Below are 230071 nucleotides of genomic sequence, written 5' to 3' on the forward strand. Positions count from 1 at the left end.
AGCGACCGCCAGGGCCAGGATGGCGGCCAGGAAGACGCCCCAATCGCCGAGGGACGAGCCGGTCTTGACCGGCAGTGCCACATCGACGAAGAACGCCCCGAGGACGAAGAGCTTGAGCGCCGCGCCGTAGAGGATGGTGCCGAAGGCCGGGCCGCTGTGGTCAAGCACCATCACCTCGTGGATCATGGTCAGCTCCAGGTGGGTGTTCGGGTCGTCGAAGGGAATCCGGCAGTTTTCGGCGAGCAGGACGACGAACAGCGCTCCGAGCATGAGGAGCATCGACGAGCCGCTGCTCAGCCAGGTGGCCACCGAGGCATGGGTCAGCATCGGCGAAAGCGACAGGGTGCCGCTCATCCGGGCGAGGGTGATCAGGACGAAGAACAGCGTCGGTTCCGCCAGGCAGGAAAAGGTCACCTCGCGGGCCGCCCCCATCCCTTCGAAGCTGGAGCCGGTGTCGAGTGCGGCGACGGTGGTGAAGAAGCGGGCGAGCCCGAACAGGTAGGCGAACAGTACCATGTCGCCGTTGAAGGAGACCGCCGCCGGGTGGTTGCCGAGGGGGACCAGGAGCGCGGCAAGGGCGGTGGCGGCAAGGGTGACGAGCGGCCCGGCGCGGAACACCCAGGTGGTGGTATCGCTGAAGACCATCCCCTTGCGGAGCAGGCGGATAATGTCGTAGTACGGCTGGAGAAACGGGGCGCCGACCCGGCCGGCAAAGGCCGCCTTGGTCTTGCCGATCACCCCGAGCAGCAGCGGGGGGAGCAGGACGAGCAACAACAGGTGAATTATCGTATCGGTCATGGCGTAGCTACCCTTGCGGCATCGTCGGCGTTCTCAATGGGCCCAGATCATCAGCAGGAAGACCGTGGCGAAAATGTAGAGCATGTACAGATGCAACCGGCCGTGCTGCAGCCGGCGAAGTACGGCGAACGAAGCGCCGGCCGCCTTGAATGACGGGACCAGCAGCCGCTCCAGGACGGTTTCGGTCGGTGCGTAACTGAAGCGTCCCTGTCGGGGCGCCAGGCCGGCGATGGTCGGCCACTCCCGTTTCGGGCGGACTACGCCGGCGAACAGGTTGACCAGCAGTTCGGTAAACGAGACGCCGGTGTACTGGATGCGCGGTGTCGGCCGGAGATAGCCGCAGCCCCAGGTGGCGGCCGTTGCCCGGGGCTGGGCGCGCAGTCGCCAGCGGAAGGCCAGGGCCAGCAGGCCGAGCAGGAGCAGCAGGGCGGCGCTGCCGCCGGCCAGCCAGCTGAGCGCTTCGCCGAGCTCCGCCGTGCCGCTGAGCCGGGGCAGTGGCGCGCCGTATGCCTGGGCCGGCATCCGGACCAGGTCGAGAAGCGCCGTCGGGAACAGTCCGCCCGCGAGGCAGAGGGCCGCCAAAAGTCCCATCGGCAGGAGCATCGGCCAGGCCGCCTCGTGGCCGGCCGCTACCGCGGCGCTCCGGGGGGCGCCGAGGAAGGCGGTGCCGTACAGCTTGACGAAGGCGATGACCGCAATTCCGCCGACCAGTGCCAGAACGGGGGCGAGCAGGGCGATAAACGGCATCGGCGCGCTGAGCGCCTCGTTGAAAAAGCCGAGATAGAGGACGAATTCGCCGACGAAGCCGTTCAGCGGCGGCAGGCCGCAGATGGCGACGGCGCCGGTCAGCACCAGCGCCGCGGTCCAGGGAAGATGCCGAGCCAGTCCCCCCATCCGGTCGAGCTGCCGGCTGTCGGTGGCGTGGATCATGCTCCCGGAGCCGAAGAAGAGAAGCGGCTTGAACAGGCTGTGGTTGAAGATATGGATGAGCGCGCCGGCCATGCCGCAGCCGAACAGCGGGCCGTTGCCCGTCGCCTGGCCATAGAGGGCGGTGCCGATGCCGATGCCGACGATGCCGATATTTTCGATGCTGCTGCAGGCAAGGAGCCGTTTCAGGTCCCGTTGGGCGGCGGCCAGGACAATGCCGAGCAGCGCCGAGGCGGCGCCGAGGGTGAGCAGTAGCACTCCCCACCAGCGGAGGGGGAGGGCGAAAAACGATACGGTGCGAAGGATGCCGTAAATCCCCATCTTCAGCATCACCCCGGACATCAGGGCCGAGACGTGGCTCGGGGCGTTGGCGTGGGCACCGGGGAGCCAGATGTGGAGCGGCATCAGCCCCGCCTTGGCGCCGAAGCCGACCAGTGCCGCCAGGAAGATGACCGCGGCCGGCACGAGCGCGGCGTTCAGGGTGTGGGGCGCCGGGAAGAGGAACGATCCGGTCGTGGCGCGCAGCACGGAAAAGAGGAGCAGGAGGGCGGTGGTGCCAACGTGGGTAGCGATCAGGTAGACCATCCCGGCCTCCCGGACCTCGGCCCGCCGGTGTTCGACGGCCAGCAGGAAGTAAGCGGCCATGGCCATTACTTCCCAGGCGATCAGGAAGAGGACGCCGTTGCGGGCCACCAGCAGGAAAGCCATGGCGGCGGCCAGCAGGCCGTAAAAGAACGTCAGGGGCGGTTCGGTCGCGGGGTTGGTTGCCGCCGGCCAGTAGCCGAGGGCGTAGACGGCGCCGCAGGCGGCGACGAGAAAGACGGGGATAAGGAAGAAGGCGCTCAGGGGGTCGATGGCCAGTTCGCAGGGGCCGAACGGCAGTCCCCAGTCGACGCCGAAGGTGACGGTCCGGCCGGCCAGCAGCAGACTCAGGGAAGCGGGAAGACCGAGCAGGGCGGAAACTACCGTCAGCAGCGCGGCGAGCCGCTGCCCGCCGCCGACCCTGCGGAGCAGGAGTCCCGGGATGCCCGAAATCGCCATCAGGGAGATGGCGATCAGGACCAGTGAGGCGGAATCGGTAACCCCCTCTAAGGCGGATTCCATGATGAACTCCGGAAATCACCCCATGCCAGTTCATGCATCGTTATGTGGTGTTCGGTCCTATTAACGAGAAGACGCGGTATAGTGTGATAAAAATGCTAACGTTTTAAAAAACTATATGTTATTATTTTTTACACGTCAATGGTTAAATATGACGCAGAGGAGCATGCCATGCCGAACACTCGCCTCAACATCACCCTCCCCACTCACATCGTCGACGACATCAAGGCGTTGTACGGTCCTCGGGGGCTGAGCCAGTTCCTGGAAGAGGCGGCCCAGGAGAAGCTGGCCGACTTGAAGAAGAAGGCCTACCGGGGGCTCATCGAAGGGTACCAGTCGACCGCCGACGAGACGGTTGAAGTGTTGAAGAAGATCGAGAACGCGGTCACGGAGAAGCGCGATGTTTAAGCGGGGGGGGATCTATTCGGTCAACCTGGCTCACGAGGGCGAGGGGGTTCAGGAAACCTGCCCCTGCCTGGTGGTGAGCAACAACATCAGCAACGAATACTCGCCGGTGGTCACCATCGTCCCGCTCTCCTTCTCGCCGCGGGAGAAGATCTACGAGTTCGAAACGTTCCTGCCGGCGGCGAAAACCGGCCTGGTCCGGGATGCCCGGATCAGCTCGCACATCATCATCACCATCGACAAGACCAAGGTGGTCGGCGAGCGAATCGGCTTTCTCCCCAAAACGCTGATGGAGGCGGTCGAAAAGGCGCTTCGCCTCCAACTCGCCCTCTGAGGCGGCCCCCGGCCGCCTTTCCCATCGGTCTGGCCGGTTCGGCTAGAGCATGCCGATAATCAGCAACGTCACCAGGGTAATGAAGGTATAGAGGATGTAGAGGTGCAGCTGGCCGTGCTGTAATTTGCGGATCGGCGCAAGCTTTTCGTTCGCCTTGGCAAACAGGGGAAGGTAGAGCAGTTCAAGCACCGTTTCCGGGACGTGGCTGGCGAAGCGGGCCGGTGCCGGCGCCAGGCCGTTGATGACCGGCGTTTTGCCGTGGGGGCGGAGGAGGCCGCTGAACAGGCCGACCAGCATCTCGGCGAACGATGAAGCGCTGTACTGCATCCGCGGCGTGGGGCGGAGATAGCCGCACCCCCAGGTGACCGACGTTGCCGGCCGGCTGCCCCTGGTTTTCCGGGCAAAGAAGAGGAGCAGCAGGGCCACCAGGATCAGCAGGGCGAGTGCCGCGACGGTCAGCGCCATCAGCGGGGCATGGCCGCCGAGCTCGGCCGCCGGTCCGGCAACCTCCGGCCGCCAGCTCCCGAGCACGTTCGCCAGCAGCGGCGCCACTACCACCGGCGCGACGCCGATCACCGCACAAACCAGCGCCAGCAGCCCCATCGGGGCCAGCATCGGCCAGCCGGCCTCATGGGCCTGCTCCGCCCGCGGCGAGCGGGCGACGCCAAGAAAGACCACCCCGCAGACCTTGACGAAACAGGCCACCGCCAAGCCGCCCACCAGTGCCAGTGCCGGTGCCGCCAGGGCGGTAAAGGCGGCCGCGGCGCCGCTCCCCCCGCTGACCTCCCGAAATATCCCCAGGTAGATGAGCAGTTCGCTGATGAAGCCGTTCAACGGCGGCAGGCCGCAGATAGCGACGGCCCCGACGAAGAACAGCCCGGCGGTGGCCGGCATCCGTTTGAGCAGCCCCCCCAGCAGATCGATCTCCCGGCTGCCGGTGGCGTGGATCACCGAACCGGCGCCGAGAAAGAGAAGCGATTTGAAGGTCGCGTGGTTGAGGACGTGGAGCAGCGCTCCGGCGATGCCGAGCACGGCCACCGTCGGCGAACCGGCGGCCAGGCCGATGGTGGCGACGCCGAGACCGATGGCGATAATGCCGATATTTTCGATACTGTGGTAGGCGAGGAGCCGTTTCAGGTCGTGCTGACCGATGGCGAAGGCGACGCCGGCCACCCCGGAGATCATCCCGGTCACCAAGAGCAGTATCCCCCACCAGAGAGGAATCACGGCGAAAAAGGAGAGGACCCGGACGATGCCGTAGATGCCGATTTTCAGCAGTACCCCCGACATGATCGCCGAGACGTGGCTCGGGGCGTTGGCGTGGGCCGAGGGGAGCCAGACGTGGAGCGGCATCAGGCCGGACTTGATGCCGAAGCCGACGAGGGCGGCGAGAAAGAGGGCCGCTGCCGGCGCGCCGGCGAGGCGGAGCGAAGCCGGCGCCGGGAAGAGGAATGACCCGTGGGTACCGGCGAGCAGGGCAAAGAGAGCGAAGAGCGCCAGGGTGCCGATGTGGGTGGTGATCAGGTAGAGGGTCCCCGCCTCGCGGACCGCCGGCTTGGCATCTTCGGCGGTCAGGGCGAAATAGATGGTCAGCGCCATGATTTCCCAGGCGATCAGAAAGAGCACACCGTTGCGGGCCATGACCACCCACAGCATCGCGGCGACCGCCAGGCCGAAGAAAAGGGTCAGCCGGCGAACGGTGCGCGGATGGTCGGCGGCGCTCCAGTAGTCGAGGGCGTAGAGAGAACAGCAGGCGGCGATGAACAGGACGGGGAGGGCGAAGAAAGCGGTGAGGGGGTCGACGGCGAATTCGGCGGCGCCGAACGGAAGCCCCCAGGAGAGGGTGAAGGCAGCACTGCGGCCGGTGCCGATCGCCTGGGCCGCGCCGCCGATGCCGGTCAGGGCGGCGAGCAGCATCATCAGGGTGGCCAGCCGCTGGCCGGCGCGGGGCGGGGCCAGCCCGAGGAACAGCGGCAAACCGGAGACGGCGGCAAGCAGCGAGGCGCTGACCAGGAGCGGGCCGGGGCCGAGCAGCTCTCCCGCACCATTCATAGGTCACCTCCCGAGTTCGTTTTCTATTTCCGCAATAGCGGCCTTGATCGCCGCCGGGTCGCAACGGTCCTGCAGCAGTTGCCGGAGCCGGGGGTCGCGCAGGGCGTAGGCCAGCTTCGACAGCAGGTGCAGGTGAACCTTGGCCGACGGGCTGGTGAGGGTGAAAAGAATCCGGACCGGCTTGCCGTCCAGGGCGTTGAAATCGATCGGCGTCTCCAGGAAGCAGAGCGTTACCGCCGGCGAGGAGACGTGAAGGAGGATCGGGTTCCGGACGTGGGGAATGGCGATCCCGTCGCCGATGGCGGTGGTGCCGAGGGCTTCCCGCGCCAAGAGGACCTGGAGGACGAACTCGGGATCGACCTGGGGGGGGAGGCGGAGCAGGCCGACGACGTTTTTCAGCACGCCGAGCTTGTCCGTGCCCGGGACATTGCAGTGGATGCCGCCCGCCTCCAGGGCCTGCAGCAGCGTCGGCAGGCTCGTGCTCTCTTCGTCGGCCGCAGCGTAGATCTCCGGCTTGACCTTGATTCCCCGGTCGGTCGCCCATTCGAGGAGATCCGCCCGGTTGATCCGGTAGACCTCGTTGACGAAGGTCGCGGGGAGCCCGTCCTTCCTGATCCAGCGGAGCATGGTCTTTTCGTCGACATCAAGGAGCTGGGCCGCCTCGGCCGTATCCAGCAGCATCTGTTACCTCGGGCATTCCCGAGGGGCGATGCGCCGGAGAATGCCGCTTTGATGAATTTCTGCCAACTATAGAACAGCAGTCTGCCTGAGTCAACGACAGAAACAGACGGCCGGCGCGGGAATTCCGGCGGCCGCCTGTTGTGAGCCGGCTCGCCCTTTGGCGGCGTTCGAGAAAAAACTGTTTTTGCCGGGCACGGCGGTATCTCCTTGACCGCGGCGCGCTTTTTCGGGAAGAATGGGAGGAACTCTGCTGTCGAGGTAACCATGAACGTACTGCTGCTTCGCCCCCATCCCGGTAATGACCGGTTCGGTCTCGGGCCGTTCTTTCGGGTCGAACCGCTCGGGCTCGAATATATCGGCGCGGCGCTGCGGGCTGCCGGCCACACGGTAACCGCCGCCGACCTCCGCTTCCGCCCCGCTGCCGCTGCCTGGGTGCGCCGAAGCCGGCCGCGGCTGGTCGGAATCTCCTGCCTCCATGCCCTGGAATACGAGCGGGTGGTCGAAACCGCCCGCGAAGTTCGGCGGGCCAGCCCCGAGACCTTCATTCTGGTCGGCGGCCATGCGGCGGCGGCGTTTCCCGCCCCGCTGGAGTGCGACGCGGTCGATGCCATCTGTCTCGACGACGGCGAAGAGCTGGTGCCGGCGGTGGCAGCGGCGCTGGACCGGGGGGAGCGACTCGACGAGGTGCCGGGGCTCCGCCTGCGGACCGGCGATGGCTGGTTCAGCACCCCCGAGCCGTCCCGGCAGGGCTGTCTCGACCTGGTGCCGCTACCGGCCCGCGACCTGGTGGCGCGGCACCGCCACGGCTACCACTGCCTCCTCTTCAAACCGGTCTGGCTTGTCGAAACGGCCCGCGGCTGTCCGCACCGCTGCTCCTTCTGTTCGGTCTGGCAGCTCTACGGCCGCTCCTGCCGCGAACGGAGCATCGCCGCGGTAGTCGAGGACTTCGCTACGGCGGGGGATGCGGTGTTCGTCGCCGACGATCTCTTCTGGCACAACCCGGAGCGGAGTCTCGAACTGGCGGCGGCGCTGAAAAAGCGAGGGGTCTTCAAACGCTGGCTCCTGGTGCAGACCCGCACCGACCTGATCTGCCGGAGCGGTGAGCTGATGGCGGCCTGGCGGCCGCTGGCCAAAGACTTCGATATCTTTCTCGGCCTCGAAGCGGCCACCGACCGGGGACTGGCGGGGCTGGCCAAGGACAGCGGCGTGGCGGCAAGCGTCGAAGCGGTGCGGCTCGCCCGGGAGCTGCGCTACGGGATCAACGGCAACTTTCTGATCGATCCCGACTGGAACGAGGGGGACTTCCACGACCTGTGGGAGTTCGTCGCCCGCCACGGCCTGCAGCGGGCCGGTTTTACCATCCTGACGCCGCTGCCGGGAACCGACTATTTCCGGGAGGTGGCGTCGCGGATTGCCGCCCAGCCGTGGTCCAACTTCGACATGCACCACTTGCTCTGGGAGCCGCGACTCGGCGCCCGGCGGTTCTTCGAACTCTATGCCGAAACCTGGCGCCGCTCGATTCTCAACACCTCGGGCGAAAAGGGGCTGGCCGACTGGATGCGCCAGGTGCGGCCGGCCCAGGTTCCCTACATCGCCCGGGTCCTCTGGCGGACCCAGCGGATGATGAAGCCGGCGGCCTACCTGGCGGAGTACGAAGCGACCCGGCCCCGGACGACGGCGCCGCTGGTCGGCGCCGAACTGCCGGCAGGGGCGCCGGCCGCCGGCAGGGGGGTCGCGTGAGGAGGGGCGGACGGGCTCCCCGGCTGCTGCTGATCTACCCGGCCACCCACCGGCTTGGCTGGGCGAAATATTTCCAGCTGCCGACCCATTCGCTGCAGATGGTGGCGGCGGCGACCCCGCCGCAGTGGGAAGTGGTGCTGGCCGACGAGGTCCATGACCGGGTCCCGTTCACCGGCGAGTTCGACCTGGTCGGCATCACCGCCATGACCCACCAGGCGGTCCGGGCCTACGAGATCGCCGACCGGTTCCGGGCCCGCGGCGTGCCGGTGGTCCTCGGCGGGATTCATCCGACGGTGCTGCCGGAGGAAGCGCTCGGCCATGCCGACGCGGTGGTCGTCGGCGAGGCGGAGCCGGTCTGGCCCCAGCTTCTCGCCGATCTGTCGGCGGGACGGCTCGGCTCGCTCTACCGCTCGGAGCCGCCGACCGACAGTCAGCTCAGCGTCCCCTGGCCGCGCCGGGAGATCCTCGCCGGCAAGCGCTACCTGACCACCCAGACGATCCAGGCCAGCCGGGGCTGCCCCTACGACTGCCCCTTCTGCACCGTTACCCCTTATTTCGGCCGGACCTTCCGTTATCGCGACCCGCAGGACATCCTGGACGAGATTCGCGCCCTGCCGCGCAAGCTGGTGGTCTTTCTCGACGACAACCTGCTCGGCGACCCGGCCAAGGCGCGGCCGATCCTCGAAGGGATGGCGGACCTGGGGATCCGCTGGGGCTCGCAGACGAGTCTCCGCTTTGCCGAGGACCCGGAGCTGCTCCGCCTGGTGGCCCGTTCCGGCTGCATCGGCCTTTTCGTCGGCATCGAATCGGTCACCGGGGCCAATTCCCGGCTTGCCAAGGCCGGTTCCCGCTATTCCCAGGCCGAGTTGATGAAGCGGGTCCGGGATGCCGGGATCATCCTCGAAACCTCGATCATCTTCGGCTTCGACGACCACGACGAGAGCATCTTCGAGACCACCGTCCGCTTCCTCGAAGAGTGTGCTCCGAGCGTCCCGACCTTCCACATTCTCACCCCCTATCCCGGCACCGCCCTGTTTCGCCAGTTCGACGAGGAGGGGCGGCTGCTGCACAAGGACTGGAACCGTTACAACCATGCCGAGGTGGTCTTCCGGCCGCGGCTGATGACCCCCGAACGTCTCTACCGCGGCTGGCTCGAGGCGCGGAAAGAGGCCTACAGCTGGCCGGCGATCTTCTCCCGGGTCAGGCGCAACCCGGGGCGGCGGCTGACGAATCTCGCCTACAATATCCTGCGCAAGGGGCCCAACGATCTGCTGAAGCAGCGACCCGACCCGGCCGCCCCGTCGGTCGACCTGATCGGTACCGGCGACGGCGGGGACACCGGGATTTTCCCCGCCTGATCGTCCCGCTGGCCATCCCGGCGGACCGGGCCGGTTCGGCGGGACCACGAAAAAGACCCGCGGTGGCGGGTCGTTCGGGTGGAGCTGCGGTAATTTGCTGGTGCCGGTCCCGGCGGTCGTGCTTCACGGCGGCGGCAGGCTGTCGAGCAGGTTGCCGATCACTTCGTCGAGCAGGTGCAGACGGTCTGTCGGCCGGAGGGCGGCGCCGAGGTAACGGTACATCCCCTGGACTTCGCCGTTCACGTTCAGGCCGGCCCAGACGGTTGCCAGCCAGGCATCGCGGGGTTCGGTGGGGGGTAGCGGGATCGGTGCCTTGGTGGTGGCGATGGCGAGGAACTGGGCCATCTTCTCCCGCCAAGTGTCGAATTTGGCGTCGATGTCGGCAATTACCCGCCGTACTTCGTTCTGGACGCGGTCGAGGGCGAGGGAGGCGACCGCCAGGGTAACCCGGCGGGTCGACAGCCGCTCGCCGCCGACCGCCGACTCCCGGTAGCCATCCGCCGCCGCCAGGATTCGCCCCCGCTCGGCGGCAACGAGCGCCACCAGCGGCAATCTGAGCTGGGCAAGACTCTGTTCCAGGTCGCCAAGCCAGGCGACCACCCGTTCGGAGAAACGGGGATCACGGTGCTGGTAGAGGTCGATCAGGCTGCCGGTATCCTGGAGGTGGGCCAGCAGCCGTTCCCGCGTGTAGAGAAGCATGAAGGGGCCCTCCGCCTATTCGGGGGTCAGCTTGCGGCTGACCGTTCCGTCCTGATTTTCTCCCACGCTCCACTCCATCCCCTCCTCCTTGAGGACGATGCGCAGACGGGTGACGTTGCCGGCCGCGGCTCCCTCCTTGACTTCGGCGGTAACGATCGAGGCGGAGATTTTCGGCGGAATACCCACCTTCTTCAGGGCGATATCTCCCGCCCGCTGGCGCAGATCGGCACCGATCCGCCGCAGTTGCGCCGGCAGCAGCCGTTCGTGCTTCTCCTCGCTCATGGTCCGGGCAAAGGCGGAATCGACGGCCCGCACGATCATTTCTCGCGGATACCCCCGTTCTCCCCCATCGCTCCGCACCTTCGCCAGCTCGATTTTCACTTCCTCGTCAAACTGCTTCTGAACGGTCTGGGAAAGCCGGAACCCTTCCCGCTGAGCCGCCTTTTTCAGCTCATCGACTATGGCGGCACGAATTACCGCGTCTTCCTGAAGGATATTCGGTTCTCCCTCCTGGTGGGCTTCGATGAGCATCGGCAGGTCGATGGTGAGTTCCGGCACCCTGATTCGCGGGAGGCTCATCCCCTCCAGCAGGGGATTGCTGCGATAATACTCGGCGATGGCGGCCGTCTCTTCGTCGGCAAGTCGCCGGGCATGAGCCAAGCTCCCGAGAATCGTTCCCAACAATTGGCCAAGATCAGCCATTGCATCTCCTTCCGCCGGCCGGGCCGGCTGTTGTGCCGCAGGCGGTTTTCGGGCTGGGCCCCGCGAGGCTCAGCCGAAGGGCGGCCGCTGCCGCATCCCTTCCGGTATTTGCCTCGACGGGGCATGAAGCCGCGAAATTAACTGGCGCTTGCCGGCACTTCTTTGATGTTGTTTTCGAGGATCCCCAGCAATCGTTCGGTCCCGGCCGGCAGTTCGTCCTGGACGGCGCGGACATGGACGGAGAGCGAATAGGTCCGCTCCACTTTCTGGCTCTCGCTGGTGCTCTTCTTGTAGGAAAAATTGACCTTGAGCGAGGCGGAGCCCCACCCCCAGCCGGCTTTTGCCTGCAGCTCGGTATTCAGCCCCATTGATGTCGTGGAGCTGCTTTCCTGAACGGCGGTGATCTTGGCGTTGAAATCGATGGTGGTCTCCTCCACCCGGATAAACGGGATCGGGAGCATGGTCAGGAAGGGGACCGTCAGGGAGTAGTCGGTGGGGACGATATCGATGCTACCGTCGGAATTCTTCTTTTCGATCGGTTTCTGGTACTTGAACGATACCATCGTCGGACCGGTGATGTTGCCGCTGTTGTCGTGGTCGAAGCCGACCGCCTTGATGAAGTCGACCGAAGTGACGGCCGCCTGGGCCTGGGCCTTGATGACCGCCGACAGCGGGCCGCCGATCATCGCTTCGAAGTTGAGACTGGATAATTCGTCGCCGATAGCCATGGAGAACTCCTTTCCTTCGGGGAACGGCGTGCCGGACGGCGCTTGGCGCCGCCATCACCGCTCCCCGCAGCATTCCTTGCTGTGGGTTAGGGGGGCGAAATATGCTTCTGCAGGTCGAGAACGGCGCGGTTCTTCGCGGTAAGCGCCGTGCTGGCAAATACCTCCTTTCTGAACCATGGTTAATGATGTAGCAGGATTATACTGATTCATCGCGGCGTGTCAACCGGCGGTCTGAAAAAAATGGGCCGTGATCCCGACTGTTTATACTGGTTAACTAGGTGATGGTTCGGCGGCGCGGCGATTCAGGAGGTACCGTGGGGAACGGTAAGCGGCATGGCAAATGATTCGTCGTGGAAGAAGCAATCGGCAAAACCGGCCAAACACGGGCCGGCAACGGAGAGCCGGTCGATGAACAGCTTGACCAGCCGCGGATCGAACTGGCTATGGGCGCCGGCCAGCAGCTCCCGGTGAACGGTACCGTTGTCCAGCGCCTTCCGGTAGGCCCGGTTTGACGTCATGGCGTCATAGGCGTCGGCCACGGTGACGATCCGGGCGTGCAGGGGAATCTGCTCGCCGCGGAGCTTGCCAGGATAGCCGCTGCCGTCCCACCGTTCGTGGTGGTGGAGGATCGTCGGGACGATGTGGCTGAGGCTCTCGATGCCAACGATCATCAGCGTGCCGCGCAGGGGATGTTCCCTGATCAGTTCCAGTTCCGCCGGCAGCAGGCTCTCCGTTTTGTTCAGCAGGGTTTCGCCGGTGCCGAGCTTGCCGATGTCGTGCAGCAGGGCGCCGAGATAAAGATCGCGCAGTTCGTCGGCGGGAAGGTTCAGGCACCGGCCGATCCCGAGGGCGTATTCGGTGACCCGCTTGGCGTGCCCTTGGGTATAGGGGTCTTTCATCTCCAGGGCGCTGACCAGTGCCTGGATCGTCCCGTCGACAAGCTCCTGCCCCTGCCCGGCATTGCTGCGTACCGTCGCCGGCGTGTCATGTGTCGCCGCGGCCGCGCTCTCTTTTCCCAGCCGTCTGACGAGAGCCCGGGCAAAGTCGCGCGCCGAGCCTGTTCCCTGGCAGATGACCGGCCGGCTGTCCCGCGCTGGCGTAGCCGTCAGACGGGTGGCGATGGCGATCGTCCGTTCGTCGATTCTGATACCGGCGGCGGCGAGGAGTGGCGTAGCGCCGCAGCCGGCACCGATCGGCCGGCCGCTGGTGGAGAAGCGGCTGAGCAGTCCTGCCAGCTCCCGGTTGGCGGGGAAGGGCTTCCGGCCGCCGGGAATCACCAGCAGATCGTACTGTGCGGGGGTAATGGCGGCGAGATCGACGTCCGGGATCACCCTGACGAGGCCGGAGCCGACAATGGGATCGGGGTGCCCGGCACCGGCAAGTGTCACTCTGACGCCGCTCTTCCTCAAGACCCCGACGATGGTCATCGCTTCGGTTTCGTCGAAGCCGCTGACGAGCACAACCGCTACCGTTACCATGCCGCTCCCGGACAGATGTGGATGATGGCTTCCCAGGGAAACCGTTGACCACCGGCTTCAATAAGCTTGCCAAGTGGAGCGGGATCGGGTGGGCGCTGTGCGGCAAATTGCCGAACGATAATCAGTCCGGGATGTTCGCTGTGTCGTCGCGGCGGAGAATTGCCGCCATTCTGTCCCTGACCCGCCGGCTGAAGGGCGACTACCGGGAAAAAGACGGCCGGCATTGCGTTAAATGCCTTACATGAAGAAAATGTGAATACAAATGATGAAACAATTCCCGTATTATTTTTGCGGCAATTGCGGGTGGGGAGCGAAAAGTGGGGGGGAATGGTGGGCGCAGTAGGGATCGAACCTACGACCTGCCGATTAAGAGTCGGCTGCTCTACCAGCTAAGCTATGCGCCCATATTGCTTTTGTCGATTGCCGTTATTGAATAGCTCAATATGGATGGGATGTCAAGCCGGAAGATTATTGGCGGCGCGGCGGCGCCGTGAGGAGAGCGTTGCTTTTTTGCTCCTCTCCCGTCATGATGGAAGACAGAAGATTGCAGCTCTCCCGGGAGGTTTGGCATGAACGGTTCTCGTGCCCCTTTGCTTGTCGCGCTGCTGTTTCTCGGTATGGTCGCTGTCGCCGGGGCGGAAGAGGGTGATGCGACGCCCGCGGCGCGAATGGCGAGAAAAGAAGCGCAGATGAAAGAGAAGATGCACGGCAAGGAGCTGCAGATGCAGAAAGGCACTGCGGCGATGGAAGAACGCCTGCGGAAAAAGCGGGCGGAGTTCAAGGCGAAGAGCGAGCGGCTCGGCGAGCGGGTCAAGCAGGGCGAGCAGAAAATGCGGGAAAAGGAAGAGCAGCTGCAGCGCCGGTTCCGGCAGTTCGATCAGGGCGAGGGGAAGACTTTGCCACCCTGATGCGCTGCTGTTCTCGTGGGCTACTCATGCCGGTTAGCGGCCGGGGGAGGAGAGGGTGAAACAGAAGGCTGCGCCGCCGCCTACTTCGCCGGTCGCCCGGATTGTGCCGCCGTGGCGGGCGATGATCCGCTGGACGGTGGCGAGGCCGATGCCGGTCCCTTCGAATTCGTCGCTGCTGTGCAGCCGCTGGAACGGCAGAAACAGCTTGTTGGCGTAACGGATGTCAAAGCCGACGCCATTATCCCGGATACAATAGGCGGGAATACCGTCGAGCGTCTCGATAGCGAATGACATCGTCGCCGAGTCGTTGTGCGAGGTGTATTTCCAGGCATTTTCCAGCAGATTGAAGAGGGCGATACGGAGGAGCGTCGGATCGCCCTCGACCGTCAACCCGTCGGCAATGGTGACGTCGACCCGCCTGTCCGGGGCCGCCGCCCGCAATTCGTCGATGATCTCGCGGGCCATGGCGCTCAGATCGACCGTCGCGGGGCGCAACTCTTCCCTGGTGACACGGGAGAGTTCCAGCAGATCGTCGATCAGCATCCCCATCCGCCGTACTCCCTTGCTGATCCGTTCCAGGTAACCCCGGCCCTCCGGAGGGATTTCGCTGGCGAAGTCTTCCAGCAGGATACGGCTGAAGCCGTCGATGTGGCGGAGCGGTGCCCGGAGGTCGTGGGACACCGAGTAGCTGAATGCCTCCAGTTCGCGGTTCGATGCTTCGTAGGCCATGGTTCGCTGCCGGATCCGCTCCTCCAACTGGTCGTTCAGTAGTCGGATCTGCCGTTCGGCCGAGACCCGCTCGGTGACGTCGTTACCGACGCTCAGGATTTCTGTTGGCGTGCCGAACTCGTCGCAGACGGCCACGTTCGCCCAGTTGATCCAGACCCGCCGGCCGTCGCGGGCCATGTTCTCGTTCTGGTTGCTCCGATAGCGGTCCGGATAGGCGCAGATGTCGGCGATCATGCCGTGGAGGTCTTTCCCATGGCTGTCGTTGCTGGGGACGATGGTGTCGAAGATGCTCCGCCCCACCAGTTCGTCCTGCCGGTAACCGAAAAAGCGGGCACCGTACTCGTTGATGAAAGTGATGGTCCCGGAGCATTCCCAGCGGAGGATGATGCTGCCGACGTTCTCGACCAAGGTCCGGTAATGGTCCTCGCTCCGCCGGAGGGCGGCGGCGTTGTCGCGGATGGTGGCGATCATCCCGTTGATCGTCGCGGAGAGAATACCTATTTCATCATGCCGGTTGACCGGGAGTGGCAGGCTGGGCCGGTCGATCCTGAAGGCGCCGGCGTAGCGGGTCAAACGCTTGACCGGTATGATGTAGCGGACCAGGAAATAGACGGTCATCAGCAGCAGGAAGAGGATGAAGAGGAGCAGATTCCGGTAAAACTTGGCCATGAATTCGTTGAGAAACGATTGTTCCGGGATGGTCAGGACGGTGAGCAGGATTTTGCCGTTATCGAGCCGGTAAGGCGCCACCTTGACGAAATATGCCTCTCCCTGGCTGCGGATCGTGAAAAAATCGGCATGGCAGGAGTGGTATTTCCCGACAATATCCCGGTACAGGGCAAAGGTGGGGGAAGATATCTGCGGCGGTGCGGCGGCCGGGCCGAGCTGGCGGGCAAAGGCGGTGGCGGCGGACGAGGCGAGCAGATATCCTTGCTCGTCGATGATTCTGATGGCGGCGTCGCGGCGGAGGTTGATCCCGGCCAGGAAGCGGGACAGATCCTTGAGCATGATGTCGGCGCCGATGATCCGTTCCGTCGTGCCGGGGGGCGTGGGCTGGATCGCCATGGAGGCGGTAATGCCGAGATCGCCGGTGGTTCTGAAGATGTAGGGCACTCCCCACTGGATTTCCCGGCGGCCGCTGGCGTCGCGGTACCAGGGGCGAATCCGCGGGTCGTAGGTATCGCGGGCGATGCTTCGTTCCGTTTGCCGGCCGTCTTTGGCGAAGGATATCCAGGTGACCTCGCCTGGCGTAGCGATGTTTCTGATCCTGTTCTTCCAGCCGTTGCCGGTGTTGAGGATGAGATAGCCGTTGCCGTTGCTGTCCCCGTAATTGACCGAGGTGATGGAGGGGGTAACGGCGAGGAACGGGACGAAGAAATCGTTTGCCGTTGCCGGGCGGGCGAAATCGAGGCGGCCGGAGCGGATGCCGCGCTCCGTCAGGGCGAAGAAGATGCGGACGGTATCCATCAACCGCGAAATCTCGGCATGCACCGTATAGCTCGACTGGGTGAGGATCTCCTTGCTCTGGTGCCTCGCCTCTCCCATGGCCCGCGAATAGTCGAGCACGGAATGGACCCCGAAGAGAGTGGAAACCACGAGCAGGAATGTTCCCAAAAGGCCGGGATGGAGCCGTTTGCCATTCATCGTCCGATCCTGTCGTTCGTGCTGATTAAGGGGAGGCCGGTTTGCAGCGCAGCGGTACGAAGAGGCTTAGCACGTTTCGTGCCGGTGGAGCGGCGGCGGGACGGTCACGGCCGGCCAACTGCCCGTCGGGCGGGCAGGCGGGTGCCGCCGGTCGGTTTGCCGCCGTGCCTTGTCTTTTGCTCTCCCCTGTAGTATAAAAAGGCATTCTTGCTCAAGGAAACGGCCGATTTGACTCATTCCATCACCGCAACGGAACTTTTCGAGGCCTGTCGGGAACTGTTCGGCGCCGAGGTCGACCTTTCCCACGATTTTCTCCGCTACCTGCAGCCGGGGGGGGCCAAGGCCGCTTTTCGCAAGAAGGCCAAGGAGACCCACCCCGATCTTGCCGCCGGTTTGCCGCCGCGCCTGCAGCGGCAGCAGGCAGAACAGTTCCAGCGGGCTCGGGCCGCCTACGAACTGCTGGTCGCTTTTTTCCGCCATCGTGAAGAGCCCGGCCATGGTCCTGCGGCGCCGGGAGGGTCGCCGGCCCGGGAGCGCGACTATTATCAGGGGCCGCTCCCTTCGCGGCCGTTGCAGCTGGGCCGCTACCTTTACTTTCGCGGTATCATCCCGTTCCGGGTGCTGCTGCAAGCGCTGACCTGGCAGCGGGCCTGCCGGCCGGCCGTCGGAGTCATTGCCCGTGAGCTGGGGCTGCTGACTGCCGCGGAGGTGCAGACCATCCTCACGGTGCCACTGCCGGGGCGGTTCTGCGACCGGGCGGTCAAGCTCGGGTTGCTCAAGCCGTTCCAGGCCAGCCAGCTGCTGCTCAACCAGCGGAGCCGCCATCGCCGTATCGGCCATTACTTTGTCCAGCACGGCCTGGTGACGCCGGCCGAGCTGGAACAGCTCCTCAGGGAGTTCCACCGCCACAACGCCCGCTTCGCTCCGGCTGCCGGTCGCTGATCGCTGCCGATTTCTTCTCCATCTCTCCTCCCCCTTGCCTGTCCATTCCCTCGTCGCTGCCGTGCTCCTGGGGCGTGTTATACTGTAGACATCATCCGTACAAGGGAGGCCTTATGTCACTGATAAAAACCTGGTACAGCATTGCCGAGGCCGAAGCGAAGTTTGGGGTGAGCCAGGCGCAGATTCTTTCCTGGGTCGAGGACGGCGTGGTGCGCACCGAGGAGACGGATGGCAAGGTCGTCCGGGTCAACGGCGACGACCTGGGTTTGAAGGTGGACGAGCTGACCGGGCTGTGAATGCGCCGGCTGCGGGAGGGGGCGCGGGATAACGGGCGCCTCAGTCGTTGCCGTCCCGCATATCCGCCAGCAGCCGGTGGATTTCGGCCAGGGCGTCGTTCTGTGCCGCCAGGTGGTCGAGAATGGCGCGGACTTCTTCCTCGGTCTTCTGGTTGATGACGTAATCGTTGTGGGCTTCCAGCCGGTCGCGGGCCGCTTGCCGGTTCTGGCTCATCATGATGATCGGGGCGGTGTAGGCGGCCTGGAGCGACAGGACGAGATTCATCAGGATGAAGGGGTAGGGGTCCCAGTGGCGAATCCATGCGGTGACGTTCAAGACCACCCAGATGGCGAGGATGATCGACTGGATGATAATGAACCACCATGAGCCGATGTTGAGCGCCACCCAGTCGGCAGCCCGTTGGCCGAGGGTCTGCTGCGCCGCAATGATCTCGTTAACGTTTTGTACCGGCTGGTGCTGATGCTTGAACGGCTCGGGAAAGGTCATCCTGATCACGCTGCTGCCTCCTGAAGGGGTGCCTATCGCCGACCTGTGCGGCAGGCCGGTCCTGAGCGAAAACTGTAACAGGGAAATCGCGGCCTGCAAGGAGGAACTGCCGGCCCGTTTTGCCGGTTGGAAAAAAAGCTTGTGTTTTTCAATAGAAAACTGTTACAAGGTAAGAACACAGGCTGTTCATGCCCTGGCGGGCAGTAAGTTGTTCCCGTTTCCCGGTGCCTCGATCCCCGCACCCTTGAGTTTCTTCCAACTGGTACGCCTTTCTCGATCCGCCTCTATTTCAGCGATCAATTTGCTATTCTGAATCCGCGATCCGTCTCCTCCGGCAGTGGTTTGCCCGTCCGGAGCCGGCAGATTTTCGTTCGGCCATTGTCCTGTATTGGCCGCCGACTGTCCGCCGATGATTGCGGGGGTGTGTACCAGCCCCCATTCTATCCGTTGGTCCGTCCGGATCCTTTGACGGGCAGCAGCAGTTTCCCGCGGGAAGCAAGAAAAGGAAATTATGTCTTTCACCGAATTACAGCTCCATCCCTCTCTTCTCAAGGCAATCGGTGTGTGCGGCTTTACCGAGCCGACACCGATCCAGGCCCAGGCCATCCCCGTCGTCCTGGAAGGGCGCGATCTCATGGCCTCGGCCCAGACCGGCACCGGTAAGACCGCCGCCTTCGTTCTCCCGGCGCTGCACCGGCTCGCCCAGGTTCCGGCCGGCCGTGGCCGTGGCCCCCGGGTGCTGGTGCTGACACCGACCCGGGAACTGGCCAGCCAGGTAACCGAGGCGATTCGCAGCTTCGGCAAGTTCATGCGGGTTCGCAGCGGCGCCATTCTCGGCGGTATGCCTTACCGGGAGCAATTGCGGCTCCTTTCCCAGCCGGTGGACCTGATCGTTGCCACTCCCGGCCGGTTGCTCGATCACCTGGAGCGGCGGAGTATCTCCCTTGACCGCCTGGAGTTCCTGGTGCTCGACGAGGCGGACCGGATGCTCGACATGGGGTTCATCGAAGATGTCGAGAAGATTGCCGCCGCCACGCCGGCGAGCCGCCAGACCCTGCTTTTTTCGGCAACCCTCGATCAGCGGATCAGAAAGCTGGCCGGCGGGATGTTGCAGGACCCCGCGTTGATCCAGATTTCACCGCAGCGGGTGACCCACGACCACATCGAGCAGCGGCTGATGGTGGCCGACGATCTCTCCCACAAGAATCGGCTGCTCCAGCATCTGGTTGCCGAGAAGGGGCTGACCCGGGCGATCATCTTCTCCGCTACCCGGCGGGATGCCGAAAGCCTGGCCATCCGGCTCAGCGAACAGGGGTATGCGGCAGCGGCGCTGCACGGCGATATGCCCCAGGGGGCCCGCAACCGGACCATCGCCAATCTCCGCCGGGGGACCGTCTCGCTGCTGGTTGCCACCGACGTCGCGGCCCGCGGCCTGGATGTGACCGGTATCAGCCATGTCATCAATTTCGACCTGCCGAAAATGGCTGAAGATTACGTCCACCGGATCGGCCGGACTGGTCGGGCCGGCGCTACCGGTACCGCCATCTCGTTCGTTTCCGCGAACGAGCTTTCGTATCTGGAGCGGATCGAGCGCTATACCGGCCGGACGCTGGACCAGCACGTCATTGACGGACTGGAGCCGACCCGCCCTCTCCGCCGGCTCTCCCCCGGTGCCGGTCGCGGCGGCGCCGGGCAGAAGCGTGCGGCCGGGGCGGGTGGAAAGAACGGCCGGTCGGCCGGCGGCTATGGCCGGCAGCCGGGCAAAGGGGGGAACGGCAAACGGGGCACCTCCTTCGGCCGGAAGCCGGCGAGCCCCTGGACTGCCTCCTCGTAACGAAATCTGAAGATCACCAATCTTCCGCGGCGACTTCCTCCCCTGCCCTTGATGGGCGGGGGGAAGGGGGGCGTTTGTCGGGGCTTTGCGGAAGACTGGTACTGGTCGGCCAATGAAAAAAGGGCGTTTCGCCGCCGGGGAACCCGGTTGCCAAACGCCCTTTTCTTATCTGTCGGCGGGAAGTGCCTAGTCGTCTTCGCCGTGGGAGACGACGGTCTGGTTCCGCCCCCCCCGCTTGGCCTGGTAGAGATACTGGTCGACGGCGTGCAGCATCTCTTCCACCGAACCGTAGGTGTCGTTATCGTAGGTTACTACCCCGATGCTGATCGTTACCTGCAGCCCCCGCTCCGCAAACGTGATGGATTGCGCCTTCAGCCGCAACCGCTCTGCAATCGTAAAGGCGTCGTCCTCCGCCGTCGCGGGGAGGAGGATGACGAACTCTTCCCCGCCGTAACGGGAGACCGTATCGTAATCCCGCGCCTCGCTGGCGAACAGTTCGCTGACCTCGACCAGCACCTTGTCCCCCGCCGGGTGGCCGTAAGTGTCGTTGATCGTCTTGAAGCGGTCGATGTCGATCATCAAGAGGGAGAAGACGTGGTCCATCCGCTTGGCGCGGCTGAATTCCCGGTTCAGCACGTCCATCAGGTACATCCGGTTGTAGGCGCAGGTCAACGGGTCGGTGTTGGCCATCGTCCAGAGCGACAGGTTGTTGCGCCGCATCGGCACGATGATCAGCCGGTAGATCAGCGGGGCGAGCAGGACGACCAGCACCGCACCGTCCACCAGGGCCCGCAGGGGGGCCGGGTCGATGGCATACCGGGAGAGGAGGGCCGATACCGCCAGTTCGGCGATGAAGATGCTGCTGCAAAGGATGGTCACGAGGAGCGCCGGTCGCTTGCAAATGACCGGTACCCGCCGTTTTTTCAATTCTTCGATTCTCATTGGTCAATGTGCCGGTGTCAGGGCATGCTGCACCGGGATTCTCGCTGTTGTTCCCTCAACCGTAATGTTGCCGCAGAAGACAGAGTTGGGTGGTTTGCGGATGGCAGGCCTGACAAACGGGTTCCGGTAGTGGGATCAAGTATTCTTATCGGCCGGCCGGCCGGTTTCTTCAATACAAAACTGTAACGGTTCCCGCTCAGGACGAAGCCGGCGCCAGCTGGAGCAGGAACGGCGCATCGACTCCCCGGCTGACGAGAAGGGTGCGGGTGGCCTCATCTCCGAGCGGGATGGTGGCGCTCAACCGACAGTGGCGTTCCAGGTAGATCTGCAGTGGGAGATTCCCGGTTAGCGCGAAACCGAAGGTGGCGGCCAGCCGCCGTTTCGCCTGCTCTTCAAACTCTTCCCCCAGTGCCCGGGGGACGGCCGCGTAATGGGTGGGGAAGGCGACCACCGCCGGATCCAGCGTTGCCACGAAGGCCTGTTTCTCCGCCGACGAGAGCTCGCTGAAGTCGACGCTGCACCAGGGACTCTCCCGGGTGGCGAGGAGCGCGCGGCAGGAAAAGGGGCGCCGGGCGTAGACCGCGCAGGCGCCGTCAGCGTCCAAAAACGGGCACGGGCCGATCTCCCGGCGATGTAGCCGGAGGTAGGCGGCGAGATCGGTCAGCCGAGGGCGGAGCGCCAGCAGCCGGTTTACATAGGCGTCGACCCGGTCGGCCAACCCCTCCGGCAGGGTGGCGGCGATGGCCAGCGCTTCGGTAAAGGTGGTACTGACTGCCAGGGTACAGCAGCCGCGGCACCCCCTGCTGCAGTGGATTCTTCCGCCACCGGCCGCATAGCCGGCGAGCCACTCCCGGAGCGACATTTCCATGAGCAGCTGCTGCATCCGCAGCTCCTCGGTGAGGGCCGGCCATCTGGTCATCTTCGTAGCGTCTCGCCAAGCGGGCCGTCAGGCCGCTTCGACGGCAGCCTTCCTCTTGGCCAGGAACCGGTTGGTCTCTTCGACGATTACCCCGGAGAGGCCGAGCAGGCCGATCAGGTTCGGTACCGCCATCAGCCCGTTCATGACGTCGGAAAAGTTCCAGACCACTTCGAGCTTGGTGGTGGCGCCGACCGCGACAAACAGGGAGAAGACCAGCCGGTACGGGAGCAGGGCTTTGACGCCGAGCAGGTATTCCATGCACTTTTCGCCGTAGTAGGCCCAGCCGAGGATCGTCGAATAGGCGAAGAAGACGATGCCGAAGGAGACGATGTAGCCGCCGGAGTTGCCGGGGAGGCCGGTGTCGAAGGCCGACTTGGTCAGGGCCGAGACTTCGGCCCCCGAGTTCCAGGCGCCGGTGACGATCAGCACCAAGCCGGTCATGGTGCAGACGATGATGGTGTCGATGAAGGTGCCGGTCATCGAGACGAGCGCCTGCTCGCACGGTTCGCCGGTCTTGGCGGCGGCGGCGGCGATCGGGGCGCTGCCGAGGCCCGATTCGTTGGAGAAAACGCCGCGGGAGACCCCTTTCTGGATTGCCAGCATCAGGGTAGCCCCGACGAAACCGCCGGTGGCCGCCGAGCCGGTGAAGGCATCGTGGAAGACCAGTGCCAGGGCGGCCGGCACCTCACCGGCGTAGCGGCCGAGGATGGCCAGACAGCCGCAGACGTACACCACCGCCATGACCGGCACCATCCAACCGGTCACCTGGCCGATGTTTTTCACCCCGCCGAGGATCACCAGCGCCGTACAGATCGCCAGGACGACCCCGGTGATCCATGGTGCCACGCCAAAGGTTTCCCTGAGGTTCCCCGCGACGGCGTTGGCCTGGACGACGTTGCCGATGCCGAAGGCGGCGATGGCGCCGAACAGGGCGAAAAGCACCCCCAGCCATTTCTTGCCGAGTCCCCGCTCCAGGTAGTACATCGGCCCCCCGGCCATCTCGCCGTTGGCGTCGGTGACCCGGTACTTGACCGCCAGCACCCCTTCGGAGTACTTGGTTGCCATGCCGAAGGCGGCGGTGATCCACATCCAGAAGAGGGCGCCGGGGCCGCCGACCGAGATTGCCGTCGCCACGCCGATGATGTTGCCGGTGCCGATGGTGGCGGCCAGCGCGATCATCAGGGCTTCGAAGTGGCTGACATCGCCGGCTTCGTCCGAACGGGGCTTGACGAAGGTCTCCCGCAGTGCGTGGGGGAGCATGGTTACCTGGATACCGCGCAGCCGGACTGTCAGCAGAATGCCGGTGCCGACCAGCAGCACCAGCAGCGGAATTCCCCAGACGAAACTGCTGGCGGCGGCAAGGAACGAATTGAGCTGGGCCAAATGAGACCTCCCGGGAAAGTAGTCGTGCGCCGACGGGCACCCTACGGCTCTGATACTCCGTCGGCCGACGCTTGTCAAGGGCGGAGTCGCTCGCTGCCGCCAGGGTTGACATGGCGGCGGGAAAGCGTATGATGCGGAAAGCTTATCCTCAGGGCGGGGTGAAACTCCCCACCGGCGGTATCCCGGCTTGTGCCGGGGAGCCCGCGAGCGCCCCTTCCACTCCGCGGAAGGGGGTCAGCAGATCTGGTGCGAAGCCAGAGCCGACGGTGACAGTCCGGATGAGAGAGGATAAGACGGCCGGCATTTCCTGCCCCGGACCCCTTCCGTCCCGGCCGCACCGCATCTGCGGCGCGGCTGCCCGTCTTAACGCCCTGACCCCGGTAAGCGACCCCTATCTAGTGAGGAGGAGTGTCATGATTGAGACGCTGTTGACCCGGTTCGGCTCGTCGGCCGAGCGGGTGGAAGCGGGGCTGGCGGCCCTGCGCGCCGGCCGGGGAGTGCTGGTGACCGACGATGAGGACCGGGAGAACGAAGGGGATTTGATCTTCGCCGCCATTACCCTTGCCGAGCCCCAGATGGCGCAGCTGATTCGGGAGTGCAGCGGCATCGTCTGCCTCTGCCTGCCCGACGAACGGGTGCGCCGGCTGGCGTTGCCGATGATGGTGGCGGACAACCGGAGCCCGTTCCAGACCGCCTTTACCGTCTCGATCGAGGCGGCTGCCGGTGTCACCACCGGCGTGTCGGCGGCCGACCGGGTGACGACGATCCGGGCTGCCGTCGCCGAGGGGGCACGCCCCGAAGACCTGCGGTCGCCTGGCCATGTCTTTCCCCTGCGGGCATGCCCCGGCGGGGTCCTGGAACGGCGCGGCCATACCGAAGCGACGGTCGACCTCTGCCGGCTGGCCGGCTTGCCCCCCTACGGCGTCCTTTGCGAGTTGACCAACCCCGACGGGACGATGGCCCGGTTACCGGAGATCGTTGCCTTTGCCGAACGGCACGGGATGCCGGTCCTGACGGTGGACGACCTGGTGCGGTACCGGTCGGCCCGCGAGCTGCCGGCCGGCTGAGAGGGTGATAGATAAAAAAAGCCCGCGTTGGCGGGCTTTTGCCGGAGAGCTCCATCCCGCGGGGATGGAGCCGGTCGTCCGTTAGATCCGGGTGACGTTGGCGGCCTGGAGCCCTTTCGGCCCCTCCACGATGTCGAAGGAAACCTCATCGCCTTCACTCAGGGATTTGAAGCCGTTGCCGGTGATCGCCGAAAAATGCACGAAGACGTCCGCGCCGTTCTCCTGCTCGAGGAAACCGAATCCTTTACTGTCGTTGAACCACTTTACCCTGCCTTGTACCATGGTGTTCATTCTCCTGCTTTCTGTGATATGTCCGGGAGCGATTCCCGGCGTGAGAAGCCGCCGGGCGGCCTGCTCTCATTGGTGCCGGGCTAGTCTCGCTCCGGCTTTCTGGATCTCATTGCTTTCCGCCGCTTTCGCTCGGCTTCCTGCTGTTTCCGCTTTTTCTTCACGGAGGGCTTTTCGTAATACTTGCGTTTCTTGATCTCCTTGAAAAAACCTTCGGTCTGCAGCTTTCGCTTCAGATGCTTGAGGGCTTTTTCAATGTCGTTTCCCTGAACGCTGACTTGCACGTAGTGTCTCCTTCCCCGGCCGAACCGGCCGCATGTACTCACTCCTTCCGTGCTTTTGCCGCTGCTCGGCCCTGGCAAAAACAAAAAACCCCGGCAGGCTTTCAAAGCCCTCCGGGGTAGCTAACTTCAAAAGACCCCTCGACCTTAACACAGCGCTCGGAGTTTGTATGCAAAATAATGGCCCGGCCCGGAAAAAAGGTGTCGGTCCGGTGCCGGGCGGTAGGTGGCTGAGGCCGCCTTATCGCTTGTCCTCTTCGGTGCCGATGTCTTCGTTCCAGAGCGCCGGGCGCTCGGCGATGAAGCGGCTCATCATCTCGATGCACTCCCGTTCCTGGAGCACCGTCACGGTGACTCCCCGGGAGCGGAGCAGATCTTCCTCGCCGGTGAAGGTCCGGTTTTCGCCGATCACCACCTCCGGGATGCCGTAGAGGAGGATCGCCCCGCTGCACATCGGGCAGGGCGAGAGGGTGGTATAGAGGATCGATTCCCGGTAAACGCTGGCCGGCAACCGGCCGGCGTTTTCCAGGGCATCCATCTCACCGTGGAGAATCGGGCTGCCCAGTTGTACCCGCCGGTTGTAGCCCTTGCCAATGATCGTGCCGTGGTGGACGAGGACCGAGCCGATCGGGATTCCCCCCTCCGCCAGTCCCTGCCGTGCCTCGGCAATGGCTGCCTGCATGTACGGATCCATGATGGTCGCCTCCGGTAGCGGGAAGTTCTGGCGCTGCGGCATTGCAGCGTCGGTGGTTACGGAGTCGCAACGTTACAGTAATGTATCGGCAGCCAGGGGGGGATTCTTTAGGGGCTAATTCAGCCGAAGCGGATCAGCATGACCCCGGCGAAGATCAGCAGCGCGGCGAAGGAGCGGATCCGGCCGCAGGTTTCGCCGAGGAAGAGGATGCCGATCAGGACGCCGATCAGGATGCTGACCTGGCGTGCCGGGACGGCATAGCTCACCGGCGCCAGGCTGAGCCCGTAGCGGAAGGAGAGGAACGATGCCATGACCACCGGGCCGCTGAGGACGATCAACCGCCGGTTTTGCCGCCATTCGGCGGCGATGCCGCGCCGGTAGCGGGGCCGGAGCAGGTTGAGGGTCATGAAGAGGAGCATGAACAGCACGAGCAGGTAGGTGAAATAGACCGGCGGATAGCGGGTCACCCCGGTTTTATCGATGATGGCGCCGATCGAGTAGACGAAGCCGGCGGCCAGCGCTGCCCGGATCGACGGCTCGCCGAAGCGGCGGAACGGGCGAAGCAACTCGCCCGGCGAGAGTTGGCGCAACTGCAGGGTATAGGCGCCGGAGATCACCAGGGCGATGCCGCAGAGCCCGGGCAGGTTCAGGTGCTCGCCGAGGACCAGGACCCCCCAGAGTGGCACGTAGATCATCGACGTCTGGGTTAGCGGGTAGGTCAGCGACAGGTCGCCGCCGTGATAGGCGCGGCCGCAGCAGAGATGGTAGAGGACGAAACAGCCGGCGCTGGCCGCCGCCAGGCTGACGATGGTCCCGTCGGGATGGGGGAATTCTCCCGGCAACAGCGGCAGCAACAGCGTGAAAAGTCCGAGCGAGGCCAGGAACATCCACCAGATGAAGATCGTTTTGTGGGTGCTCTGTTTGACGAACAGGTTCCAGAGGGCGTGCATCAGGGCGGAAAAGACGATCAGCGTGAAGGCGAAGCTATTCATGGCGATCATTATAGTGAAGATAAAAATTTTTGACGATACTAAAATGAACCGCCCGGGATTTTGCGTCCCGCCGCTCCGGGTTTCTCCTTGACAGGGCTTTGCCAAAGCTGCTAGGTTCGGGCACTACCAAGCTGTTCCCGGTTGAAAGCGACATTATCGTAAGCCCTGGATCATCTCCGGGGCTTTTTTCATGCGGAACGAGAAAGAAGGAACATGATGGAATTCAGCGAATTCAAATTCCACCAGCGGGTAGCCGCCGGCGTTGATGCCGCCGGCTATACCACGCCGACGCCGATCCAGGCCGAGGCGATCCCGGCGGTGATGGCGGGAGGCGACGTCCTCGGCCTGGCCCAGACCGGCACCGGCAAGACCGCCGCCTTTGCCCTGCCGATCCTCCACCGGCTGATGGAGGGGAAACGGGGCTTCGTCCGGGCGCTGGTCATCGCCCCGACCCGCGAACTGGCCGAGCAGATCCACACCAGCATCTGCGCCCTCGGCAAGCAGACCCGGCTGCGGAGCGTGACCGTCTACGGCGGGGTGGGGGTCAATCCCCAGGTGGAGAAGCTCCGCCGGGGCGCGGAGATCGTCGTTGCCTGCCCCGGCCGGTTGCTCGATCACCTCGGTCAGGGGACCATCGATCTTTCCCGGCTGGAGGTGCTGGTTCTCGACGAAGCGGACCAGATGTTCGACATGGGATTTTTCCCCGACATCCGGCGCATCCTGAAGCAGCTCCCCGCAGAGCGGCAAAACCTGCTCTTTTCGGCAACCATGCCCGACGAGATCCGCCACCTCGCCCACGAGGTGCTGCGCGATCCGGTCACCGTCCAGGTGGGGAATACCGCGCCGCCGGTCACGGTCAGCCATGCCCTCTACCCGGTGGAGCAGCATCTGAAGACGCCGCTTTTGCTCGAACTGCTCCAGCATACCGACACCGAATCGGTACTGGTCTTTACCCGGACCAAGCACCGGGCCAAGCGGCTCGGCGAGCAGCTGGAGAAGGCCGGTTACCGGGCGGCGTCGCTGCAGGGGAACCTTTCGCAGAACCGGCGGCAGGCCGCCCTCGACGGCTTTCGCAACGGCACCTTCCAGATTCTCGTCGCCACCGATATCGCCGCCCGGGGCATCGATGTCTCCCAGGTCTCGCACGTGATCAACTACGACATCCCGGATACCGTCGAGGCTTACGTCCACCGGATCGGCCGGACCGGTCGCGCCGCCCGAAGCGGCGACGCCTTCACCCTGGTGACCGGCGAGGATGCGGCGATGGTCCGGAGCATTGAGCGGACCCTGAAGCAGTCGCTGGAGCGGCGGCGCCTGGAGGGGTTCGACTACGCCGTGCCGGCGCCTAAGAAGAATACCGAGTTCGCCCGGCCGCCGCGGCCGCCGCGGTCGTCACCGGCGGGGCGAACCGCCGGCCCGGCAGCGGGTCGGGGGGCACGAACCGCCGCTGCCCCGGCACCGCCGGCGGCAAAGGGGCCCGCCGGCCAGGGGCGGCCAGCGGGGGGGAGACCGGGGCCGACCGCCGGGCCGGGCCGACCGCGGAACGGTCGCTCCGGCAGGGGACGTTGACGAACGTCGCTTGCATCGTTACGCCGCAGCGGTACCCTTGATTGAGAAGAAGGTCATTCAAGGAGGTTCCCATGAAAGTTCTGGTTCTTTATTACTCGATGTACGGTCATATTCACCGGATGGCGGAAGCGGTTGCCGAAGGGGTGCGTGAAGTGGCGGGGGCCGAGGCGGTGCTCCGCCGGGTCCCGGAAACGCTGCCGCCGGAAGTGTTGAAAATGATGGGTGCGGTGGAGGCCCAGCAGGCGCTCGCTTACATCCCGGTCTGCACGGTCGATGAACTGACCGGCTACGATGCGATTATCTTCGGCACGCCAACCCGCTTCGGCAACATGTGCGGCCAGATGCGCCAGTTCCTGGATGCCACCGGCGGTCTCTGGCTGAAGGGGGCGTTGGTTGGCAAGGTCGGCAGCGTCTTTGCCAGTTCCGCCACCCAGCACGGCGGTCAGGAATCGACCATTCTGACGTTCCACCCCTTCCTGCTCCACCAGGGGATGGTCGTCGTCGGCCTGCCCTACGCCTTTGCCGGGCAGATGCGCAATGACGAGATTACCGGCGGTTCGCCCTACGGCGCCTCGACCATTGCCGGCACCCAGGGCGAGCGGCAGCCGAGCGACAACGAACTGGCCGCCGCCCGGTTCCAGGGCCGGCACGTGGCGACCATCGCCGCCAAACTGGCCGGCTGACCGGCACGGTCGCAGACGACAAAAAAAGGGGAGGCGAACCTTGGAAACGCCTCCCTTTTTTTTGTCGTTAACAGTTGTTGACGGTAACCCCGCCGCTGGTGATGGTCAGGGCGTAGTTAATGTCATCCCTTTACCGCGTTTTTCGTCCAAGCATGATGCCAAGCTTGCTCATTCGCCCCCTCAGCGTGTTAGGGTTGATGCCAAGCAGTTCCGCCGCACCTCCTGGACCATGAATTTTACCTCTGGTCATTTTGAGGACCTTATTGATATGCAAGGACATCGCTGCATCGAGATTTAACGGACCATCACCATTTTCTCCCGCCAAGGGCTGTGCTTCCTCGCCTTTCACACTAATGAGCAGTGAATCGAATCTCAGCTGTCCTGACTGATGTCGGATGAGTTCCCTCTCCACTAGGTTTTCCAACTCCCTGACATTACCTGGCCAGCCATAGTTCGTAAGCCTTTCCAGTGCACCGGGTGCAATGGCAGGGGGCATGGCTATACCAAGTTCACGGCTCTTAAGTTCCACAAAATAACGTATTAGTGCTGGGACGTCTTCTTTTCGCTGTCTGAGTGGTGGCACTATGATCGGGAATACGTTCAGCCTGAACCATAGATCCTCACGAAACTGGTTTTCCGAAACCATGCTTTCCAGGTTGCGGTGGGTGGCGGCGATTACTCGAATGTCGACAGAGATAGGCCTGTCTCCCCCCACCCTTTCAATTTCTCTATTCTGGAGCACACGCAAAAGTCGGACTTGAGCTTGGAGAGGTAACTCCCCGATCTCGTCGAGAAAGACGGTGCCACCTGTTGCCCGCTCGAAGCGCCCACGCTTTTCTCCTGCCGCTCCAGTGAACGCGCCCTTCTCGTGGCCGAATAACTCGCTATCAATAAGGTTCTCGGGAATGGCGCCGCAGTTAACCTTGATAAAGGGTCCATCCTTCCGAGGTGAGGCAAAATGTATTGCGTTTGCAATTACTTCCTTCCCTGTTCCGGTTTCCCCCATCAGGAGCACCGTGTTATTTAAAGGTGCCACCTGACGAACCATCTCCATCACGTTGCGCAGCCCTGAATTCCCTCCAATAATATCGTCTCCCATCAGGGCGAAGATCTCCCTGTTTAGAAAGTGGTTATCGTCAATGAGCCTGTCCCGGTATATTACTACCTCCTCGTGTGCCAACACATTGGCCAACGCAATAGTAAATGGCTCAGCCACGGTTGCCAACAACTCCACATGTTCGGGGGTGAATTTCCCCTCTTTAGCGCGAAGGATGAGGAATCCGATTAATACCTCTTCGATTCTAAGCGGTACGGCAATGTCGGAATGCCCCTTGAGCTTGATGAAGGGCGCAAAGGATTGAATCTGATAATTCTGATCTGAGGCATTCAGAATGAACGGTGCTCGTAATTCTCTCACCCATTCTAAAAGTCCTTGAGGGAGCGGACTGATTTCTTCTGGGATCTCTGTGCCCGTGGTTGCGAAGGCGATACGGCGGGTCGCTCCGAGACTCATGTCTGCGATGTCAAGGAACATGTGGTCGACAGGGAAAAGCTTCCGCAGATACTCGAACGTCCGGCCAAAGGCCGTACTAATCTGAAGGCTACTGCATATCCTAAGTGTAACCTCCCTAAAAAATTCATCTTTGTTGACAATCATGGTGATTACTCCATTGCCCATTGCTTAACTGCATGTATTGGGGGGTTGCCATATTTAACAAATTAACAAACCCCACCAAACTTGGCAATAAATTGTTACTGTATTTGGTAATAGTACTTATTGCTGATGCTTTTACATGTTGATATTATTGCTTTTTTGTTGTTTGGCAAGAATCTCGCAATATCTGATTCGAGAAATCGATCGCAGCTCTCCCGTTAGCAGTAAACAAAGTAAATGGGTGCGTAGAAGGAACTTATGGGGTCAGGCAATGCAGCCAGCACATTAAACAGAAGGGCCTGGCAGTGTCCTTGCTATTTTACTCTGGATCGCGCTGATATATTGCGGGCGTACACCCCTCTGCTGCTGATGTTTCGCTTCCGGCAGTAAACCTGGGAGATACGAGCTTTCAGGACGGCCCTATATTTCCAAAATTCGCCTTTTGGGCGGCTTTTATGGTGCCTAAATCCTTCTACCTCTTGTGGGTCTGGATATAGTACAGAGAATAAGGTGGATGGACTGAGCCAAGCCAATTCAAATCAACTAGTCTTCAGCATTGGTCCCGGTATCCGGTAAGCGGCAACGGGATGTCACTCTATATCAACTACTACTTTGAAATCGGTGCGGAAAGCTGTCCGCAAGGCACCAAAGTGGTATTCCGGCTCTTCAAAATGTTTTAGGAAGGCCAATTCCTTAAACAATCTTTAAAGGGAAAAGATTATGAAAAAGCTTCTCTATGTTACCTGCAACTTGAAACCGGCGGAACAATCGCGCAGCCTCACTCTCGGAAAAGAATTCCTCGATACATACATTAAATATCACCCAGATGATGAGGTGCATTTTCTTGACCTTTACCGTGACAACATCCAGCGAATCGATACCGATGTGTTAAGTGGCTGGGGAAAAATGCGCAATGGCGCAAGTTTCGCCTCACTCTCCATCGACGAGCAGCGCAAGGTCGGGCGCATCTGGAAGCATGCCGATCAATTCATAGCCGTCGATAAATACGTATTTGTGACACCAATGTACAATCTGGGGTTTCCGGCAGAATTCAAAATGTACATTGATGCGGTTTGCGTGGTTGGTAAAACGTTTTCATATACCCCTATTGGCCCTGTGGGCCTCCTGAAAGATCAAGGCAGGAAGTGTCTTCATATTCACTCGTCGGGCGGATTTCATTTTGGCAAGCAAGAGGACCATTCAGTGCCCTACCTCCGATCCGTCATGAAATTCATGGGAATTGACGATTTTGAAGCAATCGTATTGGAGGGGGTCGACGCCATCCCTGATAGTGCCGATGAATTCAAGGTCGCGGCAGCGGAAAAAGCCCGCAACGCTGCGATTAACTACTGAAAATGCAATTTACTGATGGCGTTATGAGGTTTATGTGGAAATATTCGTGTTCTTAACATGGTTCGTCTGGCTTTGTGTTGTTTTTTTAACCTTCTTTCGCAAGAAACCATAAGGGAACGTTGAGCGAACACTAAAAACTTCAAATCGGGCTGATAGATATTAACTTTTTATTTTATTCGGATTACCGCCCGTTGCCTGGATATAGAGCGCTAAGGGAGAAAGCCCGGGGATAGCTATAGCCCCGGGCTTTCTTAATCTTGATAACCAGGGAGGGCCACTCTTTGCTGGCTCCCGTCAACATCCCCACCAGTTACGCATTTCGTCCTTTTGGCCTCATAGCTTCCCGACCAATGTGAATCATCAAATATGGTGGTAAAAGACTGTGTTGCTAAATATGACTGTGTGTTTACCGTATTTGGTAGTTGTTGAAAGGCGGCGACCAGTCATATTAGCTACTTGGATATTGTTAATATGTTGGCACGATTTTGGCCATTACACGCTGAAACACATGCCTACGACATATCTTCCTCAGACAGTAAAATTAGATCATACTAACAGCAGGATCGGCGAAACCACACGAGAGCGGATTCTTGCTGCCGCACATCAACTCTTTTCAGCCAAGGGAGTTAGCGGGGTACCTACCCGCGAGATCGCGCGCGCAGCTCAGGTCTCCGAGGTCACTCTGTTCCGGTATTTTCCCACCAAAGATCAGCTTCTTGAAGCCGTTATTGATCATTTCTCTCTGCCCAGCATAAAGGACCTAATACCGCCCCAGGGGTATCTCCCGTACGATGAGGGCCTGGCACGACTCGCCGACCAGTTGTTGGTAACACTCGACAGCATACGGGACTGGATCAGAATCCTTCATGGTGAACTACTCCGTTCCCCTGGTGAGCTGTATCGCATCTATCACTCCTTTCTCGACAACCTGTTCGAGGTGCTTGCCTCCTATTTCCGGGAGCTGCAGGGGCGCGGGGGGCTGCGGGACGTCGACCCGGAGATGGCGGCGCGGGTGTTCCACGGGATTTTCTACTGCTTCTTCACCGTCGAAGAACTGCTCGAAGGGAAGCGGATTCGGACGATCGACCGGGAACGGGCGATCCGTTCCTTCGTCGATATTTTTGCCAACGGTACGGTGTCCGGACCTTCAGCGGCAGTTGCCGGAGAGCGCTGAAGCCCGGCCACGGTTTTTTTAACGCACGAATGGGGGAGGTGAGCTGGCTCGGCCGGCCAGAGGCCGGCAATGTAAGTGTTTTGTTCATTTTGCGAAAGGAGGTCCACTGAATGGGAATGAAAGGGTTAACAGGGGTTCTTCTGCTGGGAACGCTCCTGGCGGCGCCGGCGGCGTGGTCGGCGGAGATCCACGGCAGAAGCTCGACCCAGCTCCTGTGGTTCAACAACGATTACACCAATAATCGTCGTGAAACGGACCTGGCGGAGTACCTGCGGTTGTCGGTGACGAACCTCGACAAGGCGGGGAAGGCATCCATCTACGGTTACGGACGGATGACGCAGGACCTGGACAACGGGAACGGGTTCAACAGCAGGCTGTACTACCTCTACGGCGAATATCGCGACCTGTTCGACAAGGTCGACTTCCGGCTGGGGCGGCAGTTCGTCAACGAAGAAGCCGGGACGGCAATCGTCGACGGTGCCCAGGTGACGTTGAAGAACGTCGGGCCGGTCGCCTTCTCGGCGTTCGGCGGTCGGAACGTGATCTTCGATCTGGACAACGAAGGGGGGCACGGCGGGAACCTGGCGCTGGGCGTTTCGGCCTATCTGCAGGGGTTCAAGGCGACGGACTTCGAGTTCAGCTGGTTCCGGAAGTGGGACGACTGGGATATCGCCCAGGATATGCTGGGGGCGACGTTCAAGCAGTACCTGTTCAACAACATCAAGATTTACGGTAACGGGCGGTACGATCTGACCGCCGAGACGTTCAACGAGTTGCTGGGAGGGATCAAGTACTTCCCGCTGGCGAACCTGATCTTCACCGGTGAATATTACCAGAGCTATCCGACCTTCGACAGCACCTCGATCTACTCGGTGTTTGCCGTGGACCGGTATCGTGAAGCGGCCTTCCGGGTCGACTACACGATCAACGAGATGATCACCCTGAACGGCGGCTACACGGCGCAGTTCTTCCAGGAGGGTGGCAAGGGCCACATCTACCACCTGGGGTGCATCCTGCGGCCGATCGACCCGCTGCAGCTGAATGTCGAGTACGACAACAACCAGGGTTACAACGGCAGCACCAACGGGATCATCGTCGACGCCTACTACGACCTGACCAAGGCGTTGCAGGTTTCGGGTGGGATCGCCTACGACGTCTACCAGCGGGACTCGCTGCTGCAGGACGAAATCGCCCGGACCTACTGGCTGGGTGGGAAGTACAAGCTGAACAAGAGCATGACCGCGTCGCTGCGGGTAGAGAACACGGTGACCGATCAGTTCTCGAGCAACGTCCAAGGACGCTTCGTCTTTGACTACGACTTTTAGAAAGGGGGGAAATCTGTGAAGAAATGGTTCCTAGCAACACTGCTGATAACCGTGACAACCTTCTCCGTACAGATGGCCCTTGCCGAGAAAATGTCCCACAAGGAGTACGCCACAACGGCGATCAGTGACTGCAACAGCTGTCACAAGAGCGAAGGTGTGGCGCCGAATCACGAAGGGGACTGGGTCCGGGGGCACCGGGTGCTGGCGAGCAAGGCGGGGAGCAACTGCTCCCAGTGCCATGACCAGTCGTTCTGCCTGGACTGCCATTCCGGCGGGGGTATCGACCGTGACCTGAGCACGCGGAACTACCACAACGACTACGTACCGAAGAGCCACCGGAGCAACTTTTTGAGCCTGCATCCGGTGAAGGCGCTGGACAACCCGCAGAGCTGCAACCGGTGCCATGACGCATCGTACTGCTCGGAGTGCCACAGCCGGTTCCCGAAAGGGTCGTTGCGGATCAAATCGCACCTGATGCTCGGCCCGAACCACCAGAAGTACGCGCCGGCGTTGTTCGAACATGCGACGGAAGCGCGGCGTAACCTGCAGTCGTGCCAGGCGTGCCATCCCGATGGCGACGTCTGCGTGCAGTGCCACAGTGCGAAGCTGGGCGGGACCAATCCCCATCCGCGGAACTGGGGGAGCATCAGCGACAACTATCGTGATCGGGCGGGGAGCAAGGTCTGTACGAAGTGCCACCTGCCGGGTACCTATTAGCAAGCACACACCAACCAAGGAGGAAACAGCATGAGGAGAACAACATCAAAGTATGCAGCGCTGCTGGCCGCGTTCGTCATGACGGCAGCACTCGCTGGCTGCGGCTCCGGCAACAAGGAAGGGTCCACCAGCGGGAGCAATATTGTCGGCGGTGTCGCCAAGGTTGACGAGTCCGCCTGCGCCCAATGCCACAGTACAGCCATCGACCCAGTCGCCGGGACGAACATTTATCAGGCGTACCTGGCATCCAGCCACTACACGAACAACTTCCACTTCGTAGGCTGCCAGGACTGCCACGGCGGTGGTGCCCAGCACAATGGCGTTGGACCATTACCATATCCAAACCCTGACACGGCTGGCAAATGCTTTGACTGTCACGATGGCCATTTGTCAAGAAATCACTTCAGTAATTATTCAGCTGCCTATGTCAGCAGCAATTATCAAAAGTCATGTACCAGCTGCCATGACCCACACTTGGGTAACAATGGTATTTTTGACGGTACCGCCAGTACAGTAACTATGGCAAACTCCAATGTGTTGCTGACAGCCGGTACTGCAAAACCAACCGAACATAAGGATTGGGCTGAATCAGGGCATGGTGATGTTCACTCTGTCGCTTGGAACGCCTACGATTTCAAGAATTATAAGGCCGGGCAGAGCTATACATGCATTCGCTGCCATACTTCAACTGGATACATCAACTATGTTGAGGGAAGCTATTCCAACCCATTCCCGACAACCACTTGGGCAAAACCAGGAGATACAACGAAAGAGGTCGTGACGTGCAAAGCCTGCCATACCGATTATAATTTCAAAAACCGCATACGACAGGCACCACAATACACTGCGCACTACGGATTCTCCAGTGAGCAGGCTAGTGTAACATATCCTGATGTTTCAACATCTAACTTGTGCATGCCTTGCCATACCGGCATGATCAATGAGGCCAGTATTGATACCGTCAGTGACTTCACTAACGCTTCTTTTGCGACAATAAATCCACATTACTTGGCAGCCGCTGGAGTACTTTTCTACAAAGTTGGCTTCAGGTTCTACCCCAGTACAGATACAACTCACCCGTACGATACAATTTATGGCCCGACAAGCCATTTCGCTCACGACAAAGTAGGCGTGGATAATTATGCATTCCCTGGTTTTGGATCACCTACTGGTACAAATGGCCCTTGCGTCTCCTGCCACATGAATAATGGAACGCATACGCTCGATTACAGGCAGGGATACACTGACCCTAACGGCATTTGTACCAAATGCCACGTCCCTTCCGCTGGACATGCAATGACTGATGCTATCATCGAAGAGGAAAAAAGTGGGTTTATTAGCTCACTTGCGCTCCTTCAGAGCGCCTTGGCTCAAAAAGGGATGACATACACCGATCATTATCCCTATTTTGCAACAACAAATTGGACAACTGTTGGACCAACAGGAGGGACAGGAAAACAAAACATGGGGGCAGCTTTCAACTTTAGTCTGTTAAAGCATGAGCCTGGGGCATTTGCTCACAACAGAACCTATGCCAAGAGATTGATTTACGATTCTCTTGATTACCTGCAAAACGGAGTGTTAACAGGAACTGTAAATTTTACGTCATATTCCAGTGCCACGGTTCCAGTCTCAGGTGCCCGAAATTACTTAGGGACAACCAGACCATAGCATCCTTAAATTCCTGGCCTGACTATGCCCCGTTTCGCAAGAGGCGGGGCATTTTACCTCGTCCTCAGCACCAAATAACAACAAATTCCGGGATGTCCGTAGCGGCACATGCTGCCACGTTTATCTACCGAGCACCTAAGGAGCCCCTATTTCCCCATTAGTACCAGATTGCTTCGCCGGAAAGGATGGCGTCACACATCGGCACTTTCTTTATCGTCTTGGGTGAGTCAGACCAGCATATCGCCGGTCCGGCGGGGAAATCCGACCGTCTTTATTGACGAATTGGTCGCCGTTGTATAGGAAAAAGGGGAACGGCGTGGCGCCGTTCCCCTTTTTTTGTCGTTCGCCCGGCCGGGCTCAGCCGGGCGACAGGGTGAAGCTCTCGCTGCCGTAAGTGTTGCCGGTATAATAGGCGTCCATGAAATCCCGGTACCGCTCGACCACCGAGTACGGGAGCCCGGTGGCGTTCGCCGCCTGCTCCAGCAACTGCTCGTCGGTCAGGGCGGCATTTTTTTGCCGGGCCTTGGCGATGGCCAGGGTCACTGCCAGGCCGGCGGCAAAGGTCTTGCCGTCGGGAAGGTAGAGCCGCGGCCGGTCGTCCACGGTGCCGTCGGCCTTCTTCGTGCCGATCAGGGCGTTGGCTGCATCGATCTGACCGAGCGAGGGGATGCCATAGCGGATGGTTACCTTCCCCGCGGCGTACTCTGTCTCGGCAATGGTGCAGACCGGGCATTCCACCGTCGGCCGGAGGGTGAGCGAAATCCGCTTTGCCGCCGGTACCTTCTGTTTTACCGCCCGCAACATCGCCTCGGTCGCCGGCCTGATCTCCGCCTGGGTGATGTCGAAGCGAACAATACCGATCCCCGTGACCGTTGTTTTGTCTGCGGAGAGCTGCACGTCGCGCAGCTCGAAGGGGAGTTTGTCGCCCGCCTGGCTGCTGGCGAAAGGGGGGGCTTTCGCAGTCGGCGGGGCCAGGGCCGTCGATCCGGCGGGACCCTGCTCCGGCTCCAGCCAGAGGCCGATTCGCCAGGCGAGGAGCAGGGCGAAAGAGATCGACACGATGCCGATGAGGAGTTTTGTCGCACGGTTGTTCATGACCAGCCACCCTCCGTGTAGATTCGCTGCCGTGCCGCGCCCGTTGTGCCGGCAGCCGCGAAACAGTCTAAAGATTACCGATGATTGGCCGGCATTGCAAATAATAAACGATCGCTCATGATGACGGGTTCTTCCGTCCCGCGCCGGCATTACCCTCTTGCCGCCCGCCGGCGGCGGCGGATGACGGGCTCGGTCCTCCTTGCCGCAGCAGACCCGGTACGGCATGGTATACTTTGCCACAACAATCCGGCAGCAAGGGGGGGACAATGGGGGATGTCTATCTGGTCGAGTCATTGCGGACGCCGTTCGGCTCGTTCGGCGGGGCGTTGGCCCAGCGGCGGGCGCCGGAACTGGCGGCAGCGGTGATCGGAGGGCTCCTCGCCCGCACCGGCCTCCCCGGCGAGGCGGTGGATGAGGTGATCGTCGGCCAGGTCCTCTCCGGCGGTTGCGGCCAGGCGCCGGCCCGGCAGGCGATGCGGCTGGCCGGGCTTCCCGACGCCGTCCATGCCCTGACGATCAACAAGGTTTGCGGCAGCGGCCTGAAGGCGATCACGCTCGGTGCCGGGGCGATCGCCCTCGGCGAGGCGGAGCTGGTGATCGCCGGCGGCATGGAGAGCATGTCGACTGCCCCCTATTTTCTCCGCAAGGCGCGGAGCGGTTACCGGCTGGGGCATGGCGAGATTTTCGACCTGATGATCTACGATGGCCTCCAGGATCCCTACAGCGGCCGGCTGATGGGAGAGATCGCCGAGGAGAGCGCCGCCCGGCACGGTCTGAGCCGCGCCGACCAGGACGAGTATGCCCTCCGCTCTTACCGGCTGGCCCGGACGGCGCTCCGGGAAGGGATCTTCGGCGATGAAATCGTGCCGGTCCGGCCGGCGCCGGAAGGGATGGCGGAGCCGGTGACGGACGACGAGGAGCCGTTCGCCGTCGATCTCGACCGGCTTCCCCATTTGCGGCCGGCCTTCCGCAAAGAGGGGACCATCACCGCCGGCAATGCCTCCACCATCAGCGACGGGGCGGCGCTGACGCTGTTGGCCGGCGAGGCGGCGCTCAAGCGCTGCAATCTCCACCCCCGCGCCCGGCTCGTTGCCACCGCCACCGAGAGCCGCCATCCGGACCGCTTCCCCGAGGCGCCGGAGGGGGCGATCCGCCGGGTCTGCGCCCGAGCCGGGCTGTCGCTGGGGGAGATCGACCTGTTCGAGATCAACGAAGCCTTTGCCGCGGTGGCGCTCTACGCCATCGGCACGCTGCAGCTCGATCCGGCCCGGGTCAACGTCAATGGCGGTGCCGTCGCCCTCGGCCACCCGATCGGCGCGAGCGGCGGCCGGCTCGTTGCAACCCTGGTCCGGGAACTGGGGCGCCGTCAGGGGCGCTACGGGCTGGCCACCCTGTGCAATGGCGGCGGCGAGGCGGTGGCGGCGATCTTCGAGCGGCTCTGAACGGCGGCCATGCCGGCCAAGGGGAGGGAACGATGATCAAAACGGTTGGCGTGCTCGGGGCGGGGCAGATGGGGAGCGGGATCGCCCAGCTTTTCGCCTGGCACGGCTACGAGGTGATCCTCTGCGAGATCGCCGCGGCCCAGCTGGCGAAGGCGCAGGCGACAATCCGGGAAAACCTGGAGCGCCAGGCGATCGAAAACCGCCTTGAGCGGGAGGAGATCGGGGCGATCGTCGCCCGGATCCGGCCGACCGACAGCTTCGCCGAGCTGGCTGCGGCCGGGCTGGTGATCGAGGCGGTGCCGGAGAACGAGCCGCTCAAGCGGCAGATCTTCCGTGATCTTGACGCGGCGCTGCCGGCCGGGGCGATCCTCGCCTCGAATACCTCCTCGATCTCCATCACCCGGCTGGCGGCGGCCACCGGGCGGCCGGAGCGGGTGCTCGGCCTCCATTTCATGAATCCGGTGCCGGCGATGCGGCTGGTGGAGGTAATCAGGGGGGAGGCCACCAGCGACGAAACCTTCGCCGCGGCGACGGCGGTGGTGGCCAGCCTCGGCAAGGAAATGGCGGTTTCCCGGGACTATCCCGGCTTCATCGTCAACCGGATCCTCATCCCGATGATCAACGAGGCGATCTTCGCCCTCCAGGAAGGGGTGGCGACGGCGGAGGCGATCGACAAGGGGATGAAGCTCGGCACCAACCAGCCGATGGGGCCGCTCGCCCTGGCGGACCTGATCGGCCTCGATACGGTGCTGGCCATCGCCACGGTGCTTTACGAGGGTTTCAGGGATCCGAAGTACCGGCCGTGCCCGCTGCTGGTCAGGATGGTCGATGCCGGCCATCTCGGGCGGAAGGCGGGGCGCGGCTTTTTCAGTTACCGGTGAGCCGGACGACGACCGTAACGACGAGGTGAGACGATGACCTGTGAATTGACCGAAGCGCAGCTGACGCTGCAGCAGACCGTCCGGGAGGTTGCCGGGGCGGAGCTCAAACCGGGGGTGGGACAGCGGGACGAGGCGGGGGAATTTCCCGCCGCCCAGGTGGCGAAGCTCCACGAACTGGGGCTGTTCGGCCTGGTGCTCCCCGACGAGTACGGGGGGGGCGGCCGCGATTTTCTCAGCTACGTCCTGGTGGTGGAGGAGCTGGCCCAGGTCGACGCGGCGACGACGATCACCCTCCTGGCCCACACCCTGGCCGCCAGCCATCTCAACGCCTTCGGTTCGCCGGCGCAGAAAGAGCGGTTTCTCCCGCCGCTGGCCCGGGGGGGGAAGCTGGCCGCCTGGGCGCTCACCGAGCCCGGCGCCGGCAGCGACGCCGGCGGGATCAAGACCCGGGCGGAGGCCGACGGCACCGGCTGGCGGCTTAACGGCAACAAGTTCTTCATTACCAACGGCTCCCGGGCCGACACCCTGGTGGTGATGGCGGTGACCGACCCGGACCGGGGTGCCAAGGGGATCTCGGCCTTCATCGTCCCCGGCGATACCCCCGGCCTCGGTAAGGGGAAGAATCTCGACAAGCTCGGTTTCCGCGCCAGCGATACGGTGGCGCTGCTCCTGAAGGAGGTGCGGTTGCCGGCGGAGGCGCTTCTCGGCGAACGGGACCGGGGGTTCATCCAGGCGATGGAGGTCCTGGCCGGCGGGCGGATCGGCGTGGCGGCAATGGCGGTCGGCATCGCCCGCGCCTGCCTGGAGGAGAGCGTCGCCTACGCCCGGCGCCGGACCGCCTTCGGCCGGCCGATCGGCGACTTCGAGGGGCTGCAGTGGATGCTCGCCGACATGGCGACCGAAATCGATGCCGCCCGGCTGCTGGTCCACCGGGCGGCCCGGCTCCGCGACGCCGGCCGGCGCTTCGCCCGGGAGGCGGCGATGGCCAAGCTGTTCGCCGCCGAGACGGCGATGCGGGCTGCGGTGAAGGCGGTGCAGATTCACGGCGGCTACGGCTATACCCGGGCCTTCCCGGTGGAGCGCTATCTCCGCGAGGCGAAACTTTGCGAAATCGGCGAGGGGACGTCGGAGATCCAGCGGCTGGTGATTGCCCGGGAACTGTTGCACGCGGAGGGACCATGCGACCTGTCTATATGATCGGCGGCGGGATCACCAAGTTTGCCAAGGCCCACCCGGAGAAGGATTTCCGGCTGATGGTCAAGGAGGCGTTCGACTATGCCCTGGCGGACCTCCCCCGGCTCGGCCGGGCGGAGATCGACGGCAGCGTCTGCTCGTACTTCTCCGATCACTTCACCCGCCAGCTGAAGGCCGGGGCGATGGTCCAGGACTACCTCGGCCTCTGCCCCAAGCCGTCGCGGCGGATCGAGGGGGGCGGGGCCACCGGCGGGCTCTGTTTCCAGGCGGCCTGGGAGGCGGTCGCCTCGGGGCGGATGGAGGTCTGCCTGGCGATGGGCTTCGAGACGATGAGCCGGGTCAACACCTGGAAGGGGAACGAGTTCATCGCCCTTGCCTCGGACACCAATTTCGACTACCCGGTGGGGGGCTTCTACACCGGTTACTACGCGATGATGGTCCGCCGCCACATGCACGAATTCGGCACCACCGTCGAACAGCTGGCCAAGGTGGCGGTGAAGAACCACCGCAACGCCCTGCACAACCCCTATGCCCAGAGCCCGGCGGCGCTGACCGTGGCCGATGTGCGCAGCGCGCCGTTGGTGGCGACGCCGTTGACCATCCGCGACTGTTGCCAGATGTCCGACGGGGCGGCGGTGGCGATCCTTGCCGCGGAAGGGGCGGCGGAGCGGCTCTGCGATCGGCCCGTGCGGATCGCCGGCATCGGCTGTGGCACCGACGCGATGCGGATGGCCGACCGTCCCCACGGCCCGGTGCTCCTCCTTCCTCACGAAACGGTGGCCGATTATGCCGGGCTGCGCTATCCGGGGGTCCATTCGTTCCGTGGCGGCCGGAGTGCCGCCAAGCTGGCCTACGAAATGGCCGGGATCGCCGACCCGGGCAAGGAACTCGATTTCGTCGAACTGCACGATGCCTACACCTCTTCCGAAATCCAGACTTACGAGGACTTGGGGCTCTGCCGCTATGGCGAGGGGGGGGGCTACGTCGATGCCGGGGCGCCGTTCCTGGCGAATCTCGACTATGGCCTCGACTTCTCCGCGCCGGGGCGCTGGCGCCGGCTGCCGGTCAACCCGTCGGGGGGGCTGTTGGCCTGCGGCCATCCGGTGGGGGCCACCGGGCTGATGCAGGCGGTCTTCGCCTTCTGGCAGCTACAGGGGACCATCGGCAAACACCTGGGGGATGCCACCCTGCAGCTGGCCGAACCGCGGCGGGGACTGATCCACAGCCATGCCGGGACCGGCACCTATATCACGGTGAGTATTCTGGAAAGCGTCTAGCGGGCCGTTCCGCCGCAGGAGGTATCTCATGGACAAGAATGCCAAGCTGCCGGAGAATGAAACGGGCGCGGTTCTTTTCAATGTCGAGCCGATCATCCTCAAGTACCACTACGAGATCGACTACCTCCACTCCTACGCCCAGGATTCGCCGTTTTTCGCCGGCCTGGCGCACGGGAAACTGCTCGGCAGCCGTTGCACCGGCTGCGGCCACGTCTACGCCACGCCGCGCGGCCACTGCATGGAGTGCGGCGCCGCCACCGCCTGGGCCGAACTCCCCACCGAGGGGCGGGTCCATACCTATACCACCTGCTATTACGGCGGCGAGGCGTTCCTCGAGGAGACCCCCTTTACGCTGATCCTGGTCGAGTTCGAGCGGGTCGACACCCTCTTCCTCTCCCGACTGGTCGGTGTCGAACCGGACGAGGTGACCATCGGCATGCCGGTGCGGGCCAAATTCCGCCGGAACAGCACCTTCCGGCCGACCGACGTCTATTTCGTGCCGCTCTGATCGGCCGCCGGCCGCAGCCGGTTCCGCCGCAGCCGGAGGAAGAGCAGCCAGCCGGAGAGCGCCATCCAGACGGTAGCGGCGCCGAGCAGCAGGTGGTAGCTGTCGCCGAGCCAGCCGGGACCGAAGTGGATTTTCTCCAGGATCATGTCCAGCCGCTGTTCCTGCCCGAGGGCCGGCGTCCCGCCCGCCCCCCGGCGGAATAGCCCGAAATCGAGCACCAGGCCACTCAGCGTCTGGAGCACCAGGAACGGGGCGATGATCAGGCCGACGCCGCGGTGCAGCCGGTTGAGACGGGCTCCTTTCATGACATCCCCCCTGACGAATTCATCGTTGCAGCTCAGGCAGGTCCCGGTAAAGGTCGAGCGCTTCGGGGTTGGCCAGGGCGTCGCGGTTTTTCACCGGCTCGCCGTGGATAACCTTTCGGACCGCCAGCTCCACCTTTTTCATGCTGATGGTATAGGGAATATCGGCCACGGCGATGATCCGGGCCGGGACGTGGCGGGGAGAGAGCTGCTCCCGGATTGCCCGGCGGATCCGCTCCGCCAGCTCGTCGGTCAAGGTCGTGCCGGCCGCCAGCCGGACGAAGAGGATCACCCGCTCGTCCCCTTCCCAGCGCTGGCCGACGGCGAGGCTGTCGGCAATCTCGGGGAGGGTTTCCACCAGCCGGTAGAGCTCGGCGGTGCCGATCCGCACCCCGCCCGGGTTGAGCGTGGCGTCGGAGCGGCCGTAGATGATCAGCCCGCCGCTTTCGGTCAGCTCGCACCAGTCGCCGTGGGTCCAGACCCCGGGAAAGCGCTCGAAATAGGCGTGGCGGTACTTGGCGCCGTCCGGATCGTGCCAGAAGGAGAGCGGCATCGATGGGAAGGGGGCGGTACAGACCAGTTCGCCCGGCTTGCCGACCACCGCCCGGCCGGCCTCGTCGAAGACCGCTACCCGCATGCCGAGCCCCCGGCACTGGAGTTCACCGGGGTAGACCGGGCCGAGCGGGTTTCCCAAAGCGAAGCAGCCGTTCAGGTCGGTGCCGCCGGAGATCGAGGCGAGTTGGAGGTCGGCCTTGATCTCCCGGTAGACGTAGGCGAAGCTCTCCGGCGCCAGCGGCGAACCGGTGGAGAGTACTGTCCGGAGCCGGGAAAGGTCGTACTCCCGTCCCGGCCGGGCGCCGCTCTTCTCCAGAGCGGCCAGGTAGCGGGCGCTGGTACCGAAGACAGTGATCCCCTCGTCCCGGGCGAGCCGCCAGAGATAGCCCGGATCGGGATGGAAGGGGTGCCCCTCGTAGAGGACCACGGTCGCCCCGGTCGCCAGGGCGCAGACCAGCCAGTTCCACATCATCCAGCCGCAGGTGGTCAGGTAGATAATGGTGTCGTCGCGCCCCAGGTCGGTGTGAAGGGCCAGCTCCTTGAACTGGTTGAGGAGGATTCCCGCTGCCCCCTGGACCAGGCACTTGGGGGGGCCGGTGGTGCCGGAGGAGTACATGATGTAGAGCGGGTGGTCGGCCGGGAGCTGGACGAAGCCGGGAAAGGCCGCTTGCCCGGCGGTAAAGTCGGCGTAGCGGACCGCCTGCGGGATGCCGCGGAGATCGGGCTCCTCGTCCAGGGAGGGGACGACCACCAGCCGTTCGACGCCGGGGAGGGCGGAGACGATCTCGCGGAGCCGCGCCAGCGAATCGAAACGCCGGCCGCGGTAGCGGTAGCCGTCGGCGGCGAAGAGAATCTTCGGGCCGATCTGGCCGAAGCGGTCCAGGACCCCCCGGCTGCCGAAATCGGGCGAACAGGAGGACCAGACGGCCCCGAGGCTGGTTGCCGCCAGCATGGCGACCACCGTCTCCGGCAGGTTCGGCAGGAAACCGGCGACCCGGTCCCCCGCCGTTACCCCGGCGTCCTTGAGCGCCGCCGCCAGCCGGGCCACCTGGTCGAACAGCCCGGCGTAGCTGAGCCGCCGTGTTTCCCCTCCCTCGGCGATGCCGACCAGCGCCGGCCGGTCGTCCCGGTAGCGGAGCAGGTTTTCGGCAAAATTGAGCCGGGCGCCGGCAAACCAGCGGGCCCCCGGCATCGTCGCCGGCTCGTCGAGTACCCGGTCGAAGCGGCGGGAGGCGATAATGCCGAGAAAATCCCACAGGTCGGCCCAGAAGAGGGACAGCTCGGTCACCGACCAGCGGTAGAGCTCGTCGTAGCCGCTGAAGCTGGTGCCGTGCCGGGCGTTGACGAAGGCGATGAAGCGGGTCATCGCCGCCCGGTCGCGCTGCGCCGCCGTCGGTCTCCAGAGCGGTTCTTTCATGGTCAGCCCCGGGTGGCGAGCGGCGGATAGGGGCGCGGTGCCGGGCCGGTGTAGTCGGCCACCGGGCGGAAGATCCGGTTGGCGCTCCGCTGCTCGATCACGTGGGCGGCCCAGCCGGCGACCCGGGCAAAGACGAAGACCGGGGTGAACATCGACGTCGGGATGCCGCAGAGGTGGTAGGCGGAGGCGCTGTAGAAATCCAGGTTGGGGTAGAGCCCCTTGGCCTGCCGGACCACCGCCTCGATCCGCTCCGAGATTCGGTAGAGGAGCGGGTTTCCCGCCGCCTCGGCCAGCCGGCGCGACCACTGCTGGATGATCGGCGAGCGCGGGTCGAGGGATTTCTTGTAGATCCGGTGGCCGAAGCCCATGATCTTTTCGCCGGCGGCGATCATCGCCCGGACGGCCTCTTCGGCCTCCTCGGGAGAGGCAAAACGGCCGAGCAGCCGCATCGCCTCCTCATTGGCCCCGCCGTGGAGCGGCCCGCGCAGGGTGCCGATGGCCGCGGTGATCGCCGCGTAGAAATCGGCCAGGGTCGAGGCGGTTACCCGGGCGGAAAAGGTCGAGGCGTTGAACTCGTGTTCGGCGTAGAGGATCAGCGAGGCGTCCATCGCCTGCCGCTGCAGTTCGCCCGGCGGCCGGCCGTGGAGAAGGTGGAGGAAGTGCCCGGCGTGGCTCTCTTCGGCACTGGCCGTCTCGATCCGCCGGCCGTCCCGGTGAAAGTGGTGCCAGTAGAGGAGCATGCCGGGGAAGAGGGCGAGCAGCCGGTCGGCGATCTGGTGCGCCCCGTGGGCCTCCGTTTCCGGTTCCATGGTGCCGAGGGCCGAACAGCCGGTCCGGAGCACATCCATCGGATGGGCTTTGGCCGGCAGCTGCTCCAGCACGGTCTTCAGCGCCGCCGACAGCTCCCGCAGCCCGGCCAGCCGTTTGCGGTAGCGGGCGTATTCGCCGGCATCCGGCAGCGCGCCGTGGATCAGCAGGAAGGCCACCTCCTCGAAAGTGGCGTGCGCCGCCAGATCTTCGATGGCGTAGCCGCGGTAGGTCAGCCCGAACTGTTCTTTTCCCACCGAACTGATCGCCGTCGTGCCGGCAACCACCCCTTCCAGTCCCGGACTGAATGACAGTGCAGCCATGGCCTTCTCTCCTTTCACGGTGCGAATGTGTGCGGAGTGCGGTGATAGTCAAAGCTTAGCGGGAAAGGGCGGCGATGCAAACGCCCGGGCCGACTTTCCGGCGGCGGCGCGCCCCCCCCGGACAAGGCACTTGCAGGGGCAGCCGGAATCGGGCAGAATGAGCCCCGCTCCCCACCCTCCGCGCAAAGGACCAGCCATGAAACAGCACAATGCCGGCGCCCTGCTGATCGCCGCCTCGGCGGCCGGCTTCGCCACCCTCGGCATCCTGATCAAGTTCGCCTTCGCCGCCGGGGCCTCGATTACCACCATCATGGCGGTCCGCTTCCTGCTGGCCGCCCTCTGCCTGGTCATCGTGCTCCGCTGGCGCGGCGTCCCGCTCCGGCTCGGCCGGCGGGGAGTGGTGGAGCTGACCCTGATGGGGGCGGTCGGCTATGGCGGGATGTCGATGCTCTTCGCCAACGGCATTCACTATCTGCCGGCATCGCTGGCCGGGCTGCTGCTCTATACCTACCCGGCGCTGGTCAGCCTCTTGTCGTTCCTGCTCGGTGACGAGCGCTTCACCGGGCGCAAGGGGCTCGCCCTGGTTCTCTGTCTGGTCGGGATGGTGCTGGTACTGAACGCCTCGTTCAGCGGGGCGCGTTTGGCGGGGGTGTTGTCGATCCTGGGGGCGGCGGGGATCTACTCCTGCTACATCGTCATCGGCAACCGGCTGCTGAAGCGGATCGATCCGCTGGTGACCTCGGTCTACGTCTGCGGGACGGCCGGCCTGGCGGCGCTTCTCTTTGGGCTGGCGACCGGGAGCCTGACCCTGCTGGTGCCGCCGGCGGGATGGCTGGCAATGCTCGGCATCGCCATTTTTCCGACCATGGTCGGGGTAATCGGCTTCTTTGCCGGGCTGCGGCTGGTCGGGGGGACCAATGCGGCGATCATCAGCACCCTGGAGCCGCTGATCACCATCATCCTGTCGGCGCTGCTGCTGGGGGAGACGATTACCCCCCTGCAGGGGTTCGGCGGGGCGATCCTCTTGACCGGGGTGATCGTGCTGCAGCTCTGGGGAAAAGATGGCGGGCCGGCCGCGGCCATGCCGGCGGCCGGCGAAGCGGGTCGCTGAGCGCCGGACGCGGCTTGCCGGCGAAGGGGGGAGAGCGGTGCCGCGTCCCTAGCAGTCGAGGCCGAGGTCGCGGATGGTGGTGAAGAGCTTGTCGCTGTCGATCGGTTTGACCAGGTAGGCCTCGCACTGGTTGTTGAAGGCCGCCATGACGTTGCCGGCGTCCTTCAGGGCGGTGGTCATGATCACCTTTGCCGGGACCGGCGCCTGCCATTCCTCTTCCCGGTGGCGGATTGTCCGGAGCACCTCGTGACCGGTCATCCCGGGCATCATGATGTCGAGGCAGACGAGGTCGTAAGGGGCGTTGCTGTCCAGCGCCCGGGTGAAGGTCTCCAGCGCCTCGATACCGTCGGCCGCCTGGTCGCACGGGCCGAGCGGTTCGAGGTAGGCGCGCATCAGGCGCCGGCTGGCCGGGTCATCTTCCACTATCAGCGTTTTCATGGCTGCTCCTTTGCCGGCTCCCCCGGGGGGAGATGGCGTGCCAGGAGGGCCAGGAGCTCCTCCCGGGTAATCGGTTTGATGAGAATGTCGCTGAAGCCGGCGACGAGGAAGGCCTGGCGCTCGTCGGCCATGGCGTGGGCGGTGTAGGCGATCACCGGCCGCCGCCGGCCGGCCTCTTCCGCCTCCCGGAAGCGGCGGCAAAGCTCGGTGCCGGTCAGGTCGGGCATGCCGACGTCGAGCAGCAGCAGGTCGAGTTCGTCCCGCTGAGCCAGGGCGCAGGCGAGCCCCTCCCGGCCGCTTTCCCGCTCGATGAGCCGGTACGGTTTACCGTGGAGCATGGCGGCTACCAGCCGTCGGTTCATGAAATTGTCGTCCACCAGGAGGATGGTGCGTTGTCGGTCCATGGTTCGCCGTGGAGGATGCCGCCTGCCGGGCGGCACGGTTTCTACCTCTTATCGGCATCTTCCCCGGCCGACTTGAGCGGATTGTCGGCCAGCGCCGGCAATCGCACCCGAAACGTACTGCCGCAGCCCGGCCCGGGGCTGGCGGCGGTGATCGTCCCGCCATGCAGTTCCACCAGCTTTTTCGTCAACGACAATCCCAGCCCGGTCCCCTCGTAGCGGCGGGCCGCCGAGCCGTCCGCCTGCTCGAAGGGGGTGAAGATCCGCTCCAGGTCCGCGGCGGCGAGGCCGATGCCGGTATCGCTGACGGTGATCTCCAGGCCGGTCCCCTCCGGGGTCACCGCCAGGGTGACGCTGCCGCCGTCGGGGGTGAATTTCACCGCGTTGGCCAGCAGGTTGAAGATGATCTGCTTCAGCTTCCGTTCGTCGACCCGGACGGTGGCCGGCAGCCGGGGATCGAGCTCTTCGACCAGCCTGATGCCGTGGCGGACCGCCCGCTCCCGGACCATCAGCAGGCTGCCGGCAACCAGCGGCCGGATCTCCGGCTCGCCCGGCTCCAGCTCCATCCGTTCGGCCTCGATCTTGGAGAGGTCGAGGATGTCGTTGATCAGCGACAGCAGGTGCCGGCTGCTCTGGAGAACGTAGCCGAGGAACTCCCCCTGGTCGTCGTTCAGCGCGCCGTAGGTCCGGGCCAGCAGTACGTCGGCGAAGCCGATGATCGCGTTGAGCGGGGTGCGAAGTTCGTGGCTCATGGTCGCCAGAAATTCGCTCTTCGCCCGGTTGGCCGCCTCGGCCATCTCCCGGGCGGCCTGCAGCTCCCGGGTCCGCTCCCGGACCCGCTCTTCCAGATGGGCCATGTGGTCGCGGAGCATGCCGTGGAGGGTGGTACTCTCCAGGGCGTAGGCGCAGGTGTAGAGGACGATGGAGAGCGCGTTCAGCGACGGCGCGTCGACGGCGGCGCCGTTGCCGGGCAGAAGCCCGACGAACATGCCGCGGATCTGGCTCCGGGTGGCGACGACGTGCAGCAGCAGGGTCTGTTCGCCAGCCACCGCCGGGGCCATGATCGCCTGGGTCCGGTTGAGCGCCCAGGCGAAGGTGCCGTCCATGATCCGGGCGTCGATTTCGGCCAACAGCGTCTCCCGGCAGTCGGCTGGCTCGCAGGCGGCCAGTTCGAAGCTGCCGTCGTCCCGGCTCTCCAGGCAGCCCATCCAGCGAAACGGCAGGAGCCGCCTGATCTGCGCCAGGGTGGCGCGGAAGATGGCCGCCGGCTGCTCCGCCCGGCTCAGGTCCGCCTGGAAATCGCCGCTGGAGGCGAGCATGTCGAGGATCGCCACGTAGCGGAGATTCGACTCTTCCAGGTAGAGCAGCCGTTCCGTTGTCTGGTCGGTCGGGACGGGTTCGCTCATGCTCCCTCCGCGAGGGTGGCGAAGGTCTCTTCGAGCTGCGGTTCGGTCTGGTGCAGGATCGTGCCGAGGACACTCACCGGGATGCCGAGCCGTTCCCAGGCGCCGTCGTTGAGGGGGGGGACGAACCATTCGCCGCTGAAGCCGAATTCCAGCGCCTGGCAGATGATGTCCGCGACATGGATCAGCGCCGCTTCCAGCGGGAACTGCCCGGCGGTCGCCGGAGCGTGGTGGCAGGCGACCGGTTCGCCGATCACCGGCGGGATCTTCCAGGTGCGGAGCAGGGCGCCGCCGACGGCGGCATGGTCGAAGCCGAGCCGCTCCCGTTCCGTCAGGTAGTGGAGGCTCTGCCGGTCGCGGCTCGCCTCCAGCATCTCCCGAACGACCTCCGGGGCCGAGGTGCAGAGCACCAGCTGGCCGACGTCGTGAAGCATGCCGGCGACGAAAAACCGCTCGACGTTGATTTCGCGGCGGTAGGTGGCGAGGCCCCGGGCGATCATTCCGCAGGCGATGGAGTGCCGCCAGAAGGAGGTCATGTTCAGCAGCTCTTCCGGGATGCCGCGGAAGATTCCCATCACCGACGCCGCCAGCGCCAGGTCGCGCAGCTGCTGGGTGCCGATGATGGTCACCGCCTTGGTGATCGAGTCGACCCGCGAGTAGTAGCCGAACATCGGGCTGTTGGCCAGCTTGAGCAGCCGGACCGTCAATCCCTGGTCCTCGGTGATGATCCGGGCGATGTCGTCGATGGAGCTGCGCGGGTGGTTGATCGCCTCGTTGAGCCGCTCGTAGAAGAAGGGGAGCGAGTAGACGGTGACCGTTTCGCCGACGAGCCGTTCCAGGGTTAGGGGCTCACTCCTGGCCATGGCAGGCCTTTCGCTCGACGGCGAGGCGGAGCAGTTCGCGCATTGCCGGCTGGTTCAGGTCGGCGTGGCGAAAGAGCGGCAAAAGATCCGCTTCAGCGGCGGAGAGCGCCAGCGGATCGAGCGCGGCGGGGAGCGCAGCGTCGCGGGCGGTGTCGTCGCTGCCGGCGATGTCCGCTTCAACCACGCCCCAGGTGCGGAAGATGTAAAGATGTTTGTCGGCCAGTGCGGCGCCGGTGCCGAGCAGCAGCCGGCCGGTCCGGTCACGGACGTCGTTTGCCAGGACCATGCCGGCGGCCAGTTGATCGATGGGGACCATGCCCACGCGGGTTCCTCCGGAGTGACGTTCAGGGGTATGAATACTCTATCGGAACATTGCGCCGGGACTTTAGCCGCTGCCGGCGTGGGCGATGGTTGACAAGGGGGCGGGCCGGCGCTTTACTTGAGGCAGGCCGGCTCGCCGTCCGCTCTTGCTGCCCGTTGCTGGGCCGGCCAGCCGCTTTTCGGAGGAACCAGCCATGTCGGTCATTCCCGTGTACACGCCGCCCGATTTCTCCCGGCCGGACCTGGCCGCAGCACCGCCGGTCCGGGTCGGCGCCGCCCCGGCCGACGGGGTATTGCCGGCCGCTTTTCACGCCACCTCCAACCATCCGGAATACCTCCATCTCGGCAACGGTCGCTGGCTGCTCGTCGCCGAAAGCCGGATGGACGCGGCGATCGTCCTGCGGGGAGAGGAGGCGGCGGTGGTGGAACCGCGGCTGGTCAGGGGCGGGGACCCGGTGGTGCTCGGCCGGACCGAGAACGGCGAGGAGGGAATCCTGGTCCATCCCGTCGGCTTCGCGGTACCCGCCAACCCGGGCGACAAGTTCTCCTTCCGCACCCGGGGGACGCGGGAGCCGCCGTTCTCCCGCTCCTACGACGAACTGTACCGGGTGTTGCGCCATGACCGGGAGGCGGGGTACATCGCCTGGGTCCTCGGGCCGGCGGTCGCCTTCGACCAGGACAGCCGGGCCGCCATGCAGGCGCTGATCGAGGCCGGCTACTGCCATGCCCTGCTGGCCGGCAATGCCCTCGCCACCCACGATCTGGAGGCGGCCCGCTTCCGCACCGGGCTCGGTCAGGATATCTACACCCAGGCGCTGCGGCCGCTCGGCCATTATCACCATCTGGAGATCATCAACGAAGTGCGGCGCTGCGGTTCGATCCGCCGCGCCATTGCCGAACTGGGCCTGAACGACGGCATCATCCACGCCTGCGAGCGCCGGGGTGTCCCCTATGTCCTGGCCGGCTCGATCCGCGACGATGGGCCGTTGCCGGAAGTGATCACCGATTCCTGCCGGGCCCAGGAGGCGATGCGTTGCCATGCCCGACAGGCGACCACCGTCATTGCCCTGGCCACTCAGCTCCATGCCATCGCCTTCGGCAACATGGTGCCGAGCTACCGGGTGCTGGCGGACGGCACGGTCCGGCCGGTCTTTTTCTACATCGTCGACATGACCGAGTTCAGTGCCGACAAGCTGGCCAACCGGGGCTCGGCCCAGGCGGCGGCGATCCTCACCAACGTCCAGGATTTCATGGTCAATCTCTGGCACAACCTGCGCTGAGTTCGGCGGCTACCGTTCAGCCACCAGCAGCTGGCTGGTGATCAGCTCGCAGTGGTTGCGGTGGCTGCGGAGCTTCCACGAGACTTCGCCCCGGCGGCCGATCCGCCAGGGGGGGCGGAGGACGTCGTCCTTCCCTTCGAGCAGGGCGCGAACGTTGTCGAGCCCCCGGCCGGGGTAAGGGCCGGCGGTGGTGCCGCCGAGCCAGCGCTCTTCCGGCGCGGCGGCGGGCGACCAGGAGAACGGGTCGGCGAAGAGCAGGGCGGCGCCGGCGGTCCGGGCGACCCGGTTGAGCTCGTAGAGGTGGGCGAGCGGGTAGCTGACCCGGTCGAGCAGATTGAGGGTGGCCAGCTGGCTGAAGCTCTCCCGGGGGAAGGGGAGGGCCAGGGCGTCGGCGACGACGAACTCGACGGTGGCGTGGCGCCAGACGGGGGGAAGGGTGCAACGGAAGGTTTCGCGGAGGTTCCCTTCGATGGGGAGGGAAAAGGTCAGCTCCCCTTCGCGGGCAAGGCGGCGTGCGGTCCTGATAAAGGCGAGCGACAGGTCGCAGCCGACCGCCAGTTCGCTCCGTGCCGCCATCTCGAAGGTGAGTCGGCCAACGGCGCAGCCGGCGTCGAGGGCGGCGGCGCTGCGGGGGGCCAGGCAGTCGGCCCAGGTGGCGTAGGCGTCACCGGCCTGCCGGTCGCCGGCCAAGTCGGCGAAGTGGCTCCAAAGATAGCTGTCGAGGGTGCCGGCTTCCTCGTACTTCCACTGGCTGTCGGCGGGTTCGGTGGCCGGGTCGGGAAGGAGAACGGCGATGCCGTCGCGGATCGGGAAACGGCGGCGACATTGCCGGCATTCGAGGGTGCCGTGGTCGATCTCGCCGTCGGCCTCAACGGCGCCGGCGAGCGTCAACGGCTGCTCCTTCGGCAGGCAGGCGGGGCAGATCAACAGCGGCAGCAGGAAGCGGTGCATCGCTCTCTCCTCAGACTTCCAGGAACGAGCAGTGGAAGCCGGCCAGCTCCACCACCAGGAAGCGGTCGAGCAGCGTCGGGCTTCCCCAGAGGCAGCCGAACAGCTCCCGGCTCATGATCCCGGCGATCACCGCCGGGCCGTCGGGGGTTACCGGGATCGCCCCTTCCGGCTGGCGGGCGCCGGCGAAGATCGCCTCCAGCGGCTGGGACGCGCCGGTACGCAGCGTCAGTACCTGGCCGTGCTCCCCCTGGATGCCGCCATGAACGTAGAATTTGCCCGCCGGCGTCTGCCGGTAGAGGGCGAACCGGCTGGCAAAGGTGTCGAGGCAGTCGGCGACGCAATCGACCCCCGGCGGCATGACGAACTCATCGTCGATTCGCCGGTCGAGGGGGATGATCTCCAGGGCGGCGTTGACCTCGGACAGGCGTTCCGCCGCTACCAGCGCCTTTTGCCGGCCGATATCCCATTCGTCGTACAACAGCTGGCGGTTCAGGTCGGGCCATGCCACCGTCCCGTCGTCGACGATGATCAGCCGGCCGACGCCGGCCCGGGCCAGCAGCTGGCCGACCGTGGCGCCAAGCCCGCCGACCCCGGCCACCAGCACGGTTCCCGCCGCCAGCTGCGCTTGCTTCTCCGTGCCCCATACCGCCAGCTGCCGGGCGTACCGCTCGTCCCGTCCCATCGGCTACCCCCCCGCACCGGGCGGGAAGAGGGCCAACACGTCGCCGTCCCGTACCTCCGTCGCCAGGCCGTTCAGATGGTGGATGTTCCGCCGGTTGACCAGGATGATGGTGCCGGTCTGCAGGGCGCCCGCGCCGTCGAGGAGCTTGCCGGACACCGCCGGTCCGACGGCGGCCTCGACCCGGGCGAGGAGCCGGCTGACCGTTTCCCCCTCCTGCGCGGGGAGCTCCAGCGATTCCCGCTGTAGCAGCAGGCGCAGCAGACTGAAGAATTGAATCCGGATCATCGCATTCCTTCCGCCCTGGTGGCGTATGCGGTCAGGCCAGGGCCAGCAGGCGGGCGGCGTAACTGTTTACTCCCCGCAGCAGCCGTTCGCCGGGGAAGACCGCCCGGGTGGTCACCAGCTGGTAGTAGCCCCCCGCGTCGTTGGTTTCGCCGATCAGCGTGGCGCCGAGCACCCGGTCCTGCTCGTCGAGAAAGACCTTGCGAAAACGGCCGGTAAAACGGTCGTGGGCCGAGATGACCCGCGGGGCGTCGTCCCGGCAGTAGCCGACAGCGGCGATATCGACGCCGAAGACCTCCGTCGTGTTGTTCTTCATGCTCCCCGGATAGGTGGCGGGAAGCTGCAGCATGTTGAGGGCGGCCACTTCCGCCTGCTCCACCGCCGTCAGCCAGTTCCCCTGGATGGTGCTTTCGCCGGTGACGAAGTCCCGCCCTTCCGCCACGTCGCCGGCGGCGTAGATGTCGGGATGGCTGGTCCGGCAGTGGTCGTCGATCAGGATTCCGTCCCGCACTGCCAGTCCCGCCTGCCGGGCCAGGCCGGTATTGGGGACCACCCCCTTGCCGACCAGCAGCATGTCGGTGGTAAGTCGTTTGCCGGAGGCAAGGGCCAATTCGAGCCGCTCCCCGCCGGCCAGGTCGACGACGTCGTCCTGCTTGTGCAGCTGCAGGCCGTCGGCGACGAAGCGCTCTTCGAGGATCGCCGATGCTTCCGCATCCACCACCCGGCTGAAGATTCGGTTCGACCCGACCACCAGGTGTCGTTCCAGCTCCGGACCGGCATGGGAGAGAAACGGGATGCTGACCAGGCCGGCGCCGATGGCGGTGACGCTCCGCGCTTCCGGCAGCAGCTGCGCCAGGCGGTCGGCATCGTCGAGGTGGCGGAGGGTGCAGATGCCGGCGGCACTGATCTCGATGCTCCGGGCCTCGGCGCCGGAGGCGATCAGGAGCGCACCGAAGCCGATGGTCTTGCCGTTGCCGAGGGTCAGCCGGTGCCGGTCGGCATCGATCTCGACCGCCGGCTGGCCGAACAGGGTCGCGACGCCGAGCCGGTGGTAAAAGGCGTGGTCGACGATGAACAGGTTGCTCCGTTCGGTCTTGCCGCCGACATAGTAGGGGGTGAGCACCCGGGAATAGGCAGGGTGGGTCTCCCGGTCGACGATGGCGACGGAATGGTTGCGGGAATGACGGTGGAGCGTCCGGAGCGCCTGCATGCCGGCGGCGCTGTTGCCGATGATGACGATGTCGAACTGCTGGTCCATGGCTGGCCCTGCTCCTGGCGGGGCGGTGGCGACCGCCCGTGTCGTTAGTTGGAAACTCCTTACGAAGGCAAAACCTGACTACACGACAACTCCCTCCCCCTTGATGGGGGAGGGGGGATGTTTAGTCAATGCACTTACTTAGCAAGCCCCAGGGCGTGCAGCTTGTCCTCGGTCGGAATCCCCTGCTCGCTCCAGCCGCGCAACTGGTAGTATTCGGGGAGCATCTCGCCGAGTTTCGCCACCTCGCCCTTCAGCGGCCCGTCGGGCAGCGGTTCTTCGAGCAGTCGCGGCGGCAGGGTGTCCTGGGAGGGGTCGATGCCGGCCCGCAGGTTGAAGAGCCGCTCCAGGTTCCAGATCCGGTCGCCGGCTTCCAGCAGTTGTTCGACGGACCAGGCCGACCCGGTGGCGGCGTTGAAGAACTTGGTCACCTGCGGCGCGCCGATGCCGAAGGTGGTGAAGAGGCAGATGCCGGCCGAGTCGACGACGGCGGTGAAGTCCTGGAACGCCTTGGTCCATCCTGCCTTGCCGGCCGTCGCCTGGGGATCGAGCTTCTCCGGCACGCCGAGAATCTCCGGCGAGACCATGTAGCCCCGGACATGGCAGGCGCCGCGGTTGCTTGTTGCATACTCCAGCGCCATCCCCTGGATTCCCCGGCCGTCGTAGGCGGGGAATTCCTGCTTCTTGACCGTCATCGAGAGTTCGGGAACCCCATAGCTGGCCGCCAGCCGCCAGGAGCCGAGGCCGATCTTCTTGCCGAACCCTTCCCCTTTGCCAGTCAGCTCCAGCAGCTTGACCATCGCGTCGGCGTCGCCGAAGTTAAGCGGCATCCCTGCCTCCGCCTCGGTGATGTACCCCTTCTCGTAGAGTTCCATGGCGCAGGCCACCGTCGACCCGGCGGTGATGGTGTCCATGCCGTATTCGTTGCAGAGGTAGTTCCCCTTGGTAATCGCCGCCAGGTCGGCGATGCCGCAGGCGGCCCCCATCGACCAGATGGTTTCGTACTCCGGCCCTTCGCCGTCCTCGCTCCAGCGGGGATCGACCACGCCGGTGACCCGGGCGCAGGCGATGACGCACCCCATGCACCCCTTGTTCCGCTTCAGGTAGGTCTGCACCAGCCGCTCGCCGGAAATCTCCTCGGCCCGGTCGAAGGTGCCGGCCTGGAAGTTGCGGGTCGGCATGGCGCCACTCTGGTTGATGATGTTGACCAGCACCGCCGTGCCAAGCGCCGGCAGCCCCTCGGCAGTGACCGGGTGCTCCTTGAGCAGCCGGGACGACTCGCGGGCCGCCTCGCGAAACGCTGCCGGATCGGCGACGGTGACGCCGCCGGTGCCGCGGACGGCTACCGCCTTGAGGTTCTTGCTCCCCATCACCATGCCGACGCCGCTCCGGCCGGCTGCCCGGTGCTTGTCGTTGACGATGCAGGCGTAGTGGACCAGGTTTTCCCCCGCCGGGCCGATGCAGGCGACCTTGGCGTCGCCGTGGAACTCCCTGCGGATCCGGTCTTCGGTGGCGAAGGTCGTCTTCCCCCAGAGGTGGGAGGCGTCGGCGATCTCCACCCGCTGGTTGTAGATCTTCAGGTAGACCGGCCGCTCGGCCTTCCCTTCGATGATGATCATGTCGAAGCCGGCGTAGCGAAGTTCGCTCGGGAAATAGCCGCCGGAGTTGGAGCTGGCGACCGTCCCGGTGAGCGGCGACTTGGTGACCGCCACGTAGCGGCCGTTGGCGGCGCCGTAGGTGCCGGTCAGGGGGCCGGTGGCGAAGATCAGCTTGTTGGCGGCGGCGAGCGGGTCCGTCTCCGCCGGCACCTCTTCGGTCAGGTATTTGGTCCCGAGCCCCCGGCCGCCGATGTACTCCCGGGCCCAGGCCAGGTTCAGTTCTTCGATCCGCCAGGTCCGGGCGGAGAGATCGACCCGCAGCACTTTGCCATGCCAGCCGTTAGCCATTGGCCACCTCCGTTTGCCCCTCTTTCATGGTGTTGACGAAGCGGAGCACCTTCTCCCGCAGCGGCGTGTCCTCCTCGGAGAAGGTCAGGCAGTGGGTCGGGCAGAAGATGACGCATTCCGGCACGTCGCCGCTGCAGAGGTTGCACTTGTCCGCCTTGTGGGTTTCGGGGAGGTACTTGATCATCCCGAATGGACAGGCACTGACGCAGGTCCGGCAACCGACGCACTTCAGCTCGTCGACGGTCACTACTCCCGACGCCGCATCTTTGGCGATGGCTCCCTTGGGGCAGGCCTTCAGGCACCAGGGGTCGTCGCACTGCATGCAGGTGACGGTGATGAACTTGGCTTCTTCGAGGAATACTTCGTTGACGATGCGGGATTTGCTGGGGGCGAACTCGTTGCGGTGCTTGAACGAACAGGCGAGCTCGCAGGACTTGCAGCCAATGCACTTGGCTGGCTCGACACGGATCAGCTTCTGCATGGACGACCTCCTTTGGTGAATGGATGCGTCGTTGAAGCGAGGGGGGGCTGCGGCGGCCGAAAGCGGCATCAGCCCGGCAAAAAGTGTAGCACAGTTGGCTGAAAAATGCGCCAAAGTTCACGGCCGGCCGATAGGATTTTCCCGGTGGCGCGATCGATAAAATCGGCTGTGCCGATGACGGGAGATTGACGGAGAGGGGGGAAACGGTCAATACTGTGCCACGGATCGACAGTAACGGGAAGGAGTCATCGTGGCACTGCTCACCTTGCGCAACATCACCCTCGCCTTCGGCGGGCCGCCGCTCTTCGACGGCGTCAATCTCCAGATCGAGGAGGGGGAACGGCTCTGCCTGCTGGGGCGTAACGGCACCGGCAAGTCGACCCTGCTCAAGCTCCTCGCCGGGGAGATCCCCCTCGAAGGGGGGGAGATCATGCGCCAGCAGGGGGTGCGGGTCGCCCTCGTCTCCCAGGAAGTTCCCCAGGGGCTGGGCGGGACGGTCTTCGACGTGGCCGCCGCCGGGATGGGGGAGGCCACGGCGCTCTTGGCCGAGTACCATCAGGTGAGCCACCGGCTGGCCGAAGCGGCGAATGACGAACTGCTGGCGCGGCTGGCGACCCTGCAGAAACGGCTGGAAGAGACCGGCGGCTGGGGGCTCCACCAGGAGGTGGAGCGGGTGCTCAACCGGCTCTCCCTCGACGCCGACGCCCCCTTCGCCAGCCTCTCCGGCGGCACCAAGCGGCGGGCGCTCCTGGCCCGGGCCCTGGTGGCTGCCCCCGACATCCTGCTCCTCGACGAGCCGACCAACCACCTGGACATCGACACTATCCTCTGGCTGGAAGAGTTCCTGCTCAAACAGGTGAAGACGCTGCTCTTCGTCACCCACGACCGCGCCTTCGCCCGCCGGCTCGCCAACCGGGTCGCCGAGCTGGACCGGGGGCGGCTCTACGCCTTCGCCTGCGGTTACGACGAATTCGTCGAGCGGCGCGAGGCGCTCCTGGAGGCGGAGGTGACCCGCCAGGCGCAGTTCGACAAGAAGCTTGCCCAGGAGGAGGCCTGGATCCGGCAGGGGATCAAAGCCCGGCGGACCCGCAACGAGGGGCGGGTCCGGGCGCTGAAGAAGCTGCGCGAGGAACGGCGGCAACGGCGGGAGCGGCTCGGTACCGCAACCATCCGCCTCCAGGAGGCGGAGCGCTCCGGCGCCCTGGTCGTCGAGGCGGACAACGCCTCCTTCGCCTACGGCGACCGGCCGATCATCCGCGACTTCTCGACCACCATCATGCGCGGCGACCGGGTCGGGATCATCGGCCCCAACGGCTCCGGCAAGACCACCCTGCTCCGCCTGCTCCTCGGCGAACTCACCCCCGACAGCGGCGACATCCGCCTCGGCACCCGCCGCGAGGTACTCTACTTCGACCAGCTGCGCGAACAGCTCGACCTGGACAAGACCGTTCAGGAGAACGTCGGCGAGGGGAACGACACCATCATGGTCGGCGGCAAGAGCCGCCACGTCATCGGCTACCTGCAGGATTTCCTCTTCTCCCCCGACCGGGCCCGGACCCCGGTCCGCATCCTTTCCGGCGGCGAACGGAACCGGCTGCTGTTGGCCAAGCTCTTTACCAAGCCGGCCAACGTGCTGGTGCTGGACGAGCCGACCAACGACCTCGATGCCGAAACCCTCGACCTGCTCGAAGAGCTGCTGATGGACTACTCGGGGACCATCCTGCTGGTGAGCCACGACCGGGAATTCCTCAACAACGTGGTGACCAGCACCCTGGCCTTGGGCGGCGACGGCCGGGTGCGCGAATACGTCGGCGGCTATGACGACTGGCTCCGCCAGGCCGCCGCCGAGGCGCCGGCACCGGCCAAGCCGGCGGCAACCACCGCGGCGCCGGTCCGCGAGCGCGCCGAGCGCCCCCGCAAGCTGAGTTTCAAGGAAGAGCGGGAGCTGGAGGCGCTTCCCGAGCGGATTCACCTCCTGGAAGAAGAACAGGAACGGCTCCACGCCACCCTGGCCGACCCGGAATTCTACAAACGCGCCGGCGCCGAGGTCGCCTCGGTCAAGGAGCGGCTGGAAGCCCTGGAGGCGGAGTTGACGGCGGTCTACGATCGCTGGGAGGAATTGGAAACGGTCAAGGGGGCGGTAAAATGAAAATGATATTCAACTTTTGTCCTGCTGCGGTATAATTGAAACAGGAGAAGATATTTGGACAGAAGGTCATGGCAAGCGCTGCCGGCCCGGCGACGGGCATTGCGGCAGCGGCCGGAAAGGAGGCACGCCATGAGAGGGTCGGACGCGAGAAAGATGGTCAGTGAAAATGTCAGCGCAGAGCACCGGTTTGTCCGGTGGTGGCGGAAGGAAAATGACTTCCTCGACTACGAACTGATCGACCGGTTCCTGGAAAACGTCCCCAGCTACGAAGAGGTCGGCGGGGTCGAGCTGCTCACCATGGAACAGATGATCAACGAGGTCAAGCGGATCGGCGGCAGCCGGGTGCGGATCATGCACGGCGAAGGCGGCGACCGGGTCGAATGGCACCATGGCAGCAAAGGGAGCGAGCGTGATGAGGTCTGCGCGCTGACTCCGGAAGCGCTCTTGACGATCTACGATGTGGAAACTCGCGGTAACCCGGTCGACTAGCCGGGGGCATTATGATGGGTGTTGCAGCACAGGGGCCGTCCCGCCGGGAACGGCCTCTTTTTTTGTCTTCGATTTGTCGTGAGTGTCCGCTCCCGGGTCCGCGGGTGGGGTGGTTGCCGCTGGCCGGGCAATTTTTTTTCGGTGAGGTTACTATATGTAGGAACTTTGCGGAATTCCGGGGAGTTGCGGGGTGAATTGGGCTTTGTGAGCGTGGGCTTATGTGGTAGGGTGGGGGTGCTGGCGAAGGCTGTAGCCCACGGAGGGGCCATGCTCAAGGATATGAAATCATACTGCCACCTGAAGCCGGGGCAGAAAGGGACGCAGCGCCTGGTGGAGCAGTACGGCGACGCGCTTCTCTGTGTCCGTTACCGCTATGACGCGAAACGCGGGGTGCGGTTGAAAACTGTCGAGTTGATTGTCGAGGAACGGCCAGCGCGGCGGTCGTGCCGCTTCGGTGATGACGACCTGGCGCCGGTCGCGGTCGGCTTCGAAGAGACGGCTTTGCGGGAAAAGCTGCGTCAGATGCGGGCGAAATGGGACCCGCGGTTGAGACTGTGGCTGGTGCCGTATCGGTTGGTGTGCGGCACCGAGTTTGAGGCGAGAATTCCGGAAGAGTTCATCAATGGGACCAGGAGATTGTAAGCTACTTGTATAGGTGACCGGTGAGTTACCTATATAAGTAGCAAGTTCGCTATATAGGTAACAAGTTACTTATATGGGGAAACCGGTCAATAACTAGTTGGCTAGAGGGAAAAGAGGATCAAATGAAGCTCGATGAGGAGTACAAAAATCAATTTTCAGAAAAGCTGTTCGAATCCTTATTTGCTCTTATCACTGGTTCGGTCGGTGGATTTTTCCTTTTTGTGTCAGGATGGTTTGGTAAGTCCATAATCAAAAGAGGCACAATAGAAACCGACGATGTTGTGTTTTTAGCTATTTTACTACTCATCGCATACTGGTTTTTGAAATTAACATATAAGCTTGCTCTACATAGATGCACATATTTGTTGTCAAACGTTGAATTGAAAGTTACGGGCTGGTTTTTCATACTTTTTGTACCGAGCATTTTTGTTCTTAATCTGTTGAACCATCAACAGCCCAACATCCAAGAGTTGATCCCTTGCACACCAGGAATCCTGTATGGATACTTCGCTTTGAAGGTCGCAAAAAAAAGGATGAAATCAGACTCTGAACCGCGAAGGGACAGAGAAGTAAAGCCGCAACAACGTGAAAAGGAAAGTGGAGTGGCAACTTCCTGAAAAGCAAAGCCAACAAAGCGTAACAGCGGGCAAGCCGCTGTACTCTCAGCCGTTAGGTGAGATAGAAATGAAAGGAAAACTGCTATTCATAAATGTCTTGTTCGGTGTTGTCGCTGGCGTGGCAATCGGCTACTTTTTCGACATCGGCGGAAACAAATTATATGTATGTGCCGGAGAAATTATTACCGGAGTCACTGCTGGGGCGTGGCTGACAAAGAAAATGAAAGAAACACAAATTTTACAAAACATGACGATGGGCAGCATTTTGTTCTGCAATGGAAGCATGTGGTTCGGCATTGCAGCTGGATTACTCGCTGGAGCCATGACCATGTACTTACTGTTTTTTATAGTCTTCATTCCTTTGTTTGGGCATCCCGAATCAAGAGCATGGCCGGATGCAGTAAATTTAACGTTTGAAACAATGTTGTTTTTTTCGTCTGGAATTGCTGCCATCCTGATTGGAATAATGCTTTCTCGAAATAGCCTAAAATTTATTGAGGTGAACAATGGACACCTAACCAGGCCCTTGGACGCCGACCGGGGCTGAGAAGCGCCCCGGTGCGGGTCAAGGGCGCGAGCCGTTGAGCGACAAAAGGAACAGCAAATGGAAACCCCTATCATGCGGAGAATGATGATAGTTCTCTGGGGCTGCATAGCGACCTATTTCATCCTTGTGAGTCTTGCTGGACTCTTTGTGGCAAGGAGTTTCGATACAGTCAGCGGATATCGAAAAGAAACAATAGAGTCATTGCTCATCTCATTAGTATTCGGAGCTACTGCGGCCGTCGGATGCTTCGGACTACAACAGAAAAAGAGCTGGAGCAGAGGAGTCATCTTTGCTTTATCAGGAGCATCGATGCTCTACGCTTCTTCATTCTTCGCTAATAGCCAGATTCAAAGTTCTGGAAGCGGATTGGTGGCTTTTTTGCTCGCAGTGTCAGCCATCTCAATAGTGGGAATATGGAAGAAGGAAGACAGCGCTCAACCAGACAGTTAGACGCCGCCCGCCCGATAAGCCTGGGCTGGCGGGTCACCGCCCGAGCCGTTGGCAATAAATTGAGGATGAAATGAAATCCAGAAAAGTAAATTTCTATGTTGTTGCTGCATTGTCCGTTCTAGCTCCGACGGCAGCACGAGCAGACGCTGGGGTTCCTATGCTTGCGCTGCTTTGGCCCGCATCGTGGATTGCGTTCATACCAGTCGTCATAATCGAAGCTTGGATTGCCAGGCGAATAATTGGACTCACGTGGAAGCCAGCGCTTATTCGATCAAGCATCGCAAATGCCACATCCACACTCATTGGAATTCCTCTCACTTGGGGCGCTCTTCTAGTTGTAGAACTTGTGCTATCTGGCGGAGGACGTGCTTTCGGAATCGATACGATACCGCAAAAACTATTTGCTGCTATCGTTCAGGCCCCATGGCTTATTCCGTATGAAGAAGATTTAAATTGGCTGGTACCTACAGCCGCGATTGTGCTTCTGGTCCCGTTCTTTTTCGCCTCTGTCTTTATTGAAAGGTGGGCATTTGACAGGAAGAAACAACTTGAGAAGTCACTTGTTCAGTTATGGAGTTGGAAGGCAAATTTGGCGACTTACGGCATAATACTATTCCTGCTTCTTTGTACCCTGGCTTACAGCATTGTAAAGCCCAAGCCATCGCCGAATCCCAGAGCATACGAGAATACCCCGTACGCCAATGCAACAACGTCGCGCAGCCGAAAGTGACTAGAAGGCGGTTGCCAACCACTCGGCGGCACTCGGTCTCCGCTACGCTTCGCCGGTGCGCCTCGGACCCGTTATACCGAGAAAAGGAAAATAGATGAAGTCATTGACAACAATAGCGTGCTTGCTACTGCTCTGCATTTCGGCGACGTCCTGTGCTTCGAAGTCTAACACGATCCGAACAGCAAATATGAAGCTTGAAATAAAAGCAGAAGTAACACCCAAGTTCAGAAGCTTCAAAAACGGCGAAAGTAAAATCTAAGGTAACATAACGATAACAAACCAAACTTCAACACCTCAAAAGTATGGAAACAAATTTTTGAAGCTGGTCGTGAATGAAAACCACACTGCAAGGACTTATAAGGACACATTTGCTTCAGAGGTCATTGACTTTAGTGTCGTGAAGATCAATCCACACTCTTCATTGTCACTGCCAGTTTACTGGGTTTTCAGCGTACCAATAGAAACGAAGGTTGGCTCTCTTCGACTGTCTCTTGACGAAGAAGGTCTTGAAAAGGCAGAAGGTATAACACGGCCGTAGACGCTGACGTGGCAAAAGGCGCCACGCAGGTCACGGCCGGCCCCGTTGGTCGAATTGAAAAAGAGGCAAGGAGGCTCAGCGATGCTTTTTCGACAATGGAAATCGTTTCTCTTGGCTTCATGCGTCCACTTTCTTCTAACAGCCTCCCTAAGCAGTGCAGCTCAGATCAAAGGAAATAAAGAGACCAATGGCTATTCCGTCAATGTTGGGGCTTTCGCAGAAGAGAAGAACGCCGAACGTCTTGCGGCCAAACTTCAAGCAAAGGGAATTGATGCCATCTATTTCAAAAAGGACAATGGAGTTTATACTGTTCGTTTCGGTGAATTTGCCACGCTTGACGCAGCTAGGAACGTTGCTAAGAAACTCGTAGATGACAAGTTAATCGGTTCCTATTTTATCGTTAGTTCAGATACGCACCCCAAAAAAACTATTCCACAGTCACAGTCAACAAAAAAAAATGGTTGGGTTGATGAGTTGGTGCAGGTTCAAAGGTCGATGCAAAAGACAGATGCAGATCGGCAGGCAGAATTAAGCTTGCTCAAATCAAAAGCCAAGAATATGAAGGAATTCTTTGATAAGACGAAGTCGGCTCCCAGTAAATTTACCTCGAAATGCGGAGTCAGTAATGATTCACAACATCCTGCAGTAGTCTGCACTCTATTCTTTCCAGACGTAGGACCTAACATGAGGTATTATCATAACATAGATGCCTTCGTTCACAGAGCGACAGCCATTTTAGCAAAAGATGGTAACTTTTCTTTCTTTATTGACGCCCTTGTTGGTGGTTTTGTCGCTTATAAATACTCCTATACCAAAGAGTTTGATCAGATAGACAGAGTTTCTACAATGCCATATTAAGATAAGTAAGAATGAATAGGGATTTCCCAATTCACGGCTGGACCGGCCCGAAACCGGCCGGTTAGCCTAGCGTTGTGCAAAAAAATTGAGAAAAGAAAAAATCAAAGAGGCACCAGAAAATGGGAACGTGGCCTGAGTATCTGATGAACAGTATTGGATTGAAGATTTCCCTAGGGATCTGCCTCTTTCTGGTCATTAACATCATGATTGCGAAGATCAACGAAAGGAAGCGAGTCGTAGGCGGAGCTTCGGAAGAAGATCAGAAACTTCAATCAATAAAGACAATGAAGAGGTTATGGATCGGCATGCTTGCCGGCTTTGTAATCTCCGTTGTAATTGGAGTGACACAATTTATCGTCCGTTTTGGTTACTTTACACTTCTACAAGAAATTGGAGTTGTAACCGTAGGGTTTGTCGGCGCTGTTATAGGCGGACTGTTTGGGGTTATTAAGTGGCGGAGTAAGTCTGCTTGAGGCACAACCAGGTGGCGGCACACAGGCGCTGATGCGCTGGTGCGCCCCCGGCCCGTTGGACTAATTTAAGGAGGAAGAAAATGAAATCTTTTTTGACACTGGTAATGGCGGTCCTTTTTTCCACGGCATCACTTGCCCACGCTACGGACAAGATTATCATTGACGGATTCAATGATTGGGGAAAAGGAGGCGCACCTGCGGCGTTTACTACTTGGGCTAAAGGTGGACCACTTGACGGGAGTAAGGAACTACAGGCACAAGCAAGTCAATTTGGGCAAATAGGGACTTACTATGGAAAATACTCAGGATTTGAAGTGATTGAAGAGTCGATAATCGGAAAAAACAATAAGGTTGTCTACGCAATGTTGAATTTGGAATTCGGATCGTTGTTTGGAAGATTTCTTATGTATAAGAAAGCAAATGGTGAGTGGGTGTCGCCGAACTTTAAGTTTCACACAGAACCTGAGGCGATTTGGCCAAATGAGTTAATTATGAAATATATCAAGAAATAGAGGTGCATCACGGGGTGTTGGGGGTAAAGCCCACAGAACGGCTATTTGAGCAAAAAACGGTACATTCCAACCAGCCCCATAGACGCCGACCGCCCGAAATAAGTGGGCGGGCGGGTCATGGGGCACCCCGTTAGCTGAAAGAGAAAGAATGATGATAACCGATGAAAAGCCGTCGTTTTTGAGGATACTTGGTTTTTCGGTCGTTCTCGGAGTATTAATCGGAGTGCTGTGCATCTGGCTATTTTCACCGTTTGAATTCTTCTTCGCAAGTGTCGGCGCTGGAGTAGCATTCGCCGTGACATTTGGAATAGCAAGCACATTCACAAAGCTATCAAGAAAGGCTCATTTCCTGCCAGTTGTGGTTGTTGCTGGTTTCGTAGGCGGATGCGCATGGTGGGCAATAGCAAAACCAAATGTCCCGATTTATGTCTCGGTACTGATAGGCGGCGGATTTGCCGCCGTTGCCATGTGGAATGAATCGGATTTAGTTTTCGGAAGAAAAAGAAAACCCTAGAAAACAGGAAAACCATGAATAAATACAAGGTAATGATGAATGGGCGTAACTTCCAAATTCTTCTTGAAGGAGTCGTTCAAAGAGTAGGTTTCTAGGGGCACCCTTCGGGGACGTTGGTCACTTGTGCTAACTTACATAGGATAACTATCTGAAAACCATGCCACGAACAGCGCGAATCGACATACCTGGAGCGCTTTGACGAGTCATCGATCGCCGCGATATCTACACGGATGACGAGGACAGACAAGCTTTGCGGGGGCGAATTCAAATTGCAAGTGCACCGCGTGAATTTTGATACCTTCCTATGGAAATCAGGTGATTGTGAGGGTGAATTTTACACCTTAAAGGGGCTACGCGTGAAAAAACTGGAATATCTAAGTCTCATTCTCTTGTCAGTATTCATACTTTCTGCTTGCGGAGGAAATAGCTCCAGCACATCTAACAACGATTCCAGTGCAGCATTCGCAGTCGTATCGGCGGGAGACTGGCATTCGGTCGCAACAAAAACTGACGGCACACTCTGGGCGTGGGGATATAACGGTTTTGGCGAACTGGGTGATGGAACTAACGAGGATAAGAACACGCCCGTCCAAATCGGATCTGCAAGCAACTGGAAATCTGTGTCAGCGGGAGGAAGCCACACTGTTGCAATAAGAACCGACGGCACACTCTGGGCGTGGGGGGGTAACGGTTTTGGCCAACTGGGTGACGGTACCAGCGAGGATAGGAACGTTCCCGTCCGAATTGGATCTGCAAGCAACTGGAAATCTGTATCTGCGGGAGAAAGCCACACAGTGGCAGTAAAGACCGATGGTACTCTCTGGGTATGGGGAAATAATAGTAATGGTCAACTTGGAGATGGAACTATGGATGCCAAGTTCATACCCGTTCAGGTCGGATCTGCTACTAACTGGAAATCTGTGTCAGCGGGAGGAAACCATACGGTTGCGGCAAGGACTGACGGTACGCTTTGGGCATGGGGACATAACGGTTTTGGCCAACTGGGCAACGGAACTAACGATGCTGCTAAGATCGCACCTGTCCAGATAGGATCAGCGACCGACTGGCAATCAGTGTCGGCAAGAGGCGACCACACGGCTGCAATAAAAACAGACGGCACTCTCTGGGCATGGGGAGATAACGTTTGGGGCCAACAGGGGGATGGAACGTTGGGAATAGGGCAAAATAAATATACCCCAGTCAAAATAGGATCTGAAACCAATTGGGCAGCCGTGTCTGCTGGAGGTCATTACACGATCGCAACAAGAACTGACGGTACACTCTGGGCGTGGGGAACTGGCCCACTGGGGGATGGAACTGACGATGTTAAGACTGCACCTGTCCAGATAGGGGCCGCGAAAGATTGGAAATCAGTGTCTCCGGGAGGAGGCCACGTGGTTGCGGTAAGAAACGACGGTACCCTTTGGACGTGGGGTGACAACTATTATGGCCAATTGGGAAATGGTATTTCAGGTGAAGAGCAACACAGTAATATTCCGGTCCAGATTGGCTCTTCAATCAACTGGGGATCTGTGTCGGCGGGAAACAGCCATCACACGGTCGCATTAAAAACTGACGGCACTCTCTGGGCGTGGGGTGACAACTATTATGGTCAATTGGGGGACGGAACTAATGTTGCTAAGAACGCCCCTGTCCAGATCGGCTCTGCAAGCAACTGGAAACATATATCGACTAATAAATATCACACAGTGGCAGTAAAAGCTGATGGTACTCTCTGGGCGTGGGGTGACAACTATCATGGTCAGTTGGGGGACGGAACTAATGTTGCTAAGAACGTTCCCATCCAGATCGGAGTCACAACTAACTGGGAATTTGTCTCGGCGGGGAATCGTCACACGGTCGCAGTAAAAGCTGATGGCACTCTCTGGGCGTGGGGTGACAACTATCATGGTCAATTGGGGGACGGAACTAATGTTGCTAAGAACGCCCCTGTCCAGATCGGCTCCGCAACCAACTGGGAATTTGTCTCGGCGGGGGATCGTCATACGGTCGCAATAAGAACCGACGGCACTCTCTGGGCGTGGGGTGACAACTATTATGGTCAGTTGGGAAACGGAACCAACGATACCCAAAACGCTCCCGTTCAGATCGGCTCCGCAACCAACTGGCAATTTATCTCAACAGGAGGTGTTTACACAGTCGGAATAAGAACTGACGGAACGCTCTGGGCATGGGGAGATAACAGTTTTGGGCAACTGGGGGACGGAACCAATGATGCTAAGAATACCCCCGTTCAGATAGGTTCTGCAACGAACTGGCAATTTATCTCAACAGGAGGTGCTTACACAGTTGGAATAAGAACCGATGGTACGCTCTGGGTATGGGGGGATAACAGTTTTGGGCAACTGGGGGACGGAACCAACAATGCTAAGAATGCCCCTGTCCAGATCGGCTCTGCAACGAACTGGCAACTTGTCTCAGCGGGAGGCCATCATACAGTTGCACTAAAGAACAATGGCACCCTTTGGGCGTGGGGAGATAACTATATGGGCCAGTTGGGAAATGGGATTTCAGGGGGAGAGCAATACAAATTCGCACCGATAATGATTCCATGACAGGGCAACCTCCCCTTTTCTGCATTCGTCGGCTAGTACGTTCATACGCTGTCTCTCGACAGAGCTGGATTCTACGTACAGGGACTTGCACCCCATTAGTTTACGCCCACATCACAGCAGCGAGGTCAGACCTCCACAGAGATAATAAGGGTCAGGTCTACATTTTACATAAAATGAAAAATGTAGACGCGACCCCTTACGTTCTCTCCGATGCAGCAGCTAAAAAAGCTAAAGTCAAAATATACAGAGGGTTGGTCAATTACGTCCCAAGAGGCCATCATAATGGTAAAATGGGGATTTTTAAGAAATTTGATACTTACTCATATCAGAATGAGTACAGATTCGTTTTGACGTCTGGTTTCTCTACGCCCTACAAGCTTATCATCGGCGACATTTCAGATATAACAATCATTGGGGCTTCGTCTGATATTAACAACCACATCGAAGTTATCGAGCATCCCTCTGAAGATAAAGAGTAATGGTACAACCATCGGGTGGTGCGGTTACACCGCACACCCTCATGGCGTTGAATGGAAAGAATGAATGGCAAAATTGAAAAATATTGAAATTTCGGCATCCGACATCAACGAATATCTGGATTCTTACTCCGACTTCTCGTTTGAGGTAAAGACACAAAAGGAGCTAGTGAATTTGGGATTTCAGTGTCAACACGGTGGCACTTATGAAGACCCAATAACTGGTAAGTCGCGTGAGTTTGACATCCGAGCGACAAAAAGATACGAGTATCACGAGTCGTTCATCTATAGGCTATGCTTGAGTGTGGAATGCAAGAACATTCGCGCGAATTGTCCACTTGTCATCCATTGTTCGCCGAGAACGGAAAAGGAGAGCTATCAAGATCTAATTTGGAGCAGAATTGTGAAAGGTAGCATTACAGCACAATTCTCTGATCGGGCCTTTCCTTATGCACTTAGAGGAGCCGACTGTGTTTATGTTACTAAAGGCCCGGTAGGCAAAAGCTGCGACCAGGTCGGACGGCGAGACGACAATAAAGCTGAAGTTATCGGCAGTGATGGCGACGTATTTGAAAAAATATCCCAAGCCATTAATTCATCATACGACCTCATCCACTCAAGCCACTACGCAGGTGACGAGAACGTGACTATAGTTTCAAATGTGGTGCCGGTTCTGGTAGTGCCAGAAGGGCGTCTATGGACTGTCTCGTATGACAATTCAGGCGAAATAGTCGAAGGTCCGTCACCTGTATCGACAGCTACTTACTACATTGGAAAATCGTGGTCCGTAAAAGGCCACACCAATACCCAACACTACAGACTTTCTCATCTGGAAATAGTTGAGTTTGGAAGACTGTCTGAGCTGGTGAAGAAACATACCGACCAAGATAAGTTTTCGTCAAAAGTACTTAGAACAAACGTCACTATAAGGCGCGAATGAGTTGCTGAAACTGACATTCAACCATCGGCAACAGCGGTCTACGCTAACGCTCCGCCGCTGGTGCCTTGAGACGTTATGCAACAAAAAACAAGAAAAGGAGAATCAGAAAATGGCTCTAACTCTCGCAAATCTGGACGCCGAAACTCGCAGCTTCGAAACCCAAGAAATACTTGCCGACATTGCCGCAGGAAAACTCTACATTAGCGCCAGACTCAGCCCCGCTGGAGCGCAGGTTTACCCGGAAATTCTCAAAAAAGCCGCTGAACAACATGATGACACTTGGTTTGCATCCCAACTTCAAGGAAAATTTAACGCCACAGAAAACCGAAACGTCAAAGGCAAAATAATCAGCGCTAGTGTCCCCGTGAACGCCCATGAGATGTTGGCAGAAGGAGAGTTCAACAGGTTTTATCTCAGAGGTCTTTGTCTGCGAGCAATTCAAAATAATATTCCTCACCTTGTAATCTATCGCGCCAAAACGGTAAGCAACCCAAGAGCCGAATCAGAAGCCAAAATAGGAACTACCATTAACCCCGCTTCGCTCCTTGCTGACCTTCGTAACAATATCGGAATTGACACGGCGCTCGGATTGCCAGCAGGTCCGAACTCTGGTCTAAGCGCGAAACTGCCTTAAACAAATAAGAGTCGGCCTTCATCGTCAATAGTGGGGGCACGGTCATAATCACTATCAGGGCCGCTTTGCAGTTCAGAAATAAGAGCATCTAAGGGGACGTAGTTGATTAGTTGAGTAGTGGAGGGTAAGTCAACAAATCAACAACGTCCCCTGGCGGCCCCCCAGGCAACAAGCAGAATTTGATAAGAAGCTGACAGAATTGGAGCACCAGTTAGGGCTTACCCCTGGTCAACTCTCAGGAAAGTCTCAGAGAGAACCAAAATGAGGATTCTTAGCTAGGCTATTCGGTAAGTGAGCGGAAGGAGAGCAAGAAATGGCTTTGATTAATTGTCACGAGTGCATGGGCAAAGTTTCTAGTACTGCCTTGTCTTGTCCCAAATGTGGTGCGCCAATCGCCAATTTGAAAGAATACCTTGCAACTGGGACTCAATTAACAACAATACAAGAAACAAGTAAAAGGCTAAAACTGCATTTAGTAATAGGAATGGGGCTATTCATACTAGGATTTGCATTCATAGCCAATGGGCTCGCTGGACTTGGAATAACAGCTTGTGTGGTGGGCTCTCTACTGTATACATTCACGAAGATAAGAATCTGGTGGCATCATAAGTGACGTTACAACCAGCGCCACGACCGGCCCGAAGAACAGGCCGGTCAGGCTTATGCTGTTAAATGGGAAAATATGAAAAGGCTATTTGGGTTTCTATTCTTGATGTCAATGATTTTGATGACTGGCTGCATGCCATTTTGGGTGCATGATTATTATAGCCCCAGCGCGGAGGAGGGAATAGTCAAGAAATCCACTTGTTATGAATCAAGTGGTCCACCCGATACTATCGAATTCAAGCGTGACGGTGTAACTATAAAAGTAATTGCTTCAGAATTGGAGACCGGCGTTTATGTTTTTGTAAGGCTACATATTCCAAAAGGCAAAACGGTCCGACTTGAAAGCCCAACAGTAAGAATCTCAACAACTCCAGGTTCTATCACTGCAGATGGTAGTTTTAGCCCGAATTTGTATACTGGCCAGGCGCCATGGAAAATTAATGAGGCAATGATTGGCGATACAAAAGAATCAACTATAGGATTCTTTGGGCCGAAAACTTATGATAACTACTACTCTATAGGTGCAACGGTAATTATGGATAAGTCAGATAAGTTAATTATTTATATGCCCGCCTTCTACATAAATGACAAAAAGGTGCAGTTGCCGGAAATTCACTTCAAAAAAGATAAATACTTGGAGCTATTCGCGCCTATTAACTGCTGAAAATTGAATCTAACTGTCGGTGTTACTGTTTTCGCTACGTTACACAGCAGACCCTCTAGCCGTTGGCCAGAAGAGAGAAATGAAAGCAAAAATATGCGGAATCTGTTGAACTTTGCCCACCCATCCTGATTGCCGAGCCCGGCCGCTTGGCTCATGGCGGTGCCGTTGCCGGAAAAGGAGGCGCGACGTGGTAAAACCGGGGGAAAGCGAACTCTGGCGGAGGAGCCGATGAAGGCGGTTGCGGCAGCACTGATTTTATCTGGATTCATCTGGCTGGCCGGGCCGGCGGCGGCCTTCAACAGCGCCGAGGTGGCCGCGGAGGCGCAGGCCGGCTTCGTCCAGATCCTCGACCTGTGGCGGAACGAGCAGTACGCGGCACTTTACGCCCGTCTCGATCACCCTGCCGACCGGGGCTGGGACTACTTCGCGTCGCGGATCGTCTATGCGGCCCGGGTTCCCGCCTGCTGCTGGGAACAGCTCCAGGATGTGCAGTCGACGGTGCTCAACGCCGATCAGGTGGTGATCCATGCCAGGGTCGGCTTCGAGGTGGAAGGGGTGGGGACCCGGTTCGTCAGCCGGGATTTCCGGCTGCACCGGAGTGACGGCGTCTGGAAACTGCCGATGGATGATGTGTTGGCCCTCTCCGACTACAACTACCAGCGGATTCCCCGCGAAATCTACGAACGACAGCCCTGACCGCGCCGGCGGCGATCACCGTCAGCCATTCTCGACAATCCGTCCCATCAACGATTCGAAATTCCTGAACATTTCCCGATCAAAAGCACCGCGCAGCTCTTCCCGCATCAGCCTGACCGCATCGCTATGTCCGGTCGCCTTGCGATACGGCCGGTCGGTCGTCAGTGCACAATAGACGTCGCAGAGCGAGACCAGCTGCACGGCATGGGGGATGGCGTTGCCTTTGAGCTGCAGCGGATAGCCGGTGCCGTCGCTCCGCTCGTGATGCAGCCTGACCACCGCCAGGGGGGTGTCGCCGTAGACGCCCAGCTTCTCCAGGTAGTCGTAGCCGAACTGCGGATGTTGCTTGATCTTCAGGTATTCAACGTCCTTGAGGCTGTGGGGCTGGTTGATGATTTCCCGGGGGATGAATGCCATGCCGAAATCGTGGAGCAGTGAGCCGATGGCGACCTCTACCGGGTCATCGCCGGGGTGGCCGAGGTCGGCATGGAGCATGAGGGCCAGGGCCGTAACCTGGATGCTATGGACAAAGGTGTAGTAGTTGTGCGGCACCACCGAGGCGATGGCGGCCAGCGCCCGGCGCTCGGTAGTCGCATAGCGGACGAGGCTTGCCGCGATGTCCCTGCAGCGGGCGGCGTTTGCGGTCCGTTCCGGCTCGGTGAACAGGTCGTCAAGATAGTTGATTGCCGTCTGATAGAGAATCTTGCCTTTCGCCGTGCCGGAGATATCCTCCCGGCCGAGCATGGCGGGAAGGCTGGCTTCGAGTTGCTCGGTCAGCTCTTCGAGGTCGCCGGTCCGCACGTAGAGAAATTCGACGTTGTTCTTTTCGAGCCGAATCCGGTCGGTGACGGCAAAGCGCTGCTCCGGCCCCTTGTACAGGACATGGTTGCCGTCCCGTCGCAAGTAGAGCGGCATGGCGGGGAAGATGTCCGGCTCGATGGCTTCGATACTGACCGGACGATAGTAGGCTTCGTTCATGGCTCGATCCTTGGGCATGTGGGAATTGGTTACGGTGAAGCAGCTCCCGGGCGGTACGTGCAGGGAGCGGGCTTCGGGAGAGGAGCATCGGATCGGGGGTGACGACGTAATCCTCCCCTTTTAATTAATTATCGGTGCCGGCGATGTAAAACTTGAGCGGTGCCGTTGCGGATGCAGCGTAACCGGTCGTTTGTGCAACTAAAAAAAATGTTGCCCGTGGTCCTGCCCCGATCTCCTCAGGCGGCTATTTCGCGTTTTATTTTTTACATAAGGCCGTTGACAAGCGTTGTCGGTCTGGTAGATTTCAGGCAGTGTAACTAAACTGTAACCGTTGTCGGCGCGCGGCCGGTGTTGGAATGGTGCCGGCAAATCATTGGAATGGAGGTCTGCTTGATGGGGATCAAGGGCGCAGCATTGAAAAGCATGATGGGCTTGATAGTAGCCATATCGCTGGCTGGGTGTGGCAAGGACAACACGGTCGTTGTCCAGGGGGCGTCGACGCAGAACGTGCTCGATCCCTTGCAGTTGCAACAATTTGCCACGCCGTTGACGGAGATCCCGGCCGCCGTCCCCGATACGACGAGTCATCCGGGGTACGATTATTATACGGCAGTGGTCGAGCAGACTACCGACTATGATTTCGGGCTACGCAAGAAAGATGGCAGCGAATTCATCAATCCGGCCACCGGCAAACCGATCCGGACGACCGTCTGGGGCTATCGGACCAACGGGGTCAAGACCGGCTATCTCGGCGCCACGGTGGATGCCCGCTCGACGCTTGCCGGCGAAACCGGCCGGCCGGTGATGGTCAAGTACGTCAACGATCTGCGGGACGCGAACGGCCGTTTGCTCACCAAACATATCCTGACGGTCGATCCGACCCTGCACGGCGCCAACATGGGCGAGCCGGAGATCCGGATCGTTACCCATCTGCACGGCGGCCACGTGGCGTCCGAGTCGGATGGCCATCCGGAAGCCTGGATCACCAACGACCCGGCAGCTCAGACCGGCTTGCCGGCCGATCCGGTCAGCGGCCGTCCGGCGCGGCCCAACGGTAATACGGTTACCTATACCTATGCCAACGATCAGCTCGCCGAGCAGCTCTGGTATCACGATCATGCCATGGGGATCACCCGGCTCAACGTCTATGCCGGCCTGGCCGCCAATTACCTCCTGCGCGACAGTCACGAAGATTCGCTCAATTTGCCCAAGGGTCCCTACGAACTGCCGCTGGTCATCCAGGACAAGTCCTTCAACCAGGACGGTTCGCTGCATTATGATTCGAATCCGCTCGTTGCGGCGGACGGCACCCAGAAAACCGACAGCAACGGCAACCCGGTCCGGACCTCGAATCCTGAGTTCTTCGGCAATACGATCACCGTCAATGGCAAGGTCTGGCCCTACCTGGCAGTTGAGCCGCGCAAGTACCGGTTCCGGATCCTGAACGGTTCCGATTCACGGTTCTACCACATGTGGCTCGAACGCACCGACGGGCAACCGATCCCGGTGGGGGCCATCACCCAGATCGGCAACGACGGCGGCCTCCTCCCCGATGCGGTTCAGATCGGCGACAGCCAGGGGAACGGACTGCTCCTGGCCCTTGCCGAGCGGGCCGACGTGATCATCGATTTTTCCAAGTTTCCTGCCGGGACCAGCATTACCGTGCGCAATGATGCTCCTACCCCCTATCCTGGCGGGGATACCGTGTCGCCCAGCACTACCGGCCGGATCATGCAGTTTCGGATCACCAAGCCGCTGGTCGGCACCGATACGAGCGTCATTCCCGCCCACCCCCGGGTGCCGCCCGTGCTCGGCGCGCCGGACAATACCCGCTACGTCGATCTGCAGGAGACGCTGGACAATGTATTGGTCTACGATCCGAACACCGGCGCCATTGCCACGCGGCTGAAACTTTTGCTCAACGGCCTTACCTTCAATGCTCCGGTTACCGAGAAGCCGGTCGTCAATACCGTTGAGGACTGGGTGATCATCAACGATACGGTTGACACCCATCCGATGCATCTGCATCTGGTCGATTTCGAGGTGGTGGAGAAGGGTAGTGTGGCGCCGGGCGCCTATACGCCGGCTGACGGTGCTGGTGGCATGCCGACGGTCGCCCCCGGCGGGCTCCGGCCGAATATTGAGCCGGACGGTGTGCCGGCCGGCCCCGACTCGCCCTATACCGTCCAGCCGCAGGAGCGCGGCCAGAAGGATACGGTGCGGGTCCCGCCGGGCGACGAACTGCTCGGCTCCCAGGGCTACGTCCGGATTCGCGCCAGGTTCGACCGGATCGGCACCTACATGTGGCATTGCCACATCCTGGCCCATGAGGACCATGAGATGATGCGGCCGTTCATGGTGGTGCCGGCACCGTAACCGGCGATGCCGGTAGCTGGAACGTCGAGGGGGCCGGTAATGCCGGCCCCCTCGAATCGTTTACCGGTTTCGACCGGTCTCCGCGGTGTTGCATGCCGGGTCGCCCGGCTCCAGGGTGAAGGTGAAGGTTGCCCCCTGACCGGGTGCACTTTCGGCCCAGATCCTGCCGCCGTGCCGGGCGATGATCCGTTGGACCGTGGCCAGGCCGATGCCGTTCCCTTCAAATTCATCCATCCGGTGGAGGCGCTGCAGCGGAACGAACAGCCGGTCGGCATGGGCCATGTCGAAACCGACTCCGTTATCCCGCACAAAATAGCTGCGGATGTTGCCGGTGGCGACCATCCCCAGCTCAATGACGGTCTGTTCGTTCCGTGATGAGTATTTCCAGGCGTTGTCGATCAGGTTTTCCATCACCGTCCGGAGCAGGTGCCGGTCGCCCGTGGCGGTCATCCCCTCGGCGATGATGAAGCGGACCTGCCGTTTCGGTTCCGCTGCCAGCAGTTCGTCGGCGACTTCCCGGCAGAGCTCGGTCAGATTGAAGGGGGCGAACTCCATCCCGGTCCGGGAGACCTGGGAGAGGGCCAGCAGATGGTCGATCAGGGTGTCCATCCGCGCCCCGGCCCGCTGGATACGCCGGATGTAGTCAATCCCCTTGTCGTCCAGCCGGGGCCCGCAATCCTCCTCGAGCGCCTCGATGAAGCCCCGGATATGGCGGAGCGGGGCCCGCAGGTCGTGGGAAACCGAGTAACTGAATGATTCCAGTTCCCGGTTGACCGCCTGCAACTGGGCGGTCCGCCGGGCGACATTCTTCTCCAACTCCTCGTTGAAGGCCCGCATCTTCTGCTCGGCTTCCTCCCGTTCGCTGACGTCGATGGCAACGCCGCTCACCCCCGTTACCGTCCCTGCCGGATCGTAGACCGGAAAGAGCCAGGTGTCGAGGACCAGTTTGCCGACCCGATGCGTCACCTTGACCTTGTCGCCGGCCAGTGCCTGGCGGAAGGAGGCGACAATTGCCGGCGCGTCGCCGAATTGCTCGTACACGGTGGCCCCGACGACCTCTCCTTCGTGGAGGCCCAGTTTCTCCAGCCCCTTGCCCGTCGAGAGCGTGACGATCCCCTCGCGGTCAAGGTCGAAAAGAATGACCGGGACACTGTTGACGATGCTCTCCAGGTGGATTTGGCTCTCCCGCAGCGCCTCCGCCCCCCGCTTGATCTCGGTGATGTCCCGGACGACCTCGATAGCGGCGACAATGTTCCCTGCCGCATCGCGCAAGGGGCTGGCCGTCACTTCCATGTGGAGGACCCCGGCTTCGGTTCTGGCCGAAGTCTGGCGCCGATGGATCAGACCGTCGGTGAAGCATTCGACCAGCAGGCAGCCATCGCAGATCGTCTCTCGATTCTGGTAGGCCCGGTAACAGTACTCGCCGAGGTGATCCCCCTGCTTCTGCCGATGAATGCGGTTCTGATAAAGGATGCGGAACGAGGTGTCCTGGACTGTCAACGCATCGCCGAGCGCCGTGAGTACCGCCTCCAGCTTGTTTTTTTCCTCGACGATGATGTTTTGGGCCTGCTGCCGCTCCCGCAGGTCGCGGGCAACCGAAAGGAAGAATTCATGGCCGGCATGGCTTACCAGCCGGACGTTGATCTCCATCGGGATGGTACTGCCGTCCCGCCGGCGCTGCTCCGTTTCGAAAAAAGCGTAACCCTGTTTTCTGATCCTGGCGACCAGTTTCTGCCACTCGGCGAGATTGCTGACGTTAAGCGCCAGTTCGTAGATGCGCTTATCCAAAAGTTCGCTGGCGGTGTACGCGAGGTTGTCGCAGGCCTTGTCGTTGACATAGAGAATTCTGCTGTCGCCCGGAGAGACAATGAAGATTGCATCGTTCGACTGGTTGATCAGGGTCCGGAAAATCTCCAGCTCTTCCTGAATTTGCCGGCCGTGCGCCGCGGCCTGTTCCAGCTCGGCAATCCGTTGCCGCAGCACGCAAAGTTCGTCGGCCGGTTGCTCTTGCAACGTTTCAGGAGTCTCCATCGATCAACCTCTTTCCCGCTGGCGGCACGAGTTGCCGGGAAACGGGACGTTGTCCGGCTGGCTTGGCGACAGCCGGAGGGGGGGCAATGCTGAACGAAACTATACATTCCAAATGGTTGGTAATCAACTTAAGCGCTTCTCATCCTGCACGACGGTCGGTCGCCGGCCGTTTCGGGAGAAGCTGACAAGGGGGGTGGGAAAACGATGGGGAGAGCCGGCGACGATGGGGGAATGCCGGCAAAGCGGGATGGCGGCGGCCGGCGCCTAGACCAGCCCGTTGGGAGCAATGTGTCCTTCCAGACCGAGTTCGAGCACTTTTCGGTGCGGCAGGACCCATGCCCGTTCTTCGGTGCTCCAGTGGCCGCCGGCAGTTTTGACCCTTTCGCGCAGTTCGGTTTCGCCGATGCCGATTCGAATCAGGGCGTACCGTTCCCGCTGAATCACTTCGCAGGGGAGCCATTCCTGTTCTTCGATAATCAGTTCGACGGTTTTGTAACGCTTGCCCCGAGCCTTGTCGTAACGGTAACGGACGCAGATCAGCTGCTCACCGTACGATTTGAGCAGGGCCAGGGTCCCTTTCTGCCCCGGTCGCAAGGTGGTGCCGATGGCGATCCTCGACTTGTCTTCCAGGGTGAGGTCGTCTTCAATGAGCGGTGGGGTCAGCTGGTTCGTCGACAGCAGGTTGCCGGAATTCTGGTGCGACATGGCAGTCTCCTTCGCGCAACGTGTTACTGGGGCGGCCGGCGGTACGCCAACCTTTTTGCCGTGCTACCGCTGATCTTTTACCAAAAATGTGCCAGAAATTACTTTCCAGTGATTACGTGGCCTTAGCGGGAGTGAAGACTCAACGGCTAAAGGGCTAAGTGTAAAAAAATTTTACGCTGACATGAATAGCTGAGTGTTGTTGGTGTGTTACGCGGGCGTAAAAATATTTTACAGTAAAAAATTTTTACGCCTGCGCCAGAATCGGCCCCGGCGGCGGAATCGGGGCCGTTCCCTTTACCCGCGGCAAAAAGAAGATAGGATTGTTTCAGGCGTTGGCGAACAATATTTTCCGGAGGATATGCATGACGACCCCGCGCGATACTTCTCTTGACCGGACCCTTCCCCTCGGCAGCGACCCGGCTCTGCGCCGCCGCTTTATGGTGGTCGACGAACCGGACCTCCGGGGAAATCTCCGCTTTGGCTTGCTGCTCGAAATACTCGATACGGTGGCGGAGGAGACTTCGCTTCGTTACGTCAACCGGTTCTACCCCGGCGCTCGGGTCGTCACGGCGGCCATAGACAATATCCTGGTCCGCCATGCCGCCGACGTTACCCGGGATATCGTCTTCCATGCCCGGATCAACCACGTCGGGCGATCCTCTGTCGAAGTCGGCATCCGGGTCGAACAGCCCGGCGAGCCGATGAATCATATCGCGTCGTGCTATTTTACGATGGTGGCCCGCTCGGGAGTCGGCGACTCTGCAGTGAGCCTGGCCCTGCCGCCCTTGGAATATCTCGACGATACCGAACGGCGGCGGGAGCGGAAGGCGGTTGCCCGGCGGGAGGAGTATCGGAGCGAGCAGGCGTTGGTGATTGAACCGCCAAGCCGCGAAGAGTATGAGATCCTCGCCTCACTGCACCGTGCCCAGGAAGAGCCGGGTTTCCAGGGGTTGCTGACGGGGCGGCTGGCCGCCGACGCCTGGGAAAGGATGTATCCTGAGCAGGAAAACGTGCCGCAGAAGATCTTCGGCGGCTACCTGATCCGCCGGGCCTACGAACTTTCGTCCATCTGCTCGGAGCTGGTAGCGCCCGACCGCTCGATCATTGCCGCCGTCAACCGGATCAATTTCTTTCATCCGGTGCGGATGGGGGACAAGCTCCATTACACGAGCCGGGTGGTCGCTATCGACGGCAGTTTCGTCTGTGTCGAGGCAAGTATCGAACGGATCAGCCGCGACCGGACCAGTAAAGCCCTGTCCAATTCCTGCCTGTTTACGTTTGTTAATGTCGATCGCCAACTGGGGCACCGGCCGGTGCCGTCGGTCTATCCGACCACCTATGCCGAGGATGCCCGCTACCTGACCGGGCAGCGGAGTATTCGTTCGCTTACCCGCCATGAGCATCTGATTTGAGGCGGTCGACTGGCTGAGGCAATGATGGTGCGGTGAGGGCACGGCGTTGAGCGGTAACCGCGGCTGGGGACGGTAAGGTGAGATGGTCGGGAGCGACGCGGGCGGAGCGTCCGTGCGAAGACGCTGCCGCTCCTCGCGTCACTGTTGGTCGGCAGGAAGGTCAGGCTGCAAAGCCGTAGTCATCCATCTCGACGGATTCGGCAACCACGTTGAGGAACGAGTTTTCCTGGGTGTCCTTGACGATCTTGGTCACTCCGTGGTTGACGGACCAGATGCTGCCGCAGCTGTTGCACTCCATTATCCCTTCGGCGAAGCCGTCAGCGTGCAGGTCGATGGAGACGTGTTCGTGGTTTTTACAAACGGGGCATTTCATTTCTTTTCCCTTTCTTCTTCGTGCGCCGCAGCTCCTTTTCCGGGGGAAACCCGGGCGGTGTACGGCGCCTCACCGGTGCGGTTTGGTTTTGTTTTAGTGATACTATACTGGGGGTGCTTAAGGAATGCAAGTCAGAAAATTCAAAAAAGTACAATATAACAGTATGTTACAGTATTGTGTATATGGCTTGTTAATCCGATTTTTTATAATTACCGTGCGGGGTATTTTATTTATACTGTAACACCTTGAATGTGTTGACTAATTTTTAAGAAACGGCATTATGTTTTATTTTTGCCTGCCGGTGGTTTAGCTTTCAGTCCATCGGCGTGGCGCGGATGAAACAAAAAAACATCATCTGTCGGTTGGGGTAAACCGCTTGTTGAAACGTCAATGCGGCCGGCTCGTCTCTGCCGGCGCGCGCCGGGCCGGATGCTTTTTCCCTCAGGGGGACTATACTTGTCAATTGAGGATTTCGGCGGCGGATAACGGCAAGACCCTGCCGCAAAGGAGCGTCTATGAGCCGGACATCAATCTGGATACGGGTGGTGAGTCTCCTGGTCATTGTGCTGCTGACGGTGCCGATGGTGACGCTGGCGCAGGATGATGAAAACGAAACAGCAAATTTTACCAAGGAACAGCTGGCGCAGCTGCTGGCGCCGATTGCACTTTATCCGGACGAATTGATCGCCCAGATTCTGATGGCTTCGACCTATCCCCTGGAGATCGTCATGGCCGACCGCTGGGTACGGCAGAACAAGGATCTCCAGGGCGAGGAGCTGGCCCAGGCCCTGGAGCAGCAGACCTGGGACCCGAGCGTCAAGTCGCTGGTAAACTTCCCGTCCGTCCTGGCGATGCTCAGCGAGAAACTCGATTTGACCACCAAACTTGGCGATGCCTTCCTGGAGCAGAAACAGGATGTGATGGAGATGATCCAGGAGCTGCGCCGGCGAGCCGCGGCGGCTGGGAATCTCAAGACTACCGACCAGCAGCAGGTGATCAATCAGGACGATACGCTCGTCATCGAGCCGGTGAACCCGGATGTGGTGTATGTGCCCTCCTACGATCCCTTTGTTGTCTACGGCACCTGGTGGTACCCCGATTATCCGCCATTCTATTTTTACCCGGCTCCGTCGCTGGTGTTCACCTTCGGCTTCGGCATCACCCTCGGCTGGCCGTGGGGCTACGCCTGGGGCGGCTGCGACTGGCACCATCACGATGTGGTGATCAATATCCACCGCAACTACGCCCATAACCGGTTTATCGACCGCAACCGCTATCTCCGGCGTTACGAAGAGCGCCGGATCGTCGGGCCGGATGGCCGCGGTGTGTGGGCGCACAATCCGCTCCATCGGCGGGGTGTCGCCTATGGCGATCGGGCAACCGCACATCGTTTCGGCCAAATGCCGGCCCGCCCCATCGAAAACCGCCGGGAGGTCCGCGGCTTTGGCAGTAGCGGTCGGTCCGTTTCGCCGCCGCGCACCGGCACGGTCATGCCGGAAACCCGCCCCGGACCGGGTGCCGTGCCTCCTCGTACTGTTCCTGCTCCCCGGGTTGGCGGCGGTACCGGTGAGCGGGGTGTCTCCCTGCCGAGCACCGGCAGCCGGGGGGTGCGGGTCGAGCGGGGCCAGGCCAGTCGGCCGGTGGCACCGAGTCCGCGCCGGGAAAGCATTTTCAGTAGCGGCTTCGGCGAGGGCGCCGGCGCCCGGCGGTCGAGCGAACGGGGCCGGAGCAGTTTCGGCGGCGGCTTTTCCAAGGGCGGATTCCAGCCGGGTGGCGGCGGCCGTGGTCAGGAACGGCGCAGATAACCGACGGTGCCGGGCTGGATAAGCCGGCACCGGCCAGACAATGTTGCGGAGGAACAATTATGACGGTTATAACATTCCGGACGCAGAGCATCTGCCGCTCCCTGCTCATCGTACTGCTGATCCTGGCGCTGGGGGGGACGGCCCTGGCCGCTTCGGCCAAGAAACGGCAAAAAAGTTTCGCCACGCCGGAAGAAGCTGTGAAGAGCCTGGTTGAAGCGGTGCAGACCAATAACGACGGAGAACTGGCGGCAATCCTCGGCCCCGGCTCGGGCAAGCTCATTTCGTCGGGCGATCCGGTGGAGGATCGGCAGGGGCGGGAACGGTTCATCAAGCGTTACGAGGAGAAGAACCTTATCGAACACCAGGGTGCCGACCGGGCCATCCTCTCAATCGGCACTGCCGATTACCCGTTCCCGATCCCGTTGGTGAAAAAGGGGCAAAAATGGTTCTTCGACACCAGGGCGGGGCGGCAGGAAATACTCAACCGGCGGATCGGCCGGAACGAGTTGGAAGTGATGGATGTCCTGCGCGCTTATGTCGATGCCCAGCGCGAGTATGCGGCCAAGGATCACGACGGTAACGGCGTGCTCGAATTTGCCCAGCGACTGAACAGTACGCCGGGCAAACACGACGGCCTTTATTGGGAGGCGGGCGAAGGGGAGGAGGAAAGCCCCTTCGGTCCGCTGGCGGCGCGGGCTGACTGCCAGGGGTACGGTCCGCAGTTCAAGGCGGCGCAGCCCGAACCGTTCCACGGCTATTATTTCAAGGTGCTGACGGCACAAGGCAAAGATGCGGAGGGCGGAGCGTTCGACTATGTGGTCAATGGCAAGATGGTCCTCGGTTTCGCCATGGTTGCCTATCCGGCGAAGTACCGGGCCTCCGGGGTGATGACCTTTGTCGTCAACCAGAATGGGGTCATTTACCAGAAAGACCTCGGTAAGGAGACGGCCCGGCTGGCCACGGCGATGAAGGCATACAACCCGGATCCGGGCTGGAAAAAAGTCGACTGACGCCGGACGGAAGCAAAAGCGAAAACGGGGCAGGCCGGAGAACGGGCCTGCCCCGTTTTTCGTCGGGGGAAGGGGGATGGCGGGGGCCTGAGAATGCGGTTCAGGCGAACCGGGTCTGCAGCAGGTAGCGGCCGACCCAGTTCTTGGCAAACTGGAAAGCGGTTCGGCCGCACCGCTTGCTCTTGTCATGCGACCACTGAATGGCGTCCAGCTCCAGTTCCTTCGTCCAGGGGATAGCCACCTGCCGATTGCGGGCCTCCCGCTCGACGCAGAGCCGGACGGCATCGAGATAGCGATCCTGGGAAAAAACGTGGAACGCCACCCAGAGCCCGAACCGGTCGGAGAGGGAAACCTTTTCCTCCATTGCCTCGCTCTGCTGCAGTTCGCCGTTGACGAACTTTCCCCCGAGCTTGTCGGTTTCGTATTCGGGCAGCAGGTGGCGGCGGTTGGACGTCACGTAGATCAGGACGTTTTCCGGCGCCGAGTAGACCGAGCCGTCAAGGGCGCTCTTGAGCATCTTGTAGCTCAGTTCGCCGACTTCGAAGGTCAGGTCGTCGCAGAGCAGGATGAACCGGTACGGCTCGTTTTCCACGGCGGTGAAGATTTCGGAGAGGTAAATGAGGTCTTCCTTCTCCACCTGAATTACCCGGAGTCCTTCGGGGGCGTATTCCTTCAGCAGGGCCTTGACGAGGGACGATTTCCCGGTTCCCCGCGATCCCCAGAGGAGGGCGTTGTTGGCCGGCAAGCCCTTCAGGAACTGGCGGGTATTGTAGGTCATCACTTCTTTCTGCTTCTCGACGCCGAGCAGTTCATCCAGGGTGGTAGTGTCGGTCACCTTGACCGGTTCGAGGAAGCCGGAAAAGGAGTGGCGGCGCCAGTTGGCGGCATGGCAGGCCGACCAGTCGACCGGCTTGACCGCCTTGGGGAGCAGCATTTCGACGGAGCCGAGCACACGCTCGAGCTGGGCGACAACTTCGGGTTTCAGGGTGATCATCGTTCCGGTTCTCTCCTGCAGTGCGTTTGATGGCCGATTCGTTGTGCCGGCAGCGACGGGGAGTCCGGGGGAGACTTGTCCGGGCGCAAAACGCCCGGACGATCGGGTGGAGAGACTAACTGTCTGATTGGTGGCCGGAATCAGCGGGTCGTTCTGTATACGTTATTCGCCGAACCGCTGTCAAGGTAAATTCAATGGCGAGGCGGGGAGTTAGCCCTGCAACTTGAAACGGTTTGCCAGCTGCTGCATGGCGGCGGCTGACCGGGCCAGTTCGGCAGCGGCATCCTCCGTCTGGTGGGCACCGCCGGTGGCGTCGTGAATCACCTGGGAAATCCGCCGCATGCTTTCGGTGATGCTGGTACTGGTGGCGGACTGCTCTTCGGCTGCCGTCGCCACCTGGGAAACATGTTCGATCAGCGGCGTGATCTGATCCTTGATGGTGCCGATTGCCTGGCTGGAAAGCTGGGCGTCTCTGGCGCCGCTCCGGACGCTGGTGGCGCTCTGTTCCATCAGGCCCATCACGTTCCTGACATCTCGCTGCAAGGTGCCGATGATCGACTGGATTTCGTGGGTTGACGAGGTGGTCCGCTCGGCAAGGTTGCGGACCTCATCGGCTACCACCGCAAAGCCGCGCCCCTGGTCGCCGGCACGGGCTGCTTCGATGGCCGCGTTCAGCGCCAGCAGGTTGGTCTGGTCGGCGATGTCCTCGATGGCCACCACGATGTCGCCAATCCGTTCCGAGTTGACCCCGAGCGCCTTGACCGCCTCGGTGGTGTCGATAACCATCCGTTCGATCGCTTCCATCATCGCCGTCATGCTGAAAATGGTCGTTTCGCCGCTGCGCGTGGCATCGTCGGTGCTGGCGGCTTTGGCTGCCATCTGCTGGCAGTTGTGCGAAATGGCGATGCTGACCGACGCCATCTCGTCCACCGCAGTAGTGATGCTGTCCGATTGTTCCGACGCATGTTCCGTCCCTTCGACGATCTGGGCGGAGGTCGCACGCAACTGGTCGGAAGCTCCCGCCAGTTCTCCCGCCGTCTGCTGGATGCCGGCAATGATCCCGCGCATCGATTCCTGCAGGTGTCTCATCGCCGTGAACATTTTACTGAACTCGTTTTTGCGCAGAACGGTGACGGTCTCGCTCAAGTCGCCACCGGCCATCGTTTCCAGGTAACCGATTGCCCGCTGGATCGGCCGGTTGATCGACCAGATGTTGATCCAGCCAAAGATGCCGCCGGCAACGATGAACAGGGCAGGGGCGCCGAACTTGATCAGGGGGGAGGCGGACTGGGCGGTGAGGGCCGCCGCGACGATACAGATGCTGTAACAGACACAGAGGGTGGTCAAGCGGGTTTTGATCGAAAAATTGAGGTAGTAGTTCCACAGCGTTTGCATACCGCGTCTCCCGGCAAGATGATGAATATTATTGCTGTATACAGTTATCGGCAGCGGGCGAAATTTGTTTAACTTATTTGTAATAATTTTGTGTGACCGTCATTCCCTGCGGGGGGGCGGTCGAAAGGGCTGCTCTTGCCGGTTTGTCCAAAACCCCGGCATTGTCAGGCGGGAGCCTGCTTGATGGCGTGTCAACACTATAAAATCACTTGAATATTTTGCGCGTGGCACTTGTCAGGCTAGAAAAATCTAATAAACTCGATGAGAAGTCGGCGCGAAAGGAGGTGACGTTTTGCTGGGCGGCTCATTGTTGGCTGCAACCGGTCAGAGAACGGACCGAATCCAATTCAAGGAGGATGAAGCATGAAACGGTTTAGAATAATGGTGTGCAGTGGCGTGGTTTTGGCGGCAAGCCTGGTTGCGGGTATCGCAACGGCGGCGACGACGGGAGAAATTCTGCTCGGGCGGATGCTCTATTTCGACAAGAGTCTTTCCAGTCCGGCAGGGCAGGCCTGTGCGTCCTGTCATCTCCCCCAGGCCGGCTATGCGGACCCCGACCAGAACCTGCCGGTTTCCGAGGGGGTCATCCCCGGCCGGTTCGGCGGCCGCAACGCGCCGACCGCCGCCTACGCGGCTTTCAGCCCGACGTTTTACTTTGATGTGGCCACTGGCCAGTACGTGGGGGGGCAGTTCTGGGACGGCCGGGCGGCAACGTTGAAGGATCAGGCGAAGGGGCCGTTCCTCAACCCGGTGGAGATGAACAATACCATGGAAGGGGTGGTTGCTGCGGTGCGAAGCGCCCCCTACTCCTCGCTCTTCCTGGAGGTTTATGGCCCCACTGCGCTTGACGACGTGCCGGCCGCCTACGACCTGGTCGCCCAGGCCATCGCCGCATTCGAGAGTTCCAAGCCGGTGAACCGTTTCAGTTCCAAGTTCGATCTCTCGCTGAAGAAGAGTGTCAAATTCACCACTCAAGAGAAGAAGGGGCTCAAACTGTTCAATGATAAGTGTGCCGGCTGCCATCCGAGCACTTCGGTCGACGGCGTTACCCCGCCGCTATTCACCGATCATACCTACGACAACCTGGGGGTGCCGAAGAACACCGAGTTTCCCTACGATATCCTCAACCTTCCCCCTGATCTCGGCCTTGGGGCAATCCTTGTCGATCCGCTCCAGGACGGCAAATTCAAGGTGCCGACCCTGCGCAATATCGAGCTGACTGCTCCCTACGGCCATAACGGCTACTTCAAGACGCTGAAGGATATCGTCCATTTCTACAATACCCGCGACGTCCCGGCGGCGAACTGGCCACCCCCTGAAGTGTCGGCCAATCTGAACACTACCGAATTGGGAAATCTGGGCCTGACGGAAGAGGAAGAAGATGCGATCGTTGCCTTCCTGATGACTCTGACCGACGGTTACGTCTGTCAGTGAGGACTGGAGGCTGAAGGACGGGGCCGGGAGGAATTCCCGGCCCCTGCCGGCGGTCGGGCGTCGCTCAGCAGGACTCCAGTTCCAACTGATGCAGGAGGGCGAGCGCTTCCTCGTCCTCCTGCTCTTCGAACAACTCGCGGATGTTGTTGATGTAAGAATGGACGAGAAACAGTTCGTCAAGCCGCCGGCCGCCATTGTCGGCACCGGTGGCGGCCAGCGCCAGCTTTTCCTTGAATTTCTCCCAGAACAGGTTGCTGTGGGCCGGGTCGTCGATGTAGCGGCGCAGCAGCGCCACAACCTGCCGGGCGTTACCATCGCCGTCAATCCCCTTGAATGTCACATAGCGGTCCGTGGTCTTGACCGCCGCAGCGTTCTTGCTCGGTTTTGCTGGGGCCATCTTTGTTCGTACTCCCTGGTGATGAAAATTTTCGATGTCCCGGCCGGCGGCCGATTTACAGCGGCATCGGTTCGCAGACGTTTTCCGGGGCATTGGCTTCCACCCCGCAGAGAAAACAGACGACGGTCGGTTTGTCGGTAAGATGGGCGACCTCCTCGGTCAGCCCCTTGCTGCGCAGAATACAGATATGGCCCTGGTGTGTGGCCCCGCAACGGCAGGTTTGTTTGGTTTCCATGGATCCCTCCGGATGATTTCGATGAGGCGGCGGCCGGTACTGCCGGAAACGCAATAAGCCCGGCGGAACATCGTTCCCCGGGCTTCGTTGCCGGACAGGCCGCACCCTTACGGCTGGGAAGATTATGGCACAGGCGGTCCGCAAATGCAATCCACCTGCGTACCGCGCGGGGACGGGCGCGTGTCTGCGGCTGGCGCGGCTTAAATGACAACGCCCCCGATCGCGGCGCGACCGGGGGCGTTGTCTGGTGCTGTTGTTCGACGGGATTAGAGACCGAGCTGCTTGAAGAAATCGTTCCCCTTGTCGTCGACGAGGATGAAGGCCGGGAAGTTCTCGACTTCGATCTTCCAGACCGCTTCCATCCCCAGTTCGGGGAAGTCGATGCACTCGACCTTCTTGATGTTCTCTTCGGCGAGGACTGCCGCCGGGCCGCCGATGGAGCCGAGGTAGAAGCCGCCGTGTTTCTTGCAGGCGTCGGTCACCTGCTGGCTGCGGTTCCCCTTGGCGATCATGATCATCGAGCCGCCGTTTGACTGGAGAAGGTCGACGTAGGAGTCCATCCGGCCGGCAGTGGTGGGGCCGAAGGAACCGGAGGCCTTGCCGGCCGGGGTCTTGGCCGGACCCGCATAGTAGATCGGGTGGTTCTTGAGATAGTCGGGGAGCGGCTTGCCGGCGTCGAGGATTTCCTTGAACTTGGCGTGGGCGATGTCGCGGCCGACCACGATGGTGCCGTTGAGGAGGAGCGGGGTTGATACCGGGTGCTTGGAGAGTTCCGCCAGGATCTCCTTCATCGGCCGGTTGAGATCGATCTTGACGCCGTGCTCGTGCTTGCCGCGGTACTGCTCGGGGATCAGCCGCCCCGGATTGCGGTCGAGCTCTTCGACGAAGAGGCCGTCGCGGGTGATCTTCGCCTTGACGTTCCGGTCGGCGGAGCAGGAGACCGCCATTCCGACCGGGCAGGAGGCGCCGTGGCGCGGCAGGCGAATCACCCGGACATCGTGGGCGAAGTACTTGCCGCCGAACTGGGCGCCGATGCCGAGCTTGTAGGCGGCCTGGAGCATTTTCTCTTCCAGCGCGGTGTCGCGGAAGGCCCGGCCGTGCTCGTTCCCTTCGGTGGGGAGGTCGTCATAGTACTTGGCGCTGGCGAGCTTGACCGCTTTCATGCAGGCGTCGGCGCTGGTGCCGCCGACGACGACGGCGATGTGGTACGGCGGGCAGGCGGCGGTGCCGAGGTACTTCATCTTGTCGACGATGAATTTCTCCAGCTTCTCGGGGGTGAGGAGCGCCTTGGTCTCCTGGAAGAGGGAGGTCTTGTTGGCCGAGCCGCCACCCTTGGCCATGAAGAGGAACTTGTAGGCGTCGCCGTCCACGGCCTGGATGTCGATCTGCGCCGGCAGGTTGGTGCCGGTATTCACCTCTTTGTACATGTCGAGGGCAACGGTCTGGGAGTAGCGGAGGTTTTCCTCGGTATAGGTCTTGTAAACTCCTTTGGAGAGGGCTTCTTCGTCCTTGCCGCCGGTCCAGACCTGCTGGCCCTTTTTGGCGATGATGGTGGCGGTGCCGGTGTCCTGGCAGACCGGCAGCTCGAAGTTGGCGGCGATTTCGGCGTTGCGCAGGAAGGCGAGGGCCACGCCCTTGTCGTTCTGGGAGGATTCCGGGTCGCGGAGGATTTTCGCCACCGACTCGTTATGCTCCGGCCGAAGCAGGAAGGAGACGTCGCGCATCGCCTCGTTGGCGAGAATGGTCAGCGCCTCGGGGCAGACCCGCAGCACGTCCTGGCCGGCAAATTGCTCGACGGTGACGTACTTTTCGGAGCCCTCGATCTTGCGGTACTTGGTGCTCTCTTTCCCGAGGGGAAACGGTTCCTGGTAGACGAACGGCTTGGTGGACATCGTGTGCTCTCCTTTCGTTGAGTGGATCAGGTTGGCCTCGGCGGCTGCAGGCCGAAAGTGAGGCTCTTGCCGGATTGCGAACGGAACGATGATAAATGCTGTGTATACAGTATGCAACGGGCATCTTATTTAAAAAAAATCAATTTGTCGAGAGGGAAGTTGCGCTGATTTGGTTCATGAAACCGCTAAATTTCGCGGCATCCGTGCCGATTAGGTAAATATGGGAGAGCATCGCGCTCTTCCTTAGCCATCCTACCCATAAGGAACGGATTTGCCCATGGCCAAGAGCGCCCGCACCGGCGAGCCGATCCCGGACGAAACGAGCCGTTATGCCGGCTATGACCGGATCATGGGGAGTATCTCCTGGCTCCTGATCGCCCTGGTGTCCCTCGACATCAAGTTGCTGCAGCCGCGGGCACACAGCGGGCTGGTGCTTGCCGTCCTCTGCCTCGGGCTGTTCGGCTACAACGTGGCGGCCCGCTATCTGGTGATGCGGGGGCGGTCGGGACCGTACAAGACCTTTGTCGACCTGATGGTCTTCCTGCTGTTCATCGTCGGCGTCTCCTGGTTCACCGGCAAGATCACCAGCCCGTTCACCTCCCTGATTTATCTGGTGCTGATGACCACCTCGCTGACTCAGGGGCGACGGGTGACCTATTTCATGGCAGCCCTGGCGATCTCTTCCTACGTCCTCCTCAGCTCGGACGACTTCACCGCCTATTTTGCCGATCGAACCAATTTTATCCATTATGTCCTGGAACTTTTCCCCTTCATGCTGATCGCCCACCTGGGGGCGATGCTGTCGGGCGAGGCAGAGAGCGCCCGGCAGGAAATCGAAAAGCTCTCACTCACCGACGAAGTGACCGGCCTGAACAACATGCGCAACTTTTTCCACCTGGCAGCGGCCCAGGAGCGGATGGCCCACCGCTACGGCCGTCCCTTCACCATCTGCATGCTCGACGCCGACAACTTGAAGAAGATCAACGACCGGCATGGCCATTTTGCCGGCACCGAGCTGATTTGCCATATCGGCCGGATCATCTCGACCTCCATTCGCAGCACCGATATCGCTGCCCGTTATGGCGGTGACGAGTTCGTCATCATGTATGTCGAGGCGGACAAACGGGATATCGAAGCGGCAGTGGGGCGGCTGATCGCGGCGTTGCGGGAAACTCCATTCATTTTCGATGGCCAGGAATTTTACACGACACTGTCGGCGGGGATCGCGTCCTATCCCGAGGACGGTGACGATGTGGCGACAGTCATGTCCCGGGCAGACGAGGCGATGTATTTCAGCAAGCATCACGGCAAGGATCGGCTGACAATCTACGGGCCGGAAACCGCCGGCAGCGAGACGAACCGCGAACTTCGCCCCCTTCACCTTGCGCAGGGCTAACTCTTCTGGTAAATGTAATAAGAATATCGTACGGTTGCCACACGGGAATGCGAAAATGCCGCCAGGCAACGCGAACCATTGACCGGGGGGAGACAGCGATGAACATGCCGGAAGTGAAGGAAATTGCCAAGCAGCGCGGAGTCAAGGCCGGGACGAAGAAAAAAGGGGAGCTGATCCGGGCCATTCAGCAGGAGGAAGGGAACGAGGCCTGTTACGAGACCGGCAAGGCCGCTTCCTGCGGCCAGGATGAATGTCTCTGGCGCGGCGACTGCAAGTAAAGGGAGCAGGCGGGGGGCCGATCCCGGAAACGGCTGAAAAAAGACCGGCAATGGCCGGTCTTTTTTTCGCTCCGGTCATTCCTGGCAGCGGGCGCAGAAGAAAGTACTCCGCCCTCCCAGCCGGCTCAGGCTGATCGGGGTGCCGCAGGTGGGGCAGGGTTTGCCGTCCCGGCCGTAAACGGCGAGGCGGAGGGCGAAGTAGCCCGGCGCGCCGTCGCTGTCGGTGAAATCCTGCAGCGTGGTCCCGCCTGCGGCGATCGCCTCCAGTAAAACGCTCTTGACCGTAGCCGCGAGCTTCCGGTAGTCGTCGGCATCGAGCGAGGCGCTCGGTCGGTCCGGCCGGATGCCTGCCCGGAAGAGAGCTTCGTTGGCGTAGATGTTTCCCACCCCGACCACCACCCGGTTGTCCATCACCAGCAGTTTAACCGCCAGTCGCCGTTTCGCGCCGCATCGCTGCAGATAGTGGCCGTCGAAGACGTCGGTGAGCGGTTCCGGACCGATGCCGGCCAACGGCGGCAGGGTGAACGGATCGTCTTCCGTCCAGAGCACCAGGCCGAAACGGCGCGGATCGCGGAAGCGGAGACTGGTTCCGTTGTCGAGCAGCAGGTCGAAGTGATCGTGTTTTGTCGCTGGCTGTGTCGTGGGGACGATCCGTAGCGAGCCGGACATCCCGAGATGGATGAGTAGCGTGCCGCAGTCGCAGCGGAGCAGCAGGTACTTGGCACGACGCTCGACGGTGGTGATCGTCCGCCCGACGAGGCGTTCGTTAAGCCCGGCAGGGAACGGCTGGCGGAGTTTGGCGACTCGGGCGACGACGGCGACGATGGTCCGACCGGTCAGGTGGGGGGCGATACCGCGCCGGGTGGTCTCGACTTCGGGGAGCTCGGGCATGGGATTCTCCGGAAAAGTTTCGCAGTTTCAGATGATTGGCTTGACAGGTCAAAACGATTGACCACGCCTGGCAAGCAAGGTATAGTAACTTCCTCCTGCCGGTCAGTGCCAGATTTATCTTTCAGGAAACCCATGTCCGTCGTCGATCTGCGAAAAATTCCCCCCCAGAGCCTGGAAGCCGAGATGTCGATCCTCGGCGGCATTCTCCTCGACAACGAGGCGATCAACCGCACCCTGGAGATCATCGAGGCCGAAGACTTCTACCGCGAATCCCACCGTAAGCTGTTCCGGGCGATGGTGGAGCTTTCCAGCCGCAGCGAGCCGTGCGACCTGATCACCCTCACCGATCTGCTGAAGCGGCACGGCGAGCTGGAGGAAATCGGCGGCGCCGCCTATCTCGCCACCCTGGTCGATTACGTGCCGACGGCGGCCAACATCGCCTACTACTGCAAGATCGTCAAGGAAAAGTCGGTTTCCCGGCGGCTGATCACCGCCGCCACCGAAATCGTCACCATGGGGTACGACGCCGAGACCACCGTCGACGAACTGCTCGACAGCGCCCAGAAGAGCATCTTCGAGATTTCCGACAACAAGCTCCGCCCCGCCTTTACCCCGGTCGGGGCGATCCTCAAGGATACCTTCCGCCACATCGAAACCCTCTACGAGAAGAAGGAGCACGTTACCGGCGTCCCGACCGGCTATTACGACCTGGACAAGATGACGGCCGGCTTCCAGCGCGGCGACCTGATCATCATCGCCGGCCGCCCGTCGATGGGGAAGACCGCCTTCGCCCTCAACATCGCCCAGTATGCCGCGGCCCATGCCGATTCGCCGGCGCCCGCCGCCATCTTCTCCCTGGAGATGAGCAAGGAACAGCTGGTGATGCGGCTGCTCTGCTCCGAGTCGCGGGTCGATGCGAGCCGGCTCCGGACCGGGCACCTGATCGATACCGACTGGCACAAGCTGACCAGCGGTGCCGACAAGCTCTCCAAGGCAAAACTCTTCATCGACGATACCCCGGCGATCCCGATCATGGAGATGCGGGCCAAGTCGCGGCGGCTGAAGGCGGAGCACGGGCTGGGGCTGATCGTTGTCGACTACCTGCAGCTGATGCGCGGCGGCGCCCGGGTCGAGTCACGCCAGCAGGAGATCTCGGAGATCTCCCGCTCGCTCAAGGCCCTGGCCAAGGAACTCGATGTGCCGGTGGTGGCCCTTTCCCAGCTCAACCGCTCCCTGGAGAGCCGGACCGACAAACGCCCGATGATGAGCGACCTGCGGGAGTCGGGGGCCATCGAGCAGGATGCGGACGTGATCATGTTCGTCTACCGCGATGCCGTCTACTGCGACGACTGCAAGAAGCGGGACGGCTCCTGCACCAAGGGGCACGAGAAGGACGCCGAGATCATCATCGGCAAACAGCGTAACGGCCCGATCGGCACGGTGAACCTGCTCTTCAACGGCGAATTCACCCGTTTCGAAAACCTGGATAAGCAGCACGAATACTGAGACGAGTCCGACTCCCCGGGCTCCGGGCTCCCTCCCGAACGAGGTTCATATGATCGATCCGACAGCACGCATCAGCTCCACCGCCACCATCGCTCCCGACGCCGAGATCGGCCCCAACGTGACCATCGGCGACCACTCCCGCGTCGGCAGCGGCACCACAATCATGGCCAATGCCGTTGTCGGCCCCTGGACCACCATCGGCGAGAACAACACCATCCATTTCGGTGCCATCGTCGGTCACGATCCCCAGGATTTCGGCTACAAGGGGGAGGAGAGCTACACGATCGTCGGCAACGGCAACATCATCCGCGAGTATGCGACCGTTCACCGGGGGAACCGGCCGGGGACGAAAACGGTGATCGGCGACAACAACTTCCTGATGGTCCAGTCCCACGTGGCGCACAACTGCGAGGTGGGAAACAATATCATCCTCGCCGGCGGGGCGCTTCTGGCTGGCCATGTGGTCGTGGAGGACCGGGCGATCATCTCCGGCAACTGTGTTGTCCACCAGTTCGTCCGGATCGGCCGGTTCGCGATGATGCGCGGGCTGTCCCGCACTTCGCGCGACGTGCCGCCGTTCTGCATCATGGACGATACCCATACTGTCAAGGCGCTCAACCTGGTGGGGCTGCGGCGGAACGGTTTCGACCAGTCGCGGATCAGGGCGCTCAAAAATGCCTTCAAGCTGCTCTTCCTGGCCGGGCTGAACATGCAGAATGCCCTGGCCGAAGCGGAGCGGACCCTGCATATTACCGATGACGTCCGCGAGCTGCTCGATTTCATCAAGGGCGCCAAACGGGGTGTCTGCTTCGGCCGCGGTGTGATCGTCGACGTCGAAGAAAAGGAGTAGGGGCGAATCTTGTATTCGCCCAGGCTTCCCATTCTCAAGATCGCATGCGTAGGGGCAGGTCCCTGTGCCTGCCCAATCAGAGCCTACCCGGACAGGGCGGCCACGGGGGGGCGCCCCTGCATAATCATTCATCGAGGTATAAACCAATGACCCCATACACTCCCCTCCGGCAGCTCCCCGCTGCCGCCGGCTATTCGCAGAACGACGTCTTCGTCCTCTTTGGTGAGCTGTTCGGCCGCGGCTACGCCAACGGTGTCGTCGACGAGGCGCGCAACGCCGGCATGACCATCATCGGTGCCACCGTCGGCCGCCGGGACAACAACGGCCCGCTGCGCCCGCTGACCGCCGAGGAACTGGCAGAGGCCGAGGCCAATCTCGGCGGCCAAATCATCAATGTTCCGCTGGAGGCCGGCTTCGACCTCGAACCGGCCGGCAACGGCCTGACCCCGGTCGACCAGCTCAAGGGAGTCAAACCCGAGACGGTTGCGGAAACGGCCCTCGATATGGCGGCGGTGGAAGAGTCGCGTCAGCTCGGGATCGGCCGGTTCCGGGGCAACCTGGCTGCCTTTGTTGCCGAGCTGGAGCAGCTGGTGCCGGCGGGGGCGAACCTGCTCATCGCCCATACCATGGCCGGCGGCATTCCCCGCGTCCGGACCCTGATGCCGATCCTCAACCGGGTCTTCAAGGGCCAGGGCGACCGCTATCTCTCCTCGGCCGCCTTCTGGCAGTCCGATGTCGGCCAGCTCTGCTCGCTCAGCTTCGACGAGGTCACCGCCGATACCTTCGCGGCACTGATCGAGGCGACTGCGGCGCTCCGCGGCCGGGTCGAAGGGGCAGGGGGGCGCGTCGCCTATACCGCCTTCGGCTATCATGGCTGTGAAGTACTGATCGGCGGCGACTACCGCTGGCAATCCTACACCCCCTACCTGCAGGGGTGGGCGAAGATCCGCCTGGAAGAGGCCGCCGCCCGGGCCTGGCAGGCGGGGGTGAAGGCGACGGTCTTCAACTCGCCCGAAATCCAGACCAATTCCAGCGCTCTCTTTCTCGGGGTGGAGATATCCCTCTATCCACTGCTGACGGCGTTGCGGCAAGAGGGGGATGGGCCGGCGGCGGAGGCGCTCTGGCAGGAGTGCCGGCAACTGCTCAAAGAGGGGGAGACGGTCGAAGCCCTGTTGGCGAAGGCCGGACAATATCTTGCCTCTCCCGAGCTGGCCGCTTTTGCCCGCTACGAGGAGTGGCCGCAGCATAATACCGCCGAGCAGGCGGCGCTGATGCTCTCCGCGTCGGGCGACTTGATGGCGATGAACGCCGACCCGAAACAGATCGTCTGCGCGGTCCTGTCGCGGGCGGTTTTCCAGGCGGTCGGCCGGCTGATGTTCGATTATTCCTGGGCTCCGGCCGCCCCGGCCATCTGGCTGAACCATGACGTCATTGCCCGGAGATTGACCGCCTGACGGCGACCTTTTTTGGGTCGCCGGCGACGGTTTCCGTCACCGCCGCCGGCATCGTTTTCTTGCCCCGCCCGGTGAACGCCCATTCGCCGGGCGGTTTCATTTTTGTAACACTATGGTTGGTTGGTGGTATGGTGCTTGCATCTTTACTGACACACAGCAGCAGGTGATAGACGATAATACTAAACCATCCGCGAGGATGGGGCGGAAAGCCCACAGGGTCTCCCTGAGACAGCCGGGTTGCCGAAATGTCACGCAATGATATCCGGCCCCGGCTTTTTTTGCGCCTAAGATGGCGCCCTGCCGCCGGGAAGGGGTATCCGGCGCGAGGAGAGACCAATGGGCACGTACGGGCGCGGGTGTCGGTGGGGGATGATGGCGATCCTGATTGTGACGGGACTGGGCGGGGTGATGGCGAACCCTGGCAGTGCCCGGGGGGACGAAGCCCTGGTGTTGAAGCGAACCGTGCCGCGCCGGGAGGCGGGGCGACTGCTGAATGAATCCGTGCCCCAGCGTTTGCCGGCCGAGAAAAAGTTATTTGCCCTCGTCCCCAATGATGATGGTGACGTCTCGCTGGCTGTCGGCGGGGTTTCCGTCGATGTGAGTTACAACAATCTTCTCCCCGAGGACGAGGGGCAGGAACAGCTCAAGCGGATCACCCAGCAGCAGGACCCGCTGATTAACGGTATTGCCGTGAAGCTGGCCTTCCACTTCTGATTCCAAGGTAAAGGTCGACCGGTCACGCGCCGGGTCAAAAATAACAACGCCCCGTCGGGATTCCGGCGGGGCGTTGTTGTCTTGAGTGGCGGCAAGGTCAGCGGACCAGCTTCGACAGTTTTTTGAATTCGTCGGTGCCGGCCACCCGCAGGAGCTGGAAGAGGGCCGCTTCGGTGGAAGTGATTACCGCTCCGGCATCCCGCGCCGTTTCGAGGCCGATAAACCAGTTATCCCGCCGGCGGCTCATCACCGCATCCCGGACGAGGTGGACGCGGTAGTCGCGCTCCAGGAGTTCCAGTACCGTCTGCAGGACACAGACGTGGGTTTCCATACCGGTGATGATCACCTGCTTGCGCCCCAGTTCGGCGAGCCGGTTGAGGAACGACTGATCGCCGCAGCAACTGAAGGTCATTTTTTCGTAGGCCGGGCCGGCAAAACGGTCGCGCAGTTCCGGCAGGGTGCAACCGAGGCCCTTGACGTACTGTTCGGTGGCCAGAACCGGGATTCCCAGCTCCCGGGCCGCTTCCAGCAGGATGCCGGTATTGGCGGTCAGCTGGCCGAGCACCTCCTGGTCCATCGCCGCGCAAAGCCGTTCCTGCACGTCGATGACCACCAGCACTGCCTGATTCCTGTCGAGAAAGAACTTGTCCATCACGCCCATAAACCACCTCCCGGATATTTGTCGTTAGTCCTTCCTGATATCGATCGCCAGCTCCTGGATCTTCTTCCGCAAGGTGTTCCTGTTGATGCCGAGAATTTCCGCGGCCTTCACCTGGTTGCTGCGGGTTTTTTCCAGGACGAAGCGGATCAGCGGCCGTTCCACCTGTTTGAGCACCAGGTTGTAGATGTCGCCGCTCTCCATCTTGTCGAGATTGGTCAGGCTCGCCCGCAGCTTCATGTCGACCAGGGCCTCAAGGGAGAGCTCGTCGGCGGCGGTCGGTCCCCCTTTGTGCTGGATATGCAGCCCGGGGAAGTCGGCCGGGGTGAGCAGCGGGTCAGACGAGAGAATGACCGCCCGCTTGATGGTGTTCTCCAGTTCCCGGACGTTGCCCGGCCAATCGTAGGCGGCAAGCAGGTTCATGGTGTCGGGAGCGCATTTCTTGATCGGGACCTCCAGCTCGGTGCAGGTCTTGCCGAGAAAGTAGTCGACCAGCAGCGGGATGTCTTCTTTCCGCTCCCGGAGCGGCACCAGCTGGAGCGGCACTACGTTGAGCCGGTAGTAGAGATCCTCGCGGAACTGCTTCTGCCGTACCTGCTCTTCGAGATTCTGGTTGGTCGCCGCGACGATCCGGACATCGACGGCGATATTCTGGCTGCCGCCGGTGCGGGTCACCTCCTTCTCCTGGAGAACCCGGAGGATCTTGGCCTGGAGATCCAGCGGCATGTCGCCGATCTCGTCGAGGAACAGCGTCCCGCCGTTGGCCTGCTCGAACTTGCCGAGCTTCCGTTCGACGGCGCCGGTGAACGCTCCTTTCTCGAAACCGAAGAGTTCGGATTCGAGGAGTTCTTTCGGGATTGCCGCGCAGTTGAGGGCGATGAACGGTTTGCCGATCCGTTTCGAATTGAAGTGGATTGCCCGGGCGATCAGCTCCTTGCCGGTCCCCGATTCTCCCTGGATAAGGACGGTGATATCGCTTGGCGCCACCTTGCCGATGGTCTTGTAGACTTCGCGCATTGCAACCGAGTTGCCGACGATGGTCTTTTCGAGCAGATACCGCTCTTTGATCTCTTCGCGGAGGATCGACATCTGGGCGGTCAATTCCCGGGCTTTGCTCACCTTCTCGATGATCGCGTCGATGATGTCGAGATCGAACGGCTTGGTTATGTAGTCGTAGGCGCCCCGCTTCATCGCTTCGACGGCGTTTTTCATGCTCGCCTCGGCGGTCATGATTACCACCAGGAGGTCGCTCTTCAACTCGCGCACCCGATCGAGGAGATCGAGTCCAGTAATTCCCGGCATCTTGATGTCGAGAATGGCCAGGTCGTAATCGCCGGCCTGGATCTGGCGGAGGGCTTCTTCGCCATCCCGGGCGAGGTCAACGGTAAACCCCTTTTTCCTGAGGGCCTTTGATAGGACCCAGCGCATGCTTTCTTCGTCGTCGGCAACCAGAATGCGATTCAATGACATAGAATAAAACCTCGAAAATCGGGCAGCAGCCGGTCGGCCGGGGGGACGCTCGCTCCGCTCCCGGCCCTGGACTGCCGCCCTATTGAATTAATGGCACCATCACGGTGAAGGTCGTTCCTTTGCCGGGCGGCGACTCTACCTTGATCATTCCCCGGTGTTCCGAGACGATTTTCTGGCAGATGGCGAGGCCGAGTCCGGTGCCGGTCGCCTTGGTGGTGAAGAAAGGGGTGAACAGGTGCTCCAACTGCTCTTTGCCGATCCCCGGGCCGTTGTCGCTTACCTCGACGGCCACCATCCGGGAGCGTCGTTCCCCTTTCTGGGTCATGCTGTAATCGGAAATCACCCGGCTGACGATTTTGATCATTCCCCCCTCATCGACTGCCTCTTCGGCGTTCTTGACGAGGTTGAGGAACAGCTGGGTCAGCAGCCCCTCATCGGCCAGGATCGGCGGGATGCTCGGGTCGAATTGCTGCTGGAAGGTGATGTTTTTCCCTTGGGCCGAACGTTTCTGCAGGGTGATGATGTCGCCGAGCACCTTATGCAGGTTGACCTTGGTCAGTTGCAGCCGCCGGGGCGAGGCGAGGCCGAGGAGTTCCTCGACGATCCGATTGACCCGTTCCACTTCCCGGATCATCACCCGGACGTTGTCGCGCAATTCGCTGTCGGCGGGGAGTTCCAGTTCGAGCAGCTGGGCCGCGCCCTTGATCCCCCCCAGCGGGTTCTTGATCTCGTGGGCGAGCCCGGCGGCGAGGGTGCCGAGCGTCGACAGCCGGTCGGCGTGCCGGACCGCCTCCTCCAGTTCGCGGATGTTGGTCAGATCCCGCAGGACGAGGATCGTGCCGATCGGTTCGCCGTTCTGGAGCAGCAGCGGGAAGGTGGTGGCGGAGACCGGCGTCAGGTGCTTCCCTTTCTTGAGGACGATGTTCTCGTAGTCGACGATGGTCATGCCGGTGGCCGAGGTCTTGCCGACCATCTCCAGGAGGATCGTCTCCCCCTTGAGCAGGGTGGCGAACAGCGTTCCCTGGGCCTGGCGCCGGGAAATGCCGGTAATCTCCTCGGCAGCCGGGTTCATCAGGGAGACCGTTCCCCCCAGGTCGATGACGATGACGCCATCGCCGACGCTGTCGATGATGTTGGCGTAAAACTCCTGGCTCTTGTCCCGGATGGTCATGCCGCCTCCGCGGTAAAGAAGCGGTTCAGTGCTTCGAGGAGGGCTTCCTTGCCCTCGATAGAATTGATCTGCTTCCTGAACTGGGCGGCGCTGGCGATGCCGCGGGAATACCACGAAACATGCTTGCGCATCTCCCGTACCGCTACCCGTTCGCCGGCAAGGTCGGTAAACAGCTCCAGGTGACGCAGGGCAAGCTGCCGCCGCTCCTCGACGGTGGGGAGCAAGGGGGGCTCACCCGCCAGCAGTTGCCGGACCTCGCGGAAGATCCATGGGTTGCCGAGGGCGCCTCGGGCCACCATCACCGCATCGCAGCCGGTTTCCGCCAGCATGGCGACGACATCGTCCGGGGTGAAGAGGTCGCCGCTGCCGATGACCGGAATGGCGACCGCTCGCTTCAGTTCGGCGATTTTTGCCCAGTCGGCGTGACCGTCGAACATCTGCGCCCGGCTCCGCGGATGGAGCGTAATGGCATCGCACCCCTCGTCGGCGGCGATCCGGGCGATCTCCAGGAAATTGCTCTCATCGCCGCTCCAACCGCTGCGAATCTTGATCGTCAAAGGCAGGCGCGTCGCCCGACGGGTCGCCCTGACGATGGCGCGAACCTTGGCCGGCTCCCGGAGCAGGGCGCTGCCAGCGCCGCTGCCGACCACCTTCCGCACCGGGCATCCCATATTGATGTCGATCAGGTCGCCGTACGGCTCCACGAGCCGGGCACCTTCGGCGAGCAGCTCCGGGTCGTCGCCGAACAGCTGGATGCCGAGCGGGCGGTCTGCTGCCGTGCTTTGCAGCAGTTCGAAAGATTTTTTCCCTTCCCGGACCAGGCCGTTGACACTCACCATTTCGGTAAAGCAGAGGGCCGCCCCCTGCTCCCGGGAGAGCAGACGGAACGGCAGGTTGGTGATTCCGGCCATGGGGGCGAGCAGCAGGTTGTTGGCCAGTGACAAAGAACCGATGGAAAAGCTTGTTATCATTATGCTGCTGTCTATAGTGGCGGTATGGTGCTTAAAATTTAGGCATAGTAGCATGTGAAAGGAAAAAGGCAAGCAGTTTTTTTGAGGAATCGGCCCCTCGGGGAGGGTGATTGACATTTGCTCCGGCGATCATTACCCTGCTGCTCGATGCATGAGCGAGTTCTCTGCCGGCGTTGCCGGACGGGAACCGGCGATGGGCCCGGGAGGCACAATGGAACTGGTTGGTGGGTTCATGGTGATGATGGGGATTATCGGTTTCTTCCTGGCGGTGGTCTGGCTGGTGATGCCGCTGGTGCTGTTCGCCATCAAGGGGAAAGTCGATCGGATGCTGGTCCTGCTTGAAGGGGTCGAGCAGCGTCTTGCCGCTCTTGAGTCACGGCAGGCCGCGGCCGCTGAATCCGCCGGTGCCGTTGCCGCAACGCCCCTGCCGGCGGCCGGTGCCGCTGGGGAGCCGGTCGAACCGACCGATTAATCCGTGGCGCTTTGCCGCGGTGCCGGCGTCATGCCCCGGCGACCATCCGGAAATTCTCCCGCAGATGGTCTTCTTCCCCCTTGGCGATGACCCGCTCTACGTAGCGGCAAAAACACTCCACGACCTGCGGGTCGAAGTGAGTCCCCGCACAGCTTCGCAGCTCTCGCAGCGCCTCGCGGACCGTAAATCCCTTCTTGTACGGCCGTTCTGAAACCATGGCGTCGAACGAGTCGGCGACCGCCACGATCCGGGCCGGAAGAGGGATCTCTTCCCCCTTGAGCTGCTTCGGGTAGCCGGTGCCGTCGTACCGCTCGTGGTGGTAGAGAATCGCCGGCAAGACCTCTTTCAGTTGTGAGATCGGCGTGAGGATAGCCACCCCCTTCTCGGGATGGAGTCGCAGGGGCGGAAATTCGTCTTCCGAGAGGGCGGCCGGTTTTTCCAGCACCGCCTCGATGACGCCGATCTTGCCGATATCGTGGAGCAACCCGCCGAGTCTCACCTGTTCGATCATGCTTTCCGACAGTCCCATCTCGGCGGCCAGCCGTGCCGCGATTCGCATTACCCGCTCCGAATGGCCTTTTGTCCAGGGAGATTTGGCGTCGATCGCATTGGCCAGGCTCGCCACGGTGTTGATGAAGAGGCTGCGCATGTCTTCGTAAAGACGGGCGTTCTCCAGCGCCACCGCCATCTGGGAAGCGATCTTCTCGATGGTGAAGGTTTCCTGGCGGGCGAAGGCTCCCGGTTCCGTGTCGCCGAGCAGTAACACCCCCTTGATTTCGTCTTTTGCCACTAGCGGGATGGCGACCAGCGACCTGATGCCGGCAGCCAGCAGTGCCTTGTCGACCGGCGAGGGATCCCGCGATTTTTCGAGATAGGCGATGCTGGCGCTCCGCCCGGTCTGGAAGGCCTTCCAAGCGGTGCTCCGACCGCCGCCCAGGCTGGAGCCGGCCTGCAAAAGCGGTGGGACCGGCAGCTGTTCGCCGTGGGAGGCCATAACCACCAGCTTGTCGCTTTCCACCTGCAGAATGGCCACGAATTCGCAGCGGATGATCCGCTCGATCTGGGCCATGGCCGTTTCCATAATCTTGTCCCGGCTCAGCGAGGAGGAGATCGCCTTGTTGATCTCATCGAGGGTTAGGATGATGTCGATCCGGCCCGCCAGGTCAATGGCCATGTCCAGCGATTCGTCGAAGAGCTGGATGTGGGAGGTGACAAGGGCGGCATGGGAGACCAGGTCGCGGATGATGGCGGTTTCGTCGTCGGAAAAGGGGGGCAGTTCGCGGGTCCGGGCGATGAAAACCGCCCCGATAACCTGGTTGCGGGCAACCATCGGCACCGCCAGCAGGTAGAGGTTGCGGAGCAGTTTGCGGAGCTTCGGCGGCAGCAGTTCCGAGGAGGCCGGATCGGTCAGCAGCAGGTGTTGTTTCTTGCGGATCATCCCCTTGATGAGCGGAATCTTGTCGGGGGCCAGCGGCATTTCGCGGAAGATCGGCAGAAAACGGGCCGGCAGGCCGTAGCTGCGGGCGGGAGCGAAGTCGCGGCGCTCCCGGTCGAAAAAATAGACGGCTATCCATCTGCTCTTCACCAGCTTGCGTAGCAAGCGGGCAAGGTTCTTGACGACTTCATCGACGTCGGCCAGGCTGCCGAGTTGCTCGCTTTCCTCAATCAGCTCGCGGTAGGAGTTAATCATGATGCCCTCTCCCTTCTCATTTACCACAAATTGGGCATATGTCTTGCCAAAAAAAGGTTTTTTTATTACTATCGCCGGCAGCTTCCGCCTCCCGGCGCCGGTGCGTCGTGCCGCGGATCATCACGAAACCATCCATGTTTCCGGAGGAATAAATGGGGCTTCTGGCTGGGAAAAAGGCGATCATTTTCGGGATTGCCAACGAGAAGAGTATCGCCTGGGCGATTGCCCAGGCGTTCAAGCGCGAAGGGGCAGAACTGGCCGTCACCTATGCCAATGAGACGGTGGCCAAGCGGGTAATCCCGCTGGCCGAAAGCCTGCAGGCGCAGCTGGTGTTGCCGTGCGACGTGCGCAACGATGGCGATCTCCGCGCGACCTTTGCCGAAGTGGAAAAGGCCTGGGGCGGGCTTGACATTCTCGTCCATTCGGTGGCGTTTGCCAACAAGGACGAGCTGAAAGGGTCGTTCCTCAATACCACCCGCGAGGGGTTCTCCCTTGCTCTGGATATCAGTGCCTATTCGTTCATTGCCATGATGAAGGAAGCTTATCCGCTGATGAAGGAGCGGAACGGTTGCGCGCTTGCCCTGACCTACTACGGTGCCCAGAAGGTTTTCCCCAACTATAACGTCATGGGGGTCGCCAAGGCGGCTCTCGAAGCCAGTGTCCGCTATCTTGCCGAGTCGATCGGCACCGACGGCATCAGGGTCAATGCTATCTCCGCCGGGCCCCTGAAGACGCTGGCGGCTGCCGGGGTTGGCGGTTTCAACCAGATTGCCGGTCATGTGGCCGAGAAGGCACCGTTGCGGCGGAACATCTCCCAGGACGAAGTAGCCGGCGCCGCGCTCTATCTTTGCAGTCCCCTGGCCAGTGGCGTCACCGGCGAAATCCATTTCGTCGACAGCGGTTATAATATCATCGGTTTGTAGACTATTGCGGGCGCGGGCACCGGGCGGACGAGCAGTCCGTCCGGCGTCCCCGCTTCCCTCCTTGGTAAGGAGCATTCGATCAAACAGCTGCATGGCAATCTCACCGGGCTGAAGCCGAGCCAGATTTCCGCCCTGGAGCGGCTGTACCGCCGCCGCGTTCCGCCCGACCAACTGATCACCGCCGAACTTGCCGGCCGGCTGGCAGAGCTTTCCCGGGATATCAGACGGCAGGTCGGCATCCTGATCAATCGCCACGGCGCGGTCGAGTACGTCATTATCGGTGACGAGCGGGGGCTGTTCATCCCGGAACTGGCCGACTACCCGCTGGGGCGCCGCCTGCTGCGGGGGCTCCGCTTCGTTCATACCCACCTGAAAGGGGAGTCCTTCTCCGAGGACGACCTGACCGACCTGGCCCTCCTCCGCTTCGACATCATGGCCATCCTCCAGCTCCATGCCGACGACCGGCTCCTGGCTATCCAGACCGCCGCCCTGACGCCTTCGGACGTCAGCGGCCATCCCTACCGGGTCGAGGCGGCGGAGCCGTTTGCCACCTTCCGGATGGATTTTGCTGCCTTCATTTCTACCCTGGAGCGTTCTCTGGAGTCGTCACTCTCGGCGGCCCGGGAGGTGGCGGCGGGAGAGGAGCGGGCGATCCTCGTTTCGGCAACCCGCCAGGAGCGGGAAGAGGCCGAAGATTCCCTTGACGAGCTCAAAGAGCTGGCGCGCACTGCTGGCGTGGCGGTTCTCGATGCGATCATCCAGCGCCCGCGCGAGTTCAACCCCCGTTACCTGATGGGGGAGGGGAAGATGCGCGAGGTGGTGATCCGGGCGCTGCAACTTGGGGCGACTCTGCTCATCTTCGACCAGGAGCTTACCCCGGCCCAGGTTCGTTCCATCTCCGAACTGACCGAACTGAAGGTCATCGACCGGAGCCAGCTGATTCTCGATATTTTCGCCCGCCGGGCCAAGAGTCTCGACGGCAAGGTCCAGGTGGAACTGGCCCAGCTGAAGTACCTCCTGCCGCGGCTCACCGGCCGCGGGGTGCAGATGTCGCGGCTGATGGGGGGGATCGGCGGCCGCGGGCCGGGGGAGACCAAGCTGGAAACTGACCGGCGGCGAATCCGCGACCGGATCGCCAAACTGGAGCGGGAGCTGGAAGAATTGTCGCGCGGCCGCCAGCAGCGCCGGCAGAAGCGGGTCCGGGCCGGCTTGCCGATCGTCTCCATCGTCGGTTATACCAACGCCGGCAAGTCGACCCTGCTCAATGCCCTTACCCGGAGCGAGGTCTTCACCGAAAACCTGCTGTTTGCCACCCTCGACACCTCGACCCGCCGGCTTCGCTTTCCCCGGGAGCGCGAGGTGATCGTCACCGACACGGTCGGCTTTATCCGCTCCCTTCCCGCCTCGCTGATGGGGGCGTTCAAGTCGACCCTGGAAGAGTTGCAGGACGCGGATCTCCTTCTCCATCTCGTCGATTGTGCCACCCCTCGGGTCGAGGAGCAGATCCGGCAGGTGGAGACGATTCTCGATGAGCTGGAACTTGGCGATAAACCGCGCCTGGTGGTCTTCAACAAGGCCGACCTGCTGACCGGCCTCAAGCAGCGGAATCCGTTGATCTTCATGAAGATCCGCCAGCTGTCGCGCCAGTACGGGGCCATTATGATCTCTGCCGCCGACCCGGCTTCGCTCGAGCCGTTGCTTCTGGAGATGGAACGCCGGTTCTGGCCGGCCCGGGTCGATCCCTCCTAGCTCCGCCCCTCTGCGGGCGCTGCGCCGGCGCTGGTTCCCCGTCACCTTGACAAATCGGGCGATTTCGCCTATACTGCCGCCTCCTGCTGGCACCACTTCCCACATCTGGCCCCCTGGTCGTGCGCGGAAGGTACCCCTATGAAACGATTTCTGGTTCTGTTCTCCATAGCTGTTCTCCCCGTATGTTCCGTTCAGGCGGTCGAAATTCAGTCGGCACCGCTCAGCGAATTGACCGCCCTCGGTTCGTCCAAACTGCTTCCCGATCTCTCCGGCACTCAACCTGCCGACGGCACCCGCCGGTCCCAGGTTGCCTCCCTCTCCGGCGATGGTCTGCGGGCAAACCTGCTGGAACCGCCGATGCGCGACCTGGTCAGTGGCGATGGCCAGGAGGGGGGACAGGACGATTTCGAGCTGAAGATTCCCGAAGAAGAACTGCCGGACGCCGATATCCCCCTGACCCTCAACAGCAAGGTCGAATATTTCATCACCTATTTCCAGACGGCCGGCCGTAAGGCCTTTGCCCGCTGGCTCTCCCGCTCCGAGCGCTACATCCCGATGATGAAAGAGGTTTTGCACGCGAACGGCCTTCCCGAGGACCTCGTCTACCTGGCGATGATCGAAAGCGGTTTCACCCCCCATGCCGTTTCCGTCGCCAGCGCTGTCGGCCCCTGGCAGTTCATCTCCGGCACCGGCAAGCGCTATTCGCTCCGGATCGACCACTGGATCGACGAACGGCGCGATCCGCTCAAATCGACGGTGGCGGCGGCCTTGTACCTCAAGGAACTCTATGCGTTGTTCAACAACGACTGGTATCTGGCGGCGGCGGGGTATAACGCGGGGGAGAACAAGATCCTCAAGGCGATCGACCGGTACAACACCCGTGATTTCTGGGAAATCTCCAAGGGGTCCTACCTCAAACGGGAAACCAAGGATTATGTGCCGAAGCTTCTGGCGGCCGCCATCATTGCCAAGGAACCCGCCCGCTACGGCTTCGCCGACGTGGCCTATCTGCCGCCCGTCGAGTTTGATGCGGTCGCCATCCCGTCGCGGACCGACCTCGATGTCGTGGCGAACCTGTGCGACGTCAGCCCGGCGACGATCAAGGAACTGAATCCGGAATTGCGTCGTGGCTGTACCCCTCCGGACTACCCCGATTACCAGTTGAAAATCCCCAAGGGGAAGAAGTCGCTGTTCGAGGAGGCCTACCTCAAGCTCCCCGAAGATGAGCGCTACAAGGAACGGATCACCTATACCCGGTACCGGGCGAAAAAGCGGGATTCCCTCGAATCGATCGCCCGCCGTTTCGGCACTACGGCGAAGACCCTGGCCGAAGTGAACAAGATTCGTCTCGGGCACAAGGTCCGGGGGCGGACGCTGCTGGTGCCGGTGATGGTGGCAGCCGGCGAACACGAGGGCGAGGCGAAGGTGGCTCGGGCCGCAGCCCCCGCCCCGGCTCCGGCGAGGAGTAAGGGCTTCACTAAGTATTATACCGTCAAGCGCGGGGATACCATTCACTCCCTGGCCCGGCGCTTCAATATCTCCACCCGGATTCTCACGGCCTGGAACAACCTCAAGGGGAAATTCGCCCTGCGGCCCGGTAAACGGATCATCGTTGCCAAATATGTGGAAAAGAAAGGGGCGCTTGTTCCCGTGGCCGGTTCCGAGGAGAACGGCTAGCGCTTTACGGCAGCATGGCTGCCCAAGGTGGTTTCTCCCCGCGGGAGCAGTTCTTCGACTATTTTTTTTCGTCTGATCTGAAAGGAAACGAACCGATATGTACAATTTTCTGATCTCCGGTGGCGTCGCCCTCGCCGTGATTGCGATCCTGATCGTTACCGGCCTCTCGTGGTGGTGGGCAGTCCTGATCGGCATGCTGCTTTTTGCCGGCGCCTTTCTCCTTATTTCTCGGCTGATCATGAAGAAGGTGATGGCAATCATGGAAACCGCCAACCGCGATCTCCAGGGGCAGCGGGTGGAGAAAGCGATCAGGGAACTGAAGGATGCGCTGGCGTACAGCAAGTGGCAGATGTACGTCGAGGGGCAGATCAACTCCCAGATCGGTATGGTCTACTATCTGAAACGCGATTTTTCCAACGCCTTCCCCTACCTCGAAAAGTCGTTTCCCAAGAACTGGGTGGCGATGGGGATGCTGGCGATCAGCTACATGAAGCGGAACAAGCGCGACAAGATGAAGGAAACCTTTGAGAAGGCCGTGCAATGGAGCGGCAAGGAGTCGCTACTCTGGAGCCTTTATGCTTACTGCTGGACCGAATGCGATGACCTCGGCCAGGCCAAGCAGGTACTTGAGCGGGGGCTGAAAAAGCTGCCCGGCGACGAGAAATTGAAGGCCAGCCTGGACGCTCTGCAGGAAGGGAAAAAGATGAAGATGAAGGGGTACGGCGAAATGTGGTTGCAGTTCCACCTGGAGCGCCAGAGTGTGATCATGAAACAGCAGGCGGCCGCCATGGGTGGAATGAAGCGGCGGATCGTCAGAAGATAATGGCTGCCCATGATGGTTGATAACCGTTGACGGAAGGGGACCGCTGGTCCCCTTTTTCGTTCCGGCTTCTGCCCTGTCGTTGCTTGCGGCGGTCGGTCCGGCAGTGTATATTTTGTCATATCCTCGCCGGCGGCGCTTGGCCGCCCGGCGGTGTTTTTTCCCCGGTCAAGGAGGAGGAGTACGATGATGAGACGGTTTGCTTTCCTGGTTATGCTTGCGCTTGCAGCGGCATCCCTCAGCGGTTGCCTGGTAAAAGAGAGTACCTACCTGAAAAAAGTCGAAGAGGCCGATGGGCTGACAAAGGATCTGTCGGCGCTGCGGGACAAATACAAGGCGCTGAGTGAGGAAAACGGACAACTCAAGACACAGTTGGCGGCCCTGAAAGATGAAGCGGCCGGTCTTGCCAAAGACAAGGAGAAGCTGACTACCGATAACAAGGAACTGGAAAAGGTGCTCAAGGCCAAGTCGGACACCCTTTCCCAGAATGTCGCCGACTTGCGGCAGCAGGTCGCCGACCTGCAGAGCGAAAACGACCAGTTGAAGGGAGATATCGCCAACCTGCAGAAGGCCAAGGAAGAGAAGGTCCGCGAGGTAAGCAAGACCTACGAGGACCTGCTCGACCGGATGAAGGGTGAGATCGCCCAGGGGCAGGTGACGATCTCCGAGTTGAAGGGGAAGCTGACGGTCAATATGGTCGACGCCATCCTGTTCGATTCCGGCAAGGCGGAAGTAAAGCCGGCGGGGATGGAAGTACTGTCGAAAGTTGTCGACATCCTCAAGGATGTCAAGGATAAGGCGATCAGGATCGAAGGGCATACGGACAACGTCCAGATCGTCGGCAATCTGACGAAGAAATTCCCGACCAACTGGGAGTTGTCGGCAGCCCGGGCCATCAATGTCGCCCGCTATCTCCAGAGCCAGGGTCTTTCGCCCGAGAACCTTTCGGCGGTGGCTTACGGTGAGTATCGGCCGGTGGCTTCCAACGACACGGAAGAAGGGAAAGCGAAAAACCGGCGGATCGAGATCATTCTCATCCCGAAAGATGCGCCCTGACCGTCTGTCGCGCCGGTTCGAGATCTGTGATGAGATGACATGACATGAAGAAAAGCGCCGGAAGCAAGAAAAAGAAGAGCGAAGAGTTGGCCAATAAGCCGTTTTCCGCCCTGAAAGGGGTGCGAGCGAACATTGACCCGCCGCCGGAAAAGCCCGTCGCCAAACCGGCGCCGCCGCCGGCCATTGCTGCCGAGCCCGACGAGACGGCCCTGTTTCTCCGGGCGGTCAGCGATGTTCGCCGCCTCCACTCCCAGCCGCCGAAGAATCAGCGGAAAAGCGGTGAGGTTCCCGTCGCCGCCCCCGAGAAAGACGATGCCGACCAACGGGCTTTTCTTGATGCGGTGCGTCAGCTGAAACTCGACGTCACCTTTGCGGACGAGTTTCCCGAAAAAGGCCGGAGCGATTCACACGGCCAGGCGGCCAACCGGTTGCGCCAGCTGAAAAAGGGGACGATCCGGGTCGACCTGGAGCTCGATCTGCACGGGCTGACCAAAGATGAAGCGCTGGACAGCCTGGCCCGGTTCATCGGCGGGGCTTACAACCGGGGGCAGCAGGCCGTGCTGGTCATTACCGGCAAAGGGAACAATTCGCCGGGCGAGCCGGTCCTGCAGGGCGCGGTTGTTTCTTGGCTCCGTGACAAAGGGCGGGGCATGGTTGCCGAGTTTGCCCCGGCACCGCGAAATATGGGGGGAAGCGGGGCGCTGGTGGTCTTTCTCAAGGCTCGGGAAATTCAAGAGCTGTAGCTGCCGCCCAGAAGCGGCGAGGGGTAGGCCTGACGGCCTGCGGGAGGGCCCGTGTTCGGATGGCTGCGCAGAAAACCGGCTGAACCGCTAACGTTCGAGGACGCCTCGGCCGCCTTTGCCTATGCCTGCGATCACCTTGAGAACCGGCTCCTTATCGAGGCGGTTATCCCGGCGCTGGTTGAAGAGCAGGGGCGGACCGGCGGTGAGGGGGAGCACTATTTCCGGATCAGGCTGGCCAATCGCGCCGGCGGTCGAGAAATCTGGGCGTGCACCCTGAAGGAGGCGGTGCGTTTCCCCGAAGTCGGCGATCTGGTCGGTTTCCGGGTGGTCAGGGTGGATCCCGAACTGCCCGATCCTTTCGATCTGCTCGGGTTCATCGCCTATCGCTTCGAGCCGTTCTATGTGCCGGGCAAGGGGTGGCGGATCGGCGAAAATTTTACCCCGAAGAATATCAAGCCGGTCCTCCGCTGGTAGGAAAGATTTCCTGCCCGACGGTTAACGGCTCCTCTCGCCGTGCCGGACCGGCTGCTCCGCAAATACCCCGCAGTCGGCCTGCGTATGGCAGTTCCCCTCTCAGCAGACCGGATATCGCCCTTCGGCCAGTTCGAGACAGAAATCCCCAATTCCCGCCAGCCCCCGGGCAATGATCTCCCGTGCCCGCCCCGAGGCATCGGCAAGCCGAAGCCCCCGCTGCAGCCGAAGCTGGGCTGCCGCCATGGCGGGTCGATCAATGGGGGTCCCGATCCGGCTGAGCAGCAGGACGGTGGCCTCTGCCACGCCTTCAACTTCCTCGCAGATTTCTCTGGCCAATTGGTGGGCGAGGATCGTGTATATCTTTCCCACGTGACTCACCGGGTTTTTGCCTGCCGTCGCTTCGCTGCCGAGCGGGCGGCTCAGGGCGATGATGCCGTTGACCCGGTTGCCGCGACCGACCTGGCCGGAGTCGGCGTCTTCCGCCGAAGTGCCGAGCAGGCTGAGATAGATGCCGTTGAGCCCTCGTCCCGTCTCGTCGAGGGTGTTGAAGTGGAAGGTGCGCCGGCCGAATCCGGGGAGTCCGGCGAGAAATTCGCCAATCTCCCGGCCAATTGCCTTTTTGCGGTCGAAGTAGTCAGCTTCGGAATGGACGAAACGGGCGATAAGCGGCATCGCCACGGTCATTGTCAGGTCGGTTCCCGTCCGTAGTCCCATCACCTTTACATCCTCGCCGCTTTCGGGGAAGCGCTCTTTGAAGCGGGTACCGTTAAGGAACCTCTCCAGGTCGAGAACCGCCCGCTCGGTAGGGGAAAGAGGCCAGTAACCGACCGCCGCCGAGGTGTCGTTGGCAACCATGACCGCTCCCGGCCGGGCAAAAATGTCGACCAGTTCTGAGGAGCCAGGGGCGAGGACGATCCGGTAGCGAACATGCTTTGCCGGATCGACAAACCGGAGATTTTCCCGCAGCCAGCGATTGGCGGTGTCGATGGCGATCTCCGCCACCGGGATTTCCTCGCCGGCGGCAGCGAAGGTTGCCCGATCGCCGATGACGAACTCCATTGGCCTGATTACCCGGCCGCCGCCGAACTGCCGCTCGACGCTGCCGGCGGCCAGCAGGCTCTTGTCGATATTGTGATGGAGAATCCGCCCGCACCGCTCCCGGTAGGTTCGGCAAAGAGCTACGGAAATGGCATCCATTACCGCGTCGCAGATCGAGTCGGGATGGCCTCTCCCTTTCCGTTCCACGATTTCGACGCGATGGGCGCTAACGGAAAAACCGCGAGCTGTTTCTATGCTGATCATGGCTAAACTGTACCACATCCGGGAGGATTGTCAGGGCTGGCGGCGGGCACACCGCTACCGTTCCGACGGAGAGATGACCGCCGGCCGGTAGTGGTGGCAGGAAGGGGAGAAGCGGTCAGGATTTGGGGGGCTCGACTTCGGCCGGTGCTGGCGGCCGGTGACGACTATTCTCCGCCAGCGAGTGCAGGGCGGCAATTGTCTGGGTGACGATGATGATGGCGCAGTAACCGCAGAATACCCAGAGGAAAACCCCGGAAAAGCCGTCGGTGATCCCATTGGCGGCGCTGGCGGGAGCGGCGCCGGCCAGAACGAGTGCGATTGCCTGGGCAAGATTCGTTTTCATGGCTACCTCCAACAGTCTGCCGCCGGGCGGCAGATCGTCAGTGCGACTCGCCGTGTTTGAGCCGGGCTGGTTTGATCTCGACCCGCGAGAACGAAAAGAGATTCTTCAGCAGGGAGGTGCAGAGCATGATGCCGGGGATGAACTGGCAGATGACGATGACAATGCCAATAAAGGTGAAGGCGGCAAAGAGAAAATCCTCGAATCCGGTCCCGCTGCTCACCGGCAGCCCCGCACCGAATTCATTGCCGTTCAGGAATTCTTTTTGCGTTGGATAAGACATGGTAATCCTACTGTTATGTATTAGTGATGAAAATATGTTGTTTTCGAAATTGCACCGGCTGTGCCAAAACGACAGGCTTGTGGGGTTAATATCTAATTATTCGAATTTGCGAAGAAAATGATTGGCGTGGCGGGTGTGGCGAAAACAGCGGCTTACGTAGTGTATTACCCTGCTATACGACTTTTCCGGAGAGGAAAGATGTGGAAACCGGGCCGTTCTCTCAACTGATCGAAAAAACGCGGCTTTTGTGCTGATCTGAAGTGTGCATGGAAAAATTATACAGGCGGCAGCGATATCGCCGGACAATGGGGGCAGCCAGCTGGCGAAGTCTTTGCGGCATGGCTAGGACGATCAGCGAAAGGCGAAACCGACGCTGATGCCGACAATATCGGCGTTGGTTCGGGGTTGGTAGAACGAGCCGACGGTGGGAGAGTCGCCGAAGCGGAAGCCTTCATAGAAAAATGCCGGGCGAATCCGGCCGAACTGCCCGCCGGCTTCGGCGAAGGCCGACCATTTGCGTCCGGGGTGAAACGTTTCGTCGCTGCCGCCGTCGGGATTGGCGACATTCCGGTTGAACCAGGGGTACTTGGCGCCGCCGGCGATGAACAGCCTGGCCGCTGGGGAAAGCCGGCATTCTCCTCGGGCACCGAGACGGAGGCTGAGGATGTCCCATTCCTCGGTAGTGGTCGAGGAAATCACGGTTGCCTGGATTTCCCGGTGCCACCAGCGGTAACCGAGTCCGGCAAACGGCTCCAGTGACAGGTTGTGTGCCTGTAGCCGGTAGCCGAGGTCAAGGGCGGCATTGATCCCGACGTAATCGACGTTCGATCGGACAGGAGCGCCGGCGAGCGTCGCCCCGTCGTACTTGACCTCGCCGCCGAAAATTTCCGTTTTGCCCGTCAATAACAGGACCTTGCTGGCCAAGTCCGCCTTCATGGCGACGCCGAGCCCGTAGAGCGGCCCTTCTTCCTTGACGATCCGGCTGTCAGCTCGGTCGAACTCTTCCCAGGTAAAGTACTGGATTGAAGGGTAGAGAGAGAGTTCTTCCAGTCCTGCTGCCCGAAGCGGTGTAGCGGTGGCGAAGAGGGCAAGCGCGACAACACAGGCGGCGATCGACTCCATCAGCTCTCCTCCTTGCCGGCAAACTGTCCGCCGTCCTACTCCCCGTCAGCCGGTGGCAGCTCTTTCTTCTTCCGCGGGGCGCGGGGCTTTTTGGCCGGCGGCGGGGCCGGCTCTACCGCTTCTGCCGCTGCCGCTTCAGCCGGCGGCGGTTCCGGGGCTGCGTCGGCCGTTGCCTTCTTGCGCGGCGCCCGCTTTTTCTTCGGCGCAGCTTCCGTCATTTCCGGCGCGGGTTCAGTCGTCGGCGCAGGTTCCGGTTCGCCGGCGGAGGCGGCAGCTGCTGCCGGTGCCGGTTTCTTTCTGGTCCGGGGAGCCCGGGGTTTTTTTGCCGGCGGCTCTTCTGCGGCTACCGGCGGCGTCACGACGACCGGTGGCTCGGGCTCGGCTACCAGTGGCTTGGGCTCAGCCACCGGGGGCTCAACGGCAGCTTCCGGCCCGCCGGCGCTCTCTTCTTCGGCTCCCCGTTTGGTGGGGCGCCGCTTGCGCCGCCGCTTCTTCTTTTTCACGTCCTCGCCGCTCTCGGCACTTTCCGTGACGGGGAGCGGTTCGGCAGTGGCCTCAGCTGCCGGCTCTTCCTCGGCAGGTGCCGCGCCCTCTTCCACAGATTGCTCCGCCTGGGGTTTCTTGCTCCGCCGCCGTTTGCGCCGCCGCTTCTTCCTGGTCTCTTCTGCGGCCTGCTCGGCCGGCAACGCTTCTTCGCCACCCGGTTCGCCGGCCGCTTCGCCCGCCGCCTCTTCCTCTTCCTCCATCGTCAGCGGCTGGGCGGCTTCGCTGGCTGCCGGTTCCCCGGCTTCTTCGCCCCGGGGCTTCTTCTTGCTTCGCCGTCGCTTCCGTTTTTTCCCTTCGGTCCCTTCCGTCGTCGCTGCCTCTTCGCCCGGCGTCGTCTCGATGGGTTCCTCGACCGTCTCGGCTTTCGGCTCGGCTGGTTCGCCGGTTTTCGCCGGGGCACTTTCCAGGTGGGCCGGCCGTTCCCGCCGCTCCAGCTCCAGCTCCAGCTGGTTCATCAGGAAGGACGGTTTTCCCTTGACGGTCACCTCGATGTCGTAATCGTTTTCGATCTGGGCCAGTTCCCGCTTTTTCCGGTTGAGGAGGTAGTATGCCACTTCTAGCGGCAGACCGCCCCGGACTTCGGCGACGGTTCCTTTGGCGGCGGCGGCGTGGACCTTGCGCAGGAAGGAGAGGGCCATGCTCTCCACCGATTTGACTTTTCCCCGGCCGCTGCAATGGGGGCATTCGAGGGTGCTCCCCTGCTCCAGGGTCTGCCTGATCCGCTGCCGGGACATTTCCAGGATGCCGAACTGGGAGATCCGGCCGACGGTCACCCGGGCTTTGTCGGTCTTGAGGGCGGTCTTCAGGGTCTTTTCCACTGCGGAGATATGTTTCTTATCCCGCATGTCGATGAAATCGATGACGATCAGCCCGCCCAGGTCGCGGAGCCGCAGCTGTCGGGCCACTTCTTCGGCTGCCTCAAGGTTGGTCTTGAAGGCCGTATCCTCGACCCCCTTCTCGCCGGTCGATTTCCCCGAGTTGACGTCGACGGAGACCAGGGCTTCGGTCGGTTCGATGACGATCGAGCCGCCGGATTTGAGCGGCACCTTTTTTTCGTAGATCAGGTCGATCTGTTCCTCGATCTGGTAGCGGGAAAAGATCGGCCGCTTCTCCTGGTGGAGCTTGACCAGTTTCTCGAACTTGGGCATCGTCTCCTTGAAGAATGCCCGGGCCTGCTTGTAGACATCCTTGCTGTCGACCAGCACCTCGTCGATCTCGGCGGTAAAGTAGTCGCGGATGGTGCGGATCACCAGGTTGGACTCCTGGTAGATCAGGGCGGGGCCCTTGGTGACGGCGGCCTGCTCGTTGATGCTGTCGCTGAGTTTCAGGAGGTACTGGAGGTCTTTGGCCAGCTCGGTCTTGGTTTTGCCGAGCGCCTCGGTCCGGACGATGTAGCCGATCCCTTCCGGGATCTCCAGCTGGGCCACCTTTTCCTTGAGCTTCTTCCGATCGGCCTCGCTCTCCACCTTGCGGGAGATGCCGCTCGAATCGCTGCCGGGCATCAGCACCATGTAGCGTCCCGGGAGCGACAGGTAGCTCGTCAGTGCGGCTCCCTTCATGTCCCGTTCGCCTTTTTCCACCTGGACCACCAGTTCCTGGCCGCGGCGGAGGATTTCCTGGATGCGGGGGCGGCGGTTGCGTTGTTCTTCGGGAATGTCGTCCCGCCACTGCCACCAGGAGGGGTGGATTTCGCCCACCTGAAGGAAGCCGAGCTTTTTCAGCCCGATATCGACGAAAGCTGCCTGCAGCCCCGGCTCGACCCGGACCACTACCCCTTTGTAGACGTTGCCGCGCGTCTGCTCGCTACCGGCGATTTCCACGTCGAGGTCGACCAGCCGGCCGTCCTCGACGATGGCGACCCGGGCCTCTTCCGGGTGCATCACATTGATCAGCATCTTTTTTGCCATTGATTACGTTCCTTTGCCGGCCGCCGGCTCCCGGAGGAGCCCGCGGCCGTGAGAGTGTCGGCCACCGACGGCGAAAGCCGTCCGGCCACGATGGGTATTCAAACCGCCCGTTGGGCGTTGAAGGCGCAATAAACCCAGAAAGTATAGCAGATTTTCTTCGCTTTAATAAGAAAAATCTGGTTTTTTCGTAACGCCGTCGGGATGGAAGATTGACAAGCCTGTTACGCAAAACCTACAATGACGACCATCGATCATCTGATGCTTCCTGGATTACGACATGCTGCATTTGAAAAATCTGACGAAAGATTTTGCCGGCCGGACGCTCTTTGCCGGGATCAACTGGCATCTCCGGAAGGGGGAGCGGGTGGGGCTCGTCGGCGAAAACGGCGCCGGCAAGTCGACCCTGATGCGGATCATTGCCGGGGAAGTAGAGCTTTCCGGCGGTGACTTGATTTTTGCTCGCGGCGCTACCGTCGGCTACCTTCCCCAGGATGGCCTCGCCACTCGCGGCCGGCCGCTGCTGGCCGAGGCGATGACCGCCCTGGCCGACCTGCAGGAGATGGAGCGGGAGCTGCAGCAGCTGACCGAACGGCTGGCGGCGGTGCCGGCCGCCGCGCCGGAGCATGATGCGCTGCTCGACCGTTTCGGCCGGCTCCAGGAGGAGTTCCGCCTGCGGGGCGGTTACGCCATGGAGGCGGAGGTCTGCAAGGTGTTGGACGGGCTGGGCTTTTCACCGGCGGACCGGGAGCGGGAGTGCGGCGAGTTTTCCGGCGGCTGGCAGATGCGGATTGCCCTGGCCAAGCTGCTCCTGAAGAAGCCGAACGTGCTGCTTTTGGACGAGCCGACCAACCACCTCGACATCGAGGCGCGCAACTGGCTGGAGGGGTATCTGGTCGACTACCCCCATTCGGTGATGCTCGTCTCCCACGACCGGTTCTTCATGGACCAGGTCTGTCAGCGGATCACCGAGGTCTGGAATCATGCGCTTACCGACTACCACTGCAGTTACAGCCGCTACCTGGTGGAGCGGGAGGAACGGATGGCGGTGCTGCGGGAGGCGAAACGCCGCCAGGACGAAGAGATCGCCAAAATCGAAGATTTCATCAGCCGTTTCCGTTACAAGGCCGACAAGGCGTCGCTCGTCCAGTCGCGGATCAAGCAACTGGAAAAGATTGAGCGGATCGTCCTGCCGCCGGAGCGGCGCCGGATCCGTTTCAGCTTTCCCGAACCGCCGAAGAGCGGCCGGATCGCCGTCGAGCTGCGCAACGTCACCAAAGCCTATGGCGACCTGGTGGTGCTGAACGATGTTGCCCTGACGGTGGAGAAAGGGGAGCGGGTCGCCCTGGTCGGACACAACGGCGCCGGCAAGTCGACCCTCATGGGGGTGCTGGCCGGCAAGCCGTTTCAGCGGGGCGAGCGGCTACTCGGCCACAACGTGGTGGTCGACTACTTTGCCCAGGACCAGGCCCAGGTGCTGGACGCCGGCCGGAGCGCCTACGAGGAACTATTGGCCGACGCCCCCTTCGCGATGGTCCCCCAGCTGCGCGACATCCTCGGCGCCTTTCTCTTCTCCGGCGACGATATCCACAAGAAAGTAGCGGTGCTTTCCGGCGGCGAGCGCAACCGTCTCGCCCTGGCCAAGATGCTGCTCCGTCCCGCCAATCTGCTGCTCCTGGACGAGCCGACCAACCACCTCGATCTGTTCAGCAAGGAAGTGCTCCTCGACGCCCTGCGGGATTTTGCCGGCACGGTGGTCTTCGTCTCCCACGACCGTTACTTCATTGACGGTCTCGCTACCCGCACGGTCGAGGTGGAGGGAGGCGGGCTGACCTCCTACCATGGCGACTACGAGTACTACCTGCGCAAGAAAGGGGAGGCTGCCGGCGCGGTGCCGGTTGTTGCCGGGGGGGCGACCGTTCCGCCGGTGGCGGGGAAGGAAGAGCGTCAGCGGCTTCGCGAGGAAGAAAAGGTCCGCCAGCGGGAGGAGAAGCGGCGGCAGAAGCGCCAGAGCGAGCTGGAGGGCGAGATCGAGGCCGGTGAGGCGCGCCTGGCGGAGCTGGAAGCGCAGCTGGCCGATCCGGCGCTCTTCCAGGACCATGAAGCCGCCCGGCGGACCGGCGAGGAACACGCGGCGCTGGCCGACCGGATTGCCGGCCTCTACCGGGAGTGGGAAACACTCGACCTCTCCCCCTGAGGCGGCGTGCGTCGCGCTCCCGGTCGGCACGGCGGCCGGTTGCCGTTCCTTGACAGCAGCCGGCCCGGAGGTTACTCTTTCAGTACCGTTCCGCCCCGGCAACAGACCGTTTTCGCACAGAGGGCCGACCCATGCCCGAGACCGCCTCAATCGTCATGCCTTCCCTCGTACCGCTTTATCCCCTCCGGGAGATCGTGGCCTTTCCCTTTATGATTTTCCCCCTGTTCCTCAATGGCGACGAACTGGCGGATTTCGAGGAACTGCTCGATCGCGAGCAGTATGTCGCGCTGGTGCGGGCCAGGGGGGAAGCCCTCCCCGGCCAGCTTCCGCCACTCTGCCAGGTCGGTACCCTCTGCAAGGTCGACCAGATCACCCGGCTCCCCGAGGGGGGCGGGAAGGTGCTCCTCGAAGGGGTGGTCCGCGTGCAGGTGCTCGAAGTGTCGCGGGCCGGCCGGACTCTCCATGCCCGCTGCGAGCCGATCCACGAGTTCGTCGAGAAGTCGCTGGTTTCCGACGCCCTCGTCCAGAGCCTCAATGCCCTGCTGAAGATTGCCCTCTCCTACGGCCGGCCGCTTCCCGACGACGTGATGAAGATGATCGACCTGATCGACAATCCGGCGCGGCTGGCGGACCTCGTCGCCCTCTACGTCAGTCTCTCCCTCGATGAGCAGCAGCAGCTTCTGGAAACCATCGATCCGCTGGAGCGGCTGAAGAAGGTCTACATGCACCTGACCGCCGAGGTGCAGCGGCTCCAGGTGAAGGGGGAAGTCCAGGCGGAGGTGACCAAGCGGGTCGGCAAGAGCCAGAAAGAATTCCTGCTCCGGGAGCAGATGAAACAGATCCAGGAGGAACTGGGGGAGGACGATTCGCGGTCGGCGGAGATGATCGACCTGCGGCGGAAGATCGATGCGGCGGGGATGCCGGTCGAAGTGCGGCGGATCGCCGACAAGGAACTGAAACGGCTGGAGCGGATCAACCCCGCCTCGCCCGAGTACACCGTGTCGCGAACCTATCTCGACTACCTGGCGGGGATGCCGTGGCGGGTGGCGACCCAGGACAATAACGACATCAACCAGGCGGAAACGGTGCTCGACGAGGACCACTACGACCTGCAGAAGGTGAAGGAGCGGATTCTCGAATACTTGGCGGTGCGGACGCTCCGCGAACGGATGAAGGGGCCGATCCTCTGCTTCGTCGGCCCGCCGGGGGTCGGCAAGACCAGCCTCGGCAAGTCGATTGCCCGGGCGCTGGGGCGGAAGTTCATCCGGATGTCATTGGGGGGGATGCGCGACGAGGCGGAGATCCGCGGGCATCGGCGGACCTATATCGGTGCGCTTCCCGGCCGGATCATCCAGGAGATCTACCGCTGCGGCACCAACAACCCCGTTTTCATGCTCGACGAGGTGGACAAGATCGGTCTCGATTTTCGCGGCGATCCGGCCAGCGCCCTGCTCGAAGTGCTGGACCCCGAGCAGAACAACAGCTTCACCGATCACTACCTGGACGTGCCGTTCGACCTCTCGAACGTCATGTTCATCACCACCGCCAACCTCCTCGACCCGGTACCCTCGGCGCTCAAGGACCGGATGGAGGTGCTTTCCCTTGCCGGCTACACCGATGAAGAAAAGGAGAAGATCGCCGTCCGCTACCTGATCCCCAAGGAGGTCGAGGAGAACGGCTTGGCCCAGACGCCTCCGGACTTTACCGCCGCCGCGATCTACAAGATTATCAGCGATCATACCCGGGAGGCGGGGGTGCGCAACCTGCAGCGGAACATCGCCTCGGTCTGCCGCAAGGTCGCCAAGGAACTCACTCAGGGGAAACCGCACCGGGAGACGATTGCCCCGGAGACCGTCGACGAATTTCTCGGCCCGCGCAAGTTCTTCAACGAGGTGGCGGCGGAGCGCGACCGGGTCGGGGTGGTGACCGGCCTCGCCTGGACCGAGACCGGCGGCGACATCATCTTCGTCGAGGCGACGCGGATGACCGGAAAACGGGAACTGATCCTCACCGGTTCCCTGGGCGAAGTGATGAAGGAGTCGGCCCGGGCTGCGCTCTCCTTCGTCCGGGCCAACTGCGCCGAATGGGGGATCGACGAGCAGCTTTTCGAATCCTCGGACATCCATATCCACGTCCCCGCTGGCGCCATTCCCAAGGACGGCCCGTCGGCCGGGATCACCATGGTGACCGCCATCGTCTCGCTCCTCTCGGGGCGGGCGGCGCGCCGCGACGTGGCGATGACCGGCGAGATCAGCCTGACCGGGCGGGTGCTGGCGATCGGCGGCCTCAAGGAAAAGGTGTTGGCCGCCCGGCGCGCCGGGGTGCGGACGGTGCTGGCGCCGGCCCGCAACCGCGAGAACCTGGAGGATATCCCCATCGACGTGCAGAACGAACTGGAATTCATCTTTGTGGAGGATGTGCGCGAGGCGCTGGCGGCAGCGCTGCAATAACCTCCGTGCAATGCTATGAACCTGAACATTTTCGAACAGACGGCCAAATCTACCCTCCTGGAAATCCAAGCCTTTTTCAGCCTCGCCGGTCGGGCGGTGGTGCGCATTTTCCGCCGCCCCTACTATTACCGGGAATTTTCCACCCAGTTCGACAAGGTGGGGGTCGGTTCCCTGTTCATCATCTGTCTCACCGGGCTGTTCACCGGGATGGTGATGGCGCTCCAGGCGTTGATTCAGCTCAAGCCTTTCGCCGCCACCAGTTATGTCGGCGGGATGGTGGCGGTCACCATGGTCAAGGAGTTGGGGCCGGTGCTCTCCTCGCTGATGGTGGCCGGCCGGGTCGGTTCGTCGATTACCGCCGAACTCGGGACGATGGTGGTGACCGAGCAGGTGGATGCGATGCGGGTGGAGGGGACCGACATCGTCAAACGGCTGGTCAGTTCCCGGCTCAAGGCTATGCTGCTGGCGATGCCGCTTCTGGCCATCGTCACCGATGCCGTATCGCTGCTCGGCGGCTATCTTATCGCCGTCGGCTATGATATAAACCTGCTGATGTACTGGAAGTCCCTGACCCAGTTCATGGTCTTCCAGGATCTGATCGAGGGGGTGGCCAAGCCGTTCGTCTTCGGCTTCATCATCACCATGATCAGCTGCTACGCCGGGCTGAACACCAGAGGGGGCGCCGAGGGGGTCGGCTCCGCCGCCAAGGGGGCGGTGGTGCTGTCGTCGGTGCTGATCCTGGTTACCGATTTTTTCCTGACCAAGATCTTTATCGTTTTCCGTTGACGCCGGGAAACGTGACGGAGGGAGACGGCCGCTTTGGCTGACGAACGGGGCATCCGCATGACACAGCTCTCCTATTCGGTGGGGGGGCGGCAAATTCTCGACCGGTTCGACCTGTTTCTCGAACCGGGGGTGAACCGGACCATCCTCGGCAAGAGCGGTGCCGGCAAGACCACTATCCTCAAGTTGCTGCTCGGCCTGATCCCGCCTGACAGCGGCAGCGTCGCCATCGACGGCGCGACGATCGGCGGGTTGGGCGAGAGCGAACTGATCCGGGTGCGGAAGAAGATTGCCATCGTTTTCCAGGGGGGGGCACTGTTCGACTCGATGACCGTCGGCGAGAATGTCGGCTACCGGCTTTTCGAGGAAGGGACGCTCAGCGAGGCGGAGATCGAGCGGATCGTTCTGGAGAAACTCGGCTTCGTCGGCCTGGAAGATAGCATCAACCTCTACCCGGCCGAGCTGTCGGGGGGGATGAAGAAACGGGTGGCGATTGCCCGGGCCCTGGCTGCCGACCCGGACTACGTCTTCTTCGACGAGCCGACCACCGGCCTCGATCCGATCGGCGTCTACAACATCCGCCATCTGATGCTCCGTCTCCAGGCGGAGGGGAAGACCACCCTGATGGTCACCCACGATCTGGAAACCGCTTTTGCCGTCTCCCAGCGGTTCTCCTTCCTTCACGATGCCCGCCTGATCTTCGAGGGGACCGAGGCGGAGCTGCGGCAGGCCGATCTGCCGGAAATCTGCGAGTTCCTGGCCCCCAGCGACCGCTCCCTCTTCCGGGGGCGGCCGTTGAGCGTTGCCTATCACGGTAACGGAAGAGGAGACCGATGAAGCGAAGCGACAACATTTCCTGGTCCCAGATCAAGGGGGGCATCTTCATCCTGATTGCCTTGGCCTTTTTTGCCGGCGGGGTGCTGCTGATGGGGGAGAAGACCAAGTTCTTCGTCCCAAAGGGCAAATTATCGGTGATCATGACCGATGTGGCGGGACTGAAACCGGGGGCGCCGGTCTGGCTGGCCGGCGTCGACGTGGGAATCGTCACCGCGATCCATTTCGAGAATCCCGAGCAGAGCAACGACGTCGAGGTGGTGCTGGAAGTGGAGCACGATGCCCTGAAGAAAATCGGCACCGATTCGGTCATCACCGTCAAGACGCGGGGATTGCTCGGCGAGAAGTACGTCGACATCACCCCGAGTCGGCACCTCGTTACGGTGCCGCTGAAGCGGCTGCATGGCACCACTCTGCCGAAACTCGACGATGTGGTGCAGAAGGCCGGCGAGGCCTTCGACCGGGTCAACGCCATCGTCGCGAGCACCGAGCGGGGCGAGGGAACCCTCGGGCGTTTCGCCAAGAACCCGCAGTTGTATGACAACCTAGTCAAGCTGACCGCCGAACTCAATACCATTGCCGACTCGGTCAACCACGGCCAGGGGACCCTCGGGATGCTCAACAAGAGCCGCGAACCCTACGACAAGCTGATGGACATTCTCAACCGGGCCGACACCACGCTCTACGACGTGCAGTCGTCCAACGGCACCCTGAGCAAGCTGCTCCACGACCGGGAACTCTATGACAAGCTGGTGGCCGTAGCCAACCAGGCCTCCACAGCCACCGACGAGGTGCGGGAACTGAATCGCAAGCTCCTCTCCCCCGAGGGGACCGTCGGCAAGCTGCTCGGCGACCGGGAGATGTACGACCGGGGCGTGGCGCTGATCAACCGGGCCGACGCCTCGCTGAAAAGCTTCGAAGAGTTGTCTGACCGATTGCAGCGGGGCGAAGGGACCGCCGGCAAGCTGATCACCGACCAGCAGCTCTACGACCGGTTGAACAGGGTGGTGGAGGATCTGGATCTGCTGGTGAGGGACATTAAGGACAATCCGAAGCGGTACGTGAAGTTTTCGCTGTTCTGATCGGGAAATCACCCGGGCTTGGATCGTTTGCCGACCGTGCCGGCCTTTCAAGCTGAACGAAACGAGGTGCTGATGAAAACGGTAAGATTGGTTGTCTGCTGCATGATGATGCTCTTTGCCTTGCCGGCCTTCGGCGCGGGGCTGGAGGGGCGGGTTCGGGAGTACACCCTGAAGAACGGCCTGAAACTCCTGCTGGTGGAACGGCATACCTCGCCGACGGTGGCCGCCTGGATCCGCTTCCGGGTGGGGAGTGTGGACGAGCGGAGCGATGAGCGGGGGATCGCCCATCTGCTCGAACATATGCTGTTCAAGGGGACCAAGACCCTCGGCACGACCAACTACGCCGCCGAAAAGCCGCTTCTCGACAAGATCGAGGCGACCGCCCAACAGCTGATCGCCGAAAAGGCGAAACATGCCAAGGCCGACCAGGCGAAGATCGATGCCCTGAGCAAACAGCTCAAGGAACTCGAAGCCGCGGCGGGCAAATACGTGGTCAAGGAGGAGTTTGCCGAGATCTATGCCCGGAATGGCGGTACCGGCTACAACGCAATGACCGGCAAGGATGGCACCACCTACCTGATCAATATGCCGTCCAACAAGCTGGAACTGTGGGCGGCGATCGAGAGCGACCGGATGCAGAATGCAGTGTTCCGGGAGTTCTATACCGAACGGGATGTGGTGATGGAGGAGCGGCGACGCTCCTATGACACCGAACCGGGGTCGATGCTCTGGGAAAACTTCATGGCCACCTGTTACCACGCCCATCCCTACGGCCAGCCGATCATCGGCTGGATGTCGGACATCCAGAACCTGACCAAGACCCAGGCGGAGGAGTTCTACCGCAAATACTACAAGCCGAGCAACGCGATCATCGCCTTGGTCGGCGACCTCGATCCGGACAAGACCCTCGCCCTGGTGGAGAAGTATTTCGGCGCGATCCCGCCGGGGACACCGGTGCCGCCGGTGGCGACGGTGGAGCCGGCCCAGCAGGGCGAGCGGCGGGTGGAGATCATTGCCGATGCGGAGCCTGAACTGCTGATCGGCTTCCACAAGCCGACCCTGCCCGACAAGGACGACTACGTCTTTGACGTGATCGACATGGTGCTGGCCGATGGCCGGACCTCCCGGCTCTACAAGAAACTGGTGGTGGAGAAGCAGCTGGCCACCGAAGTATCGACGTTTTCCGCGCCGGGGAGCCGTTATCCGAATGTTTTCTGCTTTGCTGCCTCGCCCCGTGCCCCCCATACGGTACATGAGGTGGAGGAGGCGATCTATGCGGAGCTGGAGCGGTTGAAGACGGAGCCGCTGAGCCAACGGGAGCTGCAGCAGATCCTCAACAAGCTGGAATACGAAGAGTCGCGGCAGATGATCTCCAACGGCGGGCTGGCCCGCAATCTGACCGAGTACGAGGCGGTGGCCGGGACCTGGCGCTACCTGATCGAGCATCGGCAGAAGGTGGCCCTGGTGACGCCGGAGGACGTGATGCGGGTGGCAAAGAAATATTTCATCCGGGAGAACCGGACCGTCGGCTTTATCACCAAGCGGGAGGCGGCTGCTCCCGGGGAACAAAAATAAAACGATCTGACGAGGATGACGCATGAAAATCATCGCACGTTTGCTGGTAGTGCTGTTCGCGGCGGTCTGCTGCTCGCTGCCCGCCCTGGCGGCGGAGGCCCCCAAGGCCAACCCCCGCACCATGACCTTTGCGCCGCTCAATTTCGAAGTGCCGAAGACAGTCAGGCTGCAGCTGAAAAACGGCATGGTCGTTCACCTCTTGACCGACCGGGAGCTGCCGATCGTTTCGATTACCGCTTTAGTCAACGTCGGCAGCATTTACGAACCGGCCGACAAGGTGGGGCTGGCCGGGCTGACCGGCGCGGTGATGCGGAGCGGCGGCACCACCGCCCTGGCACCGGAGAAACTGGATGCCGAGCTGGAATTCATGGCTTCGGCGGTGGAGTCGAGCATCGGCAGCGACGCCGGCAACGTTTCCCTGGCCTGCCTCAGGCGGAATCTCCCCCGGACCCTGGAGCTGTTTGCCGACGTGATGATGCATCCCGCCTTCCGCGAAGACCGGGTCGCCCTGGCCAAGAATCGGACCATCGAGGCGCTGCGGCGCCAGAACGACGATCCGAAGGGAGTTGCCGACCGGGAGCTGCAGAAGGCGCTCTATCCGGGCCACCCGCTGGGCCGCTACCCGACCATCGCCTCGGTGCGGCGGATCACCCGGGAGGACCTGGTGGCTTTCCATGACCGCTATTACCGGCCGAATAACGTGATTCTCGCCGTCTCAGGCGATATCGACCAGGAAGAGCTGGTGCCGCTCCTGGAAAAGGTCTTTGCCGATTGGCAGCCGGCGAAGATCGCCTTCCCCGCGGTCCCGGAGCCCACCGGCACGGTAAGGCCCGGCGTGCTGTTCGTCGAAAAGGATATCAACCAGTCGGTGATCAGGATGGGCGAGCTGGGAATCGACAAGAACAACCCCGATCTTTACGCCCTCCGGGTGATGGACTACATCCTCGGCGGCGGCTTCACCTCGCGGCTGACCACCGAAATCCGCTCCAACCAGGGGTTGGCCTATAACGTCTACGCCGCTTTCGATGTCGGCCGCCGCTTTATCGGCACCTTCGAGGCGGAAACCGAGACCAAATCGGAGTCTACCGCCAAGACCATCGGCCTGATGCGCGACATCATCGCCGGGATGACCCGGTCGCCGGTCAGCGATGCCGAACTGGCGCTGGCGAAGAATGCCCTGATCAACTCATTCATCTTTGCCTTCACCCGGGCCGACGTGGTGGCCGGCCAGCGGGCACGGCTCGAGTTCTACGGCTATCCGGCCGGCTACCTGGAAAACTACCGCGACCGGATTGCCAAGGTCACCCGGGACGACGTGCTGCGGGTGGCGAGGGAGTACCTCCATCCCGACCGACTGGTGACGGTGGTGGTGGGTGACGAGAAAAAATTCGATCGGCCGCTGGCGCAGTTCGGTCCGGTCGAAGAGATCAAGCTGGAGAACGGCGACGGGAAAGGAGAACAGTGATGGCAACCTGGAAATGTAGCAGCTGCGGCTTCACCAAGGAAGGGCGGTGCAAGCCGCAGAAATGTCCCCAGTGTCAGGAGAAGGGGAATTTCGAAAAGCAGGAGTAACTGAAAAAGGCGGCCGAAGAGGCCGCCTTTTTTGCGTCATGGTGCCCGGCCGGGCCTGCGTCTCAGTTCGGCTTGGCGAGAAACGAAAGCTCTTTCTTGACCTGCTCGGGGTCGGCGGTGTTCAGCTCGATCAGGCTGCGGAGGTGGATCATCGATTCGATATCGATGGTGGTCAGCTTGAGGCCGATCAGGTTATCTCTGGTGTGGACCACCTCGCCGGCGAAGGTAATGACGATCTCGGAGCTTTCGAGCTGGATCGAGACGGTGCACCCGGTGCCCAGCCCGAAGTCCGCCGGCGATTGCAGCTGTAGCAGTGCCCCTTTCAGGGAGACGTCCATCAACACGGCTTCCTGCCGCTCGCCGTCACGCTCGACGAAGGCCTTGGCGGCAAACGGCACCCTGTTGAATTGTCGCTTGTCGGTGTTCATTCCGTTATTCACCCCCACTGTAGATATTTACCATATAAACTTTATTTGTCCTGTAGACAATCATTTTCATTAATGCCCGGCCGTGCCTCTGCAAAGGCTGGTGGCCGGGCGACGCCGGTTGCCGGGGCGGGCGTCGCCGAACTGACCGGTCTTTCACGATTTTTATCCGGCGGGTCGATCAGGCGGCATTTTGCCGACTGGGCATTGCCGATCGTGTCGGGTATACTTTTTACACTCAATGGTCCTGCCGGGGGTGGGCAGGGGAGGTGCGATGCGCGGAGCATGCCCAGCCAGTGGAACGATGAAGTTTACCGGCGGCGGCTTTCGGTCTACGGCCGCCTGGATGTTCGGAATCGTGGTGGCGATTCTCTCCCCCCTTGCCGCACGAGGGGCGCCGCCGGGGCTCCCGGAAGAGCACCGCCACCGTCTCAGCGACCTCTATGCGGAGTTCAGCACCCATTTCTGGGGCGCCGTCTCCGTCCTCCTTATTCTTCTTATCGTCATTTCCTTGCTGATCTACATCATGCGCCAGCGTTTCCGGGTGGAAATTTCGCTGCGGCAGTCGGAAGAGAAATACCGCGAGCTGGTGCAGAACGCCAACAGCATCATCATGCGGCTGGATAGTGCCGGGACGATCACTTTTTTTAACGAATTCGCCCAGAAGTTTTTCGGCTTCACCGAGGAGGAGGTGCTCGGCAAGAGCCCGCTCGACACCATTGTCCCGGAACGGGAGAGCACCGGCCGCGATCTGCGGACGTTGATCGCGGCGGTGCTGCGGGAACCGGCCCGCTACGAACGGAACGTCAACGAAAATGTGCGCAAGAATGGCGAGCGGGTCTGGGTCTCCTGGGCCAACAAGCCGGTCTGCGATGCCGCCGGCCGGTTGCGGGAATATCTTTGCGTCGGCACCGACATCACCGATCGCAAGCGGGCGGAAGAGGAGCTGCGGAGAAGCGAAAAACGCTTTGCGACCATTTTCAATACGGCGGCCGTCTCACTCTGGGAGGAGGATTTCTCGGCGGCGAAGGCGGCCATCGACGGGGTGAAGGCCACCTGGTCGGGGAGTTTTCGCGACTTTCTCAGCCGCCACCCCGATTTTGCCGAGCAAACTCTCCGGCTGATCAGGATTGTCGATGTGAACGACTGGACGCTCACTCTCTATGAAGCCCCGTCAAAGGCGGCGTTGCTCGGCGGGCTGCACCGGATTGCCACGCCGGAGACTTGCCGAGCCTTCGAAGGGTGTCTGCAGGCGATTGCCGAAGGGAAGGCCTTTTTCGAGGTCGAGACGGTCAACCGGACCTTTGCCGGCCGGACGATCGATGTCCTGATGCGGGTGGCGATCCCCGCGCCGGGCGCCGATTTCGGCAACCTGCTGGTCAGTATCGTCGATATCACCGCCCGCAAACGGGCCGAACAGGCGATCCGGGAAATGAACGCGGAGCTGGAGCGGCGGGTCCACGAACGGACGGTCCAGCTCGAATCGTCGAACCGGGAGCTGGAATCGTTCTGCTATTCGGTCTCCCACGACCTGCGGGCGCCGTTGCGGCACATCAACAGCTTCAGCGCCATCATCATGGAAGAGAAAGCCGCTGCCCTCGATGAAGATGTCCGGGAGCTGCTCGGCAGGGTGCAGGCGGCGAGCCGGCGGATGGGGCTCTTGATCGATGATCTGCTTGAACTTTCCCGCGTGACGCGGAGCGCTATCTCGGTCAGGAACGTGGACGTCAGCGCGCTCGTCCGCACCATCGTCGATGAACTGCAGGCCGCCGAGCCGCAACGGCAGGTCGAGGTGCGGATTGACGACGGACTCGCCGTGCTCGGCGATTACCGGTTGTTGCAGGTGGCGTTGCAGAATCTGCTCGATAATGCCTGGAAATATACGGCGAAGAATCCGGCGGCGGCGATCCATGTCGGCCGGGAAACCGTCGACGGCCGTGAAGTGCTGTTCATCCGCGATAACGGCGTCGGTTTCAATATGGCCTATGCGGACAAGCTCTTCGGCGCGTTCCAGCGGCTGCACCGGCCGGGGGAATTCGAGGGGACCGGGATCGGCCTGGCGACGGTGCAGCGCATCGTCCAGCTCCATGGCGGCGAGGTCTGGGGCTATGGCGAGGAAGGGAAAGGGGCGACCTTTTACCTCTCATTCCCGGGAGGCGGCGCCGGCGGCCGGCCGGTGCCTCAGTGATGGGAGCCGTCATCCCCTTTGTCGGCGGGGAGGATCAGGTTGAGGAGGATGGCGGTGATCCCGCTCAGGCTGACCCCCTGGAAGCGGAGCCCGGCAATGGAGATGGTCAGTCCGCCGATGCCGAAGACCAGCACCAGCGAGACGATGCAGAGCACGCGGGGGCGATGGAGATTGACCCGGGCCTGGACCAGGGTACCGAGGCCGACCGTGGCGATGCTGCCGAAGAGGAGCATCATGATTCCGCCCATCACCGGGACCGGGATCGATTGGAGAATGGCGTTGAACTTGCCGAAAAACGCCATGACAATGGCCAAGACCGCCGCCCAGGTCATGGTCACCGGGTTGAAGTTGCGGGTAATCATCACCGCGCCGGTTACCTCGGTGTAAGTGGTTACCGGCGGGCCGCCGATCAGGCCGGCAACGCAGACGGCCAGCCCGTCGCCGAGCAGGGTCCGGTGGAGACCTGGTCGGGCGGTATAGTCGTGGCCGGTAACGGCGCCGATGGCGATGACGTCACCCACGTGTTCGATGGCCGGTGCCAGAGCCACCGGCAGCATGAACAGAACCGCCGACCAGTTCCACTGGGGGGAGACGAAAGAGGGGACGGCCAGCCAGGGGGCGGCGATGATCTTGCTGAAATCGACGATACCGATGACGATGGAGAGGAGATAGCCGACGACGACCCCGGAGAGGATCGGCAGCAGCCGGAAGATTCCTTTGGCTCGGGTGGCGACCGCCACCGTGGTGGCAAGGGAGACCGCGGCGACGAGCAGGGCGGTGGTGCCGTCGACCAGGACCAGTTTGCCGTCGCCGCTTTTCCCCATCGCCATGTTGACCGCCACGCCGGCCAGGCCGAGGCCGATGACCATGATGATCGGCCCGACGACGACCGGCGGCATCAGCTTGTGGATGAAGCCGACGCCCCGGACCCGGATGAGCAGTGCCAGCAGCATGTAGAGCCAGCCGGCGGCAAAGAGCCCCGAGAGGGTGGCCGGCAGGCCCCAGGTCTGGATGCTGTAGATGATCGGGGCGATGAAGGCGAACGACGAGCCGAGGAAGACCGGCACTTTCCGCTTGGTGACCGCCTGGAAGATCAGCGTGCCGATCCCGGCGCCCAAAAGGGCCATGCTCGGGTTGAGGCCGGTCAGGATCGGCACCAGCACGAGGGCGCCGAAGGCGACAAAGAGAATCTGGGCGCCGGCGATCGCCTGGCGCCACTGCGGTTCGTTGGCTTTGCTCATGGGGGGCGGCTCCGTGGTCGATTGATGGCGGCGGCTGGCGTTACTTGGTGCCGAAGATCTTGTCGCCGGCGTCGCCGAGACCGGGCAGGATGTAGCCGTTTTCGTTGAGGCCCTGGTCGAGGGCAGCGACGTAGAGTTCGACCTCGGGGTGGGCGGCGGCCACCCGGGCGATTCCCTCGGGGGCGGCGACCAGCGCCAGCACTCGGATCTGCCGGCAGCCGGAGCGCTTCAACATGGCGATGGTGGCGTCGATGGAGCCGCCGGTGGCGAGCATCGGGTCGAGGATGAGCGCCAGCCGCTCGTCGAGCCGGCCGACGAATTTTTCGTAGTAGGTATGGGCTTCCAGGGTCTCTTCGTTGCGGGCGAGGCCGACGACGCTCACCTTGGCGTTGGGGATCATGTCGAGGACCCCTTCCAGCATACCGATCCCGGCTCGGAGGATCGGTACCACCGTTACCTTTTTCCCCTTGATCTGCTGAATTTCCACCGGGCTGCCGTCCCATCCTTCGATGGTCCGGTGCTCCAGCGGGAAATCCCGGCAGGCTTCATAGGCGAGGAGCCGGGCCACCTCGGCGGTCAGTTCGCGGAACTTCTTGGTACTGATGCCGGCTTCGCGCATCAGGCCGATCTTATGTTTTACCAGAGGATGACTGATCTCATGGATGCTCATGAACTCTCTCCCGTCGCGGTTTGGTGGCTACCGGCGCAGGAATTGTCCCCGACGGTCAGCGGCTTGGTGACGGCGGAAGAGCTTACCCGAATTTGTCAGGCAAGTCATCAGAATAGTGCGTGTGTTTCGGGGAGAGCGGCGAACGCTAGAGGCGGGTGACGAAGGAGCTCAGCAGCTCCTCGACGGTGACCGGTTTGGCGATGGCCCCGGCAAATCCGTAAGCGGTGCAATCGCGCATGCAGGGATCGTCGGGATAGCCGCTGGAAACGAAAACCTTGACTGTTTCGTCCAGTTCGTGCAATTGGCGGGCGATTTCCCGACCGCTGGGGCCGCCGGGGATGTTCAGGTCGGTGATGACGGCGAGGAAGGGGGTTCCCGCCGCCTGGCGTTCCCGGAAGAGGGTGATTCCTTCCTCGCTCCCCGGAGCGCAGGCGACCTCGAAGCCGAGATGCTTCAGGGCATATTCGACCAGGAAGAGGACGTCGTCGTCATCGTCAATAACCAGCACCGATCGTTTTGTCATCGCTGCCGCCGCTCAATGAAATTATCTGCCGACCGATAAGAAGTATAGCATGACAGAACGGATTGCGTCGGTAAAATGGAGTTATATTATTTCCCTCGAATCCCTTGGATAATGGTCAGACCGATATTCCTGTTCGGTCGGTGACGGGAGGGCATGATGCAGTGGGACAATCTGCGCAAGTTCGTCTGCCCGGAAATTATTTATGGCAACGGGGCCCTGCAACTGGTCGGCCGCCATGCTGCGCTCTACGGCGTTGGCAACGTGATGCTGGTCAGCGATGCCGGGGTCGTGGCCGCCGGCTGGACGGAGCAAGCGAGGCGGAGCCTGGAAGAGGCGGGAATCCGCGTCATCCTTTTCGATCAGGTTTCCAGCAATCCCCGCGACCATGAGGTGATGGCCGGTGTCGAGCGTTATGCCGCCGCCGGCTGCGACGCTCTGGTGGCGGTGGGAGGGGGCAGCCCGCTCGACTGTGCCAAGGGGATCGGCATCGCCTGGGCCAACCGATGCGATATCGTCGCCTGCGAAGGGGTGGACCGGGTGGTGGTGCCGATGCCGCCGCTGCTCTGCGTCCCGACGACCGCCGGTTCGGCGGCCGACGTTTCGCAGTTCGCCATCATCACCAATACCGTGCGCCGGGTCAAAATGGCCATTATCAGCAAGGCGGTGGTTCCCGACGTGACGTTGATCGATCCGCTGACCACCGGCACGCTCGATTCCTACCTGACCGCCTGCACCGGGATGGATGCCCTGGTCCATGCCATCGAGGCCTATGTCTCCAACGCTAGCTCGCCGTTGACCGACCTCCATGCCCTTGAGGCGGTGCGGCTCATTGCCGGCGCTCTCCTGCCGGCCGTCCGCGATCCGGCGGGCGATCTCGCCGCCCGAACCCGGATGATGCTCGGCTGTATGGAGGCCGGCCTGGCGTTTTCCAATGCCAGCCTGGGGGCGGTGCATGCCATGTCGCACAGCCTCGGGGGGACGCTTGACCTACCCCATGGCGAGTGCAACGCCATGTTTCTCGATCATGTCGTGGCGTTCAATTTCCCGGCTGCGCCCGACCGGTTCCGGGGCATAGCCGAAGCCATGGGGCTTCACTGTCGCGGCGGCAGCCCGGCCGACTGGCAAAAGCTTCTCGTCGACGAAATCCGCCGGATCAAGGCCGCAGCCGGCATCAATCGAACGCTGGGCCAGTTGGGGGTGGTGTCGGCGGACCTTCCCCGGCTGGCGGCCAATGCCATGAAAGATGCCTGTATGGTCACCAACCCGCGGCGGCCGACTGTTGAGGACATCGGAAGGATCTATGCCGAAGCGCTCTAGCACGGAAAATGATTGGGACAGCCTGCGGCAGAGCATTATCGGCCTCGGCGAACTGTCGGCCCGAAAGAGCTACTATCCGGAGCTGCAACAGCGTCTCCACGAACTGGAAGCGGCAAAGAACGCCCTTGACCTGGCCAACAGCCAGCTCCAGGCGATGTTCAATGCCGCCACGGAGATGGCGGTTATTGCCACCGACCGGGACGGCCTGATCACCTTCTTCAATCGCGGCGCCGAACGGATGCTCTGGTACGCGGCGGATGACGTGGTCGGGGTGATGACGCCGCTGACGTTCCATCTTGAGGAAGAGGTAGCCCGGCGGAGGAGGGAACTGTCGCGGGAACTGGGGCGAGAGATGGGCGGCTTCGAGGTCTTTGCGGCCGTTGCCCGGGAGCAGGGAGCCGAGAGTGGGAACTGGACCTATCTGCGGCGGGACGGCAGGCACATCCTGGTCAAGCTGACGATCACCGTGATCCGTGCCGAGGACGGGCAGGTCGGCGGCTACCTGGGGATTGCCGAGGATATCACCGAGCGGATGCGGGCCGAGACTGACCTGGCGCAAAGCCGTGAGCTGTTGAACACGATTATCGAGTCGATCCCCAACCCGATCTTCTTCAAGGATACCGACGGCGTCTACGAGAACTGCAATCGCGCCTTTGCCGAGTTCATCGGCCTGCCCCGGGAAAAGATCATCGGTGCCACCGCCTTCGCGGTCGCCCCAGGCGAACTGGCCGAGGTTTATCGCCAAGCCGACCTGGAGCTGATGCGGCAGCGCGGCACCCAGGTCTACGAGACCCAGGTTAGGGACGCGGCCGGCCATTTGCGCGAAGTGATCTTCTACAAGTCGGCGATCCTGCAGCATGACGGTTCGGTGCGGGGAGTGGTCGGGGTGATGCTCGACATTACCGAGCGAAAGCGTACCGAAGACGAACTGCATCTCCAGGCCCTCCGGCTCGAACAGGAAATCGTCGAGCATCAGCGGGCGGAGGAGGCGTTGCAGGAGCGGGAGCGGATGCTGTCGCTGGTCATCAATGCCATCCCGCAGGCGATCTTCTGGAAGGATACCGATTCGGTCTACCTCGGCTGCAACGACAATTTCGCCCGTGCTGCCGGGCTCTCTTCGCCGGCCGAGGTCATCGGCAAGACCGATTACGAACTGCCGTGGCTGACGGAAGAGACCGAAGGGTACCGGGCCGACGACCGGGAAGTCATGCGCACGAACCAGCCCCGTTATCGGTTCGCCGAGTCGCAGCGGACCGCCGACGGCCGGCTGACGTATGTGGAAACCACCAAGATCCCGCTCCATGCCTACGACGGTTCGGTGATGGGGATCCTCGGTGTCTACGACGACGTCACCGAGCGCCGGCAGGCGGAGGAAGCGCTTCGGGAGAGCGAGCAGCGGCTGCGGCTCATCTTCGATACGTCGCAGGCCGGGATCATTCTGGTCTCCCCCGCCGGGGAGATTACCTTTGCCAACCAGCGGATGGCTGAAATGTTCGGCTATTCGCCCGGTGCCCTTCCCGGTACGCCGTATCCCGACCTCCTCTATCCGACGGAACACGACCTTGGCGACTTCCGAATGCGCCAGCTGATTGCCGGGGAGATCGAGCAGGTTTCGAGCGAGCGGCATTACCGACGCCTGGACGGCAGCGATTTCTGGGGCTATCTCTCCGGCAAGCGGCTCGAAGACAGCAACGGCAACCTGCAGGCGCTGCTCGGGATTATCGCCGATATCTCGGAGCTGAAAGCGGCCCGGGACGCCCTGGAGAGCGAAAAAGAGCTGATGACGGTCACCCTGCGCTCCATCGGCGACGGCGTTATTTCGGTCGATACGGCGGGGCGGGTGATCCTGCTCAACCGGGCGGCCGAGCAGTTGTGCGGCTGGACCCAGGAAGAGGCGATCGGCCGGCCGCTGGGAGAGGTGTTCTCAATCCGGAATGCCAGGACGCGGGAGCCGCTGGTCAATCCGGTGGAGCTGGTATTGAAGACCAGAGAGGTGGTGGAACTGGCGAACAATGCGATTCTGGTTTCCCGCGACGGCAGCGAGCTGGTGATTGCCGAATCTGCCGCGCCGCTCCGTGACCCGGCGGGGAACATCCTTGGCGTGGTGCTTGCCTTCCGCAATATCACCCAGAAGCGAGAGATGGAGGAGGCGTTGCTCCGGGCGCGCAAGCTCGAATCAATCGGTGTGCTGGCCGGGGGGATCGCCCATGATTTCAATAACCTGCTGACCGGGGTGCTGGGAAATATCTCGATGGCCCGGACGCTGGTTTCCCCGCAACAACCGGTCTATCCGCTGCTCGATCGCGCTCAGAAAGCGTCGGAGCGGGCCCGCGATCTTACTCAGCAGCTGCTTGCCTTCTCTAAGGGGGGGGCGCCGGTCAAGAAGCTGACCTCTCTCAAGCAACTTTTGGTCGATTCGGCCACCTTCGTTCTTCGGGGTTCGAACGTCCGCTGCGAGTTCGATATCTCCCACGATCTCTGGCCGGTAGAGGTCGATCCGGGGCAGATGAGCCAGGTGGTCAACAACCTGGTGATCAATGCCGATCAGTCAATGCCCGACGGCGGCGTGATCACTGTTCGGGCGGAAAATGTGCCGCTGCCGGAGCGGGGTGGCGAGGGCGCTTCCCAACACCGGGGGATGGTCAGGATTACCATTGAGGATACCGGTGGCGGCATTGCTGACGAGGATCTGCACCGGATCTTCGATCCCTACTTCACGACCAAGCAGCACGGTAGCGGACTCGGTCTGGCGACGGTCTTTTTCATCGTCAAGAACCACGGGGGGGAAATCCGGGTTTTCACCCGGCCCGAACGGGGCACCAGTTTCGTGATCGAACTTCCCGCCTCGGAGAAGGCGTTGACGGAAACGGCACCGCCGGTCGTCAGCCGTTCCCGCGGGGCCGGGGCCATCCTGGTGATGGACGACGACCCGCTGGTGCTGGAGATGGCTGAAGTGGCGCTGAAAATGCTCGGTTACCAGCCGACCCTCAGCCGGGACGGCGGCGAGGCACTGCGGCTGTACGAGCAGGCTGCCGCCACCGGAACGCCGTATCGGGCGGTGATCATGGACCTGACGATCCCCGGGGGGATGGGGGGGAAGGAAACGGCGCGGAAGCTACTCCAGTTCGATCCGGCTGCCCGGGTGATCGTGTCGAGCGGCTACTCCATCGACCAGGTGCTGGCCAATTACCGGGAGTACGGCTTCTGTGCCGCTCTCGGCAAACCGTACAATCTGGAGGAGTTGGGGAAGGCGTTGCGGGAGGCTTTCGGCGAAAACTCCTGAACGGGCGGCGGCCGGTTCAGGGGAGCAGTCTCGTGCCGGCGTTGCCGGCCAGCGCCCGCTCGATGTCGTCAAGATGACAGATGACGGCGTGGCCGCCATGGCGGACAACGTGGCTTGCCGCCTCCACCTTGGGGCCCATCGAGCCGGGGGGGAACTGGCCGGCCGCCAGGTGCCGCTCCGCTTCGGCCAGCGTCATCGTTGCCGGATACCGTTCGCCCGGGGCGCCGAAGTCGAGGGCCGCGCCCGGTACGTCGGTGGCGATGACCAGCCGGTCGGCCCCCAGTTCGACGGCTAGGGCGGCGCTCGCCAGATCCTTGTCGATCACCGCGTCGACCCCATGGAAGCCGCGCCCCTGCCGGATCACCGGAATTCCGCCGCCGCCGCAGCAGATGACGATGAAGCCTGCCGCTACCAGGGTGGCGATCTCCCGCTTTTCAACGATGGCGACCGGCCGAGGGGAGGCCACCACCCGCCGATAGCCCCTGCCGGTGGCGACGGTGGGCCAGGGGAGCCGGGCCGCCTCGGCGGCGGGATAGACCGGCCCGATCGGCTTGGTCGGGGTGGCGAAGGCCGGGTCCGCCGGATCGACTACCACGTAGCTGATCAGACTGGCCAGGAGCTGCTCTTCCCGGCCGAGCCGGGCCAGCTCTTCGTCGAGCACCGATTCGATCATGTAGCCGATCTGCCCCTGGGTCTGGGCGACCAGGATCTCCAACGGGAGCGGCGGCACCGCGGCGCAGCACTCCTGCTGCAGCAGCAGGTTGCCCACCTGCGGCCCGTTGCCGTGGGTGACCACCAGCCGATAATGCTCGGCAAGGCGGGCCAGCTGCCGAAGCGGTCCCTTCAGGTTGGCGAACTGCTCGGCAATGGTCCCTGTCTGGTCGGCGCGAATCAGGGCGTTGCCGCCGAGTGCCACCACGACAGTTTCTCGCGTCATCCCTCACCTCCTTGACTGTTTGGCTGTGCCCGGAGCTGGTGTCGCCGTCTTGACAGCGCTGCCGGCCGGCGGTAAGGTTGTGCCGGGCGGGTAGCCGGGCCGCCGGAATGCCATGTCGGCCGGCCGTTCCCGTTCAGGGATCATGCCGTGCGGGAGGGACAATGAGCCAACGACAGGATGACGATCGTCGGGATGCCCGGCGATATCTCGCCAACTGGCGCGACGAAATGAACAGTGCCGAGCTGTACGAGCGGCTGGCCGGCTTTGAAACCGATGCCAACCTCGCCGAGCTGTACCGGCGGCTGGCGGCGGTGGAGCGCCGCCATGCGGCCGCCTGGGCGGAACGGCTGGAAGGGCTGGGCCGGCCGGTTCCTCTCTTCCGTCCCTCCTGGCGGACCGTCGTCCTCGGCCGGTTGGCCCGCTGGCTCGGTGCGGCGGCCATCGTGCCGACCCTCGCCTCGCTGGAGGAGATCAATTCCCACGACTATGCCCGACAGCGGGCTACCACCGAGATGGTCTCCACCGAACGGTCCCATGCCCGGCTGCTCCGCCAGCTCAGCCAGGGGGGCGGCGAGGGGATGTCCGGCAGCGCCCTGGCCCGTTTCGAGGGGCGGCACCGGGCCGCCGGCGGTAATGCCCTCCGGGCGGCGGTACTCGGGGCGAGCGACGGACTTCTCTCCAACTTCAACCTGTTGATGGGAGTCGCCGGGGCGCAGCTGGCGTCGCGGAGCATCCTGTTGACCGGCTTTGCCGGACTGCTCGCCGGGGCGATCTCGATGGCTCTCGGCGAGTGGATCTCGGTTCAGAGTTCCCGGGAGCTGTACCAGAAGCAGCTGGCTACCGAGCGGGAGGAGATCGCCACCGTCCCCGAGGAGGAGGTCGAGGAGCTGACCCTCATCTACCAGGCGCGCGGCCTCGACGAGGCGACGGCCCGCTCCCTGGCCGGCGGGATCATGGATAACCAGGCGCTGGCGCTGGAAGTGCTGGCCCGGGACGAACTCGGCATCGATCCCGACGAGCTCGGCGGTTCCGCCTGGGAGGCGGCGATCGCCTCGTTTCTTCTCTTTGCCGTCGGGGCGATCGTGCCGGTCATGCCTTATCTCTTCCTCGGCGGCATTCCGGCGCTCGTTGCCAGCGCCGCGGCCAGTACCGCCGGGCTCTTTCTCCTCGGTGCCGCCATCACGCTCTTCACCGGCCGGTCGGTGGTCGCCTCCGGCTGCCGCCAGGTACTGTTCGGCCTTTCGGCGGCGGCGGTCACCTTCCTGGTCGGCCGGCTCATCGGGGTGAGCATCGCCGGCTGACCTTCGCAATCGTTCCCTCAGTCGTCGTCCCGTTCGTAACGGTCGGCATGCCGGTTGTAATGGTACGCCGGGTTGTCGTAGCCGCCGCGGCAGATGAGAATTGTCCGTTTCCGGACCATGCGGCCGTCGAAGCGGACCGTTTCCCGGATCTTCCGGCAGCGACCGCCGTCCTCGTAACCGAGCGGTTCCGCATTGTACCAGGCGCGGCGATCCTCGGTCCAGTATTCGACCGGCTGCCAGGCCCGGGCCGATTCCCGGACCGCCTGCTGCGACAGTTCGGCGATGGTGGCGCCGGCGATGGCGCCGACGGTGGCGCCGATTACCCCCCCTTGCCACGGGTTCCGCTGGTCGAGGACGGCACCGGCGAATCCGCCCATGGCTCCACCGGCGGCCGCTCCGGGATACTGCCGGGGGAGACAGCCGGTCAGGGCCAGGGCCAGCAGGGGAATGAGGAGTGCCGGTTGCCACGGTTGGCGAGCCATGGTGCTTCTCCTCGCTGAAATCATCAGTTTTCTTTCCCTTTTTTCTCTTCCTGCTGCTGTTCCTTGTCCTTGAATCGCCAGACCCGGCGGGGAGCCTTCTCCCCGGCGGCGGCCGGGCGTTTCGCCGGCTGCTGCCGGGCTTCCGGCCGGACGACCGGCGCTGTCGTGCCGTTACCCCGCTGCTGTTCCCCCTCATGCGGGGCAGCATTGCCCTTGCCGTTGCCGTCCCGTTTCTCCGCCGGCCGGCTGTCCTCGGTGCGGCCGGCCGGGGGATGAACGACCGGTGTTGCCGGCTGCCGGCGGGGTGGTGGCGGTTGGGCCGGTTGCGGTTGCGGAAGCGTCTGTGGTCGGGTCGTTTGCGGTTGTGCCGGCCGTTCGATCCGTTCGCCGTCGCCGTAGCGGACCGTGGGGACGGTAGGCCGGGCGGGAGTGTGCCGGCCATTACCGTTCTGCCCCTTTGGCCCGGCGATCGGTGCCGGGATGGCCGTGGCCGGCGCCGGGCCCTCGACGATCCGGGGATAGTGCTGCCGGAGGGTGCGCCGTTCAACCCGCTCCACTGCCGCCGGCGGCCGCTGGACGGCCGGAATGCGCTTCAGTGCCGGCATCATCGCCTGTGGTGCTTCCGGGCGGAGGCGCGGCCGGGGACCGAATCCCCCTTTTCTGTTGAACAGGTCCGAGCGGGGGGTAACGTAGGACATCCGGCCGGCGATGAAAGACTCCCGTTTGACCACCGTCACCGCGTTGTTGATCGTGGTATTCCGATAGGCGATCCGGTTCGAGGTGATGTTGATGTTGACGTTGGTGATGTTGACGCTGTGCCGGCCGTAACGGCCGTACCCGTAATAGGTTTCTCCCGGCGCCAGCGGCACCCAGCCGACGTAGGTGGGGGTGGTCACCCAGCCAACGTAGCCCGGTCCCCAGAAGACGTCGTCCCGGGCTGGCGGTACCCAGCACCAGCCGCTGCCGGGAACGACCACCCAGCGGCCGTAGTGGTACGGTGCCCATCCCCAGCTCTCGGCGGAAATCCAGACGTAATCGCCGCCGCGCCAGACCCAGCGGCCGACCTGGTAGGGGGCCCAGTCCGGGACGATGACGGTGGGGCGCCAGACGTAGCCGTAGTCCCTGACCTGGAGCCATTCACCATTTCCCGCCAGGTCGTCGGCATAAATGGCCAGTTGGTCCGGCAGGTAACGGCGGTCGCCGAGCCGGGCGTACACGATCCGATCCCGTTCCATGTTCCAGCGTGCCCAGGCATCGGGCGGGGCGAGGGGGAAAATTTCCGAGCGGTTGCCATCGGCGGTGAGCATCTCTCCGGCACGGAGCCGGGTCCGGCTGCCGTTCCCCTCGACGTAGGCCGTCCCCCTGATGATCGAGACGTCGGTGTCTCCTTCATCGTTGAGATCGAGTTGCAGCCGGGTCCGGGCGTAAATCTTGACCGTGGTATCGGCCGTGTCGAGCTGCAGGCTTTGCTCGCGGCTATTGGTGGTGCGGGCGTAGAGATGACCCATGCCGAGATGGACCTGGGCAAAATCGTCCTCGACGGCGATCAGGTCCAGGCTCGAATTTTCATCGAGGCGGATGCAGGTGCCGTTGCGGAGCTGGATTTCCGCGCGGCTGCCGGGCGGGCACCAGATGCTGTCCCCCTCATCGAGGGGGGTGTTAACAGCCACCGGCAGCCAATCGGGGGTGTCGCCACCGTGGAACTGGACGTTGCCTTCAACGAGGCTGATCCGGGCAAGGCCGTTCAGCTCGGCGTGACCGAGAGCGGGGATAAACAACAGGGCGGCAATGAGGATGGTGCGATACAGCAGATTCATGTCAGCTGCCTCCGGGAGGTTCTGGTGCATTCATGATAACGCATTGTAGCCTTTTTCGTTGACCGACGGCATATTTTTTCATGTGACGGCTCGCTGCAGCGGTGGCTTGACACGGATCGGCCGGGCGGGGTAAGGTTGGACGTCGATCGGGCGGGGCTGCCGAGCGTTGTTGCCGTCGCCGATCATGAGGGGAGAGTGAGGATACCGATGAAACGTCTGCTGCTCTGCGGCATATGGGGCATGATCCTGGGCTTGGCCACTGCCGGCTGGGCGGAAATCTACCGTTATACCGATAGCGCCGGCCAGGTCCATTTTGTCGACGATCCGGCCAAGGTGCCGCGGCGTTATCGGAAACAACTGGGGACCCAGGCGCCGCTGGCGGAGATCAACGTCGTTGCGTCCCCGCCCGGCCGCGCGGGCGGAGCGACAGCCAGCCGGCCGGCCGGCCGGTACAACGGCACCGTCGAGCTGTACGTCACCTCCTGGTGCGGCTACTGCAAGAAGATGGAGCGGTTCCTGAAAGAACAGGGGATCCCCTATGTCGCTTACGACGTCGAGCAGGATCGGGCGGCCCATGAGCGCTTCATCCAATTGGGGGGGAGCGGGGTACCGCTTGCCCGGGTCGGTCAGCGGGTGGTCAACGGTTACAACCCTGAAGCAGTGCTGCGGCTCCTCGATCAGGGGGAGAATGACCGCCGGTAGAGGGTTTTGGAAAGGATACGTCGATGGCTAAGGATAAGGATGAACGGAAACGGCCGCAGCTGCGGCTGGTAGTCGATAACGCGGAGAAACGGACGGCCCGGCCGGGAGAAGACGAAGCGGACTTCATTCCCCTCGACCAACTGGTGGCTCGGCGGGACAGTCTGCGCGGCGATTTTTACGCCGGCGTCGAGCCTTGGCAGGCGGAGGCTTACCAGGCGCTGGAGCAGTATTGCCTCGCTCGTGGCTGGGAGTATGGCCTCGACCCGTTCCACGGGCGGATGCTGGTCCTGGCGGCGGGGACGGTCTGCCCCGAGGCGGCCGGCCATGATGAGTCGGGACAGGACGAAGTACTGCTCTATATTGCGGACGATGTGACCGGCCGGGGTCTCTGTCTCACCCTGGAGATGATCATGCCGTACTGGAGCGAAGACGATACGGTCATGGAGGATGCCCTGCTCTACGGCCCGTTCTTCCAGTACGGCGCGTTCTTCCTGGAGGAGAACCGCCACGACAGCCTTCTCGACCTGATCTACCGGCTGGCGTTGCCGCTCTATCCGCCGCAGCCGACAGCGCCGTTCCTCGACCGGCTGTTCGCCATCGCCGCCGTCGAGCTGCGGGAAGCGCTGGCCAATCTGGCAGAGTCCTCCTGACCGGTCACCGGTTCTTGCCCGCTGTCCCTGCCGATTGTCCCCTGCCGTTACTCCTCCACCGTCAAATATGATGTACCCAACCCCCCTCTCGTCAAGAGGGGGCGATCTCCCGGGATGATGCGGTTGTTCGCCTCGTCGCTGTCGGCGCCGCGCGGTTTGTTGACCTGGGTCAAGGCATCGCGGCAGCCGCCCGCTATACTGAACCTAAAAGAGTTTGTGGTTCAGAAAGGGGAATGTCATGAGTGGAAACGGCGAGACGTTGATCGGTAAGGCGGTGACCATGGCCGAGCTGGTTGCCTATCAGGAGGGAGCGGTGGTGAGCCGTACCCTCATCGATAAAAAGGTCGGCACCCTGACCCTATTCTCCTTTGCCGCCGGGCAGGGACTGAGCGAACATACCGCCCCCTACGATGCCTTTGTCCAAGTGATCGACGGGGCGGCGGAAGTCATCATCGACGGCGCGGCGCAGCGGCTGACGGCTGGCCAGTTCATCATCATGCCGGCCAACCGTCCCCATGCCGTTCGGGCGGTGCAGCGCTTCAAGATGCTGCTGGTGATGATCCGGGAGTAGTCCGCCGCATTTGCGCTCCCGGGGAGTGCTTACCGCCCCTCGGCCAGCTTGAACTGGCCTACCAGCTGTTCGAGCTCGGCGGCGAGGGACGCGAGCCGCTCGGCAGCCTGGGCCGACTCGTTGGCGCCGGCGGCGGCGTCGCGGACGACCGTGGTGATGTCATTGATGTTGCGGCTGATCTCGCCGGTGGTCGAAGTCTGCTCTTCGGCGGCAGTGGCGATCTGGTGGACCTGGCTGGTGACGTCGGAAATCCCTTGCAGGATGGCGCTGAGCGCCTCGCCGGACCGGGCGGTCTCTTCGGTCCCCCGCGCCACTTCCCTAACCCCTTCTTCCATTGAGGAGACGGCGCTCTTCGTCTCCTGCTGGATCGCCTTGATCATCTCGCCGATCTCCCGCGTTGCCCGGGTCGTCCGTTCGGCGAGCGCCCGCACTTCGTCGGCAACGACGGCGAAGCCGCGCCCCTGCTCGCCGGCCCGCGCCGCCTCGATAGCCGCGTTGAGCGCCAGCAGGTTGGTCTGGTCGGCGATGTCCTCGATGGTGCCGATGATCTCGCCGATCTGGTCGCTCCGCGAGCCGAGCTTCTCGACGGTGCCGGAGGCGTCCTTAACGCGGTTGGCGATCCGGTCCATAACGGCAACCGTGGTATTGACCACTCCCGTTCCCTCGCGGGCGGTGTCGGTCGCCTGGCGGGCGCCGTCTGCCGCCAGGGTGCAGTTCTGGGCAATCTCGCAGGAGGTTGCCGCCAGCTCTTCGCTGGCCGTAGCGACGGTGGTTGCCTGGAACGCCACCTTCTCCACGTTGCCGGCCATCTGTCCGGAGGTGGCGCTCAACTGGGCGGCGGCAGCGGCCAGTTCGCTGGCGTTACGGGCGATCCGGCTGATGATGTCGTGAATCGTCGAGGTTAGTTTGTTGATCCCGGTGGCCAGTTCGCCGATCTCGTCGACGGAGGGGACCGGGATTACCCGGGTCAGGTCGCCGCCGCCGCTGGCCAGCTCGTGAACCTGCTCGGAGAAGCCGATGATATGGTTGACGATGGTCCGGCGGAAAAACTGGTACATGGTGACGAGCAGAATCAGAAAAAAGGAGACGGCAACGATGGCCAGGGAGATCGACAGCGAACGGGCACTGGCGTAACCCTGTTCCAGCGAGGTGGTGAGGATGAAGCCGCCGAGGAAGGCCGGGCCGGCGTCGTGGCAGCTCTGGCAGCGCTTTTCGTTCGCCAGCGGGAACGCCACGCTCAGCGCCCGGATGCCGTTAATCGTGCTTTGCACCTCGACTGCCTTGCCGCTGGCCAGTGCCGCCTTCATCTGCGAATTGGGCGGCGCCTGGGGGCTGCCGTTGGCATCGCGCGCCTCGCCGTTGAAAATCTGCAGGTCGACGAAGAAATTCTTCTTCTTGGCTTCGGCAATGTAGCGGTTGACCTCGGTGGAGTCCCCCTTCATCATGTACTCGTCGATGTCCCGGGTCAGGATCGAGGCCATGGTGCGGGTATTCTTCATCTGCAGGTCGAGGGAAGATTTGAATTGCAACCAGCCGGCCACCACCCCGAGGGTTGCGAAGCCGATCGACAGGGTGATGCCGAGGATCGCCAGGACCTTGAGGGCGAGCTTCTTTCTGATCATTGATTCCTCCGCGCCGGGGACGGGTGGCTGTCGATGCCCGTTCCACGGCCTTTTTCGCCAGAATGTTAGCATGTGCTTTCATGTAAGCTCATCGGCGAATGCTGAGGAAAATTTAGGATAAAAAGTGTAAATAATTGTTAAGGTCAATACTTGAGTTTAAAAGTAGAGTTTAGGTTGCTTTTACCGGCTGTCGTTGTCTGCCGGCGGTTGGGACTTCAGCGCCTCTTCCCGCTGCAACGCCTCCCGGAGCTCCTTGCGGAGCCGGAGCCGGGACGGCAGCCCCGTCAGCCAGGCGGTGAGCGCCCCGGCAGCGAAGGCGAGCAGGATGATCGCCGCCAGCGGGCCGGCAAAGCGCCAGGCAAACAACGACAATTCGACGGATTGGGCGTTCTGGACGGAAAAGATCATCGTGAACAGGGCGATGAGTGTGGCAATGACGATGGTGGGGGTCATCGGCTCCTCCCGGTGTGTGGCGATCGACTACGATGAAGTATAGCCGATACCGGTGACAGTGCCAGCCGTCGGCCCGCTCCATGCATCCCTCCGTGGCGATGCGTCCCGATGGGATAATTTGCTTAAACTTTGAGCATTAACGGGAGGGTGAGAGTATGGGGATGCTTGTTATCGTGCAAAACGATCCGGAAGTCCCGGTCGGGGCCTTTGCCGATTACCTGGTCGCCACGGGCGTGCCGTTCCGGCTGGTACGGGCCTATGCCGGCGAAGCGCTGCCGACGGTCGACGAGACGGCAGCACTGATCATGCTCGGCGGGGCGATGGGGGTGGGGGATACCGCCGCCTTCCCGTTTCTCGGTGCCGTCAAGGAGTGTATCCGGCAGCAGGTGGCGGCTGCCCGGCCGTTCCTCGGCATCTGTCTCGGCGGTCAGTTGCTGGCCGACCAGCTTGGCGCGCCGGTTACTTCCGGCAGCCACGGCGAACACGGGCCGTTTCCGGTGGAACTGACTCCGGCGGGGCTGGCCGACCGGCTCTTCGCCGGCATTACTTCCCCTTTCCGCACTTTCCAGTGGCATAACGATACCTTTGCCATCCCGACCGGCGCGGTGCTGCTCGCCTCGTCCGCCGCCTGTTCCCACCAGGCCTTCCGCTACGGTCCGGCGGCCTACGGCCTGCAGTTCCATCCGGAGGTGGATGCCGGGATCGTCGCCAGCTGGGCTCGCTCCGATGGCGAACAGGCCGAGTCGGTCGCCCGGTTGCTGGCCGATTTTGCCGCCGCCGAGGCGGATTACCGGGCCGCCGCCGAGCGGTTGCTTGCCAATTTTCTCGGCATTGCCGGCCTGCACTGAGCGGCAACCGGCCCGGCCACTGCCCGCGACCGGGCACCCCCTTCCTTGTATTGCCTGAAAACTAGGCAGCTGCGGCGGCAGCAGCCGGCGTAAAACCGGCTGCCGGCCCGTTCCGCCGTGCTTTGCCAATATGGCACAGCTTGTGCTTTGCTGGTTGCAACCATCCACGTTCCTGCTTGGGAACCGGTGACGGCAGCGATTTCAGGCAACGGAGCCCCGAAAACGTCGACAACACGTATTTTGGGGCTTTTCCTTTCCGGGAAAGGAGCGCATCATGGAGCGGCAGATTATCATTGACGATACGACTTTGCGGGACGGCGAGCAGACCGCCGGCGTGGTCTTCAGCCGGGCGGAGAAGGTCGCCATTGCCCGAATGCTTGATGCTATCGGCGTCCAGGAGCTGGAGTGCGGCATCCCGGCCATGGGCGAGGATGAACGGGCCTCGGTCCGTGCCTTGGTCGGCCTGGGGCTGAATGCCCGGCTGCTCACCTGGAACCGGGCGCTGATCCCCGATATCCAGGCGAGCATCGATTGCGGCATTACGGCGGTCGACATCTCCCTGTCGGTTTCGGATATCATGATCGCCAACAAGATCCGCAAGAGCCGGGAGTGGGTGAAGGAACAGCTCCGCACGGCCCTCGGTTTTGCCAAGGAACGCGATCTCTACGTCTCGGTCGGGGCCGAGGATGCCAGCCGGGCCGATCTGGGCTTTTTGACCGAACTGATGGAAATCACCCGGTCGCTGGGGGGGGACCGCTTTCGGTTCTGCGATACCCTCGGCATCCTCGACCCCTTCACCATGTACGAAAAGGTCCGGGCGCTCCGGGAGGCGGTGCCGGAGCTCGATATCGAGGTCCATACCCACAACGATCTCGGCATGGCCACCGCCAATGCCATTGCCGGGGTCAAGGCCGGCGCCCGCTTCGTCAACACGACGGTGAACGGGCTCGGCGAGCGGGCCGGCAATGCCGCCCTGGAAGAGGTGGTGATGGGGCTCAAGCTGGCCTGCGGCATCGAACCGGGGATCGACACCCATCGCTTCCATGAAATATCGCGTTTCGTCGGCAAGGCATCGCACCGGCCGGTCCCGCCCTGGAAAGCGGTGGTCGGCGAGAAGGTCTTCTCTCACGAGTCGGGGCTCCATGCCGACGGCGTGTTGAAAAACCCGGGCAACTACGAAGGGTTCGACCCCGCCGAGGTCGGTTTGAAGCGGCACATCGTCGTTGGCAAGCATTCCGGGACCAGCGGCCTGGTGGAGCGCTACCGGGAGCTGGGAATTGCCCTCTCCAAGCGCGAGGCGGTCTGTCTGATGGAGCAGGTGCGGGTGATTGCCCAGCGGATGAAGCGGCCGCTTTCCGATGGCGATCTGCGCCGTCTCTATCGGTCGGGGGTGTGCGGCCTGCGGGCGGCCTGACCGGGCGTTGCCCAATTCTCTTTCTGCGAAAGGCATAACGGTGAAAAAACGGCTCAACCTCCTCCGTGAATTTTCGGTGCCGCTCATTGCCGGCGTAGTGCTGGCTCTCTGGTGGGCCAACCGGGATCCGGCCGGTTACGATCATTTTCTGCACACGCCGTTGTTCGGCGGCGTCAGTTTCCATTTCCTCGCCAACGATATCTTCATGGTCTTCTTCTTTGCCATCGCTGCCGTGGAGATCACCCAGAGCTGCCTGCCGGGGGGGGACCTCAACCCTCCCCGCAAGGCGCTGAATCCTCTGCTGGCTACCCTCGGCGGGGTAGTCGGCCCGGCGCTGGTCTTCCTGCTGCTGAACCACGTGATCGGCTCCGCCGAACTGCGTCGAGGGTGGGGGATTCCGACCGCCACCGATATCGCCTTCGCCTGGCTGGTGGCCCGGCTGGTTTTCGGCAAGGACCATCCGGCGATCTCATTCCTGCTGCTCCTGGCGGTGGCCGACGACGGCATCGGCCTGGCGATTATCGCCATCTTCTATCCGAATCCCAACTTTCCGGTGGCTCCCGCCTGGCTGCTCCTGACCGTCGGCGGGATGGCGGTCGCCTATCTGCTCCGGAGCGCCCGGGTCAAATCCTATTGGCCCTACCTGCTCGTCGGCGGCGGGATGAGCTGGGCCGGTCTGTACAATGCCCATCTCCACCCGGCACTGGCGCTGGTCTTCATTATCCCGTTCCTCCCCCATGCGAGGAAGGAGCGGCTGCACCTGTTCGAGGAGGACGAGCACGACCGGTCGACCATCGCCCGTTTCGAGCAGGACTGGAAGGTGATCGTCGACTTCGGGATGTTCATGTTCGGCCTGGCCAACGCCGGGGTCGAATTCTCCTCGGTCGGCACCGTTACCTGGATCGTCTTTTTGGCGCTGCTCCTCGGCAAGTGCGGCGGGATCTTTCTCTTGGGGAGCGCGGCGGAGCGGTTCGGCTTTCCGTTGCCGCACGGGATGCGGAAAAAGGAGCTGTTCGTCGCCGGGATCATCGGCGGCTTCGGCTTTACCGTCGCGCTGTTCGTCTCCGGCGAGGCGTTCCTCGATCCGGCGATCCAGGGGGCGGCCAAGATGGGGGCCATGCTCAGTGCCAGCGTCGCGCTGGTCGCTCTGGTTGCCGGGCGGGCGCTCCGCGTCGGGCGGGCATCGTAGAGGTTCGCATGAGTAAATGACCAAATGCCCGTCGCTGGTGCATAATATTTAGTCAGCAGGGGAGGCGTTACCGGCGCCTCCCCTGTTTTTTTGCCCCGGCCGCGGCGGCATTCTTTTTATAATTATCGGGAACCATTGATTATTTGAAATATCCGGATCGCTGGCATATTTCCTGCTAAAAAAAGGCAAACCGAATGGCACAAGGGTGTGCCTGGTTGGAAAAAATTTTACTGAATGAGACACGGCAACGGCGCCGCCATCATCCGATGGCGGCGCTTTTTTATTTTGCGGGAAAGGGGGGGAGGGGCACAGGAACAGGTTGGTGTGGCTGGTTGCAGGCTACAACCGTGAAGAAGGCTGGCTGTTTATGAAGAATGCGACAAAGAGTATCACCCATGCATTGACGTTCGTTGCTGCAGCGGCCGGATGGCCCTAACCGTTTTCCCGGAGCAGAGATGAATTTCACCCGCGTTCACGAGCTGGGCGCAGGGATCCCGAGTTAGCAGGTAATACGATGAGATTAGGGCTACGGAGCCCACTCGCCGATCAACGTAGAAAGGAGTATAACGTGAAAGAACTGTATCTGAAATGGACCAACATGCTGTGCGTCTGTCTGGTGGCGCTGGCACTCGCCCTCCCGGCTTTTGCCGAGGACAAGGCGACCGCGCCTGAAGCTGCCCCTGCGGCAACGGCTCCGGCCGCCCCTGAGGCTGCCGCGCCTGCGGCTGCTGCCCCGGCCGCTCCCGCTCCTGAGATAGTGGCCGATCCGTCCGGCGCCAATACCGGCGTTGCCAGCGACGCGGTCGGTGCCTCGGCCAATGCCCCGAGCCAGGAAGATCTGGACAAGGGAGCCAAGACCGAGCCTCTGGCTGCCAAAGTTGCCGATGTCGCCGGTCATAACCGAATTTCGATCAACATGGTCTGGACGCTGGTCTGCGGCTTCCTGGTCATGTTCATGCAGGCCGGTTTCGCCATGGCGGAAACCGGCTTCACCCGCGCCAAGAACGCCGGCCACACCATGGCGATGAACTTCATGGTTTACGGTCTCGGCCTCCTCGGCTACTGGATTTGCGGCTTTGCCCTCCAGATGGGCGGGGTCGGCGGGGTTGCCGCCCTCGGCGGCGCCAAGACCCTGAACAGCGAGTTCGTCCTGCACCTGTTCGGCAAGGATTTCGGCCTGTTCGGCATGAAAGGGTTCTTCCTCACCGGCGATACCTACGACGCGGCGATCTTTACCCTGTTCCTCTTCCAGATGGTTTTCATGGATACTACTGCCACCATTCCGACCGGCTCGATGGCCGAACGGTGGAACATGAAGTCGTTCTTCATCTACGGCTTCTTCGTTTCCGGCGTCATCTATCCGCTCTATGCCAACTGGGTCTGGGGCGGCGGCTGGCTCTCCCAACTCGGCAACATGTTCGGCCTCGGCCATGGCCATGTCGATTTCGCCGGTTCCTCGGTCGTTCATATGACCGGTGGGGTCTGCGCCCTGGCCGGCGCGATGGTCATCGGTCCGCGGATCGGCAAGTTCAACAAGGACGGCTCACCGAACCCGATCCCCGGTCATCACATTCCAATGGCGGTAGCCGGCTGCTTCATCCTCGCCTTCGGCTGGTTCGGCTTCAACGCCGGTTCCACCCTCTCCGGCACCGATCTGCGGATCGGCGTCATTGCTACCAACACCATGCTGGCCGGTGCCGGCGGCGCGGTTTCTTCCTGGGTCTTCATGTGGATGCGCTACGGCAAGCCGGACATCTCGATGAGCGCCAACGGCCTGCTGGCCGGTCTGGTCGGTATCACCGCTCCCTGTGCATTCGTAACCGCTCCCGCAGCCGTGCTGATCGGGGCGATTGCCGGTGTCCTCTGCACCGTCAGCGTCTTCTTCTTCGAGCGGGTAATGAAAATCGACGATCCGGTCGGCGCCATTTCGGTCCACGGTGTCAACGGCGCCTGGGGTGTTCTGGCCCTCGGCCTCTTTGCCGACGGCAAGTACGGTGACGGCTGGAACGGCGTCAAGGGTCCGGTGACCGGCCTGTTCTACGGCGATTCCGGCCAGTTCATCGCCCAGTGCATCGGTACCCTGACCAACATTGTCTATGTCTTCATCATCTCCTGGGTCTTCTTCAAGATCCTCGACAAGGTGGTTGGACTCCGGGTGCCGAAGGATCTGGAACTGGAAGGGCTCGACCAGGCCGAGGTGGCGGTCAGCGCCTACCCTGACTTCAATCTCCGTCACCTCCCCCTGGGTGGTGGCTACTATCCGCACAAATCGGAAAACGATAAATAGCGTTCGGACAGCAACCGCCGTCGGCAAATCCGGCGGCGGTTGCGTACCCGGCCTAGCTGCCGTTTTTTTGCGCCGGGTGCGGAATTAATAGGCATGATACGGGGTGAATTTGTCCCGTGGCCAAGCAATACCGCGAATATTCAAGTAAAATTTTCGGCATGCCCTGTGCTAAACGTCAAGCAGGGGATGCACTACCCTACAGAAAAGATTGGAGGCAAGCAATGAAGCTTATCGAAGCCATTATCAAACCGTTCAAGTTGGATGAAGTGAAGGATGCCCTCAACGAAATCGGTATTGAAGGGATAACGGTCAGTGAAGTGAAAGGCTTTGGCCGGCAAAAGGGCCATACGGAGTTGTATCGCGGTGCCGAATACGTCGTCGATTTCATCCCCAAGGTGAAGATTGAAATTGCGGTAGCCGACGAACTGGTGGCCAAGGTGGTCGAAACGATCGAAAACACGGCCAAGACCGGTCGCATCGGCGACGGCAAGATCTTCATCCTTTCGCTCGATGAGGCGGTTCGGATCAGAACCGGGGAGAAGGGCGACGAAGCCATTTAATGCCAGTTGGTTTACCGGGGTGAAGCGCAGCCAGTGTTGGCCGCTTCCCCCGACAATGCCCAAAATCTAGAAAATGGAGGTTCCGAACGATGATACAAAGATGTATCAAGCTGCTTGTTGCGCTGATGTTGCTGGTAACACCCCTCACGGTTCTCGCTGAAGAGAACGCCACCTCGGCCGCTCCGGCCACCGTTTCCGTCCAAACACCCGCTCCGGCTGCTGCACCAGCCCCGGTTGCGGCACCTGCCGCGGCGGCCCCCGAAGCCGCAGCGAAGAATGTCGAACCGGTACTCAATACCGGCGATACCGCCTGGATGCTGGTTTCCAGCGCGCTCGTCCTGTTCATGATTCCGGGCCTGGCCTTTTTCTACGGCGGCATGGTCCGGCAAAAGAACGTCCTGTCGACGATCATGCACTCCTTTGTCGCCATGGGGATCGTCGGTGTCCAGTGGGCGGTCGTCGGCTACTCGCTTGCCTTCAGTTCCGACCTGGGGGGGCTGGGATTTGTCGGCGGTCTCAGCAAGGCGCTTTTGAACGGGCTGATCAGTTTCAAGGACGGCAATCCCGTCTACGCCCTGTTCCAGAACGTCCCGACCGCGCCGGGGGCCATTCCCGAGTACGTTTTCGCCATGTATCAGTGCATGTTCGCGATGATCACCGTGGCGCTGATCTCCGGTGCCCTGGCAGAGCGGGTCAAGTTTTCCGCCTATTGCGTCTTCGTGCTGCTCTGGACCACCCTCGTTTACGATCCGCTGGCCCACTGGGTCTGGATGGCTGACGGCTGGCTCTTCAAGAAGGGGGCGCTCGATTTCGCCGGCGGGACCGTCGTCCATCTCTCCTCCGGTATTTCGGCGCTGGCGTTCATTACCTTTCTCGGCAAACGGCACGGCTTTCCCCAGGAGCGGATGGCGCCCCACAGTCTGCCGCTGACCATGCTCGGCGTCGGCATGCTCTGGTTCGGCTGGTTCGGCTTCAACGCCGGCTCGGCGATCGTCGGGGTGAACTGTTCGGATGCGGCGGGCGGTCTGGCCGGCCTGGCCTTTGCCACTACCACTATCGCTCCGGCCGCTGCCGGCCTTTCCTGGATGGTTGCCGAATGGATTCATGCCGGCAAGCCTTCGGCCCTCGGCTTCGGTTCAGGGATTGTCGCCGGTCTGGTCGTCATCACCCCGGCCGCCGGCTTTGTCCAACCGGGCGCGGCGATCATCATGGGGCTGGCTGCCGGCGTCGTCTGCTACCTGGGCGTGCTGATGAAAGCCAAGCTCAAATACGACGACTCCCTCGATGCCTTCGGCGTCCATGGTATCGGCGGGACGTTCGGCGCCCTGGCCACCGGTATCTTTGCCACGGTCGGCGCCACCGGGCTCTTGTCCGGCAACTTCCAGCAGTTCGTTACCCAGGTGATTGCGGTTGTCGCCGCTGCCGCCTATGCATTCATCGTTACCCTGGCCATCTCCTTTGTCCTCGACAAGACCATCGGTCTGCGGGTGGAAAAGGAAGACGAGATCATGGGCCTCGACCAGACCCAGCATTCGGAGTCCGCTTACAACTAGGCGGGTTTCCGTTCCGCTTGTTGCCTGTTGCGATAGCCGCCCGATTCGGGCGGCATTTTTTTTGCCTGATATTCGGGCAATGACTGCATGCAGATTAGGCAGATTGAGGGTGTCTAGAAAAGGCTCGTGCTGCAACTGTATGAAATGACGCTATTTATTTCTGGCATGGCTCGTGCCTATAGGAAAGAGGCACCCATTAGCTATTCTGTTCGAGGCTCAGGCATCCATGGTAAACGGACTCGCAAAAGTTCTTCCCGGAAAGACTGCCGACGAAGAAGAGATGCTCGAACTTCTCGCCTTCAACGAAAAGATGGCGGAGTTGGGCAAAATGGCGGCCGGAGTTGTCCATGAGCTCAATACGCCGCTGTCGGTCATTGTCTCCGCCACCCAGATGATTCTTCGTGAAGAAGGCCTTTCCGACTTTGTCCGGGAGATGGTCGACCGGATCAATCTGGAAGCGAACCGCCTTGCCGAGTTGACCAAGGGGGTACTCACCTTTACCCGTCGCGAGGGGGGGGGCGGTGAAGAGACCGATGTCAACCAGGTGATGCGGGAAGTGCTGGCCTTTCTTCGTTACGAGGCACAGAAGCGATCAATCGCCATCCTCGAAGATCTCGATTTCCGGCTGCCGTACATCGCTGCGGAGGCGAACCGGATCAAGCAGATATTTATCAACCTGGTAATGAACGCCATCCAGGCGATGGGGCATAGCGGCAAGCTTTTTCTGCGGTCGTCCCGGGGGCCCGAAAGCACGGTGATGGTACAGATCACCGATACCGGAATGGGAATCCCGGCCGAGATCGTCGAGCACCTCTTCACACCTTTCTTCACCACCAAGGGACCGGGCGAAGGGACCGGGCTCGGCCTCTACGTGACGAAGCGGCTCCTCGATGCGATCGGCGGCACCATTGCCGTCCAGAGCGCTGTCGGCGAGGGGACCACCTTCACTCTGACTTTTCCCGTCGCCGAATAACCCGGCCATGCCGTACGCTGTCGTTTGAAGAACCGCTCCGCTTACCCGCCGGGCGGTTTTTTTTGTCGTTCCCGGCCCCTGCTGTGCTAAGCTGGGCTATCCCGAACCAGGCATGAGGAGCGACGATGGAACGACAGATGCTCGAAACGGCGATCGAGGCGGCGCACGGCGCCGGTGAGCTCCAGCGGCGGAGCTTGTGGCGCGAACACGATATCCGCTACAAAGGTGAGGTCGACCTGGTGACCGAGGTCGATCAGGCGTGCGAGGAGCTGATTGTCGCCACGATCCGCCGGGCGTTCCCCGACCACGACCTGCTGGCCGAGGAAGGGACCCGGGAAATCGGCTGCTCCCGTTACCGGTGGGTCATCGATCCGCTGGACGGCACCACCAATTACGCCCACGGTTTTCCCTGGTTCTGTGTCTCCATCGCTCTGGAGATCGACGGCGAGGTACGGCTGGGGGTGGTCTATCAACCGGTGCTCGACGAACTGTTCACGGCGGTGCGGGGGGAGGGGGCTTTCCTCAACGGCCGTCGGCTGCGGGTGTCCGGGCGACAGCCGCTCAAGCAGTGCCTGGTGGCGACCGGCTTTCCCTACGACCGGACGCCGGACAACGAAAATAATTTTGCCAACTTCTTCACCTTTCAATTTGCCGCCCGGGCGGTTCGCCGGGCAGGTTCCGCTGCTCTTGACCTCGCCTATGTGGCGGCCGGCCGTCTCGACGGCTACTGGGAGCTGAAACTGAAGCCCTGGGATGTGGCCGCCGGCCAGCTGCTGGTGCGCGAAGCCGGCGGCGTAGTCACCAACCACGCCGGCGCCCCCTACTCCATATATGATCACCGGATTCTTGCCGCTACCCCTCAGGTGCACGGTGAGATGGTGGCCCTCCTCCAGCACCGCTGATTAGCGGGGGAATCTATCCCCATTCGGCGCGATTTTCACCACTCTCCCTGCCTCCTTGCCCCGAAGCGAAGCATACTCCATTCTGCAAAATTCCCGTTTCCCCGACGTAAACTTGATGTCGTCACTAATCGGCAAAGTTTTTCCCGGAGCTGCCGATAAGTAAAAGGGCGACGTGGGCGGTCCGCAGCCTCTGTCGGATGTCGGGAAAGGACCATGGTTGGGAATGAGAATTCGGAGTACCTTGACAGCAGGTTGTTTTGTCCTTGCTCTGCTAACGGCAACCGCCGGTTTTTTCGGCGTTCGGGCGGCCCGGCAGGTGAGTGGCGAATTTACGGCGCTGGCCGAGAACGTGATGCCGGTGGTCAAGGGGCTCGAAGAAGCCCGCTTTGCCGGCTTGCGGATTGTTTCCTCGACCATTGAAATCGGTTTCATCGCTAACCAGGGCGGCGCCTCCAGACTCCAGGACTCTCAGCTCGACCTGGAAAATCGCCTGCGGCTGGCCGGAGTTGACGGGTATCGCGCCGCGATAGCCCGCCTCGTTTCCCTGGCAGATCGCTGTTCGCCCACCGAACGGGTGCTGCTGGCGGACCTCGACGTTGCCGGCGATCGTCTGGTGGCCACCAGTACCGATTTGGCCCGGCTGATTGGCAGCGGGCAACGCGGACCCGCCGTCCTGGCACTGAAAGAGCGCTTCGAAAGGGACGAAAAGGCGTTTCTGGCGACGGTTGATCGGGCAATCGGCACCGAGGAGCAACTGCTTGCCGCCAGCCGGGAGCAGGTGCGGGGAACGATCGCCAATTCGCTGGTGCTCAGCATCGGTGCGGCGGCGGTAGCGCTAAGCCTGGCGCTGGTCGGCGGCATCGTCGTCACACTGTACATCATTCGGCCTTTGTCGGCGCTGCATCGCGGCTTCGAGCAGGTGGGCCGCGGAGTGCTCGATACCCGCCTGGCCGTCAGTGCCGACAATGAGTTCGGCCGGCTTTCCTCCGCATTCAACTGGATGGTCGGCGAACTGCAGTCAACCAAGGACGAGATCGTCACGGCCAACGGCTACCTCGATAACGTCATCCGTTCCATGGCCGACGCCCTGGCGGTGATCTCTCCCGAGGGGATTGTCAGCAGCGTCAATCCGGCCATCTGCACATTGCTCGGCTACCACGAGGCCCAGCTGGTTGGCCAGTGTTTCAGCGCCATTGTGGCGGAAGAAGCGCTCGGCTGCGAACTCCTTGCCGAAATGATCGAGCGGGAGCAACTCGCTGACCGGGAAATCTGCTACCGGAGCCAGGAGGGAGACCTGATCCCGGTCGCCCTTTCCGGGGCGGTGATGCGCAACAGCTGGGGGGAAGTGCAGGGGGTGGTCTGCCTGGCCCACGATATGCGGGAACGCAAACGGGTGGAGGCGGAGATCCGCGATCTGGCCTATTCTGACCAACTGACCGGTCTTCCGAACCGGGCACTTTTTCAGGACCGGCTGGGGCAGGCGTTGGCCCATGCCCACCGCGACGAAGCGATGGTTGCCATCCTGTTTCTCGACCTGGACCGCTTCAAGGATGTCAACGATACGATGGGGCACAGCAATGGTGACCAGTTGCTGGCCGCGGTTGCCGAACGGCTGAAGGGGAGTGTCCGGCAGACCGACACCCTGGCCCGGGTCGGCGGCGACGAGTTCGTGATCATCCTCAGTTCGGTGCGGGAAGAGCGGAGCGCCAGCGTGGTGGCCCAGATGGTTCTCGATATCATGGGGGCGCCGTTCGAGATCGACGGCAAGGAGGTCTTCATCTCCACCAGCATCGGGATCGCCGTCTATCCCGGTGACGGTGCGGACGGCGACACGCTGCTCCGCCATGCCGACATGGCCCTGTATGCCGCCAAGGAGCGGGGGCGAAATGCCTTCAGTTTCTTCTCCGAGCAGATGAACCGGAAGGCGCTGGAACGGCGCAGCCTGGAGGACAGTCTCCGTCGGGCGATGGCCAACGACGAATTCTATGTCGATTACCAGCCGCAGATCGATCTGCGGAGCGGTCGGCTGTTTGGGGTCGAGGCACTGCTCCGCTGGCGGCATCCGGAGGAGGGGCTGATCTCGCCGGCCCGCTTTATCCCGGTGGCGGAAGAGATGGGGCTGATCCGCCGGCTCGGCGAATGGGTGCTGCGTACCGCCTGCAACCAATGCCATGCCTGGCATGAGGAGGGGTACTCGTCGATCCGGGTGGCGGTCAACGTCTCGGGACACCAGTTCAACCAGCCCGGCTTTATCGAGATGGTCGACGAAGTGCTTGAAGAAACCGGCCTCGACCCGTCATCACTCGAACTGGAGCTGACCGAGAGCACCCTGATGGAAGGGGCCAACGAGACGATCATGACCCTCATCGACCTGAAGGTCCGCGGGATCCACCTGGCGATCGACGACTTCGGCACCGGCTACTCGTCGCTCAGCTACCTGAAACATTTCCCGATCGACCGGCTGAAAGTCGATCGCTCCTTCATCCGCGACATCTCCACCGACCTGGACGATTGCGCCATCGTCGAGGCGATCATCGGCATGGCTCACAGCCTTGGCCGGCGGGTGCTGGCCGAGGGGGTCGAGCGGGCGGAAGAGCTGGAATTCCTCCGGGCCCGCGGGTGCGACGAGGTCCAGGGGTATTACTTCGGTCGACCGATGTCGCCGCAGGAGATCGAGCAGCGGCTGGTCCGGGTGACGGCCGAGCCGGTGGCCGAGCGTCGGCAGGCGGGCGCCTCGGCCTAGCCACTTCCGGTGGCGCGTCTCAGCTGCCGTCGGCGCCATCGACCAGGGTGCCGTCCCGCACGGCGATGACCCGGTCGAATCCTTCCACCATCCGGTGATCGTGGGTCACCACCATGATCGCCGACCGGTTGCCCACCGCCAGTTTCTTCAGCAGCGCCATCACGTTCTTGCCGTTTTCCGTATCGAGGGCTGCCGTCGGCTCGTCGGCCAGGATCACTTTCGGCTGGTTGGCCAGCGCCCGGGCGATTGCCACCCGTTGCGATTCGCCGCCGGAGAGGTTGGCCGGGTAGTTGTCGTGCCGGTGGGCCAGGCCGAGGCTCTCCAGAAGTTCCATTCCCCGCTGTTTTGCCTCTTTCGCGCCGATGCCGTTGATGGTCAGGGCAACGGTGACGTTCTCCAGGGCGGTCAGGAACGGGATCAGGTTGTGGGCCTGAAAGATGAAACCGAGTCGTTCCCGGCGGATTCGTTTCAGGTCGAGTCCCGGCAGCCAGCCGTCATCCGCCACGGTAAGGCCGTCGATGGTCACCCGGCCGCGGGTCGGCTCGGTCACCAGGCCGACGGAGGTCAAGAGGGTGGTCTTCCCCGAGCCGGAGGGGCCGAGTACCGCCACCAGTTCCCCCGGCTTCACCCGGAACGAGGCCCCGGTCAGGGCGGTGACCGCCCGTTCGCCGCTACCGTAAATCTTAGTCAGGTTTTCCACTTCCACCGCATACATCCCGTTATCCTCCCAGGGCATCGGCCGCTTCCACCCGGAGCGCCTTGCGGATGCCGACCACGCTTGCCGCGACACAGATGACCATCACGATGACGAACAACACGCGCAGGTCGCTGTTGACCAGCACCACCCGCCGGGGAAACTTCTCGTAGGTCAGGGAGATGATCCCGTAGCCGATGCCGTAGGCGATCAGCCCCATCAGCAGCGATTGCTGGAGAATCAAGCCGACGATCACCCGGTTCTGGGCGCCGATTAGCTTCAGGGTGGCGATCGGGCGGATCTTGTCGAGGGTCATGGTGTAGATGATCAGCGAGATGATGACCCCGGAGATGATCAGCAGCAGGATCCGGAACAGGCCGAGCTGCATCTTCGCCTTCTTGATCATCCCCTCGGTGAGAATGGACTCCTGCTCGGCGTTGCTCAGCGGGCGAAGGTGATTCCAGCGGTCGATCCGCTGCTGCACCTCGGCCAGGCTGGCGCCGGGGGCGAGCCGCGCGACCACCGTGTTGACGATGTGGGTGGAACCGAGCAACTCGCTGGCGATCCGGCTGGTGGCCGCTGCCTGGGCCGGCGATGGCAGCTGTTCGCCGACCCGGGCGGCGATCCGCGCTCGATTGTTGCGGATGGCGTCGTTGTCTTCCTTGAACTGGATCTTCTGGGCGTCGGCCAGGGTGACGTAGGCCACCGGGTCGCCGCCGGAGGAGACCATCCGGGCGGTGAGCCCGACCACCGTATAGCGGTCGCCGGCCAGGGTGAGCCGGGCGCCGAGCGGCAGCTTCATCCCCCGGTCGGCTACCAGCTCGTAGTGCTTCTGGCGGATTCCCCGGCCGGCGACGAGCGCCGGCGGGCCGCCGAGCCCCCCCGGTTCGTAGCCGACCAGGAAGAAACGGTACGGTTTGCCGTCACGCTCCAGCTGAATGTTCTGGAACGACAGCGGCGAGGCCTGGGCGATGCCGGGGACGGCGCGAATCCGGTACTTGAGGTCTTCCGGAATCCGCGACGTGGCGGCAAAGGGGCCGCTGGTCCCCTGCTGGACCACCCAGAGGTCGGCGCCGGTCGCTTCGAGGATCGCCAGGGCGTCGGCCACCAGTCCCCGGTAGATGCCGGCCATGCTGATCACCACCGCCAGCAGCAGCCCCAGGCCGAGACAGGTCTGGATGAAGCGCCCCCGGTGGTAGCGTATGTCGCGGAGTGCCAGGTTCATCGGGCCACCCGTACCTTCATGCCGTCGCTGAACGTAGTGCTTTTCCCCGGCGGCGGCAGGGCGATCCGTTCACGACCCGTGAGGCCGGCAACCTCGACCAGCCCGCGCCGGTCTTCGATGCCGACCCGCACCGGCTGGAAGCGCAGCCGGCCGGCAGCGACGGTCCAGACCCCGCGTGCCGTCCCGCGGGCAGCCAGGGCAGCGGCCGGCAGGGTCGCCACGCCGCTGCGCCGGCCGACGGTAATCAGCACGTCGGCCTGTTCGCCGAGCCGGAATTCCTGGCGTGGCGGCGTGAAGGCCACATCCACTTCCAGCTCTTCCGTCACCCGGTCGCTCTCCCGGGCCAGCCGGGCCACCTGGCCGGCGAACGGGGAGTCGGGCGCCGAGCGGAGGGTGATGGCTGCCGGGTTGCCCGGGGCGATGCCAGCCAGCTGGGTCTCGTCGACGTTTGCCTTGACCCAGACGGTGCGGGGATCGGTCATGGTGAAGATCTGTTCGCCGGGCGTGACCACCGCCCCCTTTTCCAGGTCGCGGGAGACGATCAGCCCGTCCTGGGGGGCGTAGATCAGGGTGTCGGCGAGCCGGGCCCGGGCGGTCTTCCAGGCGGCGTGGCCGGCGGCGCCTTCCATCCGGGCTGCCGTCACCGCCGCTTCGCAGCGGGCAACCTCGTCGTGGGCGAGCCGGCGGGCGGTTTCATACTGCTCGGCCTCCTGGCGGGAGACCAGATTCTTGTCCGCCAGCGCCCGGTAGCGGCGGGCATCCCGCTCGGCCTGCTCCAGGGTCGTCCGGGCCTTGCGCAGGGTGGCCGCTTCCAGCTGTTCGTCGGCTTCGGTCTTGTGTAGCGTCGCTTCGGCCTGGCGGACTTGGGAGCTGTAGTCATCCGGCTCCAGCCTGGCCAGCAACTGGCCGCGTCGGACCCGGTCCCCCTGGTCGGCGTACAGCGCGACGATCCGGCCGGTAATGGTACTCGATACCCCGACCACCACTTTGGCCTCCACGGTGCCGTTGCCGTAGACCTGGGCCACCAGGTCGCCGCGGCTCACCGCGACCGTTTTCACCCGGGGCGGGGCGAACAGCGTTGCCTTGAGCAGGACGACGCCGGCCAGTGCCAGCAACGGCCAGAGGAGATAGTTTTTTCGCTTCGGCAGGATGGTTGTCAGTTTCATGTTTTTCCTCGCAGGGTTAGCCTGTTATTCGTTGCCGACCGCCCGGTCGAGACGGGCCTCGGCGATCCGGCAGTCGTACCCCGCCTGCACGACGGCGGTCTCCGCTGCCAGCGCCCGGGCCTGGGCATCGGTCATCTCGATGATCGTCCCGACCCCTTCCCGGTAGCGCCCGGTGGCCAGTTGCAAGCTCTCCCGGGCCGCTTCCCGCTCCTTGCCGGTAGAGACCAGCCGGGCCCGGGCCTCCCGGACTGCCAGCCAAGCGGCCTCTACTTCACCGGAGATCCGCAGCTGCAGATCGTGCAGTTGCGCCTCCGTCGCCCGGCGCGCGGCGACTGCTTCCCTGACCCGCTCGACGGTGCTGAAGCCACTGAACAGCGGAACGGTAACGTTGACGCCGACACTCCAGATGGCGCCGTCGGGAGGGAAATCCCGGGCGGCGTAGCCACTGCTGGCAGTGGCGGTCAGGATCGGCAGATGGCCGCTCCGGGCGGTTGCGACGCTGCCCTGGGCGGCGCGGTGGCGGGCCAGGAGCTGTTTCAGTTCCGGTCGAGCCGCCAGGGCCTGCTGCTTGAGCGCGGCGAGCGCTGCCGGTGGGGTGTCGTTGCCGCCCGGCTCCGTCAGCGGTCGCTCAATGGGGTCGGTCAGTCCCATTGCCGTCGCCAGTTCCACCCGCGCCAGGCTCCGGTTGTTTTCCGCCCGAATCCGGTCGGATTCGGCGCTAAAGAGATCGGCTTCCGCTCTGGTCTCATCAAGTTTGGGGCGCAGCCCCTCGGCGTAGAAACCCGCTGCCTGGCGGTACAGCTCCCGGCGCGCCCGGACGGTCTCATCGAGGACCGCCAGCTGCTTTTCCGCGGCCAGCAGCAGGTAGAAAGCCGCCTTGACCCGGAGGTCGACCTCCTGGCCGGTGGCAGCCAACCCTTCCCGGGCCGCGGTGGCTTCCTCCCGGGCCGTTGCCACCGTCCCGGCAGTGCGACCGAAGTCGTAGAGCGTCTGGTGGAGGTTGACGGCGCTGCTGTAAAGCTCGGTTTCCCGGATTGCCTGAAGGGGGGTGAGGTAGGTTCGCCCCTTGCTCCAGTCGGCGGTCAGGTCGAGATGGGGATAGTAGGCCGCCAACGACTGGCCGGTTCGTGCCTCGGCGCCGGCGACCGCTTCCCGGGCGCCGGCAAGTTGCGGCTGATTGACTCGGGCCGTCGCCAGCGCTTCCGCCAGGGTCAGCGATTCCGCAGCCGGCAGCGGCGGGGCGGCCAGCAACACGAAAGCCAGGAGAAGCAGCATTCTCTTCATGGACGTATCTTCCTTTGTGTGGTTGCTGTTATGCGAATATATATTCACATTGAGCTGAAAAAAAAGCCCGGCGTCAGCGGTCGGTGACCAGGCGGAGGAAATTGCTCCAGAGCCGGGTCGCCTCATCTTTCATGTCGAAGCTTGCCTTGCCGATGGACCAGCGCAGGGCGGTCATCTGGATCATCCCAAGGAGGGTGACGGCGGTTTCCCGCGGCTGCAGGCTTCGCCGCAACTCCTCCTCGACAATTCCGGCGGCGATGATCCCGGCCAGCGTTTCTACGTAGGCACCGATCCGGAAGGCGATTGCCTCGGCAAGTTGCGGCTCGCCCCGTTGGACATCTTCGGAGAAGACGAAGCGGGGAATGCCTGGCATTTCGGCAATCAGCTCCACATGGGAAAAAAAGATGGTTTCCAGCTTTTCCAGCGGCTTGCGGCTGCCGGCAGCAATGGCTGCCGCCTTTCCCATCACCGCCGAGCCGATGAACTCGGCCAAGGCAAGGAGGATGTCGGTTTTGCCGCCGAAGTGCCGGTAAATATTCGCCTCGCTCATCCCAGCCTCTTCAGCGATGGCGGCGATGGTCAGCCCATGCATTCCCCGGCTGCCGATCACGGCGAAGGTCGCCTGGATGATCTCTTCCTTGCGAATCCGGGTGTTTTTCTTGGTAATCATGACGCTCCCTTGCGCGAAGCCTCCGAACACCTTCTTTGGCGATCCTCTCCTTGCTGTGGGTGCAAGAAAGAAGAGAGAGGTTTGTCGCGACGAAGGGTTGGGGTAACCAGTTATGCGAATGTTTATTCACATAATAGCGACGAGGGGACCGCTTGTCAATGGGTAAACTTGCGCGCTGGCGACGAGGTCAATCCCGATCGGGACTCTGCTGTCTGAGGAAATGGGTAAAGGTTTCGGGGGGCAGCGGTTTGCTCAGGTAAAAGCCCTGCACTTCGTCGCACTCTTTGAGGGAGAGAAAATCGAGCTGGCGCTGGTGCTCGACACCCTCGGCCACGACACTCTTGCGCAGACTGTGGGCCATGGCGATGATCGTTTCGGCGATCACCGCATCGTCGCTGTTGGTGCTGATCTCGCTGATGAAGGTCCGGTCGATCTTCAGCCGGTCGATCGGGAAATGCTTCAGGTAGCTGAGCGAAGAATAGCCGGTGCCGAAATCGTCAATTGCCAGGTTGATCCCCATCCCTTTGAGGCGGTTGAGGGTGGTGATGGTTTCGGCAATGTTCTCCACCAAGGCGGTCTCGGTCAGTTCCAGCTCGAGGGTGGCGGGGGGGAGTCCGGTTTCGGCGAGGATCGTCGCCACGCTGGCGACGAAGTCGGGCTGTTTGAACTGGCGGGCGGAGATGTTGACGCCGACCCGCAACCGGTACCCTTCGTCCTGCCAGGTCTTGGTCTGGGCGCAGGCGGTGCGGAGGACCCACTCGCCGATCGGGATGATCAACCCGGTTTCTTCGGCGAGCGGGATGAACTCGTCGGGGCCGACCATCCCCCGCTCGGGATGTTGCCAGCGGAGCAGTGCTTCCATGCCGATGAGCCGATTGCTCCGCATGTCGATCAGCGGCTGGTAGTGGAGGGCGAACTCGTCGTGCTGCAGGGCGCGGCGGAGCTGGGTTTCCAGTTGCTGGCGGGCCAGCGCCCGCTGGTTCATCTCCTGGGAAAAGAACTGGTAGGTGTTGCGCCCCCGTTCCTTGGCCCGGTACATGGCCAGATCGGCACTCTTCAGCAGACTCTCCTCGCCGGCGCCGTCGGCGGGGAAGAGCGAGATGCCAATGCTGACCGTCGAGAAGAGTTCGTGCCCCTCGATGGTGATCGGCACCGACACCGCGTCGATAATCTTGCGGGCGATCCGCACCGCGTCCTCCAGCGAATGGAGTGTGTTGAGCACGACGATGAATTCGTCACCGCCGAGCCGTGACACGGTGTCGCTGCTCCGGATGCACTCCTTGAGCCGCCGGGCGACAATCTGCAGCAGCTGGTCGCCGAAACTGTGGCCGAGGGAGTCGTTGATGCTCTTGAAGCGGTCGAGATCGAGGAAAAAGACGGCGGCATGCCGCTGTTCACGCTCCGCCTGGACCAGCGCCTGCCGGAGCCGGTCCATCAGCAGTGTCCGGTTGGGGAGGCCGGTCAGGGTGTCGTAGTAGGCGAGCTGCTTGATCTCCGCCTCGGCCCGTTTCCGCTCCATGGTGTAGCGGATGGCGCGGATCAGGAGGTTCAGGTCGAATTTCCCCTTGAGCAGGTAGTCCTGGGCACCGTGGCGCATGGCGGACAGCGCCAGCTCATCGTCGTCGAGGCCGGTGAAGACGATGATCGGCATCTGCGGTGCGTAGGCGTGCATCCGGTGCAGGGTTTCCAGACCGTGGCTGTCGGGGAGAGAGAGATCGAGGAGGATAACGTCGTACTGGTGCCCCTCCAGGAAGCTGACCGCTTCGGCGAAGGTCGAGGCGTGGGTGACCAGGCACGAGGGATCGCTCCCCTCGGCGAAGTACTCGCTGACCAACCGGGCATCGGCCGGGTTGTCCTCGATCAACAGCACGGCAAGGGGGGGGAGATTCATGATCAATCCTTTTTCGGCAGCTTGACGATCGAGAACCAGAATTCTTCGATCGACTGGACCACCCGGGCGAACTGGTCGAGGTCCACCGGCTTGGTGATATAGCAGTTGGCGTGCAGCTCGTAGCTCTTCAGAATGTCCTGCTCGGCATGGGAGGTGGTCAGCACCACTACCGGGATACTCCTGAGCTCCGGGTCGTCCTTGATGTCGGCAAGCAGTTCGCGGCCGTCCCGTCGCGGCAGGTTCAGGTCGAGCAGGATCAGGTCGGGCCGGGGGGCTTCTCCGTACTTTCCCTCGCGACGAAGGAACTGCAGCGCCTCGATGCCATCGGTGGCCACCGAGAGGCAATTGCAGACCTTGGCATCTTTGAGGACTTCGACGGTCAGGCGGATGTCGCCCGGGTTGTCCTCGACCAACAGAATCTCGATGGGGTTCATGCCTTCGGCTGTGTCCATGGTGTCGCTCCTCCGGGCAAGGTGAAATGGAAGGTTGTCCCCAGATCGGGGGCCGATTCGAGCCAGATTTGGCCGCCGTGGCGCTCGACCACCTTGCGGCAGATTGCCAGGCCGATTCCCGTGCCGGCCACGTCGGGGCGGGAATTGAGCTGCTTGAAGATCTTGAAGACCGTTTCGTGATACTCGGCCGGGATGCCGATGCCGTTGTCGCGCATCGAAATGTGGACCTGGCTGCCGGCGGTGGCGGCGGAGAGATGGATGCGGGGCGGTTCATCCCGGCGGTGGGTGAGGGCGTTGTGCAACAGATGGACAAACAGTTCGGTCAGCATCGACCGGTCCCCCTGGACCTCGGGCAGCGGCTCGCTGGTCACTACCGCGCCGGTGGCGCTCTCCGTCTCCTGCAGCACGCTCCGGGCGGTGGCGAGCAGGCCGTCGCCGGCGACCGGTCCGACGGCGAGTTCGCTCTGGCTCAGGGTGGTGTAGGCGAGAAAATCGGCGAACAGCCGTTTCAGCCGCTTGACGCCGCTGACGGCATAGCCGATGAAGTCGTGGGCGTCGGCGTCGAGCCGGTCGCCGTAGCGGCGGGCCAGCAGCTGGACGAAACCGGCCACCTGGCGGAGTGGTTCCTGGAGCTCGTGGTAGGTGAGCGAGTTGAATTCGCGCAGCTCGCCGTAGGCCCGCTCCAGTTCGGCGGCCTTTTCGGCGATGGCCCGGGCGGCCTGGCGCTTCTGGAACAGGATTACGGTGAGCAGGCCGATGATCAGGGTCAGGCCGGTGAAGGCAGTGACGGCGCTCCAGACCAGTCCCCGGTACTGGCGGTAGAAGGACCCTGGCCGGTTGATGACGATGCTGCCGGCCGGCAGTTCGTCGAGAGGGATGTTGAAGCGCATCAGTTGCCGGTAATCGAACATGAAGCGGGCGGAGTCCGCCGATTCGACCGGGATGATCGAGGGCGAGGCGCCATCGAGGATCTGCAGGGCAAGGCGGGCGGCGTGGGCGCCGTGGCCGTAGCCGCCGAGCAGGCTGCCGCCGACGATGCCGTGGCCGAGCCGCTCTTCGTGGGTGCCGTAGACCGGCACCGGCGAGTTGTCGCTGAGCAGCCGCGCGATCTCGGTGTGGTCGAAGACTCGTCCGTCCCGGTCACGGCTGTAGGAGAGGGCGAGCACCAGGGTGCCCGGCTCCAGCCGGCGAAGTCTCGTCAGCAGGTCGGCCGTGCCCAGGTTTTCCATGTAGCGGATCCGCACCCGGCCAGCCAGGCCGGCCAATTGGGCCTCGGTTTCCCGGCGGGTGGCGAGGCCGGTGCTCGTATAGTCGTGGATGATGAGAATCTCCCGGGTTCCGGGGTGGAGGTGAAGCATGGTGGCGACGGTGTTGCGGGCGTCGAGGAGCTCGGCAACGCCGGTGATGTTGTGCTGGCCGGCGAGCATGACAGGCGTGTAGCCGTTGATGCCGCAGAAGACGATCGGCGCGGCGGGGAAGATTTCTTGGCGGTAGTGAAGGGCAAATTCCAGCGCCGGGTTGTCCATGGCGATCACCAGCGGGATGGCGGTATCCCGATACTTGTGACGCATCAGGTCCCGCATGATCGGGAAGTGTTTCATATCCGCGAAATACTTGCAGTCCAGGTACTGGAGGAGCGGTTCGAACTTCGGGTAGCGCTGCCGCATGGTATCCCTGATGCCGCGGAGCTCGTTGTCCGACCAAGTGTAATAGGTGTGGTAGGAATCGAGGATCAGTACCCGCGACCGGAGCTCGGGAGGCTGGTCGGCCGCGGTGGCGCGGCCGACGGCGAGCAGCACGACGCAGCAGAGCAGCGCGATGACGCGACCGGCGAATCTGTCGCGTGCTCCGGAGATTGGCGGGGGCTGGTTCATGTCTTTCCCTGGGTCACCCGCGGGGGGGGGTGAACGATCACTCCCGGCCGTCGGTCAGGCCGGGAGCGTGAAAATGAAGGTGGCACCGTTTCCCTCGGCGGATTCCACCCGGATCGTGCCGCCGTGCCGTTCGACGATCTTCCGGCAGATGGCCAGGCCGATGCCGGTACCGGGGTAGTCGTCACGACCATGGAGGCGCTGGAAGATTTCAAAAATCCGCTCGCTGAAGCGGGGATCGATGCCGATGCCGTTGTCCCGCACCTCGATCCGCCACCAGCCGTCGTCCGGTGTGGCGGCAATCTCGATAGCCGGTTGCCGCTCGCTGTGGAAACGGATGCTGTTGGCGAGCAGATTCTGGAACAGCTGGATGAGTTGTCCCTTGTCGCCGGTGACCACCGGCAGCGGGGCGGCGGTGATGACGGCGTCGTTCTCGGCGATCGCCAGCCGGAGGTTCGCCCGGACTGCCGCCAGTACTTCGTTGAGATCGGTCGGCGCGAACGGTTTGCCCTTGGTTTCGACCCGCGAGTAGAGCAGCAGGTCGTTGATCAGCTGCTGCATCCGGGCGGCGCCGTCGGTGATGAAGCCGATGAAGTCGTCGGCATCCTGGTCCAGCTTCCCCTGGTAACGGCGGGCCAACAGCTGGATGAAACTGGTGATCGTCCGGAGCGGCTCCTGGAGGTCATGGGAGGCGACGTAGGCGAACTGCTGCAGCTCGCGGTTCGATTCGGTCAGCCGGCGGTTCTTGTCGGCCAGTTCCAGCTCTATCCGCTTCCGGGCGGTGATGTCCTTGACCACCTCGGTGGCGGCAAAGGCGTTGCCGGCGTCGTCGAAAATCGGCGAGGCGGTAATCATCACGTAGAGGTCTTCGCCGTTCAGGTCCACCCGCTTCTCTACGGTATGGATCGCACCGTCGGCAAAAGCCATCTGCACCGGACAGACCTGACAGACTGCCGGCCGGCGCTCGTAGGCCTGGTAGCAGAATTCGCCGAGATGGTCGCCCATCATTTCCCGGTGGACCTCGTTCTGGAAGAGAATGCGGTAGTCGGGTGACTGGATGCTGATCCCCTCGCCGATCCCGGCAATAATCGCCTCGGTCTTGGCCTTTTCCTCGAATGCCTGCCGGTTGGCCTCCTGCAGGTCCTCTTCCCGCTGGTGCAGGGCGATGGCCATGGTGTCGAAGGCTTCGGCCAGCTTGCCGATGTCCCCCTCGCGGCCGTCGATGCCGGTCCGGGTCGACAGTTTGCCGGCGCCGAGGCGCTGTACCGCGGCCATCAGCTGGTCGACGGGGCCGGAAATGGTGACCTTGCCGTAGAAGACGGCCAGTAAAGCAGTCAGTCCCGCGGCGGTGAACAGCATGAGCAGGTCGCGGAGGGTTATGCTTTGCGCTTCGCTGACTATCTGTTCTTCGGGGATGGCGATCCGGATCTGCAGGTAGGGGGGGGCGCCGGGTGTGAGGCTCAGCTTCCGGTAGGCGAGAATTGCCGGCTGGCCGGCCGGAGAGGTGAACCGGCATACGCCCGAGGCGGCGGGGCCGGCCATCAGCCGAAGAATTGCCGGGCTTTCGGGGTTGCCGGGGAGCAGTTCGGCGTCGCCGCTCTGGTAGAGGATGATTCCCCGGTGGTCGGAAACGACCAGGACCGCCCCGGGGGGGAGCGTGGCATTGGCAAAGAGCCGGTCGTAGAATGCCAGATCGAAGCCGGCCTGAACCGTGGCGGTGATAGTGTCGTGATCGTCCCGGACCGGGATGGCGAAGTTGAGCATCGGCTTGTTGACGGTCCGGCCGATGATGAATTCCCCGGCCGCGAAGGTGCCGGTCCTGATTGCCTCCTGGAAATAGCGCCGGTCCCTGATGGTGATCCGGCCGGGGAGCGGGGCGCCGGAGGCGAAGAGCCGACCATCGGTTGTGGCCGCATGCAGGTTGATGAACTGGGGATTTTGCGTCAGGATCCGGGCGAAGAGCCGGTTGCAGGCCGCCGTATCATGACGGCGGACTTCGCCGAGGTCGGAGAGAGTGGTCAACAGCTGCCGCACCTCGAAAACCACCCGTTCCTGGTAGGACCCGAGCTCGAAAGTGAGTTCCGCGCACCGGCGCAGAGCATCCTCGATACTGTCGTTGCGCCGCTCGATCCCCGAATAGGCGATGATGGCGAATGACGGCAGCAGGGCAACCGCCACGAGGATCAGCAGGTGAGCGCGAATCGATAGTCGTTTCAGCAGGTTCACGGCAATGCTCTTTCGCGGTTGACCCGGGCGCCCCTGGCGGGCGAGTGGGGGCGGTATTCCCTGAGTTCAGGCTCGTCCGGCCCGGCAGACCGGGGGGGGACTGCGCCGCGATTCCTCCGGCGGTGATTAGCGAATCAATATTAAGGTTCTTATCGGTTTGTCCGGCCGATTCTTTAGCGGTTAACCGCCGTTCGTCCCTGGCGGAGGCGGTTGTCCCGCTGCCTCGTCCCGGGGGGGTGGGCAGTATTTTTGCAAATTTGCAAAAAGTGCTGGATTTTTCGCCAGTGTATACACTACTATGGGAAAAACTTCAGGTATGATGCCGGGTTGCAGGCCGACGGCATCGTCGGGGAGCGCATGCACCGCTACTTCTTCGCCTTCATGAACAATCTGAAACTGCGCTGGAAGATGCTCGTCCTGGTGCTGCCGCTGGTTACTGTGCCGATTTTCGTGGTCGGCGGGGTGATCGGCTATATCTCCACCAAGCAGGCCTATCGGGGGATCACCCAGACCGCCCGGGACGACCTGGAACACATGGCCAGCTTCACCATCGATCTCCTCAATTCCCATTATCAGCAGTTCCAGGTTTACAAGCAGGACAAGGTGCGGACCGTTCACGCCGAACTGGCCACCCTGACCAACCTCTCCTACAGTCTCGTCGAAGCCGAGAACCGCCAGTACCGGAACGGCAAGATCGACCTCCGGACCGCCCAGGCGTCGGCGCGCAAGGCGCTGAAACGGGTCAACGTCGGCGAGACCGGCTATATCTACGCCATGACCACCAAGGGGGATCTGAAAGTCCACATCGCCCGCGAAGGGGAGAATGTCTTCAACGAGAAGGACGAGAACGGCCGCTACTTTATCCGGGTAATGTGCGAGAACGCTCTCAAGTCGAAGCCGGGCGAGGTGCTGTTCATCGTCTATCCCTGGCGCAATGCGGTTCTCGGCGACACCCACCCGCGGCAGAAGGTGGTCGCCTACCGCTATTTCCGCGAGTGGGACTGGATCATCGCCGCCGGCGGCTACCTGGAGGAGACCTACGATGATCTCGCCTTCGAGCGGCGCTCCTTCGAGGAACTGAAGGAGAAGATCAAGAGTAAGAAGGTCGGCGAAACCGGTTACATCTACTGCATGGACGAAAAGGGGAACTTCACTGTCCATCCCGACGAGGAGGGGAAGAATTTCTTCAACGCCGTCGACTTCAACGGCCACAAGTTCATCAAGGAGATGTGCGAGAAGAAGCGGGGCTGGATTCGCTATCCGTGGCGCAACGTCGGCGAGAGCCATCCGCGGATGAAGATCGTCCGCTACGACTACTTCAAACCGTGGGGCTGGATCGTCGCCGTTGGCTCCTATGAGGACGAATTCTACCAGGAGGCGAACAAGATCCGCGGCCGGATCGTCGGCAGCATGACCCTGCTGACCATCATCGTCGGCATTGTCGGCACCCTGCTCGTCTTTCTCGCCGCCAAGGTGCTCACCGATCCGATCAACCACATGAACGAGGTGATTCGCAAGGTGAAGAAGGGGCGCCTCGACGAACAGATGGAGGTCGATACCGGCGACGAACTGGGCGAGCTGGCGGCCGCCTTCAACCGGATGACCGCCATCATCAAACAGAACAAGGAGATGGAAGCCAGCCTGGCCCAGCAGGGGAAGATGGCCTCCCTCGGCGTCCTCTCCTCAGGGGTTGCCCACGAAATCAACAATCCGCTCGGGGTGATCCTCGGCTACGCTTCTTACATCGAAGGCAAGACCAGCGAGGACGACCCCAATTACAAATACATCCACGAAATCAAACGGGAGAGCAAGCGCTGCAAGAAGATCGTCCAGGATCTTCTCTCCTATGCCCGGACCCCCAAGCCGGCGCTGGAGCTGCTCGACATCAACGACCTGCTCAGCCAGATCGTCGATTTCGCCGCCAATCATACCGATATGCACAACGTGACGGTAGTGAAGGAATTTGCCCCCGACCTGCCGCTGATCATGGCCGACGGCGACCAGATGCGCCAGGTGGCGATCAACCTGATCCTCAATGCCGGCGCCGCCATGGACGGGGGAGGAGAACTGGTGGTCCGGACCTTCCTCGACGACCAGCAGTTCGTCAATATCGCTTTCCGCGATACCGGTGCGGGAATCCGCCAGGAAGATATCGAGAAGATCTTCGAACCGTTCTTTACCACCAAGACCAAGGGGACCGGTCTCGGGCTTGCCATCACCCGCCAGATCATTGAGATGCATCACGGCAAGATCGCCATCGACAGCGAAGTGGGCAAGGGGACTACGGTGACCGTCAAGCTGCCGCAGGACCGGGATGCTCTGTGAGCGGGCAGTTGCGGCATTTGAATAACAAAGGGCGAGGTACTGTACGGTGACCGATAAGAAGCGGATCATGCTGATCGATAACGAAGAGGGGCTCTGCCGGATGATGGAGGCGGTGCTCCTCGACAACGGCTACGACGTTAAGGGGTATACCCGCTCCTTTGAGGCGGTGGAAGAGTTTCGCTCCGGCGACTGGGACCTGCTGGTGACCGACATCAAGATGCCGGGCATGGACGGGCTGGAGGTTCTGCAGAAAGTCAAGGCAAGGGATCCGCAGCTGCCGGTGATTATGATCACTGCCTACGCCACCGTCGAGATGTCGATCCAGGCCCTGCGGCGGGGGGCGTACGACATGCTGACCAAGCCCTTCGAACCGGAAGAGCTCCTCTACCGGGTGAAAAATGCCCTCAAGCATACCCAGCTGCTCGAAGAGAACCGGGAGCTGCGGGAAGAACTGGTCGGCAAGTTCCGCTTCGATAACATCATCGGTGCTTCCGCCGGGCTGAAGGATGTCTTGGCCAAGGTGGAAAAGATCGCCATTCGCGACACGTCGGTACTGATTACCGGCGAATCGGGGACCGGCAAGGAGCTGATCGCCCAGGCGATCCATTACAATTCGCTCCGCAAGGCGAAGAAATTTGTGGCGATCAACTGCGGTGCCCTGCCGGAATCGCTGTTGGAGAGTGAACTGTTCGGCTACAAGAAGGGCGCATTCACCGGCGCCAAGGAAAACCGTCAGGGGCTTTTGGAGACGGCCGACGGCGGGACGCTGTTCCTCGACGAAGTCGGCAACCTGCCGATGAACGTTCAGAAGACGCTGCTTCGCTTCCTCCAGGAGCAGGAATTCCTGCGGGTTGGCGATACCACCCCGACCAAGGTGGACGTGCGGCTGATCTCTGCCACCAACGCCGACCTCAAGGAAGCGGTCAAGAGCGGCGCTTTCCGCGAAGACCTCTATTACCGTCTCAACGTCCTTAATCTCCATCTCCCGCCGCTGCGGGAGCGGAAAGAGGATATCCCGCTCCTGGCGGCCCATTTCATCGCTCTGCAGAACAAGAAGTTTGCCACCGCCATCAAGGGGCTGACCGCCGAGGCGATGGAGGCGGCCAGCGACTTTGCCTGGCCCGGTAATATCCGACAGTTGAAGAACGTCATCGAGGCGTGTACGGCCATGGAGAGCGACGACTACATCACCCTGCCGGTGCTTGCCCAATTCGTCGATCTGCCGCTGATCGGTGCCGACCGGGAGCAGTCGGTCGAACTTGAGGCGGAAGGCGAGGAAGGGGACTACGCCAAGGCCCTCTCCCGCTTCGAGGTCGACTATCTGAAGGGCCTGCTGCGCAAGAACGGCGGTAACGTCGAGGCAGCGGCCCGCGAAGCGGGGATGAACATGGCGACCATCTACCGCAAGATGAAGAAATACAACCTCCGCCGCGAAGAGTATGCCTAAAGCGGGTCTTTTTGCATTTGTGCAAAAGGTCCGTTTCCCGCCATTGCACGGCTGCAAGCCGTCCTTTCTGATCGTCGCTAACCTGCCGTCACTACACGGATAATGGTGGCTCACGCCGCCCTCTCCCGAGCGGGGGGAAGCCGCCGGGCCGGCAGTTTCCATCCTCCATTCTCGCACTGCTGCGAAAAACGGTGTTTTAATTGGCCCGGCAGCTTTTCTGCTTTTTGTGGGTGTGTTGGAGTATAACTTGTTGATATATAAGAAAAATAAATAATATATAAATATTTTCTTGGTCTTGGTATACACGTTGCTTTTTCTTCACTCAGTTACTCCTTTTGTTGCATGGGACGGAGCCGTGGATGGTGACGACCAGATGAAGCAGTTTCCATCCCATGCTTGCCAGCTACACCTAACGGTTTCTGATAGAGGTTCCCATGAAGGACGGAATTGTCTGCCCGTTCTACGGTAAGAGTGATGATATCTGCGACGTGGGCTGCGGCTATATTTCCCCCCACGACGTGAACATGATCATCAAGTATTGCAGCTGTCGTTATCAAGAATGTTTCAAATATCAGGAATTGGCGGAACGGTTTCCCCACGGGATTCTCACCCCGGCCAAGTGCTAATCAAGGGAGGTTGCCATGTTATACCATCTGAGCCTGTATCTCCACGGACCCTACGTGCTTTATTTCCTGACGGTAGTGGCTGCCCTATCAGTTATATCTTTCGTAAAGGAGAAGAGAGATGAGCGAAAAAGAGCTTGAATTGCTGGCAAGAATCGAGGAGTTGGAGCGGCACACCTGGCGGAACAGCGCTATCCTCCGCGCGGTGGCAATGGTCGCCGGTACGGCCATGATCGGGATCATCATCGCCTCGGGGGTCGTCGGCGGTGGTCATGGTAGTCACTGGTCGGGTCCGGCATGGAATACGATGTGGCTCTACGGGCTGTTTGCCGCCAATGCCGTGTCGATGTTCTGGACCAGCCACAAAGAATAGAACTTCCAATCACAGTCGCCGGCGAACTGCGGCTTCATCGCGACGGGGTCTCACTGTCCCGATAGCTGCCCGGTTCGCCCAAGGAGGATACGAAGATGCCAATGAGTATTAAGAATGCAATCCTGCTCCTCGTGGTGGTGTCGCTCTGCGCCGCCCTCAGCATGAAAGTGTTTCAGGGGCTCGACGCGATGATGGCCGACCAGTACTGGGTCGTCGACACGACGCAGGGCGATCACGGCTGGTACGCCATGGGGCTGCTCCCCCACGTCAAGCTGGTCGCCAAGGATGTGGTGAAAGCGGCCAACACCGACGCCGATCCGACCAACAACTACATCATTTACGCCCAGGCTGGCGACTTTGCCGGTAACGCCGTGTACGGCATCACCTACGGCATTCCGTTGATCATGTACCTGATCTGGTTTGCCTTCATCCTCGGTTTCCCCGATCGGGTCGATCCCTATCTGCTCCCTCGCCGGCTCTTCACCCTGGCGGTCATCGCCCTCTGTTCGATCGTCGTCAACCTCTTCCTGATGAGGATCGCCGCCGACTTCGCTCGCGACCCGATGTCCCGCATTGCCAATGTGGCCGGCAACCATTCGTCGCTCTTGTTCCACAATGCCGGCATCTGGTTCGCCATCCTCTTCTCGGCGCTTGGCACCCATAACCACTCGATTCAGGAGTCGCCGGCCCCCGACAGCCGCAATTGGCAGACCCAGGCCAACGAGAAGTTCTCCTGGATGTTCATCCTCCTCGGTGCCGTCACTGTCCTGGAAGTCGTCCTGGTCAAGGCCAAACTGGCCCTGCCCGACGCCGCCGTCGACTACTCGGTCTGGATCATCTGGGTGGTGATCTTCATGCGGATGTACGGCTTCACCCCGAAATACTGGGCCAAGCGGAGCCGCGGCATCGCCATCATGGTGGTCGGTACCGCCCTGACCCTGCCGGTCTTCTACTTCCTCGAACGAGCCACCGGCAGCCTCGGTGCCGGTTTCGCCTCGCCGATCCTCGCCAAGGCGCTCGGTGCCGACAATCAGAACATCGGCCTCTCGCTGATGATCTCCATCTATCTGATCTTCTGGATGGAGTTCTCGGCGGCGATCCGGATGAACGGGCCGGCCAAGAAAGCGCTGGAGCAGAAGGCGAAATAACCTTCCCCGGCGAAACCCCGCAGTACAAAAGCGACGGAGGCAGCTCCGTCGCTTTTTTTTGCCCGCCCGGCCGTGTTCCTCGCCCCGCCGGTCCGTGGATCGCTCTCAAGCTGTCGCTGCTCCCGCCGATAATACAACTGTTCGGTTACGTCAGCCGACCAAAGTTTTCTCGTGATCTTGTCCGGCCGGATAGGATATCATGGAATCTAATGAGACTGGTGACGTTGCCGGGCGATCTACGGGCAGGGGAGGTGGCGGTGAAAGGGTTTGTGGTTGGAGTGCTGGTGCTGTCGTTGCTGCCGGCGGTGGCTGCCGCCGCTGATGTTCCCCTGGAGGCCCCGCTCAATCCGGCGTTCCTCAGTTACCAGACGAGCGGTTCCCTCTCTGCCCGCGCCTCGGTGGTCCCGGTCCCCGTCGAGCATCCCACCGGTTATATCCCTTCGCCCCTCGACTATTCGCATCTCACCGGCGCCACGGCTACCTCCACCATCCGGTCGGCCATCGTCACGGCCACGACGTTGCCGGCGGCTTACGATCTTCGCGACTACAACCGGGTGACCCCGGTGCGGGATCAGGGTCAGTGCGGCGCCTGCTGGGCCTTCGGCTCGGTAGCTTCACTCGAATCGGGGCTGTTGCCGACGGAGGGCGACGACTTCTCCGAAAACAACCTGAAAAACACCAGCGGCTTCGATCTGGCCGCCTGTGACGGGGGAAACGGCGACATGGCGACGGCGTACTTTTCCCGCTGGAGCGGGCCGATCAACGAGGCGGACGATCCTTACTCGGCAACGAGTTCGACATCACCGTCCAATCTTGCCCCCGTCAAGCATGTCATGGACTCGCTGGTCATCCCGCCGCGGAATTCATATAACCTGCCGGACGCCGATGCCATCAAGCAGGCGGTCATGACCTACGGGGCTGTAACCACCAGCATTTTTGTCGATAGCGGCGCTTCCAGCAGCAGACTGTCGGCGTACTACAAGCCGGCCACCGCCTCCTATTATTACAATTACGATAACAGTATCAACCATATGGTGGCCATCGTCGGCTGGGACGATAACTATGCGGCGAGCAATTTCGCCACCACGCCGCCGGGGAACGGGGCGTTCATCGTCAAGAACAGTTGGGGGACCTCCTGGGGGGACCAGGGGTACTTCTACGTCTCCTACTACGACACCAGTATCGGCCAGGACAATTACGTCTTTACCACCGCCCAGCCGGTTACCACCTATAACCGGGTCTATCTGTACGACCCGTTGGGCACGACGTCGTCGATGGGCTATAATTCGACGATCGGCTGGTTTGCCAATATCTTCACCGCCCAGGCGAGCGAGCAGCTCAAGGCCGTCGCCTTCCAGACCCTCGACGTCTCTACCCAGTATGAGGTGTACGTCTATACCGGGGTGACCGCCGGGGCACCCAGATCCGGCTCTCTGGTCGCTTCCTTGAGTGGCACGATCGCCAACGCCGGTTCCCATACGGTGGTGTTGACCACCCCCGTGCAGCTTACCCAGGGACAGCGCTTCTCGGTAGTCGTCAAGGTGACCGCCTCTACCTACAAGTATCCCATCCCGATGGAACGGCCCTATGCCGGCTACTCCTCCACGGCGACCGCCAATGCCGGCGAAAGCTTCATCAGTTTCGGCGGTACCAGCTGGGCGGACATTACTACTTCGTACGCCAACACCAACGTCTGCCTCAAGGCGTTTGCCGGCCAGGACAGTATCCCGCCATCAATCGGCTCCTTTGTCGTCCCCACTCCGGCGACGAGCCACACCATCCCGATTACCGCCCTCACTGCCACCGATAACGTCGGGGTTACCGGCTACCTGGTGACGGCGTCGGCCACGCTGCCGACCGCCGCCGACCCCGGCTGGTCCGCCAGTGCGCCGACTGGTTACCCCGTGACCGGCAATGGCACCATCACCCTCTACGGCTGGGCCAGGGATGCCGTCGGCAACGTCTCCGCACCTGCCACCGCCCAAGTGACGGTGGCGATTCCGACGCTGAGCGTTGCCGTCGCCGGGAGCGGCAGTGGCACCGCCACCAGCTCCCCGGCCGGCATCTCCTGCACCGGCGGCAGCTGCAGCGACCTCTACGACGCCGGCACACCGGTTACCATCTATGCCACCCCGAGTTCCACCTCGCTCTTTACCGGCTGGTCCGGCGACTGCAGCGGCACCGGCGACTGCAGCCTCACCATGAGCGGCGACAAAACGGTCACCGCCACCTTCGACCAGTTCCCGCCGGTCAAGGCCGGTACGGCGACCATGGGTTACTACGCCGACCTCGCTACCGCCTATGCCGCCGCCCCCGATGCCAGCCTATTCACCATCCAGGCGCAGGCGGTGGAGTTTATCGGCGACCTGTTGCTGAATCGCAATGTCGCCGTCGATTTCAGCGGCGGCTATGACAGCATCTTCAGCACCGTCAGCGGAGCTTCGACGATTAGCGGTACGCTGACCATCGGCGACGGTTCGCTCACCGTGAACGGGCTCGATATCCACTGAGCGTTCGGTTATGCACGGAAAGGGGCCGCTTTCCACGGGGAAGCGGCCTTTTTTTATCGTCTGGCCTGGCAAGGCGGGGCGGTTTGTTGCTCAAGCTTTGCGCGGATCTTCCGATAAAAAAAGGAAATAAATGGTGTTCCGGCCGGCAGTGGCAACGAAGTGCGGAGCGGAACGCCGTGGAGGGTCCTGAAACGATGCGTTTCAATGTGCAATGTGCTGGCCGGTCAGTCCTGATCTTTTTAATGCTCGCAGTGGTACTTGCCGGAACGGTGGTATCTTCTCCAGCCTGCCCCGCCGCGCCGACGACGGTCAGACTCGACAATCCCGATGGCAGTTCCTTCAATGGCCACATTCGCGGCGACGAATTCCAGAATTGGATAGAAACGGATTCAGGCCACAGCGTGGTGAGAAATCGGACGACTAAGGCCTGGGAATATGCCGAAAAGGCGTCGGATGGCACCCTGAGGGGATCGGGGCAGCTGGTTGTGCCGGGACAGCCGGCGCCTGCCCTGATCAAGCGCCATTTGAAGCCGCAGCGGAACGATGCCGCTGCCGCCCAATTCAGTGCGGGCCTGCAGCAGATTTACCAGCAACGAGTGAGCGCTTCCTCCTTCACCGGCACAACTTCATCAACGGTCACCACGAGCATGGCTCCCGGCGACTGGACGCCGATGCCGGTTTCCGGCAGCCGGAAGATCCTCCTCATCCTAGTCAATTTCAGTGATCGCACCCTGACCACCAGCGCCAACGACTGGTATGGCTCCGTCTTCGATACCACGCCGGGGGTCAAGTCGGTGGCCAATTATTATAAGGACAACTCCTTCAGCACCTTGAACATTCAGCCGGTCAGTCATACCCAAGCGGATAATCCTGCCGGGGTCGTGACCGTTACGGTCCCCTATGTCCACCCTTACAACGGCACGAGCGAGCAGACCTGGGTCCCGGCCGCAATAAATGCCGCGGCATCCTATGTCGACTTTGCCGCGCTCGATACCGATGGCAACGGCTACCTGGACCGTAACGAAGCGGTGGTCTACTTCATCGTTGCCGGATTCGAGAAGGCGTGTTCCGGCGAGACCCCGAGCATTTGGGCCCATGCCACTTCTTACGGTTCGGGCTATTTCACGGCGGGGGGCGTGAAATTCCAGAACTACGCCCTCAACGGCGAGCTGTATGCCACTGGAGTCCAAGGGACCATGGGGGTCATCGCCCATGAGATGGGGCACCAGCTCTGCGGGCTGCCCGACCTTTACGACACGACCTCTACCAATGCCGGCCTCGGTGATTTCTCGCTGATGGCTGGCGGCAGCTGGGGGGCCGATCTTGGCGAAAATCAGGGGACGACTCCGGTGGCGCTGGATGCCTGGTCCCGCGAGTACCTCGGCTGGCTGACGCCGGCTGCGCCGCCGGCTACCGGGATGCTGAGCGTCGGTACCGCCCTGTCGTCGAATTCCGCGGCCATCAAGCTGATCGACGCCACAAAGAGCACCAGTGAATATTTTCTGGCGGAAAACCGCTACCCGACCGGTTGGGACCGGGGATTGCTTGCCTATCTGGGGAGCGACTGGAGTGGCGGCCTGCTTGTCACCCACATCGACATTACCGTCGGCACCCAGGGCTCCAACGACATCAACGCCTATGTGGCCGGCGGTCACCAGGGGGTCATGGTTGAGCAGGCGAGTACCGCTGGCTGCGACATGGCGGCCTACGACTGTCCCGGATCGGCGCATTCCCTCTTCTACAGCGGCAACAGCGACGCCTTTACCGATGTGTCGACCCCTGACTCGAAATACTACTCCACCGCGTCATCCGGGCTCGGCCTTTCATTGATTTCGACCGCGGGCCAGAGCATGAACGCGCTTTTTTCCAAAGGAACCGTTCCACCGGTGATCGCTGCTGTTTCCCCGTTCGAAGACGACACGGATGTCTCCCTCGGTTCCACTGTCACGGTAACCTTCAGCGCCGAGATGAATCCGGCGACCATCACCGGTTCGACCATTACCCTGGCGGACAGTAGTGGAGCCGTTTCAGGGGTGGTTTCCTACGATGCGGCGACGAAAACCGCTTCATTTACTCCCACCCAGCCGCTTCAGCCAAGCACCGTTTACACCGCGACGGTTACCACCGGTGCCCAGGATCTGAACGGCACGCCGTTGTTCAGCGGTAAAACCTGGTCGTTCACGACCGGTTCGACGTTCTACAGCGAAACGTTCGATACGGGGGCTCTTCCCGGAGGGTGGAGCGTTGTCGATGATGCCGGCACCGGGGCAGTGTGGCGGTTCGATGATCCGGGAAGCCGGACTAACATGACCGGCGGCAGCGGCAATTTTGCCATTGCCGACAGTGACAATGCCGGTGCCGTGGCCATGGATACCGAACTTCGGTCGCCGGTGCTCAATCTGTCCGGGTACTCGGCGGTCTCGCTGAAATTCAGGACCTATTTCGAATCCTGGGATAACGAAGTGTGCGACGTTGACGTCAGCGCCAACGGCGTTGCCGGCCCCTGGACCACCGTCTGGAGTAAAAGCGGCGGCAATTACGGACCGGCTCTCGAACAACTGGATATCTCGGCCCAGGCGGCCCGCCAGAGCAATGTCGTCATCCGTTTCCACTATTACAACGCCACCTATGAATATTACTGGCAAGTCGACGAGGTGGAGCTTGCCGGTACCTTGGCGCCAAGCCGGAAGACCCTGTCGCTGACCTTTTCGGGGGCCGGTAACGGCTCGGTAAACAGCTCGCCGGCGGGCATCGCCAGCACCGGGGCCGTCTCGGCCCAGTTCGACGCCGGGACGCCGGTGACCCTGATGGCCACTCCCGGGGCTACTTCGGCCTTTTCCGGATGGTCGGGCGCCTGCACCGGCACCGGCAGCTGTATTGTCACCATGGATGCAGACCGGACTGTCGATGCCGGCTTTGCGCTCGTCATGCGGGCCCGGGTAGTGGGGAGCGCCACCAGCGACTTCGACACCCTCGTCAATGCCTTTGCCTCGCCGCAGAACGGCGCGAGTGTTGCCATCCTCGCCCAGAGCGCCGTATTCATCGAAGATCTCGTCCTCAACAAAAACCTCAACGTCTTCTTCAAGGGGGGGTATGACACCGGCTTCAGTAGTAACACCGGTTGCTGGTCCACCCTCGACGGCACCCTCACTATCGGGAGCGGGGCGCTGACGGTGGAGAACCTGATTATCCAGTAGCCTCCGCGACACCATTGACAGCGATGCCAGACTGGCGCAAGGGCCACTCTCCGACGGGGAGTGGCCCTTTTTTGCGCAGCGGCCGGTTTTGCAACTTGGTGAACAAACGGTCATTGCCGCATTTTTAATAAAAACGAATTATGAACTTGATTTCAGCTGATGAAAACGGTATACGAATGGTTGTATTTTTGTAACACTTTGTTTGTACGATGTTTTTTGGCGGTGTCGAACGATTTAACCGACTGGAATTATTCGGTTCGTTCCGCCAAGACGAGCGCACCACCGAAAAGGCAAACCTCGGGCAACCGGGGGACGCAAAGCTACCTGTCCCAACGGGATAGAGGGGCCGTCGAAGTGGCAGGAGCAGGGTATCCAAGCCCGCCGGTTCGATCCGGCGGGCTTTTTTATTGATATTGTGATCTGAAAACGGGGATTTGATTTGAACACTACTGTCATTAGGTTCGTGGTTTTTATCTGGGTTGCAGGTGCTGCCTGTCTGTTCGGATCCCAGGCAGCGTCCGCGGGTACGTTGCAGGATGCTCTGGATAACACCAGCATGAATTTTACCGCCGGTGGCAATGCACCGTGGGCATTTCAGACGGCGATTACCCATGATGGTGTTGATGCTGCCCGTTCAGGTTTGATCTCTGACAGCCAGGTGTCCTATTTTGAAGCCACCTTGACGGCGCCGGGGACGCTTTCCTTCTGGTGGAAAGTGTCGTCCGAGTTTGGCTACGATGGCTTGATCTTTTATCTGGACGGTGTTGCCCAGACAAGCATCAGTGGCGAGGTCGACTGGACTCAGGCAACGTTTGCCATCCCCGTCGGCACTCATAGCGTGCGCTGGGAATATTACAAGGATAGTTCCGCCAGCAGCGGGGCAGATGCCGGCTGGGTGGATCAGATTGTCTGGACAGAAACCGGTGTTTGCGGCTCATCGCACGGAAAGATCCTCAGTGCGGCGCCGGCGACAAATCTCTGCCTGTCGGGTACGGCGACGGCGGTCACCGGTTCCGGTCCCTGGTATTGGAGCTGTCAGGCGAATGCCAATGCGTCCAGTGTGGCCTGCAATGCTTACAACCCGGGATATTCGGCCATTACGCTGCCGCAGACGGGCCAGACCGGGTGTTGGAACGGTGTCGGCGACGTTATCGGTTGCGCCGGCACTTCGCAGGATGGCGAAACCTTGCTGGGAGACGCACGGCCGAGTTCCCGGTTGACGAACAATAATGACGGCACGATCACGGATAACCTGACCGGCCTGATGTGGGTGCGGGATGCCAATCTGATGAACAGCCGCGACCCGGCGTTCGACGATCTGGCCACGGTGTACGGCGTTACCTACGATGGCGCCGTCTCCTGGCAGCGGGCGCTGGATTATATTAAAAAGCTCAATAGCGAAAAGTACCTGGGATTTAACGACTGGCGTCTCCCCAATTTCAGGGAGCTTGAAAGCCTGCTTGGCGACCAGAAGACAGACCAGACGATCGGGAGCGACATCTTTGCCTGGCTTGCCGCAAACGGTTTTATCAATGTCGTTCGACCCAACGTGTCGTATTCGACCTACGATGGCTACTGGTCTTCGACCACCAATTTCTGGGATGGCAAATATGCCTGGGCCATAGATGTGAGCCACCGGACCATGATCTACCGGGATAAATCGTCGGCGCTTTCGGTCTGGCCGGTTCGCAGTCCACCGGCGGCAACTCTGCCCCGAACCGGCCAGGTCCTCTGTGCCGACACCAGCGGTGCCGTGATCGACTGCGCCGGCACCGGTCAGGACGGCGATTCGCGGAGTGGGGTCGCCTGGCCCGATCCCCGGTTTGTTGACAATGGCGATAACACCATGACGGATGTGCTGACCGGCCTTGTCTGGACCAAGGACGCGAATGCCCCGACCCTCGATGTCTGCCCCTCCGGCTACGGCAGCTGGTCGGGCGCTTTGGACTATATCCGCTGTTTGAACAATAACAATTTCCTCGGCCACAATGACTGGCGCCTGCCGAACCGTGCCGAACTGTCGAGTGTCGCCAATTTCAACGTGCCGGACCCGGCCGATTGGCTCATTGCCAGCGGGGTTCTCGTCAACAAAAACTGGACCCATTACTGGACATCGGACTCCGACATTACGCTGCCCAGCCTTACTCCGCGAAATAGTATCGGCGGCGATTATCCGATGACGGAAAACAAGAGCTCCTCTAACAATGCCTGGCCGGTCCGGGGAGGGACGAGCGCAAAACTGCTGCTTTCCCCGCAGTCGATCGACTTCGGCTCGGCCTATCTCGAGCAGGTCATGACCCGGGCAGTTACCGTCTCCAATCCTCTGGCCACTGCCGTCACGGTGAGCGCCGTCGCGGTGGGGGGGAGCAATGCCACCGATTTCACCCTCGGGGATACGTGCTCCGGCAGGACTCTCGTCCCGAACGGCTCCTGCTCGCTGCAGATCAGCTTCACTCCCTTGTCCTGTGGCAATAAGAATGCGGCAATTACCGTTTCCAGCACCAAGGGAGACTACACGGTATCTCTTGCCGGCCTGGCGTGCGGCACCGGTACGGCCAATCTGAAAGGCAACGTGCTCGACGCGCAGACGCTCCAGCCCCTGGCCAACACTACGGTGACCTTGGGAACGCTGCCCGCCGTGACCACCGATGCCAACGGCAATTACCAATTCAGCGCCCTTGCCGCCGGCTCCTACGAACTGGTTGTGACAAAGGCTGGATACAAGCCGTGGCGATCATTTGTTCCCGTGCTGCCTCTGGAGACGGCCGTCAGGAACGCCCATCTCTTCCCCACCACCTGGACCGGGGTGAATATCACCTCGATCAATTCCAAGTATTCAACGGGCAAGACGTACTATTTCCTGCCGGACATCGACTCGTTCACGACGGTGGATTTTACCGCCTATGTGGATTGGGGGGGGAAGACCCCCGGCACGGTGCGCTTCATCACCCCCGGCGGGTCGTATGACGTGGCTACGACTACGAATTCCGCCACCAAAGCGTTCAACATCGCGACGACGTTTCCCCCCTGTTCGACCCTCAAGGCGGTTGCGATTGCCGCCGACGGGACCACATCTCCGGAGGCGGCGGCCGATTTCCTGGTCACCAAGCCTCTTGCGGCTACCCCTCTTGCCTTTGTGAGCGATATCGACGGCTTTTCCTACAAGACGGCGGTACCGGTCAAGGCGGAGTTCCTGAAATCCCTGGAGACGGTTGTCGATAGCACGGTGCCCATCTTTGGCTCACACCCTTTTCTGGTCAACTATATCCCCGAGATGGATGTGTCCTTCAAGAGCGACGGGACCGGCAGCTACAAGTTTAGTTGGAAGAACAAGGCCTGGGGGGAGTCGCTGGAGAAAGAGTACTATCAACATCGTGATTTCCGGAAGTTCAAGACCAATTACCAGTACCTGGAACTGTTGAAGGCGGAGAGCGAAATTTATAAAACCCTGGGGCAGGCGATTCCGTTGCCAGCGGTCAATGTGGGCGGGCGGGAACTGACCTTTTTCCCCTTGCTCGATGTCGGCGTCGAATTCAATCCCAATTCCTGCACCAATAACGAGGCCGGTTGGAAATACAACGGCTCGGTAGGCTTTGCCGGTGATTTCAAATACGAGGCGGTCAGGCAGAATGTCACCCCGCTGGGGCCAATTCCGGTGCCATGGTATGTGAAGTTCACCCTTAGCCTGGGGGGCGATTTTACCCTCAGCGTTAACGACCTGTTCGACAAGAAATTGACCGGGACCTTGAATCTCAATCCTTCGGTGGCTGGATCGCTCGGGGTGGGGGTCCACGAAATGGGGGCTGCGGAGGGGACCTTGACCATGGGGGCCGAAACCAAGTGGCTGTGGCCCAGCGTCAATCCGATGCATCTGGAAGAGATGGCGATCTTCCTGGAGGAGAAGGCGCGGCTCTATATGGGCCCGTGGGAGTGGAACACCAGCTCGTACCGGCAGACCTGGTGCCTTGCCGGCCCCTGCGCCCAACAGGCCCCGCCGCTCCCGGTCGAAAATTCTGCCGAGCCGGTCCTCATCCCCCGGGATTACCTGAATGCCGGCACCGTGGCGTTCGAGAGTGCGCCCAGCCTTGCCGTCCGGCAGTTCGCCACGGCCAGTCAGACATACAACGTTTCGACCGCTTCGCTCTCCTCGGCGACCTTCCCGGTATCGAATCCCAGCCTCACTTCAGCCGGAAGCAGCACCAACCTGCTGTGGATTGCCGACAATGCTTCCCGGAGCCCGATCAACCGGACGATGCTGGTGCACTCGGCCTACAACGGTTCAACCTGGAGCGCGCCGGTTCCCGTGGCCGATGACGGTACCGGCGATGCCAGCCCCACGGCGCTGACCTTCAGCGACGGCACCATCGTGGCGGCCTGGGAGAACGTCCGGGACGCTCTGGCCGATACCGCGACCTTCCCCGAAATGCTGACCAAAATGGAAATTGCCGCCGCGGTGTTCAACCCCGCCACCAAGTCGTGGGGGCCGGCAGTCCGCCTGAGCAGCAACGCTACCCTCGACCGCAGCCCCAAGCTTGCCGGAACGGCCGGGAACAATCTGCTGCTCACCTGGATCGGCAATGACCAGAATGACCTGCTCGGCAGCGCTGCCAAGCCCAACAAACTCTGGTACGCCCGCTACAACGGTTCGGCCTGGAGCCCGCCGGCCATGGCGGCGACGGTGCCGTACGGAATCAATCGCTACAGCGTGGCCTATGATGGCACGGTCGCCAACGTGGTGCTCTCCCTCGACACCGACGGCAATGCCGGGACCATCGCCGATCTGGAGCTGTATCGGCTGAGCTATGCCAACGGCACGTGGGGGGGCTTGAGTCGGCTGACCACCGATGCGGTCATCGATGACAATCCCCAGCTTGCTCTGGCGGCGAACGGGGCTTTCCTGCTCACCTGGGTGAAGGGCGGAGAGCTGTCCAGCGTGACGGGGTTCGATTTCAGCCAGCGGACGGTGATTCGCCGCGAAGAGGAGTACTCCAGCACCCTGGCCGATTTCAAACAGGCCACGGCGGCCGACGGGAAGATTGCGGTCATCTACGCCGATACCTCTGACGCCGGCAGTTCCGATCTGTTTGCCGCAATCTACGACCCGACCTTCAAGCTGTGGGGCAATCCCCTGCAGCTTACTGCCGATGCCCATACCGAACAGCGGCCGACCCTGGCCTTTCTCGGCAATGACACCCTTATGGCCTGCTATAACCGGAAGCTGCTGATCAATGCCGATGGCTCCCTGGCAACGGGAGCCTATACCGAACTGGCCATGCTCAAGCACGCCCTGGGGGACGACCTGGCGCTGAAAATCGGCAGCCTGGCCGTTGATCCGGCCAATGCCCCTCCCGGCAGTGCCGTCACCTTGAGCGTTGTGGCGCAGAACGTGGGCGACAAGGCTGCCCAGAACATTGCCGTCGTGTTTTATCAGGGTAACCCTGCGGCAGGGGGGACGGCCATTGACGGGGCAACAATTGCCGGGCCGTTGCGGCCGGGCGATGAACAGGCGGTCTCTATCCCCTGGACAATTCCCCAGGGGAGTGCCCCGTTGAATGTTTACGCGGTCATCGATCCCGTGGGGGTGATCGATACCGTCAACCGGACCAACAACACATTGAGCCTGGCTGTTGCCGCCCCCGATCTCGGTGTGCGCACTCTCTCCGGCGAAAAGGTCGGGCCGGGCCGGTTCCGGTTGGTGGCGAGCGTGTTCAATAACGGCGGGACCGCCAGTCCGGCGTCGACCCTGACCCTGCGCAGCGACAGCGCCACGGGGGCGGTGCTGGCATCGCTGCCGGTTAAGGCCCTGGCGCGCTTCGAGAGCATCGATCTCACCTATGACTGGAATGCCTCGGCGGTGGCGAAGCCGTACTATACTGCGGTGGCCACTGTCGATGAGGCGAATGCCATCGCCGAAGGCGACGAGAACAACAACAGTTTCCGGGTTAGCCTGCCGGGGGATCAGCAAGATGTCCAGGCCTGGCCGGCGGCGCTTTCCTTCGGAACGGTTGCGGCCGGCCAAAAGGCCACCCGGGAACTGCTGGTCAGCAACGCCGGCACCGCCCCGCTGGCGGTGTCAAACGTCACGGTGGGCAGCCCCTTCGCTGTTGCCCCGGGGGGGAGCATCCCCTGCCCGAATCTCAGTCCCACCTTGCTGCCGGGCGTTTCCTGCTCCCTGGAGGTCAGCGTTACGCCGATGACGAGCGGCAGTTGGAACACGACGGCGGCCATAACTTCCGATGACCCGGATACCCCGGTGGCGAGTCTCCCGGTCAGTGCCTCGGTCCCCGTCACGACGTCCCGCTTAAGTGTCACCCTGGCCGGGGCTGCGACGGGCACTGTCACCAGCAGTCCGGCCGGTATCGCCTGCCTGGCGGGGACCTGCTCGTCTGCGTTCGTCCAGGGCTCAACGGTCACGCTGCTGGCGACGCCGTCGCTCGGTGCCTCCTTCAATGGCTGGTCGGGGGCGTGCGGCGGCACCGGCAACTGTTCCGTGGCGCTCTCGTCCGACAAGAGCGTGGTTGCAGCGTTTATGGTGCGAAACCCGCTGGTGAAGCGTGCCGGAACCACGCCGGCCTTCTTCGCCAGCCTGGGAACGGCCGGTTCGTCCGTCGCCACAGCGGAGGCCGTCACCTTCCTGGCCCAGGAAGGCGACTTTACGGAGGACCTGCTCCTCGCCGGCGCCGCCGAAAGGACGCTCCAGGGGGGGTATGACAATACCTTCGCCGCAAGCAGCGGCTATTCGCGACTGCTGGGGAACCTGACGATTGCGGGCGGTTCGCTGACCGTCGACCGTTTGATCATCGGCGGGCCTTCGGATGGCGCTGTCAGCGATGGCGCGCCAGTCATCATGCTGGCTGACACCCCTGCCACCTTCTATTCGACGTTTGAGCTGGCCTATGAAGCTGCGGCGAACGGGGCAGCAGATCTGCGGCCCATTATCATCAAGACGGGAACGGGGACGATCACTAATGGCTTGACCCTTGATCGCAATCTGGCCCTCACCCTCCTCGGGGGGCTCGACAGCACCCTTAGCCGCGGTGAAGAGTATCTTCACATCAAAGGGGCGCTGGTGGTCGAAAGCGGTTCGCTGGTCGTAGACCGGATTGTTGTCGAGTAATGGGATGAATTCCGCTGAACGTGAACTGGGGAGATTGTTTCGATGACTCTACCGAAGACGCTGATTGGTGTGCTGCTGTTGGTGATGGTGACGCTCTGCGCCGGTAATGCTGCGGCAGCAGAGATTTATGGCCGGTTGACGAACTCCGGCGGCAGCGGCATCGCCGGGGTTGCCGTGACGGTCTACGGCCAGGGGCAGGCGACGATCAACAGCACCCAAACCGATGCCACCGGCAATTACCGGATCAGCGGCCTGCCCGCCGACAGCTATCAAATCCAGTTCGATACCGGAAACAACGGCTATGCCAGTGCCTGGTACGGATCAAGCTGCCCCGGCGCCGTCTTGGCCGACAGCACGGTCTTCAATGCCAGCATGGTATTGGATTCATTGTCCGGTACCGGGACAATCCAGGGGCGGGTGACCGATAGTAACGGCAAGGGGCTTAATTACATCTATCCGACGGCAATGAAGGATTATTTCGATTACGCCGGTTCCGTCGCCACCGATGCCAACGGCTATTACACGCTGAATCTTCCTGCCGGCTGGTATACGATCTACTTTTCGGCCGCCGTGCACAATTCCATGTATGGAAAAGCGTTTATTAGTGAATATTTCGACAATGTCGGGGCTGACTTCCTGCGCGCACAGCGAATCAAGGTTACCGCCGGCTCAACCTCTACTGCCTCTGCTGTCCTGGAAGAAGGGGGCGCCATTTCCGGCTTGGTGACTGATAGCTATGGGACTGCGCTCAGCGGTATCGTCGTCTCTTTGTACGATACGAATGGGGGCAAGCTCGGCGAGGCAACTACTCAATACGACGGGACATATTCGTTCGGCAGCTTGCTGCCGCGGAATTACCGGGTGCAGTTTTCCCTGATGTCGAATACCTACCCGGCGTATGCCAAATATGGGGTCTGGTACAACGGCGCAACCAGCCAGAATGCTGCCAGCATCGCCGTGACTCCCGGATCGAACAGTACCGGTATCAATGCCGTTATCCCGCGAGGCAGCGTCGCCGGCAGAATTTCAACCCCTGACAATGCGGCGGTTACGAATGCGGAAATTTACCTGTATGATGACTCCGGCAAGCTGCAGGGGTCGGCATATACCGATTCGAACGGCGCGTACCTCTTCGACTTCGTGATCCCGGGGACGTATAAGATTCAGTTCAGGTTGCAATATGGAGCCATCACCGGGTGGTTTAGCGCCAAGAACAGCTTCACTGAGGCGACCCCGCTAATCGTTGCGGAGAAGGCGCAGGCGAAAGCAGACCTGGTCCTGAGCAAAATCGGCGGCAAGGTGACCGATTCAAGCGGAGTTCCGCTTGCCGGGATCTCCCTGGCAATTTATTCTTCCGCTATTGGCCAGTATATGGGGACCGTCTCGACCGATGCCAATGGCCTCTATAAATCGCCGCCGCTTTTTCCCGGTTCGTACAAACTCTATTGCTACGCAAAAACGACTCCCGATAACACCATGTATGCGGGCCAGTGGTATCCGACGGGAACCACCATTGTTCAGGCGGGTAATGTCGTCCTGCCGCAAGCCACCATCCTTGCTGATGTCAACATGCTGCTGAATGCTGTGCCGATCGGTTTCGTTTCGGGTCATGTCTACGATCAGAACAGCCTGCCGGTGGCAAATGCCCGGGTGTCGCTCATCAATCAATTCGGGACGACAAGCACAACCGTGGTTGCCGATTCGAATGGTTACTACAAAGCTTCCGTGACAAGCGGCGGCAGCTATCGGGTGAAGTTTGACAGCCCGTCGGATTCCGCGAGCAATTACCTGCCGAGCTATTACAATGGCAAAAGCTCTCTGGCAGGGGCAGACAGCCTGTCACTGGCGGTTCCCGGCGACCTGACGAATATCAACGGCATCTTGCCCCCGGGAGGCATTATTACCGGGACGGCGCGCAATTATGACGGTACGCCCCTCACGTATGGAACCGTGTACCTGTATGACGCAAATTACAATCAGCTGGGTTACACGTCGTTGCAGTCCGACGGGACGTATCGTTACGCCAAGCTGCCCAGTGGCGAATACTTCGCAAAACTGTCCTATTTTTATAACGGTGCAAACTCTCAGATCTGGTTCAACGGCAAAGACAGTTCCGCGTCTGCCAACGCAATCACCGTCAGTGCGCCACAGACCACTTCCGGGGTCGATTTTGCCCTGCCCAATGGGCGGATCTCCGGAACCGCTTCATATATAGCCGGTTGCCCACCCACGGTTCAAACCTTCAACCTGAGTACGGTCTGCGCTTACGATGCCGCGTCCGCGGCACTCAAGGGGTGCGTCCAAACCGGAACCGACGGGTCGTATGTTCTTGATGGGCTTGCCAGCGGTTCTTACAAAGTGCATTTTGTGTCGGATATGGAGAATATCCCTTCGCGGTGGTATGGCGGCGGGTATGATTCCAGCGGGGCGGCGCTGGTAACGGTTCAGTCGCCCAATGAACATACAGGCATCGATCTGCTGCTTGCCGAAGGAGGGACGGGCCAGATTGTCGTAGGATATCGGGATGTCGACGGGAATCCGGTTGACGGAGAGTACTCGCTCTACGATGCCGGCGGAGTGGATGTTACGGCCCAGGCCTATTTGCCCGTAGGAAATTACCGGATTAAGGCCGGCTTGTATTCAGCCTCCATTTCGCTGTACGCCTATTCCGGCTCGACTGCCCTGTATAATGCAAATTTCTGGTACGATGGCCAGGCCGATTTTGCCTCGGCAACGCCGGTGCCGATTACTGCCGGGACGACTGCCCAGGTGGTTCTGACCTATCAGAAAAGGAATTTGTCGTACTATTACCTGACAGCAACCCAAACTGCCGGGGGGGCCATGTCGCCAACGTCAAAAGTCGTCCGGTACGGGCAGAACGTCACGTATTCGTTCATTCCGGACAGCGGCTACGAAATCCAGGATGTCAAGGTCGATGATGTCTCGGTGGGGGCGGTGACGAGCTATACGTTCAGCAATATATCGGCCAGCCATGCCATTTATGTGGCTTTTAAGGTCAAACAGACGGATGCGAGCGCTCCGGTCGTCTCTTCCTTTATCGTTCCGCAACAGACCCAATCAAACGTGATACCGGTCACTGCGCTTGATGGCTCGGACAACACCGCCATTACCGGGTGGCTGATCACCGAAAGCTCCTCCCGCCCCGCCTTGGACGATCCCAACTGGCAGGCCAGTCCGCCATCATCGTACACGTCCGGGACCGCCAGTGGCCTGGTGACGCTCTACGCCTGGGCTCGGGACGCCGCCGGCAATATCTCCGCTTCGGCAAAGACTCAGGTCACCATCACGCCGCCCCCCTCCTTTACCGTCTCCGTCAGCCTGTCGGGCACCGGCAGCGGCGCGGTCAACAGCAATCCGGCCGGCATCGCCTGCACCTCGGGGACCTGTACGGGCGCGTTCGATGGCAATGCCACGGTTACGCTGCTGTCGACCCCCGCGGCAGGTTCCATCTTCAGCGGCTGGCTCGGCGACTGCAGCGGCATCGGCGACTGCAGCCTCAGCATGACCGGCACTAAAACGGTTACTGCCACCTTCGACCAGATCCCGCTGGTCAAGGCCGGTACGGCGATCATGGGGTATTACGCCGATCTCGCCGCCGCCTATGCCGCCGCTCCCGATGCCAGTAGCTTCACTATTCAGGCGCAGGCGTTCGAGTTTGCTGGCGATCTGCTGCTGGGCCGCAACATTGCCGTCTATTTCAGCGGCGGCTACGACAACGTCTTTTCTGCCCGGAGCGGCGCCTCGACGGTGAGAGGCACGCTGACCATCGGCGCCGGTTCGCTGACGGTGGACCGCCTGGCCATTCATTAACCCAGAAATAGCACGGGGGCCGCGCTTGTCGCCAGCGCCGCCCCCGTGTCCCCTCCGGATTGAACAATCCGTTAGCCCTCTTTCACCGTCACTGCCATCTCCTCCAACTCCCCCTCCAGGTGGGCGATCAGCGCCTCGATCGTCCGCGGGTAGTCGTCTGGCAGCCGTTCGACCTGCCGCAGGACAGTCTCCAGCCGGCGGGCGGTGGCAAGCGCCCCTTTGATGACGACCGCCGGGTCGCGGATTGGTTCTTCCCGGAGGGCGGCCACTTCCTTGAAGCGCTTGAGGATGGTTGGGTGGCTCCGCTCGTCCTCGACGACGCTCTTCCGCAGGTCGGCGTACTGGTCGTCGGAGAAGCTCTTTTCCTCCTTTGCCTGGCGGAGGAGGTCGATGGAGCGGTAGTCGGGGAGGGGGCGCGGCTCTTCGCGGCGGGCCAAAAGCTCCGGCTCGTGCTTTTCCATGAACCGGTAGGCGAGGGTCAGTTTCTGGGCGGTGTCCTTCTTGATCCGGATTTCCTTGGCGCAGTAATCTTCGAAACTGCCATACCCCCAGTCGCGGAACAGGTGCTGGGCGTTGACCGACAACAGCCGCTCCCCCAGTTCCACCCACGACGATTTGAAGCGCTTGGCCGTTTCCAGCACCTGGTAGCGTTCGGAGGCCGGGTCGAGGTCTTCCATGATTCGCTCGATATATTTTTCGCCTGACGATTTGGGGACGTCGCTCATCGGTCTGTACTCCATGGGAAATGTAGTCGTCTGTCGACCGATTTGTACCACAGTTTGGCCGTCGCTCCAACGGTCGATTGGTCACAAGCGCCCCCGGCGGGGATTTTTGGCTTGGCGGAGAGGATGCCGTCGGGGTACAATCGGCCCGTTTCATGAGTTTTGGCTGAGGGGAGGAGATGTTTGCCGATGAAAAAACTGAAGATCCTGATGGCCGCCTCGGAATGTGTGCCGTTTGCCAAGGAAGGGGGGCTGGCCGATGTCGTCGGCGTGCTGCCGAAGTATCTGGCCCGGCTCGGGCACGACGTGCGGGTGGTGATGCCCCGTTATTACCGGATCGATCCGGTGAAGTACGGCTTGCAGCGGTTGCCGGGGGTGCTGGTGGTGCCGATGGGGGTCATCGGCAATCAGTACTGTGCGGTCCACGAGGGACGGCTTCCCGGCTCCGAGGTGCCGGTCTACTTCCTGGAGCATCAAGGCTACTACGGCCGGAGCGGTCTCTACGAGGAAGACAACGTCGGCTACATGGACAACGACAACCGGTTCGCGTTCCTCTCCCGGGCGGCGATGGAGCTGCCGAAGATGATCGGTTTCGCCCCCGACCTGCTCCATGCCCACGATTGGCATACCGCCGCCGTGCCGGTCTTCCTCAATACCCTCTACCGGGACGATCCGCTAATGGCCGGAACGGCGTCGCTCCTCACCGTCCACAACATGCAGCACCAGGGAAATTTCTACGAAGGGCTGATGGATGTCCTCGGTATCGGCTGGGAACATTTCACCTTTCTCGGCCTGGAAATGAATGGCGAGACCAACCTGCTCAAAGGGGGGATCTACCACGCGACGATCCTCAATACCGTCAGCGAGGGGTACGCCCGCGAGATGCAGACTCCCGAGTACGGCTGGGGACTGGACGGGGTAGTGCGGGAGCGGGCGGCCGATCTGTACGGCATCCTTAACGGTGTCGATTACAGCGAGTGGAGCCCGGAGACCGATCCGTTGATTCCCGCCGGCTATTCGGCGGCCGACCTCGCCGGGAAAAAATTCTGCAAGGAAGAGCTGCAGCGGCAGCTCGGCCTGCCGGTCCGGGATGACGTGCCGGTGTTCGGCTTGGTGTCGCGACTGGTCAAGCAGAAGGGGATCGACCTGCTGGCGGAGGCGATCCCGCGGATTCTCGCCCTCGATGTCCAGGTGGTGATGCTCGGCGCGGGCGAACCGTGGGCCCATTTCTATTTCGGTGATATCATGCGCGCCTATCCCGACCGGTTCAGCTGCCGGATCGGTTACGATAACCAGCTTGCCCACCGGATCGAGGCCGGTGCCGATTTCTTCCTGATGCCGTCCCGTTTCGAGCCGTGCGGGCTGAACCAGATGTACAGCCTCCGCTACGGGACCCTGCCGATCGTCCGGGCGACCGGCGGTCTCGATGACAGCGTCGAGAACTTCAGCGAGACGGCTCTGACCGGTACCGGCTTCAAATTCTGGGCAGCCGATGCCGGGGCCCTTTTCGACACGGTTGGCTGGGCCGTCCATACCTGGTACCACCGCAGGGACGCCATGGATCTGCTAATCCGCAACGCCATGGCCCAGCGCTTCACTTGGGAGGATGCTGCCGCCAAGTACGAAGAACTCTACCTGCGGGCGCTCCGTAAACGGCGGGGTGGGGGGTGATCCCCCCGCTCCCCTCCCGTACCGCTCTGCCATTGTCGTCTCTGCCGTCTCCCGCCGGCGATTCTCTCCCTTTCCCGCCGCTCTCTTGAAGTGACTAAAAAAAATTTATTAAAATTTATAAAGTTTTTCTGGCTATCTCCGATATGTAATCACACATGGCTCGTGCGTTGTCTGTTTCGCTGAACGTTCGAGGAGTCACATTTGGGCGATGTTGCCGCAATCCGGAAGATTGATTGCCGATTCGGAGGGGGAATGACGGGGAAAATAGCAGTCATTGGCCTCGGTAACCCGGTCCTGACCGACGACAGCGTTGGGATCAAGGTCGCCCGGGCACTGGCGGAAACGATTCGCAACCGCGACGGGGTGGATTTCCTGGAGGTAGCAGCCGGTGGATTGCGGTTGATGGATGCGATGATCGGCTACCAGCGGGTGGTGATTATCGATGCCATGGAGACGGGCATGCTCCCGGCCGGCACGATCCGCCGCCTTTTGCCGGGAGATGGGGTGTCGACAAAAAACACCGCCTCCTCCTGCGATGCCAGTTTTGCCGCCACTATTGAACTGGGTCGCCGCCTGGGGCTGCGGCTACCGGAGGAGATCAGCATCTGGGGGATCGAGGCTGCCGATGTGGACTCCTTCGGCGTCGAGCTGACAGAGGACGTGGCCCGGGCGGTCCCCTGGGTGGTGGACGAGATCACCCGGGAACTGGCAGGGACGCTCGCCAGCGAGGCCACCGACACTGCTCGGGCAGGGAGGGAGTCGGCAGGGGATACCTCTCCGGCCCTGATGGTTGCCCTTGCGGCGGAAGGGACTGGCCGTTGCTAGCCGGCCGCTAGTCCCGGTAACGCTTTACCAGATCGCCGTAGGCATCGATCCGGCGGTCGCGCAGAAAAGGCCAGATGCGCCGGATCTGTTCGCTCCGCTCCATGTCGAGTTCGGCGGTGATCAACTCTTCGGCATCATTGGCCGCTTGGGCAAGAATTTCCCCCTGGGGACCGACGACGACACTCGATCCCCAGAACTGGCTGCCGGGGAGTACGCCGGAAGGATCGGGTTCGAAACCGACCCGGTTGACGCTAAGTACCGGGATGCCATTGGCAACGGCATGGGCGCGCTGAATGGTGAGCCAGGCCTCTTTCTGCCGCAGTTTTTCCTCGGCATCGTCCCGCGGGTCCCAGCCGATGGCAGTCGGATAAACGAGAATCTCGGCCCCGGCCAGGGCCATCAGTCGGGCCGCTTCAGGGTACCACTGGTCCCAGCAGACCAGTACGCCGATTCGGCCGACGGAGGTGTCGACCGGGGTGAAACCGAGGTCGCCAGGAGTAAAATAGAACTTTTCGTAGTACCCCGGGTCATCGGGGATGTGCATCTTGCGATATTTACCGGCGATGGCGCCGTCCTTTTCGAAAACCACGGCGGTGTTGTGGTACAGACCGGCCGCCCGTTTCTCGAAGAGGGAGGTGACCAGGACGATACCGAACTCCTTGGCTACATTCCCCAGGACGTCGGTGGTTGGGCCAGGAATCTCTTCCGCCAGGTCGAACAGCGCCGGGTTCTCATGCTGACAGAAGTAGGGGGTGGCGTGCAACTCCTGGAGCACTACCAGCTTGGCGCCGAGGACGCTCGCCTTGCGGATGTTTTCGATGCTTTTGGCCAGGTTAAGGTCTTTATCGGCGGTGCAACTCTGCTGGACCAGCCCAACGGTCAGGTTTTTCATGAAAGTGCTCCTTGGGGAATCTGCATGGTGATGCAGTGCAGCGACCCGTGCTGCAGAATCAGCGGCCGGCAGTCGATGCCAATGATCTCCCGATCCGGGTATGCCATGCCGATGGCGGTCAAGGCGGCGTCATCGGCGGGGTCGGCGTAGGTCGGAACCAGCACGGCGCCGTTGATCACCAGGAAATTGGCGTAGGTGGCGGGGAGGCGATTTCCCTCTTCGTCATAGCAGTCACGCGGCCAGGGAAGAGGGATGAGGCGGTAGGGCCGACCCTCCCGGGTCCGGAAATGTGTCAGTTCCTTCTCCATCAGGAAGAGAGGAGTGTAATGCTCATCGGCGGCATCGTCGCACTGAACGTAGAGGATGGTGTCGTTCGGGGCAAGCCGGGCTAGGGTATCGATGTGCGAGTCGGTATCGTCGCCGGCCAGGTAGCCGTTGCTGAGCCAGAGCAACCGGTCGACGCCGAACAGCGTGCCGAGGTTTTCCCCAATCTCCTCCCGGGTCAGGTGGGGGTTGCGGTTCGGATTCAGAAGGCATTCGGCGGTGGTGAGGAGTGTCCCCCGCCCGTCGCTTTCAATGCTCCCCCCTTCGAGGATCAGGCCAACGGTCTGCAGGGGGGCGTCGCCAAACGCTCCGCCACGGTGGAGCCGCCGGGTGACGAGGTTGTCGCGGTCGCAAGCGAACTTCAGTCCCCAGCCGTTGAAGCCGAAGTCGAGTAAGAGCGGCGACCCGTCCCGCTCGACGGTGATCGGGCCGAAGTCCCTCGCCCAGGTGTCGTTGGTGGGGACTTCGCTGAGGCGGACCCGTTCCATCTGTGCTCCGACGGCGGTGAGGAGCGCTGCAGTCCGGTCGCTGTCGGCCGTGACAATCAGAGCGACCTCAAACCGGGTGATATGTTTCACGATTTCGGCGTAGACAAGCTCCACCATCGGCAGCCAGGGGTGCCAGTCGCTCTCTTCATGGGGCCAGGCGAGCAGTACCCCGGCCTGTTCTTCCCACTCGGCGGGGAGACGTACGGTCATTGATCGGTTCCTTGAATTCGTCGGTATCGCGTGCAAGTTGAAAATACTATAAAAATTGCCGGTCAAATGCAATTTCGATTTCGCACTGCTGGCCGATTTGCGGTACGTATTTGTAACACTTTGTAAATATTCCGTAAACATGGTGGAGGGCCGAAAGACGGCATTTAGTCCTAAAGTAATCGGGCGACCGGTCGAAAAGTTTGCATATGTAGTAACCTGCGGCAACAAACCCGGCGGTTGTGCCGGCCCAAGCAGAACGAAGGAGACGTATGCAAATGAAATTCTGGAACGATTTACGCGTCAGGACAAAGATTTTCGTGTTGGTGGCGGGGGGGTGTCTTGGCCTGGTGGTGACGGGAACCCTTGGTCTCTACAACATGGACATCATGAAAAACAGGCTGGAGGGGGCAGAGAAGGACATGCAGGAGGTCGCCACCCTGGCGGAGCTCAAGAACAACTTCCTGCAGATGCGGCTGGATCTGGTCTATATGCTCTCCCTGACCGACAGTGCCCGGATTGCCGACAAGAAGCAGGATTTCGAACAACGGGCGGCGACGGTCAAGGAGCAGTTGGCGAAGTTCCGCTCGGGCGACTTGAGCGATAAGGAAAAGACCCTGACAAAGGATTTTGACGACGGTTTCAGTGCCTACCTGCGCGAAGGGAGCAAACTGGGCGAGATGGCGAAAAACGCCGCCGCCAGCGGCGACGCCCAGGCCCGGGCGGCGGCCACCGACTTTGCGGTCAGCACGGTGGCGCCTCTTTACGACAAACCGGCTCAGGCGGTCACCACTATCGCGACCGATAACGTTAAGGATGGTGAGACGACCTTTGCGAGGAGCATGGCCAGGTTCCGGCGGGCTTCGACCTTCATGACTGTCATTGTCGTCGGTATCTGCCTGTTTGCCGTGGCGGCCGGTCTGGCCATCGCCGGCTCCATCAGTCGGCCGCTCAACCGCGTGCTGGAAGTGCTGTCGCGGGTTGCGGCCGGCGACCTGACTGCCCGGGCCGACGCGGCGAGCCGCGACGAAATGGGGCTGTTGGCCGAAGAGCTCAATACCACTGCCGGCAAGATCAATGAAATCGTCTCCCGGGTGGCGCACAATGCCGAACAGGTGACGGCGGCGGCCACCCAGCTCCATGCCACCGCCACTCAGATGTCGACCGGGGCCGAAGAGGTGGCGCAGCAGGCGGCGACGGTCGCCACTGCCAGCGAAGAGATGGCTGCCACTTCCGGCGATATCGCCCGCAACTGTGCCCTGGCGGCGGAAAATTCCCAGCATGCCAACGATCGGGCGGAAACCGGCTCGTCGGTGGTGCAGGAGACCCTGACGGTAATGAACAAGATTGCTGACCGGGTCCGTTCCTCGGCGCAGACGGTTGAAAGCCTCGGGCAGCGGTCGGATCAGATCGGTGAAATTATCGGCACTATCGAGGATATTGCCGACCAGACCAACCTGCTGGCGCTGAACGCGGCCATTGAGGCGGCCCGGGCCGGCGAACAGGGGCGCGGCTTCGCCGTCGTTGCCGACGAAGTGCGTGCACTCGCCGAACGGACCACCAAGGCGACCAAGGAGATCGCCCAAATGATCAAGGCGATCCAGGGCGAGACGAAGGGCGCGGTGGTTTCGATGGAAGAAGGGGTCAAGGATGTGGAGAAGGGGACCGGCGATGCCGCCAAGTCCGGCGACGCGCTCGAAGCGATCCTCGATCAGATCGGCAGCGTTACCATGCAGGTGAGCCAGATTGCCACCGCCGCCGAACAGCAGACGGCTACGACCGCCGAAATCAACAACAACATTCAGCAGATCACCGATGTGGTTCAGCACACTGCCCGCGGCGCCGAGGAATCGGCCCAGGCAGCCGAACAGCTGGCGAAGCTGGCCGAGGAACTACAGTCGCTGGTCAGCCAGTTCCGACTGGCATCCTGAGTTCATCTCTTCTTCCTGTGCAGTACTTCCAAACGGCCCGGATCACTCCGGGCCGTTTGTCGTTTGCCCCTACCGCCGCCTGCCGCTCCGCCCCGCTGGCGGATCTCCTCTCCTGCCGTAGAACACCTTTTATAAAATATGCCGCGACCTGTTGACAGGTGCCGGTTTGCAACTAAAATTTTGTCAATTTGTCAAAGTATGTAAAGGGTCGGCGGCTGTTCCCTTTTTTCCCGTTGCTATTTCATACCTGCAAGGAGCGTTGTCATGAAACAATGTGTGCGGCTCATGATGCTGGCCATCCTCGGCGTCCCTTCGGTGGCGTCCGCGGTCGACCTGGGGGTTGATTCCACAACCCTGATCCGGCTGGAGGAGCGAAGTGTTCCCGGTTTCAGCAAGGAACAGGTCTATCCCGCCACCCAGTTCCTCGGCATCGACCTCGATAAGCTCGGCGACGGCAATCTCTCCTTCCATCTCTATGGCTGGGGGCGGCTCGATCTTGCCGACAAGAGCACCGATGAGGGGACTACCGATGCCGATCTCAGCTATGCATACCTGGCCTATCGTTTCCCCCAGGCCGACGCCCAGGTGAAGCTCGGCCGTTTTTTTGTCTACGAGGGGGTGGCCGCGGAACAGGTCGACGGGGTGAGCGCCCGGACCGATCTGACGCACGGCTTTGCGGTCTCGCTCTTCGGTGGGGCGCCGGTAAAGCTGGATCTTACCGGAGATAACAAGGGGGATTACGTGGTCGGTGGCCGGCTGGCTTACCGTCTTCCCGGGCTTCTCGAACTGGGGGCCTCGGCGCTGCGCGAAGGGGGGATCACCACCGGCGAGAGCACCGATCTCAAGGATTATCGGCAGCTGGTTGGCGGCGATATCTGGCTGGCACCGTTCAAGATCATGGAAATCCGTGGCCATTCGAACTACAATACCGCCACCAGCGGTTTTGCCGAGCATAGTTACCTGCTGCAGGTCTATCCAGTCCGGCCGTTGACCATCGTCGCCGAGTACAACGATTATCGGCTGAAGGATTATTTCGCCACCACCAACCTCCGCTCGCTCTTCAATCCCGACCGCGACGAAACCCTCCGCAGCTATGGCGGCAGCATTACCTATGTCGTTGCCAAGCCGCTGGAAGTGACGGCCGACTACAAACGGATCAATTATCACCGGGCAGACCGGGGGAATACCAACCGTTTCGGTGGCGAAGTCCGGCTGACATTGGCCGACCGCAAAGTGCGGACGGGGCTCTCCTATCACCGGGCCGACTCCGCCCAGTCGGCCAATTCCTATCATGAGGTCCGCGGCTACGTCATGTATCGGACGACGAAATATTCGGCCAGCATTGATGCCATCGGCCATTTTTATGATGAAAAGGTTCTCGGCGCCCGCGACACCGATTACGAAGTCCTCGGTTCTCTCGGCTACCATATTCTGGAAAACCTGGCGATCTCGGGCGATCTCGGTTATGGACGCAATCCCTGGTATGACAAAGAACTGCGGGGCGTGCTCCGCCTTACCTACAATTTCAACTATTCGAGTAAAGGAGCCGCGAAATGAGACGGGTAAAGCTCTTCTTTTTCCTGGTGGCGGTGCTGGGCCTGGCGACCGTCACTGCCTGCACCAAGGTGATTTCCTCCGAATCGAGCCTGCCGTCCTGGCATCCCGAAGCCTTGCCCGAGGGGCGGGCAGACTGCACCGAATGTCACGAAGATACGGTGAAGGGGGTGCTGAAACCATACGCCTCGTTCAGCCACTCGACGGTCTTCATCAAGAACCACCGGTACTACGCCGGCCAGGACAACCGGCTCTGCGCCGTCTGCCACAAACCTTCCTTCTGTAACGATTGCCATGCCAACGAACTGGAGGTTAAACCGTCGGTGATGCACGGTGACCGCCCCGACCGGGAGATGATCCACCGCGGCGACTATCTGTCGCGCCACCAGATCGACGGGAAGATCGATCCGACCAGTTGCTTCCGCTGCCACGGTCGAACCAACAACGAACAGTGCGTGGCCTGCCATCGATAGGAGGGGGAGTAATGGGAACATTTATCAAGACCGTCGCGGTATTTTGTTTCGGCATCCTCCTCTGGGGGTGTTCCAGCGGCAACAGCAGCAGCCCCTCTTTTGATCCAGTGACCGGCAAGCACCCGGCCAACTGGATCGAGCAGCACTGGGTAGAATTCCGCAATAATCAGCAGCCGTGCGCCGAATGTCACGGTTCGGCGACCGACGCTGCCCAGTCGGGCGGCATCTCGGGGGTAAGCTGCTTCACAGCCAGCCTTGGCACCCAGACCTGTCATGCCGGTGGCCCGGCCGGCCATCCCGCCGGTTTCAGTGCCCCCAGTGTCCATGGTCGCGCCAACGCGATGGCCGCCCCGGGCACGTCGAGCGGCTTTGCCTACTGCAGCCGCTGCCATGGCTCATTGTACAATAACGGCCCGGCCCGCTCCTGCATCGACAGTTCTTCCGGCTGTCATACCGGTAGTTCGGCTCCCCATCCCGCGGCCCCGTGGCACGGGACGACGGCCACCGGCACCAACCACATCTACACCGACCAGGGGAACGCCCCCGAATGCGCCAAGTGTCACGCTAACGGGGCAAATTCGGCGCTGCAGCCGACTACCCCCGCGCCGGCGGGAACGGCTCCGGGCTGTTTCAACAACACCCTTTGTCACGGCAGCAGCGTCGGCCATCCCACCGGCTGGAGCGATCCGGCCTCGGCCAATTTCCATGGCCCGACCGCCAAGGCGGCCGTCTCTGCCTCGGGCGGCTTCGGTTACTGCCAGCAGTGCCACGGTACCGATTATCTGGGCGGAAGCTCGGGGGTGAGCTGTTTCTCGGCCAGTGTCAACGGCTTCAACTGCCATAATGGCGGCGCCACGTCGAGCTGGCCCCATTCGCCGGCCCCGTGGCGCGGCGGGACCCACACCCATACCAATACCGATACCAGCAACGCGGTCTACTGCGCCGTCTGCCATACCAACGGCGCCAACTCGTCGGTGCAACCGACGACCCCCGCGCCGGCCGGGACCGCCGCCGGCTGCTTCAACAATACCCTCTGTCACGGCAGCAATGTCAGCGCGCCCCATCCGGTAGATGGTTCCTACCGGCCCGGTACGGCCCATGGCTACGATGCGATCAACCTAAACAACAACGGCACCGGTTTGACCACCTGTCGGCCGTGTCACGCGACGCCGGCCACTGGCGCCAATCCGCGTTTCAACGTCGCGGTCGGCACACTGACGAGCGGCTGTGAAACCTGTCATATCGCCCAGACCGCCCATCCGACGCCGTGGCTGATCGGCAGGGGGACCACTCAGGGAGTAACGAACACCTTTAGCCATTCGGTGCTCCGGGACAGCCCGACGGCGAGTTCCGCCGTTACCAACTACTGCACTCTTTGCCACGGTGCCAACCTTGACGGTGTCGGTGGCGTCGCGCCGAACTGCGTCTCCGGCACCAGCCGGCAGGGAGCGGTCGGCGTGGTTTGCCACTTCAACGCGATTGCGGTCAAGGATACGGGGACCGGGCTGTTCAACCTGCAGACCGGCTGTGTCTCCTGCCACGGCAGTCCGCCGACCGGTAGCAGCTATCCGAACCGGGACGGCCAGCACACCGAGCATATCTTCGCCAACGTGGACTGCAGTTCCTGCCACAACGGTGCCGGCTACCGGACGGCCCTCCATGCCAACGGGACCACCAACCTGGCGATCGTTGCCACCTTCCAGGCCAAGACCGGCGGTACGCCAACCTACAGTAGCGCCAGCGGTACCTGTAGCAGTATCAGCTGTCATGGTGGCCAGACGACGCCACCCTGGTCGTCGGGGATCATCAACGTCAGCACCGACTGCCTGTCGTGCCACGCCTATGGTACCAGCCAGTACAACGGCGCGGCGTCCGGGCCGCTTACCCATCACAGCCAGATCACGACGACCTGTACGGAGTGTCACGATACCACCAAGCTGGCGACGAACCACTTCACGAACTTGCAGACGCCGGCTCTTGAGGGACCGGCATCGGCGACGATCCGGACCGATCTGAACTATGATCCGGCCACCCGCACCTGTCTCTTTACCTGCCACATCGGTAATGAGACCCATGACCGGAGCATGTCGTGGTAAAGAGACGCAACGTTGGCAACCGGTAGTTCGTACGAGACGGAAAAGGCGAGGGGGACCTCGCCTTTTCCGTCTGTCGGCCTTTCCGGCAGCTGCGGGGAGGGCACGGGGATTTCCCGCAGAGGCTGAAGATCATGACCACGCGCAAACGTTTTTCCCTGCCGGCCAACGAACTCACCGCGGAGGCGGTCTTCCGGGAGCGGCGGACTTTCCTCAAGCTGCTCGGTTTTGCCGGCCTGAATGCCTGGCCGTTCCTTCAGGCCTGCAGCAATTTCGCCATGGAGAGCCGGGAACTCGGCGGAACCCTGGTCAATCTCAAGACGCTGCCGGCCCGGCCGAACGACCGTTACCGCCTCGACCGCCCGCTCACCGATCGGCTGGCGGCCGCGAAATACAACAATTTCTACGAGTTCACCTCGGGCAAGGATGTCTGGCGGTACGTCGACCAGTTCGTCACCCGCCCCTGGCAGGTGGCGGTAAGTGGACTGGTGAAAAAGCCGCAGGTGTTTGCGATCGATGAGCTGATCCGGACCATGCCGCTGGAGGAGCGGAGTTATCGCCATCGCTGCGTCGAGGCGTGGGCGATGGCGGTCCCCTGGACCGGTTTCCCGCTCGCCGAACTGGTGAAGCGGGTAGAGCCGCAGTCCGGCGCGACCCATGTCCGTTTCCTCTCCTTCCTGCGCCGGGATCAGGCGCCCAACCAGCGCGGCGTGTTCAGTACCGATCTCTGGCCGTACCACGAAGGGCTGACCCTGGCCGAGGCAACCAATGAGCTGACGTTCCTGGCCGTCGGCGTCTACGGCAAGGAGCTGCCGAAGCAGCACGGCGCGCCGATCCGTCTCGTCACCCCCTGGAAGTACGGTTTCAAGGGAATCAAGTCGATCGTGGCGATCGAATTCGTCGATCACCAGCCGCCGACCTTCTGGAATCAACTGGTCCCCGACGAGTACGGTTTCTGGGCCAACGTTAATCCCGACATGCCGCATCCCCGCTGGTCCCAGCAGACGGAACGGCTGCTCGGCAGCGACGAACAGCGCCAGACCGTGATCTTCAACGGTTACGGCGAGTTCGTCGCCCACCTCTATCAGCCGCCCCGCCGCGAATTTTTCTTCTGAATTACCTGCCATTAGCCGCATAATGTCCTGTCGGCCGTCGTTGCTGTTCCCTTCCGGGCCAATGTTTGTTAAAATGTTTTGTTGGTTGCCCTTGCACTATCCAGGGACCAGGTACCGATCGCTCCAGTGAGGAGAAGCGCGTGAGCCAGCAGAAAACCCAACCGGAAAGCACTCTGCCGAAAAATCTGGCCGCCGATCCCCGGTTTCTGGCGGTCGAGCGGACTATCAAGCAGTATCAGTTTCGGGCCGACGCCCTGATCGAAGTGCTGCATGTCGCCCAGGAGGCGTTCGGTTATCTCAGTGAAGAGTTGATGAGCTACGTCGCCCGCCAGCTGAAGATCCCTTACAGCCGCGTCTACGGCGTTGCCACCTTTTATCATTTCTTCTCCCTGGAGCCTCGTGGTAAGCACAGCTGCGTGGTCTGCACCGGCACCGCCTGTTACGTCAAGCGGTCCAGTGAAATTGTCGCCCGGCTGGAGCAGGAGTTCGACGTCAGGGCCGGCAAGACCACCGCCGACGGTGCTCTTACCCTTTCCACGGTGCGCTGCCTCGGCAGCTGCGGCCTGGCGCCGGTAATGGTCCTCGACGGTGAAACGGTGGGGCGCTGTTCGTCGGAAAGCGCGGTGGCGGCGGTTCATGTGCTCATCGACAGCGGCCGGACGCCGGGGAGTATCGCGGCCGAGGAGCAGTCCCGCCGCAAACGGCGCGGAGGCGGCGCATGATCCGAGCGGAACTGAAACGGATGGCCGAGGAGGAGCGGCAGCGGCAGGAACGGCTTTTCTGTCGGATCATGGTCTGTGCCGGCACTCCATGCCTGTCCGCCGGCGCCCTGCCGGTGTTGGAAGCGCTACGCGAGGCGGTCGCCGAAAGCCGGCTTGACGCTGGGATTGAAGCGGTCGGGACCGGCTGCATGGGCCCCTGCAGCCGGGGACCGCTGGTCAAGGTGCGGATTCGCGGCAAGGAAACGGTTTACGAGCGGGTCACTCCCGAGTTGGCCCGGCAGATTCTCTTCTCGGTCGTCAAGGGTCGGCGGCCGCCGACGGTTGCCGCGCTGCCGCCTGAGCTGCCGTTTTTCGCCCGGCAGATGAAAGTAGTTTTGGCCAACAGCGGCTCAATCAATCCGGAGCGGATCGAAGAGTACGCGGCGTCGGGGGGGTACAGTGCCCTCTCCCATGCCCTGCACGAAATGACCCCGGAGGAAGTCTGTCGCGAAATTTCCACCTCGGGGCTCCGTGGCCGGGGCGGGGCCGGCTATCCGACCGGCGTCAAGTGGAACTTGGCGCGCAAAGCGCCCGGCGAACGTAAATACGTGGTGGCCAACGGCGATGAAGGGGATCCGGGCGCCTACATGGACCGCTCGGTGATGGAGTCCGATCCGCACCGGGTCCTGGAGGGGATGGCTCTGGCCGGTTACGCCATCGGTGCCGAGCAGGGGTTCATCTACGTCCGCGGCGAGTATTACCTGGCGGGGCGCCGGCTCGAAGCGGCGATCCGCGATGCCGAGCGGAAGGGGCTGCTCGGTAGTCGGGTGCTCGGCAGCAATTTCAACTTCCGGATCGATATCCGCACCGGGGCGGGGGCATTCGTCTGTGGCGAGGAGACGTCGCTGATGGCCTCGATTATGGGGAAGCGGGGCCAGCCGTGGCACCGCCCTCCCTATCCGGCCCAGCGGGGACTCTGGGGCTCGCCCACCCTGATCAACAACGTCGAAACCCTGGCGGCGGTCCCGGTCGTGATCGGCCGCGGTGCCGACTGGTTTGCCGGGGTCGGTACGGCGCGGAGCAAGGGGACCAAGGTCTACGCCCTGAGCGGCCAGGTGGAAACCACCGGGCTGATCGAGGTGCCGATGGGGACCACCCTGCGGGAGGTGGTCTTCGAGATCGGCGGCGGCATCCCTTCCGGCAAGCAGTTCAAGGCGGCCCAGACCGGCGGCCCGAGCGGCGGCAGCATCCCGGCCGAGCACCTGGATACTCCGCTGGACTATGAGAGCCTGGAGGCAATCGGCACTATCATGGGCTCCGGCGGGCTGATCATCATGGACGAAACGAGCTGTATGCCGGACGTCGCCTCGTTTTTCCTCGATTTCTGCCGCGACGAGAGCTGCGGCAAGTGCGTCCCCTGCCGGGTTGGCACCATCGAGATGCACCGGCTGCTCCGGCGGATTACCAGCGGCACTGCCACCATGGATGACCTTTACCGGCTGGAGGAACTCTGTGATCTGGTCGGCGCCACCAGCCTCTGCGGCCTCGGGATGACGGCGCCGAACCCGGTGGTCAGCACCCTGCGTTATTTCCGGGCCGAATACGAAGCCCACATCCGCGAACGCCGCTGCCCTGCCGGCGCCTGCAGCATCGAGCCACTCCCCCCCGGTCCGGAAGGGCCGGAACTGCTTCATGCGGCGGGCGCTCCCGAGGAGGCCGACTGATGCCCGTCATTACCCTGTCGATCGACGACGAGCTGGTCAGCGGCCGCGCCGACGAGTCGCTGCTCCAGGTGATCCGCGAGCATGGCATCACCCTGCCGACCCTCTGCCACATGGAAGGGCTGAGCGAACGGGGCGGCTGCCGGCTCTGCATTGTCGAGGTGGAGGGGGCGGCGCGGCCGCTGCCGGCCTGCACGACCCCGGCCCGCGAAGGGATGGTGGTGCGGACCGATACCGAGCGGCTGCGACGTTACCGGCGGATGATCGTCGAACTGATGCTGGCCGAACGGAACCACTACTGCGCCGTCTGCGTTTCCATCGGTAATTGCGAGCTGCAGCGCGTCGCCGCTGCCCTCGGCGTCGATCATGTGCGCTACGAGTACCTTTCCCCCCGCCTTTCCATGGATCTTTCCCACGACCGGTTCGGCATCGACCACAACCGCTGCATCCTCTGCACCCGCTGCGTCCGGGTCTGCGACGAGGTGGAAGGGGTCCATACTTGGGACATCTCCGGCCGCGGGGTGCGGAGCCGGATCATTGCCGACCTCAACCATCCCTGGGGAACTAGTGACAGCTGCACGAGCTGCGGCAAGTGTGTCCAGGTCTGCCCGACCGGCGCACTTTTCACCAAGGGGGTGGTCGTCGGTGAAATGGTCAAGGACCCGGGAATGTTGCTGCGGGTACTGGAAGGACGCGAGAAAAAGGAGTGGGCGGGCTGATGGCGGTGCGGTCGCGGGAGGCGTTAATGAACAGGAAACGGGGCGGGAAGGTCCGTTTGGCCACGGTTTGGCTCGGCGGCTGCTCGGGGTGCCATATGAGCTTTCTCGATCTGGACGAACGGCTGATCGAACTGGCCGGCCAGGCGGAACTGGTCTTCAGCCCCTTCATCGATACCAAGGAATTTCCGGCGGGGGTGGACGTGGCCCTCGTGGAGGGGGCGGTCAACAACCGGGCGAACCTGGCAATGGCCGAAACGATTCGCGCCCGTAGCCGGTCCGTGGTGAGCCTTGGGGATTGTGCGGTCACCGGCAATGTCACCAGCATGCGGAATATCCTGCCGGTGGCGGCGACGCTGGCACCGTTCGGCGGTACGGGGGAGGCGCCGTTCCGTTTCGATTATGCTGCGGTGCCGGAGCTGCTCCCCCGGGCGCTGCCGCTCCACCAGGTGATTGCCGTCGACGGTTTCGTCCCCGGCTGTCCGCCCGATCCGGATCGGATCTGGACGGCGATCGGCTGTCTGCTGCGCGGCGAGCCGGTGCAACTCCCCGAGGAGATGCGCAGTTTCGGCTAGGTCAGACCAGGCAAAGAAAAGGACCCGAAGAATTTATGTCCCAGACGATAACCATCGATCCCGTTACCCGCATCGAAGGACATGCGACCATCACTATCCGGCTCGACGACGCCGGCGAAGTGGCCGATGCCCGCTTTCACGTCACCGAGTTCCGGGGGTTCGAACAGTTCTGTATCGGCCGTAGCATCTGGGAGATGCCCGGCCTGACCGCCCGGATCTGCGGCATCTGCCCCGTCAGCCATTCCATCGCCGCCGCCCGGGCCGGCGACGCCATCCTCGGTGTCCGCATCCCCCCGGCTGCCGCCTTGCTGCGCCGGTTGGCCAATCATGCCTCGCTGATCCAGAGTCACGCCCTGAGCTTCTTTCACCTGAGCGCTGCCGATCTGCTGCTCGGCATGGAGAGCGATCCGGCCCGGCGCAACCTGGTCGGGCTGCTGGAAAGCCGGCCCGACGTCGCTCGGAATGGCATTCGCCTGCGCCAGATCGGCCAGCGGATCGTCACCCTAGTGGCCGGCCAGAGCGTCCATCCCTCCTGGACGGCTCCCGGCGGCGTCCGCGTGCCGCTTGCTCCCGCCCGGCGCGACGAGATTGCCGCCCTGCTGCCGGATGGTTTTGCCATCGTCCGCGCCGGCTTGGCCCTGCTCGACGAGATTTATCAGCGCCACGCCGCCGAAATCGGCGCCTGCGGCGATTTCCCGTCGCTCTTCGCCGGGCTGGTCGCGGCGGACGGCGGCCTGGAATATTACGACGGCCTGTTCCGCTTTACCGATTCCCACGGGGTGATCGTGGAGGAAATTCCACCGGAGCATTACGATCTGGTGGTCGGTGAACGGGCGGAATCGTGGAGCTATATGCAGTTTCCCTATTTCCTCGCCCGGGCCGACAGCGAGGATCGGGGGATGTACCGGGTGGGGCCGCTGGCCCGGCTCAATATCTGCGACAGTGCCGGCACTCCCGAAGCCGACCGGGAGCTTCTGGCGTTCCGTGCCCAGCGGAGCGGGGAGTGGGGGGCGGTTACCGGCAGCTTCCACTACCATCATGCCCGGCTGATCGAGATCCTCCATGCCCTGGAGCGGATTCGGGAGATCCTCGACAATCCGGACCTGCTCGACCACCACGTCCGGAGCGAGGCGGGGGTCAACCGCCCGACCGGGGTCGGCGTCTGCGAGGCGCCGCGCGGCATCCTCTTCCATGATTACGAAGTCGACGACAACGGCATCATCCAGCGACTCAACCTGCTGATCGCCACCGGCCAGAACAATCTGGCGATGAACCGGACGATTCGCCAGCTGGCCGGCGCCTTCATCAAGGGGGGGCAGTTCAGCGAGGGGATTCTCAACCGGATCGAGCACGGCATCCGTGCCTACGATCCGTGCCTTTCCTGTGCAACCCATGCCTACGGCCGGATGCCGCTGCGGCTCCAGCTTCTCGCTCCCGAAGGCACTCTGCTCGACCAGCTGGCGCGGCCGTGACGACGGGGCGACAATGATCCTGCTGATCGGCTACGGCAATCGGCTGCGGCGGGACGACGGCCTCGGGCCGGCGTTGCTCGACCTGGCCGGGGCGCGGTTCGCGGCGCCGGACCTCTGCACTTTCGAGCTGCAGCAGCTCGTACCGGAGCTGGCCGCCGAACTGGCGGCGCCGGGGGTGACCGCGGCGCTGTTTCTCGACGCCGGGCCGGCCGATGCCGCTTCCCCGCCGGGAACGGTCACGGTCAGCCAGCTGCTGCCGAGGGTCGATGGCTCGCCGCTCGGCCACCAGCTGGCGCCGGAAGAGCTGCTGACGGTTGCGCGGGCGCTTTACGGTGCGACGCCGGCGGCGTGGCTGGTGACGGTGGCGGGGGCGGATTTTGGCTACGGCGGGGAATTGAGCGCGGCGGTGCGGAGCGGCCTTGACGAAGCGCTGGCGGTGGTCGGCACGCTGCTGACGACGATCAGGGGAGAAGCACCGGCAACCGCTCGGTCAGCCGGATCTCGTCCGGGGTGACCAGCGCCCGGTAGGCGAGTGGCTCCACCCCGTTCTCCGCCGCCAGGCGGAGCAGCCGCCCGTATTCGGGGTCGATGGCGTCCGCCGGGGCGACGCTGCTGCCATCGGCCCGCTGGACGACAAAGAAGATTACCCCCCGGTCGCCGGCCCGCACTACCGCCATCAGCTCCCGCAGGTGTTTCTGTCCCCGCGCGGTCACCGCGTCGGGGAAGAGGGCGAGCCCCCCTTCGACCAGCGTGACGTTCTTCACCTCGACGTAGCAGCGCCTGCCGGCGCCCTCCAGCAGCAGGTCGATCCGGCTGTTGGTCCCGTAGGGGACTTCGGGGCGGAGGTGCGGGTAGCCCTGGAGTTCGGCGACAATCCCCCCCTCGATCCCTTCCCGGACGAGATGGTTGGGGAGCGCCGTGTTGATGCCGATCCAGCCGCCGTCGGCGTGGACCAGTTCCCAGGTATGGGCGTATTTGCGGGTCGGCTTGTCGCTGCGGGAGAGCAGTACCGGGCTGCCGGGCCGGTTGCAGCCGCGCATGCTCCCCGAGTTGGGGCAGTGGGCGGTGATCACCGTGCCGTCGGCCAGTGCCACGTCGGCGAGAAAGCGCTGGTAGCGGCGGAGCAGGGTACCGGGGTAGAGCGGAGCGGGGAGGTGCATCGCTATCCACCGCAACTGCAGCAGGAACAGGTGAGTCCTTTGGCTTTTTGCAGTGCCTCGCGCCCTTCGCGGTAGGCGAAGTAGCCGATCAGCAGGGCGCCGAGGGCGTCGCAGCCGCCGATGCCGGTCAGCTCGTAGCCGGCGCTGGCCGCCAGGAGCACCAGCGAGAGATAGAGGCAGGCCCGGGAACAGGCGGCGTCGGCGAGGAGTGCCGGTGATTCGAGGGCAATGCCGACCCGGGTCTTGGCGCGGATCAACAGCCACATCAGGGCGATGGAAACGAGGGAGACGACGATCCCCCAGATGGTGGTCGTCGGCCGGTGATGCTGGAAGAGCGAGAGCCCGGCCGAGACGGCCAGCCCGACCGTCAGCAGGTAGAAGGCTCCGCCGGTGATCCGTAACGCCCGGCGCTCGAATTCGTCGCGGCTTTCGCCGCCGTTGGCCCGGATGCGGCGGATCAGGTGCCAGATGCCGATCCCCGAGATCACCTCGACGAAGGAATCGACGCCGAAGCCGAACAGGGAGAGCGTTTCGTCGCTGGCGCCGAGCCAGACGGAAACGACTCCTTCGATAATGTTGTAACCGATGGTGAACAGTGCCAGTAGGTTGGCGGTGCGGTACAGACGGTCGCGGGACGGGGGCATAACGGCCTCTTTCTCTCATGAACGGATGATTCCACTGTAGTCAACCTCCTTGACATCTGCAACAGCTAAATGATATTTGTGCATATGCACACAAAGCCGGGACGGCAGTGCCGTCCCGGCCCTTTGGGGAGTTTCCATGTCGCCACGCAAGAAAAAGCAACGCAACTGCGTCTGTCCGCTTCGGGACAAGCTCGGCCAGGTATTCAAGCCGGCCGGCACCCCGCTCAAGGAGCTGGAGGTGCTCATCCTCGAGCATGACGAGCTGGAAGCGCTCTACCTGTGCGACGGCCAGGACCTGAACCAGGAACGGGCCGGAGAAATGATGGGGGTATCGCGGGGAACGGTCCAGCGGTTGCTGACCCAGGGGCGGAAGAAGGTGGTCGAGGCCCTGGTCGGCATGAAGGCCCTGGCCGTGGCCGGCGATTTCCCCGGGGAACAGCCGACCGGCCAACCGGCCGAGGATTAAACGACAGCAGCTATTTCAACATGACAGGGAGGATGCGGTGAGCGGAGGAGAAGAAAAAGTCACGGTGAAAGGGTGCGGCGGCGATGAGGCCCGTCGCTTGCGGGAGCTGAAGGAAACCATCGATCTCCAGGAGAATATTATGGAGATCAAGCACAAGATTGTCGTGCTGTCGGGCAAGGGAGGGGTCGGCAAAAGCTCGGTGGCGGCCAACTTGGCGGTGGCGCTGGCGCTGGCGGGGAAAAAGACCGGTCTCCTCGATGTCGACATCCACGGTCCTTCGATTCCGACGATCCTCGGTATCGAAGGGACCCTGCCGGGCCAGGACGAAGGGAAAATCATTCCCGTGCCGTATAACGACAATCTGAAAGTGATGTCGGTGGGGCTTTTGCTCGGCGACCAGAGCGAAGCCATCATCTGGCGCGGACCGGCCAAGCATGGGGTGATCAAGCAGTTCCTTTCCGCCGTTGCCTGGGGGCCGCTCGACTACTTGGTCGTCGATTGCCCGCCCGGTACCGGCGACGAACCGCTGTCGGTGATCCATCTGCTCGGGAGTGCCGACGGTGCGGTGATCGTCACCACGCCGCAGGATGTCGCCCTGACCGATGTCCGGAAATCGGTGACCTTCTGCCGGCAGCTCAAATTGCCGCTGCTGGGGGTGGTGGAGAATATGAGCGGCTTCGCCTGTCCGCATTGCGGCGAGGTGGTCGACATCTTCAAGAGCGGCGGTGGCGAACGGCTGGCGACGGAGATGGACGTGCCGTTCCTTGGCCGGATTCCGTTGGAGCCGGAGATGGTCAGCGCCGGTGACAGCGGCAAGCCGCTGGTGGAGCATCATCGTGAACTGGCGGCCGCCAGTGCCTTCAGCAGCGTGGTTGGCAAGATCGTCGCCGCTGTCGACTAACCACAGCGGCTAATTCAGCTGCGGCCCGGTAAACGAAAGCCGGTCGGCACCTCCTGCGGGAGAGCGCCGGCCGGCTTTCGCCGTTTCGTCAGGCGGCGTGGCGGAGCTGTTCGCCAACCGTCAGGCCGATTGCATGACTGTCCATGCTGAGCCGGACCGCCAGCGAGACCGCCAGCGCAATCAGCGTCGGATTGGCGATCCTGATCCTGATGCAGCAATCGTGCATGCCGAGATCGCGCAGCCAGTCAGTCAGCTTGGTGATGCCGTTGCGGTCGCTGGCGAACGATTTATGGAGATGCCGGCCGTTGACCGGCATGAGGACGCCGAGTTCCTCTGACGATACCTCGACGATCAGATCGGGGAAATACATGGTAGGTTCTCCTCCGCATTTCCAGCGGGTGCCGGCGGCGGTGACCCGCCGGTTCGGTTACGATGCGAATGCACCATGTCCTGCCGGTTCGGTGAAAAACGGCCGGAGTTGCCGGGCCAGGGCCTGCTGGGCGGTGGTCAGCAAGCTGAAGATGCCATTGGCAATCCGGGCTCGGCAAACGGCCAGCTCGGCCAGTGCCGTCGCCTGTCGGCCGGCCAGGGTCCGGACCGCCGCTTCGTCGAACGGGACGGCGATTGCCGTCTCGCGGAGCTGGCAGTGGAACTGCCGGAGCTGTCGTTGCAGCAGGCGGGTTGTCTTCACTTCGGCGGCAAGGATTGCCTGGATTTGCCGCTCCTGGGCTGCCGTCAGCCCGAGAACCCGGGCCAGCTGCCGCAACTGCGGTTGGTCGAACTCCAGCGCTTCTTCGCAGCATCGTTCTTCCTGCCGGTTTGCCTCCGCCTTTGCCGGTCGGTAGAACAGACCGCCATCGGCGGCCATGGCTCCGGCAAGGACGATCATCGCGGCAGGGCTCAGTTCCTGTTTCATCTCCCGACGCTCCTCCTGGCTGCGGTCACGCAGCCCACTGAACTGATCCGACTGCGACAATAGTAACGCAGGAGAAGTAAAGTGTGGGTTAAGAGGGCGATATGACAGGTAAATTTTAGTTAAGAAACGTTGCCGTCCCGTGGTGGTGACGTTCCGGCGGTGCCATCGTAAAGCCGCTCGCCGCCGGGATCGGTCAGCGTCACCCCCTGGCGCTGGAGTAACTCGCCGGTGGCCTGCCAGTACTGGGTCACCGCATTGACGTAATTTGCCCGGGCGGTGATCTGATCGTCCCTGGCCGTTGCCAGGTCGTTCTCTACGTCGAGCACGTCCTTGATGGTGGCGAGGCCGACGGCGCTTTTTTTCAGGTACGCCTGCAGCCGCTCTTCGGCATAAGCGCGGGCCTTGTCGGTCACCTCCAGCTGCTTGTAACCGGCGGAGACGGCTCTAATGGCGCTGCGGACCTCGTTGGCCGTGCTTTCTTCGAGGCTTTTCAGCTGGGTTCTGCTCTGCTCGGCCTTCAGCCGGTTCCGGATCAGCTCGTTTTTCGCGGCAGTATTGCCGAGTGGATAGGAAAACTGTAGTCCGACGCTCCAGACCGGGTAGTCGGTGGAGCCAACCCGTTCCAGTGCCCGGTTGTAATCCTGTGCCAGGCCGGTGGTGCCGATACTGCCGGTAAACGACAGGTCGGGGCGGGTGCGGTTGACGGCCACCCGGGTCTGGAGATCGTCGATTTTAAGATTGACGCGGGCGGTTTTCAGTTCGGTCCGTTCCCGGAGCGCCCGGTCGATTGCCTTGCGTTCGTCGATGGACAGCGGCGCACCTGCCGGTGCCTCCGTCGGGACGATTTCCGCCCCCTTGTCCACCTGGAGCAGCAGCCGCAGCACGTCTTCCTGGTCCTGGACCGCCCGTTCGGCGTCAATCAGCTCCTTTTCCCGCAAAGCGACGCCGTATTCGGCGTTGGTGATCTCCATGCTCGGCAGTACCCCGGCATTGACCCGGCCGCGGGTATCGGCGAGGACCTGTTCGGCCAGTTTGAGGGAGGCCTGTTTGACCGCCAATTCGTCGCGGAGGCTGTAAAGTTTGTAATATTCGGTCCGTACCTGGGCCACGGTGGCGATCAGCCTGGTGGTGAACTGTTCCTGGGCCGCGTCCTTTCCGTATCCTGCTACGGCAATGTTCAACTCAGTAGCTTCCCGGCCGAAATTTTTCAAGAGCGGCTGGGCGAAGGTCAAATTGAACTCCGACTCGTAGTAGCGATCGAGAAACCCTCTGGTCGGATCGGCATTGTTGCGGTTCCAGCTGTTGGTCAGGGCGGCGCCGATCGTTCCACCGCTCGGCAGCAGCCGGCTGATTCCCAGATCGTAAGTGAGCGTTCGTTCCTTGTTGGTGTCGGCCCCGGCGAGGAAGCTGCTGGCCGGCAGCGTCGTCGAATCGGTGTAGGTGGTGGAGAGGGTGAGGGCCGGGTCGTAGATCCCACGATTCTGCCGGACCGTAGCTTCGGCCATTGCCGGATTATAGAGCTCCGCCTTGACGTCGAGGTTCCGTTCCACTGCCAGTTTCACCGCCTCGGTGAGGGTCAGGTTGAGGGGGGCTCCCCACGCCCGGAGGGGGAGGAGCGCCAGGAGCAGGAGGGCTCCCCGGGCGAGGCGGAACCGATGGGCGCGATGAGGGTTCCTCATTGCAAACAGCCTCCGTATTGCCGCTCTCCGAGGGGGATGGCGAGAAAGCGCCAGTAGTCGCCGTTACGGATCAGCAGCCGGATTGGCAGCGCCGGCGGATGGAGCTGCAGCCGCTGTTCCACCTCCGGCAAAGCGGCAACCGGCGTGCCATCCACCTCGCAAATGATGTCGCCGGCGGTTACGCCGGCCAGGTCGGCAGTCCCACCTGTCCGGGTGCCGAGGACGACGATTCCCCGCAATTGGCTGACTCCCCGTTTTGCCAGGTAGGAGTTGCCGACTTCGGCGACGATCAGTCCCAATGCCGTCAACCACATTGCCGGATGATGTTCGTTGACCAGCTCTTCGTAGCGGTCCAGCTCCATGAGCTGTCTCCTTTCATTCAATATTCGACAGGTTGAAATCATGTCCGTTGCCGTGCCGTCCACTGCCGCGGCTACTCGTAACGTAATGCTTCGATCGGGTTCAGGGCTGCCGCCTTGCGGGCCGGATAGAAGCCGAAGAAGATGCCGACCCCGGCCGAGAAGGCGAAGGCGATGAGAATCGACTGGGCCGAAATCAGCACTGGCCAGCCGAGAAATTTCGAAACGACGGTGGCGCCGATCACGCCGAGGATCATGCCGATGATTCCGCCGCTGGTGGTCAAAAGCACCGCTTCGGTCAGGAACTGGAGCAGGATGTTCCGCTGCCGGGCACCGATCGCCATCCGGATGCCGATCTCCCTGGTCCGCTCCGTCACCGAGACGAGCATGATGTTCATGATGCCTATCCCGCCGACGATCAGCGAGATGGATGCCACCGCGCCGAGGAGCAGCGACATCACCTGGGACGATTGCTGAGCAACGGCGAGTAGCTCAGAGAGATTCCGGACGGTGAAATCCGCTTCGCGGGTCGGTCCGATCCGGTGCCGCTGGTTGAGGAGGGCCGTAACCTCTTGTTCAGCCGAGGAAAGCGCCTGTTCGCTCGCTGCTTTAACCATGATGGCCCCGACGGTGCCGACGAACTGGGTGCCGAAGAGCTTGCGCTGGGCGGTGCGGAGCGGCACCAGTACCACGTCGTCCTGGTCGTTCCCCATGGTCGACTGCCCCTTGGACTCAAGCAACCCGACCACGGTAAAAGGGATTTTCTTGATCCGGATGATCTTGCCGACCGGATCCTCGCTGCCGAACAGATTGCTTGCCACCGTCTGGCCGAGCAGGCAGGTTTTGGCGGCACCGTCCTGATCGGCGGTGGAGAGGTTCCGGCCATCGACGACCGCCCAGTCCCGCACTGCCAGGTAATCGGGCGTAACGCCGTAGATGATCGTCGACCAGTTCTGATTCCCGTAGACTATCTGGGCGGTTCCCCGGACGTTAGGCGCGACCATGGCCACCGACGGGCATTCGCTGGCGATGGCCCGCGCATCGTCGTCGGTGAGGGTCGGGGCGCTGCCGGCGCCGGCCCGCAATCCGCCGCTGGTGGTCGAGCCGGGGAGCACCAGCAGCAGGTTGCTGCCGATGCTGGAGATCTGGTCGGCAACCATCTTGCTCGCCCCGGAGCCGATGGCGACCATGGTGATTACCGCGGCAATGCCAATGATGATTCCGAGCATGGTCAGGAAGGAGCGCATCAGGTTGCTGCGTAACGCCCGGAAGGCGATTCGCAGAGACATCAGCAGTTCCATGGGTGTTCCTCCCTGCCGGCGGCGGCCTCGGTCGGCATCGCTACCGGTGCGTCGGCGATGATCCGCCCGTCACGGAAGGTGATGTTTCGTTTGGTGAAGGCGGCTACCTCCGGTTCGTGAGTGACCATAATAAGGGTGATCCCCTGGCGGTTGAGCTGCTGGAAGATTCCCATCACCTCCGCAGTGGTTCGGGTGTCGAGGTTGCCGGTCGGTTCGTCGGCCAAAATGATCGCCGGTTCGTTGACCAGCGCGCGGGCAATGGCGACCCGCTGCTGCTGGCCGCCGGACAGCTGGTTCGAATAGTGGTCGGCTCGTTCGCCGAGCCCGACCCGTTCCAGGGCGGCCAGCGCCCGACGGTGCCGTTCGGCGGCGGCAACGCCGCGGTAGATGAGCGGCAGCTCCACATTTTCCCGGGCGGTCGTCCGGGCCAGCAGGTTGAACCCCTGGAAGACGAAGCCGAGCCGGGCGTTGCGGATTGCCGCCAACTGATCCTTACCCATCGTTGCCACGTCGATTCCTTCCAGGTGGTAACTTCCCGAGCTAGGGGTATCGAGACAGCCGACGATATTCATACAGGTTGATTTACCGCTCCCCGAGGCACCCATGATGGCGACGAATTCGCCTTCGGCCACGGTGAACGATACTCCCCGCAGTGCTTCCACCCGCTGATCTCCCATCTGGTAGACCTTGGTAATGTCGGTAAAAGTAACGACGTTAGCCATTCAGAACCTCGGACCGAAATGGCCGCCGGTGCCGTTTTTCTTCTCGGCCGAGAGGGTGCCGACGATCACCTGATCGCCCTCCTTGAGCCCGCCGCCGACCAATTCGATAAAGGTGTCGTTGCTGATACCGGTGGTCACCCGGACCGGCTGGGCCTTGCCGTCCGGTCCGGGCAAGAAAACTCTCTCTCCGTCGCTCCCTTTCTTTCCGCTCTTCGCCGTGTTCCCCCGGGACCGTTTGCCGCCGTCGGTCGCCGGCTTGAAGCGGAGCGCCGCTGCGGGGAGCGTCAGCACGTTCTCTTTCCGGTTCGTCTCGATGGCGACGTTGGCGGTCATCCCCGGTTTCAGGCGGAGGTCCTTGTTGTCGACCCCCACCACCACCACGTACGTTACCACGTTGGAAACGGTGACCGGGGCGTTTCGCACCTGCGTGACATTGCCGGCGAACTTGACATTGGGATAGGCATCGACGGTAAAGGCGACCGGCTGCCCCAGCCGTACCCGGCTGATATCCGACTCGTCGACGCTCGTTTCGATCTGCATCCGGGTGAGGTCCTGGGCGATGGTGAACAGCGTTGGCGTTTGCAGCGAGGCGGCCACTGTCTGGCCGACGTCGACGCTGCGGGAAATGACCACCCCGTCCACCGGCGAGCGGATGGTGGCGTTATTCAGGTTGGTTTGGGCCTGGCGGAGGGCGCCGCGCATCTGGACGATCGTTGCTGCGGCGCTCTGGATTCCGGCCTGGGCGGTATCGCTGGTCGTCTGGGCAGTGTCGAAATCGCTCTGGGCGACAATGCCGTCCTTGAGCAGTTGCCGGTTGCGCTCAAGGGTCCGCCGGGCGTCGGCGGCGGTAACCTTGGCCTTTTGCAGGTTTGCTTCGGCGGCGAGGAGGTTGCCGCGTGCCTGTTCCACCTGGGCGTTGAAAATGGCCGGATCGAGGCGGGCAATGACCTGTCCCCTCCGAACCGGCGAATTGTAGTCGACGAACAGCTGCTGAATGGTACCCGAGACCTGGGTGCCGACCTGGACCGTGGTCACCGCGTTCAGGGTGCCGGTGGCGGAAACGGTGGAAATGATGTCGCCCCGTTCCACCGTCGCTGTCCGGAAGGTGACGGCGGGCGTCTTGCCGTACATGGCATAGATGCTGCCGATACCGACCGCCAGGACGGCGACGGCCAGGATCAGGTATTTTTTCATGGTTGCTCGCTTTCTCGAGGAGGTTTCCTGCCGCGTCAGCCGCGGGCCGGAGTATTGATGGTGGGATGATAGCGCGTTTTGCCTTAAGGGTGCGTAAAGAGTCCAGGCGGATTTGTAAAGATGTGTAAACGGGCGATGACGGAGGCAGGAGCGTCGTCTCACCGGGAGAGACATCGCTCCTGCCTCCGGTCATGGCCTAGAATTTGACCCGCAAGCCTACCAGGGCGTTATGGCTTTCGAATTTCAGCTCGGTTGGCGTGGAGCGGTCCGAATCGAATCGGGCCGTGGCCGTGCCGAAATAGCGATAGCCGATATCGAGGGAAATGCGGCGGTTGAGGGCGACTTCCATTCCGGCGCCCGCCTGGTAGGCAAAGACAGTGGCGTCGTCTGCGGGGTAGAGGAGCAGGTCCTGGGCCGTGCCGCTCCGGGTGTCGATACCGTAGGTGTCACTCAGGTGCATGGTGGCAAAGCCGATTCCGCCCCCCCAGTAAGGGGTGATCGGCGAGCGGTTGTGGAAGTCGAAGAAGGCATTTCCCATTACTGCCAGGACGCCGAGGTTGCCGTCCGGGCTCTGGAACTGGTAACCGTCGGCCTGGTCGGTAATCGATTTCATTTCCGAGTAGCGGTAGGAGAGTTCGCCTTCCAGGCGGACGATGCCGAAATCGTAGCCAGCCGTCCCCCCGACGTAGATTCCCGGATCGAGCGCAACCCGGTCGTTGAATGTCTGGGCATTGGCGTAGTCATCGGTTGTTACGTCCGTGTCGCGCGGCGTGCTGACGCCGAGAAAGCCGGAGACATAGGGGCCGGGATGGGGCGGCGCTGCCAGGCAGAACGCGGGGGTGGCCATGATAGCGAGAGTGGTAAAGGCGAGAAGCTGTTGTTTCATGATATTCCTCCTTCCGTGGGTGAAACCGCCGGGTGCCCCGGCGGGCAGTGCGCCGGGAACGGCCCGGGTTGTCGGCGCATGATGCTTACGGGAATAAACGCTGCCGATCCCTTCCGGTTGACCCGGCAGCGAATTTTCATCGTCAGACCGGGAGCTGTCGAGTGCCGGCGGCAGCGCATGGAAAAAGGATAGCCGTTTGGCGTGTAAGATCGGGTAAAGAGTTCGTCGGGTTTTGTAAAGTAGTGTAACTGGATCGCTGGCGAAGGTGATACACTGATGATATCAAGGGGGAAGAAAGAAGGTGCAGGCCATGAAAGTACTGGTACTGATCGGCAGGATTTTCTATGCGGCCGTCTTCGTTATGGCCGCTCCCAACCATTTTGCCACGGGGACGATCGCCTATGCCGCCGCCCATGGTGTGCCGCTGGCTGCGCTGGCGGTGCCGTTGTCGGGAATGATTGCCTTACTGGGCGGGGTAAGCATCGCCCTTGGATACCGGGCCAAATGGGGTGCCTGGCTGCTGGTGCTCTTTTTGGTGCCGGTTACCCTGACGATGCACAACTTCTGGGCGGTGGCCGATCCGGCGGCGGCCGCGCTGCAGCAGATCATGTTCATGAAGAACCTGGCGATGCTCGGCGCGGCGCTCTTGATCGCCCATTTCGGTTCCGGACCGCTCAGTGTTGACGGGAGCGGCCGGCGGTAAGCGGAGCCGGGCCGTCAATGCCCGTCGTGGAGTACCGTCCGGTTTCTCCCGGAGTTTTTGGCGGTCCGGAGCGCGGCGTCCGCCCGCTTAATGCATTCGGCAAGCGATTCGTCGGGGATGAAGATGGCAACGCCGAGACTGGCGGTTGGCTTGATGGTCGTACCGTCGACGTCGACGGCGATCCCGGCGATCAGCTCGCGGACCTTTTCCGCGGCTTGAAAGGCCATTTCCCTGTCCAACTCGGGGAAAAGGGCCATGAACTCTTCCCCGCCCCAGCGGGCGAAGGTATCTTCTTTGCGCAGGTTTGTCTTGATTGCCCGGGCCGCGGCAACCAGGATCGTATCGCCGGCGTCATGCCCGTGGTTATCGTTGATCTCCTTGAACTTGTCGAAATCGACCATGACGATGGCGAAGCTGCTGCCGTGACGGAGGGCGCGATTGTGCTCCGCAGCGAGAATGTCGTACATGTCGCGCCGGTTGGCAAGCCCGGTCAGATAATCGGTGCGCGAAGCGTGATCGAGCTGGGTTTTCAGGTTGTGGAGCTGGGATTGGTAACTGTCGCTGATTCTGGCGATCCGCTTCAATCGTTTGGCCAAACGGACGTAACGCTGGAAAAGCGCATTGAAGTCGGCAAACAGTGGCGTCGAGACGAGATTCCGGTCGTTAAGCAGCGGCAGGAAACGGCGGATGACCGGATCGTCGAGATCGGCCTCGTCGAGCAGGTGGGCGGGATTGACGACGGCCGCCGGTGTCTGCTCCGTGTCATGTCGGGAGAGGGCCAGATAGTTGGCGGTACATTCCGGGCAGAGGCCGTGGGAGAGCAGGGCATCGGAATTCTCGGCCAAGTACTGTTCCAACTGCTTCCAGTAGCCGTCGTCGTTGCGGATTTTCTTGCATGAGGCGCAGATCGGGAGACATCCCTTGAGCTCTTTGACCTTTGCCAGGGCGTCCTGCAACTCCAGAACGAGAATCTTGATCTCGTTCTGGTAGTTGTCGCTGATGCGGGCGATCCTGCCGAGCCTTCTTACCAGTTTTCGGAAAGCGGAGAAGAGTTCGGCGCCTTCGGCGTAGGAGAGGGGCTCGCCGCCGGCGGGATCGGCGAAGCGCTCCTGGTACTTGGCGATGAGCTGCTGTTCTTTCCCCGATGCCCGTTGCATCGTTACGCTTCCTCGACGATCGGAATAATGTTGAACGGCATGGTAACCTCTTCCTTGAATTCTTCGGCGTTTTCCAACGCCCGCTCATTGTCCCGGTCATAGTACCAGTTCACCATCACCTCTTTGCCGGCCAGAAAAGACTCTTCGAGGATGTCGAGGATGTCCATCATGCATTTCGTACTGCCGGTATTGAGGTAACTCATCCGGACGTCGAAGTTGACCGGTCCGTCGTGGATTGCGGTAAACCGGGCTATCCAGGACAGGAGCGGCTTGTAGAACTCGAAAGAATTTTCCGGGTAGGATTCGCCGCACATGCTGAGTTTGCCGCTCTGCTGCTCAAAACATATTTCGGGGGTCGATTTAGTCCCCTGAATCTGCAATGGTTCCATTGTTTTCTCCTAGACGGTGGCTCTGAGGCTGAAAAAGCAATACCGGTCGTCGATCTCGCGCAGTGAGTACTGGAGCGGTTCCGAACTCTTGCGGGCCATGTCGATCAGCCCGAGCCCGGCACTCTGCCCCGGCAGAATCTCTTTTCTCATCTGCTCTTTGAAGGCCGCTTTCAGCCCCGGCTTATCGAGATCTTTCAGCGCTTCGAGCTGGGCTGTCGCCGTCCGGATATCATTGCGGTCGACAATGTTTCCCGACGTGACGATGAATCGGTCGTCGCTTTTGCCGATGACGATAACCCCGCTACTGAAATCGCGCTCGCGGTTTCCTGATTTTGCCATTAGTTCCGCATAGTTGCGGACGTTTTGCGTCTGTTCGATGAAGATCGAAAAGACATCCATCAGCGATGCCTTGGTGATCTGCTCCGCCTCAAGATGGCGCTTCACCGCATTGCCGAGTTCTTCAATGATGCTGTGGGAGAAGGGGCCGGCAAAGCAGATGAGAATCCCCTTGTCGTTGAATGTTTCCTTGAGTTCATACAGATTGATCGGTTGCATCAGTGCTGTTTCCTCCTCTCGATAACGGCTGGTCGAGCTTGAAACTGACGAGGGTGAGATCGTCCCGTTGCGGGTAGTCTCCCTGATAGGCGGCCAGGGCCGTCTCCAGGGCCTCCTGCCGGGTGGCGGCATCGGCGTTGGCAACGGTGACCAACGTCTTTTCCAGCCGCTTTCTGCCGAATCCCCACCCCTTGGCGCCGCCCGACTGGTCAAGAACGCCGTCGCTTGCCAGGTAGAAGGTCGTTTCCCTGTCGGCAATGATGGTGTGATTCCTGTAGGTAAACGTTTCCTTCGAACTGCGGTAACCGATCGGCTGCTTGTCCCCGGAGCAGACCGTCAACTGGCCGTCGCTGACGGTATAGAGATCGATCCGCGCCCCGGCAAAGACCAGCCGCCCCTCGCCGGGCGAACACCAGCAGAGGCCGATTTCGAGGCCGTTGTCGACGGCGGTGGCCACCTTGTCGTGGTGCAGGGCCGACCGGAGCAGCCGGTTGAATTCCTTGAGAATCGCAGCCGGGTCGGCGCTGTCGGCGGTGTCGAGGACGTGATTGAGGACCGCGTTGGCGGTCATGGTCATAAAGGCGCCGGGGACGCCATGCCCGGTGCAGTCGATCACCGCAATGACGCTTTTTTCGTCGAAAGCGCGGAAAAAGTAGAAGTCGCCGCCGACGATGTCCCGCGGCCGGTAGATGGCGAAAAAATCCTGCATCGAGTGCCGGATTGCTGTCTGGTCGGGGAGGATCGATGCCTGGATCAGCTGGGCATAGTGGATGCTGTCCATGATCTGCCGGTTGGATTCGGCCAGTTCCCGACTGGAACGTTGTAACTCCTCCGTTCGCTCGTTAACCTTCTGTTCAAGATTGTCCGTGTAATCCTTGACCATCCGGGCCATGTCGTTGAACGAGCGGGTCAGCGAGCCGATTTCGTCATTGGCACCGACCGGCATGGTGATGCCGAAATTCCCGCGGGCAATCTCGTTCGAGGTTTCGGCCAGTCGGGAGAGCGGGAACAGGACCTGGCGGTTGAGCAGAAAACCGATGATCAGGAGAACTGCCAGCAGCGAAGCGATGGTAATGGCCAGGATCGGCAGGAAATCCCGGGCGCTCACGACGTGCGTCGCGTCGACCAGTACCAGGTTGAACCAGTTGATATCCCGGAGGTAGGACATCGCCGCCAGGTAATGCCGGCCGTTCATCTGCAGCGCAAAGGTTTCTGCGTCGCGACTGCCGGTAGTCAGGGCCTGCAGGGCGTTTCTGACCTGCTGTCTGTCGGCTTTGTCGCTCAGTAGATCGTAGATGGTGATCTTCTTCCCGTCGCCGCGGACCTTGCTGTTGCGGATCACGTAATTCTTGTCGCGATGCCCTTCGATGGCGCCATCGCGGCTGAAGATGATCGTCTCGACCCCCGGCTCGGCGGAATTGACGCTTTCGTCGATAAAACGCGTGATATCGATGCCGCTACCGCCGAGACCGATCTTGCGGTTGGCGGCATCCTTGATCACGACGTTGAACCATACCTTGGTGGTGTTCAAGTGGTTGTCGTAATCGACGTTCAATTCGAAATTGTCCACGTCGTGCATCGTCCTGAAATACCAGGAGTCGTTGACATTGACGGGATTGAGGACGTAGCGGGGGGTGGCGAAAGGATTCCTGGCCGGACCGTCGCTGAAGTAATAATTCCTTGACCGGGCAGGGATGAAAAAGAGACTCTGCCCGGTGAAACTCCGGCGATAGCTTTCCAGTTCCTCCCGGGCGAGTTTGCCGAGGTCGCGATTGTGCTCGTCGACCGCCCAGCGCTTTAGGAGTGGCGAGTCGCCCAGTTTGAGCGACAGCGAAAGGTCCCGCTGCAGGGCGGAGAGCAGCCGCGATTTTTCCAGCAGCGCCTGTTTGATGGCGAAGCTTGTCCCGAGCGAGTCGACTACCCGACCGGTAACGAAATTGAAGACCACGTAAGTCAACGCGCCAATCACCAGGTACGCCACGGCGATGGAGACGACGAATCGCAGTTTAAGGCTTTGGCGCTTCATACTCTGCCTGTCGTAACGGGATCACATATGCGGAAAAGACGATATCATCGGCGTTTTACCAGCGTCAAGGGGAAACTCCCGGATTGACGGGGAATTTTCCGGGTCATGTCTTGACGAGAAATGCCGGTATCCGGGTGAAGAGCGGGTGTTCACTGCCGTTACCCAATGTTACCCGAGAAAGCGACAATGACATCATGGGAAATGAAATTTTTTCGTCAGGGCTGCGAACGGTAGTCGTGAGGATGGTTGCCGCGCCGGCTGAGCGGCCCGTTTTGGCTAAGGACCGTGGCTGTTCAGCAGATAGCCGCTTCCCCTGACCGTTTTCAGCAGCCGGGGAGCAAGGGGGTCGTCCCCTAGTTTTTGGCGAAGACGGGAAATATACATGTCGATGGAGCGGTCGGCGCCGTTATATTCACGATTACGCAGGGCGAGCGTGATGTCGTTGCGGTTAACGACCGATCCGGCATGGCAGGCCAGATACCAAAGCAGATCAAACTCGGCGGTGGTAAGTTCTACTGTGCGCTCGCGGATGGTGATCTCCCGTCGCCCCGCATCGATGGTCAGGTCTCCCAGGGCAATTGTGGCCCGCTGCCGGGCGCCGTGCAGCGGGCCGGCATGGCGAAGCAGTGCCGTCAGCCGGGCGGCTAAGAGCGGGTGGCTGACGGGGCCACCGAGAAAGTCGCTGGCGCCGAATTCCAGCGCCAGGATATGGCAGGTCTCGTCATTGCTGTCGGCAAGCACGACCAGCGGCCCCTGATAGACCTCACGCACTGAAACTATAACCGCCAGCGAGCCGACGCCGGTCAGGGCAAGATCGAGAAGAACCATGTCGGGAGATCGGTGCGGGAATAGCAGGAGCGCGTCGCGCCAATTGGCAACATCCTCGACCTGGTAGTCCAGGTCCCGCAGGTAGGTTGTCAGGGCCGGGTCGGGATCTTTCCATGCGCCGATAAACAGCAGAGAGCTTTGCGCCGGGAGCGGTGCGCTCAGCGGGACGTGTGTGGTGGCGGTGAGTAATGAATGGTACATCAGATGCCTCGCAACCAAGCAAAAATTGTTCGTGTTTGTCTCCACCCGGGCGGGCGCTAGACGGTAACACTCTACGCCGTTTCCGCGCAAACCGGGGTTAAGAGTTCTGTGTTTCGCGTAAAGATTTGTAAATGGGGCTGTCGATGGTTTACATTTCTTTACAGCGGAATTTCACGGGGTTCGGCTATAATGCCGACAAATGAAAGGAGTTCCCGCCCATGAGCCATATCCTGGTGATTGACGACGATACCGATCTCTGTGAGCTGTTGACCGACTACCTGACGGCAGAAGGTTTTGCCGTGACTGCCGTTCATGATGGCGAGGCAGGGGCGCGACGGGCGCTCGAGGGGGATTTTGCTCTCGTGGTGCTCGACGTAATGCTGCCGCAGATGAGCGGCTTCGACGTCCTGCGGCGGATCCGGGGTACGTCTGCTGTGCCGGTGCTGATGCTTACCGCCCGGGGTGACGATGTCGACCGGATTGTCGGCCTTGAGATGGGGGCGGACGATTATTTGCCAAAGCCGTTCAATCCGCGGGAGCTTGTGGCGCGAATCCGGGCCATTCAGCGGCGGGCGGAACGGCAACCGGCGGCCGGCAGCGATGTCGGGGCGGATCGCCTGCTAGCGGTTGGCGATGTCGAGCTGGACTTGGGCGCGCGCACCGTTCGCCAGGGAGAACGTGCGGTGGACCTGACTTCCGTGGAGTTTTCGCTGCTGGAAATCCTTCTTGCCGCTGCCGGCCGGGTTGTGAGCCGCGAGGAGTTGTCGCAGCAGGCGTTGGGGCGGCGGCTCAGTCCCTATGATCGGAGCATCGACGTGCACGTGAGCAGCTTGCGCCGCAAACTCGGGCCGGCGGTTGATGATGAGGAACGGATCAAGACGGTTCGGGGCGTTGGCTACATCTACTCCCGTCCCGCGGGGAGCCGTTGATCCCCGGGCGGGGAGAACACGGCGTTACGGGGAATTTGTAAAAGGATGGCTATCGATGCGGACCATGTTCGTCAAATTGTTTTTCTGGTTCTGGCTGGCAATGACTCTCTCCGGAACCGTCTTTTTCGTTCTGGCGGTGAGTATGCAGAACGGCCCACTCGCCGAACACCGGCGCCATATCGTCGAGGAGCGCCGCCGAATGTTCAGCGAGGCCCTCGCTCTCTATGGCAACAACGCGGTGGCCGCATACGAGCGGGGGGGAGATGTCTTGGCCGGTGGGACGGATATCCGAGGTCGACATCCGGAAACGTGGGGATTCCTTTTTGCCGGCGACGGCCGGCCGCTCACCCATCTGAACATCCCTCCGGCAGTCAGTGAAGCGGTGCAGCGTGCAGTGCAAAAAGGCGGGGGAGAAATGACTGCCGGGAATGGCATGCTCGTGATGACTCTGCCGGTGACCAGCTCCCAAGGCAAGCACTACATTGCCGCTGCCGAGTTGCCGGGCATCCCGGCATGGAAAAAATTTTCCCCCTTCCGTCGCGATTTCGTTTACCGGCTGGCGATTTATTTCGTCGTCGGCGGGGTAGTCTGCTATGGACTGGCATGGCGACTGACGGCGCCGATCCGGCGACTCCGTGCAGCGGCCCAGCGTCTTGCCGCCGGCGACCTTTCGGCCCGGGTCGGTGCGGGATCGAAAAACAAGGGGGACGAAATTGCCGATTTGGGGCGCGATTTCGACCGGATGGCGGAACGGATCGAAGCCCTGCTGACTTCCCAGAAACGGCTGGTGCGGGATATTTCCCATGAGCTTCGCTCGCCCCTTGCCCGACTCAGTGTCGCACTTGGTTTGGCGCGGCAGCACGCTGCCCCGGCGGCTGAAAATTCGCTGGACCGGATTGAACGGGAAGCAGAGCGACTCAACGAGATGATCGGCGAGATGCTGACGCTTACGCTGCTTGAGGGAGGAAAGGAAGCCCTTGGGAAGGAGCGGGTCGAACTGCCCGCCCTCGTTGAAGAAGTGGCCGCCGACGGCCATTTCGAAGCGGAAGGGCATGGCCGGAAAGTGGTGGTGACGCGCTTGGAATCGCTGACGGTGCTGGGCGACCGGGAGTTGTTGCGCCGGGCACTGGAAAATGTGGTGCGTAATGCCGTTCGCTATACTACCGCCGGGACGGCGGTCGAAATCGCTCTCGACTCGGATGAACAGCAGGGGGCACGAATCCGGGTCCGGGATCATGGCCCCGGTGTGCCCCCCGGTGCTCTAACCAGCATTTTCCGTCCGTTCTACCGGGTCGCCGATGCCCGTGATCGGCAGAGCGGCGGAACGGGGATCGGCCTGGCCATTACCGAGCGAGCCGTTTCCCTGCACGGTGGGACAGTGACGGCGGACAATGCCCCGGATGGTGGGCTGGTGGTGGAAATTACGCTGCCATTGGCCTGAGCTGACCCCGCCCTGGCGTCAACTGGCCGTCAGATTTATTACGGCGCGTCCCCGCAGTTCTCCTTTGAGAATCGTGTGAATTTTCCCTTCCAACTCCTGCAAGGTGCATTCGGTAGCCGTTTTCGCCAATGCGGCAGGCTTCCAGGGACCGGCAAGCATTTCCCAGACGGTCTGGCGCGGTTCCCGGGGGCATTGGACCGAATCGATCCCGATGAGCCTGACCCCCCGCAGGATAAACGGGTAGACGTTCAGGGGCAGTTCGGCAGAACCTACAAGCCCGCAGCAGGTGACCGTGCCGCCATAAGAGGTTGACTTGACGGCGGCAGCCAGGGTTGTTCCTCCAACTACGTCGACCACCCCGCGCCATCTTTCCTTCATCAGGGGCCGTTCTACTCCGGCAATTACTTCATCCCGTCCGATTACCTGCGTTGCCCCGAGCGACAGGAGGTATTCCTTCTCCTGCTCTTTACCGGTGGCAGCAACTACCCGATAGCCTGCTTGTGCCAGCACGGCTACGGCGATGCTCCCCACCCCTCCACTGGCGCCTGTAACCAGTACTTCGCCGTCACCCGGCTCGATCCCGCTGCGGCTCAGTTGCCATGTCGACAGGCCTGCCGTAAACCCGGCCGTGCCGAAAATCATGCTTTCCTGCAACTCCAATCCCTGTGGCAGCCGAATTGCCCATGTCGACGGTATGCGGATGTACTGACCAAAACCACCGGCTGTGTCCATGCCCAGGTCGTGGCCGGTGACGATTACCCGCTCCCCGGGAACGAACGCCCCGTCAGCACAGGTGACTACCTCGCCCGCCGCATCAATCCCGGGGGTGTGGGGGTAATTCCGAGTTACCCCCGGTCGGCCGGTGGCCGAAAGCGCGTCTTTGTAATTGAGGGATGAGTAATGGACCTTGATGAGCAGTTCGCCCGGGGGGAGATCGTCGATGGTCCGATTGCCGATCCTCCTGCTAAAGACCTTGGGAGCTGTTTCCTCGACGATCAAGGCGCGAAACGATTGAGCGGTCATCTGCTGATCCTCCTTGTTGCGGGTGTTCTTGCCCCAATGAGGAGAGTATAGCATGACTGCATCTAAATAATAGACCGGTCGACTAAAATTGTTTCAACGCCTGCGAATAGTTTAACAACAACGGGGGAGGACGCATTCCCGTCCTCCCCCGTTGTTGTGCCGCTCCGTTGCGGGAGGTATTAATGGGTGACTGATTCGTGAGGAGATTCCTTTTTTAATCCCTTGGCAAATCCCAATACCATGAATACTGCCGGCATCAGCTGGGCAACAACGATCAGCGCACAGAAGCCGAGGAAAATCCAGACGAAGATGCCGCTGTTGTCTTCCCGTGCACCTGAAGCTGCCAATGCGGCTGACGCGGACCCGAGCAGAAGGGCGATTGAGCTGATTGCGAGAGCTGAACGTTTCATGACATCCTCCTTTGAGTCTATTGGCCGCGAAACTGCCATGTCGTGACTACTCAGTGAGCTGCCTGACTATCCATGGTACGATCGAAAGCGCATCGTACTGCCTGGAGAATCTCTTCCGCATCCTCGGGACGAGCCGGTTTGAGCGCATGGTAAAAGATGCCGGCGCTCCGGACCTTTCGCATTAGTGGCAGGGGCAATTCGTCAGAAACGAGGATGATGGAGAGTTTTCGATTGCATTTTTTTAGAATGGAAATCAGATCGAACGGGGGCAACTCGTCAAATTTGCTCCCGAGCAGGATTACCTGGCTGACTTTCTGCAAAATGCTACCGATCATCTTGCCTAGGGAGTCGGCTACCGTCACTGAGTACCCTTCACTGCTGAACAGTTCGGCCATCCGTTGCCGGGTATCAGGATCTTTCTCTGCAATTAGGAGCTCTTTCATGGCCATTTCCCCCCTCTCAACCAACGGGAGCAGGTTCCGCTTCCGCCGTACAGCGCGTCTAGTGGGTGGTTTCGTCGGACTTGGCGGAAAACAGTCCTTTGATCATCGAGGCGAACAGGGTGAGTCCCGGGAGTAACTGGAAGGCGATAATCAGTGCGCCGAGGCCGAGAAACAAATACACCAGGATGCCGTTCGCTTCGCTTTCCGCGCCGCTGGCGGCGAAGGCTGAAGAAGTGAGTGCAATCATGGTTACGATGGTTTTCAGTGCGGTTTTCATGGCATCCTCCTGCTGTTGCTGTCGTCACTTACCACGTTCTTGGCTTCTTAAACTGCAGGGGGTGTGCCATTGTTAAAGATATTTAGCTAAAATTAGTTAACGTGTTGATTGGGTTCAATTAATTTGCTGTAATGGATTGGCGCGGATTGAAAATGCGGGGTTAACCGTATAAAAGGTTTGTACAAATTGCCGGGAGAGGTGAAAGGAAAGAAGGGGCGCAATATCTCAATGTGCCGAATTTACAACGAAATTAGGTTTGGGGGAGGGTGTATAGAAAAGTAGGCGGAACTTTGTATGATTTAAAAAATTTTTCCGGGATGGGTGATGGCGATGGTGGCAAAATAGAGGCGTGGTAGACAGTATGAAAAAAGGCCGTCCCGAGATAGGACAGCCTTGGTTACAAAATTGG

General features: G+C 61.9%; 204 protein-coding genes, 2 tRNA genes, 1 pseudogene and 3 riboswitches (2 of these 210 only partly in view). Of the genes and pseudogenes, 112 read left to right on the top strand and 95 right to left on the bottom strand.

What is annotated here, in order from left to right; genetic code table 11:
- Together QMN23_RS04140 and QMN23_RS04145 are read right to left on the bottom strand one after the other, a co-directional pair.
- Positions 1 to 798, bottom strand: partial view of a respiratory chain complex I subunit 1 family protein gene (locus QMN23_RS04140; protein WP_282002015.1) — the 5' portion only. Its footprint begins 111 nt before the window's first position; only the first 798 of its 909 coding nucleotides appear in the window; the start codon lies at positions 796 to 798; its stop codon lies off the left edge, out of view.
- 33 nt (positions 799 to 831) lie between these two features.
- On the bottom strand, positions 832 to 2829 hold the full coding sequence (locus QMN23_RS04145) for a proton-conducting transporter membrane subunit (protein WP_282002017.1): 1998 nt from the start codon (positions 2827 to 2829) through the stop codon (positions 832 to 834).
- A gap of 168 nt (positions 2830 to 2997) precedes the next feature.
- Here QMN23_RS04145 and QMN23_RS04150 point away from each other — a divergent pair, with 168 nt between their 5' ends.
- Both QMN23_RS04150 and QMN23_RS04155 read left to right on the top strand, forming a co-directional pair.
- The gene (locus tag QMN23_RS04150) at positions 2998 to 3234 is read left to right on the top strand and encodes an antitoxin (RefSeq protein ID WP_282002018.1); all 237 of its coding nucleotides are present in this window, start codon (positions 2998 to 3000) and stop codon (positions 3232 to 3234) included.
- Positions 3227 to 3565, top strand: a complete 339-nt coding sequence (locus tag QMN23_RS04155; RefSeq protein WP_282002020.1) for a type II toxin-antitoxin system PemK/MazF family toxin — start codon at positions 3227 to 3229, stop codon at positions 3563 to 3565. The genes QMN23_RS04150 and QMN23_RS04155 overlap by 8 nt, the downstream gene beginning before the upstream one ends.
- Positions 3566 to 3607: 42 nt before the next feature.
- Here the strand turns inward: QMN23_RS04155 and QMN23_RS04160 are convergent, their stop codons facing one another.
- Positions 3608 to 5617 (bottom strand): proton-conducting transporter membrane subunit, encoded by a 2010-nt coding sequence (locus QMN23_RS04160; protein WP_282002022.1) that lies wholly within the window; start codon positions 5615 to 5617, stop codon positions 3608 to 3610.
- Positions 5618 to 5620: 3 nt separating this feature from the next.
- Entirely contained in the window at positions 5621 to 6298 is a 678-nt protein-coding gene (locus QMN23_RS04165) for a PTS sugar transporter subunit IIA (RefSeq protein ID WP_282002025.1), read from the bottom strand.
- Positions 6299 to 6562: 264 nt separating this feature from the next.
- Here QMN23_RS04165 and QMN23_RS04170 point away from each other — a divergent pair, with 264 nt between their 5' ends.
- On the top strand, positions 6563 to 8038 hold the full coding sequence (locus QMN23_RS04170) for a B12-binding domain-containing radical SAM protein (RefSeq protein WP_282002027.1): 1476 nt from the start codon (positions 6563 to 6565) through the stop codon (positions 8036 to 8038).
- Positions 8035 to 9396 carry a B12-binding domain-containing radical SAM protein gene (locus QMN23_RS04175; RefSeq protein ID WP_282002030.1) on the top strand — a complete coding sequence of 454 codons (1362 nt, stop codon included), beginning with the start codon at positions 8035 to 8037 and terminating at the stop codon, positions 9394 to 9396. The genes QMN23_RS04170 and QMN23_RS04175 overlap by 4 nt, the downstream gene beginning before the upstream one ends.
- A 123-nt stretch (positions 9397 to 9519) precedes the next feature.
- On the opposite strand, the gene QMN23_RS04180 is transcribed toward QMN23_RS04175, so the two are convergent.
- The 4 genes from QMN23_RS04180 to QMN23_RS04195 all read right to left on the bottom strand — a co-directional run bounded on the left by QMN23_RS04180 (position 9520) and on the right by QMN23_RS04195 (position 13003).
- A complete protein-coding gene (locus QMN23_RS04180; protein ID WP_282002032.1) occupies positions 9520 to 10095 on the bottom strand; it encodes a hypothetical protein in 576 nt (191 codons plus the stop codon).
- A gap of 15 nt (positions 10096 to 10110) precedes the next feature.
- Entirely contained in the window at positions 10111 to 10797 is a 687-nt protein-coding gene (locus tag QMN23_RS04185; protein ID WP_282002033.1) for a hypothetical protein, read from the bottom strand.
- 137 nt (positions 10798 to 10934) lie between these two features.
- On the bottom strand, positions 10935 to 11525 hold the full coding sequence (locus QMN23_RS04190) for a DUF2589 domain-containing protein (RefSeq protein WP_282002034.1): 591 nt from the start codon (positions 11523 to 11525) through the stop codon (positions 10935 to 10937).
- A gap of 302 nt (positions 11526 to 11827) precedes the next feature.
- Positions 11828 to 13003, bottom strand: a complete 1176-nt coding sequence (locus QMN23_RS04195) for an HD domain-containing phosphohydrolase (protein ID WP_282002036.1) — start codon at positions 13001 to 13003, stop codon at positions 11828 to 11830.
- A 44-nt stretch (positions 13004 to 13047) separates the two neighbouring features.
- Here QMN23_RS04195 and QMN23_RS04200 point away from each other — a divergent pair, with 44 nt between their 5' ends.
- Positions 13048 to 13248 (top strand): hypothetical protein, encoded by a 201-nt coding sequence (locus QMN23_RS04200; protein ID WP_282002038.1) that lies wholly within the window; start codon positions 13048 to 13050, stop codon positions 13246 to 13248.
- An 83-nt stretch (positions 13249 to 13331) separates the two neighbouring features.
- On the opposite strand, the gene QMN23_RS04205 is transcribed toward QMN23_RS04200, so the two are convergent.
- Positions 13332 to 13407 (bottom strand) — tRNA-Lys (locus QMN23_RS04205).
- Positions 13408 to 13572: 165 nt separating this feature from the next.
- On the opposite strand from QMN23_RS04205, the gene QMN23_RS04210 reads away from it, so the two are divergent.
- Positions 13573 to 13911: a hypothetical protein gene (locus QMN23_RS04210; protein WP_282002040.1), complete on the top strand. Its 339-nt coding sequence runs from the start codon at positions 13573 to 13575 to the stop codon at positions 13909 to 13911.
- A gap of 33 nt (positions 13912 to 13944) precedes the next feature.
- On the opposite strand, the gene QMN23_RS04215 is transcribed toward QMN23_RS04210, so the two are convergent.
- Entirely contained in the window at positions 13945 to 16284 is a 2340-nt protein-coding gene (locus QMN23_RS04215; RefSeq protein ID WP_282002043.1) for a sensor histidine kinase, read from the bottom strand.
- 228 nt (positions 16285 to 16512) lie between these two features.
- On the opposite strand from QMN23_RS04215, the gene QMN23_RS04220 reads away from it, so the two are divergent.
- Both QMN23_RS04220 and QMN23_RS04225 read left to right on the top strand, forming a co-directional pair.
- Positions 16513 to 17226: a J domain-containing protein gene (locus QMN23_RS04220; RefSeq protein ID WP_282002046.1), complete on the top strand. Its 714-nt coding sequence runs from the start codon at positions 16513 to 16515 to the stop codon at positions 17224 to 17226.
- A 113-nt stretch (positions 17227 to 17339) separates the two neighbouring features.
- Positions 17340 to 17522 (top strand): MerR family transcriptional regulator, encoded by a 183-nt coding sequence (locus QMN23_RS04225; protein ID WP_282002048.1) that lies wholly within the window; start codon positions 17340 to 17342, stop codon positions 17520 to 17522.
- 40 nt (positions 17523 to 17562) lie between these two features.
- Here QMN23_RS04225 and QMN23_RS04230 read toward each other — a convergent pair whose 3' ends face one another.
- Positions 17563 to 18009 (bottom strand): DUF1003 domain-containing protein, encoded by a 447-nt coding sequence (locus QMN23_RS04230; RefSeq protein WP_282003807.1) that lies wholly within the window; start codon positions 18007 to 18009, stop codon positions 17563 to 17565.
- On the opposite strand from QMN23_RS04230, the gene QMN23_RS04235 reads away from it, so the two are divergent.
- Both QMN23_RS04235 and QMN23_RS04240 read left to right on the top strand, forming a co-directional pair.
- Positions 17987 to 18322, top strand: coding sequence for a hypothetical protein (locus QMN23_RS04235; RefSeq protein ID WP_282002049.1), 336 nt, complete (start codon positions 17987 to 17989; stop codon positions 18320 to 18322). The two genes, QMN23_RS04230 and QMN23_RS04235, sit on opposite strands and share 23 nt — an antisense overlap.
- 198 nt (positions 18323 to 18520) lie before the next feature.
- Positions 18521 to 19843, top strand: a complete 1323-nt coding sequence (locus QMN23_RS04240) for a DEAD/DEAH box helicase (protein ID WP_282002050.1) — start codon at positions 18521 to 18523, stop codon at positions 19841 to 19843.
- Between the two features lie 186 nt (positions 19844 to 20029).
- Here the strand turns inward: QMN23_RS04240 and QMN23_RS04245 are convergent, their stop codons facing one another.
- The 3 genes from QMN23_RS04245 to QMN23_RS04255 form a co-directional block, all read right to left on the bottom strand.
- Positions 20030 to 20785 (bottom strand): GGDEF domain-containing protein, encoded by a 756-nt coding sequence (locus tag QMN23_RS04245; RefSeq protein WP_282002051.1) that lies wholly within the window; start codon positions 20783 to 20785, stop codon positions 20030 to 20032.
- 196 nt (positions 20786 to 20981) lie between these two features.
- Positions 20982 to 21704 (bottom strand): YkgJ family cysteine cluster protein, encoded by a 723-nt coding sequence (locus QMN23_RS04250; RefSeq protein WP_282002053.1) that lies wholly within the window; start codon positions 21702 to 21704, stop codon positions 20982 to 20984.
- Positions 21705 to 21731: 27 nt separating this feature from the next.
- Positions 21732 to 23087 carry an alanine/glycine:cation symporter family protein gene (locus QMN23_RS04255; protein WP_282002055.1) on the bottom strand — a complete coding sequence of 452 codons (1356 nt, stop codon included), beginning with the start codon at positions 23085 to 23087 and terminating at the stop codon, positions 21732 to 21734.
- Between the two features lie 140 nt (positions 23088 to 23227).
- Positions 23228 to 23381: riboswitch (FMN riboswitch) on the top strand.
- Between the two features lie 119 nt (positions 23382 to 23500).
- On the opposite strand from QMN23_RS04255, the gene ribB reads away from it, so the two are divergent.
- Positions 23501 to 24154 carry a 3,4-dihydroxy-2-butanone-4-phosphate synthase gene (gene ribB, locus QMN23_RS04260; RefSeq protein ID WP_282002057.1) on the top strand — a complete coding sequence of 218 codons (654 nt, stop codon included), beginning with the start codon at positions 23501 to 23503 and terminating at the stop codon, positions 24152 to 24154.
- A gap of 81 nt (positions 24155 to 24235) precedes the next feature.
- Here the strand turns inward: ribB and QMN23_RS04265 are convergent, their stop codons facing one another.
- The 4 genes from QMN23_RS04265 to QMN23_RS04280 all read right to left on the bottom strand — a co-directional run bounded on the left by QMN23_RS04265 (position 24236) and on the right by QMN23_RS04280 (position 26409).
- Positions 24236 to 24436 carry a cold-shock protein gene (locus tag QMN23_RS04265; RefSeq protein ID WP_282002059.1) on the bottom strand — a complete coding sequence of 67 codons (201 nt, stop codon included), beginning with the start codon at positions 24434 to 24436 and terminating at the stop codon, positions 24236 to 24238.
- A gap of 89 nt (positions 24437 to 24525) precedes the next feature.
- Positions 24526 to 24726 carry a 30S ribosomal protein S21 gene (gene rpsU, locus QMN23_RS04270; protein WP_282002060.1) on the bottom strand — a complete coding sequence of 67 codons (201 nt, stop codon included), beginning with the start codon at positions 24724 to 24726 and terminating at the stop codon, positions 24526 to 24528.
- Between the two features lie 238 nt (positions 24727 to 24964).
- The gene (locus tag QMN23_RS04275) at positions 24965 to 25417 is read right to left on the bottom strand and encodes a nucleoside deaminase (RefSeq protein ID WP_282002061.1); all 453 of its coding nucleotides are present in this window, start codon (positions 25415 to 25417) and stop codon (positions 24965 to 24967) included.
- 119 nt (positions 25418 to 25536) lie between these two features.
- Positions 25537 to 26409, bottom strand: a complete 873-nt coding sequence (locus QMN23_RS04280; protein WP_282002062.1) for an EamA family transporter — start codon at positions 26407 to 26409, stop codon at positions 25537 to 25539.
- A gap of 216 nt (positions 26410 to 26625) precedes the next feature.
- Between QMN23_RS04280 and QMN23_RS04285 the strand changes: the two genes are divergently transcribed.
- Entirely contained in the window at positions 26626 to 27978 is a 1353-nt protein-coding gene (locus QMN23_RS04285; protein ID WP_282003809.1) for a DEAD/DEAH box helicase, read from the top strand.
- Positions 27979 to 28049: 71 nt separating this feature from the next.
- Positions 28050 to 28661, top strand: a complete 612-nt coding sequence (gene wrbA / locus QMN23_RS04290; protein ID WP_282002063.1) for an NAD(P)H:quinone oxidoreductase — start codon at positions 28050 to 28052, stop codon at positions 28659 to 28661.
- A 130-nt stretch (positions 28662 to 28791) separates the two neighbouring features.
- Here the strand turns inward: wrbA and QMN23_RS04295 are convergent, their stop codons facing one another.
- Positions 28792 to 30318 (bottom strand): sigma 54-interacting transcriptional regulator, encoded by a 1527-nt coding sequence (locus QMN23_RS04295; RefSeq protein WP_282002064.1) that lies wholly within the window; start codon positions 30316 to 30318, stop codon positions 28792 to 28794.
- 717 nt (positions 30319 to 31035) lie between these two features.
- On the opposite strand from QMN23_RS04295, the gene QMN23_RS04300 reads away from it, so the two are divergent.
- From QMN23_RS04300 to QMN23_RS04325, 6 genes and pseudogenes are all read left to right on the top strand, one after another.
- Positions 31036 to 31668 carry an FMN-dependent NADH-azoreductase gene (locus tag QMN23_RS04300; RefSeq protein ID WP_282002065.1) on the top strand — a complete coding sequence of 211 codons (633 nt, stop codon included), beginning with the start codon at positions 31036 to 31038 and terminating at the stop codon, positions 31666 to 31668.
- Between the two features lie 508 nt (positions 31669 to 32176).
- Positions 32177 to 32383, top strand: a pseudogene (locus QMN23_RS19680) (TetR/AcrR family transcriptional regulator); the annotation flags it as partial.
- A gap of 108 nt (positions 32384 to 32491) precedes the next feature.
- Positions 32492 to 32842 (top strand): TetR/AcrR family transcriptional regulator C-terminal domain-containing protein, encoded by a 351-nt coding sequence (locus QMN23_RS19685; RefSeq protein ID WP_282003811.1) that lies wholly within the window; start codon positions 32492 to 32494, stop codon positions 32840 to 32842.
- A gap of 110 nt (positions 32843 to 32952) precedes the next feature.
- Positions 32953 to 34167 carry a hypothetical protein gene (locus QMN23_RS04315; protein ID WP_282000063.1) on the top strand — a complete coding sequence of 405 codons (1215 nt, stop codon included), beginning with the start codon at positions 32953 to 32955 and terminating at the stop codon, positions 34165 to 34167.
- A gap of 15 nt (positions 34168 to 34182) precedes the next feature.
- A complete protein-coding gene (locus tag QMN23_RS04320; RefSeq protein WP_282000059.1) occupies positions 34183 to 34884 on the top strand; it encodes a cytochrome C in 702 nt (233 codons plus the stop codon).
- A gap of 30 nt (positions 34885 to 34914) precedes the next feature.
- On the top strand, positions 34915 to 36555 hold the full coding sequence (locus QMN23_RS04325) for a hypothetical protein (RefSeq protein ID WP_282002066.1): 1641 nt from the start codon (positions 34915 to 34917) through the stop codon (positions 36553 to 36555).
- A 357-nt stretch (positions 36556 to 36912) separates the two neighbouring features.
- On the opposite strand, the gene QMN23_RS04330 is transcribed toward QMN23_RS04325, so the two are convergent.
- The gene (locus tag QMN23_RS04330; protein ID WP_282002068.1) at positions 36913 to 37650 is read right to left on the bottom strand and encodes a hypothetical protein; all 738 of its coding nucleotides are present in this window, start codon (positions 37648 to 37650) and stop codon (positions 36913 to 36915) included.
- Between the two features lie 266 nt (positions 37651 to 37916).
- Here QMN23_RS04330 and QMN23_RS04335 point away from each other — a divergent pair, with 266 nt between their 5' ends.
- Genes QMN23_RS04335 through QMN23_RS04355 form a run of 5 tightly spaced genes read left to right on the top strand, consistent with a single transcriptional unit; the run spans position 37917 to position 42952 of the window.
- Positions 37917 to 39092 carry a thiolase family protein gene (locus tag QMN23_RS04335; protein WP_282002069.1) on the top strand — a complete coding sequence of 392 codons (1176 nt, stop codon included), beginning with the start codon at positions 37917 to 37919 and terminating at the stop codon, positions 39090 to 39092.
- 32 nt (positions 39093 to 39124) lie between these two features.
- Positions 39125 to 39973: a 3-hydroxyacyl-CoA dehydrogenase family protein gene (locus tag QMN23_RS04340; protein ID WP_282002070.1), complete on the top strand. Its 849-nt coding sequence runs from the start codon at positions 39125 to 39127 to the stop codon at positions 39971 to 39973.
- Between the two features lie 33 nt (positions 39974 to 40006).
- Positions 40007 to 41170 carry an acyl-CoA dehydrogenase family protein gene (locus QMN23_RS04345; RefSeq protein WP_282002072.1) on the top strand — a complete coding sequence of 388 codons (1164 nt, stop codon included), beginning with the start codon at positions 40007 to 40009 and terminating at the stop codon, positions 41168 to 41170.
- Positions 41152 to 42444, top strand: a complete 1293-nt coding sequence (locus QMN23_RS04350; protein ID WP_282002073.1) for a thiolase C-terminal domain-containing protein — start codon at positions 41152 to 41154, stop codon at positions 42442 to 42444. Before QMN23_RS04345 ends, QMN23_RS04350 begins: the two co-directional genes overlap by 19 nt.
- Before the next feature lie 28 nt (positions 42445 to 42472).
- Positions 42473 to 42952, top strand: coding sequence for a Zn-ribbon domain-containing OB-fold protein (locus tag QMN23_RS04355; RefSeq protein WP_282002074.1), 480 nt, complete (start codon positions 42473 to 42475; stop codon positions 42950 to 42952).
- Here QMN23_RS04355 and QMN23_RS04360 read toward each other — a convergent pair.
- The 3 genes from QMN23_RS04360 to QMN23_RS04370 are packed head-to-tail and all read right to left on the bottom strand — an operon-like array spanning position 42934 to position 46356.
- Positions 42934 to 43257, bottom strand: a complete 324-nt coding sequence (locus QMN23_RS04360; protein ID WP_282002076.1) for a hypothetical protein — start codon at positions 43255 to 43257, stop codon at positions 42934 to 42936. The genes QMN23_RS04355 and QMN23_RS04360 overlap by 19 nt on opposite strands.
- A 19-nt stretch (positions 43258 to 43276) precedes the next feature.
- Positions 43277 to 45226 (bottom strand): acetoacetate--CoA ligase, encoded by a 1950-nt coding sequence (locus QMN23_RS04365; protein ID WP_282002078.1) that lies wholly within the window; start codon positions 45224 to 45226, stop codon positions 43277 to 43279.
- Positions 45227 to 45228: 2 nt separating this feature from the next.
- Positions 45229 to 46356, bottom strand: a complete 1128-nt coding sequence (locus QMN23_RS04370) for a citrate/2-methylcitrate synthase (RefSeq protein ID WP_282002080.1) — start codon at positions 46354 to 46356, stop codon at positions 45229 to 45231.
- Positions 46357 to 46552: 196 nt separating this feature from the next.
- On the opposite strand from QMN23_RS04370, the gene QMN23_RS04375 reads away from it, so the two are divergent.
- Entirely contained in the window at positions 46553 to 47467 is a 915-nt protein-coding gene (locus QMN23_RS04375) for a DMT family transporter (RefSeq protein WP_282002081.1), read from the top strand.
- A 48-nt stretch (positions 47468 to 47515) separates the two neighbouring features.
- Here QMN23_RS04375 and QMN23_RS04380 read toward each other — a convergent pair whose 3' ends face one another.
- The 5 genes from QMN23_RS04380 to QMN23_RS04400 are packed head-to-tail and all read right to left on the bottom strand — an operon-like array spanning position 47516 to position 50888.
- The gene (locus QMN23_RS04380; protein WP_282002082.1) at positions 47516 to 47905 is read right to left on the bottom strand and encodes a response regulator; all 390 of its coding nucleotides are present in this window, start codon (positions 47903 to 47905) and stop codon (positions 47516 to 47518) included.
- Complete coding sequence (locus QMN23_RS04385; protein ID WP_282002084.1) at positions 47902 to 48309, bottom strand: response regulator; 408 nt, start codon at positions 48307 to 48309, stop codon at positions 47902 to 47904. Before QMN23_RS04385 ends, QMN23_RS04380 begins: the two co-directional genes overlap by 4 nt.
- A 41-nt stretch (positions 48310 to 48350) precedes the next feature.
- Entirely contained in the window at positions 48351 to 49712 is a 1362-nt protein-coding gene (locus QMN23_RS04390; protein ID WP_282002086.1) for a sensor histidine kinase, read from the bottom strand.
- Positions 49709 to 50572, bottom strand: a complete 864-nt coding sequence (locus QMN23_RS04395) for an HDOD domain-containing protein (protein WP_282002089.1) — start codon at positions 50570 to 50572, stop codon at positions 49709 to 49711. Before QMN23_RS04395 ends, QMN23_RS04390 begins: the two co-directional genes overlap by 4 nt.
- Positions 50559 to 50888, bottom strand: coding sequence for a hypothetical protein (locus QMN23_RS04400; RefSeq protein ID WP_282002090.1), 330 nt, complete (start codon positions 50886 to 50888; stop codon positions 50559 to 50561). Before QMN23_RS04400 ends, QMN23_RS04395 begins: the two co-directional genes overlap by 14 nt.
- Before the next feature lie 199 nt (positions 50889 to 51087).
- Here QMN23_RS04400 and QMN23_RS04405 point away from each other — a divergent pair, with 199 nt between their 5' ends.
- Positions 51088 to 52173, top strand: coding sequence for a hypothetical protein (locus tag QMN23_RS04405; protein ID WP_282002092.1), 1086 nt, complete (start codon positions 51088 to 51090; stop codon positions 52171 to 52173).
- Between the two features lie 9 nt (positions 52174 to 52182).
- Here QMN23_RS04405 and QMN23_RS04410 read toward each other — a convergent pair whose 3' ends face one another.
- The 6 genes from QMN23_RS04410 to QMN23_RS04435 all read right to left on the bottom strand — a co-directional run bounded on the left by QMN23_RS04410 (position 52183) and on the right by QMN23_RS04435 (position 57770).
- Positions 52183 to 53124 (bottom strand): class I SAM-dependent methyltransferase, encoded by a 942-nt coding sequence (locus tag QMN23_RS04410; protein ID WP_282002094.1) that lies wholly within the window; start codon positions 53122 to 53124, stop codon positions 52183 to 52185.
- 10 nt (positions 53125 to 53134) lie between these two features.
- Positions 53135 to 53806, bottom strand: coding sequence for a HesA/MoeB/ThiF family protein (locus QMN23_RS04415; RefSeq protein WP_282002095.1), 672 nt, complete (start codon positions 53804 to 53806; stop codon positions 53135 to 53137).
- 3 nt (positions 53807 to 53809) lie between these two features.
- Entirely contained in the window at positions 53810 to 54091 is a 282-nt protein-coding gene (locus tag QMN23_RS04420) for a MoaD family protein (RefSeq protein WP_282002097.1), read from the bottom strand.
- A gap of 31 nt (positions 54092 to 54122) precedes the next feature.
- The gene (locus QMN23_RS04425; protein WP_282002099.1) at positions 54123 to 55346 is read right to left on the bottom strand and encodes an NAD(P)/FAD-dependent oxidoreductase; all 1224 of its coding nucleotides are present in this window, start codon (positions 55344 to 55346) and stop codon (positions 54123 to 54125) included.
- A gap of 134 nt (positions 55347 to 55480) precedes the next feature.
- Positions 55481 to 57289 (bottom strand): aldehyde ferredoxin oxidoreductase family protein, encoded by a 1809-nt coding sequence (locus QMN23_RS04430; RefSeq protein ID WP_282002100.1) that lies wholly within the window; start codon positions 57287 to 57289, stop codon positions 55481 to 55483.
- Complete coding sequence (locus tag QMN23_RS04435) at positions 57282 to 57770, bottom strand: 4Fe-4S dicluster domain-containing protein (RefSeq protein ID WP_282002102.1); 489 nt, start codon at positions 57768 to 57770, stop codon at positions 57282 to 57284. Before QMN23_RS04435 ends, QMN23_RS04430 begins: the two co-directional genes overlap by 8 nt.
- Before the next feature lie 250 nt (positions 57771 to 58020).
- Here QMN23_RS04435 and QMN23_RS04440 point away from each other — a divergent pair, with 250 nt between their 5' ends.
- The 16 genes from QMN23_RS04440 to QMN23_RS04515 all read left to right on the top strand — a co-directional run bounded on the left by QMN23_RS04440 (position 58021) and on the right by QMN23_RS04515 (position 72881).
- Complete coding sequence (locus QMN23_RS04440; protein ID WP_282002103.1) at positions 58021 to 59919, top strand: ATP-binding cassette domain-containing protein; 1899 nt, start codon at positions 58021 to 58023, stop codon at positions 59917 to 59919.
- Positions 59920 to 60048: 129 nt separating this feature from the next.
- Positions 60049 to 60408, top strand: a complete 360-nt coding sequence (locus QMN23_RS04445; RefSeq protein ID WP_282002104.1) for a hypothetical protein — start codon at positions 60049 to 60051, stop codon at positions 60406 to 60408.
- A 267-nt stretch (positions 60409 to 60675) separates the two neighbouring features.
- Complete coding sequence (locus QMN23_RS04450; RefSeq protein ID WP_282002105.1) at positions 60676 to 61050, top strand: hypothetical protein; 375 nt, start codon at positions 60676 to 60678, stop codon at positions 61048 to 61050.
- 122 nt (positions 61051 to 61172) lie between these two features.
- Positions 61173 to 61667 carry a hypothetical protein gene (locus tag QMN23_RS04455; RefSeq protein ID WP_282002107.1) on the top strand — a complete coding sequence of 165 codons (495 nt, stop codon included), beginning with the start codon at positions 61173 to 61175 and terminating at the stop codon, positions 61665 to 61667.
- A complete protein-coding gene (locus QMN23_RS04460) occupies positions 61636 to 62214 on the top strand; it encodes a hypothetical protein (protein WP_282002109.1) in 579 nt (192 codons plus the stop codon). The genes QMN23_RS04455 and QMN23_RS04460 overlap by 32 nt, the downstream gene beginning before the upstream one ends.
- Positions 62215 to 62271: 57 nt before the next feature.
- Positions 62272 to 62664 (top strand): hypothetical protein, encoded by a 393-nt coding sequence (locus tag QMN23_RS04465; protein WP_282002110.1) that lies wholly within the window; start codon positions 62272 to 62274, stop codon positions 62662 to 62664.
- Positions 62665 to 62734: 70 nt separating this feature from the next.
- Positions 62735 to 63394, top strand: coding sequence for a hypothetical protein (locus QMN23_RS04470; protein ID WP_282002112.1), 660 nt, complete (start codon positions 62735 to 62737; stop codon positions 63392 to 63394).
- A 619-nt stretch (positions 63395 to 64013) separates the two neighbouring features.
- Positions 64014 to 64790, top strand: coding sequence for an SPOR domain-containing protein (locus tag QMN23_RS04475; protein WP_282002114.1), 777 nt, complete (start codon positions 64014 to 64016; stop codon positions 64788 to 64790).
- Positions 64791 to 64933: 143 nt separating this feature from the next.
- On the top strand, positions 64934 to 65263 hold the full coding sequence (locus tag QMN23_RS04480; protein ID WP_282002115.1) for a hypothetical protein: 330 nt from the start codon (positions 64934 to 64936) through the stop codon (positions 65261 to 65263).
- Between the two features lie 80 nt (positions 65264 to 65343).
- Positions 65344 to 65775, top strand: coding sequence for a hypothetical protein (locus QMN23_RS04485; protein WP_282002117.1), 432 nt, complete (start codon positions 65344 to 65346; stop codon positions 65773 to 65775).
- Between the two features lie 148 nt (positions 65776 to 65923).
- Positions 65924 to 66289 carry a hypothetical protein gene (locus QMN23_RS04490; protein WP_282002119.1) on the top strand — a complete coding sequence of 122 codons (366 nt, stop codon included), beginning with the start codon at positions 65924 to 65926 and terminating at the stop codon, positions 66287 to 66289.
- A 356-nt stretch (positions 66290 to 66645) separates the two neighbouring features.
- Positions 66646 to 68865, top strand: a complete 2220-nt coding sequence (locus QMN23_RS04495; RefSeq protein WP_282002120.1) for an RCC1 domain-containing protein — start codon at positions 66646 to 66648, stop codon at positions 68863 to 68865.
- 543 nt (positions 68866 to 69408) lie between these two features.
- The gene (locus tag QMN23_RS04500) at positions 69409 to 70281 is read left to right on the top strand and encodes a hypothetical protein (protein ID WP_282002122.1); all 873 of its coding nucleotides are present in this window, start codon (positions 69409 to 69411) and stop codon (positions 70279 to 70281) included.
- A 109-nt stretch (positions 70282 to 70390) separates the two neighbouring features.
- Positions 70391 to 70915, top strand: a complete 525-nt coding sequence (locus QMN23_RS04505; RefSeq protein ID WP_282002124.1) for a hypothetical protein — start codon at positions 70391 to 70393, stop codon at positions 70913 to 70915.
- A 682-nt stretch (positions 70916 to 71597) separates the two neighbouring features.
- Positions 71598 to 72185 carry a hypothetical protein gene (locus QMN23_RS04510; protein WP_282002125.1) on the top strand — a complete coding sequence of 196 codons (588 nt, stop codon included), beginning with the start codon at positions 71598 to 71600 and terminating at the stop codon, positions 72183 to 72185.
- A gap of 228 nt (positions 72186 to 72413) precedes the next feature.
- Complete coding sequence (locus QMN23_RS04515) at positions 72414 to 72881, top strand: hypothetical protein (protein WP_282002126.1); 468 nt, start codon at positions 72414 to 72416, stop codon at positions 72879 to 72881.
- A gap of 21 nt (positions 72882 to 72902) precedes the next feature.
- Here QMN23_RS04515 and QMN23_RS04520 read toward each other — a convergent pair whose 3' ends face one another.
- Positions 72903 to 73859, bottom strand: a complete 957-nt coding sequence (locus QMN23_RS04520) for an HD-GYP domain-containing protein (RefSeq protein WP_282002127.1) — start codon at positions 73857 to 73859, stop codon at positions 72903 to 72905.
- Between the two features lie 393 nt (positions 73860 to 74252).
- On the opposite strand from QMN23_RS04520, the gene QMN23_RS04525 reads away from it, so the two are divergent.
- Positions 74253 to 76235, top strand: coding sequence for a multicopper oxidase family protein (locus QMN23_RS04525; protein WP_282002129.1), 1983 nt, complete (start codon positions 74253 to 74255; stop codon positions 76233 to 76235).
- 60 nt (positions 76236 to 76295) lie between these two features.
- Here QMN23_RS04525 and QMN23_RS04530 read toward each other — a convergent pair whose 3' ends face one another.
- Entirely contained in the window at positions 76296 to 78266 is a 1971-nt protein-coding gene (locus QMN23_RS04530; protein ID WP_282002131.1) for a PAS domain-containing sensor histidine kinase, read from the bottom strand.
- Positions 78267 to 78530: 264 nt separating this feature from the next.
- Positions 78531 to 78971 (bottom strand): hypothetical protein, encoded by a 441-nt coding sequence (locus tag QMN23_RS04535; RefSeq protein WP_282002133.1) that lies wholly within the window; start codon positions 78969 to 78971, stop codon positions 78531 to 78533.
- A 362-nt stretch (positions 78972 to 79333) separates the two neighbouring features.
- Here QMN23_RS04535 and QMN23_RS04540 point away from each other — a divergent pair, with 362 nt between their 5' ends.
- The gene (locus QMN23_RS04540) at positions 79334 to 80383 is read left to right on the top strand and encodes an acyl-CoA thioesterase (protein ID WP_282002135.1); all 1050 of its coding nucleotides are present in this window, start codon (positions 79334 to 79336) and stop codon (positions 80381 to 80383) included.
- A 160-nt stretch (positions 80384 to 80543) separates the two neighbouring features.
- On the opposite strand, the gene QMN23_RS04545 is transcribed toward QMN23_RS04540, so the two are convergent.
- Positions 80544 to 80756 carry a hypothetical protein gene (locus QMN23_RS04545; RefSeq protein WP_282002137.1) on the bottom strand — a complete coding sequence of 71 codons (213 nt, stop codon included), beginning with the start codon at positions 80754 to 80756 and terminating at the stop codon, positions 80544 to 80546.
- Positions 80757 to 81271: 515 nt separating this feature from the next.
- Here QMN23_RS04545 and QMN23_RS04550 point away from each other — a divergent pair.
- Together QMN23_RS04550 and QMN23_RS04555 are read left to right on the top strand one after the other, a co-directional pair.
- Positions 81272 to 82561: a DUF3300 domain-containing protein gene (locus QMN23_RS04550; RefSeq protein ID WP_282002138.1), complete on the top strand. Its 1290-nt coding sequence runs from the start codon at positions 81272 to 81274 to the stop codon at positions 82559 to 82561.
- 59 nt (positions 82562 to 82620) lie between these two features.
- Complete coding sequence (locus tag QMN23_RS04555; RefSeq protein WP_282002139.1) at positions 82621 to 83571, top strand: DUF2950 domain-containing protein; 951 nt, start codon at positions 82621 to 82623, stop codon at positions 83569 to 83571.
- A gap of 100 nt (positions 83572 to 83671) precedes the next feature.
- Here QMN23_RS04555 and QMN23_RS04560 read toward each other — a convergent pair whose 3' ends face one another.
- Both QMN23_RS04560 and QMN23_RS04565 read right to left on the bottom strand, forming a co-directional pair.
- Positions 83672 to 84565, bottom strand: coding sequence for an ATP-binding protein (locus QMN23_RS04560; protein ID WP_282002140.1), 894 nt, complete (start codon positions 84563 to 84565; stop codon positions 83672 to 83674).
- A gap of 210 nt (positions 84566 to 84775) precedes the next feature.
- On the bottom strand, positions 84776 to 85960 hold the full coding sequence (locus tag QMN23_RS04565) for a methyl-accepting chemotaxis protein (protein ID WP_282002141.1): 1185 nt from the start codon (positions 85958 to 85960) through the stop codon (positions 84776 to 84778).
- A 363-nt stretch (positions 85961 to 86323) separates the two neighbouring features.
- Between QMN23_RS04565 and QMN23_RS04570 the strand changes: the two genes are divergently transcribed.
- Positions 86324 to 87394 (top strand): cytochrome-c peroxidase, encoded by a 1071-nt coding sequence (locus QMN23_RS04570; RefSeq protein ID WP_282002143.1) that lies wholly within the window; start codon positions 86324 to 86326, stop codon positions 87392 to 87394.
- A gap of 64 nt (positions 87395 to 87458) precedes the next feature.
- On the opposite strand, the gene cowN is transcribed toward QMN23_RS04570, so the two are convergent.
- The 3 genes from cowN to QMN23_RS04585 form a co-directional block, all read right to left on the bottom strand.
- Positions 87459 to 87791, bottom strand: a complete 333-nt coding sequence (cowN, locus tag QMN23_RS04575; RefSeq protein ID WP_282002145.1) for a N(2)-fixation sustaining protein CowN — start codon at positions 87789 to 87791, stop codon at positions 87459 to 87461.
- A gap of 55 nt (positions 87792 to 87846) precedes the next feature.
- Entirely contained in the window at positions 87847 to 88026 is a 180-nt protein-coding gene (locus QMN23_RS04580) for a hypothetical protein (RefSeq protein WP_282002146.1), read from the bottom strand.
- 266 nt (positions 88027 to 88292) lie between these two features.
- On the bottom strand, positions 88293 to 89918 hold the full coding sequence (locus tag QMN23_RS04585) for a fumarate hydratase (RefSeq protein WP_282002148.1): 1626 nt from the start codon (positions 89916 to 89918) through the stop codon (positions 88293 to 88295).
- Positions 89919 to 90195: 277 nt separating this feature from the next.
- On the opposite strand from QMN23_RS04585, the gene QMN23_RS04590 reads away from it, so the two are divergent.
- Together QMN23_RS04590 and QMN23_RS04595 are read left to right on the top strand one after the other, a co-directional pair.
- The gene (locus tag QMN23_RS04590; protein WP_282002150.1) at positions 90196 to 91314 is read left to right on the top strand and encodes a GGDEF domain-containing protein; all 1119 of its coding nucleotides are present in this window, start codon (positions 90196 to 90198) and stop codon (positions 91312 to 91314) included.
- A 98-nt stretch (positions 91315 to 91412) separates the two neighbouring features.
- Entirely contained in the window at positions 91413 to 91592 is a 180-nt protein-coding gene (locus tag QMN23_RS04595) for an SAP domain-containing protein (protein ID WP_282002152.1), read from the top strand.
- 75 nt (positions 91593 to 91667) lie between these two features.
- On the opposite strand, the gene mutM is transcribed toward QMN23_RS04595, so the two are convergent.
- Positions 91668 to 92483: a bifunctional DNA-formamidopyrimidine glycosylase/DNA-(apurinic or apyrimidinic site) lyase gene (mutM, locus tag QMN23_RS04600; RefSeq protein ID WP_282002154.1), complete on the bottom strand. Its 816-nt coding sequence runs from the start codon at positions 92481 to 92483 to the stop codon at positions 91668 to 91670.
- Between the two features lie 132 nt (positions 92484 to 92615).
- Between mutM and dnaB the strand changes: the two genes are divergently transcribed.
- The 4 genes from dnaB to QMN23_RS04620 all read left to right on the top strand — a co-directional run bounded on the left by dnaB (position 92616) and on the right by QMN23_RS04620 (position 97007).
- Positions 92616 to 93989 (top strand): replicative DNA helicase, encoded by a 1374-nt coding sequence (gene dnaB / locus QMN23_RS04605; RefSeq protein ID WP_282002155.1) that lies wholly within the window; start codon positions 92616 to 92618, stop codon positions 93987 to 93989.
- 49 nt (positions 93990 to 94038) lie between these two features.
- Entirely contained in the window at positions 94039 to 94839 is an 801-nt protein-coding gene (gene lpxA / locus QMN23_RS04610) for an acyl-ACP--UDP-N-acetylglucosamine O-acyltransferase (protein WP_282002157.1), read from the top strand.
- 146 nt (positions 94840 to 94985) lie between these two features.
- Complete coding sequence (locus QMN23_RS04615) at positions 94986 to 96293, top strand: enoyl ACP reductase FabMG family protein (protein ID WP_282002158.1); 1308 nt, start codon at positions 94986 to 94988, stop codon at positions 96291 to 96293.
- 168 nt (positions 96294 to 96461) lie between these two features.
- A riboswitch (cyclic di-GMP riboswitch) is annotated at positions 96462 to 96538 on the top strand.
- Between the two features lie 91 nt (positions 96539 to 96629).
- Positions 96630 to 97007 carry a hypothetical protein gene (locus QMN23_RS04620; RefSeq protein ID WP_282002159.1) on the top strand — a complete coding sequence of 126 codons (378 nt, stop codon included), beginning with the start codon at positions 96630 to 96632 and terminating at the stop codon, positions 97005 to 97007.
- Between the two features lie 97 nt (positions 97008 to 97104).
- Here the strand turns inward: QMN23_RS04620 and QMN23_RS04625 are convergent, their stop codons facing one another.
- The 4 genes from QMN23_RS04625 to dusB form a co-directional block, all read right to left on the bottom strand.
- A complete protein-coding gene (locus tag QMN23_RS04625) occupies positions 97105 to 97668 on the bottom strand; it encodes a hydrolase (protein ID WP_282002160.1) in 564 nt (187 codons plus the stop codon).
- Between the two features lie 24 nt (positions 97669 to 97692).
- On the bottom strand, positions 97693 to 99135 hold the full coding sequence (locus tag QMN23_RS04630; RefSeq protein WP_282002161.1) for a sigma-54-dependent transcriptional regulator: 1443 nt from the start codon (positions 99133 to 99135) through the stop codon (positions 97693 to 97695).
- Positions 99136 to 99214: 79 nt separating this feature from the next.
- A complete protein-coding gene (locus QMN23_RS04635) occupies positions 99215 to 100306 on the bottom strand; it encodes a two-component system sensor histidine kinase NtrB (RefSeq protein WP_282002162.1) in 1092 nt (363 codons plus the stop codon).
- A complete protein-coding gene (gene dusB, locus QMN23_RS04640) occupies positions 100303 to 101277 on the bottom strand; it encodes a tRNA dihydrouridine synthase DusB (RefSeq protein WP_282002163.1) in 975 nt (324 codons plus the stop codon). Before dusB ends, QMN23_RS04635 begins: the two co-directional genes overlap by 4 nt.
- A 211-nt stretch (positions 101278 to 101488) precedes the next feature.
- Here dusB and QMN23_RS04645 point away from each other — a divergent pair, with 211 nt between their 5' ends.
- Positions 101489 to 101749 (top strand): hypothetical protein, encoded by a 261-nt coding sequence (locus tag QMN23_RS04645; protein WP_282002164.1) that lies wholly within the window; start codon positions 101489 to 101491, stop codon positions 101747 to 101749.
- Between the two features lie 28 nt (positions 101750 to 101777).
- Here the strand turns inward: QMN23_RS04645 and QMN23_RS04650 are convergent, their stop codons facing one another.
- Positions 101778 to 103439 (bottom strand): HD domain-containing phosphohydrolase, encoded by a 1662-nt coding sequence (locus tag QMN23_RS04650; RefSeq protein ID WP_282002166.1) that lies wholly within the window; start codon positions 103437 to 103439, stop codon positions 101778 to 101780.
- Between the two features lie 152 nt (positions 103440 to 103591).
- Between QMN23_RS04650 and QMN23_RS04655 the strand changes: the two genes are divergently transcribed.
- The 7 genes from QMN23_RS04655 (at position 103592) to QMN23_RS04685 (ending at position 110881) form a co-directional block, all read left to right on the top strand.
- Entirely contained in the window at positions 103592 to 104362 is a 771-nt protein-coding gene (locus QMN23_RS04655) for an enoyl-ACP reductase FabI (RefSeq protein WP_282002168.1), read from the top strand.
- Between the two features lie 108 nt (positions 104363 to 104470).
- Entirely contained in the window at positions 104471 to 106111 is a 1641-nt protein-coding gene (hflX, locus tag QMN23_RS04660; RefSeq protein ID WP_282003813.1) for a GTPase HflX, read from the top strand.
- 138 nt (positions 106112 to 106249) lie between these two features.
- Positions 106250 to 107788, top strand: coding sequence for a lytic transglycosylase domain-containing protein (locus tag QMN23_RS04665; protein WP_282002169.1), 1539 nt, complete (start codon positions 106250 to 106252; stop codon positions 107786 to 107788).
- Between the two features lie 97 nt (positions 107789 to 107885).
- Complete coding sequence (locus tag QMN23_RS04670; protein WP_282002171.1) at positions 107886 to 108611, top strand: hypothetical protein; 726 nt, start codon at positions 107886 to 107888, stop codon at positions 108609 to 108611.
- Positions 108612 to 108794: 183 nt separating this feature from the next.
- Complete coding sequence (locus QMN23_RS04675; protein WP_282002173.1) at positions 108795 to 109664, top strand: OmpA family protein; 870 nt, start codon at positions 108795 to 108797, stop codon at positions 109662 to 109664.
- Positions 109665 to 109708: 44 nt separating this feature from the next.
- Positions 109709 to 110407 carry a Smr/MutS family protein gene (locus QMN23_RS04680; protein ID WP_282002175.1) on the top strand — a complete coding sequence of 233 codons (699 nt, stop codon included), beginning with the start codon at positions 109709 to 109711 and terminating at the stop codon, positions 110405 to 110407.
- 51 nt (positions 110408 to 110458) lie between these two features.
- Positions 110459 to 110881, top strand: a complete 423-nt coding sequence (locus tag QMN23_RS04685) for a hypothetical protein (RefSeq protein WP_282002177.1) — start codon at positions 110459 to 110461, stop codon at positions 110879 to 110881.
- A gap of 99 nt (positions 110882 to 110980) precedes the next feature.
- Here the strand turns inward: QMN23_RS04685 and QMN23_RS04690 are convergent, their stop codons facing one another.
- The 5 genes from QMN23_RS04690 to QMN23_RS04710 form a co-directional block, all read right to left on the bottom strand.
- Positions 110981 to 112183, bottom strand: a complete 1203-nt coding sequence (locus QMN23_RS04690; RefSeq protein ID WP_282002179.1) for a methionine adenosyltransferase — start codon at positions 112181 to 112183, stop codon at positions 110981 to 110983.
- Positions 112184 to 112298: 115 nt separating this feature from the next.
- The gene (locus QMN23_RS04695) at positions 112299 to 112526 is read right to left on the bottom strand and encodes a hypothetical protein (RefSeq protein ID WP_282002181.1); all 228 of its coding nucleotides are present in this window, start codon (positions 112524 to 112526) and stop codon (positions 112299 to 112301) included.
- A gap of 37 nt (positions 112527 to 112563) precedes the next feature.
- The gene (locus tag QMN23_RS04700) at positions 112564 to 112806 is read right to left on the bottom strand and encodes a hypothetical protein (protein WP_282002182.1); all 243 of its coding nucleotides are present in this window, start codon (positions 112804 to 112806) and stop codon (positions 112564 to 112566) included.
- Between the two features lie 351 nt (positions 112807 to 113157).
- Entirely contained in the window at positions 113158 to 113928 is a 771-nt protein-coding gene (locus tag QMN23_RS04705) for a hypothetical protein (protein ID WP_282002184.1), read from the bottom strand.
- 35 nt (positions 113929 to 113963) lie between these two features.
- Complete coding sequence (locus QMN23_RS04710) at positions 113964 to 116381, bottom strand: Rne/Rng family ribonuclease (RefSeq protein ID WP_282002186.1); 2418 nt, start codon at positions 116379 to 116381, stop codon at positions 113964 to 113966.
- Between the two features lie 277 nt (positions 116382 to 116658).
- Between QMN23_RS04710 and QMN23_RS04715 the strand changes: the two genes are divergently transcribed.
- The 8 genes from QMN23_RS04715 to QMN23_RS04750 all read left to right on the top strand — a co-directional run bounded on the left by QMN23_RS04715 (position 116659) and on the right by QMN23_RS04750 (position 126871).
- Positions 116659 to 118575 carry an ABC-F family ATP-binding cassette domain-containing protein gene (locus QMN23_RS04715; protein WP_282002187.1) on the top strand — a complete coding sequence of 639 codons (1917 nt, stop codon included), beginning with the start codon at positions 116659 to 116661 and terminating at the stop codon, positions 118573 to 118575.
- Positions 118576 to 118706: 131 nt separating this feature from the next.
- Positions 118707 to 121025, top strand: a complete 2319-nt coding sequence (gene lon, locus QMN23_RS04720; RefSeq protein WP_282002188.1) for an endopeptidase La — start codon at positions 118707 to 118709, stop codon at positions 121023 to 121025.
- Positions 121026 to 121040: 15 nt separating this feature from the next.
- Complete coding sequence (locus tag QMN23_RS04725) at positions 121041 to 121811, top strand: MlaE family ABC transporter permease (RefSeq protein ID WP_282002190.1); 771 nt, start codon at positions 121041 to 121043, stop codon at positions 121809 to 121811.
- Positions 121812 to 121844: 33 nt separating this feature from the next.
- Positions 121845 to 122645: an ABC transporter ATP-binding protein gene (locus QMN23_RS04730; RefSeq protein ID WP_282002192.1), complete on the top strand. Its 801-nt coding sequence runs from the start codon at positions 121845 to 121847 to the stop codon at positions 122643 to 122645.
- The gene (locus QMN23_RS04735) at positions 122642 to 123724 is read left to right on the top strand and encodes an MlaD family protein (RefSeq protein ID WP_282002193.1); all 1083 of its coding nucleotides are present in this window, start codon (positions 122642 to 122644) and stop codon (positions 123722 to 123724) included. Before QMN23_RS04730 ends, QMN23_RS04735 begins: the two co-directional genes overlap by 4 nt.
- Positions 123725 to 123796: 72 nt before the next feature.
- Positions 123797 to 125299, top strand: coding sequence for a M16 family metallopeptidase (locus tag QMN23_RS04740; RefSeq protein WP_282002195.1), 1503 nt, complete (start codon positions 123797 to 123799; stop codon positions 125297 to 125299).
- A gap of 22 nt (positions 125300 to 125321) precedes the next feature.
- Positions 125322 to 126764 carry a M16 family metallopeptidase gene (locus QMN23_RS04745; protein WP_282002196.1) on the top strand — a complete coding sequence of 481 codons (1443 nt, stop codon included), beginning with the start codon at positions 125322 to 125324 and terminating at the stop codon, positions 126762 to 126764.
- On the top strand, positions 126764 to 126871 hold the full coding sequence (locus tag QMN23_RS04750) for an RCKP-type rubredoxin-like domain-containing protein (RefSeq protein WP_282002198.1): 108 nt from the start codon (positions 126764 to 126766) through the stop codon (positions 126869 to 126871). The genes QMN23_RS04745 and QMN23_RS04750 overlap by 1 nt, the downstream gene beginning before the upstream one ends.
- 62 nt (positions 126872 to 126933) lie before the next feature.
- On the opposite strand, the gene QMN23_RS04755 is transcribed toward QMN23_RS04750, so the two are convergent.
- A complete protein-coding gene (locus QMN23_RS04755; protein WP_282002199.1) occupies positions 126934 to 127299 on the bottom strand; it encodes a PilZ domain-containing protein in 366 nt (121 codons plus the stop codon).
- Positions 127300 to 127570: 271 nt separating this feature from the next.
- On the opposite strand from QMN23_RS04755, the gene QMN23_RS04760 reads away from it, so the two are divergent.
- The gene (locus tag QMN23_RS04760; protein ID WP_282002200.1) at positions 127571 to 129484 is read left to right on the top strand and encodes a PAS domain-containing sensor histidine kinase; all 1914 of its coding nucleotides are present in this window, start codon (positions 127571 to 127573) and stop codon (positions 129482 to 129484) included.
- Here the strand turns inward: QMN23_RS04760 and QMN23_RS04765 are convergent.
- From QMN23_RS04765 to QMN23_RS04775, 3 genes are all read right to left on the bottom strand, one after another.
- Positions 129478 to 130725 carry a uracil-xanthine permease family protein gene (locus tag QMN23_RS04765; RefSeq protein WP_282002201.1) on the bottom strand — a complete coding sequence of 416 codons (1248 nt, stop codon included), beginning with the start codon at positions 130723 to 130725 and terminating at the stop codon, positions 129478 to 129480. The genes QMN23_RS04760 and QMN23_RS04765 overlap by 7 nt on opposite strands.
- Before the next feature lie 40 nt (positions 130726 to 130765).
- The gene (gene upp / locus QMN23_RS04770; protein WP_282002202.1) at positions 130766 to 131395 is read right to left on the bottom strand and encodes a uracil phosphoribosyltransferase; all 630 of its coding nucleotides are present in this window, start codon (positions 131393 to 131395) and stop codon (positions 130766 to 130768) included.
- Between the two features lie 145 nt (positions 131396 to 131540).
- Complete coding sequence (locus tag QMN23_RS04775; protein WP_282002203.1) at positions 131541 to 131918, bottom strand: response regulator; 378 nt, start codon at positions 131916 to 131918, stop codon at positions 131541 to 131543.
- A 153-nt stretch (positions 131919 to 132071) separates the two neighbouring features.
- On the opposite strand from QMN23_RS04775, the gene ercA reads away from it, so the two are divergent.
- Together ercA and QMN23_RS04785 are read left to right on the top strand one after the other, a co-directional pair.
- Entirely contained in the window at positions 132072 to 133235 is a 1164-nt protein-coding gene (gene ercA, locus QMN23_RS04780) for an alcohol dehydrogenase-like regulatory protein ErcA (protein WP_282002205.1), read from the top strand.
- On the top strand, positions 133219 to 136518 hold the full coding sequence (locus tag QMN23_RS04785; RefSeq protein ID WP_282002207.1) for a PAS domain-containing hybrid sensor histidine kinase/response regulator: 3300 nt from the start codon (positions 133219 to 133221) through the stop codon (positions 136516 to 136518). The genes ercA and QMN23_RS04785 overlap by 17 nt, the downstream gene beginning before the upstream one ends.
- Before the next feature lie 16 nt (positions 136519 to 136534).
- On the opposite strand, the gene QMN23_RS04790 is transcribed toward QMN23_RS04785, so the two are convergent.
- Positions 136535 to 137455 (bottom strand): carbamate kinase, encoded by a 921-nt coding sequence (locus QMN23_RS04790; RefSeq protein WP_282002209.1) that lies wholly within the window; start codon positions 137453 to 137455, stop codon positions 136535 to 136537.
- Between the two features lie 161 nt (positions 137456 to 137616).
- Between QMN23_RS04790 and QMN23_RS04795 the strand changes: the two genes are divergently transcribed.
- Positions 137617 to 138756 carry a VIT1/CCC1 transporter family protein gene (locus tag QMN23_RS04795; RefSeq protein WP_282002211.1) on the top strand — a complete coding sequence of 380 codons (1140 nt, stop codon included), beginning with the start codon at positions 137617 to 137619 and terminating at the stop codon, positions 138754 to 138756.
- A gap of 17 nt (positions 138757 to 138773) precedes the next feature.
- On the opposite strand, the gene QMN23_RS04800 is transcribed toward QMN23_RS04795, so the two are convergent.
- Positions 138774 to 139238, bottom strand: coding sequence for a glycine zipper 2TM domain-containing protein (locus tag QMN23_RS04800; protein ID WP_282002213.1), 465 nt, complete (start codon positions 139236 to 139238; stop codon positions 138774 to 138776).
- 23 nt (positions 139239 to 139261) lie between these two features.
- Complete coding sequence (locus QMN23_RS04805; RefSeq protein WP_282002215.1) at positions 139262 to 141055, bottom strand: FecR family protein; 1794 nt, start codon at positions 141053 to 141055, stop codon at positions 139262 to 139264.
- A 207-nt stretch (positions 141056 to 141262) separates the two neighbouring features.
- On the opposite strand from QMN23_RS04805, the gene QMN23_RS04810 reads away from it, so the two are divergent.
- The 3 genes from QMN23_RS04810 (at position 141263) to QMN23_RS04820 (ending at position 142978) form a co-directional block, all read left to right on the top strand.
- Complete coding sequence (locus QMN23_RS04810) at positions 141263 to 141757, top strand: glutaredoxin domain-containing protein (RefSeq protein WP_282002217.1); 495 nt, start codon at positions 141263 to 141265, stop codon at positions 141755 to 141757.
- Between the two features lie 23 nt (positions 141758 to 141780).
- Positions 141781 to 142407 (top strand): hypothetical protein, encoded by a 627-nt coding sequence (locus QMN23_RS04815; RefSeq protein WP_282002219.1) that lies wholly within the window; start codon positions 141781 to 141783, stop codon positions 142405 to 142407.
- Positions 142408 to 142645: 238 nt separating this feature from the next.
- Positions 142646 to 142978 (top strand): cupin domain-containing protein, encoded by a 333-nt coding sequence (locus tag QMN23_RS04820; protein ID WP_282002221.1) that lies wholly within the window; start codon positions 142646 to 142648, stop codon positions 142976 to 142978.
- A gap of 29 nt (positions 142979 to 143007) precedes the next feature.
- Here QMN23_RS04820 and QMN23_RS04825 read toward each other — a convergent pair whose 3' ends face one another.
- Positions 143008 to 144600, bottom strand: a complete 1593-nt coding sequence (locus QMN23_RS04825; RefSeq protein WP_282002223.1) for a methyl-accepting chemotaxis protein — start codon at positions 144598 to 144600, stop codon at positions 143008 to 143010.
- 180 nt (positions 144601 to 144780) lie between these two features.
- The gene (locus QMN23_RS04830; RefSeq protein ID WP_282002225.1) at positions 144781 to 145053 is read right to left on the bottom strand and encodes a LapA family protein; all 273 of its coding nucleotides are present in this window, start codon (positions 145051 to 145053) and stop codon (positions 144781 to 144783) included.
- Positions 145054 to 145208: 155 nt separating this feature from the next.
- Between QMN23_RS04830 and QMN23_RS04835 the strand changes: the two genes are divergently transcribed.
- From QMN23_RS04835 to QMN23_RS04875, 9 genes are all read left to right on the top strand, one after another.
- Complete coding sequence (locus QMN23_RS04835) at positions 145209 to 145901, top strand: type 1 glutamine amidotransferase (RefSeq protein WP_282002226.1); 693 nt, start codon at positions 145209 to 145211, stop codon at positions 145899 to 145901.
- Between the two features lie 274 nt (positions 145902 to 146175).
- The gene (gene nifV / locus QMN23_RS04840; protein WP_282002227.1) at positions 146176 to 147315 is read left to right on the top strand and encodes a homocitrate synthase; all 1140 of its coding nucleotides are present in this window, start codon (positions 146176 to 146178) and stop codon (positions 147313 to 147315) included.
- Between the two features lie 40 nt (positions 147316 to 147355).
- Positions 147356 to 148504 carry a Na+/H+ antiporter NhaA gene (locus QMN23_RS04845; RefSeq protein ID WP_282002228.1) on the top strand — a complete coding sequence of 383 codons (1149 nt, stop codon included), beginning with the start codon at positions 147356 to 147358 and terminating at the stop codon, positions 148502 to 148504.
- 568 nt (positions 148505 to 149072) lie between these two features.
- Positions 149073 to 150791: an ammonium transporter gene (locus tag QMN23_RS04850; protein ID WP_282002229.1), complete on the top strand. Its 1719-nt coding sequence runs from the start codon at positions 149073 to 149075 to the stop codon at positions 150789 to 150791.
- A gap of 221 nt (positions 150792 to 151012) precedes the next feature.
- On the top strand, positions 151013 to 151351 hold the full coding sequence (locus QMN23_RS04855) for a P-II family nitrogen regulator (RefSeq protein ID WP_282002230.1): 339 nt from the start codon (positions 151013 to 151015) through the stop codon (positions 151349 to 151351).
- An 89-nt stretch (positions 151352 to 151440) separates the two neighbouring features.
- The gene (locus tag QMN23_RS04860) at positions 151441 to 152904 is read left to right on the top strand and encodes an ammonium transporter (protein WP_282002231.1); all 1464 of its coding nucleotides are present in this window, start codon (positions 151441 to 151443) and stop codon (positions 152902 to 152904) included.
- A 226-nt stretch (positions 152905 to 153130) separates the two neighbouring features.
- The gene (locus QMN23_RS04865) at positions 153131 to 153877 is read left to right on the top strand and encodes a sensor histidine kinase (RefSeq protein WP_282002232.1); all 747 of its coding nucleotides are present in this window, start codon (positions 153131 to 153133) and stop codon (positions 153875 to 153877) included.
- A 125-nt stretch (positions 153878 to 154002) separates the two neighbouring features.
- Positions 154003 to 154779 carry an inositol monophosphatase family protein gene (locus QMN23_RS04870; protein WP_282002234.1) on the top strand — a complete coding sequence of 259 codons (777 nt, stop codon included), beginning with the start codon at positions 154003 to 154005 and terminating at the stop codon, positions 154777 to 154779.
- Positions 154780 to 155002: 223 nt separating this feature from the next.
- Positions 155003 to 157522 (top strand): putative bifunctional diguanylate cyclase/phosphodiesterase, encoded by a 2520-nt coding sequence (locus QMN23_RS04875; RefSeq protein ID WP_282002235.1) that lies wholly within the window; start codon positions 155003 to 155005, stop codon positions 157520 to 157522.
- Positions 157523 to 157541: 19 nt separating this feature from the next.
- Here QMN23_RS04875 and QMN23_RS04880 read toward each other — a convergent pair whose 3' ends face one another.
- The 9 genes from QMN23_RS04880 to QMN23_RS04920 form a co-directional block, all read right to left on the bottom strand.
- Positions 157542 to 158237 (bottom strand): ABC transporter ATP-binding protein, encoded by a 696-nt coding sequence (locus QMN23_RS04880; RefSeq protein WP_282003815.1) that lies wholly within the window; start codon positions 158235 to 158237, stop codon positions 157542 to 157544.
- 4 nt (positions 158238 to 158241) lie between these two features.
- Positions 158242 to 159441 (bottom strand): ABC transporter permease, encoded by a 1200-nt coding sequence (locus QMN23_RS04885; protein ID WP_282002237.1) that lies wholly within the window; start codon positions 159439 to 159441, stop codon positions 158242 to 158244.
- On the bottom strand, positions 159438 to 160607 hold the full coding sequence (locus tag QMN23_RS04890; protein WP_282002238.1) for an efflux RND transporter periplasmic adaptor subunit: 1170 nt from the start codon (positions 160605 to 160607) through the stop codon (positions 159438 to 159440). Before QMN23_RS04890 ends, QMN23_RS04885 begins: the two co-directional genes overlap by 4 nt.
- Before the next feature lie 24 nt (positions 160608 to 160631).
- On the bottom strand, positions 160632 to 161891 hold the full coding sequence (locus QMN23_RS04895) for a TolC family protein (RefSeq protein WP_282002240.1): 1260 nt from the start codon (positions 161889 to 161891) through the stop codon (positions 160632 to 160634).
- A 73-nt stretch (positions 161892 to 161964) separates the two neighbouring features.
- Positions 161965 to 162561, bottom strand: coding sequence for a TetR/AcrR family transcriptional regulator (locus tag QMN23_RS04900; RefSeq protein ID WP_282002242.1), 597 nt, complete (start codon positions 162559 to 162561; stop codon positions 161965 to 161967).
- A gap of 187 nt (positions 162562 to 162748) precedes the next feature.
- On the bottom strand, positions 162749 to 164452 hold the full coding sequence (locus QMN23_RS04905; RefSeq protein WP_282002243.1) for a putative bifunctional diguanylate cyclase/phosphodiesterase: 1704 nt from the start codon (positions 164450 to 164452) through the stop codon (positions 162749 to 162751).
- Positions 164453 to 164454: 2 nt separating this feature from the next.
- A complete protein-coding gene (locus QMN23_RS04910; RefSeq protein ID WP_282002245.1) occupies positions 164455 to 164904 on the bottom strand; it encodes a response regulator in 450 nt (149 codons plus the stop codon).
- Positions 164883 to 166778, bottom strand: a complete 1896-nt coding sequence (locus tag QMN23_RS04915; protein WP_282002246.1) for a sensor histidine kinase — start codon at positions 166776 to 166778, stop codon at positions 164883 to 164885. The genes QMN23_RS04910 and QMN23_RS04915 overlap by 22 nt, the downstream gene beginning before the upstream one ends.
- 54 nt (positions 166779 to 166832) lie before the next feature.
- Complete coding sequence (locus tag QMN23_RS04920) at positions 166833 to 169001, bottom strand: ATP-binding protein (protein WP_282002248.1); 2169 nt, start codon at positions 168999 to 169001, stop codon at positions 166833 to 166835.
- Between the two features lie 357 nt (positions 169002 to 169358).
- Here QMN23_RS04920 and QMN23_RS04925 point away from each other — a divergent pair, with 357 nt between their 5' ends.
- The 9 genes from QMN23_RS04925 to QMN23_RS04965 all read left to right on the top strand — a co-directional run bounded on the left by QMN23_RS04925 (position 169359) and on the right by QMN23_RS04965 (position 191572).
- Positions 169359 to 171326 carry a cache domain-containing protein gene (locus tag QMN23_RS04925; protein WP_282002250.1) on the top strand — a complete coding sequence of 656 codons (1968 nt, stop codon included), beginning with the start codon at positions 169359 to 169361 and terminating at the stop codon, positions 171324 to 171326.
- A gap of 46 nt (positions 171327 to 171372) precedes the next feature.
- Positions 171373 to 172773: a sigma-54-dependent transcriptional regulator gene (locus QMN23_RS04930; protein WP_282002251.1), complete on the top strand. Its 1401-nt coding sequence runs from the start codon at positions 171373 to 171375 to the stop codon at positions 172771 to 172773.
- A gap of 434 nt (positions 172774 to 173207) precedes the next feature.
- Positions 173208 to 173399, top strand: a complete 192-nt coding sequence (locus QMN23_RS04935) for a hypothetical protein (RefSeq protein ID WP_282002253.1) — start codon at positions 173208 to 173210, stop codon at positions 173397 to 173399.
- 118 nt (positions 173400 to 173517) lie between these two features.
- Complete coding sequence (locus QMN23_RS04940; RefSeq protein ID WP_282002255.1) at positions 173518 to 173769, top strand: hypothetical protein; 252 nt, start codon at positions 173518 to 173520, stop codon at positions 173767 to 173769.
- A 95-nt stretch (positions 173770 to 173864) separates the two neighbouring features.
- Positions 173865 to 174917 (top strand): hypothetical protein, encoded by a 1053-nt coding sequence (locus QMN23_RS04945; protein WP_282002257.1) that lies wholly within the window; start codon positions 173865 to 173867, stop codon positions 174915 to 174917.
- Between the two features lie 209 nt (positions 174918 to 175126).
- Positions 175127 to 177427: a lectin like domain-containing protein gene (locus tag QMN23_RS04950; RefSeq protein ID WP_282002259.1), complete on the top strand. Its 2301-nt coding sequence runs from the start codon at positions 175127 to 175129 to the stop codon at positions 177425 to 177427.
- A gap of 242 nt (positions 177428 to 177669) precedes the next feature.
- Entirely contained in the window at positions 177670 to 180624 is a 2955-nt protein-coding gene (locus QMN23_RS04955) for a M6 family metalloprotease domain-containing protein (RefSeq protein WP_282002261.1), read from the top strand.
- Positions 180625 to 180903: 279 nt separating this feature from the next.
- Positions 180904 to 180978: riboswitch (cyclic di-GMP riboswitch) on the top strand.
- Positions 180979 to 181180: 202 nt separating this feature from the next.
- Positions 181181 to 187741, top strand: coding sequence for a DUF1566 domain-containing protein (locus QMN23_RS04960; RefSeq protein ID WP_282002263.1), 6561 nt, complete (start codon positions 181181 to 181183; stop codon positions 187739 to 187741).
- 42 nt (positions 187742 to 187783) lie between these two features.
- Positions 187784 to 191572 (top strand): carboxypeptidase regulatory-like domain-containing protein, encoded by a 3789-nt coding sequence (locus QMN23_RS04965; protein ID WP_282002265.1) that lies wholly within the window; start codon positions 187784 to 187786, stop codon positions 191570 to 191572.
- Positions 191573 to 191643: 71 nt separating this feature from the next.
- On the opposite strand, the gene QMN23_RS04970 is transcribed toward QMN23_RS04965, so the two are convergent.
- Positions 191644 to 192297 carry a hypothetical protein gene (locus tag QMN23_RS04970; RefSeq protein ID WP_282002267.1) on the bottom strand — a complete coding sequence of 218 codons (654 nt, stop codon included), beginning with the start codon at positions 192295 to 192297 and terminating at the stop codon, positions 191644 to 191646.
- 186 nt (positions 192298 to 192483) lie between these two features.
- Here QMN23_RS04970 and glgA point away from each other — a divergent pair, with 186 nt between their 5' ends.
- Together glgA and QMN23_RS04980 are read left to right on the top strand one after the other, a co-directional pair.
- The gene (glgA, locus tag QMN23_RS04975; protein ID WP_282002269.1) at positions 192484 to 193965 is read left to right on the top strand and encodes a glycogen synthase GlgA; all 1482 of its coding nucleotides are present in this window, start codon (positions 192484 to 192486) and stop codon (positions 193963 to 193965) included.
- Between the two features lie 252 nt (positions 193966 to 194217).
- Complete coding sequence (locus tag QMN23_RS04980) at positions 194218 to 194790, top strand: hydrogenase maturation protease (RefSeq protein WP_282002270.1); 573 nt, start codon at positions 194218 to 194220, stop codon at positions 194788 to 194790.
- Positions 194791 to 194797: 7 nt separating this feature from the next.
- Here QMN23_RS04980 and QMN23_RS04985 read toward each other — a convergent pair whose 3' ends face one another.
- Entirely contained in the window at positions 194798 to 195682 is an 885-nt protein-coding gene (locus QMN23_RS04985; protein WP_282002272.1) for a carbon-nitrogen hydrolase, read from the bottom strand.
- Positions 195679 to 196704 carry an agmatine deiminase family protein gene (locus tag QMN23_RS04990; RefSeq protein WP_282002274.1) on the bottom strand — a complete coding sequence of 342 codons (1026 nt, stop codon included), beginning with the start codon at positions 196702 to 196704 and terminating at the stop codon, positions 195679 to 195681. The genes QMN23_RS04985 and QMN23_RS04990 overlap by 4 nt, the downstream gene beginning before the upstream one ends.
- 275 nt (positions 196705 to 196979) lie before the next feature.
- Between QMN23_RS04990 and QMN23_RS04995 the strand changes: the two genes are divergently transcribed.
- The 11 genes from QMN23_RS04995 to QMN23_RS05045 all read left to right on the top strand — a co-directional run bounded on the left by QMN23_RS04995 (position 196980) and on the right by QMN23_RS05045 (position 209566).
- Positions 196980 to 198632, top strand: a complete 1653-nt coding sequence (locus QMN23_RS04995) for a methyl-accepting chemotaxis protein (RefSeq protein WP_282002275.1) — start codon at positions 196980 to 196982, stop codon at positions 198630 to 198632.
- Between the two features lie 264 nt (positions 198633 to 198896).
- Positions 198897 to 200189, top strand: coding sequence for a hypothetical protein (locus QMN23_RS05000; protein ID WP_282002276.1), 1293 nt, complete (start codon positions 198897 to 198899; stop codon positions 200187 to 200189).
- Positions 200186 to 200659 (top strand): cytochrome C, encoded by a 474-nt coding sequence (locus QMN23_RS05005; RefSeq protein WP_282002277.1) that lies wholly within the window; start codon positions 200186 to 200188, stop codon positions 200657 to 200659. Before QMN23_RS05000 ends, QMN23_RS05005 begins: the two co-directional genes overlap by 4 nt.
- Positions 200660 to 200670: 11 nt before the next feature.
- Entirely contained in the window at positions 200671 to 202755 is a 2085-nt protein-coding gene (locus QMN23_RS05010; protein WP_282002278.1) for a CxxxxCH/CxxCH domain c-type cytochrome, read from the top strand.
- A 131-nt stretch (positions 202756 to 202886) separates the two neighbouring features.
- Positions 202887 to 203867: a protein-methionine-sulfoxide reductase catalytic subunit MsrP gene (gene msrP, locus QMN23_RS05015; protein ID WP_282002280.1), complete on the top strand. Its 981-nt coding sequence runs from the start codon at positions 202887 to 202889 to the stop codon at positions 203865 to 203867.
- A gap of 140 nt (positions 203868 to 204007) precedes the next feature.
- Positions 204008 to 204589, top strand: coding sequence for a bidirectional hydrogenase complex protein HoxE (gene hoxE, locus QMN23_RS05020; protein WP_282002281.1), 582 nt, complete (start codon positions 204008 to 204010; stop codon positions 204587 to 204589).
- On the top strand, positions 204586 to 206292 hold the full coding sequence (locus QMN23_RS05025; RefSeq protein ID WP_282002283.1) for a NuoF family protein: 1707 nt from the start codon (positions 204586 to 204588) through the stop codon (positions 206290 to 206292). Before hoxE ends, QMN23_RS05025 begins: the two co-directional genes overlap by 4 nt.
- On the top strand, positions 206292 to 207008 hold the full coding sequence (gene hoxU / locus QMN23_RS05030; RefSeq protein WP_282002284.1) for a bidirectional hydrogenase complex protein HoxU: 717 nt from the start codon (positions 206292 to 206294) through the stop codon (positions 207006 to 207008). Before QMN23_RS05025 ends, hoxU begins: the two co-directional genes overlap by 1 nt.
- 26 nt (positions 207009 to 207034) lie before the next feature.
- Positions 207035 to 207580: an NADP oxidoreductase gene (locus tag QMN23_RS05035; RefSeq protein ID WP_282002285.1), complete on the top strand. Its 546-nt coding sequence runs from the start codon at positions 207035 to 207037 to the stop codon at positions 207578 to 207580.
- A 35-nt stretch (positions 207581 to 207615) separates the two neighbouring features.
- Positions 207616 to 209052, top strand: coding sequence for a Ni/Fe hydrogenase subunit alpha (locus QMN23_RS05040; RefSeq protein WP_282002286.1), 1437 nt, complete (start codon positions 207616 to 207618; stop codon positions 209050 to 209052).
- A gap of 13 nt (positions 209053 to 209065) precedes the next feature.
- Positions 209066 to 209566, top strand: a complete 501-nt coding sequence (locus QMN23_RS05045) for a hydrogenase maturation protease (protein WP_282002287.1) — start codon at positions 209066 to 209068, stop codon at positions 209564 to 209566.
- Here QMN23_RS05045 and sfsA read toward each other — a convergent pair.
- Both sfsA and QMN23_RS05055 read right to left on the bottom strand, forming a co-directional pair.
- Positions 209514 to 210212 (bottom strand): DNA/RNA nuclease SfsA, encoded by a 699-nt coding sequence (gene sfsA, locus QMN23_RS05050; protein ID WP_282002288.1) that lies wholly within the window; start codon positions 210210 to 210212, stop codon positions 209514 to 209516. The two genes, QMN23_RS05045 and sfsA, sit on opposite strands and share 53 nt — an antisense overlap.
- Before the next feature lie 2 nt (positions 210213 to 210214).
- The gene (locus tag QMN23_RS05055; RefSeq protein WP_282002289.1) at positions 210215 to 210856 is read right to left on the bottom strand and encodes a cation transporter; all 642 of its coding nucleotides are present in this window, start codon (positions 210854 to 210856) and stop codon (positions 210215 to 210217) included.
- Between the two features lie 136 nt (positions 210857 to 210992).
- Between QMN23_RS05055 and QMN23_RS05060 the strand changes: the two genes are divergently transcribed.
- Positions 210993 to 211322, top strand: a complete 330-nt coding sequence (locus tag QMN23_RS05060; RefSeq protein ID WP_282002291.1) for a DUF134 domain-containing protein — start codon at positions 210993 to 210995, stop codon at positions 211320 to 211322.
- A 37-nt stretch (positions 211323 to 211359) separates the two neighbouring features.
- Positions 211360 to 212223 (top strand): Mrp/NBP35 family ATP-binding protein, encoded by an 864-nt coding sequence (locus tag QMN23_RS05065; RefSeq protein WP_282002293.1) that lies wholly within the window; start codon positions 211360 to 211362, stop codon positions 212221 to 212223.
- 88 nt (positions 212224 to 212311) lie between these two features.
- Here the strand turns inward: QMN23_RS05065 and QMN23_RS05070 are convergent, their stop codons facing one another.
- The 8 genes from QMN23_RS05070 to QMN23_RS05105 form a co-directional block, all read right to left on the bottom strand.
- Positions 212312 to 212593 carry a hypothetical protein gene (locus QMN23_RS05070; RefSeq protein WP_282002295.1) on the bottom strand — a complete coding sequence of 94 codons (282 nt, stop codon included), beginning with the start codon at positions 212591 to 212593 and terminating at the stop codon, positions 212312 to 212314.
- A 57-nt stretch (positions 212594 to 212650) separates the two neighbouring features.
- Positions 212651 to 213139, bottom strand: a complete 489-nt coding sequence (locus QMN23_RS05075) for a Spy/CpxP family protein refolding chaperone (protein WP_282002296.1) — start codon at positions 213137 to 213139, stop codon at positions 212651 to 212653.
- Positions 213140 to 213258: 119 nt separating this feature from the next.
- A complete protein-coding gene (locus QMN23_RS05080) occupies positions 213259 to 214818 on the bottom strand; it encodes a TolC family protein (RefSeq protein ID WP_282002297.1) in 1560 nt (519 codons plus the stop codon).
- On the bottom strand, positions 214815 to 215180 hold the full coding sequence (locus tag QMN23_RS05085; protein ID WP_282002298.1) for a PDZ domain-containing protein: 366 nt from the start codon (positions 215178 to 215180) through the stop codon (positions 214815 to 214817). The genes QMN23_RS05080 and QMN23_RS05085 overlap by 4 nt, the downstream gene beginning before the upstream one ends.
- A 71-nt stretch (positions 215181 to 215251) precedes the next feature.
- A complete protein-coding gene (locus QMN23_RS05090; protein WP_282002300.1) occupies positions 215252 to 216478 on the bottom strand; it encodes an ABC transporter permease in 1227 nt (408 codons plus the stop codon).
- Positions 216466 to 217200, bottom strand: a complete 735-nt coding sequence (locus QMN23_RS05095; RefSeq protein ID WP_282002302.1) for an ABC transporter ATP-binding protein — start codon at positions 217198 to 217200, stop codon at positions 216466 to 216468. Before QMN23_RS05095 ends, QMN23_RS05090 begins: the two co-directional genes overlap by 13 nt.
- A complete protein-coding gene (locus QMN23_RS05100; protein WP_282002304.1) occupies positions 217201 to 218394 on the bottom strand; it encodes an efflux RND transporter periplasmic adaptor subunit in 1194 nt (397 codons plus the stop codon).
- A gap of 196 nt (positions 218395 to 218590) precedes the next feature.
- Positions 218591 to 219280, bottom strand: a complete 690-nt coding sequence (locus tag QMN23_RS05105) for an outer membrane protein (RefSeq protein ID WP_282002306.1) — start codon at positions 219278 to 219280, stop codon at positions 218591 to 218593.
- 310 nt (positions 219281 to 219590) lie between these two features.
- Here QMN23_RS05105 and QMN23_RS05110 point away from each other — a divergent pair, with 310 nt between their 5' ends.
- Entirely contained in the window at positions 219591 to 219983 is a 393-nt protein-coding gene (locus tag QMN23_RS05110; protein WP_282002308.1) for a DoxX family protein, read from the top strand.
- Positions 219984 to 219997: 14 nt separating this feature from the next.
- Here QMN23_RS05110 and QMN23_RS05115 read toward each other — a convergent pair whose 3' ends face one another.
- The 5 genes from QMN23_RS05115 to QMN23_RS05135 all read right to left on the bottom strand — a co-directional run bounded on the left by QMN23_RS05115 (position 219998) and on the right by QMN23_RS05135 (position 225139).
- Entirely contained in the window at positions 219998 to 221140 is a 1143-nt protein-coding gene (locus QMN23_RS05115) for a diguanylate cyclase (RefSeq protein ID WP_282002309.1), read from the bottom strand.
- 2 nt (positions 221141 to 221142) lie between these two features.
- A complete protein-coding gene (siaC, locus tag QMN23_RS05120) occupies positions 221143 to 221529 on the bottom strand; it encodes a biofilm regulation phosphoprotein SiaC (protein ID WP_282002311.1) in 387 nt (128 codons plus the stop codon).
- 9 nt (positions 221530 to 221538) lie between these two features.
- Complete coding sequence (locus QMN23_RS05125; RefSeq protein WP_282002313.1) at positions 221539 to 222084, bottom strand: SiaB family protein kinase; 546 nt, start codon at positions 222082 to 222084, stop codon at positions 221539 to 221541.
- Positions 222062 to 224110, bottom strand: coding sequence for a SpoIIE family protein phosphatase (locus QMN23_RS05130; protein ID WP_282002314.1), 2049 nt, complete (start codon positions 224108 to 224110; stop codon positions 222062 to 222064). Before QMN23_RS05130 ends, QMN23_RS05125 begins: the two co-directional genes overlap by 23 nt.
- Before the next feature lie 276 nt (positions 224111 to 224386).
- The gene (locus QMN23_RS05135) at positions 224387 to 225139 is read right to left on the bottom strand and encodes a response regulator transcription factor (protein ID WP_282002315.1); all 753 of its coding nucleotides are present in this window, start codon (positions 225137 to 225139) and stop codon (positions 224387 to 224389) included.
- 218 nt (positions 225140 to 225357) lie between these two features.
- Between QMN23_RS05135 and QMN23_RS05140 the strand changes: the two genes are divergently transcribed.
- Together QMN23_RS05140 and QMN23_RS05145 are read left to right on the top strand one after the other, a co-directional pair.
- Entirely contained in the window at positions 225358 to 226068 is a 711-nt protein-coding gene (locus QMN23_RS05140; RefSeq protein WP_282002316.1) for a response regulator, read from the top strand.
- Between the two features lie 55 nt (positions 226069 to 226123).
- Positions 226124 to 227509: an ATP-binding protein gene (locus QMN23_RS05145; protein ID WP_282002318.1), complete on the top strand. Its 1386-nt coding sequence runs from the start codon at positions 226124 to 226126 to the stop codon at positions 227507 to 227509.
- Positions 227510 to 227527: 18 nt separating this feature from the next.
- On the opposite strand, the gene QMN23_RS05150 is transcribed toward QMN23_RS05145, so the two are convergent.
- The 5 genes from QMN23_RS05150 to QMN23_RS05170 all read right to left on the bottom strand — a co-directional run.
- A complete protein-coding gene (locus QMN23_RS05150) occupies positions 227528 to 228532 on the bottom strand; it encodes a YhdH/YhfP family quinone oxidoreductase (protein WP_282002320.1) in 1005 nt (334 codons plus the stop codon).
- 179 nt (positions 228533 to 228711) lie between these two features.
- Positions 228712 to 228942, bottom strand: coding sequence for a hypothetical protein (locus QMN23_RS05155; protein WP_282002321.1), 231 nt, complete (start codon positions 228940 to 228942; stop codon positions 228712 to 228714).
- Between the two features lie 50 nt (positions 228943 to 228992).
- Positions 228993 to 229385 (bottom strand): response regulator, encoded by a 393-nt coding sequence (locus QMN23_RS05160; protein WP_282002323.1) that lies wholly within the window; start codon positions 229383 to 229385, stop codon positions 228993 to 228995.
- Positions 229386 to 229443: 58 nt separating this feature from the next.
- Positions 229444 to 229662, bottom strand: coding sequence for a hypothetical protein (locus QMN23_RS05165; RefSeq protein ID WP_282002325.1), 219 nt, complete (start codon positions 229660 to 229662; stop codon positions 229444 to 229446).
- Positions 229663 to 230068: 406 nt separating this feature from the next.
- Positions 230069 to 230071, bottom strand: a tRNA-Arg gene (locus QMN23_RS05170) (it continues 74 nt past the right edge of the window).

This window comes from Geotalea uraniireducens (assembly GCF_027943965.1).
GTDB lineage: Bacteria > Desulfobacterota > Desulfuromonadia > Geobacterales > Geobacteraceae > Geobacter > Geobacter uraniireducens.

Coding starts and splice junctions, on each gene's coding strand:
- QMN23_RS04145 (WP_282002017.1), bottom strand. CDS start 2,829: ATGGAATCCGCCTTAGAGGGGGTTACCGATTCCGCCTCACTGGTCCTG.
- QMN23_RS04150 (WP_282002018.1), top strand. CDS start 2,998: ATGCCGAACACTCGCCTCAACATCACCCTCCCCACTCACATCGTCGAC.
- QMN23_RS04155 (WP_282002020.1), top strand. CDS start 3,227: ATGTTTAAGCGGGGGGGGATCTATTCGGTCAACCTGGCTCACGAGGGC.
- QMN23_RS04160 (WP_282002022.1), bottom strand. CDS start 5,617: ATGAATGGTGCGGGAGAGCTGCTCGGCCCCGGCCCGCTCCTGGTCAGC.
- QMN23_RS04165 (WP_282002025.1), bottom strand. CDS start 6,298: ATGCTGCTGGATACGGCCGAGGCGGCCCAGCTCCTTGATGTCGACGAA.
- QMN23_RS04170 (WP_282002027.1), top strand. CDS start 6,563: ATGAACGTACTGCTGCTTCGCCCCCATCCCGGTAATGACCGGTTCGGT.
- QMN23_RS04180 (WP_282002032.1), bottom strand. CDS start 10,095: ATGCTTCTCTACACGCGGGAACGGCTGCTGGCCCACCTCCAGGATACC.
- QMN23_RS04185 (WP_282002033.1), bottom strand. CDS start 10,797: ATGGCTGATCTTGGCCAATTGTTGGGAACGATTCTCGGGAGCTTGGCT.
- QMN23_RS04190 (WP_282002034.1), bottom strand. CDS start 11,525: ATGGCTATCGGCGACGAATTATCCAGTCTCAACTTCGAAGCGATGATC.
- QMN23_RS04195 (WP_282002036.1), bottom strand. CDS start 13,003: ATGGTAACGGTAGCGGTTGTGCTCGTCAGCGGCTTCGACGAAACCGAA.
- QMN23_RS04210 (WP_282002040.1), top strand. CDS start 13,573: ATGAACGGTTCTCGTGCCCCTTTGCTTGTCGCGCTGCTGTTTCTCGGT.
- QMN23_RS04215 (WP_282002043.1), bottom strand. CDS start 16,284: ATGAATGGCAAACGGCTCCATCCCGGCCTTTTGGGAACATTCCTGCTC.
- QMN23_RS04225 (WP_282002048.1), top strand. CDS start 17,340: ATGTCACTGATAAAAACCTGGTACAGCATTGCCGAGGCCGAAGCGAAG.
- QMN23_RS04230 (WP_282003807.1), bottom strand. CDS start 18,009: ATGACCTTTCCCGAGCCGTTCAAGCATCAGCACCAGCCGGTACAAAAC.
- QMN23_RS04240 (WP_282002050.1), top strand. CDS start 18,521: ATGTCTTTCACCGAATTACAGCTCCATCCCTCTCTTCTCAAGGCAATC.
- QMN23_RS04245 (WP_282002051.1), bottom strand. CDS start 20,785: ATGAGAATCGAAGAATTGAAAAAACGGCGGGTACCGGTCATTTGCAAG.
- QMN23_RS04250 (WP_282002053.1), bottom strand. CDS start 21,704: ATGACCAGATGGCCGGCCCTCACCGAGGAGCTGCGGATGCAGCAGCTG.
- ribB (WP_282002057.1), top strand. CDS start 23,501: ATGATTGAGACGCTGTTGACCCGGTTCGGCTCGTCGGCCGAGCGGGTG.
- QMN23_RS04265 (WP_282002059.1), bottom strand. CDS start 24,436: ATGGTACAAGGCAGGGTAAAGTGGTTCAACGACAGTAAAGGATTCGGT.
- QMN23_RS04275 (WP_282002061.1), bottom strand. CDS start 25,417: ATGGATCCGTACATGCAGGCAGCCATTGCCGAGGCACGGCAGGGACTG.
- QMN23_RS04280 (WP_282002062.1), bottom strand. CDS start 26,409: ATGAATAGCTTCGCCTTCACGCTGATCGTCTTTTCCGCCCTGATGCAC.
- QMN23_RS04285 (WP_282003809.1), top strand. CDS start 26,626: ATGGAATTCAGCGAATTCAAATTCCACCAGCGGGTAGCCGCCGGCGTT.
- wrbA (WP_282002063.1), top strand. CDS start 28,050: ATGAAAGTTCTGGTTCTTTATTACTCGATGTACGGTCATATTCACCGG.
- QMN23_RS04295 (WP_282002064.1), bottom strand. CDS start 30,318: ATGATTGTCAACAAAGATGAATTTTTTAGGGAGGTTACACTTAGGATA.
- QMN23_RS04300 (WP_282002065.1), top strand. CDS start 31,036: ATGAAAAAGCTTCTCTATGTTACCTGCAACTTGAAACCGGCGGAACAA.
- QMN23_RS04315 (WP_282000063.1), top strand. CDS start 32,953: ATGGGAATGAAAGGGTTAACAGGGGTTCTTCTGCTGGGAACGCTCCTG.
- QMN23_RS04325 (WP_282002066.1), top strand. CDS start 34,915: ATGAGGAGAACAACATCAAAGTATGCAGCGCTGCTGGCCGCGTTCGTC.
- QMN23_RS04330 (WP_282002068.1), bottom strand. CDS start 37,650: ATGAACAACCGTGCGACAAAACTCCTCATCGGCATCGTGTCGATCTCT.
- QMN23_RS04335 (WP_282002069.1), top strand. CDS start 37,917: ATGGGGGATGTCTATCTGGTCGAGTCATTGCGGACGCCGTTCGGCTCG.
- QMN23_RS04340 (WP_282002070.1), top strand. CDS start 39,125: ATGATCAAAACGGTTGGCGTGCTCGGGGCGGGGCAGATGGGGAGCGGG.
- QMN23_RS04345 (WP_282002072.1), top strand. CDS start 40,007: ATGACCTGTGAATTGACCGAAGCGCAGCTGACGCTGCAGCAGACCGTC.
- QMN23_RS04350 (WP_282002073.1), top strand. CDS start 41,152: ATGCGACCTGTCTATATGATCGGCGGCGGGATCACCAAGTTTGCCAAG.
- QMN23_RS04355 (WP_282002074.1), top strand. CDS start 42,473: ATGGACAAGAATGCCAAGCTGCCGGAGAATGAAACGGGCGCGGTTCTT.
- QMN23_RS04360 (WP_282002076.1), bottom strand. CDS start 43,257: ATGAAAGGAGCCCGTCTCAACCGGCTGCACCGCGGCGTCGGCCTGATC.
- QMN23_RS04365 (WP_282002078.1), bottom strand. CDS start 45,226: ATGAAAGAACCGCTCTGGAGACCGACGGCGGCGCAGCGCGACCGGGCG.
- QMN23_RS04370 (WP_282002080.1), bottom strand. CDS start 46,356: ATGGCTGCACTGTCATTCAGTCCGGGACTGGAAGGGGTGGTTGCCGGC.
- QMN23_RS04375 (WP_282002081.1), top strand. CDS start 46,553: ATGAAACAGCACAATGCCGGCGCCCTGCTGATCGCCGCCTCGGCGGCC.
- QMN23_RS04380 (WP_282002082.1), bottom strand. CDS start 47,905: ATGAAAACGCTGATAGTGGAAGATGACCCGGCCAGCCGGCGCCTGATG.
- QMN23_RS04385 (WP_282002084.1), bottom strand. CDS start 48,309: ATGGACCGACAACGCACCATCCTCCTGGTGGACGACAATTTCATGAAC.
- QMN23_RS04390 (WP_282002086.1), bottom strand. CDS start 49,712: ATGAGCGAACCCGTCCCGACCGACCAGACAACGGAACGGCTGCTCTAC.
- QMN23_RS04395 (WP_282002089.1), bottom strand. CDS start 50,572: ATGGCCAGGAGTGAGCCCCTAACCCTGGAACGGCTCGTCGGCGAAACG.
- QMN23_RS04400 (WP_282002090.1), bottom strand. CDS start 50,888: ATGGTCCCCATCGATCAACTGGCCGCCGGCATGGTCCTGGCAAACGAC.
- QMN23_RS04405 (WP_282002092.1), top strand. CDS start 51,088: ATGTCGGTCATTCCCGTGTACACGCCGCCCGATTTCTCCCGGCCGGAC.
- QMN23_RS04410 (WP_282002094.1), bottom strand. CDS start 53,124: ATGCACCGCTTCCTGCTGCCGCTGTTGATCTGCCCCGCCTGCCTGCCG.
- QMN23_RS04415 (WP_282002095.1), bottom strand. CDS start 53,806: ATGGGACGGGACGAGCGGTACGCCCGGCAGCTGGCGGTATGGGGCACG.
- QMN23_RS04420 (WP_282002097.1), bottom strand. CDS start 54,091: ATGATCCGGATTCAATTCTTCAGTCTGCTGCGCCTGCTGCTACAGCGG.
- QMN23_RS04425 (WP_282002099.1), bottom strand. CDS start 55,346: ATGGACCAGCAGTTCGACATCGTCATCATCGGCAACAGCGCCGCCGGC.
- QMN23_RS04430 (WP_282002100.1), bottom strand. CDS start 57,289: ATGGCTAACGGCTGGCATGGCAAAGTGCTGCGGGTCGATCTCTCCGCC.
- QMN23_RS04435 (WP_282002102.1), bottom strand. CDS start 57,770: ATGCAGAAGCTGATCCGTGTCGAGCCAGCCAAGTGCATTGGCTGCAAG.
- QMN23_RS04445 (WP_282002104.1), top strand. CDS start 60,049: ATGAGAGGGTCGGACGCGAGAAAGATGGTCAGTGAAAATGTCAGCGCA.
- QMN23_RS04450 (WP_282002105.1), top strand. CDS start 60,676: ATGCTCAAGGATATGAAATCATACTGCCACCTGAAGCCGGGGCAGAAA.
- QMN23_RS04455 (WP_282002107.1), top strand. CDS start 61,173: ATGAAGCTCGATGAGGAGTACAAAAATCAATTTTCAGAAAAGCTGTTC.
- QMN23_RS04465 (WP_282002110.1), top strand. CDS start 62,272: ATGGAAACCCCTATCATGCGGAGAATGATGATAGTTCTCTGGGGCTGC.
- QMN23_RS04470 (WP_282002112.1), top strand. CDS start 62,735: ATGAAATCCAGAAAAGTAAATTTCTATGTTGTTGCTGCATTGTCCGTT.
- QMN23_RS04475 (WP_282002114.1), top strand. CDS start 64,014: ATGCTTTTTCGACAATGGAAATCGTTTCTCTTGGCTTCATGCGTCCAC.
- QMN23_RS04480 (WP_282002115.1), top strand. CDS start 64,934: ATGAACAGTATTGGATTGAAGATTTCCCTAGGGATCTGCCTCTTTCTG.
- QMN23_RS04485 (WP_282002117.1), top strand. CDS start 65,344: ATGAAATCTTTTTTGACACTGGTAATGGCGGTCCTTTTTTCCACGGCA.
- QMN23_RS04490 (WP_282002119.1), top strand. CDS start 65,924: ATGATGATAACCGATGAAAAGCCGTCGTTTTTGAGGATACTTGGTTTT.
- QMN23_RS04500 (WP_282002122.1), top strand. CDS start 69,409: ATGGCAAAATTGAAAAATATTGAAATTTCGGCATCCGACATCAACGAA.
- QMN23_RS04505 (WP_282002124.1), top strand. CDS start 70,391: ATGGCTCTAACTCTCGCAAATCTGGACGCCGAAACTCGCAGCTTCGAA.
- QMN23_RS04510 (WP_282002125.1), top strand. CDS start 71,598: ATGAAAAGGCTATTTGGGTTTCTATTCTTGATGTCAATGATTTTGATG.
- QMN23_RS04515 (WP_282002126.1), top strand. CDS start 72,414: ATGAAGGCGGTTGCGGCAGCACTGATTTTATCTGGATTCATCTGGCTG.
- QMN23_RS04520 (WP_282002127.1), bottom strand. CDS start 73,859: ATGAACGAAGCCTACTATCGTCCGGTCAGTATCGAAGCCATCGAGCCG.
- QMN23_RS04525 (WP_282002129.1), top strand. CDS start 74,253: ATGGGGATCAAGGGCGCAGCATTGAAAAGCATGATGGGCTTGATAGTA.
- QMN23_RS04530 (WP_282002131.1), bottom strand. CDS start 78,266: ATGGAGACTCCTGAAACGTTGCAAGAGCAACCGGCCGACGAACTTTGC.
- QMN23_RS04535 (WP_282002133.1), bottom strand. CDS start 78,971: ATGTCGCACCAGAATTCCGGCAACCTGCTGTCGACGAACCAGCTGACC.
- QMN23_RS04540 (WP_282002135.1), top strand. CDS start 79,334: ATGACGACCCCGCGCGATACTTCTCTTGACCGGACCCTTCCCCTCGGC.
- QMN23_RS04545 (WP_282002137.1), bottom strand. CDS start 80,756: ATGAAATGCCCCGTTTGTAAAAACCACGAACACGTCTCCATCGACCTG.
- QMN23_RS04550 (WP_282002138.1), top strand. CDS start 81,272: ATGAGCCGGACATCAATCTGGATACGGGTGGTGAGTCTCCTGGTCATT.
- QMN23_RS04555 (WP_282002139.1), top strand. CDS start 82,621: ATGACGGTTATAACATTCCGGACGCAGAGCATCTGCCGCTCCCTGCTC.
- QMN23_RS04560 (WP_282002140.1), bottom strand. CDS start 84,565: ATGATCACCCTGAAACCCGAAGTTGTCGCCCAGCTCGAGCGTGTGCTC.
- QMN23_RS04565 (WP_282002141.1), bottom strand. CDS start 85,960: ATGCAAACGCTGTGGAACTACTACCTCAATTTTTCGATCAAAACCCGC.
- QMN23_RS04570 (WP_282002143.1), top strand. CDS start 86,324: ATGAAACGGTTTAGAATAATGGTGTGCAGTGGCGTGGTTTTGGCGGCA.
- cowN (WP_282002145.1), bottom strand. CDS start 87,791: ATGGCCCCAGCAAAACCGAGCAAGAACGCTGCGGCGGTCAAGACCACG.
- QMN23_RS04580 (WP_282002146.1), bottom strand. CDS start 88,026: ATGGAAACCAAACAAACCTGCCGTTGCGGGGCCACACACCAGGGCCAT.
- QMN23_RS04585 (WP_282002148.1), bottom strand. CDS start 89,918: ATGTCCACCAAGCCGTTCGTCTACCAGGAACCGTTTCCCCTCGGGAAA.
- QMN23_RS04590 (WP_282002150.1), top strand. CDS start 90,196: ATGGCCAAGAGCGCCCGCACCGGCGAGCCGATCCCGGACGAAACGAGC.
- QMN23_RS04595 (WP_282002152.1), top strand. CDS start 91,413: ATGAACATGCCGGAAGTGAAGGAAATTGCCAAGCAGCGCGGAGTCAAG.
- mutM (WP_282002154.1), bottom strand. CDS start 92,483: ATGCCCGAGCTCCCCGAAGTCGAGACCACCCGGCGCGGTATCGCCCCC.
- dnaB (WP_282002155.1), top strand. CDS start 92,616: ATGTCCGTCGTCGATCTGCGAAAAATTCCCCCCCAGAGCCTGGAAGCC.
- lpxA (WP_282002157.1), top strand. CDS start 94,039: ATGATCGATCCGACAGCACGCATCAGCTCCACCGCCACCATCGCTCCC.
- QMN23_RS04615 (WP_282002158.1), top strand. CDS start 94,986: ATGACCCCATACACTCCCCTCCGGCAGCTCCCCGCTGCCGCCGGCTAT.
- QMN23_RS04620 (WP_282002159.1), top strand. CDS start 96,630: ATGGGCACGTACGGGCGCGGGTGTCGGTGGGGGATGATGGCGATCCTG.
- QMN23_RS04625 (WP_282002160.1), bottom strand. CDS start 97,668: ATGGGCGTGATGGACAAGTTCTTTCTCGACAGGAATCAGGCAGTGCTG.
- QMN23_RS04630 (WP_282002161.1), bottom strand. CDS start 99,135: ATGTCATTGAATCGCATTCTGGTTGCCGACGACGAAGAAAGCATGCGC.
- QMN23_RS04635 (WP_282002162.1), bottom strand. CDS start 100,306: ATGACCATCCGGGACAAGAGCCAGGAGTTTTACGCCAACATCATCGAC.
- dusB (WP_282002163.1), bottom strand. CDS start 101,277: ATGATAACAAGCTTTTCCATCGGTTCTTTGTCACTGGCCAACAACCTG.
- QMN23_RS04645 (WP_282002164.1), top strand. CDS start 101,489: ATGGAACTGGTTGGTGGGTTCATGGTGATGATGGGGATTATCGGTTTC.
- QMN23_RS04650 (WP_282002166.1), bottom strand. CDS start 103,439: ATGATTAACTCCTACCGCGAGCTGATTGAGGAAAGCGAGCAACTCGGC.
- QMN23_RS04655 (WP_282002168.1), top strand. CDS start 103,592: ATGGGGCTTCTGGCTGGGAAAAAGGCGATCATTTTCGGGATTGCCAAC.
- QMN23_RS04665 (WP_282002169.1), top strand. CDS start 106,250: ATGAAACGATTTCTGGTTCTGTTCTCCATAGCTGTTCTCCCCGTATGT.
- QMN23_RS04670 (WP_282002171.1), top strand. CDS start 107,886: ATGTACAATTTTCTGATCTCCGGTGGCGTCGCCCTCGCCGTGATTGCG.
- QMN23_RS04675 (WP_282002173.1), top strand. CDS start 108,795: ATGATGAGACGGTTTGCTTTCCTGGTTATGCTTGCGCTTGCAGCGGCA.
- QMN23_RS04680 (WP_282002175.1), top strand. CDS start 109,709: ATGAAGAAAAGCGCCGGAAGCAAGAAAAAGAAGAGCGAAGAGTTGGCC.
- QMN23_RS04690 (WP_282002179.1), bottom strand. CDS start 112,183: ATGATCAGCATAGAAACAGCTCGCGGTTTTTCCGTTAGCGCCCATCGC.
- QMN23_RS04695 (WP_282002181.1), bottom strand. CDS start 112,526: ATGAAAACGAATCTTGCCCAGGCAATCGCACTCGTTCTGGCCGGCGCC.
- QMN23_RS04700 (WP_282002182.1), bottom strand. CDS start 112,806: ATGTCTTATCCAACGCAAAAAGAATTCCTGAACGGCAATGAATTCGGT.
- QMN23_RS04705 (WP_282002184.1), bottom strand. CDS start 113,928: ATGGAGTCGATCGCCGCCTGTGTTGTCGCGCTTGCCCTCTTCGCCACC.
- QMN23_RS04710 (WP_282002186.1), bottom strand. CDS start 116,381: ATGGCAAAAAAGATGCTGATCAATGTGATGCACCCGGAAGAGGCCCGG.
- QMN23_RS04715 (WP_282002187.1), top strand. CDS start 116,659: ATGCTGCATTTGAAAAATCTGACGAAAGATTTTGCCGGCCGGACGCTC.
- lon (WP_282002188.1), top strand. CDS start 118,707: ATGCCCGAGACCGCCTCAATCGTCATGCCTTCCCTCGTACCGCTTTAT.
- QMN23_RS04725 (WP_282002190.1), top strand. CDS start 121,041: ATGAACCTGAACATTTTCGAACAGACGGCCAAATCTACCCTCCTGGAA.
- QMN23_RS04735 (WP_282002193.1), top strand. CDS start 122,642: ATGAAGCGAAGCGACAACATTTCCTGGTCCCAGATCAAGGGGGGCATC.
- QMN23_RS04740 (WP_282002195.1), top strand. CDS start 123,797: ATGAAAACGGTAAGATTGGTTGTCTGCTGCATGATGATGCTCTTTGCC.
- QMN23_RS04745 (WP_282002196.1), top strand. CDS start 125,322: ATGAAAATCATCGCACGTTTGCTGGTAGTGCTGTTCGCGGCGGTCTGC.
- QMN23_RS04750 (WP_282002198.1), top strand. CDS start 126,764: ATGGCAACCTGGAAATGTAGCAGCTGCGGCTTCACCAAGGAAGGGCGG.
- QMN23_RS04755 (WP_282002199.1), bottom strand. CDS start 127,299: ATGAACACCGACAAGCGACAATTCAACAGGGTGCCGTTTGCCGCCAAG.
- QMN23_RS04760 (WP_282002200.1), top strand. CDS start 127,571: ATGCGCGGAGCATGCCCAGCCAGTGGAACGATGAAGTTTACCGGCGGC.
- QMN23_RS04765 (WP_282002201.1), bottom strand. CDS start 130,725: ATGAGCAAAGCCAACGAACCGCAGTGGCGCCAGGCGATCGCCGGCGCC.
- upp (WP_282002202.1), bottom strand. CDS start 131,395: ATGAGCATCCATGAGATCAGTCATCCTCTGGTAAAACATAAGATCGGC.
- QMN23_RS04775 (WP_282002203.1), bottom strand. CDS start 131,918: ATGACAAAACGATCGGTGCTGGTTATTGACGATGACGACGACGTCCTC.
- ercA (WP_282002205.1), top strand. CDS start 132,072: ATGATGCAGTGGGACAATCTGCGCAAGTTCGTCTGCCCGGAAATTATT.
- QMN23_RS04785 (WP_282002207.1), top strand. CDS start 133,219: ATGCCGAAGCGCTCTAGCACGGAAAATGATTGGGACAGCCTGCGGCAG.
- QMN23_RS04790 (WP_282002209.1), bottom strand. CDS start 137,455: ATGACGCGAGAAACTGTCGTGGTGGCACTCGGCGGCAACGCCCTGATT.
- QMN23_RS04795 (WP_282002211.1), top strand. CDS start 137,617: ATGAGCCAACGACAGGATGACGATCGTCGGGATGCCCGGCGATATCTC.
- QMN23_RS04800 (WP_282002213.1), bottom strand. CDS start 139,238: ATGGCTCGCCAACCGTGGCAACCGGCACTCCTCATTCCCCTGCTGGCC.
- QMN23_RS04805 (WP_282002215.1), bottom strand. CDS start 141,055: ATGAATCTGCTGTATCGCACCATCCTCATTGCCGCCCTGTTGTTTATC.
- QMN23_RS04810 (WP_282002217.1), top strand. CDS start 141,263: ATGAAACGTCTGCTGCTCTGCGGCATATGGGGCATGATCCTGGGCTTG.
- QMN23_RS04815 (WP_282002219.1), top strand. CDS start 141,781: ATGGCTAAGGATAAGGATGAACGGAAACGGCCGCAGCTGCGGCTGGTA.
- QMN23_RS04820 (WP_282002221.1), top strand. CDS start 142,646: ATGAGTGGAAACGGCGAGACGTTGATCGGTAAGGCGGTGACCATGGCC.
- QMN23_RS04825 (WP_282002223.1), bottom strand. CDS start 144,600: ATGATCAGAAAGAAGCTCGCCCTCAAGGTCCTGGCGATCCTCGGCATC.
- QMN23_RS04830 (WP_282002225.1), bottom strand. CDS start 145,053: ATGACCCCCACCATCGTCATTGCCACACTCATCGCCCTGTTCACGATG.
- QMN23_RS04835 (WP_282002226.1), top strand. CDS start 145,209: ATGGGGATGCTTGTTATCGTGCAAAACGATCCGGAAGTCCCGGTCGGG.
- nifV (WP_282002227.1), top strand. CDS start 146,176: ATGGAGCGGCAGATTATCATTGACGATACGACTTTGCGGGACGGCGAG.
- QMN23_RS04855 (WP_282002230.1), top strand. CDS start 151,013: ATGAAGCTTATCGAAGCCATTATCAAACCGTTCAAGTTGGATGAAGTG.
- QMN23_RS04860 (WP_282002231.1), top strand. CDS start 151,441: ATGATACAAAGATGTATCAAGCTGCTTGTTGCGCTGATGTTGCTGGTA.
- QMN23_RS04865 (WP_282002232.1), top strand. CDS start 153,131: ATGGTAAACGGACTCGCAAAAGTTCTTCCCGGAAAGACTGCCGACGAA.
- QMN23_RS04870 (WP_282002234.1), top strand. CDS start 154,003: ATGGAACGACAGATGCTCGAAACGGCGATCGAGGCGGCGCACGGCGCC.
- QMN23_RS04875 (WP_282002235.1), top strand. CDS start 155,003: ATGAGAATTCGGAGTACCTTGACAGCAGGTTGTTTTGTCCTTGCTCTG.
- QMN23_RS04880 (WP_282003815.1), bottom strand. CDS start 158,237: ATGTATGCGGTGGAAGTGGAAAACCTGACTAAGATTTACGGTAGCGGC.
- QMN23_RS04885 (WP_282002237.1), bottom strand. CDS start 159,441: ATGAACCTGGCACTCCGCGACATACGCTACCACCGGGGGCGCTTCATC.
- QMN23_RS04890 (WP_282002238.1), bottom strand. CDS start 160,607: ATGAAACTGACAACCATCCTGCCGAAGCGAAAAAACTATCTCCTCTGG.
- QMN23_RS04895 (WP_282002240.1), bottom strand. CDS start 161,891: ATGAAGAGAATGCTGCTTCTCCTGGCTTTCGTGTTGCTGGCCGCCCCG.
- QMN23_RS04900 (WP_282002242.1), bottom strand. CDS start 162,561: ATGATTACCAAGAAAAACACCCGGATTCGCAAGGAAGAGATCATCCAG.
- QMN23_RS04905 (WP_282002243.1), bottom strand. CDS start 164,452: ATGAATCTCCCCCCCCTTGCCGTGCTGTTGATCGAGGACAACCCGGCC.
- QMN23_RS04910 (WP_282002245.1), bottom strand. CDS start 164,904: ATGGACACAGCCGAAGGCATGAACCCCATCGAGATTCTGTTGGTCGAG.
- QMN23_RS04915 (WP_282002246.1), bottom strand. CDS start 166,778: ATGAACCAGCCCCCGCCAATCTCCGGAGCACGCGACAGATTCGCCGGT.
- QMN23_RS04925 (WP_282002250.1), top strand. CDS start 169,359: ATGCACCGCTACTTCTTCGCCTTCATGAACAATCTGAAACTGCGCTGG.
- QMN23_RS04935 (WP_282002253.1), top strand. CDS start 173,208: ATGAAGGACGGAATTGTCTGCCCGTTCTACGGTAAGAGTGATGATATC.
- QMN23_RS04940 (WP_282002255.1), top strand. CDS start 173,518: ATGAGCGAAAAAGAGCTTGAATTGCTGGCAAGAATCGAGGAGTTGGAG.
- QMN23_RS04945 (WP_282002257.1), top strand. CDS start 173,865: ATGCCAATGAGTATTAAGAATGCAATCCTGCTCCTCGTGGTGGTGTCG.
- QMN23_RS04950 (WP_282002259.1), top strand. CDS start 175,127: ATGAGACTGGTGACGTTGCCGGGCGATCTACGGGCAGGGGAGGTGGCG.
- QMN23_RS04955 (WP_282002261.1), top strand. CDS start 177,670: ATGCTCGCAGTGGTACTTGCCGGAACGGTGGTATCTTCTCCAGCCTGC.
- QMN23_RS04960 (WP_282002263.1), top strand. CDS start 181,181: ATGAATTTTACCGCCGGTGGCAATGCACCGTGGGCATTTCAGACGGCG.
- QMN23_RS04965 (WP_282002265.1), top strand. CDS start 187,784: ATGACTCTACCGAAGACGCTGATTGGTGTGCTGCTGTTGGTGATGGTG.
- QMN23_RS04970 (WP_282002267.1), bottom strand. CDS start 192,297: ATGAGCGACGTCCCCAAATCGTCAGGCGAAAAATATATCGAGCGAATC.
- glgA (WP_282002269.1), top strand. CDS start 192,484: ATGAAAAAACTGAAGATCCTGATGGCCGCCTCGGAATGTGTGCCGTTT.
- QMN23_RS04980 (WP_282002270.1), top strand. CDS start 194,218: ATGACGGGGAAAATAGCAGTCATTGGCCTCGGTAACCCGGTCCTGACC.
- QMN23_RS04985 (WP_282002272.1), bottom strand. CDS start 195,682: ATGAAAAACCTGACCGTTGGGCTGGTCCAGCAGAGTTGCACCGCCGAT.
- QMN23_RS04990 (WP_282002274.1), bottom strand. CDS start 196,704: ATGACCGTACGTCTCCCCGCCGAGTGGGAAGAACAGGCCGGGGTACTG.
- QMN23_RS04995 (WP_282002275.1), top strand. CDS start 196,980: ATGAAATTCTGGAACGATTTACGCGTCAGGACAAAGATTTTCGTGTTG.
- QMN23_RS05000 (WP_282002276.1), top strand. CDS start 198,897: ATGAAACAATGTGTGCGGCTCATGATGCTGGCCATCCTCGGCGTCCCT.
- QMN23_RS05005 (WP_282002277.1), top strand. CDS start 200,186: ATGAGACGGGTAAAGCTCTTCTTTTTCCTGGTGGCGGTGCTGGGCCTG.
- QMN23_RS05010 (WP_282002278.1), top strand. CDS start 200,671: ATGGGAACATTTATCAAGACCGTCGCGGTATTTTGTTTCGGCATCCTC.
- msrP (WP_282002280.1), top strand. CDS start 202,887: ATGACCACGCGCAAACGTTTTTCCCTGCCGGCCAACGAACTCACCGCG.
- QMN23_RS05025 (WP_282002283.1), top strand. CDS start 204,586: ATGATCCGAGCGGAACTGAAACGGATGGCCGAGGAGGAGCGGCAGCGG.
- hoxU (WP_282002284.1), top strand. CDS start 206,292: ATGCCCGTCATTACCCTGTCGATCGACGACGAGCTGGTCAGCGGCCGC.
- QMN23_RS05035 (WP_282002285.1), top strand. CDS start 207,035: ATGAACAGGAAACGGGGCGGGAAGGTCCGTTTGGCCACGGTTTGGCTC.
- QMN23_RS05040 (WP_282002286.1), top strand. CDS start 207,616: ATGTCCCAGACGATAACCATCGATCCCGTTACCCGCATCGAAGGACAT.
- QMN23_RS05045 (WP_282002287.1), top strand. CDS start 209,066: ATGATCCTGCTGATCGGCTACGGCAATCGGCTGCGGCGGGACGACGGC.
- sfsA (WP_282002288.1), bottom strand. CDS start 210,212: ATGCACCTCCCCGCTCCGCTCTACCCCGGTACCCTGCTCCGCCGCTAC.
- QMN23_RS05055 (WP_282002289.1), bottom strand. CDS start 210,856: ATGCCCCCGTCCCGCGACCGTCTGTACCGCACCGCCAACCTACTGGCA.
- QMN23_RS05060 (WP_282002291.1), top strand. CDS start 210,993: ATGTCGCCACGCAAGAAAAAGCAACGCAACTGCGTCTGTCCGCTTCGG.
- QMN23_RS05070 (WP_282002295.1), bottom strand. CDS start 212,593: ATGTATTTCCCCGATCTGATCGTCGAGGTATCGTCAGAGGAACTCGGC.
- QMN23_RS05075 (WP_282002296.1), bottom strand. CDS start 213,139: ATGAAACAGGAACTGAGCCCTGCCGCGATGATCGTCCTTGCCGGAGCC.
- QMN23_RS05080 (WP_282002297.1), bottom strand. CDS start 214,818: ATGAGGAACCCTCATCGCGCCCATCGGTTCCGCCTCGCCCGGGGAGCC.
- QMN23_RS05085 (WP_282002298.1), bottom strand. CDS start 215,180: ATGGAGCTGGACCGCTACGAAGAGCTGGTCAACGAACATCATCCGGCA.
- QMN23_RS05090 (WP_282002300.1), bottom strand. CDS start 216,478: ATGGAACTGCTGATGTCTCTGCGAATCGCCTTCCGGGCGTTACGCAGC.
- QMN23_RS05095 (WP_282002302.1), bottom strand. CDS start 217,200: ATGGCTAACGTCGTTACTTTTACCGACATTACCAAGGTCTACCAGATG.
- QMN23_RS05100 (WP_282002304.1), bottom strand. CDS start 218,394: ATGAAAAAATACCTGATCCTGGCCGTCGCCGTCCTGGCGGTCGGTATC.
- QMN23_RS05105 (WP_282002306.1), bottom strand. CDS start 219,280: ATGAAACAACAGCTTCTCGCCTTTACCACTCTCGCTATCATGGCCACC.
- QMN23_RS05110 (WP_282002308.1), top strand. CDS start 219,591: ATGAAAGTACTGGTACTGATCGGCAGGATTTTCTATGCGGCCGTCTTC.
- QMN23_RS05115 (WP_282002309.1), bottom strand. CDS start 221,140: ATGCAACGGGCATCGGGGAAAGAACAGCAGCTCATCGCCAAGTACCAG.
- siaC (WP_282002311.1), bottom strand. CDS start 221,529: ATGGAACCATTGCAGATTCAGGGGACTAAATCGACCCCCGAAATATGT.
- QMN23_RS05125 (WP_282002313.1), bottom strand. CDS start 222,084: ATGCAACCGATCAATCTGTATGAACTCAAGGAAACATTCAACGACAAG.
- QMN23_RS05130 (WP_282002314.1), bottom strand. CDS start 224,110: ATGAAGCGCCAAAGCCTTAAACTGCGATTCGTCGTCTCCATCGCCGTG.
- QMN23_RS05135 (WP_282002315.1), bottom strand. CDS start 225,139: ATGTACCATTCATTACTCACCGCCACCACACACGTCCCGCTGAGCGCA.
- QMN23_RS05140 (WP_282002316.1), top strand. CDS start 225,358: ATGAGCCATATCCTGGTGATTGACGACGATACCGATCTCTGTGAGCTG.
- QMN23_RS05145 (WP_282002318.1), top strand. CDS start 226,124: ATGCGGACCATGTTCGTCAAATTGTTTTTCTGGTTCTGGCTGGCAATG.
- QMN23_RS05150 (WP_282002320.1), bottom strand. CDS start 228,532: ATGACCGCTCAATCGTTTCGCGCCTTGATCGTCGAGGAAACAGCTCCC.
- QMN23_RS05155 (WP_282002321.1), bottom strand. CDS start 228,942: ATGAAACGTTCAGCTCTCGCAATCAGCTCAATCGCCCTTCTGCTCGGG.
- QMN23_RS05160 (WP_282002323.1), bottom strand. CDS start 229,385: ATGAAAGAGCTCCTAATTGCAGAGAAAGATCCTGATACCCGGCAACGG.
- QMN23_RS05165 (WP_282002325.1), bottom strand. CDS start 229,662: ATGAAAACCGCACTGAAAACCATCGTAACCATGATTGCACTCACTTCT.